Here is a 230,686-nt window from a genome sequence, read left to right on the forward strand (position 1 = left end):
GCCCCGCATTGAGCTGGTTGAAGGCCTGCATGGCTTCCGACTGCGGGGGGGGGGGGGGGGTGGGGGGGGGGGGGGGCGGGGGGGGGGGGGGGGGGGGGGGGGGGGGGGGGGGGGCCGGGGGGGGGGGGGGGGGGGGGGGGGGGGGGGGGGGGGGGGGGGCGGCCCCCCCCCCCCCCCCCCCCCCCCCCCCCCCCCCCCCCCCCCCCCCGCCAAATCAGGCCAGTAGCTTCTTTTTCTGCTGGTTGGCCTTGGCGGGCTGATCCAGCCAGTAGTCGTCCAGCAGGGGTGCAATTTCCTGCTCCAAAATCAGCTGCAGCCACTTTGGGGCGGCGGCGGGGGTAGGGGGCGGCTGGCAGAAGTAGCTGTGGCCGAGGCAGAAATCGGGGCCCAGCTCGGGGTCGTCGGCAATGACCTGGTTTAGCTCCGTGAGGCGGGTAGTAAGGCGGCTGATGACGGCGGCCGGAACCTGGTGAGCGGCCAGAAACACCTGCAGCGGCGCGCCAAACTCAGGCTCCAGACTCACGAAGGCGAAACGGCGACGTAGGGCGTAATCCAGGGGGGCCAGGCTACGGTCGGCCAGGTTCATGGTGCCAATCAGGTACACGTTTTCGGGCACGAAGAAGGGCGGGCTGCCGGCCGGGGCGTAGGGTAGGCGCACGGCGTGGGCCGGGCCGCGCTTGTCGGCCTCCAGCAGCAGCAGCAGCTCCCCGAAGATGCGGGCCACGTTGCCGCGGTTCAGCTCGTCAATCAGCAGAAAATAAGGCCGCGCCGGGTCCTGGGCGGCGCGCTGGCAGAAATCCACCAGAATACCATCCTGCAGCCGAAAGCCGCCGGTGCCATCCGGCCGGAAGCCCTGCACGAAATCCTCATAGCTATAGCTGGGGTGAAACTGCACCAGCTCCACGCGGGCTGCGTCGGTAGCGCCCAGCTCCAGCCAGGCCAGGCGCCGGGCCAGGAAGGTTTTGCCCGTACCCGGCGGCCCCTGCAGAATCAGGTTGCGGCGGCGGCGCAGGGCAGCCAGGGTAGCATCCAGCTTCTCCTCCGAAATAAACAGCTCCCCCAAAGCCTGCGGCCGACTGTAAGGTTCCGGCGCGGGCCGCTCGTAGGCCAGTGCGGGCTCCTGCACGGTAGAGGGTACTGGCACTGCCGGCTCGTTTGGCGCTTCGGGAGGGGTAGGGCGCCCGGGTTTACGGGCCTTCGTGGGCACTGCCTCGCGGGTGGCGCCGGTGTACAGCTCCTGCATCTGCTCTTGGGCGGCCACGTCGCCGTCGAGCAGGGGCGAGTTTTCGAGGGTGGGGCGCTTGGTGGCAATAGTGAAGTCGAGCTGCTCCAGCACCCGGTTGGTGGGCGCGCCTGCCGGCAGAGGCCAGGGCGCATCCGGAACGCCCGTTGCCAACCGGAACGCCAGCTGGGCCACGGCCCGCGGGGCGTAGCGCTTGCCCCTGAAAACCAGGTCATAGACGGTGCTCAGGGGCATGCGCGGGCCCTGCTGGTCCATCTGGTGAAGGGCCTGAATAACCTGGTCGCGGGTGAGGTGGGTAGGGTCGAGGTTGGGGGTTGGCATCCGGTTCTAAAGTACGGGCAAAACACCGTTGCCGCCGCGTTTGCTCCCGGGAGGTGGTGAAATAGTGAGATGCTGAATGGGTGCGTTGACCGTGCTAATAGTGTGGGGCAGCGGGCAGGTAGCGCCGGGAAATGCTACCCCGTAGTGGAGCGAAGCTCCGGCCGGGCAGCAGGCCGAGAAAGGGCGCCGGGCCTCATTCACGCGGTTTTCCTACTTTCGCACATCTATTCTTACTTCCTTATCCTCATAAACCCGATGAAAAAACCAGGCTATTGGCTGCTATTCCTATTTCTGAGCCTGTTGGTGCATGCCGCCCCGGCTCAGCAGCTGCGGTTTGAAAAAGACTCGCTGGATAACGTGCTAAAAAAGGCCCGCAAACTCCAGAAACCCGTATTTCTGCTGCTGATTGCTCCGCCGCCCCAGTCCGGGCTTTCCAAGGAAAAGCAAGAGCAGTTCTACGGTACGGGCCTCGACGACGCCAGCGTAGCGCCTGTGCTGCAGCGGGAGTTTCTGCTGGTGCAGGCTTCTTTCAACACCCCGGAAGGTAAGCGCACCGCGCGCCGTTACCACGTTAGTGCCTACCCCACCTACCTCTACCTGCACCCCGATGGCACGGTGCTGCACCGCAGCTTCGGCAATACCCGCGACCCGCAACGCTACCTGCGCGACTTTGACGTGTTTCGTCGGAAACTGGCCGACCCGGCCAACCTGAGCCAGCTGGAGCAGCGCTACGCTGCCGGGGAGCGAGAAGCCAGGTTTCTGCGCCAGTATATTCAGGCCCGCCGGAGCGTGGGCGCCCCCATTAGCCCCGCGCTGCTGGATGCTTACGTGGGTGAATTGCCCGTGAAAGCCTTCGATCAGTTTGCGGAGGTGCTGTTCGTGCATGAGTGCGGCCCGGTGGTGGATAGCCGGGCCTACAAGCTGGCGCGGCTAAACAAGCGGCTGGTTGACAGCATGTACGCGGTGCTGCCCCTTGCGCAGCGGGTAGCCTTCAACAACCTGATCATCAACAATACCATGCAGGCCGCCATTGCAACCCGCGACCAGGGGCTGGCCCAGCAAGGGGCCAATTTCGCGCGCGGTAGCTGGTCGGGCAAGGATTTCACCCGGGGCATGCGCACCTACGAGCAGAATATGCTGCGCTATTACCAGGCCCTGCGCGATACCACCCACTACCTGCCTTTGCTGATCAGCTTCTACGAGCGGCACTACATGGCTACCCCCGCCGATACCATCCGGCGCCAGCGGGCCGCTCAGCAGGCCCTGCGCTCCTTTCAGCAGCCTACACCTTACCCCAACCTAGCCCGGCCCGACTTGGGCGCGACGGTTGTGCGAATGGTTCCGGCGGTGCGGGGCGGAGTGGATACGTACGCCCTTGACCTGAACAATGGGGCCTGGACCGTGTATACTTCCGGTACGCGCCGCACCAGCTACCTAACCCAGGCCATGCGCTGGAGCCAGCGGACGATAGACCTGGACCCCCGCGCCGCGTATTACGACACGCTGGCTCACCTGCTCTACGCCCTCCGGCTGTACACGGAGGCCGAGGCCACCCAGCAAAAGGCTATTGCGCAGGCTAAAAAAGAAAACCTGCCGGGCGCTGATTTTCAGCAGGTATTGCGCAAAATCAAGACCCGCACGCTGTAAGCTGCCGCTTTAGCCGGCCGTTCAACAGAAACGCCAACCCCCTTCAAGCCTCCAAAGCCCCCGCGCGGCAACCCCCGTCGTTGAACGGTTGGTGTTGCCGCGCCGGGACTCTAAGTGGCCTCAGCGGGCCTTATTGCCAACAGGCAGCCCCGCTGAGGCTACCCCCTCAGGACCACCTGAACAGCAAACTCACCATTTCACCATCTTACTATTTCACCTCCACTGTCCGCTGGATGCCCAGCTTTTTCATGCGGGCTTCCAGGGTTTTAGGGTTGATGTCGAGGAGGACGGCGGCGCCGTTGGGGCCGCTGACGCGGCCGCTGGTGCGGCGCAGGGCCGCCAGAATATGGTCGCGCTCCTGGTCTTTGAGAGTTTTGAGCGGGCCGCCGGTTTCGGGCTTCTCGGGAGCCGCCTGGGCGGCTGCCGAGAAGCCCGCAAACTCCAGAAACGGCCCCTGACTAACGATGACGGCCTGCTCCAGCACGTGCTCCAGCTCGCGCACGTTGCCGGGCCAGCCGTACTGGCGCAGGGCCTTCAGGTCCCGCTCGCGCAGGCCGCGCACGGGCTTGCCCATCTGCTTGGTGAACCGCTCCAGAAAGTGCCGCATCAGGGGCTCAATGTCCTCGGGCCGCTCGCGCAGGGGCGGCAGCTTAATCGGAAACACGTTGAGGCGGTAGTACAAATCGGCGCGAAAATGGCCGGCGGCTACCTCGTCTTCCAGCACCCGGTTGGTGGCTGCAATAACCCGCACATCGGTCTGGATGACGCGGCGGCCGCCGATGCGCTCAAACTCCTTTTCCTGCAGCACCCGCAGCAGCTTGGCCTGCAAATCGAGGGGTAGCTCGCCTACCTCGTCCAGGAAAATCGTCCCCCCATCGGCCAGCTCAAACTTGCCGATGCGCCGGTCGTGGGCCCCGGTAAAGGCGCCCTTCTCGTGGCCGAACAGCTCACTTTCAATGAGTTGGGCGGGTAGGGCGGCGCAGTTGATTTTGATGAGGGCCCGCTCCTTGCGCGGCGAGAGGTTGTGCAGGGCCCGGGCCACCAGCTCTTTGCCCGTACCGGTTTCGCCGGTAATCAGCACAGTAGTGTCGGTGGGGGCTACCTGCGAGAGGCGGGTATATACCTGCTGCATCACGGCGCTACCCCCCACGAAGTCGTCGAGGCGGGCGGCGGCCGAGGTGTTGATTTCGTCGATGAGGTAGGTGCGCTCCCGCTCCAGCTGGGCCCGCAAGGCATCAATCTGCTCGAAAGCCAGCACGTTCTGGATGGCCAGCCGGATTTGCGGGACCAGGGTTTGAATCAGCTCCAGGTTTTCCTCGGTGAAGGCCAGGGGCTGATGACTGGCCAGAATCAGGGCGGCGGCCGGCTCTCCGTTTGTGTCCAGGGGGGCGCAGAGCAGCGACTGGGTGCCCCGCTCCTCCCGGATGTAGCGCAGCAGAGCGTACTGGCGGGAAAGGGCTTCAAAATCGGTGCCCACGTACACGGCAGGGCGCGAAAAGAGCTCTACCACGGCCTCTTTGTTTTGCACGGGGTGGGGGAGGTCGTCGTAGCGGTTTTCGTCCAGGGCGGCAAAGGTGCCATCGGGCTGCTTGTTGAACTCGGCCAGGGCCCGGACCGGCGAACTGGTCTTTCGCACCCGCACCCCGAAATAGTCGCAGGGTACTACATGGTTGATTTCGGTGGCAATGGTCCGGAACAGCTCCCCGCGCTCCTTGATGCTGAGCAAGGCATTGTTGAGGGCCAGCTGCATGGATTTTTCCTGCTCCCGGCGGGCTATGTCTTCGAAAGCCAGCGTGTTGGTTACGGCCACCGCCACCAGGCTGCCAATCTTTTCCAGCAGGTCCACGTCGGTGGGGGAAAACTCCGGCTGCCGGCGCGATACCAACGACAGCAGCCCGATCAGCTGCCCGCTGGTGCGCAGCGGCACCACAATAAAGTAGCGCATGCCGCGCTCCAGCAGGGCGCCAAAGGGCTGGTACTGAGGATATGCTTTGAGCAGTTCTTCCAAATCGTACTGGCGCAGGTGGGTCTGGTGCACAAACAGTTCCACGGGCGTGCCTTCAATGGGGCCGCGCGTGGGCTTGCCCCCGGCCCTGGTTTGGTTGGGCAGTAGCACTTCTCCCAGGTAGTCGCGCAGGAACACGCGCCGATACTGATGCTCCGCGTCGAGGGTCAGGATGGTAATGGCGTCAAAGGGAAAAATCAGCCGCAGCTTCTCCGTCATGCTCCGAAACAAATCCTCCTTGTTGCGGGTGGTGGCAATGGCATCGTTCAGATACAAAAGCAGAGAATCATCCTGGTCTGGCATGGCAGTTCACTACGGTTCAGGTGACTAGAAGGGGTAAGATATATTCCTTAAATATCAGGAATAATATTGAGGATATTCTGATATATGAGGAAAATGGAGACACATCATCAGAATGTAATAGGCCCTCTACGAAAATTATTTTCTGCGTTTAAACGCACTAGGCGCAGGTTTAGGGGTAGATTAAAATGGTTTTAACGGGTTGGCATGCGGTTGGGTAAAAGGCAAACATCCCTAAGCTGTTTCAGATATGCTTTTCCGACCCCAATACACCGCGCCGCTACTCGCAACCCTGGGGTTGCTGGTAGGTAGTGCGGCCCACGCCCAGGTGCCGATTGCCACCGCTACGGCCGGCGACTCTCTGTCGCTGGAGGCCACCGTCCGCTCGGTGCTGGATGCTAACCCGGCCATCAATGCCCTGCAGGAAGAAGTAAATCAGGCCCAGAGCCGCCTCGAAGAAAGCCGCACTTATCTGCGACCCGTGGTAGAAGGCACGGTGAGCTACACCCGCATCGACCCGGTAGTAAAAATTCCACTCGGGGACGCCACCTTCCAGCTGGCCCCCGCCAATAACTACGACGGCCACGTAACGGCCCGCTATACGGTGCTCGACTTCGGGCGGGCCAACGCGGCCATTGAAGCAGCCCGCAGCCGCACCCTTACGGCCGCCGACCAGATCAACGTCACCCGCCGCGACCTGGCCTTTGCTGCCGCCCAGAGCTACTACAGCATTCTGTTTGCCCGCGAAGCCATTCGGGTGCAGGACGCCCAGATTGCGTCCCTGCGCCAGCACCAGCGCGAAATGGAGAAGCGAGTACAGGGCGGCGTGAGCACTAACTTCGACGTGACGACCACTCAGGTGCGCATTGCCCAGGCCCAGGACCGCAAAATTGACCTGCAGAATCAGCTCCGCAACCAGGAGATTCAGCTGGCTCGCCTGCTACACCGTCCCGAGTCGGAAGTGGTGCCGGTGCGGGGCCGTTTCGAATACAACCCGCAGGCCGTGGACGTAGCGGCGGCCCTGGCCAAGGGCGCTGAAAACCGCCCCGAAGTAAAGCTGGCGAAGGATGCCGAGGCTACGGCCGCCGCCCAGCTGCGCGTGGCCGAAGTCGGCAACAAGCCTACCCTGAACTTAGTAGCCCAGGCTGGCGGTAAAAACGGCTACATCGTGCCGAACCTGGAGCGCGTCCGCTTCAACACGGTAGCCGGCGCCCAGCTGAACATCCCGATTTACGACGGCGACCGGAACCGCTACCAGCGCGCGGAGGCTCAATCGGCCATTAAAGGCGCTCAGTCGCGCACCCAGGACACCCAGGAGCAAGTACGCGCTGACGTGCTGCAGGCCGTGAACAACATGCAGTCGAGCACGGCCCGCTACGACAACTCCGAGGTGCAGATTACGCAGGCCACCGATGCGCTGACCCGCGCCCAGGCCCGCTACCGCTACGGCGTGGGCTCTAACCTCGACGTGCTGGACGCCGAAACCCAGCTGGCTCAGTCCCGCCTCTCGCGCCTGCAGGCCATCTACAACTACACCCTCGGCCAGTACCAGCTCCGCCGCGCCACCGGCGAGCAGATTTGGTAGATTCTAGGGTATGGGGGTAGGAGGGTGCGAGGGTAGGAGTTTTTGCCCTCACACCCTCACACCCCCCTACCCTCACGCCCTCCTGCCCTCACACCCTACATCACCTCATGACCATCCTGTGTCCGATTGATTTTTCTGCCGCGACGGAGGCGGTGGTGAAGTACTCGGCCGCGCTGGCGGCGGGTACGGGCGCCGAGCTGCGGCTGCTGCACGTGCTGGAGCCCGCGCCCCGCGCCACCACGGCCCCCGTGAACGATGTGGAGTTGGCCCGGCAGCTGGCCCGGCACCGGGAAGCGGCGCTAACGGCTGGGGCTCAGGTTACTACCGCCGTTGTTTCCGGCAACGCCGCGCGTGAAATCGTAGAAGAAGCCCGACGCCACCCCGCTGACATCATTGTTATAGGAGCGCACGGCCAAACGGGCCTGACGCGCTTTCTAATGGGTAGCACCGCCGAAACCGTAGTGCGCACCGCCCCGTGCGTGACACTACTGGTAAAGCCCGGGTGCCCCAGTGCTTACCGCCAATCGGCGTAACGGACAGAGATAGGGGCGGCTTTGCCGTGCTACCTGTTCTTTATTTACAAATCCCTTCTTGACAACGAACAACCAAGTACCCATATGGCAACTCCCGTTCAACACGATCCGGCCGTAGCGCCTACCTCATCTGCCGCTTACGAGCCGGCCGTGGAGGAACAAGAAGGTCGCTCCAAGCGCCCGATTGTCTTACTTATTCTGGCCCTGGTGCTGCTGGTGGGCGGCTACTTTGGCTACCAGCGTTACCAGTTCGGGCAAACCCACGAGGAAACCGACGATGCCCAGGTAGAAGGCGATGTGTATCCCATTCTGCCCCGCGTAACAGGCCCCGTACTGGAAGTAAAAGTGCAGGACAACCAGCAGGTGAAGAAAGGTGATGTGCTGGTGACCGTGGACCCGGCCGACTATCAGCAGCGCGTGAATGCCGCTGAGGCGGCTCTGGCGGCCGCCCAGGCCAACGTAGTGGCAGCCCGCGCCGCCGTGGGTACGGCCCAGGCCAACGTCAGCACGGCGCAGGCCACCATTGGCGTGAGTGATGCTAACCGCGCCCGCTTGGAGAAAGACCTGAAGCGCAGCCAGTTCCTGCGTAAGGAGGACATCATTCCGCAAAGTGAGTACGACGCCGTGCAGGCCAACCTGAAATCGACGACGGCCCAGCGGGCTACCGCTCAGCAGCAGGTGCGCGTGGCCCAGCAGCAGGTAGAGGCCGCCCGCCAGCAGGTGGCCGTAGCCGAAGCCGTAGTAAAGCAGCGCCAGGCCGACCTCGATAACGCCCGTCTGCAGCTGAGCTACACCACCATCACGGCGCCCGGCAACGGCATCGTGAGCCGGAAAAACGTGCAGCCGGGTCAGGTAGTAAGCCCTAACCAGCAACTTATGGGCCTGGTAGCCAGCGGCAACACCTGGATTATCGCCAACTTCAAGGAAACCCAGCTGGAGAACATGAAAGTGGGCCAGCCGGTAAGCGTGGAGGTTGATGCCTACCCGAACGAGGAATTTGCCGGCCACATTGAGTCGCTTTCGGCCGCTACCGGTGCCCGCTTCGCCCTGCTTCCTCCCGATAACGCCTCGGGCAACTTCGTGAAAGTAACTCAGCGTATCCCCGTCAAGATTGTCCTCGACAAAGTTGACCCCGAACATCCCCTCCGCGCCGGCATGAGCGTGGTAGCGACGGTGAAGGTGAAATAATTTTAGGGTAGGAGGGTATGGGGGTAGGAGTTTAGGAAGGAATAGCTTCGCTGATCAAAGAGCGTCTTTTTCCCTTCTAACTCTGTCCCGCGCTGTCTTTTCGGCTTTACCCAGAATGGCCATAATGGCATTGGCCTCGCTGAGTAACTCATCCAGCTTGCCTGGGGGCAATGTGCCAGCTTCATTCAGCAATTCGAGCCATAGCACCGACTCATCAGCTTCTTCTAAGGCAATGTGCAGCTTGGCGGCGAATTCCCGTTGGGATCGGGCCCGGCAAGCAGCCCGATAGTTGGCCGCTACTGACATTCCGGAGCGCACTAGCTGGGCCCCGGCAGCCCGGCCGGAAGGTGTTACGGGCAGCCGGTCGGTCAGCTTCATCACACGCAGCGCAAACGCTTTAGTGCGTTGCCTGAACTCCTCCGCAAAGTCAAAGTTGGACTGTGTATTCGGCATAACTCACTAGGTATAGAGTTGAGATAAAGTCAAATAAAGCCTAACCACCGCTAATTTCCTCACGCCCTCCTACCCCCATACCCTCGTACCCTACCTATGGAAACCGGATTTACCAAGTGGATCATCGTCATTACGGTGGTGATGTGCTGCTTGCTGGAGCTTATTGATACCAGTATTGTGAACGTGGCCCTGACCCAGATGATGGGCAACCTCTCGGCCACGCAGCAGGAGGTAACCTGGGTAATTGCCTCCTATGGCATTGCCAACGTAATTGTTATCCCGATGACGGGCTTCCTGGCCGAGCAGTTCGGGCGCAAAAACTACTACCTCGTGTCCGTAATTCTGTTCACGCTGGCTTCCATTGCCTGCGGTCAGAGCACCAACATCTGGGAGCTGGTGGCCTTCCGCTTTATCCAGGGCATTGGGGGCGGAGCCCTCATGGCTACCTCCCAGGCCATCCTCATCGATACCTTCCCGCCCAAGCAGCTGCCGCTGGGTCAGGCCTTGTTCGGCATGGGTGTAATTATCGGCCCTACCATTGGCCCCACGCTGGGCGGCTACATTGTGGATAACTACGACTGGCCCTGGATTTTCTACGTGAACGTGCCGGTAGGCATTCTGGCCTCCATCTTCACCGTGCTGTTCATCCGGGACCCTGAGCGCATCAAAAACGCCGTGCCGCGCCCCCTGCGCGAAATCGACTGGGCCGGGATTGGCCTGCTGATTATGGGAGTGGGCTCCTTGCAGCTGGTGCTGGAGCAGGGCGAGTCGGAAGACTGGTTTGAAAGCGCCTACATCAACATCTTTACCGCCCTGGCCGTTATTGGCCTCGTGGGCTTTGTGTGGCGCGAGCTGACGGCCCGGCAACCCATCGTGGATCTGCGGGTGCTGGGCAAGAGCCGTAACCTGGCCGTGGGTGCGGTGTTGTCGTTTGTGCTGGGCTTTGGCATGTTTGCCTCGGTGTTCATCTTCCCGATTTTCACCCAGCGCATCCTCGGCTTCTCGGCCGCTCAAACGGGCTACATCCTGCTACCCGGAGCTTTGGCCTCGGGCCTCATGATGCCCCTGATCGGCAAGATGCTCCAGGCCGGGGTGCCCCAGAAGTTCATGATTCCGGTGGGCTTCAGCATCTTCTTTGTCTTCACCTTCTGGATGGCCCAGATTATTTCACCCACGGCCGGCGAGTCGGACTTCTTCTGGCCCCTGATGGTGCGCGGCTTGGGCATGGGCCTGATTTTCCTGCCCATTACTACCATGAGCCTGGCGGGCCTCTCGGGTAAGGATGCGGGCCAGGCGGCCGGCCTCACCGGTATGATCCGGCAGCTGGGCGGCTCGTTCGGGGTAGCCATTGTGGGTACCTACCTGGAGCGCAGCATTGCCCAGAACCGCATCAGCCCGCTGGCGCACATCTCGCTCTACGACACGAACACGGTGCAGCGCATTCAGGCGTTTACGGCCAACTTTATGTCGCGCGGCTTCTCCTTCGAGCAGGCCCAGAAGCAGGCTTATGCCGCCCTGGAAGGCATTCTGATGAAGCAGGTTTCCATTATCACCTACTCACAGGTGTTCACCATGATTGGCTTGTTCTTCGTCTGCTGCCTACCCTTGGTACTGCTGATCAAGCGCGCCCGGCGCGGCGAGAAAATCGACCTGAACGCCGCCCACTAACCAGCGGGCGGTACCCCGGAGAAATGCCTGTTTAACCACTGCTTCTCCATGCAAAAGCCCTGGCAATGTTATTGCCGGGGCTTTTTGCGGGTATGAGGGGGTAGGAAACCGGCCTTAGAAAGCCCAGCCAATGTTCAGCCCCGATGATACCTTCAGGGGGCTTTCCTTGTCGGCGGTGCCGGTGTACTGGTCGTTGGCGTCGTAGGTTTTTTCGGTTTTGTTGCGGTAGCCCAGGCCGGTAAACACATCTACTACCAAATGCCGGCCCAGCACCTCCTGAAAGCCGAACAGCAGGTTATAGTTGTGGTTGGTGGTTTTGATGCCGAAGCGGATGCCCAGGTCCTTTACCTCCGAGCGGTAGGTAGCGGTGGTGTAGGAGTAGTGGGGCGAGAGGTAAAAGCCCTCCGGCGCCGGCTTCCGCTTGGTCAGGTAGTGCCTGTACTGCACCTGAAAGCGGTGCCCCTGGGTACGCGTGCGCACATCCGTCCAGGCCACGCGGGCGTGCCCGCCGGCAACCAGAGCCGTGGTAATAGCCGCGCTCAGGGCCGCGCCGCCGATGAAGTTAAACGGATGATTGGTCCCCAGGTAGGAGTAGCCGGCGGCCACGCTGCTACGGGCACCCAGCACCCGCTCGTAGCCCACCCTCGACTCCACGGAAAAGGGCAGTTGCCCATGAATCCAGCCCAGAGGGGCTAGTTTAATAATGTTGCGCTTGGGCGCGGGCAGGCCCGCGCTCTGGCCGGCAGCGGTGCCGCTCAGCAGCAGGCACGCCCCCAAAGCGCTGCCCCACCGGGTAGGTACTGCAAAAGGCATTAGGAAGGGGAGTAGGGATAATGTCAAATACAGAGAGTAGCGTGAAGTAAACGGGCCGCACCGGGCACAAAGCAGCCCCTGGCTTCGCTACGCGGGGTAGGAAAGCCAGGGGCTGCGGGCGCCGGAGCAGTTACTGGTACTGAATATAGAGGGGCTTGGGCGTCAGCTCGGCCAGCACTTCCTTGGGGGTCATGATGTGGTGCGGAGCCGGCCGCGCATCGTACTCATAAAACAGCTTGAAGCCAGTGTACTGCACGGGCTGGGTCTGGATATAGTCGCGGTAGGAGTCTTTCTTCAGGACGGGGTTGCCCCAACCGTCCATGTGCATCACTACCTGCACCCGCGGGTCGAGCTTGATTTTCTTGTAGTTGGTAATCATGCCCTCCGTGAAGCGGTGCACCGTCAGCACTTTCGGCGGGAGCTTGTTTTCGCTTACAATGCGGGCCAGGAAGTTGATGGCGTAGTTCACGTCCTTGGCATCGTAGGTCCCGATTTTCTTGCCCGGGCGCACGCCTTTGGTTTTCATGGCAAACTCCGGGTCGATGCCCATGTGCACGATGGGGTCTTTCAGCCAGGGCTCCAGCTTGTGCAGCTCGTGCTCCAGGTCGGAGAGGCCTACCTGCACATCCAGGAATACAATGCAGTTGTTGTCCTTGGCCCACTGAATCGTTTCGTCGATGGTGGCCTTGGAGTTCATCAGGCGGTATTTGCCGTCCTTGCCGGCCGCGGCCTGGGCCGTGATGGTCACGCTATGCAGGGCCGGCTGAACCGGCAGGCTGGGGTCGGCTTCCTGCCACTCCTTCTGCACTTTCCGGAACTTGGCCAGCATCTGCTCCTTCGGCTCGCGGCCCAGAATACCCATGCCTTTCGCCCGGATGTTGCCGTAGAATGCCACGATGCGGTGACCGGGCAGAATGGCGCCGGGCAGCTGTCCGTTTTTCTTGGCAATGGAATCGGCCTTGAGCGAGTCGCGCATCATGGCCTGGCGCTTCAGGGCCACGGTGTCCACCACAACCGGCTTGGTTGTATCGGCCGCGGCCGCAGTGTTTTCAGATTCGGTGCCCGAGCGGGAGCCGCAGCCGGGTAGGGTAGTAAGGGAAAGAGCGAGGCCCAGGGTGGTGAGGCCAGCGCCAAAAACAGAAAAGTGCCGCACGGATGAACGTAAATAAGAGAGAGTTGCCGGAAAGTTACGGGTTCCCGGCGCAGCTACGGCGTAGCAGCTCGTAATTTTTGTGGGGCTTACCGGCTGCTACCTACCTATGTTTCTACACCAATAGCCGAAATTCCCTACCCCTTATTGGTATTGGATGTAGAGCGGGGCGGGCGTCAGGGCGGCCACCTCCCGGGGCGTCATCAAACGCGACTCGCCTTTGCGGTCATTGCGGTAGAAAATCTTGAAGCCGGTGTATTCCACGGGCTCTTTCCGGATGAATTTGCGGTAGGAGCTGCGCTTGATGCTGGGCGTGCCCCACCCATCCATGTGCATCACAATCTGCACCCTGGGGTCGAGCTTGATATTCTGGTAGTTGGTAACCATATCCTGGCGGAAGCGGTGCACTACCAGCACTTTGGGGGGTAGATGATTCTCGCTGACCAGGCGGGCCAGAAACTGGCGGGCGTAATTGATATCCTGGGCGTCGAACTCGCCTACCTCCGTACCCGGCCGCCGCCCCGACTTCATGGAAAACTCCGGGTCGATGCCGAGGTGTACGAAGGGCAGGCGCAGGTACTTGGCCAGGGGCGGTAGCTCATGCCCCAGATCGGAGAGGCCCACCTGCACATCCAGGAAAACCAGCGTGTTGTGCTCCTGTCCCCACCTTATTACCCGCCGGATGGTGCTGTCGGGCAGGGCCAGGCGGTACTTGCCATCGGCTCCTGAATCACGCTGGGCAATAACGGCAATCAGGTGCAGGGCGGGGCGCACGGGCAAGGAGTCGGCCCGCTGCCACTCGGCGGCCTGCTTATTTAGCCGAGCCAGCATCTGCTCCTTTGGCAGCTCACCCAGAATGCCCATGCCCTTGTGCAGCGGGTTGCCATAAAAAGCTACAATGCGGCTATCGGGCAGCACCGCCCCCGGCAGCTGCACGCCGGCCCGGGCCACGGAGTCGGCCCGCAGAGAGTCGCGGCGCACCAGTTCCCGCTGCTGCCGGGCCGTAGCGGCTGGGCTTGGGCGGGGCTTCCGCTCGGGCTGCGAATTGCAAGATGCCAGGCCCCAGACTGCCAGCAGCAAGCACAACAACCGGCGTAGCGAAGCCAACCACAGCCTGTCAGAAGAGAAAGGAAATTCCAGAGAATGGCACATCAACGCACGAGTCAGACCAAAAACGCTGGAGGTTGCTTTCGGGTAACCGCCCTTCCGCCGCTTTAGTTATAGTGTCCGGAGGCCGTTAAGATAAACTACCCAATAAAAAGAAGCCGCCGCCTGCGTAGAACAGACGGCGGCTTAGGGATAAAATGCCAGGTAGCGGTGGAGTACCGGCAGCCTGGCTCCTGGGCACGGCAGGTTGCCCGAAACCAGGTTCCTACCCCTGATTTATAGGGCAAACGTGATAGGAATAGTGTATTGCACGGCCACTGCCTGGCCTTTTTCGCGGCCCGGAGTCCAGCGGCCGGGCAGGTTGCGCACCGCGTTCAGGGCAGCTTCGTGCAGGGCCTGCGCCGCTGGCGTGCTGCTGTTCGCGCGGGCCGGTTGTCCCTGGCTACCGGGGTCGGTACTCGTGGTTTCAATTCCCTTCCGGACCTGAACGGCCTGCAGGCTGCCGTCGGCGGCTACAATAAAGCTTACAAACACCCGGCCTTCCAGCTTCTCGGCTCTCGCCACCTCGGGGTATTTGATCAGCGCGGCAATATCGGCCAGCAGCTGCTTGGGGCCGCCCTCATACTCCGGCATTTGCTGTGCCTGGTTGTAGGCCGGTAGGGGCGGAGGCGGCGGGGCGAGGGTGGCCGAGGCCGACAGGGTAGGCGGCGGGGGCGGGGGTAGCTCGGCGGCCTTCTCGCAGGCCATAGTGAAAAGCAGGGCCGCGCTCAGCGGCAGAGCCAGCCACCGTTTCCAGCGGGGCGTGGGCGCATACGAGGTAAGCATACGGATACGGGTAAGGGTGAGGGATTGGGTAAATGAATGGGCAAGCGGTAAGTCGGGCTGAAACTGGCCCAGAGCCAAACGGGCCAGCAGGGCAGCGTAAGGGCCGGCGGGGTTGCCGGGGGTAGCAGGGGTAGCGCCCAGGGCGGCGGCATCGGCCAGAAACTCGTGGGTGCACTCCAGCGCCCGGGGGTATAGGTGCACGAAGGGCGAAGCCCAGAGCAGGGCCCGCGCCACTTCCAGCAGCAGGCGCGTGCGGGTGTGGCCCTGCTGCACATGGGCCACCTCGTGGGCCAGGATTGCCGCCGCCTCGGCTGGTGCCAGGCCGGCCGTTTCATCCCAGAATATCCAGCGCCCAAAGGAGCTGATAGGGCGCCGGCCTCCGCTGAACACCAGGGTATAGCCGGGGCGCAGCTGCCGGGGCCAGTGCCGGGTACCAAGCCACAGGTGCAACACCTGCCCGCCTAGGCGCAGCAGCAGCCCCAGAGCCACCGCTCCGTACAGGGCTGGCAGCCAGGCCAGCGCATTGGCGGCAACGGCAGTAGCTCCGGGGCCGGGCGCAGCCAGTATCCTGACGGTGGGCAGCAAGCCTCCCGGCAGCAGCATGCCGCCGCCCAAGGTTCCGCTCCAAACTGCCCACCCGCGCATAAACCACGGGGCGCCCAGGGTGAGCAGTGGGGGCAGCCCCAGCGCCAACCAGGGCACCAGCAGCAAAAACCGGCGGTTGTAGCCAAAGCACCGCTCCCGGCGCAGCACCAGGTAGTACAACAGCCACCCGGCCCCGAGCAGCAGAGTGCTCTGGCCCAGCCAGCTAAGCAGGACGAGTAGGCTCGTCGTTGGGAGAAGGAGGGGTAGCATCGGCGGAGGGGGTAGGGGGTGAGGCCTGGGCGTGGCGCAAGAGCTCGTCGAGCTGGGCAGCGTCCAGGTTTTCTTCCTTAGCGAAAAAGGAAACCAGCCGCGAGAAAGAGCCGCCGAAGTAGCCACCCAGCAGCTTGCGCAGCGAAAAGCGGCGGTATTCGTCCTGGGCAATGAGGGCGTGGTAGCGGTGGGTGCGCCCAAAAGCTTCGTGGCCCACAAAGCCCTTCTGCTCCAGAATCCGGATGATGGTGGATACGGTGGTATAGGCAGGGGTAGGGGCCGGCAGTTCGGGCACCACGTCCTTCACGAAGGACGGGCCGCGCTGCCAGAGCACCTGCATTACCTGTTCTTCGGCGCGGGTTAGTTCGGGAAATGGAGTATCGGGCATAGCAGGAAGTAAGTGAGGCAAGAAAGATGTAACTAATTAATTAGTTTGTCAACTAAGTTTATAGTAAATGATAAAATGATGCACGTATTGTTCTCTGCTTAAGAGGATAAGAGCCGGCAGGGCGGAACGAGGGGCGGGCTTCGGGTGTTCTTTCCAGTACCACATCCTTTCTAACCGTACTCTTCGTGACGCTATCTAATCTTCGCCGGATGACGACCGGGTGGGCCCTGAGCTTACTGGCCCTGCTGCTGACGGCTCCGGGCTGCAAAAGCAACTCGCCCGAGCCGACTGATACCACCACTACCACGCCTCCGGCTCCGCCGGCGCCTACCCCCGTGCTGGTGGGCAGCACCCTGATTGGTGAGTACAGCACCTCTACGCTGGCAGGCCGCGTGGCTGATATTCCGCTGGTAGGCTCCCTGGTCCGCTTTCCTATTAAGGTGTACCGCCTGACCTACAATACCACCAACACCGACGGCAAAACCATTACGGCCTCGGGGGCTTTGCTAGTGCCGGCCGCCCCGCAGGCGTTGCCCGTTATCAGCTACCAGCACGGCACCCTGCAGCCCGATGAGGAAGGCCGGGCTCCTTCCTACTACAGCTCGGGCAGTGAGCTGTGGTCGGCTGTGTCGGTGCTGGCTTCCACCGGCTACGTGGTATCGGCCCCCGACTATATCGGCTACGGTGCCTCCAAGGCCTTGCCCCACCCCTATGAGCACGGGCCTTCTCTGGCCTCGGCCTCGGCCGATATGCTACGGGCGGCGCGGGAGTTCTGCAAAAAGGAAAACATAGCAGTTAACCAGAAAAACTTCCTGCTAGGCTATTCCGAAGGTGGCTACGCTACCATGTCGTTGCACAAGCTGCTGGAAGAAAAGTACGCCACCGAGCTGCCCGTAGCGGCCAGCGCCCCCGGCGCCGGGGCCTACCACAAAACGGCCTTCGCCCAGTACATCATGAAATCGGAGCAGCCCCTGAACTTCCTGAGTACCTACGTGTGGGTGCTGGATACCTACAACCGCGTGTACGGCCTGAACCGGCCGCTGTCGGCGTACTTTAAGGAGCCCTACGCTACCCGCCTGCACGCTAACCCATTCAGCTCGGTGCCTAACAAGGCGTCGGAACTGTTCGCGGAGCCTTTCCGGCAGGCCGTACTCAATAACACGGATGCTGCTCTCGCGGCGGCTTTCAAGGATAACGACGTGTACGACTGGAAGCCCACTGCTCCCGTAGCCCTGTTCCACGGTACCGCCGACGACTACGTGCCCTACTTCAACTCGCAGGATGCCTACAATGCTATGCGGGCCCGCGGCGCTACCCAGGTGCAGCTGAAGCCTATTCAGGGCGGCAACCACTTTACTTCGGTGGCTACCTACACGCTACAGGCCTTTGCGTTTATCTCGCAGTATTAAGTCTGTTTCTCCTAGGAGGCACCCGGCAACAAAAAGCCCGCTTACCACCGTGGTAAGCGGGCTTTTTGTTGCTGAATCAGATTATTGAGTGATGCCCGTGGCCTGGGAGGCAGGGCGGAGCGCCTGCCGGGCCCAGGTGCCGCTCAGGGCCGCCAGCCCACCCACCAGCCCCGCTACTACCCCACTCACCAGCACCAAAGTCCAGGCGTTGCCGCCCAGGGGCAGGAGAGTAACCAGGCGGGAGGCCAGCCGCTCGGCGCCGTGGGTGGCGAGCCAGGCCGCCGGTAGCCACCAGCTCAGCGCGGCACCTAGCAGCCCCGCCAGAAACGCCCGCCCCCCGCTGAGTTGGCTCCAGGCCGCTACCGCAAAGCACAGGGGCACCAGCACCCACCAGGGCAGCAGCAGCTGAGCCAAGGAAGACAGAACAAGAATCAATAGGAGGGAAAGCCAGAAGCGCGCCATAACAGCGTAGAAAAAGCAGATATACAAGGGGTAGAAACGGGCCGGGGTTGTGGCTACGGTCGGGCTTCCAGCCGCCAGGCCGCCTGCAGGCGCGGGTGGTTTTCGTCGGCAGCGCGCAGAAACACCAGCTCATCGAGCTTGCCCACCCGCCAGGACTCAATCATATCATCGTAGTAAGCCGAGGCAGGGTTGCCGCTCTGGCCGCCGGGAAAAATACCGTAGGCTTTCACCTGCGGGCCCAGGGCTACCACCATGCGCCAGGAGGGGCCATTGCGCGGCCCCGTGGCATTCACTGAGCCGGGGCTGCCAGGGCAGTCAATGTCCTGCCGGCCGAAGCCGGTCAGGTTGGCCAGGTGGTTGATGTCGGTGCTCTTCTGGTTAGCCCAGGCCCACTTTGGCCCCATTGGCCCAAACTTGCGGGTCAGGGAATCCACGGCGAAATGCAGGGAGGCGGTTAGCAGGTCGTGCACGTTTTCGCGCTTGGCGGTGGTGCGGTCATCAATCCAGGGGCTGGCCTTCTGAAAGCAGGTAAGCATGCTGCCCGATTCCCGCAGCAGCAACTGGTTGGTGCGGGCGCGGGAGGGGTAGCGCATTTCCAGACCCGCGGCGCTACCAAAGTCATCGTCCCAGAGGCGCTTTACCAGGTCATTATACCAGAGCTCAAACACGCTGGCGGCCACGGCATCGGACTCGTAGCGGTAGTTCCATTGGGCCAGCGCCCCCACCGCCGCGTACTCCGGCGAGTTAGGTAGCAGCGGCAGGAAGCAGTTGTCCGTCATTTTGCTGCCGGTTACAGTGCTCAGCATCCAGGGCAGCATCTGGCGGGCATTCACGCCCAGGTTGTCGTTCTGGAGGTTGCGCAGGCTGTCGGGGGTAGCGCCGCGCAGTTGGGTCAGGCGCTCATTAATGCGGTGTCCCCGGTCGGAGGGGGCGTAGTCCCAGCCGAGGTAGTAGGGGTAATCAAAACCAGCGGAAGGCTGGTTGGCCGACGATACGAAGCCCCGGGCCGGGTCCTTTACGTGCGGGTTCTGCTCCATCGGAATCCAGCCCTGCCAGTCGTAGCGCGCATCGGTGCCGTCCAAGATAAACTTGCCCTGGTCGGGCCACTTCAGCGGAAAGCGGCCGTTGGGCTGAATGGCAATTTCATTGCGGTTATCGGCGAAGATGAAGTTCTGGGCCGGGGAGGCGTACGTGCGCAGGGCGCGGCGGTAATCGGGGTAGGAGTGGGCGCGGTTGAGGCGGTAGAAGGCCAGCACCTCGTTGCCGCCGTCGTGGGCAGTCCAGCGCAGGGCGTGCCGGATGGGTGTCTGCTTGTTGAAAACCTTCTCCTGCTGGTCGTACACGATGGGGCCGTGGTGGGTGTAGAGCACCGTATCGAGCCGGTCGGGCTGGCCGCGCACCGCAATGCGCTCCACCACCCGGCGCACGGGCTTCCAGCGGCCCTCGTGCCAGTACTCGCGCTGGCGGGCGTCGCGGAACTTCAGCTGGTACCAGTCCAGCACGTCGCCGCCCACGTTGGTTACGCCCCAGGCCACATCCTCATTGAACCCAATAATGATGGTAGGCGCCCCCGGAATGGTTACGCCGTACACGTTTACGCCCGGCGCGTGCAGCTGGGCCTGGTACCAGATGCTGGGCAGGTTCAGCTGCAAGTGCGGGTCGTTGGCCAGCAAAGGCAGGCCCGAGGCCGAGCGGCTGCCTGCCACCGCAAAGTTGTTGGAACCCAGCTCCGGGTCGGGTTCCCGCTGGGGCAGCTTGCCCGCCATAGCGGCCGTGAAGGATGGGGGGGTAGGCGGCACCGGCCGGGGCTCGAACTCCAGTGGGGTGCCGGGCGGCACAATGGCGTCCGTGCGGTTGGGGTAGTCGGGAAACAGGTCGCGGACAACCTCCGGGCCGTATTTGCTCAGGATGTTGCTCAGGCGCAGGTCGTCGGAGCGGCCGCTCAGGTCCCAGGCCATCAGCTTCAGCAGCAGAGCGCTTTTCAGGGGTTGCCAGGGCTCAGGGGCGTAGTCGAGGAGCTTGTACTCGAAGGGGTAGTCTTTGGGCGAGAGGCTGTTGATGTAGGCATTCACCCCGGCCGCGTACGACTCCAGCACCAGGCGCGTGGTATCGTTGCGCAGCATTTCCCGCAGGGTATTTTCAGCCCCGTAGGGCAGGCCCATGCGGCGCTGAAACCGGTCGTACTCCAGGGCTTTGGGGCCCACTACCTCCGAAATGCGCCCGGCTGCTACCCGGGTCATGAACTCCATCTGCCAGAGCCGGTCGTGGGCCGTGAGGTAGCCCTGGGCGTAGTACAGGTCGTGCTCGTTCTGGGCAAAGATGTGAGGCACCCGCCTGTCGTCGAAGCGCACCCGCACGGGCTGGTGCAGGCCCAGTAGCTGCAGGGTTTGCTGGGCCGCCACGTCGGCTTCTGCCTCGCCGTTCTGCCACATGCCCCGGTAGGGGCTCAGCAGGCGGGCCAGCGGCGGCACGTCGCCTTGTTTGGTATTGAGGGTCCAGGTAAGGGTAAGCGTAACGAGCAGAACGAAGCCGGCCTTCAGAATACGAAGCATAAACTACCAGTGAGCAGGAGGGGCCCGGAAGGTAGTAAATGCTTCGTATTCTCTTGTTGACGGATGAAGGCTACCCCCTTACTCGGCCGGAACCGTGGCCGCTCCGCCTTTCGGCAGATACACCCGGAAGCCCAGGTTGATGTCGAAATAGCCCTTGCCAAAGGCCGTTGAGTTACCGCTGTTGGTGGCGTATTTCGCCAGAGCCTCCAGGCCCACGTTGGGCGTAATGAAGTAGCTGTACCCTACCCCCAGGCTGGCCAGCAGGCTAACGCTGCTGTTCTTATAGGTGTAGCTGTCCGCCTTGGTCCGGTAGCTGTTTAGCACTCCTCCTGCGCTTAACTCGCCAAACAACCGGTGCGGGCTGGTGGAGGGCAGGTAGTAGCGCAGCCACGGTAGAAGTCCCAGCTCCAGGTTCCGCTGTATGTTGCGGGGGCCGTATGGAGACTTGACGGATGAATACCCAACGGGTACCGCGATGCCCAGCGCCACGTTGTTGGCGACAAACGTGCCGATTGAAGGCGAAAGCTGCCCGCTGATCTGACGGTAGCCACCGTTCTTTTGGTAGGTAATGTTTCCGGCGCTCAAACCCAGCACCCGGGTGCCTTTCGTGGTTTGGCTCAGGGCCGTGTTGGCAGTGCATACGATGAAGCCGAGTGCTAGAAGGCAATACGTTTTTAACATGCAGAGAAAGGATAAAGATGTTGTTGGCTTGACGATCCAGAAACTCGATTAAGAGTTGCTTAAGTAGTAGGCAGAAGAAATATTTTCTTGAAAATTGGTCCGGCCCCAAGCATAAAAGCGCCGCTTCCGGTCCGGAAGCGGCGCTTTTATGCTTGGGGCGAAAGAAGAGTGCTACAGGTTCTCGCCCTGCCGGACCAAGCCGGCTATGCCCAGGCGAGCCAAGCGCTGGCGTACGGTATCGGCTTCGGCGGCGGTAGCAAAGCGGCCTACTACCACGCGGTTAAGTGCTTTGCCCTCCAGGGTGCTGGTGGTTACGGTGGTTACCAGTAGTTTGGGCTCCAGGCTCTGGATTTTGTCCATCACGGCGCGGGCATTGCGGGCGTCGCCGAAGGTACCGGCCTGAATCACGTAGGTAGCCGTTGGCTCCGGCGTGAGGGTCACGTCAGCGGCTTCCGAAGCACCAGCCCGGACATCGGCCAGCAGGCCCACGGCCACCGTGGAGTCGGTGGCCAGCGCCGCCAGGTTCTCCGGCGCATTGGTGGGGCCCAGGGGGGTATCGGGGCTTACTACCTCCGCTACTACCGATACGGCGCCGTGCGTAACAATACCCAGGGGGCGGGCCGCTACCTCCGAGAGGTCCAGAATGCGCTGGTGGCGGAACGGGCCCCGGTCGGTTACCCGCACCACTACCGATTCGCCGGTTTCGGGGTTGGAAACGCGCAGCTTGGTGCCGAAGGGCAGGGTTTTGTGGGCGCAGGTGTACTTGTTGCGGTCAAACCGCTCGCCGTTGCTGGTGCGGTGGCCTTGATGTTCGCGGCCGTACCAGGAGGCTCGGCCGCGCATTACCGTTGCTTTCTTGGCGGCAGCGGCGGGGGCTTTTTCATCTTCACGTATGCTTGCTGGGCGGGCCGAGGCCGAGAAGGCCGTCAGTAGCACAAAGAGCATGGCCATCATCAAGCCCGAGACATGCAGTCGTAGATTCAACGTCATCCGTTCTCTTGGTTGGTGAGTGCGACAAATCTAGGCGCGCCTCTTAAACCAAGCCCTGGCACGGCTACGTATCGGTACTGGTTAATCGTTAATAATTATACTTTTCAAATATTTTTTGCATTTAAGTTATTGAATGCAGCATCCTGGAAAAACGGATTGTGTTTCCTTAAGGCGTGTTTTGCACTCTTTTTAGGTAGTAGCATGTCGTTACATAAAATAAGACTATCCGCCTGTTAAAAAATTTTGTCCTTAGCCCGTTCCCGTGGCGCCAAGCTGGGTTGCAAATGTCGCGGAAATGTGCTAAGACCTGGGAAAGAAGGTGCAACGCGCCGGCCCCCTTTCCCGGCGCCGCACAACCGCAGTTTCACCGTATCTTCGGGGTATGGACTTTGGCCGCCTTTCCGACCTGCGCTACGTTAATTTTCGCCTACCCCCCGACCACGCCGAAACCCCACGGGTGCTGGCCCGGGCCCTGGCCCGCCAGCCCGCGCCGCCCGCCGTGTACGTGGGCTGCCCCATCTGGACGAACAAGGCCTGGCTGGGCAGCTACTTTCCGCTGGGCATCCGGGAGGCCGACTACCTGCACCACTACGGCCGGCAGTTCAACAGCATTGAGCTGAATACTACCCACTACCGCATCCCCGACGCCACTACCGTGCGGCGCTGGCGCGAGGCTGTGTCCCCTGCCTTCCGGTTCTGCCCCAAGCTGCCCCAGTCCATCAGCCACGACCGGGCCTTGTACAATGCCGACGAGTTGACGTTGAGCTTTTGCCGGGCCATTGAAGGCCTGGGGCCCACCCTGGGGCATGCGTTTCTGCAGCTGCCCCCTACCTTCGGCCCCGAGCATTTGCCGCGGCTGGAGCGCTATCTGCTCGATTTTCCGGCCTACGTGCCCTTGGCCGTGGAGCTCCGGCACCCGGGTTGGTTTGCCGATGCCGAGTTGCTGGCCTCTGTAACGGCCATGCTCGAAGCGCTGGGCAAACCACTAGTGCTCAGTGATGTAGCCGGCCGCCGCGACGTGCTGCACATGCGCCTGACCACGCCTGCCGCTTTCGTGCGCATCAACGGCCACGGCCTCATCGACTCCGATTTCCGCCGCGCCGACGACTGGGCCGCCCGTGTAGCCGGCTGGCTGGAAGCGGGCCTGCATACGGCCTATATCTTTATTCATCAGAAGGATATTATGCATTCCCCGCTCTGGGCCGAGCATTTCCTGCGCCGCCTGCAGGAGCTCACGGGCATGAGCGTGCAGCCGCCCCGCGTAATTCCGCAGCCCGTGCAGGGCAGCCTGTTCTAGCTGGTTCGCTCCTTAAAAATGCCTTGGACCTCCGCTGTGGAAGCGCCGGCCGGCTCCAGGGGGAAAGCAAGTGAAGGCCTGGTGCGGATAGCTGGGGTAACGGCCGGGCGCTAGGCAGCGCAGCCGCCCCCTCGGCATAAGCATTATAACATCGTGCATGATGAGCGGCCACCTTTCCTTTCCCGAGCCGGCAGTGCACGTAGCAGAAGGAGTGTAAATAAAGAGCGGCGGCCAAACCATTTGGCGGCCAAAACCAGTACCTTGAACCAGGCCCCTCCGGGCTTTTTCCACTTTATGAAATTTCTACTCTTTTTGTGCCTGGCCTCCGGGCTGGGGGGGCTGGTGCTGCCGGCCCGGGCGCAGGCGGTGGCCCCGCCTCTGGAAACCCGCTGCCTGCTTGTGCCCCTGGACCCGGCCGCCCGGGCCGCCCGCGTACCCCTGATTGTGGAAGCGGAAGTGCTCGACGCGGACGGGTTCCGGGCCCCGAATGGCCGCATCTACACCCGCCACCGGCTGCGGGTGTACAAGCAACTGAAAGGCACCGCCCCCACCGAGCTGACGGTGCTCACGGAAGGCGGTACCGTGGGTCTCGACCGGCAGGAGCTCACCAACACGCTGCGGCTGCAGCCCGGGCAGCAGGGCGTATTCTTTCTGGAGCGGTCGGCCTTTGCCGGAGTGCCGGCCGGGGCGGGCTGGGCCGTGTACGCCAGTGAGCAGGGCTTTGTGCAGTACGATGTGCGGACGGCCACCGCAGCGGAGCCTTTCCGCCGCTACCCCCTCATCGGCCCCGAGTTCTACCAGACCATAGCCGGCAGCAGCCCCCGGGAAGTGACGCCCAATGCGGCCTTGCAAACCGCCCTGGCCCGCCGGGCGGCGCCCGCTGCCGCGGCCCGACCCCTGGCCCCCGTCATTTCCAGTCTGCTACCCCAGAGCCTGACGGCCGGCACCGGGGCGGTGCTCACTATTTCCGGCTCAGGATTTGGCGCGGCCCGGGGCAGTGGCGCGGTGGAGTTTCGGAACGCCGATGACGGAGGCAGCACCTTTGTCCGGGTGAATGACGACGACTATATCAGCTGGTCGGACACCCGGATTCAGGTGCGGGTGCCTTCGTCCGGAGCCAACGGCAACCCCGCCGGCACGGGCCCGGTGCGCGTAACAACCTCCGACCAGCAGCCCACTACCAGCCTAACCTCGGTACAGATTGTGTACGCCGTATCCAACGTGCAGGACTCCCGCACCAAGCAGCGGGCGGTACCAGCGCACCGGAACCAGAATAGCACCGGCGGCATTACGTTCCGGTTCGAAACCAGCTTTACCGCCAACGCGGCTGCCAGTGCGGCCTGGCAACGGGCCCTGGCTACCTGGCGCTGCCAGACAGGTATCAACTGGGAGGTAGGGGAGCCCCGCAGCGGCCGGGGAGTCACCGAAGACGGCGAAAACGCCGTTGGCTTCGATAATGGCACTGAGCTGCCCACCAACGTGCTCGGGCGCACTACCAGCTACTACCGGGGCTGCTACCTGCCCAATGGAACGGTATCGTTCTACGTGCAGGAGATAGACATGCAGTTCGACGATGCCACCAACTGGCAGTTCGGGCCGGGTAATCCCACGGTTTCCCAGCTCGATTTTGAGTCGGTGGCGGTGCATGAGCTGGGGCACGCCCAGCAGCTTTCCCACCTGATTCTGCCCTCGGCCGTGATGCACTACGCCATTGCGCGCGGGCAGCGCAGCCGCACCCTGGCTGCGGCCAGCGACATTGCCGGGGGGCGCTACGTGCTGCGGAACCGCAGCTTTACGGCCCCGGTGTGTGGGGTAGCGCCCATGCTGCCCGCGCCGCTAACCGGGCAGAGCGCGGGTTTTGTGGCCGGCATTGGCACGACCGTGCAGTGGTCTACCCGAAATGAGTGCTTCGTGAGCGGCTTTGTGGTGGAGCGGGCCCCGGCCGATACCACGGCGGGCTGGCGGCAGGTAGGCACCGTAGCGGCCGGCGCTGCCAACGGCCAGTACCGCTTCCTCGATGCCCAGGCGCCGGCCGGCCTCAGCTACTACCGCCTGCGCCTGCAGCGCCCGGACAACAGCCTGGATACCGGACCACCCGTAGGGGTAACCGACGATGCCACGGCCAGCGCGGGGCTGCAGATTTTCCCTAACCCCATAGCCGGCGACGGCTCGCCCATTGGCCTTCAGTACCTGGGTACCGCGGCTGGTACGCTCACGGTGCGCTTCTACGATGCTGTGGGCCGCTATCTGGGAGGCTCCCTGGTTAATTATCAGCTGGGCCTTAATCGGCTGACGGTAACCCCGCCGGCGCTGCGCGCCGGCTACTACCTGGTCCGCTGGAATGACTCGAACGGTGCCAAGGGTACTACCCCCCTGGTGAAGCTGGACTAAGCTGCCCGGTACCAGTAAAGACAAAAGCCGCCGGTCCGGCGGTTTTTGTCTTTACTGGTACCGGTGATTAGCGCTCCAGCAGCATGGCGCCGTAGGAGTAGCCGCCCCCAAATACCGTCACGACTACCTTGTTGCCGGGCTGCAGTTGGGCCCAGGTATCGGCCAGGGCAATGGCGGCCCCGGCGCAGCCGGTGTTGCCCAGCTCCTCAATGTTGGATACGGCCCGGTCCTCGCTCAGGCCCAGCTGCTGGAGCACGTTTTTGGTAATGCGCAGGTTGGCCTGGTGCGGAATCAGGTAAGAAATATCACCAACTGCCAACTGGCTGCGCTCCATAATCTGCTGGGTTACCCGCGTCATGTAGGTGCAGGCGTGCAGGAATACGTCTTTGCCGTGGGGCATCACAATGCCTTTTTCTACGGGCTTGAGCGTCACGGAGTGGTCGGCTTTGCCAATGTTGCCGGCCCCGCCCGTGAGCACGGAGCGCACGTGCAGGTCGGTGGGGGCGAGGCGGTCGGCGGTCAGGAGCAGGGCCGCGGCGCCGTCGCCCCAGAGGTGGCCGGCCACGGTGTCCTGTTCGTTGTTGTAGGCCGTGTTGTGCTCACTTACTACTACCAAAGCCCGGCGGGCTTTGCCCAGCGCGAAATAGCCCTCCACGATTTCTACGGCATTGAGCAATGAAGAGCACGCCGACGAGATGCTGACCACCGGAATATCCGACACGTTGAGTTCCCGCTGCACGGCGTGGGCCACAGTGTAAATGGTGTCGTGGGGGGTATAAGTGCCGCCTACAATCAAATCCACCTCAGCAGCCGGGAAGGCCGTTGTTTGGGCCAGTACCCGGCGGGTAGCCTCCAGGGCCATGGTGTTGGTGTTTTCCCCGGGGCCAGCCTTGCGCCTGTTCCGAATACCGGTGCGTTCCGTAATCCACTCGTGGGAAAGGCCGTTAAGTCGCGTGAAATGAGCGTTGGAAATAACTTCGGCGGGCAGATAAGCCGCCACCTGATGAATGTACACGGGAAGGAAAGCAGGGTGGAGCAAAGCAGAAAGAAGGTGACAAGGTACACCTTGCCGGGGCAAGTTTGCGGTCCTTTGCCAGGGAGGCCCGTACTTTGTGCCCATCTTCCTCGTTGAACGCGTACCGGCCGTCCGGGTTAAGAGCCTGAGCCATAATATTATGATATTCCGTTTCCCCCTTCGTGGCTGGCTGCTACCGGCTGGCGGCCTGCTGGCTGCCGCTGCGTTGGCTTTGCCGGCCCACGCCCAAAAGTACCGCACCGCCGCCGGCCTGCGCCTCGGTAAAAACAACTATGGCCTCACGGTGCAGCAGAAGATTCTTGACAAAACTACGCTGGAGGGACTAGCCCTCGTGGGCACGCGCGAAGTCAGTGCCACGGTGCTGGCGGAGCGGCACTTCGGGATTCTGGGGCCCAGCCTGAACTACTACTTCGGGGCGGGGGGCCACCTGGGCACCCACAAAGACACCGGCGGCTTTGGCGGCCTCGATGCGCTGGCGGGGGTAGAGTATAAAATTGCGTTTACCCCCGTCGTGCTGAGCCTGGATTTCAAGCCTACCGTCGAGTTCAACTCCAACGACTGGGCCCGCTTTCCCACGGCTTTTTCAGTGCGCTATGTTTTTGTAAAAGAGAAAACTACCGGCTTGTTCGACGGCCTCTTTGATGGCGAAAAAGATAAGAAGAAGTCGAAGCCAAAAAGCAGCCCCCGCAGAGGCCTGTTCGACTTCTGACCCCGCTCCCTTGGCTGACAGGCAGCATCAGCGCCGGCTTCCCCGCTTGGAGGGAAGCCGGCGCTGCTGTTATTACAAGCTAATCCTAACCAGGACAGGCAGCTGAAAAAATACTGAATATAGCAAAATTCTAATGGCTTTGCGGTAAGTTTCAGGCTGTAAGGGCTAAAAAAATTTTGGCGTTATCCTTCGGCCGCTTGTGGGCCTAACAGGTTATGCGTGGGGTTTTAAGCTGATTATCGAAGGCAGAATGGCTTGGAATAGTTCTATCGCTCTTTCCTGATTAATACAATATAAAATTAAAATGTTGCAATAAAATCACATATCCTTATCTTTATTATCTGAGTTGTACTGAATTCATTATATATAATCTGCATAGGATGAAAAAAATTTCCACTTCATCGTTGCGGAGCTGGGCTGGCGTTCTGCTGGGCGGATTATGTCTGCTGGGCACCGTTCATAGCCAAGCTCAGGCGCAAAGCTGCTCCGGGACGAACCCGGGCGGTCAGCCGGCAGGGAATGGCCTGTACGCCGAGTACTTCGGTGGGTACTTTGCCGATGACGTCGGGTTCTTCGCCGACAACGCTAACCCACCCCAGCTGAGCCGGGTAGAAAGCCAGGTGAACTTCCCGACCAGCGCCGACTTCGGCGACCTGCGCCCGATTTCGGAAGGCACGGCCGAGGATGCTGACCGGTTCAGCCTGCGCCTGCGTGGTAGCCTGAACATTGCCACGGCCGGCACCTACACCTTCTACCTCACCTCCGACGATGCCTCCTACCTGTGGCTGGATGGGGCCGCCCGGACCGTGTCGCCCGACCTGACCGCGGCCCTGATCAGCAACGGCGGCACGCACCAGCCCGTGACGCGCACGGCCACGCTTACTCTTTCGGCGGGCTACCACAGCGTGCAACTGCTCTACGGCGACGATTGTTGCAACAACACGCTGGTGTGGGAGTATGAAGGGCCAGGAGTTGCCCGGCAGGTAGTGCCCGCTTCGGCGCTGTGCACGGCCCTGGGCGCGGCGGCCCTGGTTCCCCAGGCCCTTGCCTACGCGCCGGCGGCGCAGGCCCTGCCCACCGGCACGGCCCGTAGCTCCGCCGCCCCCACCGTGCAAACCGGCGGGGCCGCCGTTACCGGCTACGCCATTGCCAACGCGGCCGAACTGCCCGGTGGCATTAGCATCAACCAGGCCAGCGGCGTGCTGACGGCCAGCGCGGCCGTAGCCCCCGGCACTTACGACGTGGATGTAGCCGTCACGAATGGGGTAGGCACGGCTATGTTCCGCAACGTTTTCCGGTTTCTGGTAACCCCGCCGCTGCCCGGCGGCTGCGGCGGGTCGGACCCGGGTGGGCAGCCAGCCTCGGCGGGCCTGTATGCCGAGTATTTTGGCGGCTACTTTGCCGATGACCCCACCTTTTTCAGCGGCCGCACGCCTGGCCTGGTGCGCACGGATTTGGCCATTGACTTTCCCAACGATAATAGCTTCGGCAGCCTGTTGGGTACTGCTCTTGGTGGCACCCGCGCCAACCCCGATAAGTTCAGCCTGCGCCAGCGCGGTAGCCTGTACCTGGCCGCTACGGGTACGTACACGTTCTACCTCACCGCCGATGATGCCGCCTACCTCTGGCTGGATAACGCGGCGCTGGCCTCGCCCCTGGTCCTGGCCGATGCCACCATCAATAACGGGGGCTACCACCTCTTCCAGACCATTGCTGTTACCCTGAAGCTGAACGCCGGCCTGCACAACCTGGCCCTACTCTACGGCGACGACGGGGTTGATAATGGCCTGGTGCTGGAGTACGCCAGCCCGGAGCTGGGCATTGCCCGCACCGTAGTGCCCGGCAGCATGTTCTGCTCCTCTACGCAGCCCCTGCTGCCGCTGGCAACGGCCCTGGCTTACGCCACCAACACCATGCGGGCCACCGTGGGCACCACCACCGTATCAGCGGCTCCTACGGCCACCAGCGCCTCGGCCGTGGCCGAGTACCGGCTGGCCAACGCGGCTGCGCTGCCGGCCGGCATTACCATCAATTCTGCCACGGGTCAGATTTTGGTAGGGCCCGAGGTAGCCGAGGGAGACTACAGCTTGGATGTGGCCGTGCGTAACTCGGGTGGCACCGTGGTGTTCACGCAGGTTCTGGCGCTTACCGTAGCCGCCCGGCCGCCCCTTGGCTGCTCGGGTCTTGACGGCAGCGGTACGGTAGCTTCCTCGGGCCTGTTCGCTGAGCTTTTCCCAGGCTATTTCAACGACGACGCCAGTTTTTTTGCTACCACTACCCCGAAGCGGACCCAGGCTACCCAGCTGGTTGATTTTGGTGCCAGCCAAAGCTGGGGCGACCTCAGCCAGGTAGCCGTGGTCGGCAGCGGCCAGCAGCCCGATGAGTTCAGTGCCCGCCTGCGGGGCCGCATTCTGATACCAGCCACCGGCACCTACACCTTCTACCTCACCTCCGACGATGCCTCCTACCTGTGGCTGGATGGCGCGGCCCTGGCTACTACCCCCACCGTAGCCTCAGCCCTGATCAACAACGGCGGCCGCCACCAGGAAACCACCGTATCGGGCAATATTACTCTCACGGCCGGCCTGCACGATATGCTGCTGCTCTACGGCAACGGCGGCGGGCTGAACATTCTGCGCCTGGAGTACCAAAGCACCGATGCCAACGTAAGCCGGCGGCTGGTGCCGGCCGGGGGGCTGTGCACTACTTCCTCCAACTCGCCGCTGCCCGTTACGCTTACCTACTTCGGGGCTCAGGCCACTAAGGCGGGGGTAGTAGCCAGCTGGGAAACCTCAGTGGAGCTCAACAGCGCCGCTTTTATTGTGGAGCGCTCGGCCAACGGGCAGGTGTTTGAAGCCGTGGGCCGCTTGGCCGCCGCCGGCAACTCGCAGCGTCGGCAGTCCTATTCTTTCACCGACCGCGCCCCCTTCAGTGGCCTGAGCTACTACCGCCTGCGCCAGCAGGACACGGACGGCACCACCCACCTCTCCGACGTAGTATCCGTGCGCTGGAATGCTGCCACGAAAGAGGTGCAACTGGCCGTATTCCCGAACCCAACCGCCACCGGCTCGTGCACGGTGCGGCTGGAACAGGCCACGGCGGTTGCGGCCCAGCTGCAAGTGCTGGACCTTACCGGCCGCCTTGTGTACAGCCAGCAGCTGCCCGCTGCCCTGGTGCAGGAACACTCTTTTGCTACCCGGCAGTTGCGTTCTGGCGTTTATCTGGTTCGGCTTACCTCCGCGCAGGGCACCATTACGCAGCGGCTGGATATTCAGTAACAAGCACCTGGCCTGGCCACCGGGCAGACCAGCAATGCTCCAGGACAGTTCGTTCACTGCTCTTTTTTACCACGCAAAGCCCCGGCCACCATCTCAGGTAGCCGGGGCTTTGCGTGGTAAAAAAGAGCAGTGCCGCCGGTGCGGCCTTATTCGCGGTGCACCCGGCCGCTGCCTACCACCGAGCTTTTCACCTGCGGGTTGCCGGTCACGAATACGTCGCCGGAACCAACGATGCTGGCCTCCAGCCGCTCCGTGGCCTGCACCCGGCAGTTGCCCGAGCCGCTGATGCTCACGCTGCACGTCTTGCTTTGAAGCTTGGTGGCCTGCACGCCCCCGAGCCACTCACGCTGATAGCGTGGCTGGGGGCTACCCCGGCCGCCTGAATACTACCTGAGCCCGACAACGACGAGTCGATTTTGTTGGCCGTAACGCTGCTAAGCTGAATGCTGCCCGAGCCGCTCACCGACAGGTCGAGGTTGTCGGCTTTAATGGGGTCGGCGGCCCGGATGCTGCCCGAGCCGCCTACGGCCAGCCCCTTAATGGTGGGCATAGTCACGTACACAGTCACGTTGCCTTTGTAGCTGTAGGAGCTGAAATAGCCCTCTTTCTTGGTGTTGATGCGCAGCTTGCCGTTGGTTACTACGGTTTCGAGGTGGGCCAGGTCGGTGGCGTCGCCTTCCACTTCCACTTTCTGGGGGCTGCCCTGGCGGAGTACTACCCGCATAGAGCCGCCCAACCCCACCGAGGTAAAAGCGCCCACGGAACGAACTTCATGCGAAGCAGAAACCCGGAAGGCCGATAAGAGCAGCACGGCCACAAGCAGCCCCGGCACGAGTAAGCGAAGAATTTTCATACGAACAGGCAGGTTAAGGTGGAACAGTCAGGCAGTAAGATGACGTTAAATTCTCAACCGTTGCCTTCCTTTGCAAGAGAATATTAAATAAATTAAATTAATGAATAATTTATTGATTATGAATCATATAGATATAGGGTCGCGGCCCTTTTCAGCCTGTTGGGTGTCAAAAGAATTGTGTGTTTTGAATATATAGCTTACAAGGTGTATCAGCGCACAAAGCCACTCCACCTTAGTCCCTATTAAAAAAGCCTTCTGCATAGCGCAGAAGGCTTTTTCAGACAACAGCAATGGTAGCGTTTACCAGATTTTGACCCGCGCGGAATCGGGGCGGTAGAGCTTGTCGCCGGGTTTCACCCCGAAGGCCTCGTAGAACTCCGGCACATCGGCGAAGGGGCCGTTGATGCGGAACTGAGCCGGCGAGTGCACATCGGTGAGAATGGCTTGGGCCAGCCGCTCGTCGCGCTGGGTGGTCTGCCAACCCAGGGCGTAGCCCAGGAAGTAGCGCTGCAGGGGCGTGAGGCCTCCAATCTTCTCGCCCTTCTTGTACTGCTCGGTTTTCTTGAAAGCATCCAGGGCAATGACGATGCCGCCCAGGTCGGCAATGTTCTCGCCGGCCGTGGCCTTGCCGTTGATGTGCAAAGAATCCAGCACAGTGTAGTCGTTGAACTGGCGCACAATGCCGTTTACGCGCTGCTGAAACAGCTGCCGGTCTTTCTTGGTCCACCAGTTGCGCAGGTTGCCTTTGTCGTCAAACTGGCTGCCCTCGTCGTCGAAGCCGTGGGTTAGCTCGTGGCCGATGGTGCTGGCCCCGGCGTAGCCGTAAATAATGGCATCGTCGGCGTTGGCGTCCATCAGGCCCGGAATGGCGAAAATGGCCGCCGGCAGCACAATTTCGTTGTTGCTGGGGTTGTAGTAGGCGTTGTACGTCTGCGGGGTCATGCCCCACTCGGTGCGGTCCACGGGCTTGCCTAGCTTATTGATGTTGTAGCGGTAGGCCCAGAGGTTGGCGCGCATCACATTCTGAGCGTAGGAGCTGCGGTCAATCTGCAGGCTGGAGTAGTCCTTCCACTTGTCGGGGTAGCCTACCTTGCGCGTGATTTTGGCGAGCTTCACCAGGGCTTTTTGCTTGGTAGAGTCGCTCATCCAGTCCAGGGCGTTGATATGGTCCCGGAAGGAAGCCACCACGTTTTCGGTGAGCTTCTCGTAGCGGGCCTTGGTTTCGGGGGTGAAGTATTCTTTCACGAACAGCTGGCCCAGGGCCTCGCCCATGGCGTTTTCCTCGGCATCCAGCACGCGCTTCCAGCGGGGGCGCTGCTGCTTGGCGCCCTGCAGAATGGTGCCGTAAAAGCGGAAGTTCTCGTTATCGAAATCTTGGCTGAGGGTGGGGGCAAAGGCGTGCACCAGTTGCCACTGCAGGTAGGCTTTCCAGTCGTCGAGGGGGGCCGAGGTGAGCAGGCGGCCGGCTTCGCGGTAGAACTCCGGCTGGCCCACAATAACCGTATCGGCCCGGCCCAGCTCCATCTGCGCCAGCCAGGGTTTCCAGCTGACGCCGGGCGTGAGCTTGTCAAGCCCCGAAACGGCCATTTTGTTGTAGTTGGCGTACGGGTCGCGCAGGGCTTCCAGTTTGCGCGAAGAGGCGGCCAGCTTGGTTTCCAGCTGCACAACCCGGCCCGCACTGGCCTGGGCAGTAGCGGCGTCCTGGCCCAGCAGCGTGAACATCTTCACCAAGTGGTTGCTGTACTCCTGCCGGATGTTTTTGGTGCGGGCGTCCTTGTTGAAGTAATAGTCGCGGTTGGGGAGGCCCAGGCCCGATTGCCACAGCTGCAGCGCCATTTTCTCGCTGTTCTTGGCATCCTGCCCCACGTAGGGCCCGATAAGCGCATTCACCCCCATGGTTTGCAGGTGGGCAATGGCGGCCTGCACATCGGCCAGGGACTGCATGGCCTGAATGCGCGCCAGCTCGGCTTTCAGCGGCGCCACGCCTTGCTTGTTGATGCCCGTGCTGTCCATACCCGCGGCCCAGAAGTCGCCGATTTTCTGCTGTACCGAGCCGGGGGTGGCCTTCGCACCGGCGGCTTCCTCGTTGAGCTTGCGCAGGCGGGCGTATATCTCGTTCTGCACCTCCTTGCCAATGCCCCAGTTGCTTTCCGAGGCCGGAATGGGGTGCTGCTTAAACCAGGTGCCGTTGGCGTAGGAGTAGAAATCGTCGCCGGGCCGCACGGTCGTGTCGAGGTTGGCCGTCAGCAGGTCAGGCTGGTTGGAGGCTGAGGTGCCGCCGGATTGGCAGGCCCCAAAGGCCAGGCCCAGCAGGGGCGCGGCCAGCAGCCAGGGCCGCAGAGAAGGGGAGAAGGTCATGCAAAAGAGAAATGAGCAGTAAGAGGTAGGCGAATGTAGCGCGAACCGGCCGGTTCACGTAGGCGCAAAGACAGCCGTTCCTTCTCGCCGTTGCCTGCCAATGAATCTGCCTCAGTTACTCCTGCTCAATTTTGTGCTGGCCAGCTACCTCACCGGCGTTATCTGGACGGTGCAGCTGGTGCACTACCCCGGCTTTGCCCAAGCCGACCGGGCCGGCTTCACGGCGTTTCATCAGCAGCACTCCCGGCGCATCAGCTGGCTGGTAATGGGCCCTATGGTGCTGGAGCTGCTGCTGGCTCTGGCCCTGGCCTGGCAGGGCCACGAGCTGGGCCTGTGCCGCTGGTGGCAGCTGGCGCTGGTGCTGCTGGTGTGGGCGGCTACGTTCTTTGTTTCGGTGCCCTTTCATAACCGCCTGGCCGAGGGCTACGACTACGTGGCCATTGACGGGCTGGTGCGCACCAACTGGCCCCGCACCCTAGCCTGGACCCTGCGCACCGTACTCCTGGGCTGGCAGCTCTGGAAAATGCTGCATTTTGCGGCTGAAACCACCAGCTAAACCATCCGTTTGCTCCAGTTTCCTACCCCTGACATCTTCGCCAATGCTGCCGCCCCCCGATGCCTTCCTGCCCGAGCTTTCCTTCCAGACCAGCCGCAGCAGCGGCCCCGGCGGCCAGAACGTAAACAAGGTGGAATCACGCGTGGAACTGCGTTTCCGCATTCCGGACTCTCTGCTTCTCACCGACGAGCAGAAGCAGACGCTGCTCCAGAAGCTGGCTTCCCGGCTCACCTCCGAGGGCGAGCTGCTGGTAGCCGCCCAAGAAGACCGCAGCCAGCTGCGCAACAAGGAAACGGCCCTGCGCAAGTTCTACGAAACCCTGCAGAAGGCCCTGCACAAGCCCAAAGCCCGCAAAGCTACCCGACCCAGCCAGGGCGCCGTGCGCCAGCGCCTGGAATCCAAAAAGAAGCACGGCGACAAGAAAGCCAACCGCGGCCGGGTCGATTTTTAGTAATTCTTCGTGGCGCGGGCGTTCCGGTCCGAGGGCGCAGCCATCCGACCGGTTTTGTTGCTGACTGCTGCCGGAAGGGTTTGGTGCGGTGGAGGGGGTAGGCGGAAACGGCCCCGGCGGCGCAAGCGTCCATTGGCTCCGGCGCGGCCCTAGCGTCGGAGCCAATGGACGCTTGCGCCGCTTGTTGGCCCTGGCTTAGTTTAAATCCAGCCCGAACAGCACGCCAAACCAGGGCTTGCGCTGGTAAATCCAGTGGCGGCCATCGGGGCCCAGCAGCTGGTCGGCGCCTACGGCTAGGCCCAGGTTAAAGATGCGGGCATCATAAATGGCGGCGGCCCCGGCGTGCACCACGAAGCCCTCGTACTCCGCCACTTGGGTTTGCTGGCGGGTTACATCGGGGTTGATGATGGTGGAACCCAGGCCCGTGAATACCCCGTAGCCCAGGCCCACCGTCCGGATTTGCGGCTCCTGCCGGCCCGCCAGCAAGCTCCGGCTATTGACGTGGTAAAAATCAAGCCGCCGGCCGAAGTAAAGCGCCGCGTTGAAGTTGGTGTTGAGCTGCACCGGCACCGGCCCCTGCGGCAGCCGGGCCTTGAAGGGAATCGTGAAAACATCGAGGTCGAACTTTCGGTCGAGCAGGATGACGTGGTGCCCCCGGTGAAGGCCGTAGCTGAAGCGCTGGGGGGTAGCCTGCGTTTCGGTCTGCGAAACGAACAGCAACGAATCGTGGGCCTGCTCCACGTAAAAGGCGCGCTCCTGGCCTGCGGCAGCGGCCAGGATGGGGTCGTCGGTCTGGAACAGCTGGTAGTCGCCGGGCTCCAGGGTAGGCAGGTGCCCCACGGCTGCGCACCCGGTCAGTAACCCGGTTCCGAGAAGAGCACAGAACAGTGAGAGGCGCATAGGAAGTAGCTATACGCCAAGTTTAGAGCAGGGTGCCGCTCAGGACAAACGTGGCCACGGAAAAGTAAATGATAAGGCCGGTAACATCCACCAGAGTAGCCACGAACGGGGCCGAGGCCGTGGCCGGGTCCAGGCCCAGGCGCTTGAGCAGCATGGGTAGCATAGCCCCCGACAGCGCCCCCCACAGCACGATGCCCAGCAGCGAGAAGCCCACCGTCACGGCAATCAGCCGCCAGTACGGCCCAAAGTAGCCGGGGTCAATGGCCGTGGCCCACAACACAATCCGCAACGAGCCGACTACCCCCAGAATACCGCCCAGCAGCAGGCCCGAGAGCAGCTCCCGGCGCATGACCAGCCACCAGTCGGAGAGGGTAAACTCGCCCAGGCTCATGGCCCGGATAATCAGGGAAGTGGCCTGGGAGCCGGCGTTGCCGCCCGCCGAAATAATCAGCGGGATAAACAAGCCCAGTACGGCGGCCTTCTGCAAGTCGTCCTCGAAGTGGTGCATGGCCGAGGTGGTCAGCATTTCGCCCAGCAGCAGAATCACCAGCCAGCCCGCCCGCTTTTTTACCATGCCCCAGATGGAAGTAGCCAGATAGGGCTCATCCAGCGCCTCGGAGCCGCCCAGCTTCTGAATGTCCTCGGTGTCTTCTTCCTCCCGGATGTCGAGAATATCATCAATGGTCACGATGCCGAACAGCACGCCTTCGTCGTTCACGACGGGTAGGGCTACCCGGTCGTTTTTGCGGAACACGTCAATGGCTTCTTCCTGGTCCTGCATCGTGCTGAGCTTCACGAAGCGGCGGTCCATCAGCTCGCCCACGCGCCGCTGCGGATCGGCCAGCAGAAACTCCCGGATGCGGATGTCGTCCAGGAGCACGCCCCGCTCGTCGGTCACGTACATCACGCTCAACGTTTCCGACTGCCCGCCGTGGCGGCGGATGTAATCCAGCACCTGCTGCACCGTCCAGTTCTCGCGAATGGCAATGTAGTCGGGCGTCATCAGGCGGCCCACCGAGTACTCGGGGTAGCCCAGCAGCTCCAGCGTGACGCGGCGCTCCGGCTCCGAGAGGGTCTGAATCAGCTCCCGCACCAGCTCATCGGGCAGAAACTCCAGCAGGGCCGTCCGGTCGTCGGGCGACATTTCATTCAGAATGTCGGCAATTTTATCCTGGCTCAGGTTGGCCAGAAAGTGCTTCTGAATGTCGAGGTCGAGGTATTCAAATACCTCCGTAGCCAGGCTCAGGGGCAGCAGCCGAAAAATAATCAGCTGCTCGCGCTCCTCTTCCTGTTCCAGCAGCTCCACCACCTCGTTGGGCTCAAAGCGCTTGAGTACTTCCTTGAGCTTAAAAAACTCGCCCTCCTGAATCAGGGACGTGATATGTTCGGTAGTCGGGTGCTGATTCATGAACGGCAAGAGGGGGTGTTTTTCGCTAGGCAGAAGGAATTGGTGAGAAGCGCCGAACCGGCGCGCAAAAGTAGCCTTTTCCGGGCCCGTATGGTAGCAGCCGGCGGATATTTATCGGGGCCGCCAACCGTACGTACGCCGGCCCCGGGCCGGACGGTTGGCCCGGCCCCGGGCCGGCTCAGTTGCCCGTAATCCAAGCTCGTCCGTAACCTTCGCCGGCGCCGGGCAGTTCCTTGCGGTGGGTTCCTTGCTACTTTCGGCCCACTTTCTTCTGCCTGCCTATGCCCCATTCATCTGCTACCCTACCCCTCGGTACGCTTGTTGCCCTTGGTGGGGGCGATGATGATGCGATGCTCGTGCTGCTCTGCGACCTGCTGCCCGAGGCCGACACTCCCGTAGAGATTATCACCGTCGCCTCCCGCGACGATACCCGCTCGGGCCGGGCCTACGAGCGCGCCCTGCGGGAGCTGGGCTGCACCGGCGCCCGACACCTGCGCATCAGTGAGCATCACCCCCCGGACGCCCCCGATACCCTGCGTCGCCTGCGCCGGGCGGGCCTCGTGTTTTTCTCGGGCGGCGACCAGGAGCGCATCACCGATTTTCTGCTGGGCACGGAGTTCGTGCGCATTCTGCACGAGCGGTACCAGCAGGAGGCCAGTTTTATTATTGCCGGCACCAGCGCCGGGGCCGCCGTGATGCCCGAGTACATGGTAGTGCAGGGCTACGGCTGGCGGGCCCTGCGCAAGGGCGGCACCCAAACCAGCGCCGGCCTGGGCCTGCTGCCCCGCCTGCTCATTGACCAGCACTTTGTGGAGCGGGGGCGGTTTGGGCGACTGGCGCACGCCCTGCTGGTGCATCCCATGTGCCTGGGCGTGGGCCTGGCCGAGGAAACCGGCGTGATTATCCGGGGGGGGCGCTACGCCGAAGTATTCGGCGACGGGGTAGTGATGGTAGTGGATGGCCGCCACCTGCACGGCAGCAACCTGGGCCAGGTAGGCCGCGGCGAGCCGATTGGGGCCCAAAACCTGCGGGTACACCTGCTGGTAGCCGGCCAGCAGCTGGATTTACTTTCGCGGGAAGTGGTAGCCGGGCCACCTCCGGGGTAGCGCTACCCGGCCACTGAGGGGTGGAGAAACGCAACGGATGTTGGGCGGAACGGAAAAAGGCATTGGCAGCGGCGGAATCCTGCTTTCAAGTTTGATCGGCAAGCCGACTAAACTTCGTTTTTCTCGCTACATTTAGGCCATAAACCCCCAAATTCTCACTCATCTCTTCGTATGAATTTAAAATCTTTACTCCTCGCGGGAGGGGCGCTGCTTTCGGGTACGGCAGCTTCGGCGGGTGGCTACCAGGTAACCCTGGCCGGCCAGAAGAATAACGGTATGGGCGGCGTGGGCGTAGGCTTGTCGCTGGATCAGGCGGCCATGTTCTACAACCCGGGCGCCCTGGCGTTTGTGAAAGATCGGGGCGTGCAGGTTGGGGTGAATGCGACCCTGGCCCGCAATGCTTTCGTGGCCGAAGGCGGCACCCAGCAGCGCCAGCTGCGCAACTCCGTTACTACCCCCCTGAACCTCTACGCCGGCTTTGGCCCCACGGAGGGCAAGTGGCGGGCCGGTATTGCGGTGTACACACCCTTCGGCAGCAAGCTGCAGTACGCCGAGGGCTGGGAAGGTCGCACTTCCCTCACCGACATTGACCTGAAATCGATATTCGTGCAGCCTACCGTCAGCTACGCCATTACTGACCACCTGAGCATCGGGGCGGGCCTGGTAATTCTGGCCCAAGGCTCGGTAAACCTGCAGCGCGATATTCCTCTGCCCGACTCCTACGGCCATATTGAGCTAGACGGCAAAGCCGAAACCAAGTTCGGCTTCAACGCCGGCATCATGCTGCGCCCCTCCGATAAGCTTTCCATTGGCCTGAACTACCGCTCCAAAATTGATGCGGTAGTGAAGGACGGCGACGTGACGTTCACCAACGTTCCGGCCGCGTTCAGCTCGCGCTTCCAGGCCACCAAGTTCGGCGCTACCCTGCCCCTGATTGCCACTACCAGCATCGGTATCGGCATCACGCCCACTGAAAACCTGACCATCGGCTTTGATGCCAGCCTGGCGCAGTGGAGCAAGTACCGCGTGCTGCGCTTTAACTTCGATCAGCAGATCAATGGGCAAACGTTCAGCGAATCGAAACGCTACTACCAGGATGCCCTGACTTTCCGCCTCGGCGGGCAGTACAAGCTCACCAGCGGCCTGACCGTGCGCGCCGGCGGCGCCTACGACCAGACGCCCGTACCGGAGGGCTACCTCACCCCCGAAACTCCCGACAATGACCGTATTAGCGGTACCGTGGGCGCTTCCTACAGCTTCGGCAAGTTTGGCGTTGATATTTCAACCCAGTACGTGAGCATCCGCAAGCGTACCGAAACCCAGCAGGAACTGCTCAACAACGGCACCACCGACCGCATTGCCGGTACTTACAAAACCAACATCGTGATTCCGGGCATTGGCCTGAACTACGCTTTCTAACCGCGCTTCGCTCCCCGACCCATGAATACGTTTCTGATTCGCAAGTTTACTCCCGTAGCGGCGCTGCTTGGGCTGGGCCTCAGCGCCTGCCAGCCCGATCTGGAAGACGACTTCAAGCCCAGCAGCGGCTCGGCTGACTTCTCGCGCTACATTGCCGTGGGCAACTCCCTTACGGCCGGCTTTTCTGATGGGGGCCTGTACCTGGAAGGTCAGCTGAATTCCTACCCCAACCTGCTGGCCCAGCAGTTCCGCGAAGCCGGCGGCGGCGATTTTGTGCAGCCCCTGTTCTCGGAGGCCCAGAGCAATGGCTCGGGCTACCTGCGCCTGGCCGGCTTTACGGCGGCTGGCGCTCCCATTACGGCGTCCGTAACCGATAGGCTGGCCCTGCGCGCCGGCGCTACGGCTGCCCGCCCGCTCTACACCAAGTACACCGAGCCCGTCAACAACCTGGGCGTGCCCGGCATCCGTCTCTCGGATATCGAAACGGCTGGCTACGCTCAGGGCAACCCGTACTTCGAGCGGATTACCCCCGACGCCCAGGTTACTACCCAAACCTACCTGGCCCGCGTAGCGGCTTCCAACCCTACCTTCTTCACCAACTGGCTCGGTAACAACGACGTGCTGGGCTACGCCACGGCTGGCGGGGCCGCCAATAGCCTCACCACCCCGGCGGTCTTCACGGAGAAGAACACCAAAATTATTGACGCCCTGACTGCTAACGGCGCCAAGGGCCTGGTGGCTACCATTCCGGACGTGACCAACATCCCGTTCTTCACCACGGTAGGCCCCACGTTCAAGGCTACCCTGACGACCCTGAACGTACCCGGCCTGGTTATCCAGACGGGCTCGGCGGCTGGCGGCCCCACCTCCGGTAACCGCAAGCAAATCACGACGGCTGATATCCGGGACGCCAGCGGCACGGGCCGGCAGCTGTTCACCCTGACGTCCTCGCCCTTCCTGGGCCTGTTAAACCAGCGCACCGGCCGCGCCTGGCGCTACGTGTACGCGCAGAGCGGGCAGCCGGCCGCCGGCCTCAGCCTGTTCCTGACGGCTTATGGCATTGATACCACGGCTACCTTCGGTACCAGCGCCGGCAACCCCATTCCCAGCCTGTTCGTGCTGGATGATGTGGAGCAGGGCCTGGTGCGCACTGCTACCACGGCCTTCAACAACACCATCCGCAGCAAAGCCAACGAGAAAGGCCTGGCTATTTTCGATGCCAATGCTTACTTCACCAGCGTGGCTGGTAGCGGCATCGTGAGCAACGGCGTAAACAACACGGCCAGCTTTATTTCGGGCAACCTGTTCTCCCTGGATGGTGTGCACCCCACGCCCCGCGGCTACGCCTTCGTGGCCAACGAAATGATTAAGGCCATCAACGCCAAGTATGGCTCGAAGATCGGGCAGGTAAACCCCAACAACTACCGCGGTGTACGCTTCCCGCAGTAAGCCCTGGGTCCTACCCCTTATGTAGCGAAAAAGCCTTCCTGCTCATGCGGGAAGGCTTTTTTATTGACTGCTTGATTGATCAGCGGGTTAGCTGCACGGGCTGGAGCACCTGCGGCAGCTCAGGCGCGGCTTCGCCGGCCAGGCGGGCGGCAATTACCTGGGCGTGGTAGCGGCCATTCTCGATAAACCAGCGGCTGGTGTTCAGGCCCCCGCACACGGTGCCGGCTAGGTACACGCCGGGGCGGTTGGTTTCCAGCGTATCGGCGTCGTGGGTGGGGGTTTGGGCGGCGTCGGTCTGGCAGGTGATGCCCAGGGCCGCCAGAAACTCAAAATCGGGGTGGTAACCGGTGAGGGCGTACACGTAGGTAGCGGGTAGGGTCTGGGGGCCGTCCGGGGTTTGCACCTCCACGGTTTCCGGGGTGATGCGCCGGATGGTGGTGTTGAAAAGCGCTTTGATGCGGCCTTCCTTAATGCGGTTCACCAGATCGGGCCGGATCCAGTACTTCACCGACTCGCTGATTTCCGGGCCGCGCACCACCATGGTTACGTCGGCCCCGGCGCGCAGCAGCTGCAGGGCGGCTTTGGCCGAGGAGTTTTTGGCGCCTACCACTACCACTTGCTGGCCAGTGTGGGGGTAGGGCTCCTTGTAGTAGTGCGAAACATGGGGCAGGTCTTCGCCGGGTACGCGCAGGTAGTTGGGCACGTCGTAGAAGCCCGTAGCCACAATTACGAAGCGGCACGCAATGCGGCCTTTTTCCGTGACCACCTCGTAGCGGCCCGGCTCGCCTTCCAGCCCCAGCACCCGCTCGTAGAGGCGCAGCTGCAGGTTTTCGGCAAAGGCTACCCGGCGGTAATAGTCGAGGCCATCTTCGCGCAGGGGTTTATAGTGGCTGGTCGGGAAGGGGTGGCCGCCGATTTCGAGCAGCTCGGGGGTAGAGAAAAACTCCATGTTGGTGGGGTAGCCGATGATGGAATTCACCAGCGCGCCTTTATCTATCACGCAGGCCGTAAACCCGCGCCGCTGCACCTCAATGGCGCAGGCCAGCCCCACGGGTCCGGCCCCGATTACCACCACGTCGAAAAAAGAATCCGTAGTCATATGCTGTGAAACCGACGGCGGGGCCGGGTAGTTTGCGTTCCGGGCACTAAAATGCTACCCATTGCGGCGCGAGGCTACCCCCCGCAGCGCCCCCGTACTCCACAGAGCCCAGCCCATGAGCACGGGCTGGAAAAACAGCCGCCCGAAGCGCTTGGCGTCCGTATCGAGGCCGAAAGCGGAAATATGGTGGGTGTACTGGTGCACGTTGCCCGGAAATACGGCAGCGTAAAACGCGGCCAGCCCAATGCCCATGCGCACCCGGTTCCGGCCTTTCAGGGCCAGCAGCGCCAGCCCCAGCCCGATTTCCACTACCCCGGAGGCCAGCACGGTAGTATCCTTGTCCAAGGGTACGAAGTCGGGAACCTGGGCCTGAAACTCCTGGCGGGCGAAGGTGAGGTGGCCCGTGCCGGCTACTATCATGAACGAGCCCAGTATGCCGCGGGCTACGTTTTGCAGGGTGGTGGTATGCGTTTTTTTCAGCATTGGAGGTAGGGGCCAGGATTAGCCTGGTTCCCTCTATACGGCCGGGTAGGGCGGCCGGCTACCTCGTTTGGGCAGTTACTCCCACGAAAAGCGCCTGTCATTCCGATGCAGGCGGAATCTGAGTTTGCCATTTGATGGCTTAACCCAAATTCCTGACTCTGCTCAGAATAACAGGCGCTTTGCTGGTAATGGGGCTTAGTGGGCCTGCAGCCAGTTGCGGCCGGTGCCTACTTCTACCTCCAGGGGCACGCCGTGGGGTAGGAGCAAAGCGTTGGACATCAGTTCCTTGATCTTGGGCGTGATGTACTCCACTTCTTCCTGCACGGCGTCGAACACCAGTTCGTCGTGTACCTGCAGAATCATTTTGGTGCCGAGCTTCTCCTGAATCAGCCACTCATGGATGTTGATCATGGCTTTCTTGATGATGTCGGCGGCGGTGCCTTGAATGGGGGCGTTGATGGCGTTGCGCTCGGTGTAGCCGCGCAGGGTAGCGTTGCGCGAGTTGATGTCGCGGAGGTAGCGGCGGCGGCCCAGCAGGGTAGTGGCGTACTCCAACTCCCGGGCCTTGTTGATGCTGTCGTCCATGAACTTCTTCACCGACGAAAACTCCTCGAAGTAGGTCTCGATGATGTCAGTAGCTTCCTTGCGCGAAATGCCAATGCGCTGGGCCAGCCCAAAGGCTGAAATGCCATAGATGATACCAAAATTGACGGTTTTGGCTTTGCGGCGCATCTCGCCATCTACCTGGTCCAGGGGTACGTGGAATACCTTGCTGGCGGTGCTGGTGTGAATATCGAGGCCCTGGCGGAAGGCTTCAATCATGGTCTGGTCACCCGAGAAGTCGGCCATGATGCGCAGCTCCACCTGCGAGTAGTCGGCGGCCAGCAGTACGTGCTGCTCATCGCGCGGCACAAAGGCCTTGCGGATTTCCCGGCCTTTCTCCGTGCGGATCGGAATGTTCTGCAGGTTGGGGTTGGTGGAGCTGAGGCGGCCGGTGGCCGTTACGGCTTGGTTGAAGGACGTGTGCACGCGCCCATCGGCTTCACATACCAGCTGGGGTAGGGCCTCCACGTAGGTGGAGCGCAGCTTGGTGAGCTGGCGGTGCTCCAGAATCAGGCCGGCAACGGGGGCGTCGGCGGCCAGCTGGCTCAGGATTTCCTCGCCGGTGGCGTACTGGCCGGTTTTGGTTTTCTTGATTTTGCCCCCGCCCAGGCCCATTTTATCGAATAATACTTCGCCCAGCTGCTTCGGGGAGCCAATGTTGAACTCCTGCCCGGCTTCCGAGAAAATCTGCTTCTCAATGTCCTGAATGTAGCCCTGCAGCTCGGCCGAGTATTCGCCCATGGCCGAGGAGTCAATCTTCACCCCCTCGTACTCAATGTCGGCCAGTACCGGCACCAGCGGGTTTTCGACCTCGTTCAGCAGGTCGAGCAGTCCTACCTCCTTGAGCATGGGCTCGAAGACGTGCTTGAGCTGCAGGGTCACGTCGGCATCCTCGCAGGCATAGTCTGACACCTCGGCGGGGGGTAGGTCGGCCATGGTTTTCTGGTTTTTGCCTTTGGGGCCGATGAGCTCCAGAATGCTCACGGGCGTGTAGTGCAGGTAAGTCTCGGCCAGCACATCCATGTTGTGGCGCATGTCGGGCTCCAGCAGGTAGTGCGCCAGCATGGTGTCAAACAGCTTGCCGCGCATGGTTACGCCGTAGTGCTTCAGAATAGTTAGGTCGTACTTGATGTTCTGACCCACTTTCACAATCTGCTCAGCATCAAAGAAGGGCCGGAACTCATCGACCAGGGCCTGGGCTGCGGCCGCGTCATCGTGCGGAACGGGCACATAGTAGGCCTCACCGGGTAGCCAGCAGAAGGACAGGCCCACTAAACGGGCCGTCATAGTGTCGAGGCCGGTAGTTTCGGTATCGAAGCTGACTTCGGTTTGCTGGAGCAGAAACTTCAGCAGGCTCTGGCGCAGCTCGGGCGTGTCGATGAGGTGATATTGGTGGGGCACGTCCTGCAGGGTAAGGCGCGGGCCGGCAGGCGCCCCGAAGGAGCCGGTTTCGCCTTCTTCGGCAGCAATACCCACGGCCGCGTCGGCAGAGGACGCAAAAAGGCTGCCCTGACCCTCCGCTACGTGCGGGCGGCGCGAGCCGGCCCGCGGGTTGGCGCGGTCGGGTGCGGCCGAGATGCCGGCGGCGCTACCCCCGCCCAGCACCCGAGCTGCCAGCTGCCGGAACTCCAGCTCCTCGAACAGCTGCCGCAGCGCCTCTACGTTGGGCTGCTCCAGGCGCAGGTTCTCCTCATGGAACTCGATGGGCACGTCGAGGTGGATGGTGGCCAGCTCCTTGCTCAGCAGGCCCTGCTCGGCGAAGTTGCGCACGTTTTCCTGCTGCTTGCCCTTGAGCTGGTCCACGTTGGCAATCAGGTTTTCCACCGAGCCGAACTCCTGCACCAGCTTTTTGGCGGTTTTCTCCCCAATGCCCGGAATGCCCGGAATGTTGTCGGAGGCGTCGCCCTGCAGGCCCAGAATGTCAATGACCTGCTCTACGCGCTCAATCTCGAAGCGCTCCAGCACGTGCTTTACATCCAGCACCTCGGCGGCGTTGCCCATGAAGGCGGGCCGGTAAATCTTGATGCAGTCGGTTACCAGCTGGCAGTAATCCTTGTCGGGCGTCATCATGAACACCTCCCCGAAGCCCTGCTTTTCAGCGCGTTGGGCCAGAGTCCCAATTACATCGTCGGCTTCGAAGCCATCCACCATCAGAATGGGGATGTTGAAGGCCTGGATGATGCGCTTGATGTAGGGAATGGCCAGCCCGATGTCCTCGGGCATGGCCTGGCGCTGGGCCTTGTACTCGGCAAACTGCTCGTGGCGGAAGGTTTTCTTCTGGGCATCGAAGGCCACCCCAATGTGGGTAGGCTTTTCCTTCTGGAGCACTTCCACCAAGGTGTTGGTGAAGCCCAGGATGGCGCCCGTATTGAGGCCCTTGGAGTTTACGCGAGGGTTTTTGCTGAAGGCAAAGTGGGCGCGGTAAATCAGGGCAAAGGCGTCGAGTAGAAAGAGCTTGTGGGGCTGGGGGGCAGGAGCGTCGGTCATATCTGCGAAGGTACGCAAGGCAGTGGGGTAGAGGTTGGGCCCCGGTACCAAATGTCACGCTATGCCCCGGCCAGTGCCCCCCCGGCCGCGCGGCTGCCGCCAGCAACGGCCTGATCCTTACAGGCTGCGCGCTGATGTGGCGGAAATAGTTCTGATAATTATTGGAAAAAGCAAAGTCACAAAGCCGGGCAGGGCTACCTGGTTTGGTTGCGGAAAGGCCGCCATCTTGCGCCGCAGTAGCAGCGAGCGGCCGTTGGCTCTGGCCGGTGGTCTTCCCTTGCTCGGCAGGTACTTTATTTCTCTTCCTTCTTTTCCATGCGTACTCTTTTCTGCGCCGCTCTGCTGAGCGGGGCGCCCGCCCTGGCCCAGGCTCAAGCGCCTACCCCTTTGCCCGACTCGGCTACCACCTACAAGCACCAGCTGGGCCTGACGGCCAGCCCCGTGCTCGAGGGCTTTTTCCGCAACAACCGTTCCCTACCCCTGGGCCTGCTCTACAAGCGGCAGGTGCGGCCCAACCAAGCTTGGCGCCTGGGAGCGGTGGGCAGCTACCGCTACACCAAGCGCTACAAGCCCTACCCCCTCACGAACCGCGACTTCAGCGAGAGCAGCCTGAGTGTAGAAGCCTACACGGGCTACGAGTGGCAGAAAGCCCTGACCCGCCGCTGGGTTGGCTACGCCGGGGTGGATGTGGGGGTAGGATATACGATTTTTCACTCAAAAGAGTATTCTGAGCGCGGAGAAGTAGTAAATGGGGAACTCACTGTTTTTTCTTTTTACGATCAGAATCGACAACGCACATATGCGGTGTTCGCGAGGCCTTTGGTGGGAGCACGCTACCAGTTACGGCCCTTCCTATACCTAAGTGCTGAAGCGGCTCTATCTGTCCGATATAACCATTATAGGTTCAGAGGCAGTATTGTCCGGACATTCAGGGATACCGGGGAACTAGTCGGCATCGGAGAGGGCCGATCTTTAGAAAACCAAACAAGTGCTACACTACGTCCCCTCAGTCAAATCAGCGTGCATTACTTGTTTGGACGCCTCTAGGGGTAGAGGCTGCTTTTTATTCATTTTTCTACCTGTCTTATGTCAAAGAATTACCTTTTTGCTTCGCGAAAAGCCTTGCTAATAACTCTAGTATGGCTGTTATCTGTAGTCAGTGCTTACGCACAAACCTTCCGCACTTATACCAAAGCGGTTTGCCCAAATCAGATGGTCACTTATGTTCTGGAAAGCATCCCATCCGGATACCGGGTGAATACTAACAAAGCCAGTGCCTCCGGTGGTGCGCTTCTCAACTCACCTGTTGTTAGCAGCAGTAATACTGCTGAATACCAAGTAAAGTGGGGAATGGGTGCCACAGGTTCTATAGCTTCGGGCCTTGAGAAGCCGGTAAAAGATGCACAGGGAAATATAAAAGAATGGGTTGATGTTTCAGCTTCAAACACCCCCAGTATTATCATCAAGAGCGTGTTCGGGGTGCGCATTAACGCCCAGATCAATAATACGAGCGTGATTGAGCTGCCGCTGTGCAGTGGGGCGCAACAGCTCACGCTTACGCTGCCGCAGCTCTATTACGATGATGCCGGAGCCTACCCGGTGGAGGCGTATGTGTGGACAGTGCCCAGCACGTTCACGGTGCAAAACGCGCAGCCGGCTACGGACTTTGGCCCCGGCCGGTGGCTGGGTGGGCGCTCCATCACGGTTACGGCCCCGGCCAGTCAGCTAAACGAAGTAGTGCGCGTGGTGCTGTGGAGCCGCGAGTGCAACCAGAACCCGACGTATAATAACCCACCCGCAACTCTCATCAGCTTCGAGCAAAGCGTGACCATCCGGCGGGTGCCGCCTACCCTTACCAGTGTCACGGCCTCACGTGCGGCCCTGACCTGCGGCGACCAGACCCCACTCACGCTTACGGCCAACCTGAGCCAAAGTGGTGGGGCCAGCGTTAGCTACACCTGGCCCGCAACCCTGCCCGGCGGCTGGAGCTACCAGACCCCAGCCCCGCGCACGGGCAGCAGCGTAGTCGTAATTCCCAGCGGGCAGCCCGGCAGTATTTCTATTCCGGTTTCGGCCAGCTACAGCTGCGGCGGCGTTAGCGGCACTACTCCTGCGGTAACCTATGCTACTACTGTTAGCACCCAAGTAGGTAAGGTAGTGTTCAAGCCCAACAACTACGATTTTTGTCTGGGCGAAACCAAGCGGCTGGAGGTGCAGCCTATTTCGGGCGTGACCTCCTACACCTGGCAGCTGCCTCAGGATTTCAGTCCAGCCACGGCTACCACTACCGTGCCCTACCTCACGGTAACTGCTCCTAGCCAGGGCACTACCTACCAGGGCCGCCGCTATATCCGGGTAACGGCCGGCTCGGGCTCCTGCGGTACCAGCTCCGATACTGTAGGCTTTAAACTAGGCACCGGCCTGGTGTACTTTACCAGCCCCTACGGCGACGTGGTAGATGGAGAGGAAGTATGCGCCGGCAGCGTCGTGACGCTGTGGGCCAATCTCTACAACGACCGGGGCACCAACACCGGCTATACCTGGACCGCCTCGGGCGGGGAACTGCTCGACGACCAAGGCACGGCCGGCATGCGCGTCCGGCTGCCGGGACCGGGCAACTGGGTGAACGTAGCCGTGCGCTTCACCAATGACTGTGGTGGTGTTAAAATCGGGTACTTTTCTTTGCGCACCGTGGAGCGGTTTTCCAACGGTTTCTATTGCCAGCCCGAAATTCTGCCCCGTCTGGCGGTGGCCCCGGCCTACCCTAACCCGGCCTCCGAGGAGCTAATAGTGCCCCTGCTTGCCGGCACCAAAGGTCATGTACGTCTCTTCAACGGGCAGGGCCGGCAGGTGCGCCAGACACCGGCCAAGGGCGCTCAGGTGGTGCTGGACGTACGCCAGCTGCCCGAGGGCCTTTACCAACTGCAGGTGCCCGGCCCCGATGGTAGCATCCGGCATCAGCAGATACAAGTGCAGCACTAGCATGTAGCCATACATTCAGCAACAAAAGCAGCCCCGGCCTCTAGGCCGGGGCTGCTTTTGTTTTAAAGAACGGAGGACCTGCCTTTACAGGGGTTGTTTCACCTCAAACGTAAAGCTGGTGCTACCCGGCAAGCCGGTGGCTGAAAGGCCCTGCACTACCACCAGGTAGCGGCCGGCCTGGTCGCCGGTGTAGAACTCCAGCTGCTGCGCGCCGCTGCCGGTGGCGGTTACGCTGGGGTTCCAGTAGAGCAGGTTGCGCAGATCGGGCAGGCGGCTGCGGCGGGCTTCGGGCGTGTCGTAGCGCGGGGCATAAAACTCGCGCTGGCCCTGCAGGCCCTCGTACTGCTGCACCAGCACCCGCGGGTCGAGCGGGAAGCCTTCCAGGTCGCCTTTGTAGGTGGTAAAGCTCACCAAGCCGCTGTACAGGGCCGGCCCGTGAAAGTAGCGGCTGGTTATTACCTCCAGCTTCTGAATTTTCAGCGGGTCGAGGGCCATAAGCTTGTTGAGGTTAAACACGGGCACCCCGTCGAGCAGCACCATGGGGTCCTCGGTGAAGGTGGTTTGGTTGATGCGGTCCACCACCATAAAGTGAAACCCATCCTTGCGGCGGCGCACCAGCACCCCCGGCACGTACTCGCGCATCACTTCCTCCAGCACCTTAAAGCGGGTATATCGGTCCAGCAGATATGTTTCGTCGGCCTTGCCGTAGAAGGCCGTGCTGTCGGCGGGGGGTAGGCGGTAGCGGCCGCGGGCCGGGTTGGCAAAGACCCGCTGGACCTGCTGCTGAAAGTAGCGTTTGGTGTAGTCGGCCGGGTACTGGGCCAGCGGGACGAAGGCCGGGACCGGCGCGGCCGGGTAGCGCTCCGAAAACGGATTCAGCAGCTCAATCCGGCAGGTGCTGTCCTGGCGCGGGTTGGTTTGCACCATCACTTCCCCGGGGCCGTACACCTCCGGCAGCTCAAACTGTACCAGCCCGGCCGCGTTGCTCAGGCCGCTTTGCAGCCGGATAATGCGGCTGGGCACCGAGAGGTAAGTAAGAAGGCCCGGTGCCGGCTGGGTAGTGCCCACCTGCGTGAGCCGGGCCCGCATAATGGGCCCGTACAGCTCGGGCGGGTACGGGAAGGCCGGGGGGGTAGGGGCCCGCACGTCTTCCCAGCGGAAGCGGCTCCAGCCCTGAGTCAGCAGCAGGTTGTTGGTGGCGGCGGCCGCTTCGGGGCCGGTAGCGGTAAGGTAATACTCGGGGTGCTCTACGGTTCCTGGCACTTCCGAGGCCAGCCAGAGGTAGCTGCCAATGTCGGGGGTAGGGCCGGTAGCCAGCGAATCGAGGCGGTACACGGCCACCGAAAGACTGGCCCCCGGGGCGGGCAGCGCGGGTGCCCCGGCTGTAGCCACGGCCAGGCGCACCGGCTCGCGGGGGGCGTACTGTGGCTTGTCGGGGCGGGCGCTAATGACAAGCTGCTGGCGGGGCACCCGGAAAAACAGCCGCTCCGCTACGGGCTTCTGCTCCGCGTTAAACACGGTAAGGCGCGAAACGCCCTCCGGCAGCTGGGTGCGGTCGAGCAGGAAGGTAGCCTGCCCGTTGATCAGCTGGGCCTGGGCTGCCAGGGCCACCTGCTGCCGCGAGTGACTCAGCAGATACATTGTTTCGGGCCGGGCGCTGGTGCTGCGGACGGTAAGCGTCAGGGGTTTGGCGTCATCATCTTCAAGCCCCAGCACGTAGCCCTGCGCGTACACCCGCGGCAGCCCGCGCCGCAGCACCCGGCCGCCGGGCAAAGCCACCACGGCCGTGTACGTGGCGCCCGGCTCGGGCGTAAACGAGAAGCTGCCCATGCCGTAGCGCAACGTCTGGAAAGAAGCCACGGTAGTGCCGGCCTGGTTGAGCAGGCGGCCCTGGGCGCCTACCCCCGTGCCTGCCCCGGAGGTTACCTTGAAGCCCACCGTGCTGCGCAACCCCTGCACCAGCTGGCCGCCTTCCGGAAAAAACTGCACGTCGTACGCCACGGAATCGGGGCCCGTGGTGGCAGGGCCGTCGGCTGCCGTCCGGGGGTTTGCTACCGTTACCTGGCGCTGGAAGTAGTAGGCCGGGTCAAAGTTCTGCATCCAGCTGGTGTAGGCCCGCACCGTGTACACGCCCGAAGCCAGGGAAGCCGGCAGCTGAAACGAGCCGTGACCCGTGGCCTGCCGCACCGGAATTTTGGCCTGCAACACCGGGCGGTTGGCCTGGTCCAGCACCTCCACGTAAGCCACGGCGCTAAAGGCCTGGGGCCGGGAAACGGCGTACACCTTATACCACATGGTTTCGCCGCTGAGGTAGAAAGGGCGGTCCAGGTGCAGAAACAGCTTCTCGGCAACAGCCCGCTGCTGGTAGGTGCCCAGGGCCCGCCGGAGGCTGTCGAGCGGGTCCTGCGCCGCCCGGCCGGTGGCTACTGGCCCTAGCAGCAGCAGCGCCGGCAGCCACCGGCCCAGGGCGCGCACGGCCGGCAAGCAGGAGGGAGGGGTAGGCATGGGGCTAGAATTTGAAGTTGTAGGTAAGCGTGGGAATGGGCTGCCCGAAAATGGAGAGCTTGTAGCCCCGGATCTGGCCGTTTTCTGACTTGAAGTACACCGAGTAGGGGTTGCGGCGCCCCGTCAGGTTGTACACGCCCACCGTCCAGGAGCTGTGGGCCAGCTTTTTTACTTTGTGGTTGCCTTCAATATTGAGGGCGAAGTCGGCGCGGTAGTAGTCGGGCACGCGGTAGGCGTTGCGCTCCGAGTAGAACACGCGCATGGAGTTGCCCACATAGTACTTGGCCAGGGGCAGGGTAATGGGGCGCCCCGTGCTGTACGTGAAGTTGAGGGAAGAGCTGAAGCGGCGGCTGAAGCGGTAGTTGCCAATCAGGGTTACATCGTGGGGCTTATCGAAGTTGCTGGGGTAGTAGCGGCCCTTATTGATAGTTTCGGCGGGGGTGCCAGCATTCACGCGCACCAGGGAGCGGGAGTAGGTGTAGCTCACCCAGCCATTGATTTTGCCCGTCAGCTTCTTCACCAGCACTTCTACCCCGTAGGCCTGGCCCTCGGCATTCACAATGTCTGTTTCGATGTGGCGGTTCAGCAGCAGGGTAGCCCCGCTCTTGTAGTCCACGAAATCGTGCAGAGACTTGTAGTACGTCTCCACGGAGGCCTCAATGGTGTTCGACTTGAAGTTGCGGTAGTAGCCCACCGAGTACTGGTCGCCTACCTGGGGGCGCACGTTGGCGTCGGAGAGCTTCCAGATGTCGGCCGGCGATACGGAGGCCGTGTTGGACAACTGGTGAATGTACTGGCGGGTGCGGTTGTAGCTGGCCTTCACCGAGGAGTTATCGGTAAGGACAAACCGCGCCGAAAGCCGGTACTCGGGTCCGTGGTAGGTAGCCAGCACCCGGCCGGATTTGTAGCGCACGGTATCCGTCAGGGTGGCTTCGGTGCGCGGCAGGCCGGGGGCGTAGCGGTACACGTCGCGCGGCCCCAGGGCATTAAACAGAGAGTAGCGCAGCCCCACCGACACGGAAAGCCGCGGGCTCAGGTCAATGCGGTCAGAGAGGTACACGGCGCTTTCCAGGGCCTGCTCCCGCTCCAGTACGTTGGGACTAACCAGAGAAGCCGCGCCGCTGGGCGTAAGGCTGCCCGGCGCTACGTGGTAAAGCAAGGAGCTGGCCCCGAACTCGAGGGTGTGGCGCGCGTTGGGGAAGTAGCTGAAATCGGCCTGCAGGCTGGTTTGCCGGATGCCGTACTGCAGCTCCGAGGCCGTCACGGGGTTTTCGTCGCTGCCAATGGTGTAGGCGTAGCGGCTGTAAGCTCCCGTCAGGACGCCGTAGAGCTGGTTGCTGAAGTTGTGCTGCCACTTCAGGCTGGCGGTTTGGTTGCGGTAGTGGTAAGCCGTGTCGCCGGCCAGCCGGAACCGGTCGGTGCTCAGGTAGCCGGTGGCGTAGAGCGTGTTCTTCTCATTCAGCTGGTGGCTGACGTGGGCGCTGAGGTCAGAGAAGGCGGCCGAGCTTTGCCGGAACGAGGCATTGGAGAGCCGGCGCAGAATCCAGTCGGAGTAGCTGGCGCGGCCGCTCAGGATAAAGGCGCTTTTATCCTTCACCAGAGGCCCTTCCAGGGTCAGGCGGCTGGTCAGCGGCCCGATGCCGCCGGAGCCCGAAAACTTCTTTTTATTGCCCTCGCGCGTTTTGATTTCCAGCACCGACGAGAGCCGCCCGCCGTACTTAGCCGGAATGGCGCTTTTGTAAAGCTCCACGGTTTGCAGCACATCGGGGTTGAAGGCCGAAAAGAAGCCGAACAGATGGGAAGGGTTGTAAATGGTGGTGCCGTTGAACAGAATCAGGTTCTGGTCGGTGGCGCCGCCGCGCACGTTCAGGCCCGTGCTGCCTTCCCCCACCGATTTCACGCCCGGCAGCGTGAGCACCACCCGCAGAATATCGGTTTCGCCGAAGGCCGTGGGCACCTGGCGCAGGGTTTTGATGTCGAGCTTTTCCAGCCCCATCTGCATGCCCGATACGTTTTTGTCTTTCTCCGCCTCAATTACTACCTCCTTGAGCGGGGTAATGTCTTCCTCCACCTCAATCTCCAGCTTGCCATCGGAGCGAAGCACTATTTGGCGCCGGGTATTTTTGAGGCCGATGCCCCGGATGCGCAGGTCGTGGCGGCCCACGGGCAGGGTAAGGGAGTAGTAGCCAAACTGGTCGGTAGTAGCGCCCGCCGCCAGGGCCTCCACGAACACGGTAGCCCCAATCACCGGCTCGCCCGATTTCAGCTCCCGGACGTGGCCGGCCAGGGTAGCTTTGCCGCTGCCCGCGCTGCCCGCGCTGCCCGTGCCAATTTCATGTACGCGGTACTCGGCCTCGCGCACGTAGCGCGAGCGGCCGGGGGCACTGGCGGGGGGGGCTTCGTCGGCGGGGTTGAGGGCCGTGGCGGGGGTAGTGCCTACCCCCGGGTGCAGGAAGCCGGGGGGCAGGGTGGTTTCGAGGGGCGCGCCGGTGGTGATAATCACGCGCCGCTCGTCGTCTATGGCAAAGTAAAAGGCCGTGTTGGGCAGGGCGCGCTCCAGCACGGAGCGTACGGGCGCGTCCTGCACCTGCAGCGTAATAAACAGGCTGTCCACCGCCGCGGGGTCAAAGTAAAAGCGGTAGTCGGTCTGGGCTTCAAGCTGGGCGGCAAACTGCTCGAACGGCACCCGGTTGAACGCGCCGCTGACCGTTTTTTCAGGCTGCTGGGCCTGCCCGGCCGGCAGGTGCAACAAGTTTAGTAGTAGCCAGATGCTCAGGTAGTAGAGGTGCTTCATAGGAAACCACAGGCGCGGCAGCAAACGTAGGCGTAACGATAGGGGGTAGGCAGGAATGGGCGGTATCAGTGCGGCCCCAGGCTGCCATAGTAGCGGGTCAGCTCCACGATGTCGGCCTCGCGGCGCGCTTTACGGAAGCGCAGCTTGTGCTCCTGCACATACCGCTGTACTTCCTTGCTGCGGTCAGCAAACAGACGGGTAACGGAGCTTTTCTTGCTGACCGGATAATACACCCCCGCTTTTCGGATAAAGAGCTTGTCCATCGAGAAGAATTGGGTGTAGGCTTTGTCCTGGTTTAGCTTCTTCTGCATTTGCTTCACGCGCCGGGCCAGCAGCTGCACGGGCCCTTCCACCAGCACCTCGTAGTAGCCGGTGCTGAGGGTGCCGGCCGCGGCGCTGTCGGGTACCAGCCGGATAAACCGATGGCCCGCCAGGGTGAAAGACTCCACGTTTTCGTTGATGAGGCGCAGGCTGAGGGGGCTGGTGGCATGCTGCAGCACCAGCTGGTCGAGCACAATGTCGTAGGCCAGCTGCAAGCCCTCGAAGTGGTGGTGGTTGTAGAGTACGCTGCCCGGCTGCTTTTCCGGGGAAAGAAAAAACTGGTGGCCCACCCGCGTGCTGTACCGCCGGGCATAGTCCAGGTACTCCGGCCCGCTGTAGAGCAGTGGGTGCACCCGCAGCGCCTGGCTGTACTGCTGCTGGGCCCACGCCGCGGCCGGGGCAGGCGCCGCCGCGCCGGGGCTTTGGGCGGCCACCCACTGGCTACGGGAAAGCAGGCCCACCAGCAAGGCAAGCCCGGTAACAGCATGGAAGAAGCTCATCGTAAGAAAGATAGAAATAAAGTAAAGCCCGGCGCGGCAGGCCGGCTACCCTCATCCGGGGGGGGGGGCGATGGGGCGGCCATCAGGATAAACCCCCGCGCACCTAAACGGCCGCCTACCCCCACACGGCGCCTTAGGCCGCACGCGAAGGGGCACCGCTGGGACATAAAGCTAGGATTGCCAACCGGATATACTACTCCGCCACCGAAATATGGTGCGCCGGTGGGAAGGGCCGGAAACCAACGCCCCGGCGCCCGTCCGCGTACAGCAGAACCCTATGCGCTACCTCTCCCTCGACCTTGAAACCTCCGGCGGCAAGCCCCAGCGCCACCAGATTCTGGAGCTAGCCGCCGTGGTAGAAGACACCAAGAAGCTGCTACCCCTGCCCGAGCTGCCAACCTTCCGGCGCGTGGTGCGCCACCCCGAGTACGTGGGTACGGCCGGGGCGCTGGCCCTCAATGCCCGGCTGCTGGAAGAGCTAGCCCGCAAGGAGCCCAACCCTGAGCTGTGCACCCCCGAGGAACTGCTGCCCCAGTTGCGCGAGTTTCTGCTGGCCCAGGGCTTCAAAACCGATAAGCAGAACTGCGTAACCGTGACCATGGCTGGCAAAAACATTGCCTCCTTCGACCTGGGGTTTCTGCGCGAGCTGCCCGGCTACGGCACCCTGGTGCGCGCCGAGCCCGCCATGCTCGATCCGGCGGCTTTCTACCTCAACTGGCGCAAAGACACCCGCCTGCCCACCATGCAAACCTGCAAGGCCCGCGCCGGCTTCGAGGACGATACCGTGGCCCACCAAGCCCTGGCCGACGCCCTGGACGTAGTGCAGCTCCTGCGCCCGTTTTACGAGTTGCCCGTGTATAAGCAGGTAACGGAGTAGCTGAGCAACTGAGCAGAAACCGATAGAAAGTGAGGGCCTGGGCGCTTACTTTGCAGGCATGAATCAACTTTATTCCTGCTTTCTGCTGGCGTTTACGCTTCTCTGTTCAGGGGCGGTGGTGGCCCAAATCCCGCGCCCTACCCCCACGGAGCACGCCGAGGCTGTAGCTAAATTTCAACAGACCCTGAACGCGGAGTACCGCAACCCGCAGGAGTCGCCGCTGCCGCCCGAGGCGCGGGAGAAATTCACGGGGCTCGATTTCTTTCCCACCAACTACGGCGCCTGCGTGGTGGCCCGCTTCCTGCGCGACTCGTCGCAGGCGCCCTTTGCCATGCCCACCAGCACCACCCGCCGCCCGCTGTACCAAAAATACGGAGAGCTGCACTTCACGCTGGAAGGCAAAGCCCTCCGGCTGAACGTGTACCAAAGCCTGGACCTGCAGCAGAAGCCCGGTTATCAGGATTATCTGTTCATCCCATTCACCGACCGCACCAATGGCCACGGCAGCTACGGGGGTGGCCGCTACCTCGATATGCGCCAGGGGCAAATTCAAAGTGGCTACGCCGTGCTGGACTTCAACCAGGCCTACAACCCATTCTGCGCCTACAGCCCCCTCTATTCTTGCCCCATCCCGCCCGCCGAAAACCGCCTGCCCCTGGCCATCCAGGCAGGCGTGCGGAGCGACCATTAAGGGTTCGGGCCTGAACAGATTTTATCTAGCATCTATCCTGAACCGGCTATAAACGGCCTGTAGGTTTAGGCGCGTAGTTCTATAAAAAAGCAGCCCCTGCGCCAAGTGGTGCGGGGGCTGCTTTTATGAATACCTGACTGTAGTACCGGTTACCAGTCGCCGGAGGCGCCGCCGCCGCCGGAGCTACCTCCGCCGAAGCCGCCAAAGCCGCCACTGTCGCCACCACCACCCCCGAAGCCACCGCCAAACACGCCGCGGCCGCCGCTGAAGTCGCCGAAAATGATGGGCGGGATGAAGGTGCCCCCGAAGCCGCGGTTGCGCCGGCCGTAGCCCCCGCCGCCCCCGCCCCCGCGGTTGCGCAGCAGGATAAACAGCAGCAGCACCCCAATAATCAGCCAGAACGTCCAGCCCGAGCCGCTGTCATCACTGGAGCGGCGGCGGGCCTGGGGCTGGGTGGCGGGGTCGGCTTTGTATTCGCCTTTGGCCAGGGCAATCAGCTGATCGGTAGCGCGGTCGAGGCCGGCGTAGTACTGCTCCTGCTGAAAAGCCGGAACAATGGTGTTAGAAATAATACGCTTGGCCAGCGCGTCGGGCACGGCCCCCTCCAGCCCGTAGCCGGTATGAATGCGGGCCTTGTGTTCCTGCTGGGCAATGAGCAGCAGAATGCCGTTGTTGTTGCTTTTCTGCCCAATGCCCCAGGTTTGGTAGAGCTGCTGGGCATAATCAAAAATGTCGTAGTCGCCGAGGCTGGGCACGGTTACTACCGCAATCTGCGAGGAAGTAGAGTCGTTATAAGCCACCAGCTTGCGCTCCAGCTGGGCGGCCTCATCGGGGCGCAGCATGCCGGCCAGGTCATTCACGAGGCGGGGAGGGGTAGGGCGGGGCGGTACGTTCTGGGCCCGGCCCGCTAGTTGGGTAAGCACCAGCAGCAAGACCAGCAGCGCGTTCCGGAGCCAGGTACTAGGGAGAGGTACAGAAAAGGGCGTCAGCTTCATGCGCGCGGAGACGGGGGCGGAGTGCTGCCAAACGAAATCGAGTCGTCGAGCTCGTTCTGGTCGTTGGCCGCGTTATACGGAAAGTAGCGGCGGAGCTGTTCGCCTACCATTCGGATGCCCTGCTCCAGCCCGGCGGCATATTTATCGGCCCGAAACTGCTGCAGCACCGATTCCTTAGCGGTTTCCCAGAAGTCGTCGGGCACGGCGGCGTTAATGCCCGCGTCGCCGATAACGGCAAACTGCCGGCTCTGCCAGGCCAGGTAAAACAGTACGCCGTTGCGCTGGGCGGTGCGGTGCATGCCCAGCTCGGCAAACACCTGAGCGGCCCGGTCGAGCGGCTCGGGGGTAGGGCAGGTATCTTCCAGGTGCACCCGGATTTCGCCGGAGGTGCGCAGCTCGGCTTGCCGGATGGCGGCTACCAAGGCCGCTTCCTGCTCAGGGGTAAGAGGATTGGTCATGGGTGGTTGTTGGGGACTTGGGGGAATTTTAGGGGCTTGGGGACTGCGAAACGTAAGGAAATAACGCCGCAATGGCGGAGTATTCTCGCGTGCCGAAGTCCCCAAGTCCCCAACCAACCAGCTTAAAACTGTACGGTAGGGGCTTTCTGCGAAGCGGCGTCGGCCTCGAAGTAGGGCTTCTCAGCAAAGCCGAACATACCGGCAAACAGGTTGTTCGGGAAGCTCTTCACGTAGCCATTGTAGTCGTTCGTGACGGTGTTGAACTTGTTGCGCTCCACGTTGATACGGTTTTCCGTGCCCTCAATCTGGGCCTGCAGCTCCTGGAAATTGGCATTGGCTTTCAGCTCGGGGTAGTTTTCCGATACGGCCAGCAACCGGCCCAGGCCGCTGCTGAGCTGGCTTTGCGCCTCCTGGAAGCGCTGAATGTTTTCGGGCGTCAGCTGATCGGCATTCAACTGCACGCTGGAGGCCTTGGCCCGGGCGTTTACCACATCCGTCAGTGTCGATTTCTCGAAGTTGGCGGCGCCCTTCACGGTGTTTACCAAATTCGGAATCAGATCAGAACGACGCTGGTAGGCGCTTTGCACGTTGGCCCACTGGGCTTTTACAGCCTGGTCTTTCTGAACCATGGAGTTATAGCCGCACGAGGACTGCGAAAGCAGCAGCACCAGACCGGCGAAATAGAGCAGAAAACGTTTCATGAGTGGTTGGGAGAGGTGAAAATGAAGGAGAGTTATGATGAAATAGAAATTCACAAAAGCAGGATTGGTCCCGGCAAACGGATTTCCTGAAACCAAATACCGCGTTTGTTGCTTCACCATTTCACCGCAGCAAAGTACGAATTCAAGCCCGTGCGGTTGTGATAGGTCGTGCTCCGGCACGATTCCGTATTTTGCGCGTCGGTGCTCCCCCGATTTTCCTTGCGCATGAAAGCAGTCATTCCCGTAGCCGGCATCGGCTCACGCTTACGCCCCCACACGCACACCCAACCCAAAACACTGGTGCCCGTGGCCGGCAATACCATTCTGGGTCACATCATTGATCGGCTGGTGGAAGCCGGCGTGCAGGAATTTGTGTTTATCATTGGCTACCTGGGCGAGAAAGTAGAAAGCTACGTGCGCCGCGAGTACCCGCAGCTGCGCGTTTCGTTCGTGATTCAGGAGCCGCGCGAGGGCATTGCCCACGCCCTCTGGCTGGCCCGCGAGCAGTTTCGCTACGAGCAGGAAGGCATCCTGATCCTGCTCGGCGATACCATCGTGGACATCGACCTGCCGGAGATGATGCGCACGCCCGGCAACGTGCTGGCCGTGAAGGAAGTAAAGACGCCCTCCTTGTTTGGGCTAGTAGAAACCGGGGCAAACGGCCGCGTAACCAAAGTGGTGGAAAAGCCCCGCATCCCGAAGTCGAACTACGCGCTGGTAGGCCTCTACAAAATCGCCAACCCCGACTGGCTGGCCTCGGCCCTGGAGCGCATCGTGGAGCAGGACCAGCGCACCCACGGCGAGTTTCAGCTCACCGACGCCCTCATGCTCATGATTCAGGACGGGGCCGAGATGGTGACCACGCCCGTGGATAACTGGTTTGACTGCGGCCGCAAAGACAGCCTGCTGGAAGCCAACGCCCGCCTGCTCAACCGCCCCGAGTTCCTGAAGCGCCGCGAGTTTCCCGAGTTTCCCGATACCATCATCATCCCGCCCGTCAGCATCGGGAAAGACTGTCAGATTTCGGGCTCCATCATTGGGCCCAACGTGGCCATCGGCGACCGGACCATCGTCAAGAACACCATCCTGAGCGAATCCATTATCGGCTCCTACTCCGAGCTGCGCTCGGCCGTCATGCACGACTGCATCGTCGGCTCCGACGCCCTGTTCAAAGGCACCCGCCACAGCCTCAACATCGGCGACAACACGGAAATCGACTACAGCTAAGGACGAGTAAGGGAGTAACGGAGTAATCGTGCTGTAATCTATAGCCATTACGCAGTTACTCCGCTACTCCGTTCCTCTCAATGTATCCGGTGAGGGCAGATTGTCGTTACTTTAGCCCGATGCGCCACCTACCTTCTTTTTCCCGCCTGTTGCCCGCTTTGGGCCTTGCCCTGGCTCTGTTGCCCGGCTGCTATTCCCGCTCCGATATGAAGTCGGAGGAGGGAGCCGTTGAAGTACCCCAAGACGGGACGCCCACCGAAGCGCCCGGCGCGGTTCCGGCCCGCACGCCGGAGGGCACGCCTACCCCTGCTGCTGGCCCAAACGCGCAGCCCCTGCAGGCCGTGAACGTGTTCCTGGAAGTATCGGGCTCCATGGAAGGGTTCATGCCAAAAACCGGGGTAGGGGGCGAGAATACCAAGTTTCAGCAGCACGTAGCACAGTTTCTTTCGGAGGTAAACCGTAGCACTGCCGCCCGGCAGAAGACATTTTACCGCATCAAGGAGCGGCCTTATAAGGATTCCTACCCGGCCATTTCCGGCACGGTACGCAACGGCATTCAGCAGCCCGCCAAGAGCACCGATATTCCCTCGGTGCTCGATACGCTGATGACCAACTACTACCGGCCCGGCACCGTGAGCGTGCTCATTTCGGACTTTATCTACTCCCCGAAAAACGCCGGGGCCATTCCTTACATCAAAACCGACATTGCCGACGCCCTGGCCCGCAGCGGCCAGAAGTCGGACTTGGCGGTGTCGGTGTACGGCTACACGTCGGATTTCCGCGGTACCTATTATCCGGCTCTGAAAGCAGCGGGCAAGAAAACCAACTGCTGCGACACCGAAATTCCTTACTACATCTGGGTTGTGGGCCCCGCCAGCGCCGTGCGGCAGTTCGATGCGGCCCTGCTGGAACAGCAGCCAGCCAAGCAGGTCCACTTTGGAGTGACATATCCGCAGCCGGTGTATTCGGCGCTCAACAAGTTCCAGAACAAAGGCAGTTGGTACTACGGCGACGCCGGGGCCAGCAAGCGCACTGCCGATACCTACCGGGTGATATCCGTAGCGGAAGCCTCGGCCCAACAGCCCGTAGAGTTTGTAGTGGGCCTCGACTTAAGCGGCCTGCCTGGCCAGTACCGCGACGTGGCCTACCTCAAGCAAAACCTCAAACTCCAAGGCGTAGATACCGATGCTAAGCTGCTCGACGTATTTGCCGCCACCAGCCAAACCAAAGCCAGCAGCGGCCCGGAAAGCAGGTTCACCCACTTTGCCAAGGTAGGCCTGACCCGGCAGCCCAAAGCGGCCCGCCCCCTCGTGCTGCGCCTCCAAGACCAGCGCCCGGCCTGGGTAGCCCAGTGGACCACCAAGAACGACGCCACTCCCGCGCCCAAAACCTTCGCCTTAAGCTCCCTGCTGGATGGTCTGGAGCAGCAGGAAGGAGAGAAGCGCCCGATTTTTGAGCTGCCGATGACCCTGCAACCCGCTGAGTAAGAAGTCGCCAGTTGTTTTCTGGCAGGAAACGGCTGCGGCTGCTTGTACCAGTTGGAACGATTTTCGTTCAACCATATGACAGTGCGCGGCCTCAACGCCGAAAAGCCGGCGGGCGCCTACCCCTACAATTTCGCTCAACCCCCATCGTTCAACCCTTCGCGAAGTGCCGCTTCGCGCAACGTCCTTCCATGAAAGCACTGTTCCGCTTCCTCTACGAAATTATCGGGGCCCCGCAACCACCCGCCGATACGCCTGTGTACCGCGACGTCGTATTCCCTAACATCGGCTTGTTGAACATCGGCATTTCGCTCGCGCTGGTCGTGATTTTCTACTATGTCATCAACCGGGCAATGGGCGTTGCCACCTTTAACAAGGGCCGGCACTGGGCAATTTTCCTGGTTATAAACGGACTTATTGCTTTTGGTCTGGCCATTAGTCAGGCCCACGCTCAGCAGGTTACCGACCACAGCTACATTTACTGGCTGGCTACCTGGAACGCCATCCTGGGCCTGTTCTGGTTTTTCATCCTCTCCCTGATTCTGCGCAAAGGCTCCACCAACGCCAGCACGACACCTTTCTAGGTATGTAGGGACTTGAGGACTTAGGAGCTGGGTTGATGTTATTTTCGACTGAGTTCTTAGGATACAAAACCAAGTCCCTAAGCCCCAAGTCCCTAAGTTCCTCCTTCATGGCTAAACTGTTTTTATTCGGTATTGGCGGCACGGGCTCCCGCGTGATTCGCTCGCTCACCATGCTGCTGGCCGCGGGCGTTGACCTGCCCAACTGCGACCGGGTAGTACCCATCATCATTGACCCCGACGCGCACAACGGCGACATGAACCGCACGGTGCAGCTGCTGCAGAGCTACCAGCAGATTTACAAGCGCCTCGGCCCCCGCGAAGAAGGTTTCTTCAAAACCGATATCAGTACCCTGAGCGGCATTTCACAGGATGTGAACGGCTCCGTTAAGGACACCTTCATTTTCGACTTCGGTGGCATCAACCAGAGCTTCCGGCAGTACCTGAGCTACGATGGTCTATCGGTGGATTCTAAGGGCCTCGTAGATTTGCTCTTCACCCAGGATAACCTCGAAAGCCCCCTGACTATTGGTTTCCGCGGTTCCCCGAACGTGGGTAGCATTGTGCTGAATAAGCTAGTGGAAAGCCCCGAAATGCGGTTTTTCGCCGATAACTTTCAGGATGGCGACCGGGTGTTCTTTGTGTCGAGCATCTTCGGGGGTACGGGTGCAGCGGGCTTCCCGCTCATGCTCAAGAACCTGAAGGATACCAACACCCGCCTCAGCAACGCCCGCTATCTGCGCGACGCACCTACGGGTGCCGTGACGGTAATGCCGTACTTCGCTCTCCAAAGCGAAGACAATGCCGTCATCGACTCCAACAACTTCCTGACGAAAACCAAGGCGGCGCTCAGCTACTACGAGCACAACCTCCAGGGCCTCGACGCACTGTACTACCTCGCCGATACGCCCGATACGCCCTACGAAAACCAGCCCGGCGGCACCCAGCAGAAAAATAAAGCCCACGTAATTGAGCTGCTGGCCGCCCTGAGCATCGTGGACTTCATGCGTTACTCGCCCACCGAGCTGCGCACCGGAGGCCCCCACTTCCACGAGTATGGCCTACAGGCCGATGCGCCGGAAATCCAGTTCAGCCACCTGCCCGATGAGTCGCGCGAAATCATTGCCAAGCAGCTCACGCAGTTCCTGTACTTCACGCGCTACCACAAGCAGCACCTGCCCACCGACAAAGCGCCCTACGCCGACAACCTGAAGCTGGACTACGCCATGCGCAACGAGCCCATCTTCCGGGAGCTGAACAACTTCCTGCACAGCCCCGACTCGGGCGTAGATCAGTGGCTGCAGGAACTGGCCCAGAACCGTCGCTCTTTCCGTCCCTTCGACCTGCAAACCGACGACTTCAACGCCATGATCCTCGGTAAGCCCGTCGAGAAGAAGTGGAACGACTTCTTCAATAAAGGCCTCAGCCACAACTACCTCCTCGACAACCTCAACAAAACCGAGAAGTCCATCCAGGAACCCGACAACTTCCGCAAGATGCTGGAGCTGTTCTATGATGTGACCGACAAGGCGTTTGAGGAGAAGATAAAAGTGGTGTAAGAACAGAACCTCCCCTCCTCAGATGAGGAGGGGACGCTGCCGCAAAGCGGTGGCTGGGGTGGTTGACTCCGTTGCTGATGTTGTTTAGCTGCTTCGCTAGGCCAGTATGCAATTCAAAAGAACGTCATGCTGAGCGAAGTCGAAGCATTTCTACCGAGGGTAACTCTAATCGTTTTACGAAGCAGTAGAGATGCTTCGGCTCCGCTCAGCATGACAGGCCTAGTGGTAATGCCTAGGCTTGTCAACCACCCCTAACCTCTCCTCAACTGAGAAGGGGAACTAGCTTTCTAGAATAGATTCCAGCAGCATATGGCCAAAGTCCTTCGCTTACATAATAATGGCTCCCAGCAAGTTCAAGGCTGGCAGAAAACGGCGCCGGTAACGAGCACCGAAATCAATACCGTGACGGACCCGGCAGGGGGGAAGTCCCGCAATCTGGCCGTGAGCATCCCAACGCCGTTTGCGCGGATGCACCTGTTTGAAACGGCCTTCGACTTCCTGGCCCGCGAAGGGCAGCGCAACCCCGGCTCGGTGTACCACGAGCTGACGACCCACTTCTGGGACCTATTGGAGTTGCTTTACAACTACCATCTCTACACCCAGGCTGGCCGCAAAATTACGCTGCGCCGCTGGAACGCGGAGGCCGAAATTCGCCGGATGCGGCAAGAGGAGGGCACGCGCCTGCTGGGCGAAACCTTGCAGTTATACATGCAGGACGAGCGGTTCCGCGACTTCACCGACATGTACCTGGTGTACTATGAGTCGCCGGAGTTGGCGGGCGGCACGCGCCTACTGGGCGGTACCTCGCCGCTGACCATCCTGTTCACTGGCCCCGAAGTGAAGCCCCTGGACCTGGAGCGCCCCCAGGCCCGCGGCCACTACTTCGACAAGCAAACCGTGCTGCTCGAAGACCGTGACCCGCAGTTCCGCGAGTTCGTGTACGAGCTGTTCCTGGCCTACCCGCAGCTGCAGCGCCGCGAGTTTGCCGGCAGCGTGTACGCTGGCCTTGACCGTAGCAAAATCAATCAGCTACAGATGCAGGGCGACCGGAGCGCCCAGCAGTTTGCTGCCCGCTACCCCGCGTTGGTAGATGTGCACGGCAACCTGGTAAGCGTGAAGAATGTGCCGCTGCCTGGCCGCGCCGACCAGTCGGCCGTGACCAGCTCCGACCTGTTCATTCAGCCCACTCGGGAGGCCATTGCTGGTCGGCCTAGGCCACTGGTGTTGCGCCCGAACCTCACGATGCCCGGCGCTAATTACCTCAACGGCCAGCCTTGGGACGACCGCACCCCGGTACCGTACTACGATGAGGTAGCGCTGGAAAACCGCGTGCTGCCCGGCAAAGGCTTCAAGTATCCCTACCTCACGGTTGGCGACTTGCTGGAAGACTCGCTGGTAGAACTACCTTATGAGCTAAACACCCAGCGCTTCCACACCGGCAAAGTCACGTTCCAGTACGGGGCCGATGGGCAGGGGCGGGCGCGTTTCCCCTACCTGCTGCCGCTGAAGCAAGCCTTCTTCGAGTATTTCACGGAGAACGAACTGGCCGAGCTGCTCACCTTCACCATCGACCTCAGCCACGTGCGCGTGCAACTGCGGGTGCCGGTACAGGCAGGACGCTTTATCACGTTTGAGCGCAGCTACTACACCAATCCGCAAAACCCGAAGGACGCTCAGGGCCGCGAGATTCTGGAGAAGGGCCGCATTGTGAAGGCCACCGTGGGCGTGGGCGTGTTCCCCTTCTACAAGGTGCGCTACCAGCCCGAGTACAACGACCTCTACAAGGTGATGCTGGTGGACGCCGACAACTCGCCCACCATGCTCAGCCGCCGCTACGACCTGCAGTTCTTCGTGAACGGGGAGCGTATTACGGAGCAGGGCGCCGCCCGCCGGGCCACCCGCTACGAGCGTACCCAGAAGAGCATGGCTACCGCCGGTAGCACCTATTATGAGGTAACGGGTACCCACTTCGACCTGGTAGAACTGACCTGCCCGCCCGCCACCATTGGGGCCGAGCCGGCCCGGGGCCTGTTCGTGCCACGCTGGCGTGAGCTGGACCGCGGTACCCGCCGCTTCACCTTCGCGGTGGATTTTGGTACCACTAACACTCACATTGCCTACGCCGATTCACCGACCGCGCACCCCCGCCCCCTGACCATTGGCGAGGCCGATGTGCAAGTGGAGTGGCTGCACGCCCCAGTGGCCGATGCGGGCCTTTCGGCCGCCCAGCGCTACCGCACCGGCGCCGGCCAGATCTGGACTTACATTGCTACGCTCCAGAACCGCGAGTTTGTGCCCTCGTTTGTGGGCGAAGGCGGCTCGGTGTATGAATTCCCGATCCGGACGGCCGTTTGCGAAACCACGTCGTTTGCCAATGAGCCCGCCAAGGTGCTTAGCAACATCAACATCGGCTTCAGCATTAACACCGAAAACGCTTCGGAGCTGCCCCAGAACCGCTTCATTACCAACCTGAAATGGTCAGCGGAACTGGATCCGCAGGGCGTGTCACGCATTGAGGCCTTCTTCAAGGAAATCCTGCTGCTGCTCCGCCACAAGGCGGCGCTGCACGGCGGTATTCTGGAGGATACCCGGGTGGTGTGGTTTGCGCCGCTGAGCTTCGATGGCTTCCTGCGCAACCAGTTCCAGCAGGTCTGGGACGAGTCGTTCCAGCAGGTGTTCAAGGCCCGCCGCCCCACCATCTGCCTCACCGAATCGGTAGCGCCGTATTACTACCTCACCGCCACCAACCAGGTAGTGCCCAACCGCGACGAAAACGTGGTGAACATCGACATCGGCGGCGGTACCACTGACTTGCTGCTCTTTGCCGACCAGAAGCCGGCCTACAGCACCTCATTCCGCTTCGCCGGCGACGACCTGTGGGGCGACGGGTACGCCCGCGTGCAGGGCGCGCCCAAGCAGAACGGCTTGCTCCGCCTCGGCGTAGGCCACGTGGAAAGCCTGCCCGATTCCGAGCAAAATCAGGAGTACAAAGGCTACCTGCGCGCTGCCCTCAGCAACACCGACTTTGGGTCTGCTGACGTAACCAGCCTGCTGTTCAAATACGATGATGCGCTGCGCTTTACCCAGGCACTTGGCCTCGGCAAGGGCCGGCAGCTGCGGGTGCTGTTCTACTTGCACTACACCAGCATCATCTACCACACGGCGCAGCTCACTAAACACCTCGGCCTGAAAACGCCGCGCTACCTCTGCTTCTCCGGCAAAGGCAGCCTCTACCTGCGCTTATTGGCCGGTGGTAGCTCTCTGGTAGCCATTGAGAAGATTACGAAGGCCATCTTCCACGCCGTAACTGGCACCGAGCCGCCCCACAACTTCCGCGTTATCCTGGCCGACAACCCCAAAGAAGCCACTACCAACGGCGGTGTGCTTTTCGAAGAGAAGTCGAACACAGCGGACTACGACAGCATTAAGCCGGTGAAGTACAGCGGCGCCGTGGAAGGCACCGAGCTCAACCAGCAGCGCCTGAAACTGAACCAGGTAGATGCCGCCCTGAAAGACCAGGTGCTGGAAAACGTGCGGAACTACCTCACCCTCGTGCTCGAAGGCGACGAAGTAGCGCCGTACTTGCGCGAAGTGGGTGTAGACGTGGACCGTCAGCGCGTGAAAGACATTTTGCAGCGTGAAATCGAGGACAGCCTAAGCCTGGGCCTGCACCAGTTCCAGCGCCAGCTTTCCTCCGACGAAACTCTGCCGGAAACCCTGTTCTTCCTGCCGTTGAAACAGGCGCTGTACAACCTGAGCCGCGAGCTGCAGGCGTAAATCAAACTGAGAAGTTTTTGTCATGCCTGATCTGGCGTCCGCGCAGTCGAAGCATCTCTACCGCTTCGTCCTCACAGAGAGCTAGCCAGCGGTAGAGATGCTTCGACTGCGCGGACGCCAGATCAGGCATGACATTGATTATGGCGGTCAGAAAACCCAGGTACGTTTTGCTATTCCCAATAGAAACTAGATTTAGCTCCGGCTTCAGTCCGAACTTTCCAACCAACACCCTATGACCCTTTCCCGTCGCGCCGCCTCTTTACTCTCCGGCCTGCTGCTTCTGGCGGCGGGCGCCCTTGCCCAAACTCCCCTCGGTCAGCCGACGCTGGAGGAGCGGAAGGTGCAGATTTGGTGCGCTACTGCCCGGTTCGTGTATGAAGATACCGGCCACCCGGAGCTGAAAAGTCAGCTGCAGTGCGGCGGCACGCTGAAGGCGCTGGAAAACAGCATCAAATCGGATAACCAGCGGGTGTACTCGGCGCTGTATCAGCCGCTGGAAGTGAAAGGTGGGATGTACAAAGGGCTGGGGTCTGACAATTCCCGCCTGCAAACTCTGGTGCGCGAAATCATCAACCGACTGCGCACGTCTCCGGCCCGCAAGGGCAATGCGGCGCGGCTGCAGGGCGTGACGAGCTTGGAAACGGCCCTGAAAAACTACGTTGACAATGGTACGCCTATCGGCGAACTAGCCGCAGCAGAAGCGCCTCCCGAAACGGTAGATACCACCGCTGCCACCGACGAGGCTACGGCCGCCGTTCCCGGCGATGCGGGCCTCGACGAGGCCGGCGTTGCTACCCCCGTTACCCAAACGAACACCGGAGCCGGAGAAAGCCTGATGAACAAGTTTTTCGGTCCGCTGGCCCTGATTCTGTCCTTGCTGAGCCTCGTGCTGTATGCCCTGATGCGCCGCAACATCGGAGCCTTCCAGAAGGAGCTAAGCGCCCGCATCGACAAGCGCCGCGACGAAATTCTGGCCCTGCAGAATTCCCCAGCTGGTGGGAGTGCCCGAACTGCCGGTTCGTCAGTTGCCGCTGCTGACCGCCTCACGCCGGCTCAGCAGCAGCAAGTGGAAAAGCTGGTACAGCAGCGGGTGGAGGAGGAGCTCCAGAAGCTGCGGGGGCAACTTTCTGCTGCGGCCCCCGAGCGGGCTACCCCTGCCGTTCCCTCAAACCCGGCTCCGGCGGTAGCTCCGCCCGCTACCCCCCAGGCAACCCCCGAACCTCCGGCGCCGGTAGTCGCGCCCGTTTCCGCGCCTGTGGCGGCCGTGTATGCCGCGCCCGCCCAGCCCGCCGAGATGTCGGCGGTGCCGCCCCGGTCAACCACCGACACGTCTTCCGCTTCTTCCCAGGAGGAGTTTGAGAGCTTGGTGCCGTCCGTGCAGTTGCCTACCCCCCCGGTCGCGCCAAACCCTGCCAATCAGCCCCAGACGCGCTACGTGAAGGTGCCCGTGAACGGCGCGTTCAGCGAGTACGATTTTAGCGACGAGCCCCAGCACGACAGCATCTACGAAATCTATCTTGACCCGCAGTGGCCCGAGCTGGCTACGTTCAGCGTAACCGCCAACCCCGCCGTGCACGCCTATGCCATCCAGAGCGCCCAGTATTCCCTGCGCGAAGCCTGCAAGTACCAGCAGCCCAGCGGCCCGGTTACCCGCATCGTAACGGAAGAAGAAGGCGTACTGCGCAAAGTAGCCGGCGCCTGGCAGATTGAGCAGAAGGCCGCCATCCGGTTTGAGTAAACCCTCTTTGTCATCCTGAGCGCAGCGAAGGACCTTATTACGGCTGAACGAGCATCGTACATCGACCGTTCGGCCGTAATAAGGTCCTTCCTTCGTCAGGATGACAGGGCAAGAATGGCGTTATTTACGATTGTATGCTTGAAATCATTCTCGAAGTAGCCGTAGTGGCCGTGGTGGTGGGCCTGCAGATCCGCACGTTTCTGCGCACCAGGGCCAACGCGCTGCGGCTGGCGGCCCTGTATCCGCCCAAGGAAACGCTGCGCGTGGAGCACCGCATCGTGCTACCCGATGGCCGCGACCTGCCCGAATACGCCGCCGATGCCCCGCCTGAATCCTTTGCTACCAGCTTGGTAAAGGCCGAAAATGCCTCGCCGGAGTTTCAGGAAATCTTGCTCGACACCAACGACTACCTGCGCCACAATAAAGGCGCGGCGGCCGATTTTGGCATTTTGAAAGACATATCGGAGCGGCAGAGCGAGGTACTGGACAACGAGGTGCAGGCCACCGTGGCTACGCCCCTGTACCTGGGGCTGCTGGGTACCTTCCTGGGCGTAATCCTGGGTTTGGTGGGGATTGCCCGCAACGGCGTATCCGATGAAAACGCCCTGACTCCTTTCCTGACGGGCGTGCTCATTGCCATGACGGGCTCCTTCGTGGGCCTGCTCCTGACCCTGCTCGGCAACGGCGTGCTGCGCCAGGCCCGTCAGCAGCTCGACCGGCTCCAGAACCAGTACTATACCTTCCTGCAGGCCCGCCTGCTACCGGTGCTGCACGCCGATATGGCCAGCTCGCTCACCAACCTGAAATCGGTGCTGGATGCGTTTAACCAGCAGTTTGTGGGCCAGGTGGAGCTGTTCAACCCGCTCATGGACAAGGTAACCCAGAACATCCGGGTGCAGAGTGATTTCCTGGAGCGGCTTGATACCATTGGCTACGACAAAATGGCCGCCGCCAACATTCTGGTGTTCGAGAAGGTGCGCGAGTCGGCGGAGATGTTTGCGGCCTTCACCGGCTACCAGCAGCGGCTGAACGAGATGCTGCAGAACGGCTACCAGTCGGCGCAGAGCGTGAACAGCATCCTGGACCGGCTGCGCGGTTTCGAGAAAGGCATCAATGACCTGGGCCAGTACATCGGGGGCAACAATAACTCGGTGCAGCTCATGCTCGACTTCTTCCAGAAGCACCAGGTAGAGCTGCGCAACCTCAAGGACCGCGCCGAGCAGCACATCGACCAGGCCGGGGTAGGCCTCGCCGACGTGATGAACCAGCGCCTGGCTTACAACGAGCGCCAAGCCCAGCTAGCCTACGAGAAATGGCAGCAATACTTCGACAAGCTTAACGCCGACAATGTCTTCGACAAGCTGCTGAAACAGTTGGAGCCCTTCCAGAACCTCAACACCCAACAAGCCGACCTCAGCCGCGACGTCACGGCCACCCAGCGCGAGCTGCTGCGCAAAATTGAGCTGGACTCGCAGATTCAGGCCAAACTATTAAGTGAGCTTTCCAACCTGAACACGGTGCTGGTAAAGGCCACCTCGAAAAACCGTTTCCAGCGGTTTATGGATAAGCTCTTTGGGGGAGTGCGGCCGCAGTAACTATCACCCGTTTGTCATCCTGAGCGGAGCGAAGAACCTCTTGCGTTTCGTTACCAATAGTAATTACTCACGGGAGAGGTCCTTCGCTCCGCTCAGGATGACAGTTTTGTAAAAATGAACAACTCCACTTCCAACAACCGCCAAAGCAACGACTTCTTCTGGCCCAGCTACGTGGACCTGATGACGTCCTTGTTTGTGGTGATGCTGGTGCTGTTTGTGTACAGCTTCAAGCTGTTCAAGGACCGGGAAGGGGAGTTGAAAAAGGCCAACGGCGAGCTGAAAGTAAAAGCCGCCGAGCTGGAGCAGATTACCAAAATCCGCAACTCCCTGCAGCAACTGGAGGGCCGCTACTTCCGCTACGACCCCGCCAACGAGCGGCACGAGCTGCTGGTGCCGGTGCAGTTCAAAGCTGGCCGCGACGAAATTCAGGACAGCTACAAACCGGCTTTGCTACAAGCCGGCCGCCGCCTGCGCACCGTGCTCAAAAGCATTAAAACCGACCAGCCCGTGCGCTACCTCGTGATTGTGGAAGGCATGGCGGCCCGCTACCCCCAAGGCGACCCGCGCAACGCCCGCGAGGAGCAAACCACCTACCAGCTCAGCTACCGCCGCGCCCTGAACCTACTGAACCTCTGGAAGCAAAACGGCTTGAACTTCAGCCAGGACCGCAGCATTGAGCTGATTATCGGGGGTAGCGGCTTCTACGGAACCGGCCGCTACAGTGGCCGCCGTGAGGGCGACAACAAACGCTTCCTGATTCAGGTGATTCCGAAGGTGGGCCGGTTTTAGAGGCGCACAGTCTAGCCTTGAGGCAGCAAAAAGAGGTAGGGGAAAGTAGTGGTTAGGCTCAAGTGGCAATGTCAGCCGACTGAATAAGATGTGCTAACTATTCGCCTCTCAGACCGTCATGTCGAGCTTGCCGAGACATCTCGCGTGCTGACGTTGAGCTACTATTACAACATCAGCATACGAGATGTCTCGACAAGCTCGACATGACGGTCCTTCAGTTTCAGATGTTAATACATCATGGGCTGCTTCGAGCTTGGTAGCTATCTTGGGGCCCTTCCTACCATATGCTCATGCAAAAACTGTTCGTTCCCGTACTAGCCTTGGCCGTGCTGGCTTCGTGCCGCTCGTCACAGTCGGGCGCTGTTGCGGCGCCAGAAACTGCCGCCGCTAAAAGGGCTACTACTTCATCTTCCTCCGCCGTGCAATACCCCGAGTCTAAGAAAGGCAACGTTAAAGACGATTATTTCGGCACCACCGTGGCCGACCCCTACCGCTGGCTGGAAGACCTCGACTCGCCGGAAACCAAGGCCTGGCTGGAAGCCCAGAATAAAGTCACGTTTGGCTATCTGAGCCAGATTCCGTTCCGCGACAAAATCCGGGAGCGGCTCACCACTATCTGGAATTACGAGCGGTTTGGGGTGCCCGAGGAAGAAGGCGGCCGGCTCTACTTCAGCAAAAACGACGGCCTCCAGAACCAGGCCGTGCTCTACGTGCAGCAAAACGGTCAGGAAGGCCAGCCCGACGTGCTGCTCGACCCCAACAAGTTTTCCGCGGATGGTACCACGGCTTTGGCCGGCACCTACTTCTCCCACGACCACCGCTACCTGGCCTACGCTACCTCCGGTGGCGGCTCCGACTGGCAGCAGATGAAGGTGCTGGACCTCAAAACTCGCCAGCCTCTCTCCGATGAGTTGAACTGGGTGAAAGTGTCGGGCGCGGCCTGGTACAAGGATGGTTTCTTCTACAGCCGCTACGACGCCCCGAAGAAGGGCCAAAACCAGCTTTCCGGCAAAAACGAGTTTCATAAGGTGTACTACCACCAGCTCGGCAAGCCCCAGAGCGCCGACAAGCTGGTGTACGAAAACCCCAAGATGCCCCTGGGCTTCCGCACCGTGGGCACCACCGAGGACGAGCGGTTTCTGGTGCTCTACCTCACCGATGGCAAAGCCGACGGCAACCGCCTCGCCGTCCGCGACCTGACCGACCCCAAGCAGGCCAATACCTTCACGCCCCTTATCAGCAGCTACGAGTACAACAACTCGGTGGTGGGCAACGTGGGCGGGCAGCTGCTGGTGCGCACCAACTACAAAGCCCCGCGCTACCGCGTGGTCCTCATCGACCCCAAAAAGCCCCAGGAAGCTAACTGGAAAGTGGTGCTGCCCGAAACCGAAAACAAGCTGGAGGGTGTGGACCAGGTGGGCGGCTACCTCGTGGCGTCCTACCTCAAGGACGCCAGCTCCCTGGTAAAAGTGTACACCGAGAAGGGCGAGTTCAAGCACGATGTGGCGCTGCCGGCAATTGGCACGGCGGCCGGGTTCGGGGGGAAGCGCACCGCCAAATCGGTGTACTACGCCTTCACCTCGTTTACCTACCCCACCACCATCTATAAATACGACCTGGCTACCAACACCAGCACCGTGTTCCGGGCGCCCAAGGTGGATGTGAAGCCCGAGGACTATGTGACCAATCAGGTCTTCTTCGCCAGCAAGGATGGCACGAAGATTCCGATGTTCATCACCCACAAGAAGGGCATCAAGCTGGACGGAAAGAACCCTACCTACCTCTACGCCTACGGAGGGTTCAATATTTCGCTCACGCCCAGCTTCTCGGTGGCGCGCATGCTGTGGCTGGAGAATGGCGGGGTGCTGGCCATTCCGAACCTGCGGGGTGGCGGCGAGTATGGCGAGGCCTGGCACCAGGCCGGCATGACGCCCAATAAGCAGAACGTGTTCGACGACTTTATTGCCGCCGCCGAGTACCTGAAAGTAACCGGCTACACCACCACCGAGAAGCTGGCCATGGCGGGCGGCTCCAACGGCGGTTTGCTGGTAGGCGCTACCATGACCCAGCGCCCCGACCTCTGTGGCGTAGCCTTCCCGGCCGTGGGCGTGATGGATATGCTGCGCTACCAGAAGTTTACCATCGGCTGGAACTGGGCCCCCGAGTACGGTACTTCCGATAACTACAACCAGTTCCAGAACCTGTACCGCTTCTCGCCCCTGCACACGCTCAAGCCCGGTACCAGCTACCCCGCTACCCTTATTACCACCGCCGACCACGACGACCGGGTAGTGCCCGCGCACTCCTTCAAGTTTGCCGCCGCCCTGCAGGCCGCCGACGCGGGCCCCCGCCCCCAACTTATCCGGGTGGACGTGAATGCGGGCCACGGCGCCGGCAAAAGCACCAAGCTCCAGATTGAGGAATGGGCCGACATCTGGGCCTTCGCCTACCACAGCATGGACGTAAAGCCATTTAAGAAATGAGTTGCCGGTTGTGAGTTGTTAGTTGCCAGTCTGGAGTTGTTAGTGCAAATGAGGACTATACTGACAACTCGCAACTGATAACTCACAACTGATTTCCCGTATCTTCGCGGCCGCAACTCCCGTAATTGCCTCTGTTCTTTTGCTTTCAGATATGAAAAAAACGTTCCTGTTCGGTCTGCTGGCCGGCTCGCTGCTGCTCTCTGCTACCTCGTGCAGCAACCCCGATATTAAATCGGATGAAGATATTGCAACCGAGCCGCTGCCCCCCATTCCGGCCGCTCCCGATACCACCGGTGGCAAAACGCCTTCCGCCAACGAGGCTACCCGCGAAATCAACGCGGTAAACGCCACCGAGGACATCAAGAAGATGCAGCCGACTATGTAATTTCGGTTGTGGTTGCTACCACGCCTGTGCAACGCCCCTCTGCTTCCCGCGGAAGGGCGTTGCTGTTTGTTGTAATCTGATAAGCTGATAGGTAGTGCATCGTGCTACGCTGTCAACGCCTTCCGGCTGCTACCTTTACTTTTATGTCAAACCTCACGATCCGCCGCGGCCAGGAGGCCGATTTGCCCCAGGTGCTGGCCCTGATTCAGGAGTTGGCCGAGTACGAGCGCGCCCCGCACGAAGTCACGAACACCCTGGCCGACATGCAGCGCGACGGTTTCGGGCCGGAGCCCATCTTCAAGTTTTTCGTGGCCGAGCAGCCGGGCGGCCGCATCATCGGCATTGCGCTCTACTACACCGCGTATTCTACCTGGAAAGGCCGCATGCTCTACCTCGAAGACCTGGTAGTAACCGAAAGTCTGCGCGGCACCGGCATCGGCAAGCGGCTGTTTGATGCCGTGGTAGCCGAAGCCCGCCACACCGGCGCCAACCGCATGAAATGGCAGGTGCTGGAGTGGAACGAGCCGGCCATTGGCTTCTATAAGAAAATTGGCGCCAACCTCGACCCCGAGTGGCACAACGGCAACCTCACCGCCGAGCAGCTGCTGGCTTATCAGTGTGAAGTGGTAAACAAGTAAATGAGTGATTGAGTGAGGTGTCATGGCGAGGAGGTACGACGACGCCATCCTTCCTCGCTTCCGTGACCAGCTCTCTAACGTGACAAGCCCTTGAAACCAGCGTAGGCGTCAAGGGCTTGTCACATTTCAAGGGGTAGCACGGTGGTCAGGACGGATGGCTTCGGTGCCCTCGCCATGACACTTAACCGCTAGTCTACCACTTCCAGCATGGTGCGGAAGGAGGCGTAGCGGCCACCGAAGTGCTTCTCGATTTCGTCGCGCAGGGCGGGGGCGGCTACCTGCTGGTATTCCTCCAGCTGCTCCAGGCTCACGCAATAGTATTGGGCGGCGTAGGTGATGCCGTTGTCTTCTTCGTTGAGCAGGCGGCACAGCTGGCTTTTCAGGAAGAAGCCAGTCGCCATAACGTCGGGCATGTGGGTTTCGCGCATGTAGTCCACCCACTGCTCGGCAATTTCCGGATCAAGGCTGGTCGTGACGTTGTAGAGAATCATAGGGGTAGGGGCTGGGTGAAGCGCCACGGCGGCAATGGTGCGCGTGGCGGCGGAAAGGAGTAACACAAAAGTCGGCCAAAAAATCCAGGTGACGGTTTTTTGCTACCCCTACCTACTTCTCAAACGCGCATGTGGTCGAAGTGAAAATCCTGAATCCGGGCCTGAATATCCTTGGAAGAAAGCTTTTCGCGGATGGCCGCCTGCACCAAGCCCGGCAGCTCATCGTCGCCGGCGAAGCGCAGGGCCAGCAGCTGCTTGAGTTCCAGTTGGGCCTCCAGGGGCCGCAGGCTCTGGCCGGTAATCTCAAAGTAGCGCTGCCGCACTTCCAGCCGAATCAGGCGGTCCTGCAGCGTGAGGGCATAATGCTGGCGCAACATCACCAGCGTACCGAACCCCACAATAGCCAGCAGCATCACCGTAAACCACAGCCGCGAAACCTCGGAGTCGTCGCCGGCCACGGCCAGGTAGCGGCGGATGCTGTAGAGGGTGAGTACCAGCGCCGCGGGCAGCAGCACAAAGTGGTGCAGCGGGTAGAACATGGGCTTGTTCTGAGTTGGTTGAGCAGGCATACAACAGGTGGTAAGGGGTAGGAGAGAAGGGAAAAAATAATGATAGCAAAAAAGTGTGCTTTCCTCCTCTACGCAACAGTTCCGTAATAAGCTACCTCCGGCCGCCGCCCAATGCTTAGTGCTCCACGTAATCCAGATCTTTGTTGAAGCTTTCCGGCAGGGTAGCAACGGCCCAGAACGCCACGGCCAGCGAGACAAAGCCCAGAATAGCCGCGCTGCCAACCAGCCCAAACGGCCCACGCAAGGCCTGAAACAGGGGCACCAGCAGCACCACCGAGCCCCGGGCGAAATTAGGAGCCGTAGTGGCTACCGTGGCCCGCAGGTTGGTGCCAAACTGCTCGGCGGCCACCGTAACGAACAGCGCCCAGAAACCTACCGAAATGCCCAGCACAAAGCACATGGCATAAAACACGGTGGTGGAGCTGCCTCGGACGCCGAACAGGTACACGCCCACCATCAGGCCGCAGAACGCCAGAAACAGCTGCAGCGCCCGGTTGCGGCTGCGCAGCAGCTGGCTGAGCGTGCCACTGGCAAAATCGCCGAACACCAGCCCAAAGTAGCACCAGAACACGGCCAGGCCGGCCGTAACTTCAGTCTGCTGACCGGCCGCCGGCTGGATACCCAGGGCGCGGCTGAACTCCGGGGCCAGCGTAATCAGGATGCCCACCACAAACCAGAGCGGCACCCCAATGAGCAGGCACTTGGTGTAGCGAATGAGCCGGGCCCGGTTGGTGAACAAGGCCAGAAAGTTGCCCCGCTCCACTTCGCTTTTCTTGGTTTGCTCGAACATGCCCGACTCGTACACGCCCACCCGCAAGGCCAGCAGGGCCAGCCCCAGGCCGCCGCCTACAAAATACGCATTGCGCCACCCTAGCTTCTCGCCCACCCAGTAGGCCAGCATAGCCCCCGATACGCCCACGGTGGCTACAATCATGGTGCCGTAGCCGCGCTTTTCCTTGGGTAGGGTTTCGGAGACCAGCGTAATGCCCGCGCCCAGCTCGCCGGCCAGGCCAATGCCGGCAATCAGCCGCAGCCAGGCGTACTGCTCAATGGTTTGCACGAAGCCGTTGGCCAGGTTCGCCAGGGAGTAAATCAGGATGGAGCCGAACAGCACCGACAGCCTACCCCGCTTATCGCCCAGAATGCCCCACAGAATACCGCCCAGCAGCATGCCGCCCATCTGCATATTAATCAGGTAGAGGCCCTGGTTCGTGACGGCCTCGGCGGCGGTAATACCGAGGTCCTTCAGGCTTTCAACCCGCACGATACTGAACAGAATCAGGTCGTAGATATCAACGAAGTAGCCTAAGGCGGCTACTACCACAATGGCGCTGAGCAGTCCGGCGGCTTTGGGTGGGGTAGGAGGGGTAGCAGTTTGCATGCGGTGGAAATTGGGAACCGCAGATTACGAAGATTTACGGTTATCACGTAGGGAGTGGGGCTTGTTCCCGCCAGCCGCACCAAGTAGGGCGCGGAGCTTGTCCCCGCCCACCGTCCGCGCCATTAGGCGGTACCAGCCGGATGGTTGTCACCTCATGCAGTGCAGTGTGCGCAACCTTATTACATTAGTCCAGCTCAGGCCGGCGGGCGGGGGCAAGCCTCGCTCCCTACGCCACCTGCTGGTCGCAGCAGCCGTGGGCGCCCATCAGGGGCAGGTCGTCCTCGAGCTGCACGGTGCAGTGGCTGATGTTGAACTCGTGGAGCAAGTCGTGTTGCAGCTCCCGCAGAAACACATTGCCGTTCTGGCCGCCGGGGCGCACCAGGTGGGCCGTGAGGGCCGTGTCCTGGGTGCTCAGGGGCCAGATGTGCAGGTCGTGCACGCCCGTAACGCCGGGGCGGCTGAGCAGGAACCGGCGCACGGCCGCCACCTCAATAGCGGCGGGCGCGGCCTGCAGCCCCAGCTGCACGGTTTCGCGCAGCAACGACCAGGAGCTAACGGCTATAACCGCCAAAATAACAAAGCTGATGGCCGGGTCGAGCCAGTGCCAGCCGGTGAAATACACCAGCGCCCCGCCCACCACTACCCCCACCGACACGAGCATATCGGTGAGCATGTGCAGGTAGGCGCCGCGCACGTTCACATCACCCTTCTGGCCGTGGCGGAACAGCCAGGCCGTGAAGCCATTTACTATAATGCCCAGGCCGGCCAAGCCCATTACCACCGTGCCGTTCACGGGGGCCGGATTGCGCAGGTGGTCAATGGTATCCCACAGGATGAAGCCCAGGGCCAGGTACAGCAGCGCCGCGTTCAACAAGGCTGCCTGAATGGTAGCGCCCTTGTAGCCGTAGGTGTAGCGCTCCGCGGCTTGCCGCTGGGCTAGCAGGGCCGCGCCCCAGGCCAGCGCCAGGCTCAGCACATCCGACAGGTTGTGCCCGGCATCGGAAAGCAAGGCCGAGGAGTTAGCCCAGAAGCCACCCGCCGCTTCGCCCGCCACGAAAACCAGGTTCAGGACAATACCCCACTTGAAGGCCTGGCTGAAGTTGCCATCGGCGGGCGGGCCATGATGGTGGTGGTGGGAATGGTCGTGGTGGTCGTGGGCCATGAGGGTTGCACGCAGTGGTTCGGAGGGAATAACGCGGCGGCTCGCGGTGGACGCTCACCCCGAACCACTACGTGAAAGATACCCAATTACTTAAAGGAAAGCGGAATCAGCAGCTTCACGCTCAGCGTGCGGCCCATATTAAACACGCCCACCCGGCCGGTGGCGTAGTTGACGGCCGTGTACTTCAGCCGACTCAGGTGGTTTTGGTAGGCTACGTCAAACAGGTTGTTGGCGGCCAGGTAGATAGAAAACAGCGTCCGGTCCTTCGCTGATACTACATCGGTACCGAGTCCGGCATTAAACAGCGTGTAGCCGGGGGTAGGCGTTTCGGTGTCGAAGGCGGAGAAGATGCGGTTCTGCTCGAAATTGTGCTCCATGGTAGCCCGCGCGTACAGGTTGTGCAGGCGCGAGCTACCTACCTTCCGGAAGTTTACCCGCAACTCCGACTGCAGCCGGTCGGCCGGGATAAACGGTAGGTTTTTCTGCCCGGCGGGCTGGTCGAACTCCATGGCCCGCACCATGGAAAACGTATTCTCAAAGTGTAGCCAGTCCAGCGGGTGAGGGTGAATGTCCACGCTGACTTCGCCGCCGGCCAGCCGCGCATCGCCCTGCCCGTAGCGGAATACCCGGTCCCCGTCCACCGACAGCGAGTCGGAGCCATCGGCGGCCGAAATGCGCCGGGGGAAGATGTAGTTGCTGATGCGGTTGCGGAACACATCGGCCGATACGCTGACGTGGTCGGAGTTGAAGCTTACGCCCCCATCCAGCTGAAAACTGGTTTCAGCCTTTAAGCCCGGCTCCCCGATTTCGTAGCGGGTAGTGCCCTCGTGAATGCCATTAGAGCCGAGTTCAGCAATGTTGGGCGCCCGGAAGCCGCGGGCGGCGTTGGCTTTTAATACCCACGTTTCGCCGAGGCTGTAGGAGCCGCCCACGCTCCCGCTCACGTTGCGGAACGTACTCCGGAAGTACGGAAACTTCTCTTCGCCAGCGCCGGCCGGAACCGGTTGCTCGTCCTCGTTGAGGGAGAGGGCATCGGCCGTGATGCGGCGCAGGTCGTAACGCAAGCCCCCACTGAGGTCCAGGTTGCCGAAGGTCTTCTTCGTGACGCCGAACAGGCCCCCGTCGAGCAGGCGGTACTCTGGTATCAGGAACTCGACGCCCTTGTTGCGGTTTTGCTGCTGCATGCCGCTCACGCCCACCGTGGTATGCCAGCCGTTCAGCTCCGGCAGAAACCAGCGCAGAGCATAATCAACGGTGCGTAGCTGAAAGAACAGGGACTTCTCGTAGTAATCTTCGGGGTTGCCGAACTCCCGGCGCAGGTTCTGTTGCCAGCCCACGTTCAGGGTCAGGCGGTGCTGGCCCAGAATGAAGTTGTTATCGGTGCCGATGCGCAGGTGGTTAATCTGCTGACGCGGCACATCCAGCCCGTAGCCCGAGAAGCCGCGGCCGGTTACGATTTCCTCCTCGCCCAGGCTGTTTGTTTTCAGAAACCGGCCCGACAGCGAATCCCGCTCGCCCTCAATCAGGCCCAGAATCTGGTTGAAGCTGTTGAAGGTCAGGTGAGAGTAGCCCCAGCTTTTGTTTAGGCCCACGTAGCCGCTGCCGTTCAGCTCCCGGAAACCGGAGTTGTACACGCGGCCATCGTAGCGGTTGCGGTAGTCGGCGGCTACTTTGCCTGAGCCGCGCACCTGCCAGTTGAAGCCGCCCAGGTTGCCCGCGTTCCAGAGGGAGTAGCCCTGCTGGTAGTTGTTGGTTTGGTAATTCGCCGTGACAGAGCCCAGGATGCGGCCGTCGTCCACGGGGTCGGGGGGTAGGAAATTGATAACGCCCGCCAAGCCATCAGAGCCATATAGCAGGGAGCCGGGGCCCTTAATGATTTCGGCCCGATCAATGCTGAATTCGTCAATCTCGATGCCGTGCTCATCGCCCCACTGCTGGCCTTCCTGCTTGGCCCCGTTGTTCAGCGTGATGACGCGGTTCGAGCTCAGGCCCCGAATAACGGGCTTGCTGATAGCCGCGCCGGTGGTAATCTGGTTGAGGCCGGGCGTGTGCGCAATGGCATCCACGGCGTTGGTGGCCGCCGTCTGTCGCAGGCGGGTCTGATCCACCACGTTGGTAGGCACGGGCGAGCGGCGCATTTCGGTGCTCGCCGAAACCCCCGTCACAATTACCTGCCCGATTTCCGTTTCGGCCGGGGTGAGGGCTATGTCCAGGGTCTGACCGGTGCTGGTGTCCACGGTGCGCACTACGGTGGTGTAGCTTACAAAGCGCACCTGCATCAGAAACCGGCCACGGGGCAGGTTGGCAAACTGAAAGCTACCATCGGGGCCCGTCACCGTGGCCTGCCTCAGGTCAGGGAAGATGATGGTGGCTCCGGGCAAGGCCTCGCCACTAGCGGCATCAGTAATACGGCCGGCTACGGGAATGCTCATTCGCGTGCTCCGGATAGGGTTAGGACGAGGGGCAGGGGTAGGCGTTTGGGCCAGTACACTCCCGGAAAGCAGTAGCAGGCCGGCAGTTAAGGAGAGCTGAGACATAGAAGCGTAAATTACGCGAAGCCAATGAACGGAGCCAGCGGTGGAAAAGCTGCACGGCTTTCCCATCAATAAAGAAAACGCCGACCAAAGGCCGGCGTCTTCCTGGAATTTCTCCACAACCAAAACGGGAGAAAAGAGGGTGGAGAAGCCGTTTGCAGCCAGCCCCTCCGAATCCGGGCGCCTAGCGCACTACCGTAGGGAAGTTCACTTCCACATCGGTGCTGCCGGGCGTAAATGTGCCGTTCTTGGAGCCTGGCTGGTGGCGCAGCGTAATTTTGAGCGTGCCGGTAGTGCCGGTGGCGTTGGCCGCACCCGTTACGGCCCGCGTCGTTAGCCCGATTTCCAGATTGTTCTTGTCCTTGTCGGTGCGGGTTACGGTCAGGTTGGTGCCCGAGGGCTCATAGAAGAACAAGTGTTCTTCGGCCTTCTCCTGAATCTCAGCCGTGGTATTTTCGGCCGGCGTCTTGGTTTCGTCTTTCAGCTCAAGAGTGCCGGTGTACGTGGTGTTGGGCGCCAGCGTGAGCGTGCCAATAGTAGGAGCCGTGCCACCATCACCATCCAGGTCGCGGTACTGTACGGTCACGGGCGTGCCGCCGCCCGCCGGCGTCAGGGTATAGATTAAGGTCGTGATTTGCTCGTTGTCCTCGTCGGGCGTGGGGTCTTCTTTGTCGTCCTTACAGGCAGAAAGCAGGGTAGTAGAAGCCAGCAGCGCCAGCAGGAAGAGACGGAAAAGGAGAGTGTTCATAAGAAGGAAGAAGGAAAGGGTGAAGTGAATTGAAAAAAGGATTTAGCGTCGCCGGCTAAGCTCGAAAGGCACCTGCACCCGCAGCGTCACGTTGCGGCCCATTTCATCGGCGAAGTAGCGGTAGCGGTTGAGGTAGTCGCGGTAGCGTTGGTTGAGTAGGTTGGAGCCCGCGAGGCTGATAGTGAGTGGCAGCCGCCCCCAATGCACCGTAGCGCCGGCTTCTAGCCCCAGCAGCACGTAGCCCGCGGGCGGTAGGGCATAGTCTTTGGCAGCATAATCAGCGGGCACGCGGGTTTGGCGGGCGACGGCGTAGGAACCCAGCTGCACGTACCTACCCGTCAGGCGCGCGGCCGGCCGCTCGGGCACCGCATACCGCACCGACAGCTCGGCCCGGTCGGCGGGCATAAAAAAGAGCCATTCATCTTCCTGGGTATCGCGCCCCCGCACGATGGACGCTTTGCCTCCTACCTGCCACTGAGGCGCCAACCGATAGGTAGCACCCAGGTCCAGGCCCCGCAGCACGGCGTTCGTGCGCTGGTACTGCCAGCTAACCAGTGTACCTCGAATGTTGATGACCGGCGGCAGAATAGGCCGCTGGTGGATGTAGCCGTCAATGGTCGTCTGGTACAACGTCAGCTCTCCATTCAGGCGCGGATTGTCGTGCCAGCTAGCTGTTAGGCCGGTGTGGTAGGCTGTTTCGGGTCCCAAAGCGCCGTTGCCGGGGACCAGGTCGTAGCCCAGCTCGTACTGGGCGTTGTGCACGCCGTCGCTGAACCGTTCATTCGCGGCTGGGGCGCGTTGGGTCAGGCTGGTGGTCAGGTTGAGGGTGAGGTGGGGGGTAGCATCGAAGATGGCTCCCAGCGAGGCGGCGGGCGTCAGGTAGGTAAACTCGCGCCGGTCCACGTAGTACACGCCCAGCGTATCGCGAGTGCCGCGGCGAGTTTCCAGGGTGCGGTAATCGGCCCTAATGCCAGCTTCCAGTTGCCAACGGTTGCGCGTCCAGCGCTCAATGGCAAAGGCCCCGGCAATGGTGTTGTTGTAGAACGGAATGAAGCCGCGGGTACCGTCGGCGTAGCGGTTAAACTGGTAGGTGCCCGCTACCCCCACGCTACCGGTAAATCCTCCCAACGGGCGGTGCTCCCAGAGCAGCTCTCCGGTGGTAGTGCGGTTGGAGTAGCTGAGGGCCGGGCGGTTGCGAGCCGCCCGGTCGGCGTTGCGGGCGCTGTAGAGGTCGTACTCGTCGCGGTAGTCGGTCTGCTGGCCCAAGGTAGCTGTCAGCTTACCGGCAGTGCCCGTCCGCACAAAGCCTGTGACCTTCAGCAGATCGTGGCTGATTTGTTGGTAGGCGCGGTTGATGGCGTAGCTGAAGCCGGACGTTTCCAGGGGGCGGCGCCGGGCAATGGCAGCATACAAGTCCGACGGGCTTTCGGCATGGGCTGCCGGCAAAATCCCGAGCCTGGTGTTGAACTGGCTATAGAAAACCTCCAGCCCATAGTTGGCCTTGCGCCAGCCTACCGCCGCCGAGAAGTCGTATTCTTCGAACCCGGAATTGCGCAGATAATAACCCGGAGCCCGCATAGTGCCAGCTCGTTTAACGGTGCCCTGCGCCCGCCAGCTCAGCGCCGGTAGCTGCCGAACGTTGCCCTCCACCGTGCCTGAAGCTGCTCCCAGCCCGTTGTTGCTCATGCCCACCAGGTTCAATTCGGCCCCGGTGCCAGCAGAGTCGCGGAGAGCTTTGGGTTGCACCAGCACTACCCCCCCAATAGCATCAGAGCCATACCGTACGCTGGCCGCGCCCTTCACCACTGTAAGCTGAGAGGCAATGAATGGGTCTATTTCCGGGCCGTGCTCCTGGCCCCACTGCTGCCCTTCCTGCCGCACGCCATTGTTCAGAATGGTCACGCGGTTAGAATGCAGCCCATGAATCATGGGCTTGAAAATGCTCGGACCGGTTTGAATGGCTGTTACGCCCGATATCTTCTGCAAAGCCTCCCCCAAGGCCTGCCCACGGGTCTGCTGCAAGGCCTGCCCGCTCAGGTTGCCGGTAGCCTGGGGGGTAGGGGCGGCCATGTGCTGCCCTTCTACCACCGCGCCTTTCAGGGCAATAGCATCGGGATGTAGCTGGAAGTCGCGGAGCACCGCCCCCGATACACGCACTTCTACCGTTTCGGGAGTAAAACCCACGAAGGATACCTGCACATGGTACACGCCAGGGCAGAGGTCGAGGTGGTAGTGGCCGTCGGGTTCGGTTTGCGTGGCCTGCTGGGTTTCCAGTACCACCACCGTAGCCCCGGCCAGGGCCCCGCGCGACTCATGGTCTTGCACGCGGCCACTTAGCAGCAGGGCACATCCACCAGGAGCCACCGACTGTGCCGCTAGCTGCCCGAGGGGTAGTGCGCACAGCACCACCACCCCCGGCAACCACCGAGTCAGGCGGCCCCGGGAGCGGCCCGGAGCGCGGAAAAGCATAAAAGAAAAGGGATACTGCCGAAGGAAACTAAACCACTCGCAGAAGCACCTAAGGTTGTAGATTCGGCAAGGATCCAACCCTAATCAGCCCAGAGCTACTGAATAACGGCGTTGGCAGCTACAAGCCAGCCCAGGCCGCTACTGCGAGGCACACGCGGTTTAGCAGGCGCCGGGCGGGCCCCGCAGATCTGGCGTGACTACGGGTAGCAGGTGCCCGATAGCTACGCAGCTCCAAGCTTGTACTGAGGAGAAAACAAGGCCTGCCGGAGCGGTTGGCTCTACTGTTGGAGCCGGTTCAAACGACGATTTAAAAAACTGATCAGCGTCGCAGTGCTGATGCTTAGCGGATAGTAGCGCTTTGCCTTTAGGCCACGTAGTAGCCCGGGTCGGCTCCTCTGTGGTGTGCTCGTGCTGGTGCAACGCCAGCACCCACGCATCAGGCAGCAGCACCCGCACAAAGCACAGGAGCAGCAACAGAGCCAGACGGGAGCGAAGCCTATGCATTTGCAACAACGTATCAGGTGTCAGCAAATGTATAAGTAAAAATGATTCTTAACAGCTTTCCATCCATAAAACTTATAACGTCATGGAAAATTAATTTTTGGGTAATTACCAAGAAATAATACAATAATAGATTTGCGGGTATAAATTCAGCTGAAAATTGTTATGAAATCATTTGCCTTTGGTTTGCTGCACCAGTTGGTACGTCGCCTCCGCTCACCTCGTTACCCCAACGCCTCCGACGACTCAGCGCCTTTATTTATCTAACAAAACCCGATTTAACGTTAAATAAGGGCTATTATAAGTATAGGTCACTATCTGTATACCTTAATGAAGGTAGTTTCTTGGCAGTTGCGCCAAGGCTGACAGGGTGAAATAGTGGCGTTGGTCGAGTAAGAAGAGGGAGTGAGCTAAATAGAACTTTATCCGGAAAGCGGTAGTTCTACCTTTGCGCAAGTTAGCCGGGTAAATAGGTTGGCTTTCTGCTTTAGTTATGTTTTTTGCTTTGAATTCCGTTGCGGCTCAGATTGAGCCCGATTTCCAACTCATTCGGTGGGAATGGGCGGGGCCTATTGTCCGGGAAGACTTTCGGGCAGCCTTTGAGAAGCTGGTGACCTGCTCTACTGCCCACGGTATCACCCGCTGGCTAGCCGATATTTCCCGGATGCCACCGGTAGGAATTGATGAGCAGGCTTGGCTTAGTGAAATGTGGATGGAACAGTTTGCGGCCGCTGGCATTCAGGCGGTGGCTGTCATCGAGCCCATTGCCTTGCATAACCAATTGGTAGTGGAAAGCATCCTGGCCGACGGCCGCCGCTACATCCGGGTCGAAATCCAGTTTTTCTCAGATATTCCCGCCGCCCTCGACTGGCTTGCCGGCTCCGATCAGCAGGCTCAGCAGCTGGAAGCCCGGTGGGAGCAGAACAAAGCCCAGGACAAGTGGGGCGGGCCGCACCCAAGCCTACCGGAATAGGCTAAAAGCAAGCCGCCGTTCTGAAACGATGCCCGGGCGCTACCCATGGCCTCGGGGTGAGGCGACCTTCCCTGGCTTAGAAAAATGAAAGCTAGCTGCTGAGCTTTCGTGCTGCAAACGAAGAAGGTAACGATTGGTCCGCCAAAAGATACAACTAGCCGGGTTTTTATCCTGGGTGAACGATTTTCCCCCATCGGCCCCTGCTGGCGGTTGTACTATTGGCTTATAATCTGCTCGAGTGGCAGCTAGGTGCGTGGGGTATTATGACTATGATGGCTGAGATGCGGCGTAGGAACGACTGTTTTCAAATTATATATGACCCGGCCAACGGCCTGCTCCAACTGCAGTGGCTGGCTCTGTCACCGATGCACCAAGCCAAGGACTGTCTGCTGGAAGCTTTGCAGCTGGTGCAACGCCAGCGCGCCCAACGGGTCCTGCTGAATCTGGATGGCATGCCGGAACTCTCGGCCCTGGATGCGTACCTGCTGGAAACCAACCTGTTACTGGCTTTGCCGGCGCTAACGGTGCAGCAAGTGGCCCTGGTCCTGACTTCATACATGCAGCACCAGATATTGCTGGAAAGCAGCCTGCGGCGGCCACCCTTTGATATTCAGGTGTTTGACGATGCCGAAACCGCGCTGGATTGGCTGCAGCAGTCCGCCGTTCGGCCGGCGCCGCTGTCGGTAGGAGGGTAGCCCGGTGGGCGCTGCAAAGCGGATAAGGCCTTTGTTGGCCAGAGCAGGTGCTCTGTCAAGCTGACAGCAGCCGGTAGGGTGGAATAAGGTTTGAAAAGAGTAAAACCCGATGATGCGCCGGTCCTGGGGCTGGCAGATCGTCATAGTTTTCGGTTTCACTCAACTTTCCTACCCTGTTATGCAAGAGAAAGGTAGCATCTCGATTCATACCGAGAATATCTTCCCCATCATCAAGAAGTTTCTGTACTCCGACCACGAAATCTTCCTGCGCGAGCTGGTAAGCAACGCCGTGGATGCCACCCAGAAGCTGAAGAGCCTGGGCCAGCTGGGCGAGTTCAAAGGCGAGCTGGGGGAGCTGAAGGTGAAAGTGAGCGTGGACAAGGAAGCCCGCACCATCACCATTTCCGACCGGGGCCTGGGCATGACGGCCGAGGAAATCAAGAAGTACATCAACCAGATTGCCTTCTCCGGTGCCACCGAGTTTGTGGAGAAGTATAAGGAGAAGGATGCCGCCGCTAAAGACCAGATTATCGGGCAGTTCGGCCTGGGCTTCTACTCGGCTTTCATGGTGGCCAAGGAGGTAGAAATCTTCTCCAGGAGCTATAAGGAAGGCACCGAGGGCGCCCACTGGGTGTGCGACGGTAGCACCGAGTTCAGCCTGGAAACCACCGAGAAGGCCGAGCGTGGCACCGATGTAGTGCTGCACGTAGCCGAAGACTCGGACGAGTTTCTGGAGGCGGCGCGTCTGAAGGGTATTCTCAACAAATACTGCAAGTTCCTGCCGGTTGAAATTGAGTTCGAGGGCGAGGTTATCAACCAAACAGCGCCTATCTGGACCAAGCAGCCCTCGGAGCTGACCGATGAGGACTACACCAAGTTCTACCAGGAGCTGTATCCCTTCTCGGAGCCTCCCCTGTTCTGGATTCACCTCAACGTAGACTACCCCTTCAACCTGACGGGTATCCTGTACTTCCCGAAGGTGAAGGACGAGCTGCAGCTCCAGCGCAACAAAATTCAGCTCTACTCGCGTCAGGTGTTCATTACCGATGAGGTGAAGGACGTGGTGCCCGAGTTCCTGATGCTGCTGCACGGCGTCATCGACTCGCCCGACATCCCGCTGAACGTGTCGCGCAGCTTCCTGCAGGCCGACGCCAACGTGCGCAAAATAAACACCTACGTCACCAAGAAGGTAGCCGACAAACTGGCCGAGCTGTACCGCAAAGACCGCGCGGGCTTCGAGGAGAAATGGTCAGATATTGGCCTGTTCGTGAAGTATGGCATGCTCTCCGACGAGAAGTTCTATGACAAGGCCAAGGACTTTGCGCTGGTACAGAATACGGCGGGTAAATATTTCACCCTGAGCGAGTACCAGGAGTTTATTCAGGCCAACCAGAAGGACAAGCACGAGCAGACCGTGGTACTCTACACCACCGATGCCGAGGCCCAGCACGCCTATGTACAGGCCGCCACGGAGCGGGGCTACGATGTACTGAAGCTCGATGCCGTGCTTGACCCCCACTTCATCGGTCAGTTGGAGCAGAAGCTGGAGAAAACCACTTTCAAGCGCGTAGATGCCGACACCGTCAGCAAGCTGATTGAGAAGGAGGAAAGCACGGAAAGCGTGCTCAGCGACGACGACAAAACCCGCCTCCAGGATGTGTTCAAACAGGCCATCAGCAACGAGCACATGCACGTGCAGGTAGAAGCCCTGTCGTCCCAGGACGCGCCGGTTATTATTACCCTGCCTGAGTTTATGCGCCGCATGAAGGACATGCAGCGGGTAGGCGGCGGAGGCGGCATGCAGATGTTCGGTTCCCTGCCCGACTCCTACACGGTAAGCGTGAATGCCAACCACCCGGTAGCTCAGCGCGTGCTGCAGGCCGAGGGCGAAGCCGGCTCCAGGCTGGCCCGGCAGGCCTTCGACCTGGCACTACTGGCCCAGGGCATGCTGAAAGGCGAAGCGCTAACCGCCTTCGTGAAGCGCAGCGCCGATTTGCTGGCTGCTGAATAGTCTTAGAAAGTCTAAAGAGTTATAAGTAGTATAAAACCCCGGTGGCTTCCGCTGCCGGGGTTTTGTAGTTGCGGTGGGGTAGGGGCAGAAGCTTTACCGGACATCCCTCCACTGTTCCGGCACCCACCCCTGTGGGCACCAAATCCCTGTATCTTTACGTTCGATGCTGCGAATCCTGCCCACTACTCCAATGCGCTTGTTTCGTTCGTGCCTGCTGCTGGCTTTGCTGGCCACGGGAGCTTGTTCCAAGAAAACCGTTTCCTTCAATAGCCGTCCGGAACTGGTCGGGCAGCTGGCCGCTGCCGACAGCCTAACCACTGCCCGTGATACTACCGCGGCGCCCTCCCTTGACGCCAAGCGGGTAGCCATGACCAAGGAGCAGGAGCGCGCTGCCAAAGAGAAGGAAAAGGCTGCTCAGCGGAAACCACGCAAAAAGAAAAACATCTTTTTGGGGGAGCGAATCAAGAAGGCGTATGTAAAGTCAGGTCCGAAAGGGAAAAACCAGGTAATCGAAACGTTTTACTACCTCCGCACCTTCCAGCAACCGAATCAGTACGCCCCGGCCCGCTATATTTTCGACCCCAAAAAGCGCCGCATCTTTAAGGCTGCTCCGGGGGAAATAGATGGAACCCAGGTGAAGGTGCTGCACGGGCCATACAAGAAAATGCAGGGCGGCAAAGTGGTAGAAACCGGCTTTTATGCCATGGGTACCCGCCACCTGCGCTGGGAAAAATTTACCCGCGACAACATCCTGCTCAGTAAAACCCACTACGAAATGGGTTTCCCGCGCGACGCCAACGTTACTTATTACGATGCGGCTCAGAAGCAGGTGAAGGAAGTGATTCCCTACGTGAACGGCAAACTGGAGGGCGACTACGTTCGCTACAACGAGAACGGGCAACTAGAGTGGGTAGGACAGTTTGAGAACGGCCGGCGGGTAGGCACCTGGAGCCGCTACTGGGGTTTCCGTAATACCCGCAACCGCCTCCGCTACGAGTATGAGTACGGCGAATCTGGTTACGAGCCGGAAGTGGCTGAGCCTGTGCTGATAAAGGAATACAACCGCAACGGTGTCGCCATTTTCGAGAAAGACAAATTCGACAACCGCGGCAAACCCGACACCGCCCGCCCCGGCCTGCGATGAAAGTGAAACAGAGAACAGGTGCGTTGGCCGTTCAGAGTGCCCTGATGGCACCGGCCGAACGTCCAACGCACCTGTTCTCTATACCGCTTAGTAAAAAGCGTCTTCGAAATGCTCCACGCGCAAACCGCCGGCGGCTGGCAGTAGGGCCACAATGTCGAAGCGAATGTCGCCGGTCCAGGCTAATTCCTCCTGTAGCTGCTGGGCCGCCAGCCGCAGCAGCTGTCGTTTCCGCTCCGTGACAAACTCTTCGGGGTAGCCGTACTGCGCAGAGGAGCGGGTTTTGACTTCCACAAAAACCAGCAGCTGTTGACCCAGCTGCACAATCAGGTCTACCTCGGCGCGGCGGTGGCGGTAGTTGCGCCGTACTAGTTGGTAGCCCTGCGCGAGCAAATAGTCAAGGGCGGCTTCTTCGCCCTCGTGGCCAAGTTGGTGAGAGGCAATCAGCATCTGGCAGAGAGTAGGTGGGGAAAGCAGCAGCAGGAATAGATAGTCCAGCTTGGGACTAAATCTAGTACCTTTGCACGGTTTCAGCCGAGCTGGCAATCTTGCTGCTGGTGAGTATTTCACCAGTTGCGAGAGGCTTGCCTGAACTGGTAAAGACTTGGCCAGAAGGTTCCGGTGTTTATCGGAGCCAATCAGCCGATGGCCGCCAGGTTCCTGCTCTTTTCTGCTCTACGCTATGACTATCTACTCTGCTTGCGCTGGCCCGGAGCCTACGGGTGCTACCCCGGCTTCCACAGAAAACGTTTCTGCAGCTGCCAGCCAAAACCGCCGGATTGAGGTGCGGCGCTTGGGTATGGTAGAGTACGAGCCAACCTGGGCGTTGCAGGAACAGCTGCTGGCCGAAACCCTGAATCGTAAGGCGCTCAACCGCCAGGCTCTGGAGGCGGGCCAAGCTCCGCAGCCTACCCCCAACTACTTGCTGCTCTGCGAGCATCCGCATGTATATACCCTGGGCAAGAGCGGCAAACCTGAGCACCTGCTCCTCGATGAGGCGGGCTTGGCCGCTCACGCGGCTACCTTCCACCGCATCAACCGCGGCGGCGACATCACCTATCATGGCCCCGGCCAGCTGGTAGGCTACCCCATTCTCGACCTCGATAACTTCTTTACCGATATTCACCGCTACCTGCGTGTGCTGGAAGAAGCCGTCATCCTTACGCTGGCCGAGTACGGAGTGCGCGCCGGCCGTATTGCCGGGCTTACCGGCGTCTGGATTGACTTTGAAGAAGGAGCCCTCAACCCTCGAAAAATTTGCGCTCTGGGCGTGAAATGCAGCCGCTGGGTGACCATGCACGGCTTTGCCCTCAACGTTACCACTAACCTTTCGTACTTCGGTCACATTGTTCCCTGCGGCATCACGGATAAAGCCGTAACCTCTCTGGCACAGGAATTGGGTCGGGCGGTTGCCGTCACGGAAGTGCAGGACCGTTTACTACCCCATCTGGCCCGCCTGCTGGAAGCCGAGCTGTACGCCAATAGCTGATTTATGAGAAAAGACATCGTTTTCGACCCCGTTGAGGGAGTGTCGGTTGCCGTAGTGCCAGATGAGGTAGCGGGCGGCTCAACTGAAAGTGCGTTAGGCTGGCAGGTATATCTGCTCAACCACAACGATTTCGCGCTGCAGAACGTCATTGTCAGCTCCAACGGGTACGGCACCAGCCCGGAAGGAGAGGCCATTCGCACCTCTACTCTCCGCCACGTAATGCTGGAGGTGGAGCCACGCGCGGCAGTGGTCATTGAGCCCATTGATCCGGCCTTGTTTCACCTCAACAATCAGTACTGGGTGAGCTACTACGTCGGGGACAAAATCCTCGACAAAAAATTCATTTTCGTACCCGACGCCATTACCACTGATAACCTGACACCTATTGCGCTGCTCCAGCGGCCGGGTGTGCTGCATAGTTAAGCGTACCTTTGCATTTCCATTTCTGGTCCTGGTTCAGGACTACTTTACCGTAAGAGTCAATCTGCAATGAATGCACTCGGAATTCAGTTGGGCTTGTCGTCCCTGTGGGCGTTTCTGGTGGCCTTGTTCGCCGTTCCGTCCATTATCTACATTGCCCACCTGAAAAACATGCTCGATACGCCCAACGTACGAACCGTGCACGAGTCGCTGACTCCGCGGTTGGGTGGGGTAGCAGTATTTGCCGGGTTTATGTCGGCGCTTACCATTTTCGCCCCCCTCAATAATGGGGTGCAGCAGCTTCTGGCCGGTTGCATTGTGCTGTTTTTCGTAGGGCTGAAAGACGACTTGGTCAGCATCTCGGTATCCAAGAAATTTATTGGGCAGCTTTTGGCCACGGGCATCGTCATGATTATGGCGGACGTGCGTATTACCAGCTTTCAGGGTATTCTGGGGATAGGGGTGCTACCCATCGGGATTAGCTATGCCTTCACTTTTTTTGCCATTGTCGGCATCACCAACGCCATAAACCTCATCGACGGCCTGGATGGACTAGCCGGCTCCATTGTCCTGATTATCGTCAGCACCTTCGGCTACTATTTCTACCAGTACGGCGGCGACCAATTCGGCAACTATGTGTTTGTGTCAGTTTGTGTGATAGGCGGCATCCTGGGGTTCCTGCGCTATAACTTTCATAAAGCCACCATTTTCATGGGCGACACAGGCTCCTTGGTGTGCGGCTTTATTGTATCCATCCTGACTATTCAGTTCATTGAAATGGGGCTGAAAGTGGGACAGCCGTTCGCGTCCTCCGCTCCATCCGTAGCCGCCGGTATTCTGTTTGTACCACTGTTCGACACGCTGCGGGTATTCATCGTTCGTATGATGGCAGGCCGCTCACCCTTTTCGCCGGACAAAAACCATGTGCATCACCGCATCCTAGCCATGGGCTTCCAGCAAATCAGCACGGTAATTTTGCTGGGTCTGCTTAACGTGGTCGTTATCCTGTTCGTTATCAATTTCGCATACCTGGGCAACACGCTGCTTATCTGCGCACTAGTGGCGTTTTCTCTGGTGCTGAGTGTGTTTCTGGGAGTGTACCACAGCCGGGCCGAGCGCCAGCGGGTAGCCTCCAATTAGCCCTGCGCTTTTCCGTGCCTAGCAGCCGTTTTCAACTGGTCTTGGTGTTGCTTTGGGTAATAGGCCTAAGCGGGCTGCCGCGGCTGCCGAAGGCAGCCGAGTACCGGCCTTTACCCCCGGCTCCTCGGGCCGGCCTCACACAAGACTGGCTGATTCATGACGAGGTCCGCAACCGTTTGGTGCTCTACCTCTCCGATTATCACGCCCCCACCCGGGCCTACTACCAGTGGCTGTCTATCCGGCCTGGGAAGGCCCTGCCCATCACGTTCACGGCCCGCACCAACCTCAGCTTGTTCCTGGACAACCGGCTAGTGTTTACCGCGCACAGCCCCGCTTCCTACACCGTTGATCTGGCCAAACTGCTGCCCCAAGGAAGCGTAGCCGGTCCGCATCTGCTCTGCGTCTGGCAGCCAGATGGGCCGCCTAATCTGTCGTCCTTCGTGAATGCCGTGCCGGCTACCCCGACTCAGGCTGGAAAGGTCAGCCCGCAAACAGTGGCAGCGGCGCCCCGCCCGCGCGGGCACCAGGGCCAGAACGTTTTTGTCGGATTCCTGCTGTTCATTGGGCTGTGTTATGGAAGCCTGCGAGCTTCCTATCAGCCCGGTTTTGCCCGCATTTATCAGTTGGAAGGCCTCTGGGGGAAAGGAGCTACCGAGCAGGACTTTCTCGTCAAACCCACTCTGACCTGGTTGAACTTGGGGCTGGTGCTGCTCTTTGCCTTGTCCTTCGCGCTGCTGTTGGTAGCTATCCACACCAACATTCAAAGCATTGTCATACTGCGTCAGTTATTCGACGTAGCCGAATCGGCAATTGTAGTACGCGTACTCCTCTACACGGCCTTGGTTGCCGGCTTTGTGCTAGGGAAATATCTGTTTCTGGAATTGCTGGGGTACATTTTTGATGTGACAGAACTGGTCACCATTCAGTACCGCGAGTTTATCCGCACCATACTATTTATGGGGCTGTTCCTGCCCGTTGTCATGTTGCTCTACCTGGGGCTAAACCAGCGCCTACCCGAAACTGTGCTGTGGGTATCCAACGGGGTGGTTTCCTTGCTGTTGGTTGGTACGGTGATACGCGTGGCGCGCACACTTCATCATAAGACTTCGCTGCTGAATCTGCATTTGTTTTCGTACCTTTGCGCCACAGAAGTGATTCCTTTGATCATTCTGCTTAAGCTGATCGTTTTTACCTACTGAAGTACCTTTTGCCGGCCTGCACCGGCTTTGCCCGCAACGCCCCCTTATCGCCTTAGATTTACCTTTTCCCTACCTTATGGCCGAGAGCAAAGACAAACCGGGGACGGGCCGTCATGCCAAGCGCATCTCCAGCATACTTGTCACCCAGCCAAAGCCCGCGAACGACGTTTCCCCGTATTTCTCTATTGCCGAGAAATACGGTATCAAAGTAGATTTTCGGGAGTTTATTGAGGTTCAGCCGGTTTCCTATAAGGACTTCCGGAAAGAAAAAGTCAACATCCAAGAGCACACGGCCATCATTTTTACAAGCCGTAATGCCGTTGACCATTTCTTCCGGATTTGCCAGGAAGCTAAGATTGAGATGCCTGCTGAGATGAAGTATTTCTGCATCTCCGAGCAAACGGCCAACTACCTGCAGAAGTACATCGTGCTGCGCAAGCGTAAGCTGTTCGTTGGCCAGCGCACAGCCGCCGACCTCTTCGACGTTATCAAGAAACACAAGGGCGAGAAATTCCTGTATCCCTGCTCCGACATCCGGAAGGACGACATTCCGGAATTTATGCGGGCCAATGGCTTCAAATTCACAGAAGCGGTTATCTATCGTACCGTCGCCAGCGACCTGTCCGATCTTTCGGATGTAAAGTACGACTGCATTGCTTTCTTTAGCCCGTCGGGTATTAGTTCTCTGTTTATCAACTTCCCTGATTTTGAGCAGAACGGTACGCGCATCGCCGCCTTTGGTCCTACTACGGCCAAAGCGGTACTGGAGGCCGGGCTGGAGCTGGACATTGAAGCGCCCCAGCCAAACGCTCCTTCCATGACGGGCGCCATTGAGGCGTACATTCGCCTGCACCACGGCGCCGACCCGGTTAAGGAGAAAAAGAACGTTAAGTGAACTAGCTGAGTTATAGGAAAAGAGGAGCAGCCACTACTGCTCCTCTTGCGTATATGCCGTGAAATGTTGGAGGGAGTTTTTCGTTACATTTGAAAACGCCCTACGAGTGCTTGTTCATCTGTTTCCGGCTTGTCGTCATTGTTATGAAGAGAACTATACTTTGCGCTTGCGCGGCTTTGCTGGTGGGCAAAGCGGTAGCTCAGCAGCAACCCCAATTCAGCCATTATGGGTTTAATGGCCTGAATTTAAATCCGGCGTACGCGGGGGTAAAAGGTTACGGTGAGGTGACGGCTCTTGGTCGTGTTCAGTACTTTGGCTACGATGGCACCTTTGACGATGGCGGTTCGCCTACCACTGCTTCCTTAAGCATTTCCTTGCCCGTGCCCGCCTTGGCTGGTGGAATTGGTGTTGCTATCTACCGCGACAAGATAGCGCAGTTGAATACCACTAATTTGCAGCTGTCTTACTCGCGGCACATTACTATTGGCGAAGGGACTTTAGGGCTCGGGGTGCAGGGGGTATTCAACAACATCTATCAAGGCAATTACCGCCCAAATGAACGGGACGATATTTATGTGCCCAAGGAAGGCTCAGATGGAAAAATAGACGTTGGCGCCGGGGCTTGGTACGAGTCGCCTAAGCTGTATGCTGGGTTGAGTGTCAACAACTTACTGCGCGCAGGATACAAGTTTAATAGTCAGGTAGCAGCCAGTGGGCGTTCGGCCCGATATTTGAATGAGAATCATGCATATCTGACAGTTGGGGGCAATATCGACCTAACTTCCTCTGTTGTTCTAACGCCGACTGCACTTGTGAAGATGGTTTTGCCGGGTGAATTCGGGGACGACGACAAATTCTCGTTCCGCAACAACTCCTACGAGGTAGGAGCCAGAGCAACGTTCAACGACCGGTATTGGGGAGGATTAGGGTACCGATCTGGGGATGCCTTCACTGCTTTGGGGGGCATTAGCTTCGCAAAAGACAATGCGTTAAGGTTGGGACTGGCTTACGACTTAATTGCATTTGGCCAAGATGCAAAGGCATCCAGCTCATTTGAGGTTATGCTTGGCTACCGCTTGCCGAAGCCTGGGCCAAAACTGAGGCCTGCCATTCGCACTCCACGGTACAGCTTCTAAATTTTTAGGGCATTTTATGCATGAATAGCCATTCAACAATTGTTTGCCTATTCTGCCGGAAGTGTCTATTCAATAAAACAACTACCTTCTTCGTTAAGCAGGTTGTGAAAGTGATTCGTAGACAAACTGTTACTGTTGGCCGATTGGCTTGTTTGCGAGCAGATGTTTCACTAGATTTGCCAGCTCAGAAAATTGTAATCTTTGGGTATCGCCGCCTAGACAGTCTTTTTCTTTCTCACATGAACAAGTTTCTCGTATTGCCTCTCGTCGCGCTTTCGACGCTTATCCTGGGGGGCTGTGGTTTTAGCAGAGGACCGCAAGGCGACCTAGTAGGGGCTGAGGACCGTCCGGAGTTCAATCCACAGGAGGTGCCGTTTGGGATGGTGCCCTGCCCTGGCGGAACTTTCCATATGGGGCAAACGGACCAAGACATTTCGGCCTCCATGGTGAACATGAACAAGCAGGTAACGATTGCCGGCTTCTACATGGATGAGACGGAAATCACCAATAATGAGTACCGTCAGTTTATGAATGCCATCCGGCAGGACTCTATTGACGTGCTCGGCGAGGAGTATGTGATGACGGAGCTCTACCCCGATACCACGGTATGGGTACGCGACTTTACCTATCACATGGGCGACCCGCTGATGGAGTACTACTACACCCATCCGGCCTTTGACGACTACCCCGTAGTGGGTGTTGACTGGTTTGCTGCCAAGTATTTCTGCAACTGGCGCACTAAGAATAAGAATGCTGCCAACGCTGAAGCCGGTTTGGCCCCAACCCCGAACTTCCGTCTGCCTTCGGAGGCGGAATGGGAGTATGCTGCCCGTGGTGGCCGCGACCTAGCTACTTATCCTTGGGGTGGTCCTTATCTGCGGAATTCTAAAGGCTGCATGCTGGCCAACTTTAAGCCTGGCCGGGGCGACTATGCTTCCGATGGGTACGCCTACACTTCTCCCGTTGGGGCTTTCTTCCCCAATGACTTTGGTCTGTACGATATGTCGGGCAACGTAGCTGAATGGTGCGACGACGCCTACATGGAAGCTTCGGTGCCCGTGGTGTGGGACATGAACCCCACCAACCCCGATGACAACGAGCCCCGCAAGGTGGTACGTGGCGGTTCTTGGAAAGACATTGCTTACTTCTTGGAAACCGGCACCCGCAATTTTGAATACCAGGACTCGGCTCGCTCTTATATTGGTTTCCGTACGGCCATGATTCAAATTGGCATGGGCACTAATGGTAGCCTAGAATAACCCTGCACTACTTCGCGCTGCTCTCTTCCTTCGCTTTTCGAATTTTCACAATCACTCCAACTACCTTTTTTTTCAATTTTCTACAACATGGCAGCAAAGGGCGGTAACTTTTTCTACGATGTGGTAATGCCGAAAATCTACGGCATCGGGGCTGCAGTCGTAATTATCGGGGCTCTATTTAAAATTCTTCACTTGAAGGGCGCCGACGAAATGCTCATCGTTGGTCTGGGAACCGAAGCACTGATTTTCTTCCTGAGTGCCTTTCAACCCAACCCCAAAGAAGTTGACTGGTCACTGGTATATCCGGAACTGAGCGAAGGCTACGACCCTTCCACGGGCAACCCCAGCTTCCGCACGAACGCCATCGACAACGGCGGCACGGGTCTGACCCGCAAGCTGGACGACATGCTGAAGGACGCCAACGTAACCCCCGAAGCTATTGCTTCGCTGGGCCAGGGCCTGAACCGCCTGAGCACTACTACCCAGCAACTCTCTACCCTGGGCGACGCTACCAACGCTACCGAGGAGTACACCTCTAAAGTACGTTCGGCTGCTCAGTCGCTGGAGCGCATTAACGAAGCTTATTCGCACACGGCTCAGGCCATGACGGCTATGGCTGATGCTACGAATGATGCCCGTGAATATCATGTGCAGGTGCAGAACGTAACCAAAAACCTGGGCGCTCTGAACGCAGTGTATGAAATGGAGCTGCAGGATGCCAACACGCACCTGAAGTCGATGAACAAGTTCTATGGCACCCTGACCCAGGCCATGGAAAACCTGACGGAAGCTGGTAAAGAAACGGATCAGTTCAAGCAGGAAGTAACCAGCCTGACTTCGAACCTGAGCTCGCTCAACCGCGTGTACGGCAACATGCTGAACGCTATGCGCGCCACCAACTAATATTGTCAGGTTTGCAGTGATAGTGTCTGAACTCGCTTCAGGCGCTCTTCTTCCTACACGGTAGTTATAGACACAGAGAGATACGATGGCGGGAGCAAAAGAGACTCCGCGGCAGAAGATGATTGGCATGATGTACCTGGTACTGACTGCTCTTCTTGCCCTACAAGTAAATTCAGCTATTCTGCTGAAATTTAAATTCCTAGACGACAGCCTTATCGGGGTAAACGATAAGACTGCCAAAACCAACCAAGGTGCTGTTAAAGGCATTGAGGAAGTAGTAGCGCGTAACCGCAACCAAGCGAAAGACTTGGCTATTCTGAAGCAGGGTGAAACGGTGCGTGAGCGGACGGCCAAAATGGTAGCCTACCTCCGTGATATCCGCACGAAGCTGCTGGATGCCACCGAGAACAAAAACAAGAACGAGTACAAGAACATGGAAGCCAGCGACAAGGTGGCTAACCTGATGCTTGGTGGAGCTGGTAGCCGGAATGGCTTGGGCTACAAGATGAAGGAGGAGCTAAACTCCTACGCTTCTGACCTGCAGAAAATCGTTCCTGGCTTTGCTGCGCCTGCTCTGGCTTTGGACGCCAAAGACGATCCAAGTGTAACGCCGGACCAGAAGACGAAGGACTTTGCCCAGTTGAACTTCGAGAACACGCCCGTAGTAGCTGCTCTGGCTGTATTGTCGCAGAAGGAAACGGAAGTTCTGAAGTACGAGGCTGACGCGCTGAACAAACTGGCTGCTCAGGTAGGTGCTACTACTATCGTATTCGATAAAATCGGGGCATTCGCCAGTGCTGAGTCGAACACGGTTGCTGCCGGTACGAAATACAAAGCTGAACTGTTCCTGACTGCTTCGGCTTCTGATCTTCGTCCTTCTATGACCCTGAATGGCTCGCCGCTGTCGGTTGGCCCTGATGGCAAAGGTAAAGTAGAGTTCACCGCTCGTCCTGGTGCTTTCGACGCTTCGGGTAACGCTAAAGCTCAATGGACCGGTACCATCCGCTTTAAGCAGAACGGCCGTGATACCACTTTCACGGTGAAGGTTCCCTACACCGTGACCAAACCGGTCATGCAAATTCAGTCGGCTTCGGTACAGGCTCTGTACTTCAAGTGCGGCAACAAGTTGAGCGTACAAGTGCCTGCGCTGGGTGCCCAGTACGAACCCAGCTTCTCGGCTTCCGGCGCAGCGACCATCAAAGGCTCGGCCAAAGGTGAGGTAACTCTAGTGCCGAACTCGCGGGAAGTGACCCTGAATGTAAGCAGCGGTGGTAACCCCATCGGTTCGCAAACCTTCCAGGTGCGTCCGATTCCGAAGCCGGAAATCAAATGCGTAGTAGGTGGCCGCGAGGCAAACGAAAAGCAGGGTACCCCGATTACAGCTGTGCGTAACCTGCAACTGCGGGCTGTGGCTGACGCTGGCTTCGCTACCTTCCTGCCCGATGATGCCCGTTTCCGCGTGACTCGCTATGAAGTAATCTTGGTGCGCGGTAAGCGCCCGGCTATGCCTCCGATGACCTTCAACGGTCCGACTGCTGACCTGAGCAGCGTAGTGAACTCGGCCCGTGAGGGTGACCGTCTGTACATCGAAGTAAAGGAGGTGCAGCGCATGAACTTCCAGGGTAACACTGAGCAGGTGAACGTTTCCAAGACCTTCAATATTCCGCTGCTGTAAGCGTTACTGGTTCTGAACTATCCGTCGCGCTTTTTTGATTATCACGGTATGAACAAATTCCTTTCCTTCGCCGCCCTGACGGCCGGCCTGACGCTGTCGGTGGCAGCCTCGGCTCAGGAACAAGCTACCACCGCGACCAGCAATGGCTCGTACCGGCCGATTCCGAATTCGGATATCATGTTTCGTAAGACCATCTGGCGTGCGGTTGATCTGCGTGAAAAGCAGAACAAACCCATGTTTTCGGAGGGTAAGGAAATCAGCCGCGTAATCCTGGATGCAGTAAAACGTGGTGAGTTGCAGGCTTATCGTAACGACTCTTTGACCACTACTCTCTCTTCAACAGAGGTAGTTTCGAACATGTCGTACGCTGAGGCTAACGCTGGTCTGAGCGATGAGGAAAAAGCTGCTGGTTTCTCGGATAGCGACCTAGGCGGTAGCGATGATGGCTGGGGGGCACCTGCTTCTAAGAAAGGCAAGGGCAAGGCTGCGGCGAAAGCTCCAGTTGCTCCGCCCAGCTACGAGTACCGCCCGAAGGACATCTATCAGATGGAAATCAAGGAAGATATGATCTTCGACAAGAAACGGTCGCGGATGTATCACGATATTAAGTGTATCGGCCTGCTGGTTCCTTCTACCCTGGCTTCCAACACCTCGGGAATTGAAAAGCCCATTGGCTATTTCAAGTATAGCGACCTGGTTCGCGTGTTCCGGGCTAATCCGGATAAAGCCATCTGGTTTAACCCGCAAAACGATGCTCAGCATAAAAACCTAGCGGATGCCTTCGAACTGTGGCTGTTCAACTCCTATATCGTGAAGGTTTCTAACCCCAACGATGCGCGTCTGGATGAAGTGTACGGTGGTCAGCAGCAAGGCATCCTTGCCTCGCAGCAAGCCGCTTCGGACCTGATTGAGTACGAATACAATCTGTGGAGCTTCTAAGCTGACAAGCGCATTTCGAATACAGCAAATAAAAAGCCCCGGCCAGTGGTCGGGGCTTTTTATTTGTCGATTATTTAAGCCGGGGTATCCTGTTGGCTGAAATAGTCGAGCAGAATACGGGTCTTGGCTTTTCCAACCTCGGCAATGAGTTCGGCTTCGGTCAGCTCTTTGATCTTTTTGACAGATTTAAATTTAGTCAGGAGTTTATCGGCCGTAACCGGACCCAGGCCTTTCACATCAGTTAATTCAGTTTTGAGGGTAGCCGCATCCCGGCGGCTCCGGTGGAACGTAATGCCGAAGCGGTGAGCCTCGTCGCGCATGCGTTGGATAAGGCGGAGCGTCTCGCTCTTTTTATCGATGTAAAGGGGTAGGGGGTCGTTGGGAACGTAGATTTCCTCCAGCCGCTTGGCAATACCGATAATGGGAATCTGCCCCCACAAATTGAGGTCTTTCAGGGCCTTTACGCCCATCCCTAACTGCCCTTTGCCCCCGTCCACAATAATGAGCTGGGGTAAGCTGGCGCCCTCGTCCAATAATCGGCGGTAACGACGCGTGACGATTTCGTACATCGAGTCGAAGTCGTTGGGGCCGACTACCGTTTTGATGTGGAAGTGACGGTAATCTTTTTTACTGGGCTTGGCGTTGCGGAAGCAGACCATAGCGGCCACCGGGTTGTCGCCCTGGAAGTTGGAGTTGTCGAAGCATTCGATGTGCTTGGGTAGCTCCGTCAGGCGCAGATCCTTCTTCATCGTTTCCATGATACGCACCTCATTCAGGTCCTTGCTCCGGTCGTTCATGCTTTCCTTTTCCTTACGCAGGTAAAGCACGTTTTTGATGCTGAGCTCAAGTAGTTTGCGCTTGTCGCCGATCTGGGGCTGAGTGATGCTAACGCCCGGAAGGGGTAGGGCGAGCACGGGTACATTGGTCAGAATTTCCTTGGAGTGGCTCTCAAACTCCTCCCGCATCTGCATGATCATGGGGGCCAGAATCTCATCGTCGGGCTCATCAAGCTTCTTCTGCACCTCCACCGACTGCGTCAGGATGATGCTGCCGTTCATCACCTTGAGGTAGTTGATAAAGGCTGATTTCTCATTGGAGGCAATGCTGAACACGTCGATGTTGGTGAGGTTGGCATTGACGATGGTGCTCTTGGCCTGAAACTCATCAAGCTTATCCAGCTTTTGCTTAAGCTGATGAGCCAGCTCGTACTGCTGCTCCTGGGCGGCCTGCATCATCTTCTCGCGGAAGTATTGTTTCGGCAGCCGCAGGTCGCCGTTCAGAATCTGTCGGATCTGCTGGATGTACTGCGAGTAGGTTTCTTCATCCTGCAGACCCTCACAAGGACCTTTGCAATTGCCCAAGTGGTACTCCAGGCACACCTTAAACTTGCCCGCTTCAACGTTCTGGGGCGAGAGATTATACGTGCAGGTGCGCAGCGGGTAAAGAGCCCGAATCAGCTCCAGCAGCAGGTTCATACCCGTTACGTTGGCGTAGGGGCCGTAGTAGTGGCCATCACCGGGGCGTTTGTTGCGGGTAGGAATAAGGCGCGGAAACCGTTCGTTGGTCAGCAGCAGGTAGGGGTAGGTCTTGCCATCCTTTAACAGGATGTTGTATTTGGGTTGATGCTGCTTAATCAGGTTATTTTCTAGCAGGAACGCATCCGATTCCGAATCAACAATGGTGAACTCAATGCGCCGGATGTTCTTGACCAGCTGCTGGGTTTTCTTGTTATGGTCCTGCTTGGTAAAGTAGCTGCTGACGCGCTTGCGGATATCCACCGCCTTGCCTACGTAAATAATAGTATCCTCATCTCCGAAGTACTTGTAGATACCAGGCCGGTGCGGGAGTTGGCGAATTTGTTCTTGCAGGTGTTCGGAAGCGGCCATAAAATCGCTGATTAGCGCTGATTAACGAGATGTTGCTGGTTGCCACAGATGGGAAGGGCACAGCCAGTGAGCTTGTCTTGCTGAGGTACGCAGCAGGTTTACGCAGAGGTTCGCTCTGGGAGTGGGTGTGCCATGTTCACAACAAAAAATGTGGCCAGGAGGTCCCAGCCACATTTCCAAAAATCGGTGAAATCACATCAGCTGGCGCTACTTAGTAGCGCTTAGATATCCTCTTCATTGAGGTCCTCCAGCTCCACCTGGTTCAGCTTCTGCTCGTAGGGAATTGTGTCGCGGGCACCAGCGCCGTTGTAGTAGCGGGAGCAGTCGATTTCCACGCCCAAGGGTTTGGTAGGCTTCGGGAAGGGACCGGTGTTGATGTCAATTGATTTATCGGCGTAGGTTTTACGCATAAACAGACCGTAAATAGGCAGGGCCAGCCGTGAGCCTTGCCCATAAGCGCCCGTCCGGAAGTGAATGCTCCGGTCCTCGCCTCCTACCCACATACCGCACACCAAGTCCGGGGTCAGGCCCATAAACCAGCCATCGGAGTAGTTGGACGTAGTGCCGGTTTTGGCGCCCATTTCGTAGGGAAACTTAAAGCCATTTTTCAGGATAATGCTGGTGCCGCCCTGCTCCTCGGTGGCTCCGCGCAGCATATGCGTCATCAGGTAAGCCGTTTCTTCGCTGAGGGCCTCGCGGGTTTGCGGCACAAACTCGCGCAGCACGTTGCCGTTCTTGTCCTCAATGCGCGTCACCATCATAGGAGCCGTCCAGATGCCCTTGTTCACGAAGGTGCTGTAGGCCCCGGCCAGCTCGTAAATGCTTACATCAGAGGAGCCGAACCCTACTGCTGGCACCGCTTCAATGGGTGAGGTAATGCCTAGCCGCTTGGCGTAGCTGACCACGGTTTCCGGCCCGAGCTTTTGTACCAGCCAGGCCGTAATAGAGTTCATGGAGCGGGCCAGAGCCTGGCGCAGGGTAAATACGCGGCCGGAGTAGCTGCCCTCGAAGTTTTTAGGAGTGTAGGCGGGCCGGCCACGCTCCGCGGGGAAAGTGGTGGCTACATCGGGCCGCTGATAGCACGGCGAGTAGCCTTGGTCGATGGCAGCTACGTACACGAAGGGCTTGAACGTGGAACCCGGCTGGCGCTTGCCCTGCTTGACGTGGTCGTACTTGATGTACTTGAAATTGATGCCCCCGACCCAGGCTTTCACCTGCCCGTTGAGCGGGTTCATGGCCATAAATCCGGAGTGCAGCAGCCGCTTGTAGTACGCCAGCGAGTCCATCGGCGACATCAGCACCTCTTTTTCGCCCCCATTCCAGGTAAACACCTTCATGCGGTATTTCTTGTTGAGGTGGTACTTGATGGAGTCCTTGTTGCCCTCGAACCGGTTCGTGAGTGACCTATACCGTTCCGTGCGCTGAATAGCCGTGGAAAGAAAGTTCGGAATTACACGGCCGTTTTCGTCGCGCCAGGGCTGCTGGCCTTTCCAGTGGGCATCAAACCACTTCTGCTGCAGCTTCATGTGCTCCGCTACGGCCGACTCGGCGTACTTCTGCATGCGCGAATCAATGGTGGTATAGATTTTTAGCCCGTCGGCGTACAGGTCGTGGTCGGTTTCCTTGGCCCACTGGCGCAGCATTTTGCTAACCTCAACCCGGAAGTAAGGGGCAATGCCTTCATTTTGGTTTTCAACATTGTAGCGCAGCACAATGGGCTTGAGCGTATCGGCTTGCAGGCTCTGGGCATCCAGGTAGCCGTATTTGTGCATCTGGCGGAGCACCCAGTTCCGGCGGGCGCGGGAACGGGCCGGGTTAAACTTAGGGCTGAACCGCGACGGAGCATTCAGTACCCCGACCAGGGTAGCCGCCTCGGGCCGGGTCAGCTGCTTCGGCGACTTGCTAAAGAACGTTTTGGCCGCCGTATTGATACCGAAGGCATTAGAGCCGTAGTCGTTGGTGTTCAGGTACATGCGCAAAATTTCGCGCTTGGTGTAGCTGCGTTCCAGCCGCACGGCCAAAATCCATTCTTTGGTTTTGGTAATCAGCATGCGCAGGCCCGGAATGTCGTTCAGCTTGCCGTCGTTCAGGTCATCACGCGTGCGGAACAACACCTTGGCCAGCTGCTGGGTAAGCGTAGAGCCCCCGCCCCCGCTACCCCCCGTCAGCAGACCAGCCGCCACCCGGCCCGTGGCCTTAGGGTCAATGCCCGAGTGTTCCTCAAAACGGGCGTCTTCGGTGGCAATCAGGGCATCTACCAGGTGTTGAGGCAAGTCTTCGTACTCGGCAGGGGTACGGTTTTCCCGGAAGTACTTGCCCATCAGTACCCCGTCAGCCGAGTAAATTTCAGAGGCCAGCTCACTGCGCGGGTTTTCGAGCGTCTTCAGGTTGGGCATGCGCCCAAACAGGTTTAGGAAATTAACGCTGACCGCCAGCACGTAGAGCGCCAGGCCCAGGGCGCCGGCGCCGAACAGCATCCATAGCAAACGGCTCCAGGCAGTGAAGCGCCCCGGCTGATTGGTTTTTCGAAAAGAAGACTTTGACTTCGTGGCAGATTGAGCCATTGCAAGAGAACGTACTAGAGCTGCTGGCTGATGCTCTACCCAACTACCAACGGGGTAGGGCATCAGCCAGCAGCTCAATCATTTATTTAGAGTAGCTCTGCTGATAGAAACGCTGATATTCCTCAGGGTTCTGGCTTTGCAGCAGGAGTGGCAAGTTATCAATACTGATGATGAGGGTTTGGTAACCCGCGCCCCGCAACTTGCTGAGCGGCGACTGAGGACCGCGCAGCTTAAGAGCATAGCTTTGGGCAATTTTGGCGGTGGGCAGCGGCTCAATAAGAACCAGCTCCTGCGTAGCCCCCAGCGCCTGCCGCCGCACCTGCAAGCTGCTGGACTTGAAGTAGCGCCCGTTATATGCCCCCAGTTGCGTGACAATGTCAGCCAGGGCTGGCGCATCCTGGGGCAGCAGCAAAACTACAGCGTGGGCCGCGTTTACGTTCACCTTGTATGGGGTAGCCGCCGGAGTACTTGGTACGGCAGCCGTGCTACTTGGGGCCGGAGCGGGGGTAGGAGGAGCGGATGTAGGAGCAGTAGGGTTGGGAGTAACCACCGGCGTGTTGCCCGTGGCAGTAGGGGGCGCCAGCGGCGGGTTAGCGGCTACCGGTTTGGGAGCGGCCACCACCTTTTTGCCCCGGGCCCGCGCCTGCGCGGCAGCCATGCGCGCTGCTTTGGCCTCATCTACCACCGGGGCAGGTACAGGAACGGGCGCTGACGGCGTAACGGCTACGGAAGCCGGCACCTCGGTTGGTGCAGACGTGAGCGGTATGCTGCCCGTAGCGGACTCCGGGCGGGCTGGTGCGGGTGTAGCGGCTGGTGCAGCGGAAGGAGTGGGGATAGTGGCCGTAGCTGCCGGCTTCGGAGGGGCCGGGGCGGCTGGTGACTCGTTTTCCCCGTAGAAAATACGCATGCGGTTTTCTACTTCTCCCGGCCGGAACATAGATACCACCGGCTTATCCGTAGAAGCCAGGGCCCCGGTAATCTGGCCATCTGCCTGCTGCTTGTAGGTGTTGAGCAGGGTAGCGGCCTGAGGTGCCAGCGGGCTTTCGGGGTAGTCCTGGTAGAACTTCTCTACTGCGGCTTTGGCCGTGAGCGGGGGCTGGGTCCGGATGGTAAGCAGCGTGTTGATAAACGCAATCCGGTCGTTGAGGTCATTTTCCGGGAACTGCTGGCGGGCCCGGGCCAGCACGGCCGCCGATTTCTTAAAATCCTGGTTTTTGTAGAAGGCAAAGGCAGAATCAACCAGCACGGCCACCTTGGCATTGGCTACGGAGGTGCGCCGCAGGTACTCCGGATCAGCTACCAGCTTCGCGTAGGAAGAGTTGGGGTAGCCTTGGCGTAGGCGCTGGGCGTAGCCTTCGGTCTTTTCGGCATTGCCCTGCTCTTTATGCAGCAGGTAAAGAATATACAGCGTTTCCGGGGCGTGCTGCCCTTGTGGGTAGCGCGTCAGCAGATTTTCATACGTCTCAATAGCCCGCGCCGGCTCCCGCAGCTGCTGGTTGTATATACCGCCCAAGGCGTACAGCGCCTCCTCAGTCTGGACGGCCGATTGTTGCCGTTGCGCCTCGCTCAGCGGAATGTTCTGGCGGTATTGCTCCACCAGTGCCCGAACCTGTTGCGCTGGGTCTGGGGCAGAAGCCGGTACCGCGCCCAGCCCTCCCGCTCCATTTACGGTAGTGCTGGCATTACCGGCAATGCTGACCGGTACGTTGCCTCCCCGGGCAGTAACCGGCGAGCTGCTGGCCTGGCTGACCGTGCGCCAGTTGTCCTGCAGCGGCCGGTCGCCCCAGCGCCGGATAAAATCGTTACGGGCTGTTCCCAGGGAGGTAGGGTTATCGAAGTACCATTTGATGCCGGTGTTGCCCACCAGAAAATCATCGGTATTTACCTCGGGCTGCAGATCCCGGCTTGTGCTGATGCCCGTTAGCTGCTGTCCTGCGCGCTGCTCTTGCCGCGCCTGCTGCGCTGCCAGCTGCTCGGCCGCCCGGCGCTGAGCTTCCAGCTCTGCCTGGGCGTAGGAGGTCAGGCGGGTGCGCAAGGTAGCCGAATCCAGCCGGGCCAGGGTCTGCAGGCTGTCCTGAGTTTCTATAATTGTTAGCTGCTGGGCAAAGTCCTTGAGCACGGCAGCCCGCTCCGAAATGGCAGCGTACTCGGGCGCCTCGCGCGGCAAGGCCTGCACCGTGCTGTCGTAATAGGCAGCCGCAAGCCGGTACTTCTGTAGGTTTTCGTAGTAGATGCGCCCGCTCAGCAAATAGACGTAGGACTTTTGCGTGCGGTTGGCGGAAGGCGTACGTGCTGACTTCTCCAGCAAGGCCAGCGCCGCCGGGTAGCGCTGCTGGCGATACTCCAGCCGCGCCATTTCGTAGTAAATCTTGTCGCGGTACTCTTTGTTGTTGGCGTTTTTCAGCAGCTTGGCGAAGTACTTGTCCAGCCGCGCCCGGTCGGTTTGGTTCAGGTCCGACACCTGCCCTAGCATGAGCTTGCTAAAGAAATCCAACTCGTAGGGCGGATTCTTTTTCAGAATCTGGTTGAGTTGAGCGTACGCCTTCTGGTCCTGGCCCTGGGCCTGGTAGAGCTGGGCCAGAATGTAGCGCGTCCGCGACTGTTCATTCTTCGGCTCAATGTAGGGAATGGCCTTCTCCAGGTTCTCAATGGCCCGGTCCTGTTCGCCGGTTAGCAGATAAAACTCGGCCCGGGTCAGGAACAGCTCCCGGGCGTTGGGCAGCGTGCCTTCTTCCTTGTCCAGGATATCCGATACGGCCGCCGCATTTTCCAGTTCCTTCGTGGCCAGGAAGGTGCGCATCAGCCAAATCAGGGCCTCGTGCCGGGCATTGGCGTCCTTGCTGGTGGTATTGACGTACTTAAACGTCTTGGCGGCGTCCTCATACTCCTTTTTGTAGTAGCGGGCCTTGCCTACCAAGATGTAGCTGTCGTCGGTCCAGTCGGAGCCCGGCCGGTGCTGGATGGGAAGAGAAGCCTTCTTGATAATGTCTTCCAGGTCGGCCGTAACCCGGCCAACCGTAGCGTCATCCAAAGTAGGAAATAGGGGTAGGACGCGGTTGTAGTCGTTGAGGCGGGCCTTATATAACGTGGCCTCCGTGGCCTTCATTTTCTCGCGGGCCAGGAAATAAGCATTGTCGCGGGCCACCACGTTATCGTAGGCATGTCCTACTAAGGATGGCCGCTCGGAGGCACAGCCAGCCACCACAGCCGCCAGCAGAAGAGCGGCGGCCGGAACAGATAGGTTGCGCAGAAACAGGGAAGTTGTCGTCGTCAAAGCAGCGGAAAGCTGAGGGCGGAAAGTGCGGACAGAAAACACGGGCGCCAGCCTAATTCGTTCGGCCGGCCGTGCTTCCCTCAACGTAGCAAGCAGAGTAAAAGTACAGGTTTCCGCCCGGACCCGCCATGCCTGCTACTGGCCGGCTCAACTCCTAACGCTGTGCCGCGTAGCTTTGTGTTCCTACCCCCATCTGCCGCCCGTATGTCTGCTTCTTTCCCTCCCTCAGAGCCGCGCCCTGATTCTGAAGGCAACTCTGACCGGATGCGCGCCGTGGCCCGCTACTCCGGTATTGCCGCCCAAATGATAGCTACCATCGGCCTGAGCACCTGGGCCGGCTATTGGCTCGATAAGCACTTTCAAACCAAAACGCCCTGGTTTACCCTAAGCCTGATGCTGCTGGGCCTGTTTGCGGCCCTATATAATGTAATCCGCTCCGTCACGAAAGAGCACTAAAGAGCGGCTACTGCATAGCCGGCTTCAGCCTGAGCGACCAGACCGCAGATCAAGCTCTTCTTCGCTGAAAGTCCCGCATTTGCCCGTCACATCAGCCATACGCATCCTACCCTTCACTTGCCTTGAAACCCTTTCTCCGTCCCTATCTGCTCTTCTGCCTGCTACTCGGGTTTGCGCTCTATGCTCTCTACTCCCAGTTCGGCCCGCGCATTGTGCATCCGTTTACGGTGTACACCTTCAGCTTTTTTGCCCTGCTCACCTTGCTGACCTATTGGATTACGGCAAAGCTGGTGCAAGCCAACGCACAAAACTTTATGGTCGCGTATTTCGGGAGTATGGTTGCACGCCTGCTTTTGTCGCTTACGCTGGTGCTGGTGTACCTTTTTGCCGGCGGAGGCCGGGAAGGCAACGGGCAGTGGGCGTTTTTAGGCAGCTTCTTCCTGTTGTATTTTCTCTTTACCGGGTTTGAAGTCTGGAGCGTTCTGACTAACTTGCGCCCGTTTTCAAAACCGGGTGAAACCACAAAATGAAGATTTTGTGAAAATGTCCCTAACCCCCTCTGAATGAAGCGCTTACTTTTAGCTCTCTTGTGCCTGTTCTCGTTCTCGGTGTACGCCAACGAACCGACCTCTACGCAGGAGGAAGCCACGGATAAGGAGGCCTTCAGCCCAGGCGAGATGATTCTGCATCACATTGGCGATGCGCATGAGTGGCATTTCGCTACCCTGGGCGATGAAGAGCATGGCACGCACCTGACCCTTCCGCTTCCGGTTATTGCCTTCCGGCCCGGTAAAGGCCTAAGCGTATTCTCTTCCTCACAGCTGGCCGAGGGCAAAACCTACGACGGCCTGAAGCTGGAGCATGAACACCTGGTGTCAGAGGATGGCAGCAAGGTATACGACTTCTCAATTACCAAGAACGTAGCCTCCCTGATGCTGAGCGCAGCCTTGCTGCTGCTCGTGTTTACCTCCGTGGCGCGGGGCTATGCCAAGCGCGGTTCGGGAGCTCCCAAAGGTATCCAATCCTTCTTCGAGCCTATTATTGTCTTTGTTCGCGACGAGGTAGCCAAGAAGTCTATCGGCCCGAAGTATGAGCGCTACATGCCTTACCTGCTGACGGTGTTCTTCTTTATCTGGTTCAATAACCTGCTGGGTCTGGTACCCGGCGGCGCTAACCTTACCGGCAACATTGCCGTGACGCTGACCTTGGCTGTGCTGACCCTGCTCATCACCCTGTTCAGCTCCAACAAGAACTACTGGCACCACATCTTCGCTACCCCCGGCGTACCGAAGGCCCTGCTGCCCATCATGATTCCGGTAGAAATCATCGGCATCTTTGTAAAGCCCTTCTCCCTGATGGTGCGTTTGTTTGCCAACATCACGGCCGGCCACATTGTAATTCTGAGCTTTATCTCGCTCATCTTCATCTTCCGCAACATTGGTGTAGCCCCCGTAACGCTGGCTTTCGGTCTGTTCATTAACATGCTCGAATTGCTGGTAGCTATTCTGCAGGCCTACATCTTCACCCTGCTGACGGCCATGTACATCGGTGGCGCGGTAGAGGAACACCACGATGCGGATTACCAGATGGGTGGTGGCAATGGCGCCGATGAGGCCCACGCCCACGCTCACTAAGCTTTTACCACCCCTGATTTTTTTGTTTTTCACTCCCCACAAACCATTTTTTTATGCTTCTTTCTCTGTTGTTGCAGATTGCTAACGCCGCTGGTCTGGCTGTATTTGGTGCCGCTATCGGTGCTGGTCTGGTTGCTCTGGGCGCTGGTCTGGGTATCGGCCGCATCGGTGGTCAGGCTATGGAAGCCATCGGCCGTCAGCCGGAAGCTTCGGGCAAGATCCAAACGGCTATGCTGATCGTGGCCGCTCTGATCGAAGGTCTGGCTCTGTTCGCAGTAGTAGTCTGCCTGCTGATTTCGTTCAAACTCTAGGGATAGAGGTAGTACAGGAGCAGCCCGCTGCGCGCGTCGCTTCAGCGCACGGCGTAGCGGGCTGTCTTGGCTTTTCTGGTGCCAGTCAGTAGGCGCGTAACAGGCGGGACTTCCGTCTTTCCTGCCTCGGTTATCAGATTCTCTTATTTCCTACCTACTAGTTTCTACGATGCAAATTGTAACGCCCGAATTAGGCCTGATTTTCTGGCAGCTGGTGATTTTCGGCATCGTGCTGCTGCTGTTGCGTGCCTTTGCCTGGAAGCCCATCCTGAGCTCCCTGAAGGAGCGGGAAAGCTCCATCGAAGGTGCCCTGCGCATGGCCGACCAAGCCAAGCTGGAAATGCAACAGCTGAAAGCCGGCAACGAAAAGCTGCTGGCCGATGCCCGCATGGAGCGCGACCGGATTCTGAAGGAAGCCACCGACGTTTCCAACCAGCTGATTGAGCAAGCCAAAACCAAGGCTACCGAAGAAGGCAGCCGTATGATTCTGCAAGCTCGCGAAGCCATTCAGAACGAGAAAAACGCGGCGCTGGCGGAGGTAAAAAACACTGCTGCCAAGCTCTCCATTGACATTGCCGAGCGCATCCTGCGCCGGGAGCTGGCCGACCAGCCCGCCCAGCAGCAACTCGTGGACTCGTATCTGCAAGAAGTGAAATTGAATTAGTAGTAGGTAGTAAGTAGTAGGTATTAGGACGCCGCAAACCGAGTGTCACTCCTGCTACCAACTACCAGCTACCTAATACCAAACCAATGTCTGAACTACGAGTTGCCTCCCGCTACGCGAAGTCGTTGCTGGATCTGGCCGAGGAGCGTGGGACGCTGGAGCAGGTAAAGCAGGACATGGACTTGTTCACGAAAGTGCTGGACGAGAACCGTGAGCTGCGCCTATTGCTGCGCAACCCCATTGTGAAGCACGATAAGAAGCTTGCCATCCTGAACGCCGTGTTCTCGGGCAAAGTATCGGAGCTGACCAGCAAGTTCTTTACCATCATCACGCAGAAAAACCGCGAAAGCGCCCTGGAGTTTATTGGCAGCGAGTTTCAGCGCCAGTACAATCAGCTGCGCGGTGTGCAGCTGGCGGAAGTAACTACGGCTACTCCGCTGGATGCTCCTACCCGTCTGCAGGTCGTTCAACTGGTTCGCCAGCAAACCGGCCAGCAGCAGGTAACCCTCACCGAAAAGATAGATCCTTCGCTGATCGGCGGCTTCGTGCTGCGCATCGGCGACCGGCTCATCGACGACTCGGTTAGCTACCGGTTGCGCAAGCTGCGCACCGAATTCTCGAAGAACCCCTACCAATCCCAACTATAACCCACCATGGCAGAAGTACGTCCGGATGAAGTATCCGCCATTCTGCGGGAGCAGCTGTCCAACTTCAAAACCGAAGCCGAACTCGAAGAGGTTGGTACGGTTCTGCAGGTTGGCGACGGTGTAGCCCGCATCTACGGCCTGGGCAAAGCCCAGTCGGGGGAATTGCTCGAATTTGAAAATGGCCTGCAGGCCCTCGTGCTGAACCTGGAAGAAGACAACGTAGGTGCCGTAATGCTCGGCGACTACTCTGAAATCCGGGAAGGCGCTACGGTACGTCGTACCAATAAAATTGCTTCGATTCAGGTTGGTGACGGCATCATCGGCCGCGTGGTAAACACGCTGGGCCAGCCCATCGACGGCCGGGGCCCCATTCAGGGTGCTACCTACGATATGCCCCTGGAGCGTAAGGCTCCCGGTGTAATCTATCGCCAGCCGGTAAACGAGCCCATGCAAACAGGTATCAAGGCAATTGACGCCATGATTCCGATTGGCCGGGGCCAGCGCGAGCTGATCATCGGCGACCGTCAGACGGGTAAGTCAACGGTAGCCCTTGACGCCATCCTGAACCAGCGCGAATTCTATGAGCGCGGCGAGCCGGTTTTCTGCATCTACGTAGCCGTAGGCCAGAAAGCTTCGACCGTAGCCCAGGTAGTAAACGCCCTGACCAAAGGCGGGGCCATGGACTACACGGTAGTGGTGTCGGCTTCGGCTTCGGACCCCGCTCCCATGCAGTTCTTTGCTCCCTTCACGGGTGCTGCCATCGGCGAGTTCTTCCGTGACACGGGCCGTCCGGCTCTGGTGGTGTACGATGACTTGTCGAAGCAGGCCGTGGCTTACCGCGAAGTGTCGCTGCTGCTGCGTCGTCCTCCCGGACGTGAGGCGTATCCCGGTGACGTATTCTACCTGCACAGCCGCCTGCTGGAGCGCGCCGCGAAGATTAACGCTTCCGACGCCATTGCGCAGGACATGAACGACCTGCCCGAGAGCATTAAGCCGCTCGTGAAAGGTGGTGGTTCGCTGACGGCTCTGCCCATCATCGAAACGCAGGCGGGTGACGTTTCGGCCTACATCCCGACCAACGTAATTTCGATTACGGACGGCCAGATCTTCCTCGAAACCAACCTCTTCAACTCGGGTGTGCGCCCGGCCATTAACGTAGGTATCTCGGTATCGCGCGTGGGTGGTAACGCGCAGATCAAGTCGATGAAGAAGGTAGCTGGTACGCTGAAGCTCGACCAGGCGCAGTTCCGCGAGCTGGAAGCCTTCGCCAAGTTCGGCTCGGACCTCGATGCCTCGACCAAGCTCACGATTGAGCGTGGCCGTCGTAACCTCGAAATCCTGAAGCAGCCCCAGTTTTCGCCCCAGAAGGTAGAAGATCAGGTAGCCATCATCTACGCCGCTACCAACGGTCTGCTCGACTTGGTACCCGTAAACCGGGTGCGGGAGTTCGAGAAGGAGTTTACTCAGGTGATGAACACCCGTCACCCCGAGGTGCTGAAAGGCCTGAAGGCTGGTAAGCTCGACGACGAAACCACCGGCGCTATCCGCCAGGTGGCCAAGGATCTGTCGGCCGCTTACGCAGCTAAGTAATTAATAATTAAGAATTAGTAATTAAGAATTGGGAGTTGCTGTAGTGGACATCATCGTCTGAGCAGCAATTCCTGATTCTTAATTATTAATTACTAATTGACACACGAATGGCTAGCTTAAAAGAAGTTCGGAGCCGCATTACGTCGGTGCAGAGCACGCAGCAAATCACCAAAGCCATGAAAATGGTGGCGGCGGCTAAGCTGCGTCGGGCCCAGGACAATATCCTGCGCATGCGACCCTATGCCCAGCGGCTCAACAGCATTCTGGGTAACCTAACCGCCCTGGCTGGGGAAGAGGTGGTAAGTGAATACAGTGTGGTGCGCGACGTGCGCCGCGTGTTGATCATTGCTATTACTTCCGACCGTGGCTTGGCTGGTGCCTTCAACAGCAACATCTTCAAAGGCGTGAATGCTGTATTGCAAGAGCGCTACGCTACCCAGGCAGCCGCTGGCAACGTCACGGTACTGGCCATCGGCCGAAAGGCGCACGAGTATTTTGGCAAACGCCTGCCGCTGCTGGGCAACTACCAGCACGTGTTTGGCAAACTGTCTTTTGACACCGTGCGTGAGGCAGCTGAGCAGGCCATGGATGGCTTCCGGGCTGGTCAGTACGATGAAGTGGTGATGGTGTACAACGAGTTCAAGAACGTAGCCACCCAGATTGTGCGCACCGAGCAGCTGCTGCCCCTGGTGCCCGCCGAGCAGCCCGTAGGTGCCTCGGCGCTGGCCAACGCGGACTACATCTTCGAGCCTTCGAAAGAAGAAATCGTGCGTACCCTGATTCCGCAGTCGTTGAAAGTGCAGCTCTACAAGGCGGTGCTGGAAAGCAATGCCTCGGAGCACGGTGCCCGCATGACGGCCATGGACAAGGCCACGGACAACGCCGGTGAGCTGCTGAAGCAGCTGAAACTGACGTACAACCGGACGCGTCAGGCTGCCATTACCACCGAGATTCTCGAAATCGTGGGTGGTGCTGAAGCCCTGGCGGCCGGCCGATAAGCCTACCCCATCAAAGTGAGAAAAGGCCCGCCTTCTTTCGAAGGCGGGCCTTTTTATATGGCATAAGTTCGGGCCTACCGTTTCATGTACTGCCGTCGCGCCAGTTCCTTGCTTGGCTTGGGGGTAGTAGGCTGCTGCTCCAGTAGCTCCAGAATCTGTGCGGGCGTGATTTCCGTGAAATCCCGAATAATCCGCAGCGGAGCCTGAAACTGCTCGGGTTTGAGGGTAGTGGTAAGCGCGATACAGCGCATGTTGGCTTTATAGGCTGCCTGTTCGCCTAGAATAGCATCTTCGAACACCACGCACCGCTCCGGCGGCACACCCAGTTGCCGGGCCGTGGTGGTGTACGTGTCGGCGTGGGGCTTGCCGCGCTCCACGTCGTCGGCGCCCACCACCACATCGAAATAGCGGCGCAGGTCCAGATGGTCAATGATATAGCCGATGGTATCGGCGGCGGAGCCGGTGCCGAGGCCCATTTTGAAGCCCGCCGCCCGGGCTTCCTGCAAGAAATGGCTGAGGCCAGCTATTTCTTTGCGCTTATCCCAATACAGCACCCGGTAAAGAAACTCCCGCTGATCGGCATACTGCTTAAGCTTCTTTTCGGAGACGGAATTGGTGAAAACAGTCTGCAGAATTTTGGAGGCCGGCATACCGTTGAGCCGGGCCAGCAGGCGGCGAGCATTGGTGGTCAGGCCCAGGTCGCGAAACAGGAGCTGGAAGGCGCGGGCCTGCACGGGCGTATTATCGATGAGGACGCCATCCATATCAAAAATGAGGGCGTAGGGCTGGGAGGTAGCAGGCATAACGAGGGGGTAGGGAAGGGAACGGGAAATAGTCAACTACCGGCCAGTAAAGTGTGCTCGGTGCGTTGCCCACCTATGCTTACGGTCCTTGCACTGTTTTGACTGTGGACGAGCTGATTCCCAGTCCGAGCGGGTTATCTTTGCGCCCGCCGAAGCTGGCATTGCCCGCCGGGGAGCGTCACCACATCTTGTTGTTTTGAAGAAAAAGAGCTTAAGCCTGTTGCTGGCCGTCACGCTGGCCGTGCCCGTCTTCGCCCAGAAAGCTGGGAAACCCCTCAACCGGCCCAAGCTGGTAGTCGGGATTGTGGTGGACCAGATGCGCTATGATTATCTGTACCGCTACTGGAATAAGTACGGTTCCGGTGGATTCCGCCGGTTGCTGGGCGAAGGCTTCAGCTACGAGAATGCCCATTACAATTACGTGCCTACCTACACCGGGCCAGGCCACGCCAGTATTTACACCGGCACTACTCCTTCGGTACACGGCATTATAGGCAACAACTGGCTGGTGCGCGAGGAAGGCAAGGGCACCTACGTGACCGAAGACAAAACCGTGCAGCCGGTCGGCGGCTCGGCCGCGGCCGGGCAACAGTCGCCGCGCCACATGCTGACTACCACCATTACCGACGAGCTGCGCCTAGCCACCAACTTCCAGAGCAAAGTGATAGGGGTGTGCATCAAAGACCGGGGCTCGGTTCTGCCGGCCGGGCACGCGGCCAACGCGGCCTATTGGTACGATGGCGACAACGGGGCCTTCATTACCAGCACCTTCTATACCCAACAGCTGCCGGAGTGGGTAACGAAGTTCAATGCCGAAAATCGGGCCGCCAAGTACCTTGATCAGGCCTGGAATACGTTGCTGCCCATTGCGCAGTACACCGAAAGCTCGCCCGACGATGTGCCCTGGGAAGGTGCGTTTAAGGGCGAAGCCAAGCCCGTATTCCCGCACGACCTGCCGGCCCTGAGCGCGGCGCCTACCCCCGCCGTGAAAGGCAACCTGCAGGCCGCAGGTGAAAAGGCTCCGCGGGGCACACTTCGCAACCTGGACCTGATCCGCTCTACTCCATTTGGTAATTCCCTGACCCTGGATTTTGCGCTGGAAGCCATGCGGGCCGAGCAACTGGGCCAGCGCGGGCAAACCGATTTCCTGGCCCTGAGCTTCAGCAGCACCGACTACGTAGGCCACCAGTTCGGGCCGAACTCCATTGAGGCCGAAGATACCTACCTGCGCCTGGATCAGGAGCTGGCGCGCCTGTTTGCCTACCTCGATAAAACGGTGGGCAAGAAGCAGGCCCTGGTGTTTCTGAGTGCCGACCACGGCGCCGCTCACTCGCCCAATTTCCTGATCGACAAGAAGATTCCGGCGGGCTCCGTCGGCCCGGGCCGCATGCGCGACTCGCTGCAGCAGAAGCTGGTAGGCCTCTACGGCCCTGGCAAATGGGTGCTCAGCTACGAAAACCAGCAGGTGTACCTGAACCGCCCGCTGCTAACCGAGAAAAAGCTGGACCTCTACCAGGTGCAGCGCGAAGTGGCCGGTATCATGCTGGGCTTCACGGGCGTTACCCGCGCTTTGGCTGCCGAGGACGTGCAGAAGTCGCACTGGGAAAGCGGGATGCTGATGTACCTGGAAAACGGCTACTATCCTAAGCGCTCCGGCGACGTGCTGGTGGTGCTGGAACCGGGCTGGCTGGAGTCGTACCAGTTCCCCGTCAACAAGGGCACAACCCACGGCTCCTCGGGCCGCTACGATACGCACGTTCCGATGGTGTTCTGGGGCTGGGGCGTAAAGCACGGCAAGTCATCAGCTCCGGCAAAGATTACCGATATTGCGCCCACCGTGGCCCGGTGGCTTCATATTCAGGAACCCGATGGTTGCACCGGGCAGCCCCTGGCGGAAGTGCTGGGCTGGTAACGGTGTTGTTCGTTTTTCGTTAGTCGTTTTCGTTGCTGGCTCAGAGAAGTTAGGCAGGCCGGAAGCGAAATGCGAAATGCGGGCAAGCAGAACTAGTTAACAAAAACGACCAACGAATAACGAACAACCAACGAATGGCTCATTTTAACCCCTGGCACGACGTAGCGCGTGGCGAAGACGCTCCTCAAGTTATCAACGGCATCATCGAAATTCCGAAAGGCTCGAAGGGTAAGTACGAGCTGGACAAAGACAGCGGCCTGCTGAAACTGGACCGCGTGCTGTTCTCGGCCGTGCACTACCCGGCCGCTTACGGTTTCATTCCGCAGACCTACTGCGACGACAAGGACCCGCTGGATATTCTGGTGCTGTGCTCCGTGGACATCGTGCCCATGTGCTTGGTGGAAGCCAAGGTAATTGGCGTGATGCAGATGATTGACCAGGACGAGGAGGACGATAAAATCATTGCCGTGGCCGCCAACGACGTATCGGTGAACCACTACAACGATATTGCAGACCTGCCCCCGCATACCCTGCTGGAAATGCAGCGCTTCTTTGAGGATTACAAAGCCTTGGAGCACAAACAGGTAACTGTGGAGCGTTTCATGGGCCGCGAAGACGCTTACCGCATCATCGAGGAAAGCATCAAGCTCTATAATGAAACCTTCCCGAAAGGCAACCCCCAAGATGCCGTAGACGTACAAGAAGCCCTGAGCTAACCCTACTACCGCTACACATCCACACCACAGCAGCCCCCGGCCGCCCTTTTGGCGCCGGGGGCTGCTGCGTTCTATGGCTCGCCCGGCGGGGGTAGGGGCCGGGCGGAAGCTCAAGCGTAGCATCTTTTTCCGGGTTACTCTGCGTATGAGGATCCTATGCCAAACCACCCGCCAAAATCCAAGTTCCTACGATTTCTCTACGAAAACAGCCTGCTGCTGGTGGGCTCCTCGCTGGTGCTGGCTACCCTGGTTGGGCAGTTTTTCACGGGCTGGCACGACTACAACTCCGACCTGGAGGAAATGGGCCTCCTACCCCTGACGGCCGGGCAGTACGTTGGCTCGGGCCATTTTCTGGAAGCCACCTTCGAGAACTGGGAAAGTGAGTTTCTGCAGATGGGCCTGTACGTGGTCCTGACCATCTGGCTGCGGCAGCGAGGCTCCTCGGAGTCGAAAAAGCTTTACGAGGAAGAAGATGTTGACAAGGAGCCGGACCCTGCCAAGCCGGATGCTCCCGGCCCGGTGAAACGGGGCGGCTGGCAACTAGCCCTCTACCGCCGCTCGCTGAGTCTGGCGTTTTTCCTGTTGTTTTTCGGGTCGGTGTGGCTGCACGCTAAAGGCGGGGCCGAGGTGTACAGCCTGGAGCAGGTGCAGCAGGGCAAACCCGCCGTAACCCTGCTGGAGTATCTGACCACAAGCCGCTTCTGGTTTGAGTCGTTGCAGAACTGGCAAAGCGAGTTTCTGTCGATAGTCTCCCTGGTGGGCCTGTCCATCTTTCTGCGTCAGCACGGCTCCCCTGAGTCGAAGCCGGTGGATACCGCGCACAGCGAAACCGGTCGGTAGGCATGCTGTATCTTGGGCCTGCCAAGGGCGGCCAGTGCCCTTGCAGCATCTGAGGGGTTCCGTATGCCGTCACGCCGTTTGTTGCCAACCGTTGCCCGCGGGCTGGGTGCCGCTGCCCGGCACCTGACGGATGCCGTGCTCTACAGCAGCATCTGGCTGTCGGTGGCGGCTCTGGGCCTGATGTGGACTACATTTCTGTTTTGGCGGGTACACATTCCGCCGCAGCTGGGCGGCCTGATTTTTTCCGCCACCCTGTTTTTATATAACCTCGACAGTGTGCTGCCTTACAAGCAGGGCCAGCAACCCGGGCTCTCCCAACGGAAACAATGGATGCGCCAGCACCGGCGCCTGCTGGTAGGCGTCGCGCTGGTGGCGGGCATTGTTGCCGGCGTATTGTTTCTGCTGGATGCCCGGTTGCATCTCACCCTGTTTCTAGGGCACCTGGGGGCTATATCGGTGCTTTATTCTATGCCGCTGGTCAGGCGGGGCGGCCGCTGGTGGGCCCTGCGCGACTTGCCCCTGCTAAAGGTATTCCTGATTGGCTACGTTTGGGCGGCCGTAACCGTCTGGATTCCGGCCTTGTACCTGGGGCGAGGGGTAGGGGAGCCGGTCGTGCTGGTGCTGTTTCTGCGCCGCTTTTTGTTTGTTCTGGCCCTGGCTTTCGTCTTCGACATCCGGGACTACACCAAAGACCGCCTGACCGGAACCCGCACATTTCCGGGCGTATTCGGGATTCAGACCACCAAATATGTGGCCCTGGGCGCGCTATTGGTGGCGGCGGGGCTGGTGCCGCCCGGTGCCCCGGCCGGCCACGAAGCTGCCTTACGCCTGCCCCTGCTGGTAGCGGCCTTGGTTGTCTGGTTTGCCGAAGAATCGAGGCCCGACTACTACTTTGCTCTGCTCACCGATGGCGTGCTGCTGGTGCAGTTTCTGGCCGTGTGGTGGGCCACCAACGGCCAGACCGTAAGCACGGAAGCCGTGTTTCGGTGAGAGTGAACCAGGCGCCCTTCAGCTGTTCATAGCAGGGGAGTGGAAGCCGTAAGCTCCTGCAAAGCCCGGCCAATAAAGTCTGCTAAGTCGCCGGCCACGAGGCCCGCCTGCCCGGTTTCCCGGGCGGCCAGGTCGCCGGCGCGGCCGTGCGCATAGAGGCCCAGCAGGGCTGCATCGAGGGGCGAAAGACGCTTGTCAGCCCGCAAAGCCAGCAGTACGCCCGTTAGCACATCGCCACTACCGCCAGTGGCCATGCCCGGGTTGCCGGTGCTGTTGAAGTAGAGCGTTCCATCGGGGGTAGCCAAGGCCGTGTACGCACCTTTCAGCACGCAGTAGCAGCGGTATTGTTGGGCAAATGCGCGCAACTGCTCCAGCCGGTGGTAATCGTCGCGGGCGGGCTGGCCTACCAGCCGCTCAAACTCCTTGGGGTGCGGGGTTAGCAGCGAATCGGGGGGTAACAGACCGAGCAGGTCCGGGTTGGTCCCCAGCAGGTTCAGCGCGTCGGCATCCAGCACCAGCGGCACGGTGGCCTTGCGCAGCAGCTGGCGCAGCACTTCCCGCGTGGCGTCTTCCTGGCCCAGCCCCGGCCCGATACCCACGGCCGCGTAGGGCTTCAGGTCGGGCAGTTCGGTTACAAAGTCCGTGGCCGGGTCCGTCAGGGCCATGGCTTCGGGTACTGCTGTCTGCACAATACCGTAGCCCACGGCCGGCACCCCAACCGTCAGCAGGCCGACTCCGGCGCGCAGGCAGGCTTTCGAGGCCAGTACTGCGGCGCCTATCTTGCCGCGGCTGCCGGCTAGCAGCAGCGCGTGCCCAAAGGTACCTTTGTGGCTGAACTTGCTCCGGGCGGGCAGGCGGCCGGCGAGGAAATCTGCATCCACGAAAAAGTTATCCACAGGCAAATTGTGGATAAAGGTTGGGTCGAGGCCAATGGGTAGGACCAGCCATTCGCCTACCCAGCCAGCATTCTGGGGAAGCAAAAAGGCCAGTTTGGGCAACTCAAAGCTAACGGTGTAGCGCGCCCTGGTAACAGCACTGTCGGGAGGCTGCGGGGAGTTGGCAAACAAGCCGGACGGAATATCCACCGCCACCACGCAGGCGCCGGAGCTGTTCAGGTGCTGCACCACATCGGCGGCGGTGCCGGACAGAGGCCGGCTCAAACCTGTACCAAATAGTGCATCCAGCACCAACGCATTGGGCGCAAGCGTGGGCAGCCGTTTCGGGTTCAGCGCCTGGCAAACCAGCTCCGGGGGCAGGCGCTGGCGGTTCAGCTGAAAATCAGCGGAATATTTGCTGGCCGGCAGCAGCCACACCCGGGCCCGAAAACCCTCCTGGTACAGCCGCCGGGCAATGGCCAGCCCGTCGCCGCCATTGTTGCCGGGGCCGCAGAAGATGTGCAGCGGGCGGGCCGGATCGGCGGCGAGGCGAGCCAGCAGCCACTCGCAAAAAGCGGCGGCGGCTCGTTCCATGAGCTCGTCGGAGCGAATGCCCTGGGCCTGCATAGTGGCCTGATCGGCTTGGGAGGTCTGGGCGGCAGTCAGGATTTTCATAGCTTGCCTATACTTGCGATGCGGTTAACCAGGACGATAATGCAAAAATTTTCTTGGGGGTTTGTGCTCCTGCTGGGGGTAGGAGCCTGTTCCGAAACCCCACCACAAACCCCGGCCGCCAGCACAGCCCCGGCCGTTCAGGTGGCCCCCGCCGCTGCAATCCGCGTCCGCACGTTGAGGGCCGAACAGCTGCCGGACCCTGCCCTGCTCCCGCCGGGCCAGCTGCTGGAAGCTCGGCAGTGGCAGGATAGCCGCGGCGAAAACCTGCTGCTGATTACCCGGCGCGGCCCATTCCATGAAAAGACAACCGAGTACACCGACGAGGAATCGGGCGTGGAGCTGTTTGCCCGGCAGTACGTGCGGCAGGCCGCGGGCCGCTGGCAGGAGCTCTGGCGCATGCAGGATGCCATCCGGAACTGCGCTTTTGATATGTGGTTGGGGCCGCTGCCGGGCTCTACCTCCATCACGGACCTGAACGCCGACGGCGAAACCGAAACCACGCTGGTGTATCAGCTCACCTGCCGCAGCGACGTCAGCCCCTCGAACTTAAAGCTGATTATGCACGCCGGCCGCCGAAAATACGCCCTGCGGGGCCAAACGATAGTGCAGTACGACTCCGTGCCGCTGGCCCAGCGCGCCCCGGCCAATCCGTGCTGCGTGGATACCCTCAGCGAAGCCGAGCTGGATGCTCCCGAAGGCTACGAGCTATACGCGGGGCGCTACGAGAACGAAAAAGATTTTCGGGGAGCTCCGCCGGAATTGCTGCGCTACGCCCGGCAACAGTGGCGCAAGTGGAGCCTGCAGGACCAGGGCGGGCAGTTGTAAGCGGGCAGCAGGGGTAGGGCTGGGTTAAACTTCTGGCCCGACTGCTGCGTTTTCACTGTACCCGACCTTTTATCCAACCCTTCACAACCCATGCAAACCTGGAACGATGTTATCCGGCTGGCCAACCACGGCAGTCCGGCTCCCGATAAGCGCGTAGAAAAAACCGATGCCGAGTGGCGCGCTCAGCTTACGCCCGAGCAATACCACGTTACCCGCCAGCACGGCACCGAGCGCGCCTTTACGGGCGAGTACTGCGAGGCCCACGAAGCCGGCCTGTACGCCTGCGTGTGCTGCGGCACCCCCCTCTATGATTCGCGCACGAAGTTCGAGTCGGGCACGGGCTGGCCGAGCTTCACGCAGCCGGTGCAGGAAAACGCCATCCGATACAAGAAGGACACCAGCTACGGCATGACCCGCGTGGAAGTGCTCTGCAACGTCTGCGACGCCCACCAGGGCCACGTTTTCCCCGACGGGCCGCCGCCCAGCGGCCTGCGCCTGTGCATCAACTCGGCCGCCATTAAGCTGGTAACTGAGCCGGCCCAGGTGGGGTAGCGTTGGGATTGTGCAGGAACGTCATGCTTCGGCTGTGCCTCTGCATGACGTTCTTCTTGTTACTCTGTTCCTACCCCTGTTAATTGGTAAAAGCCTCTTTGCTACAGGCAAGGAGGCTTTTCCTGTTAAGGAGGGGTAGCAATTTTGGCAGGGGCCGTCAGAAAGGGATTAGGATGCTTGACGCTGCCATTTTTCTCCCGATTTTCGCAGCCCGCTTCACTGAACTGCTTCCGCTACGGCGTTGTTTCAGTTTGTTATTCCACCCTACTATACTACCCACCCCACCTATGTCGTTGCTCTTCACTGATTTTGCCAGCTGGCAAGCCCATTGTGCCTCCACCGGCGAGCCGCTCTATCAACCCGTTCTGGCCTACGAAATCGAGCAGAAAGGCCGCTCGGAGGAAGAAATATGGGCGGGCCTGCAGCGGGCTTATGATGTGATGCGCGACGCCGTGCACACGGGCCTTACCCAGAACATGACCTCGCGCTCGGGCATGGTGAATAATGGGGCCAAGAAGATTGCTGCCTCACCGGTTACGGTGCTTTCGCCGGAGTTCAAGAAGCTGGTTACGCGGGCGCTGGGGGCCAAAGAAGTAAACTCGTGCATGGGCCGGGTGGTGGCGGCACCTACGGCCGGCGCCTCCGGTATTCTGCCGGGTGTGCTGGTTACCCTCCAGGACTTACACAAGCTGGAGGACCGGGCCATTCTGGAAGGGCTGCTGGTGGCGGCGGGCATTGCCCTCATCATTGAGCAGAACGCTTCCCTGGCCGGGGCCGTGGGCGGCTGTCAGGCCGAAACTGGCTCGGCCGCGGCCATGGGCAGCGGAGCTATTGTGTACTGCCTGGGCGGCTCGGTGGAGGAAACCTTTGCGGCCGTTGCCATTACCATTCAGTGCATGCTGGGGCTGGTCTGCGACCCGGTGGCGGGGCTGGTGGAGGTGCCCTGCGTGGTGCGTAACGCTTCGGCGGCGGCCATTGCCTTCAGCTCGGCCCAGATTGCCATTGCCGGCGTCGATCCGGTGATTCCGGTGGATCAGTGCGTGGCGGCCCTTGGCGAAGTCGGCCAGAGCATGGAAACCCGCTACAAGGAAACGGCCCTGGGCGGCTTGGCCAATACCACCAGGGGTAGGGAAATTGAGAAGATGGTGCTGGTGCAGGATGTGCAGATTCTACCCGACGAGCTGGATCAGTAAGCCTGTACCAGAAGCTTGCTAAAAGGGGCAGCCCACGGGCTACCCACCTGGGCCATATACTGCTTTCAGTTGAAAAGCCCTTGCCACATTAGTAGCAAGGGCTTTTCAACTGAAAGACAGCGGGGTACTGGGGGCTTATTGCTTCACCAGCTTTTCCCGGATCTGCTGGCCGTCGGGCAGGTTGAGGTGCAGCAGGTAGGTCCCCTGGGGCAGTCTATCCAGCGCGTCGAGGGGAAGCTCCTGGGCCGTGGGCTCTACCAGCGCCGTCCGACGAAACACTTCCCGGCCCTGCATATCGAGTAGGCGGGCCGTAAGCTGGCCGCCACGCGTTGGCTGCAGCAGGATGCGCAGGGAGCTGTTAAACGGGTTAGGGTAAGCCGCCGCAGTAGCTACTGAGCCAAACGAAACAACCTGCGGACCAAACAAGGTGGCTTTGCCGTCGAGGTCCACCTGGCGCAGCCGATAGTAGCGCAGGCCGAATTTGGCCGTTTCACGATCCACAAACTCGTAGGTGCGGGCCAGCTGGCTGGTAGGCGAAGGGCTGGCTACCGTACCCAACGAGCGGAACGTGCGGCCATCGGTGGAAACCTGCACCTCGAAGCCGGCGCTGTTCAGCTCCTGCGAGGTAGCCCAGCGCAACAAGGCATCGGCGCCGACGCGCGTGGCTACAAAATCGGTCAGGGTCACGGGCAGCGGGTTGTTCTGGTCGCCTAACGTAAGAAAGGTCAGCCGATCAACCCCCGATTTGGTTACAGTGTTGGTCGTGGTTTGCTGGGAGTCTTTGCCTATCAGCCCCCAGCTTTGGCCGCTGTTAGCCGATTGGAACAGAACCAGATCATTTTCCGGAATAGCGTTCAGCTCCCGGTCGAGGTAGCGGAAAACCAGGGTAGCGTTCAGGTTGGTGTTGTTATCGGGCACTAGGTTAAACTGGCGCTGCACGCTGCGGCTGGTACCCGCGCCGGAGTAGGTAAGGCCCGTCAGGCGTACTACCAGCGTCTGGCCCGCGGCTTGGCCGAAGGTGGTCAGCTCAAACCCAATGTTGCCAAAATCCTGCGCAACGGCCAGGCCCACGGTCCGGCGCACCTGCACTACCCCCAGCACAAAGCTGGTTTCGGTTTCGCCCACAATGCTGGCCGTAGCTCCCAGCAGCGTCAGGTTGAACACGCTGGGGTTGTTGACGGCCGTCTGCAGAATGCCGTTCGTGAAGGTGAGCGTACCGATGATGCTGGCTTGGTTCGTAAGCGTTTTAACCCCGCCGCCTTCAACCCGCATATCAAAGAATACGTCGCCATCCAGCTGCTGGTCGCCGCTACGAGCCAGGACAAATACCCCACCCCCCTGCTCGTAGCCCGAGGCCGGGTTGGCGAAATTGCCAAATACTCGCAACTCACCGCCTTCCAGGCGCAGCACGGCCCGGCTGGTGGGGTCGGTGCCGGCTACGGTGAGGTTGCGCACCACCGCTACGCCGCTCAGAATAGTGGGAAAGTTTACCGGGCCTACCGGAATCAGGGCATCGGTATCAGCGGTAGGCACGCCGTTGGTCCAGTTGCTGTTGTTGAACCACTCGGCGCTTACGGCCCCAGTCCAGGTAGTGGAAACGGGGGTGGCGCCGGTTACGGCAAAGGTAGCGCGGTAGTTCTGGCTGCTCCGGCTGTCGTACACGTTGTAGCCGTTGCCGCCATTCACCCCACTACCTTCAAAATACACTTCCAGTACATAGGTGCCATTGCCGTTGGTGCGCGCCAGCAAATCGAGGTTGGCCGTTAGCACGTCCCATTTCTCGTCGCCGTTGCTTTGCCGCCCCCGAAATTCCAGCTCAATGGACTGAAAGCCCCCCGGGGCGCCGCCCTGGCGGTAAAGCCGGTAATACATGCGCGTTGCCTGCACGTCGTCGCCGTTATTTTCGAAGGTGTTAGCCTCGGCTCCATTCAGGAGCAGCTGGCCGCTATTGCGGTCAAACGAGCCCAGGTTGGCGCCCTGAAAATCAGGGTTGCCCGTATTCTGCAGCTCCGTATCGTAATACAGGTTGCCGCGGCCGTTATTGAGCACCACAAAATTTTTGAAGAAGCCCGAGCCCGCCCAGGCCGTGGAGCTAGTCAGCAGCAGTAGCAGTAAGGTACCGAGCCAACGGACCAGAGTTGAATCATTTTGGGAAGTACAGGTAGTAACCATGATAATGACAGATAAGAAGCCCAAGAGAAAACCGTCAATCAGGACAGTAATGGGGGCCTTAACGCACCATCAGACGAAAGGTTGATAATTATTGATAAAAATAAAGCAACAATAAATTAAAATAATTATATATTCTAAACTGAGAAAAAGGACTTTTCAAACCCCTCTGCCCGGTAGCTGCACATAACTTAATGGATTTTGGTACTATACTAATTCTTAATTGACTATTTGAGAATATACCAGATAGCCTCGCCACGAAAGAGCGTCTGGGCGGTAGTCAGCAAGGCAGCCACCCAATGAACCTGACCGTGCCAGGTAGGCTAAGAGGAGTGTTGCCTTGCTCTGGCTCCGGCTACATGGGCTTGATCTGTGGGGCCATGGTCAGGTTAGCCAGGTAATGAATGGCCCCGATGTACTCCCGGCGCAGCTTCTGGTACTTCCGCCAGGCAGCCTGCTGATCGGCTTGTAGCGGAACGCCAGCTTCCTGCAGCTCCTGGCAGGCCTTCTGGAAATCCTGGTACTGCGGGTCCTCTACGGGCTCCTCATCACCGGGCGGCTCGGGTTCTTCCGTGTTGGCTTCAAACTTAAAGAAGCGCGACACCCGGTTGATGGCCAGGGTGCCCGCCTTAAAGCACAGTAGCATGTGGGGGTTGCGCGGGGCATCTACTACACTTAGCAGCAGGGCGGCCGTTTCCAGAATAATGTCGGAGGCCATAATCCAGGAGCGGCCCGGCTGCGGCGAGCGGAAAAAGGAAAGAATGGGCAGGGAAGTATGGCTTTCCTCAATTTCCACGAACCACTCCTCCCACTGCTGCCACTGCTCTTTCTCATCAGGAATAGAGCCCGTTTGGTGCACCCACCGGATCAATCCCACCGTGGAGCTGGAAGTACCGGTGCGCAGATCCAGGCGGGCAATAACCAGCTCGCGGCGGGAGTAGGCCTGGTAGATGGTAGGGAGGTAGGAAATCAGCAGCGTCAGGAGCAGCAACCCCAGCGTTGCCTCGGAGTACGACATGACGGTAGCCACCACGCCCTCACTGGGCTCCTCGGACCCCAGCGTGAGCAAGGAGCTGTTGCTGATGCGGTAGCAGCGGTCCAGGTTGCCTTCGCCCAGGGCCCAAAAAATAGCGGTGTATCCGAAGCTCACTACCCCGAGCCAGGCAATGGGCAGAGCCACCAGCCCCACGGGCGCGTACAGCGCCATTATCCGGTCGCGCTGCCCGTAGGTGCGGCCCAGGGAGGCCATAGCCGTGAAAGCACTCCGGATGCCTGTAAAAATCCAGTTGTTGAGCAGCACGGATTCGTTGCGCGGCAACACAAACGAGCGAACAGCTGCCAGTACCGTACTAACTACCAGGAACAAGCCGACCAGAAAGGCCAGCACTTTCAGCGCGAATAACATAGGTGTAGCACAAGCGCGGCATTACCGCCGCCTGCCTTCTACTACTGAAGCTTGCCGGAAGTTGAGGGGGTAGGGGCTTTACTTTTTGGGCCGCTCCTTCCAGAGCTGCCGGAAGGTTTTGGGGGCTACCTGTACTGCGTCGCGGCGCTTGCTCCAGCCTACCTCGCCCAGCAGGCGGCTCAGCACCCAGTTTTTAGCCGAAGCCGGCGCTAAGTCCCACACCCAGCGGTGCTTCATGCCGTGCAGCCACAGACCAATGGCCCGGCGTTCCTCCTTGTCGGTGTGGCCTTCCTGCACGCTCTGCTGCCGGTTTTTGAGCAGAATATTATGAATCGGAATTTTCACCGGGCACACCGAGGTGCAGGCCCCGCACAGGCTGCTGGCGTAGCTCAGGTGCTTGTTTTCGGCCATGCCCGAGAGGTGGGGCGTAATTACGGAGCCGATGGGGCCGGAATAAGTAGCCTCGTAGGTGTGGCCGCCAATGTTCTTGTACACGGGGCAAATGTTCAGGCAAGCTCCGCACCGGATGCAGTTCAGCGCCTCGCGCTTGTCGGGCTGGGCCAGCAGGTTGGTGCGGCCATTGTCCAGCAGAATCACGAACATTTCCTCCGGCCCATCCTTTTCCAGGGGCTGGCGCGGACCGGTGTAGATGGTGTTGTATACCGTTACTTGCTGGCCCGTACCGCTGGTGCTGAGCAGGGGCCAGAACAAATCCAGGTCCTGCAGGCGCGGAATCACCTTTTCAATGCCCACAATGGCAATGTGGGTTTTCGGGAAGGTGGCCGAAAGGCGGGCGTTGCCCTCGTTTTCGGTAACGGCAATGGCGCCCGTATCAGCAATGATAAAGTTACCGCCCGTAATTCCCACCTCGGCCGAGGTGTATTTGTCGCGGAGCAAGTGGCGGGCCGTGAGTACCAGCTTCTGGGCGTCGTCGGTGTATTCAATGCCCAGGTGCTTCACGAAGATATCGGCTATATCCAGCTTGCTCAGGTGCATGGCCGGCGTCACGATGTGGTAGGGCCGCTCCCCGTTCAGCTGCACAATAAACTCGCCCAGGTCCGTCTCCACCGACTCAATGCCACGCTTCTCGAGGTACTTGTTCAGGTGAATTTCCTCGGTGGTCATGCTCTTGGCCTTCACTACGGTGCGGGCCTGGCGGCGCTCCATAATCTTGCCGACCTCAAACAACGCTTCCTCCGCGTTCTGGGCCCAGATGACCTTGCCGCCTCTAGCTGTAAACTTTTCCTCGAACTGCAGCAGGTATTCATCAAGGTGATTGATGACCTGAGTTTTAAGGTAGGAGGCCCGCGCCCGCGCCAGCTCGTGGTCCTGGTAGAAGCCCAGGCCCGTTTGCACGGCTGCGTTGTACTTGCCAATGTTAAAGCGGATTTTACGCCGGTGCTCCAGGTCGAACGCCTTACGGTCGGAATCAGTCAGGAACTGACGGGCTTTGGTAGGGGCGAGGGGGGTAGTCGTCGTCGGGTTCATGGCAGCACAGAGTACAACAGGTTCTTAGCAAAGATAAAAACCCGCCGGACCTCAGGAGGTTCGGCGGGTTTTTATCTTTGGTTGAGCAGAGAAAGATAGGTCATGGCGAGGCGGAGCCGACGCCATCCGTCCTGACCAGTGTGCTACCCCCTGCAATGTGACAAGCCCTTGACGACTGTGCGAGCGTCAAGGGCTTGTCTGTTTACTAGGCTTGTCACAAAAGAGAGGAAGGATGGCTTCGTCGTGCCTCCTCGCCATGACACAGGAAAGCTACTTCTTGTTCGAGTCTACTACGATGCGCTGGTCGCGGTTGGCCAGGTCCCAGGCAGTGTAGAACACCAGGCGGGCACGCTTCTCCATCTGCGGAAACTCAATTTTCTCTACTTCGTCGCCGGCGCCGTGGTAGTCATCGTGCACGCCGTTGAAGAAGAAGGCCACCGGAATGCCGTGCTTGGCAAAGTTGTAGTGGTCGGAGCGGTAGTAGAAGCGGTTCGGGTCCTCGGGGTCGTTGTAGCGGAAGTCGAGGTCGATCTGGGTGTACTTCTGGTTCTGGTCCAGCAGAATCTGGTGCAGCTGGGAGCTGAGCTTGTCTGAGCCGATTACATACACGTATTCGCCTTTGCCCTCGTGCTCCTTGTCGGTGCGGCCCACCATGTCGGTGTTGAGGTCCACCATGGTGTTGGCCAGCGGGAAGATGGGGTGGTCGGTGTAGTACTCCGAGCCCAGCAGGCCTTTTTCCTCGCCCGTTACCGTCAGGAACAGCACGCTGCGGCGCGGACCGTGGCCTGCGGCCTTGGCTTTTACGAAGGCTTCGGCCATTTCCAATACCGTTACCGTACCCGAGCCGTCGTCGTCGGCGCCGTTGTGCACCTCACCGTTAATGATACCGATGTGGTCGTAGTGCGCCGAAAGCACCATAATTTCATCCTTCTTGTCGGTGCCTTCGAGGTAGCCCAGCACGTTCTCGGTGGTGAAATCTTCGGTTTTCTTGGCGGCTTTCACCAGCGCCTTGGCAGGCTTGAAGGGGGTAGCCGTGGGCTTGCCGGCTTTATTGATGCCAGCGGTGTACTTGGTTACGGCTGCCGCGTTGCTACCCAGCATTTTGTAGCCAACGGCCGGCGACACGAAGAAGGCCGTGGCGCGCGTCTGGCCGGGCGCCGCGTCTTTGAACGCAATGCTGGGCCGGCTGATGTAGGGCGTCATGCGCGCCGCCATCTTCTCGAAGTTGCTGTTGGGGTTGAAGTCCACGAAGAACACCGAGCGGGCACCCTTCTGGGAGGCCATCTGCAGCTTGGCCCGGTAGTCCTGGCCCCACTTGCTACCCTGCCCGTCTTTGCCCAGCAGGGCGGTTCCCTTGTCGTTCTGGGGCTCCCCGATGAGAATCAGCAGATCCTTGCCTTTCACGTCGCCGAGGGCGGCGTAGTCGGAATAGCCGTCCTGCTCGATGCCGTAGCCGGCAAATACCGGCTGAATGGCCGTTTCCTGCGCGAAGCCGGTGCTGCCGGCGGCATAGAAGTCCGTCAGCCACTTAAAGGTCTGGCCGCCTACTTTCAGGGTCGCGCCATCGGCCCAGGTGCTGCGCACCATGGTGAAGTGCTGGAGGTAAGGGTTGTCGGAGCCCTGTACGGGGCCCTGCAGGCCCAACTCCTTAAAGCGGTTGGCAATGTACTCGGCGGCCATTTTCTGGCCTTTCTCCCCGGTTTCGCGACCCTCATACGCATCCGAGGCCAGTACCGTCAGGTGCTGGCGCAGGTCGGCCTGGGTGATGGTTTCAGCGTAGGTGCGGGGTAGGTCGGCGGAGGCCGGAGCAGCCGTTGCCTTCGCTACAGCGTCAGCAGCCTGATCAGCGGCAGAAGGCGCCTCGGTTTTGGCCTTGCGCTTGGTCTTGACCTTGATTTTCTCGGGCGCCTGCTGGGCTACGGCGGCGGTTGCTACGCCGGCCGCCAGCAGGAAAGCCAGAAAGGACTGTTTCTTCATAAAAGAGGTAGAAGGATGAGGGTGTGGGAAGGGTAGGAAGTGGTGAACTGATGAACTGGTGAGGTAGTGCGCTTGTCGTTCTGCTGGTCTTGAGCGCATAGCAAAACGACAAGCGCACTACCGCACAAACTCACCAGTTCACTCCTTAAGGTTGCACGATGAGCACGGAGGCGTAGGCGGCTACCCCCTCGCGGCGGCCTACAAAGCCCAGCTTTTCAGTGGTAGTGGCTTTAATGCTGATATCGTCGGCGGGGATGCCCATCACCTCGGCCAGCACCCGCTGCATCTCCGGAATGTGCGGATTCACTTTCGGGGCTTCGAGGCAAATGGTGGAGTCGATGTTGGAAATGGTGTAGCCGCGCTCCTGCAAGAGGCGCACTACCTCAGCCAGCAGGCGCTTGCTGTCGATGCCCTTGTACTGCGGGTCAGTATCGGGGAAGTGAAAGCCGATGTCGCGCAGATTGGCCGCGCCCAGCAGCGCGTCGCAGATAACGTGAATAAGCACGTCGGCATCGGAGTGGCCGAGGGCGCCGTGGGTGTGCGGAACCTGAATGCCGCCGAGCCAGAAGGGTAGGCCCTCTTGCAGCTGGTGAACGTCGTAGCCGAAGCCGGTCCGGATTTTCATGGGGTAGTGAATGAAGGAAAACGTAACGGCAAGGTACGGCAATGTCGGCAACGGGCGAGGGCCAGGCGCAGTGGCGGGCCGTGGTAGGGGTAGGAAAAAAAGCCGGATAAAATAAAGTAAAAGCCACGCCAGTACGTCGGGAGAGGCAGGCCGGAAAAGGATAGCAAAGAATTAATGGAGACTTTGGGTTCATTAAAAGTTTCCGTCGTACCTTTGTGGCGTAGTCATGGAAATCAAGGATCGAATTTTACAGGAGTCCCTCCACCTCTTCACCCGCAACGGGATTAAGAGTGTGTCGATGGACGACATTGCCAGCCACCTGGGCATCTCGAAGAAAACGCTCTATAAGTGGTATGAAAACAAGGACCAGATTGTCTCGGCCGTCATCAGTACCCACTTGAATGGGGTGCAGGGCGAGTGCGAGGGCATTGTAGGACAGGCCCGCAACGCCGTTGACGAGATGATACAGATGATGGACTGGGCTAAGCGGCAGTTCTCCAACGTGAATCCCTCGGCCATTCATGATCTGCGCAAGTATTACCCGGCCGCCTGGAATCTGTTTCACGCCCACAAAAACAAATACATCCTGAGCCAGATTCAGGCTAACCTGCAGCGGGGCGTGGCCGAGGGCCTCTACCGCCCCGACCTGGACATTGAGGTGCTCTCGCGCCTGCGCCTGGCCCAGATTGACGTCCTCTTCGACCCCGACATTTTTCCGCATACCCAGTTTGAGCAGGCGCGCGTGCAAATGGCTTGCAACGAGCACTTTCTGCTGGGTATGGTGACGCTCAAAGGCCACAAGCTCATCAATGAATACCGTCATGTGACGGAAGAAGAATAAGCTCCATCACCTGCTTTCCGATATGAAAAATAACCTCCGCGTTTTGTTGCTGGCCGCCGGGCCGGGGCTGCTGGCTCCCGTTGGCAGTGCGCTGGCGCAAACCCCTGCGGCGCGTCCGGCCATAGCCGGGCAGTCGGCAGCCGTGGGCAACATGCCCTTGTCGCTGCAACAGGCCGTTGACTATGCCATCAAAAACAAGTCATCGTTGCTGGCTACGCGCCTGGGCGAGCAGACGGCCCGCGCCCGGGTCGGTGAGATTCGGGCTGCCGGGCTGCCGCAGGTAAGCGTAGCCGCCAACGTGGCGGATAACTTTAAGCTGCAAAAGTCGCTGGTATCGTTTCCGTTGTCGCAGACGGTCCTGACGCAGGAAAGTCTGCAGAATGCCAACAGCGGTCAGGAAGCTGTGCTCGAAACCCGGCAGCTGGCCGTACCCCCGCAACCGTTTGCCTTCGGCTTGCGGCACGCCGGTAACACCAGCGCATCCGTTTCGCAGCTGCTGTTTGATGGCTCGTATCTGATTGGGCTGCGGGCCGCCAAGGTGTACGAGGAACTGGCCAAGAAGCAAACCCAGCAGGCCGAAATTGACGTGGTGGAGCAGGTAAGCAAGGCTTACTACAGCACGCTGGTAGCTCGCGAGCGGCTGCAGCTGCTGGCCCGCAACGTGCAGCGCCTCGATACCATTCTCTACCAAACCAACCAGACCTTCAAGGCCGGTTTTGCCGAAAAGCTGGACGTACAGCGCCTGCAGGTGCAGCGTAACAATCTGGTAGTAGAGCAGCAAAAAGCAGAGCGCCTGACCGAGCTGAGCGTGGCCTTACTCAAGTTCCAGATGGGCTTGCCCCAGGACCAGGCCGTGCAGCTCACGGACTCCCTGGGGGCAGCCGTGGTAGATGCCGGGGCCTTGCGCCAGCGGTTGGGGGTAGCCAGCTTTGCCACCGGGGGTGGGGTTACCGGCCTGGGCAGTGTGCCCACAACTCCGGCACCCGCCACCAGTAACGCCGACGCGCAAAACCGCCAGGATCAGCAAACCGCCCTCAGCGGTGCCCGGCCGGGGCAGCTGGCCGCAACGTTCAACTACAACAACCGCATCGAGTTTTCGACGCTGGAAACCCAGCAGGCCCTGGCAGGCCTCGATTTGGCTAACCGCCGGGCCGGCGCCTACCCCCGCTTGGTGGCCACGGCAGCCTATGGCTTCACGGGCTCGGCCAACAGCTGGGGCAACCTGTTTGCCTTCCGCGGACCCGACTCGCGGGCGGCCAACGGCTTTCCCAACCAAAACTGGTTTGGCTTCGGCAACGTGGGCCTGAGCCTGCAGATTCCGGTGTTTGATGGCTTCCGCCGCAAGTACCAGGTGCAGCAGGCCCGCATTCAGCAGCAAACCATTGAGCGAGGCTTCGAAACCCTGCGCCAGAGCATCGACCTGCAGGACGCTCAGAGCCGCACTACCCTCATCAACGCCCTCGATGTGCTGGATAACCAGAAGGCCAACCTGGAGCTGGCCGCCGAGGTAGCCCGCGTCTCGCGCGTGAAGTTCAAGGAAGGGGTGGGCTCCAACCTGGAGGTGGTAACCGCCGAAACCTCCCTGCGTGAGGCTCAGACCAACTACTACGCCGCCCTCTACGATGTGCTGGTAGCCAAAGTGGACCGCGACAAAGCCACCGGCGAGCTGTACAACCAAGCCAAGAAATAAGGAGCCAGGAGTCAGAAGCCCGGAGCTAGAAGCTTCTGACCCAGCCGCCTACCTATCCTTTCTAGCTCCTAGCTTCTTTTCCCTCATGAAATACACGACTTCTGCCTTTCTGCTGACTCTGGGCCTGCTGACCGCCTGCGGCGACAAGGACCCCAAGGCCGAGCTGGCTAAGCTGAAACAAGAACAGGCCACCAACCAAGCCAGGATTGCCGAGCTGGAGGCCAAAGCCGGCACGGCCGGCGAAAAAGCCCCCGTGCAGGTAACGCCCGTGTCGGTAATAAAAGTAGCCCCCGAAAGCTTCAAGAGCTACCTGGAGGTACAGGGTCGGGTTGACTTCGACCAAAACGCCACCGTATCGGCCCGGGCGGCCGGTACGCTCACCAGCCTGCGCGTGCAGCGCGGCGACCGGGTCAGCAAGGGCCAGACCCTGGCTACCGTAGATGCCTCGGTGCTGGAAGCCAGCATTGCCGAGCTGCGCACCCGCCTGGATTTGGCCCGGGTGGTTTATGAAAAGCAAGACCGCCTCTGGAAGCAGGAAATCGGGACGGAAATTCAGTACCTGCAGGCCAAAAACAACTACCAGGCCCTGCAGCGCAACCTGGCCTCCCTGAACCAGCAGCGGGCCCTCTACAACGTAGTAGCCCCCTTCGGTGGTACCGTGGACGACGTGCTGCCCAAGCTGGGCGAAACCGTAGCGCCGGGTGCCCCGGTGGTAAAGCTGCTCAGCAACAGTGGCAACGGCAAAATTGTGGTGGATGTGTCGGAAGCCTACGCCTCCCGCATCAAGGCCGGCGACCAGGCCCTGGTTACCATCCCTGACCTGGGCGAGCAGGACCTGCCGGCCACCGTGCGGGTAGTAACCAGCACCATCAACCCCGTGAGCCGCACCTTCACCACCGAGCTGCGCCTCAGCAACCCCGCCCAGGCCGGCCGGCTGCGCCCCAACATGGTGGCCAACGTGCGCATCCAGAACTACGCTCGCCAGAACGCAACCGTGCTGCCCGTAGATCTGGTGCAGAAAGACGAACAAAATAGCTACGTGCTGGTAGTGAGCGACAAAGGCAACCAGAAAGTGGCGGCCAAGCGCATCATCCAGACGGGAAACACCTACAATGGCAAAGTGGAAATAACTGGCGGTCTTCAGCCCGGCGACCAGGTGATTTCCGCCGGCTATCAGAATCTGAACGAAGGTCAAACGGTGAGTTTGTAGCGGCCCCGCCCCGGCCGGGCCGGAGCGAGGCTAACGCAAAACGTCAAAACCAGAACTCATGCAGGATTTAGAGAAAGAGTTCAAGCCGACCTCCTGGTCGATTGACAACAAAACCAGTATTTACATTATTACCCTGCTGCTGTGCGTGGCGGGTATTTTCTCCTACATCAAGCTGGGGAAAGAAAAGTTTCCCGATATCGTGATTCCGCGCATCATCGTGGCCACGATTTACCCGGGCACTTCCCCCACCGACATTGAGAACCTGGTTACGCGCCAGCTGGAGAAGGAAATCAAGAGCGTAAACGGGGTGAAGAAGATTTCTTCGACCTCGAACCAGGACTACTGCATCGTGGACGTGGAGTTTAACTCCGGCGTGGACGTGCAGTACGCCAAGCAGCTCATCAAGGACGCCGTGGACAAGGCCCAGAACGAGCTGCCCAACGACCTGCCCTCGCCGCCTACCGTGCAGGAAGTAAACCTCTCGGAGCTGCCCATCATGAACGTCAACCTGGCGGGTAACCTACCCACCAGCCAGCTGAAAAAGTACGCCGACGACTTCCAGGATAAGATTGAGGCCCTGCCCGAAATTACCCGGGTGGACATCATCGGGGCCCTGGAGCAGCAGGTAAACGTGGACGTGGACCTGAACCGCCTGCGCGCTTCCCGCCTGAGCTTCTCGGACATCAGCAATGCCATTGCCCGCGAGAACATCACTATTTCGGGCGGCTCGGTGAACGTGGGTGAGCAGAAGCGGGCCGTACGCGTGGCCGGCCAGTACGTGCGCGCCGCCGACATTGCCAACATTCAGGTGAAAAACCTGAACGGCGCGGCCGTGCGCCTCGGCGACATTGCTACCGTCACGGATGCCTTCAAAGACCGGGAATCCTACGCCCGCCTCGATGGCAAAACCGCCGTTACGCTCAACGTAATTAAGCGCCAGGGCGAAAACCTGATTGACGCCTCCGACAAGATCAAGCAGATCATTGACGAGTCGAAGCAGAGCCTGCCCAAGGAGCTGACCATTACCGTAACCGGTGATACCTCCAGCGACACCCGCGTAACCCTGCACGACCTGATCAACACCATCATCATCGGCTTTATTCTGGTAACGCTGATTCTGATGTTCTTCATGGGCACCACCAACGCTCTGTTCGTGGGTCTTTCCGTGCCGATTTCCATGTTCCTGGCCTTCGTGCTCTTGCCGGGCTTCGGGTTTGCCCTGAACATGATTGTGCTCTTCGCCTTCCTGCTGGCCCTGGGTATTGTGGTGGACGACGCCATTGTGGTTATCGAGAACACCCACCGCCTCCTGCACGAGCACCCCAACCTGACCACGGCCCAGGCCGCCAAGTACGCCGCCGGCGAGGTGTTCATTCCGGTTCTGGCCGGTACCCTGACCACCGTAGCGCCCTTCGTGCCGCTGATGTTCTGGCCGGGGATAGTAGGTAGCTTCATGTTCTACCTGCCCGTAACCCTGATTCTGACCCTGATGTCGTCGCTGGTGGTAGCCTTCATCATGAACCCGGTGTTCGCCGTCTCGTTCATGGAGCGCGAAGACCACCACAGCGGCGAGAAGCCCCAGCTGACCAAGAACTTCCTGATTGCCATGGGCGTGCTGGCCCTAGTTGCCGTGATTGGCTACCTTGCTGGCTCGCCGTTCGTGGGCAACCTGACGGTGTTCATCATTCTGTTCTGCTTCCTCGATAAGTTCGTGTTCGTGCACTGGATTGCGGGCTTCCAGACCAAAGTGCTACCCCGCTTTCAGAACGGTTACGCCCGCGTGGTTACCTGGGCCATCAGCCACCCGGCGGTGGTACTGGTCACGATGGTGGTGCTGTTTGTGGTATCCGTCCTGGCGGTGGGCGCCCGTCAGCCCAAGGTAGACTTCTTCCCCAGCGGCGACCCCAAGTTCATCTACACCTACCTGAAGATGCCGGTGGGCACCCGCGTGGAGGTAACGGACTCGGTAGCCCGCGTGCTGGAGAAGCGCATCTACGGCGTAATTGGCAGAGACAACCACGACGTGGAGTCGGTGATTACCAACGTGGCCATTGGCGCCAACGACCCCGGCGAGGCTTCGGCCTCCGGCACGTCGCAATCGAACCTGGCCAAGATTGCCGTGGCTTTCAAGGAGATGAGCGAGCGGACCGGCCCCGAAACCCGGACTTACATGGATAAAATCCGGGAAGCGGTGAAGGGCATTCCGGGCACCGAAATTTCGGTGGACCAGGAAGCCAGCGGCCCGCCCACGGGTAAGCCCATTGCCATTGAGGTAGCCGGCGACGATTATCCTACCCTCATTAAGCTCTCCAAGGACGTAACCCGCTACATCGAGTCGAAAAACATCGGGGGCATTGAGCAGCTGCGCTCCAACCTGGAGGACCGCAACCCCGAAATTGCCGTGGACATCGACCGGGTCCGGGCCAACCGCGAAGGCATCAGCACGGCGCAGATTGGAGTGGAAGTGCGCACGGCCATCTACGGCGCCGAGGCCAGCAAATTCAAGACCCCCGACGACGAGTATCCGATTCAGGTGCGCTACGCCGAGCCCTACCGCTCCGATGTGGATGCCATCCTGAACTCGCCCCTGACCTTCCGCGACGCCACCGGCGCCGTGCGCCAGGTGCCCATTTCCTCGGTGGCCGACGTGCGCTACGGCACCACCTACGGCGGCATCAAGCGCAAGGACGTGAAGCGCGTAATCACCATCTCCTCCAACGTACTCAGCGGCTTCACCGGCCCCGATGTGGTGCGCAACATCGAGACGGCCCTGAAAGCCTACCCCACGCCGCCCGGCTACACCGTGCGCATGGGTGGGGCTCAGGAAGACCAGCAGGAAACCAGCTCCTTCCTGGGGGTGGCCGCCGTGGGTGCTTTCGCCCTCATCTTCCTGGTGCTGGTAATGCAGTTCAACTCGGTTAGCAAGCCCCTGCTCATCCTCACCGAAATCATCTTCTCGGTCATTGGGGTAATGCTGGGTCTGGCCATCACGGGCATGAACATCAGCATTGTGATGACGGGGGTAGGCATTATCGCCCTGGCCGGTATTGTGGTGAAAAACGGCATTCTGCTGGTGGAGTTCACCGACATCCTGCGCAGCCAGGGCATGCCCCTGCGCGAGGCCATTGTGCTGGCCGGCCGGACCCGCCTGAACCCGGTAATCCTGACGGCTACGGCCGCTACTCTCGGCCTGATTCCGCTGGCTATCGGCCTGAACGTGGACTTCTACGAGCTGTTCAATTCTTTCAGCCCCAACTTCTTTATCGGTGGCGAATCGGTAACCTTCTGGGGGCCGCTGGCCTGGACCATCATCTTCGGACTGGTTTTTGCGACGGTGATTACGCTGGTGGTAGTGCCGGTAATGTACCTGCTCACGGAAAGCCTGAAGCTGCGCCTGAACAAGACGCCGGACAGCCCCGCCACCGCCGAGGAAACGGAGGCTGCCCGCCCCCCGGTGCTGGCTGAGTACTAATTCTTGCGGGGAAGCCCGGACCCGGTGGCACTGCGCGCCGGGTCCGGGCTCAACCCTGATTTATCTGTTTTCTGGCGGCGCCTGCAACCATATAGGGTGCCCGCATACTCCTTCGCCCGAATGGGCGGGGTAGTGGCCCAGGCCCGGCCCGCCAGCGTTTTAGTCCCCTTCGTACCCTGTCGTTTCCCCTATGTTTACCTCAACGACTACTGCCCCCAAATCCATTCAGCAGCAGGTGCTGCGCATCATCAGCAAGCGCAAGGCCATCAAGGCCGGGCGCCTGCGTATCGGCAGCAGCCTTAGCCAGGAGCTGGGCTTTGATACGGTAGATGTCGTGGATATCATTCTGGAGCTGGAGCGCAACTTCCACATCACCATCCCCGACGAAGTGCCCCTGGCTACGGTCGGCGACTTTGTGGATTACGTAGCCTCGCACGCCAAAGCTGCCTAAGCTCCGCTTAAACCGTGAGCCCGCTCCCTACCCCTTTCCCGAGGGGAAAGGGTGCCAATCGGAACAAAGCCAAAGCCCCAGCAGAACGGCACATCATACCGATGTGGGCCGTTCTGCTGGGGCTTTGGCTTTTTAGTAGCTCAAGTGAACCTTACCGGACATTACCGCCCGGGTCGCCACCGTTGGGGCGGCCCGAGTCGCCGCTCAGGCGCGGCTCGCGGCTGCTGTCGGTGGTGTTGGCAGAAGCATCGGAGTGCGGAGTAGCAGCGGCCGGTTTGGCATCGGTGATGCTGGCCGGGGCCGGCTGGCTGCTGTCGGGGGCGCTAATGCCGGAATCCGTGTTGGAAGCCGTGGGGTTGTGGGCGTCGGGGGCCTCTACCGGAGCCATGGTGGGGGCGGCGGCCTCTTTGTCTTCTATTATCTCGGCGTCGGTGATGAGAGAAGGGCGGGTTTTTTCCCACTCCAGAAACTTCTCCATTTCCTCTTTGATAGTAGTGCTGAACCAGGCCACCAGGGCTACGTCATCCAGCAGGCCCAGCACCGGAACAAAGTCCGGAATCAGGTCAATGGGGCTCAGGAAGTAAATGGTAACCGCCACGGCGGCAATAACGGTGGAGGTAGGCAGCCCCGTGTACTCGCCCGAAACCGAGGACCGAATCAGGCGGAAAAGCGTCTGAAGCGTTTCCCAGGCTTCGTGGGCAATAGTGCCAACGTCGTTTTTCTCGCTGGCTTTCTGGTACGCGTCGTTCAGCAGCTGCTTCATGCGCGTAGGCTTCTTGATATATTCTTCGGCCTTGCCTACAAACTTTTTGAAAAGGGGGGAAGAGGCAATCTGTTCGCCTTTGGGGTTTTGCTTGTCCATAGCGCGTAAGGGAGAGAAAAGTGGATGGGACAAAGCTACGTCCCAGCGCTGTGCTATACTCCGTTAGGGCAAAATGGTTTTCGGGCTTTAAGGCCCGCTTAAAAAACAAAAACGCCTTGTTCAAAAGAACAAGGCGTTCGAGAAATCAGGCAGGTAGGCTATAAACTGGGCTTAGCGCTCCACGCGGCCAGCAGCGTAGAAATTGCGGCTGTAATAGGCCTGGTTCAGTGAGCTGACCATTACGCCGCCGTTGGTGGCTGAGTGGGCAAACTTGCCGTCTTTCAGGTAAATACCTACGTGGTAGATGGGTTGGCCGGGGCCCCGACGAAAGAACACTAAGTCGCCGGTTTGCATTTCGTCTTTCTGCACGTGCTTTACGCTGCTGAACATTGAGCGGGAGCTGCGCTGCAGGGTAATACCGTAGGCTTCCTTGAATACGCGGGTTACAAAGCCGGAGCAGTCGGTGCCGCTTTTGCTGTTGCTGCCGTAGCGGTAGGGGGTGCCCAGCCAAGCTACTACCGTTTCCAGTAAGGACTTGTCTTCGGTGTAGCTAGCCTCAATACCCAAGCGGTGAGCAGCTTTATTGTACGCCAAAGAATCGGAGGCAGTGAGGGTGCGGGGCTCTTCGTCGCCGGAGAGCAGGCCGCTGAGGAAAGAAGCTTCCTGGGTAGTAGGAGCGGCTGAAGCAGCCGAGGAAGCAGGAGATGAGTTTTCGAAGAAAAAAGAGAGGACCATCGAGGCCGCGGCGAGGCAATACAGTATGCTATTCTTCATTGTCCGTCGGGAGGTGGTGAAAGCACTGCCGGGGGCTACCAGGCAGCGTAAGCGTGCTTCTTTTTTTCGATAGGCAACCGGGCAGACCGGATGGCGAAAAGGGTGATGAATAGACCTTTTAAGTCGCCGAAACCAGAGTCCAGTTCGACGGCCATTGGTTAAAGCTAGCCCTAAAATTCCGGAACTGCCAAGCTTTCGTCCCGAAACAGGATAAAGTTCTTCTTATAAAACAGCACTTTCCCGAAAAAATCATGCTTCAATTCCTAACCGCATCCGAAAGCTATGCGTATAATCCGCCCTCATTTTTAGTAGTCTATGAAGCAGCCGCGCATTATTGAAAACTCCCCGCTAGCCCGGCTGGCCCGCCTCAAGCTAGGAGCCCCAAACGTGGCTATGGTGCTGGGGCGAAGCATCCATCTGAGCGGAGTCAGCCGGGATGATTTTCTGCGCGACCCTTTCTGGGTAGCGCACGAGATGGAGCACATCCGGCAGTTTGAGCAATATGGGCGCCTGGGCTTTCTGGTGCGTTATCTGCGCGACTGGGCCCGGTATGGGTACTATAATATCCCGTTTGAAGTGGCGGCTCGGGAAGCGGCGGAGCGCAACGCTCCTCTTTACGCGCAGGGTAAGCCTTTGCCTGGGCACGCAGAGCGGCACCCCACGCCTAAGGCGAATGAGCAGGCACGAAAAGGATAAATTTCCGGAGTGGTCTATAACCTTCGGCCAGGTTTTCACGAATAGGGGAGGGAACCGGCTAACTACCTGGTTTAGATTAGATGTACTCCCCAAACCTTTCCCATTATGAGCTCACAGAAATCCAATCAGCCCGGCGCTCCTGCCCATAAGCACATCACGTTCACTCCCGCCAGCGAAACGTCGCAGGGCGCTGACGATTCGGCCTCTTCGGCCTACAACGAGCCCACCAGCTCCGACGCTTCGCAAAAAGAAGCATCTGCCGGGGGCAACCAAAACCAGTCGGGCCAACAGTCGTGGCTTGACCAGCAGCAGTGGCTGAAAAATATTGACGTGCAGCAGATCAAAGATCTGGGCACTAAGGCTATGGACCAGGTAAACAAAATGAGCCCTACGCAAAAAGTAATCGGCGGGGCTTTGCTGGCCGGTGGCCTGAGCTGGCTGGCCCTGCGCTCAAAGAGCAGCAGCGCCAAAGGTGAAACGTACCGCGCGTACCGAGGCTCGTCGTCGGATAGCAAAAACAGCAGCAAGTCTTCGTCGTCGTCGAAGTGGGACAGCTCTAACGAGTCGGTGTACCGTGGGGCTACCCGCAGCTACGGCGAAGATGATTATGCCTCCGACCTGTAGGCTTTAGCGTAGCTGACCAAACAGCAAAAGCGGCCGGAAAGAACTTCTTTCCGGCCGCTTTTGCTGTTTTTCACCAAAACAAAAGCGCCGCTTCCGGAGTGGAAGCGGCGCTTGCAGAGCCTGTTATTGGACTCGAACCAACGACCTGCTCATTACGAATGAGCTGCTCTACCAACTGAGCTAAACAGGCACTTTCCCGATGTAGGCTGTTCAGCCTGGGGCTGCAAAGATAGAAAGCCCAGTGAACAACACGCAAGGCCGAAACGTAATTTTTTGCAAAACCAACCGGCTGCCTGGCTCAACTATTCACTTAGCTATATGAAAACTGCTTCTTCCTCTTCGCTGGTGCAGGCCCTGGGTAGCGGCCTGGCCGGAGCCCTGGTTCTGAACGTGGTGCACGAAACGGTGCGGCACCTGCGCCCTGTAGATGCGCCCCGCATGGATATCTTAGGCGAGCGGGGCCTGCGCCGGCTGCTGTTCAAAGCCAACGCGCCCCAGCCCGGTCCCGCTGCCGCCTACGGCCTCACCCTGGGCGGCGACGTGCTCAGCAACGGGTTATACTACAGCCTGGTAGGTACCGGCCCGGGCGTGTGGTGGCGCGGGGTGGCCCTGGGGCTGGCGGCGGGGGTAGGCGGGGTGGTGCTGCCCGGCCCTCTGGGCTTAGGTGACGGCCCCAGCAACCGCACGCCCCAAACCAAGGCCATGACGGTGGCGTGGTACCTGCTCGGGGGCATAGTGGCCGCCAGCGTTTCGGCGTGGTGGAACAAGAGCGGCCCCCGACAGCCCCGGTAAAAGTCGGCTTCCGGCAGTCAGCAGGTTTGCCGGCTTTCCGGCATCTTTGCGCCACTATGATGAAACAACTGCGCAAGCTGCTGGTCCGCACGCTGGGCTTCGAGCAATACATCCGGCTGGTGAGCCGCGTGTACCTGCACCTGGTGGGGGCGGGCTGGGGCCGGCAGAAGTATCCGGAGCTGTTTTTTCTGGAGCAGATTATCAAGCCCGGCTTTGTGTGCCTTGATATAGGCGCCAACCTGGGCTACTACTCCGTGGCACTTTCCCGGCGGGTAGGGCCCCAGGGGCAGGTACTGGCCGTAGAGCCCATTCCGGCTTTTCAGGCCATCTGGGGAGATAATGTGCGGCTGAGCGGCTACTCCAACCTGACGCTGCTGCCCTACGCCCTGGGTGGGGAGCAGGGCACCGTGCAGATGGGTACCCCGGAGCGCGACGGCCTGCTGCACCACGGCATGACCAAAGTAGCGGCCAGCAACACCCAGGAGCGCTACGCCCGCACCTACGAGGTGCCCATGCGGGTGCCGGATGAGCTGTTTCAGAACCTGCCGCGACTCGATTTCGTGAAGTGCGATGTGGAAGGCTTTGAGTATGAGGTGTTCCGCCATATGCAGGCCACCCTGCGCCGCTTTCAGCCGCTGATTCAGACGGAGCTGAATGGGCTGGAAAACCGCCGGGCCGTAACCGGGCTGCTGGCCGAACTCGGCTATAAACCATTTGTACTTTCCGAGCGTTTTGAGCTTGTACCGTGTTCTGAGGCGCAGCTGAACAGTGCCGTTACGGCTGACTTCTACTTTCAACCCATTGCTCCGGCTGCTGAGCTTTCCTGATGATAAAATTCCTGCTCGTTCTGCTGATTCTGTGGCTTATCATGCGCTTCGTGATGCCCCTGGTGCTCCGCCTAGTAGTCGGAAACCTGGTGAAGAAGAAGGCCCAGCGTTTCGGTCAGCAGTTTGGGGGCGCCCCTTTTACCCAGCCCCGTCCGGAGGCCCGCCGGTCCGGTACCGCCTCGGCCGATGAAGTGCAGGTGGACTACGTGCCGCCCCGCGCCAAATCCCAGAAGCCCAAAGAGTTCAAAGGGGGCGAGTACGTGGATTTCGAGGAAGTTAAATAGTAAGGAGGTGATGGGTGAGGAAGTAAGGAGGTAGTAGAATAGCTGCGTAAGATATCTGCCACCGTCTTACTTCCTCACCCCATCACCTCCTTACTATAGCAGCTTAAAACCCAAAGCCTACGCGTACGCCGGTGCCCACCCGCTGGCCCGATTGCAAGCTGGTGTAGAAATCGGCGCGCAGGATCTTGAAGACGTGTTCCACGCCCACGCCCAGCTCCAGGTAGTGGTTGGCAGTAGGGGTAGTGAGGTAGTTGAGCGAGGCCACTTCCTGCCAGTGCAGGCGACGCAGCAGCGGGATTTTGTTGAGCAGGAACCCGTTGAAATGGTGGTTGTAGTGAGCCTCCAGAAACTTGTCAGCCGTGCTGAAGCGGTAGTAATCCAGGAGCTGGAATTTGCTGAAGTCCTCGGTGAGGTAGGTGCGGTTGCCGCTGAAGTGACGAAAATCCATGAACGACAAGCGGGTAGAAGAACCCGGGAACACGCCGGCCGCTACCCGGTAGTTGCTGGTGCCTAGCAGTCCCAGGCTGATGGAGTGGCGCACGCTGGCCTCCAACAGGGTATAGCGCACATCGGAGCCTAGTACGCCGCCTACCCCCTGCCGCCAGGTTAGCGAGAAAGTAGGGTATTTGGAGCCGAGGTTAAACTTGCCGTCGGGGCGGGTGATGTAGCGCTGACCGGGGCGGAATGAGGCTACCACTTCGGTGGTAAGGGCTTCATTTCGGCCAAAGGCGGTGCTATCGGGGCGCTCGGCGCTTACGGGTTGGTTGGAGGTAAAGGCCCGGCCTTTCTCGTCGCGGAGCAGTTTGAAAGTGGTATTCTGCAGCTCATAGCGGCGGAAGTAGCTGGCCGTGGTTTGCAGCGTCAGGCCATTGAGCGGTTCCCACTGGTAGCCCAGCTGCAGCCCGTCGCGGCGGTAGAGCTTGGCGTAGTTTCGGTTTTCCAGCAGGGTATAATAGGTATTGATGAAGGGGGTAAGCTGGCTGCTGGGGTCGAAATTTTCAATGGTGCGGCCCACCAGCAGGCTCAGGCGGGAAAGCTTCACGGCGTCGAGCTGCCAGGAGGCGGCCACGCTGGGGCTCAGCAGCTCGTTGCTAAAGCCGTAGCGCACCGAAGGCGTCACGGACCAGGTGCGCCGGTCGTCGGTGCGCTGGGTGTAAGTGGCCTGCGGGTTGACCACTAGGCCTTCTACCGTGTTGTAGTTTACAATATTAAATACCGGGGCTACGTACCACTGCCGCTTCCGGAAGCTGTTGCTGTACACGTAGCCGGTAAGCAAGAATTTGCCGAAGCTGAGCTCATTGCGCTTGCGGTCCAGCGAATCCTGGTAGGGACGGGAGTTGCGGATTACTTCGGTGCTGTCCTTTACCTGGTAGTCCTTCTGCTCTTCTTCCGTGAGGGGCACGGGCCGGATGGAGGCCCAGTAACTGGTGTCGCGCTCATTCACGCCCTTTTCTACCAGCATCACCTCGCCGCGCTTCAGCTTGCTCAGGCCCAGCCCGGCCGTGTCGCGGGTGGCGGCCTGGCGGCCTTCGCGACGCACGGCTCGCGACAGGCCCGCGAGTTTGGGCTTCTGCTTTTTCACCTGGGCTACCGTTTCGCGGGTCACGGGCGCATCGTCGGGGGTATCGGGGTTGGTAGTGGGGGCGGGGGTAGTCGGGGCCGGCCGGTTGGGGTAGGTGGGCGTCACCTTATAGTTGGAAAGGATAGCCGTGATATAGCCATTGCCCTTGAAGCCGAAGGCCGTGAAGCCCACCGTTACTTTCTGGGACTGCATCACCCACACATCGGAAGGACCCGGCGCGGGCGCGAAAATCTGCTCGATGTGCAGGTTGTCCACGTAATCGAGCTGGGCATCTTTGCTGAGGTCCAGGCTCACGGAGTGCAGGCGCCACGTACCATCCACGATGTAGATGTGACCCGCGAATACGGGGTCGGTGCGGCGGCGGGGCATTACCTTGATTTTATGGATGAGCAGGGCGCCCTGGCGGGTGCTGCCTTCCAGCTCGTAGCGGTAGAATAGTGGGGCGTTGGCCGCAATCGGCGACACAAAGCCCCGCTCCGAAAAGCCGCTTTTCAGCACGTTCTGGTAGAAGTTGAGGCCCCGGCCCGCGCTGGCCCGGTTAAAGCTGATGCCCTTGGTGTCGCCGCTCACGCGGGAAGAAATCATGCGCTCCTGCACTACGTTGGGCTGGCGGAAACTCATTTCCGACACGGTTTCGGAGAGGTAGAAAATACCCGGCTTGATGTCGGGACCCACCTTCACCAACCCCAGAATCTTGCCCGGCACATCCGTAAAGCGCGCCAGGGTTTTGATGTAGGTGCGGGCCTTAAAGGCGGCCACCTCGCGCTGGTGGTAGCGCCGCCACTGCATGGCCTGCTGCACAATCGTATAGGCGGGGTCCTTGTCGGTGGAGCGTACTACCACCTCGCGCAGCTGGTAGCTTTCCGGCGCCAAAGTGATGTTGAGCACCGTGGCCGTGTCGCCGCCGGCTACCTGCACGGTTTGCAGCAGGGGCTTGAACCCCACGTACTGGAACACCAGCTCGTAGCGGCCGGCCGGCAGCCGAAGCTGATAGTTACCCTGCTCATTAGAGGCGGTGCTGGTGGTAGTGGTACGCACGGCCACGTTGGCAAAGGCCAGGCCCTCGCCCTTGTTGTCGGTAATACGGCCCCGGATGATGCCGGCAGTAGCAGGCGCGGCCGCGGCCAGAAGCAGAAGTAAAATCAGGAAATAGCGCTGCATCAGATACTTGTTCACAGATGGTGTCAAGATAGAGGAAATAGCCAGGGCAAAGGTTGTATGGGGTTGAAAATTGCGGAGCTGCTACCCCGGTTCAGGCCTCGAAGGCAGGGGAGGGGGTAGGGCAAAACCGCTGGCGGGTGGCAAGCTGGGGCAACTTGCTGGCCGGGGCTATAGTAGATTTGGCCCGACGGAATCTAGCTTGGCGGCGTGTTGTTGCTCTGGTTTCCACTCTGCCTATCCTCCCGCCATGAATCAGCCCAAAAAGAAATTCTATACTCCCGCCGAGGCTTTGCAGAAAATTGCGGCCTACTGCACCTACCAGGAGCGCACGTTTAAGGAAGTGGAAGCCAAGCTGCGCGAGTATGGCCTGGATGAGGACGAGGCAGGCGAAATTATGATCCGGCTGAGCCGGGAGAATTTCCTGGATGAGGAGCGCTACGCCAAGAGCTTTGTGCGCGGCCACGTGCGCCAGAAAAAGTGGGGCCGCCGCCGGATTCAGCAGGAGCTAAAGCAGAAAGGCCTGTCCGAGTACTGCATCAAGGCGGGTATGAAGGAAATTGATGGCGACGAGTACTACCAGAATCTGCTGGATGTGCTGGAAAAAAAGGACCGCCAGGAAAAAGAGCGCAACCCACGGCTGCGGCGCCAGAAAATTCAGCTGTTTCTTACCGCCAAAGGCTACGAATCGGACCTGATTAAGATGGCGCTGGACGACTTCGGCAAAGAGAAAGAGGCCGAAGACGAGGACTGATGTGCCCGGCTACTGCCGCTTCGGCAGCTGGGGTAGCTCCAGGCGACGCGTGAGGATGACGCGCCGGCCCGTCATGGTTTCGAGCATGGGGCGCAGCACCTGCTCGGCGTTCTGCTCCGTCTGGGCCAGAATGCCGGATTGCAGGGCTGCCGTGCGCACGTTGGCTTCGGCGTACTTATAGCCCGCATCTACCAGCTCCGCATCCTGGAAAAACCCATTCTCCACGCTGTACACCTTGCTTTTGCTGTGGTCAACCTGCCAGGTGCACAGCTCCGGCGCCGGTAGGGCCACCCGCAGCACCGAGTCGCCTTCGAGCACCACATCCTGGGGCCGTACCTGGCGCAGATCAAGACAGCCTACGGCGTGGCCGGCTACAATCAGGGCCACTTTGGCGTCGGGCAGAAAGCGGTACGTGCTTTTCTTGTACTCCACCACGTCCTTGAACTGGTAGCGCACCAGCTCTAGCCGGCCCAGGCTTTCTACCTTTTCCAGCACGGTATTGTGCGTGACGGTAATGTGGGGGGTAGGGGCCAATGGGTTACTGAAATCGGTCAGGGCCGGGCGCACTTTACTCCAGAGAAGCCACCCCAGCCCCACCAGAAAAGCAAGCGGAAGCAGGCGGCGTAGCAGACGAGGTAGGGGCATGGGGCAAGCAGAGCGGTAAGCACGCTATATACGCAGGCCATCGGAAAGAAGGCGGTTCGGGCCGGAGTTTGACCGGGGTGCGCTAGCTTTGGTCTTTGCGCTGCCGCCCAATGCCTGCCTTCTTTGCCACTGCTCCTTCTTCTGCTGGTGTCGCGGCCCTGCTGCTGCGGGGCGGGCAGTGGCTGAGGCGCCACCATGTGGCCCTGCTGGCCCTGGGGTGGCTGGTGGCTCAGGCCATCAGCTGGCACGTAAACCGCAGCCCCCGCATCTACGGCGACAGTGTGCACTACCTTGCTTATGCCCACCAGATAGCGGAGCAGGGCAATTTCGTGAAGGTGCATTACACCCGCTACCTCGGCTATCCGCTTTTCCTGAGTGCCTTCCTGAAGCTGGGACTGGGAAAAACGGCCATGGCGCTGGGGCAATACGTCTTGGCCGGTTTGGGGGCCGTGGCCTTTTACCGGGCGGTGCGCCGATTGGCTCACGGGGCCTGGGAGCCTGCTTTTCTGGCTACGCTACTCTACATCGGGTGGGCTGAGATTCAGCGGTTCAATGCCTTTCTGCTCACGGAGTCGCTGTTTACCAGCCTGCTGCTGCTTTCGCTGTGGGCGGTGGGGCGGGCCCGTACGGCGGCGGGTTGGGGCCTGGCGCTGCTGGTGCTGCTGGCTACGGTAAGTATCCGGCCCAATGGCTTCGTGGCTTTGGCGGCGGCGGCGGTGGCCGGTGCGGTCTGGGTCCGACAGCGGGCCTCGTGCCGGGTACAGTGGGGGGTACTTATCGGGGGCGTGCTGCTGCTGCCGCTGGCCTGGGTAGCGCTTAACCAGCTACTGCTCACCTTCCGGCTGATTAAAACCTATCAGGAGGGCATGGTCATTTTCATGTACGATGGTATTCTGATGCAGCCTCCGGGGGCGCTGGCATTGCCACCCCCGGCGGCTTCCCCCGTGGGGCGGCTGGCGTACTTTATCGGGCATAATCCGCGCTATTTCGGGCAGCTGGCCGTCTGGAAGCTGACGTTCTTTATGGGCTTCCCCAAGCCCTATTTCTCGGCCTTCCATGCCCTGGCGCAGCTACTCACGCTACCCCCGCTCTACTGGCTGGCGCTGCGCGGACTGGCCGCTCGTTGGGTGGCCCGGCCCATACGCGTGTTTCTGGCCGCCGCGTTTTTGCTGCAGGCTGCCATTGTGGCCCTTACCGTGGAAGATTACGACGTGCGCTTCTCGGGGCCCGTGCTGCCCTACCTGTTCGTGCTGGCTGCCCTGGGGCTTACCCCCTGGATATACCGGCTGCAGCACCGGCTGCACCGGGCCGCCCTACCCCCTCCGGCTTAGCCTACCCTTTGTGTCAAACGCCACCAAACCCGGCCCAGGCCTGCAGCCCACCGGTATGGATGGCTACCACCGTGCTGCCGCGCCGAAAGTGCCCCTGGGCCAGTAAGTCCAAAATTCCCATCAGCATTTTGCTGGTGTAAATAGGGTCGAGCAGGACACCGTGGCGTTGCTGAAACGCCTGCACGAAGCGGCGCAGCTCCGGCGTGAGGCGGGCGTAGCCACCGCCGTGGTAGTCGGTGCGCAGCGTCCAGTTGGAGTACACCCGGCCGGCGGCTTGCTGGGTTAGCGCGTTGATGTCGGTGCGCAGAAAATCGGCGCCCTTGAGAGCGGCAATGCCGAGTGCCTCCCGCTGCCCGCCCAGCCCGACCAGCAAGCCGGCCAGGGTGCCGCCCGTACCGCAGGCCACGCAGAGGGTATCGAAGTCGGTCAGTGTTAGTAGTTCCGGCACTAACTCGGCGCAGCCGGGCAGGGCCAGGGCGTTGGAGCCGCCTTCGGGCAGCACGTAGGCCGGCCCCAACTCCTGCAGCAGCGCCGCTAGCACCTCCGGCTGGTGTTTGCGGCGGTAGGTGGCGCGGTCCAGGAAGTGCAGGCGCATGCCATCCTGCCGGGCCCGGGCCAGGGTAGAATTCAGAGGCTGGTTGCGTAGTTCTTCGCCTCGCACCACGCCCACGGTTTGCAGCCCCGTCAGGCGGCCCGCGGCAGCTACAGCAGCCAAGTGGTTAGAGTAAGCTCCGCCAAAGGTAAGCAAGGTGCTATGGCCCAGCCGTTGCGCTTCCCGCAGGTTATACGTAAGCTTCCGCCACTTATTGCCGGGCAGCTCGGGGTGGTTTAAATCGTCGCGCAGCAGCAGGAGCTGTACCCCGGCCCGGTCGGCGGCTGGCTCGTGTAGTGGCTGCAGAAGCATGGGTGGAGTAGCAGGTAATACGTAACAGGTAGCCCCAGCGGGGCGGCCTATGGGTAGCATCCCTACCCCTTTGGATTTATTCAAAGCCCCAGCGGGGCGACACCAACCGTGGAAGGCTTGGGTGACGCCCCGCTGGGGCTTGATTTGTTCTATGCGCTATGGTTTCTACCGATTGGTCAACCCGCTGGAGGTGCCACTGCCAGGGCCACCGCTACGCCAGCATCGTATCCTGAATGGTGTGGGGCTCGGAACGACGTTTGAGGGCGTAGTACAACGCCCCCAGCAGGGCCACAATCAGCAGCACCGACGATACCAGGGAAACCGTGTTGCCGAGGGCGTACTCCGAGGGCTCAAACTTAAACTCGATGGTGTGCGTGCCAGCGGGCACGGGCAGAGCCCGCAGCACATAGTTGGCCCGCAGGTGGGGAACCGCCTTACCGTCGAGGTAGGCGTTCCAGCCGTCTTCGTAGTAGATTTCGGAGAAGACCACCAGACCCTCCTGGGCGGCGTTGGCGCGGTAAGTCAGCTCATTGGGCGTGTACTTGGTCAGGGCAATGCTGGAGCCCGCGGCGGAGTAGGCTGGCTTCACGGCCGGAAACTTCGAGGCATCTACCACGGCCGTAGTGGCGGGGTTCAGGCTGGCGAGGGCGCTGATTTCCTGGTCGGGGTTCTGCACTTTCTGCACTTGGCTCACAAACCAGGCATTGCCCAGGGCACCGGGGTTGCGCTGCACCTGCTGGGGCTGGCCCTGCTGGCCCGGCACAATCACGTAGCGCGTGTTCAGCATATTGAGCACCTGCAGGTTGTTTTGCGAAATCTGACGCTCAATCAAATCCTGGTAGCGGCGCAGCTTGGCCCCGTGGTAGCCCCCAATGCTCTTATGGAAGTAGGAGGTATTGGCTTCGTTGAAGGGATTCTGCAGGTTGAATACCCGGTAGCTCAGGTCTTTGTCCTGCAGAATCTGCTGGTCGGCGGGCGAGGGCACGAACTGCTCGGCCACGGTTTCGCGCTGGAAGTTGCCGTCGTTGAGGTAGCGCTTATCCACCCCCCACAAGTCAACCAGGCTCAGCAGCCCCACCAGGGTAGCCGCCAGGCCGGCCGAGAGCTTGCGCTGCAGGAAAAACCACAGCACCCCGCCCGCGGCGGCCACGAAGAACAGGGACCGGAACACGTCGGTGCGAAGCAAATCGGCCCGGTCGGCGCGCAGGGCGGCCAGCGGGAAGCCTTCCTGCTGCTGCAGCTGCAGGTCAATGGGCGCCGCAAAATCCGACACCAGCCCCACCAGGAAAGCCAGAGCGCACAGGCCGGCCGTAATGGCCAGGGCCCGCAGCACATGCTTTTTCAGCAGGGCCGTGTCGGCGTCATCGGCGGGTTTGCCGGCCAGGGCCGCCAGGCTCGGGTGGGTGCTGGGGGTAGCCGTAGCGGCCGGCGCGGCCGGGCGGCCGCGCAGCACGCGGGCCAGGGCCAGCACGGCCAGCAGGGGCATGGTCAGCTGGGCAATGGTCAGGGCCATGCTCACGGCCCGGAACTTGTTGTAGCCCGGGAAGTAGTCGAACATGAGGTAGTTGAACGTCTCGAAGTTCTTGCCCCAGGCCAGCAGCACCGAGAGCAGAGTGCCCACGAGCAACCAGATGCGGGTGCGGCGGTCGGCCACCATTAGGCCCAGCACAAACAGGAAGAACACCACCGCGCCCACGTACACCGGGCCGCTGGTAATGGGCTGGTCGCCCCAGTAAGTAGGCATCTGGGCCAGATAGTCGGCAAGCTGCACGGGCGGTACGCCGGCCGCGGCCAGTGCCTTGCCGGTTTCCGAGTTGTCGCTGAGCTTCATCTGCGAAGCGCCGCCGTAAAAGTTGGGAATCAGTAGAGTAGCTGTTTCCCCGATGCCGTAGCTGTAGCTGAAAGCGTAGTCCTTACCCAGGCCCGTGCCTTCGGCATCGTCGGCGGGGGTAGGGGCTTGGCCGGGCGCGGCGGGCAGGGGCGTCTTCAGCTCCGACTTGCCCCGGATGCTGTACTTGCTGTATTCCAGGGTGGTGTAGAGGCGGCCGAAGCTCACGCCCACCGCCAGCAGGGCCGCTACCGCCAGCAGCGCCGTGCGGCTGAAAAAGTCGGGCAGGCGTTTCTCGCGGGCCGCGAAAATCAGCTCCACTACCCCAAACACCAGCACCAGCAGCAGCAGGTAGTAAGTAATCTGCAGGTGGTTGGAGCGCACGTTCATGGCCAGACCCAGGGCAAAGAGAGCCGTGCCCAGCCATTTGTTGCGCCGGAACGCTACCAGCAAACCCGCCAGCACCAGCGGGGCGTAGGCCAGGGCCAGGCTTTTGGTGTTGTGGCCGGCGGCCAGAATAATCAGGTTGTAGCTGGTGAAGCCCAACGACACGGCCCCCACCACACTCACCAGCGGCGAGAGGCCCAGGGCCACGCACAACGCGTAGCCGCAGACCAGGGCCAGAAACAGGTTGGCCACCACCGCCGGCAGCCCCAGCGTGAACAGCTGATGCAGGTACACGCTCAGGTCGCCGGGGAAGCGGGTGCTGATCAGGTAAGTGGGCATCCCCGAGAACATGGAGTTGGTCCAGAGGGCTTCCTGGCCGGTTTGCTCCCGGTACTGGGCCGCCTCGTGGGCCCCACCGTTAAACTGCACAATGTCGTGCTGGGCCAGGGTTTTGCCATCGAAGAGGATGGGCGAGAAGTACACGGCGGCCAGCACCAGGAAAAACAATACGGCCAGCAGGTGCGGCAGCACCCGCCGCAAGAGCGGCGCGGTGGCCGGACGGAGAGGAGTTGTCATTCGGCTTAAAGCAAGTCGGAAAACGGCCCGCCGGTGCCCCACGGCCCGGCCTGGCAGCCCGAAGGTACCCGTTTTTAGGGGTTTGTTGATGGGGTACGGCGCCGGAAAGCAAGATTATACAGGGCCACCGACAGCAAAATGACCCCGTAGGCAACCACCTGGAGGGTAGTAGCCCGCTCCCCGAAATACAGAAAGGCCAGCGCAAAACTCACCAGCGGATTCAGGTACATCATGATGCCCACGGTGCCCGAGGGTAGCGCGTTCAGGGCGTACAAATTCAGAAACAGCGGCACCACGGTAAAGCCCAGGCTCAGCAGGGCCGTCACGGCCAGCAGGTGCCCATCCTGAAACCCGGCCAGGGGCTGAGCCCCGAGTAGCGGCGCCACCGGCAGAATCAGCAGGGCCGCCAGCAGCAGCTGCACCGTCAGCAGCACCAGCCGGTCGTAGCCCTGCAGGCGGCGCTGGCTGATGAGGTAGGCGGCGTAGGTGGAGGCCACTACCAGGCTCATCAGCAGCGTTTTTACCTCGCCCGCGCCCAGCAGGGCGCAGCTCAGCGCACTCAGCCCGATGGCCAGCCACTGATTGAGGCGTAGTATTTCGCCCAGCACCACAACGCCTAGCAAGGCCGTCAGGATGGGGCAGATGAGGTAGGCAAACGAGCCGGCCTGCACGCTCACCTGGTTTACTACATAAATAAAGAGCAGCCAGTTAGAAGTCAGCAGCAAACCGCCTACCCCCGTGGTAAGGGCCAACCGCCGCCGCTCCGCCGCGGGAGCCGCCTGCCACTGCCGCCGGACGGCTTGCACGGCCGCGCGCCGCCCCAGCCCGTGCAGCAGCAGCAGCAGCCCCAGGGAAATCAGAACGCGGAAGAAGAGAATTTGCCCGCTGGCGTAACCGGCCAGCCAGCGCAGCGGAATCGGGAAAAAGCCCCAAATAAGAAAAGCCGCCAGGGCGGCCAGATGATGACGCGAGAGTTTCAACAATGAAAAAGTAAGGGTACTAGCCGGCAAAGATACCGCGACGCCTGCTTTCCTACCCCGCGCCTCGACCTTAACACCCGGCTCACCCATTCGTGCGGCCACGCTACCCCGCACCCCTGCCCGACGCCGGAGGCGTCCGGCCGGTTGGCGTTGCTGACTTCCGGCCGATAGGGTTTGCGGCCGTGGAGGGGGTAGGCAGATGCTGTTCTGGCGGCGCAAGCGGCTCGGGCGTCAACCGGTCCGACGCCGGAGGCGTCGGACCGGAACGGCCGGAGCGGCAGACAAACGCGGCGGCCGACTTGTTACTACCCCGTTTCCCAGTGTCGGTCAGCCCGGTTCCCCCGGCTCCGCTCTACCTTTGCGCTGCTATGCTTCAGTTCTCCGACCTGCCCGCTCTTACCGGCGGTGCCCTGCTTCAGCTCCCGACCTCAGCCGCACCGGTGCACCGCCTGCTCCTGGATAGTCGCCGGGTGACCACGCCGGCTGGCAGCGTGTTCTTTGCCCTGCGCGGCCCCCAGCACGACGGCCACCGCTACCTGCCCGAGCTGTACCAGGCCGGCGTGCGGCTGTTTGTGGTGGATGCGGAAGCTGCCATTCCGGGTGGAGCAGAGGCCTACCCCGAGGCTGGGTTGCTGCTGGTGCCCGATGCCCTGGTGGCGCTGCAAGCGGTGGCCGCCGACCACCGCCGCCGCTTTCACCTGCCGGTTTTCGGCATTACGGGTTCCAACGGCAAAACCATCGTGAAGGAGTGGCTGGCCCAGCTGCTGAGTCCTGATGAGCTGATCTGCAAAAGCCCGCGCTCCTACAACTCCCAGGTGGGCGTGCCCCTGAGCGTGTGGGAGCTGAACGAAACGCACACGTTGGCCATCTTCGAGGCCGGTATTTCGGAGCCGGGCGAAATGGCGCGTCTGGCCCGCATCATCCAGCCTACCCTGGGCATCTTCACCAACCTGGGTACGGCCCATGACGCCGGCTTTGCCTCGGCCCAGGAGAAAGTAGCCGAGAAAATGCGCTTGTTCGAGGACGTGGACACGCTGTTCTACTGCGCCGACCACGCCCTGGTGCACGCTGCCGCCCGCCGGCAGCTGCGGCCCGGGCGCACCATCCTCAGTGCCTGGACGCGGCAGCGCGCCCGCTACGACGCCCAGGAAGCCGACCTGCTTGTCATCATTCACGAAGCCTCCGCCGACCGCACCGTGGTGCGGGTGGAGCGCGCCCGGCCCCGCCCCCAGGAGTACACCTTCACGCTGCCTTTCGCCGACGAGCCTTCGGTGGAAAATGCCCTGCACGGCCTCGCGGTGCTGCTGTGGCGGCAGGTAGCGCCTACCGAAATCCAGCGCCGCCTCGACCGGCTCCAGCCCGTGGCCATGCGCCTGGAAATGAAGCAGGCCCTCAACGACTGCTACGTCCTCGACGATACCTACAACAACGACCTGGCCGGCCTGCGCCTGGCCCTTGATGCCCTGACCCGTCAGCCCCGCCGCGGCCGCCGCACCCTTATCCTCTCCGACGTGCTGGAATCGGGGCTGGGCGGGGCCGAGCTGTACGCCCGGGCGGCGGCTTTGCTGCCCGCCCACGGGGTAGAGCGCCTCATTGGCATTGGGCCCGATATCAGCCAGTACCGCGCGGCTTTTCAGGGTCTGGCCGCCGAGTTTTACCCCAATACCGAAGCCTTCCTGGCCAGTTTCCAGCCCGAGCAGTTCCGGCACGAGCTGATTCTGGTGAAGGGGGCCCGCCGCTACGGCTTCGAGCGGATTGTGGCCGCGTTTCAGCAGAAAATCCACGGCACGGTGCTGGAAGTAAACCTCGATGCCCTGGTGCACAACCTCAACTTCTACCGCCGCCGCCTGCAGCCCGGCGTGAAGCTGATGGTGATGGTGAAGGCCTTTGCCTACGGCAGCGGCTCCTACGAGGTAGCCAACCTGCTGGAGTTTCACCGCGTCGATTACGTGGCCGTGGCGTACGCCGATGAGGGGGTAGAGTTGCGCCAGCACGGCATCAGCCTGCCGGTTATGGTGATGAACCCCTCGCCCGATGCCTTCCAGAAGCTGCGCCAGTACCACCTGGAGCCAGAAATCTACTCCTTCGAACGCCTGCACGACTACCTGGCCGCGGCCCGCGAGCAGGCCCTACCGGCCATTCACCTCAAGCTCGATACGGGCATGCGCCGCCTGGGCTTCGCGGAAGAGGATTTGCCCGCACTCTGCCAGCTTTTGCAGGCCAACGCCGCCCACTTGCGCGTCGCCAGTGCCCTGACCCACCTGGCCGGTGCCGACGAGGCCCAGCACAACGACTTTTCCCGCCAGCAACTGGCGGCATTTGGGCGCATGGCGCCCCAGCTGGAGCAGGCCCTGGGCTACCCCATCCTGCAGCACGCCCTCAACTCGGCCGGAATTGTGCGCTTCCCGGAGGCCCAGCACAACATGGTACGGCTGGGCATCGGCCTGTACGGAGTAGAGGCCAGCGGACAGGAGCCCGATGCCCTGCGCCCGGTGAGTACCCTGCGCACCACTGTTTCTCAAATCAAGACGCTACCCGCCGGCGCTACCGTGGGCTACGGCCGCCGCGGCCAAGCCGCCGACCACGAGCGGCGCATTGCCACCCTGGCCATTGGCTACGCCGACGGCTACGACCGGCGCTTCGGCAATGGGGTAGGCGAAGTCGTCATTCGGGGGCGCCGCGCTCCGCTCATCGGCAACGTGTGCATGGACATGTGCATGGTGGATGTGACGGCCATTCCGGAAGCCCAGGCCGGCGACTCCGCTGTGGTATTCGGCGAAGATGTACCCCTAACCGACCTAGCCGCACGCATCGGTACCATCCCGTATGAGCTGCTCACGAACGTGAGTGAGCGAGTAAAACGGGTATTTGTTGCCGAATAAGCCTGAAAAACAGAGAAAATGAATTGGATTTATGCCAGTGTAAATCATGATATATCATGATTTTTCCAGGTGTTTATTTGTTCTATTTATGGATTTTGAATTTATATAATACAAATGTAACTTAGGAATATACGCTATATAGATATTCTGTCTAGCTTTGGGATACCTGTGAATCATTTCGGGATTACAGGATTTTCCCACTCTATACAGTTTGTTTATGCCCCCAATTTTTACCCGGTTTTTCTTATTGGCTACCTGGGTACTGTTGAGCTTCACCGCCGCCCGAGCCCAGACAGTGGCTCCCACAGCTGAAATCAACGGGACCGTTAGCTCTGACAAAGGGGAGGTGCTGCCTGCTACGACGGTAGTTGCCATTCACCTGCCCACCGGCATCCGCCGCACGACCACCACCGATGACCAGGGCGCTTTCAGCATTCCGGCCATGTTAGCCGGTGGCCCCTACACCATCCAGATTGCGCAGTCGGGCTACCGTACTCAACTGCTGACCAACGTATTTCTGGTAGCCGACAAGCCCAGCCGCTTCGTGACGGTTATGCCCGTGGCTACGGTAGCCGTAGGTACCCGCCGCGCCGACCGCACCCTGCTGGAATCGACGGTGCCCGTGGACGTGATTGACATGCGCGAGCTGTTACCCCTGGTGCCCCAGACCGACCTGACCCAGGTGCTACACCACGTTGTGCCCTCGTTCAACTCAACCCGCCAAACCTCGGCCGACGGCGCCGACCATGTGGACCCCATTAGCCTGCGTGGCCTGGCCCCCGACCAGACCCTGGTGCTGGTAAACGGCAAGCGCCGCCACACTACCTCCCTGATTAACCTGCTCGGGAGCCGGGGGCTAGGCAGCGTAGGGTATGATTTGAACACGCTGCCCACCAACGCCATTGAGCGGGTGGAAGTGCTGCGCGACGGTGCAGCGGCCCAGTACGGCTCCGATGCCATTGCCGGCGTAATCAACATCAACCTGAAATCAGACAACCACGGCGGTAACGCCCTGCTGAGCACGGGTATTACCAGCGCCGGCGACGGCCTCACGGGCCTGCTGAGCCTGAACCAAGGGCTGAAACTGGGCAAAAAAGGCTTCCTGAACCTGACGGCCGATGCCGACTACCGCGGCGCCACCACCCGCCGGCCCCAGCGCGACATTGCCTCCTGGCCCGTTTTCTCGTATGATGCCGAGGAAGAGCGCCAGATGATGGCCGCTTCGGGCAAAACCTACGCCGACTTCGAGCAGCAGAACGGCGACGCTAAGATGCGCAACCTGCGCGGCGTGTATAACCTGTCGATGCCGCTGTCGGAGAAAATCCGGCTGTACTCGTTCGGGGGCTACAACTTCCGTCGGGGCGAGGCCGTGGCCCCGTGGGTACTACCCGCCTCTGCCTCCGCCGACATCGTGGACGACATTTTCCCCCTGGGCTACCAGCCCCACATCAACACCCGCATTCACGATGCTTCGGCCGTAGCCGGATTCGATTTCACGCTGGGCCAATGGAACCTGGACCTCAGCCACGTGGTGGGCCGCAACCAGATGCGCTACGATGTAACCAACACCCTGAACAGCACCCTGGGCAGTGCCTCGCCCACCGAGTTTGAGGCGGGGGGGCTGCGCTTCACCCAAAACGTGAGTAACGCTACCTTCAGCCGCCTGTTCCCGAAAGCCCTGGCCGGTACGAACGTGGCGTTCGGGGCCGAGCTGCGCCATGACCGGTATTCCATTCTGGCCGGCGAGGAAGCTTCCTACTTTGATTACGGCAAGGGCAAAGCCGATGCTTCGGCCGGGGCCCAGGGCTTTATTGGCTTTGACCCCAGTACCACTATCAGCGGCACGCGCCGCAACGTGGGCGCCTTCGCCGACGTGGAAGCGGACATCACCAAGCAGTGGATGGTAGAAACCGCTCTGCGCTTCGAGAACTACAACTCCTTTGGCTCGGCCTTTACGTACAAGGTGGCCTCGCGCCTCCAGCTGGCGAAGGCCGTAGCTGTGCGGGGCGCCTTCAACACGGGCTTCCGGGCCCCGGCTTTGCAGCAGGTACTGTACCGCCAGCTCACGCTGCTGCCCACCTCTACCGGCCCCAAGTACAGCGGCATCTTTAATAACCAAAGCGAGGTAGCGGCGGCCGCCGGCATTGGCCAGCTCCAGCCCGAACGCTCCCGCAACATCAGCGCGGGCCTGGTTGTGACGCCTACCCCCGCTCTGACGCTGACCCTGGACGCCTACCAGATTGACATCGACGACCGGATTCTGCTTTCCGGGCAGTTTGGCCAGGATACCACCGGCGCGCGCCCGGCCCTGAACCAGGCCCTGGCCGCGGCCAACGCCGACAACGCCCAGTTCTTTACCAATGCCGCCGATACCCGCACCCGCGGCCTCGACGCCGTGGTAACCTACCGCAACGCCGTGGGCCGGGGCACGCTTAACCTAAGCTTGGCCGCCAACTTCAACCAGACCACCATCCGGACTCTGCACGTGCCCAGCCAGTTCCAGGCCCTGCAAATCGACAACAAGCCCGGCAACAACTACATCGACCAGCGCCAGCTGTCGTTGGTGACCACCGGCAACCCGGCCAGCAAGCTTATCCTGAGCACCGGTTATGACCTGGGCAAGTTCAGCGTGCTGATGCGCAATTTCTACTTCGGCCGGGTGCAGACCTACGACTTCAACTTCGACGGCCTGGATGAGGGTAGCGTGTTCCTGGATTTCCGGGCCAAAGCCACTACCGACTTAACGGTAGCCTTCCGCCCCACCAAAGGGTTGCAGCTGACGGCGGGCGTTAACAACGTGTTTAACGTCTACCCTGACCACATCAGCAAGGCCGCCCGCCAGGGCCGCGCCCCCGATGGGTTTGCCTCCCTGGAGCAGTACGGCCAGTACTTCCAGCAAACCTACGGCCGCCCCGTCAACGTGCCCTACGATTTCGATATCCTGCCTTATCAGTCGCAGCAGATGCCCCTTACTGGTCGGTACTTCTACCTGAAGGCCGTGTACAACCTGGGCCTCTAGCACCAGCCAACGCATTTTTGCTCTAGCTGCCATGAACCATCTGTTTCGTTTGGGCCGCCTGCTGTTGGGCCTGAGTATCGTTATGCTCATGGGGGGGCGGCCGGCTGCGGCCGCCGCCTCCCTGGAGGGCTTCTGGAAAGGCCCTCTGAAAATGCCAGGGGGCCAACTGGAAGTGGTATTCCGCTTGGTAAGCCTGACCAACGGCTCCTACTTCGCGACCCTCGATGTACCGCTGCAAAAAATCAGCCGCTTGCCCGTAACCGTCACTACCCACGGCGACACGGTAGTATTTGAGGCCGAAGACGTGGGCAGCCAGTTCACCGGCCAGCTGCTACCGGGCGGCAAGGAAGTGCAGGGCACCTGGAAGCAGCCCGGCTACTCCGTGCCCATGACCCTGCAGTACGCTCCTCCGCCCATCAGTACGGCTCCTAAGGCCCGCCTGACCCCGCCTTACCGCGAAGAAGACGTGCAGTACACTAACACCGCCGCCGACCTGCGCTTTGGCGGCCAGTTGACGGTACCGGCCGGCGAAGGCCCGTTTCCGGCCGTGGTGCTGGTTGCCGACGATGCCGGCTACGACCGTGACGGAACCGTGGGCGACTACCGCCTACTGGGCATTCTGGGCGACTACCTCACGCGCCGCGGCATTGCCGTGCTGCGGTTTGATAGCCGCGGAGCCGGCGAAACCGGCGGCATTCTGGCTACCGTGGAGGAAACCGTCACCGACGTGCAGGCGGCTCTTAACTACCTCCGCACTCGGCCCGAAATCAACCTGAGCCAGCTCGGCGTAATCGGGCACGGACTGGGCGGGAACGTGGCGCTGCTGACCGCCGCGCAGCCGCTACCCCCCAACTTTGTGGTAGCCCTGGCGGCGCACGGGCAGCGGGGAGCTCCGCTGGCAGTGGAGCAGCAGGCTAACACCCTCAAATCGTTGGGGGCCGATGAGGCCCAGGTAGAGGCCGCCGTAAAACGCCAGCAGGCTATTATGGAAATTATTCAGAATACGGCCAACGCTGCCCAGGCCCGTGCCATCGTGGCCAACATGATCCGCCAGACCAATCCGTCGGTCGATTCCATTACGGCCCGGGCCGGCGCTGTAGAACTAACTACCCGGCGCTACCGCAGTTATCTGGCCTTTGACCCGCTGCCCAAACTGGGCCAGGTAAAATGCCCCGTGCTGCTGCTCAATGGCACCGCCGACCTGAACGTAGCCCCCGAGACCAACCTGACTGCCCTAAGCAAGGCCCTCAGGGGCAACAACGCCGTTACCAGCCGCAAGCTTACCGGTGTCAACCATTTGTTCCAGAGCGATGCCTCCACCTGGCCGCTGGTAAATGGAGTGCCCAAGGAAAGCTTCTCGCCCGAAGCGGAAGAAGTCATCCGCCAGTGGATTGTCAGTCTGACGCAGAAGAAAACTCCCTGATTTTTTGCGGAAAGACCTACCTGAGGGGCTAATCTGCGTACTACGTATCTCGTTTATTTAATCTCCCCTTTACCATGAAAAAGCACCTTCTTTCCCTGCTGGCTGCTACCACGCTGCTGGCTTCTTGCTCTGATCTGAAAAAGCCCGAAGAAAAAGACCAGCCCCAGGAGGCTACTGCTGATACTGCCGTAGTGTACCGCGACGGGCAAACGGCAGCTGACGCCGCTGGCGATGCTACGGCGGCCACCGGTAACGCCGCCGACAAAGCCGGTAATGCGGTCAGCAATGCCTGGGACATGACCAAAGCCAAGCTGGCCGACGTGAAGCTGGAAGAAATTGACCTGCCCGAAGTGAGCGTACGCGGCGACGACCAATACAATGTGTACGGGCTTGAGGAAAAAGTACTTTTTGACACGGATAAAGCTGAAATCAAGCCTACCGCTACCCGCGCCCTGTCCGAAATCAGCGCCTCTATTGCCCGCCGCCACCGTGGCAAAGACATCCAGGTAATGGGCTTTGCTGACGCCCGCGGCGACAAAAACTACAACCGCGAGCTGAGCGCCCAGCGCGCCGCCGCCGTGCGCGACTGGCTCGTGAAAAACGGTCAGGTAGCCGCCGACAAAATCAGCCTGGAGCCCATGGGCGAAGCCGCACCGGTTGCTTCCAACGCCACGGCTGCCGGCCGCCAGGAAAACCGCCGCGTAGAAATTGCCGTGCGCAAGTAAAATCGCAGACTGCCGCTGCTTTTCTTGATTTCGCTGATTGCTAACGGCGCAATACCAGAGAACCAGTCAGCATTCTAAAAACCAAAAAGGCCGCCTCACAGTGTGAGGCGGCCTTTTTTGCCAAAGGCGGTATTTCTGTTTACTGCAATCAGCGAAGTCAGATTAATCAGCGACAATCTGCAGTTTAGTCTTTAATCTGATCCACCTCGGCCCGGATCATGGCGTTGTAGCGCTGGCCGTTGTTGGCCAGGGTAATCAGGCTCCAGCCCCGGCCGATGGTGTAGTTCCAGGTACGGCTTTCCTTGAACTCGAAAGTTGGGCGCAGAATCTGGCCGTAGGGCGTGTAGTTGTCCATGAAGTTGGTGGTGTAGAACTTGTCGCCGCTCACAATCCACTCCATGGCCACGAAGAAGCCTTCCGTCGGGGCTTCAATGTTGTACTGGGTCAGGTCAATAGTGTACCACTCGCCGCCTTTCGGCGCCGATACTACGATGTTCTCGGTCAGCAGGTCGGTGTTGGGCGAGTTGTAGTTGCCGTCAGCTTTGTAGAGACGCACCCGGAAAGGCTCCCGCGGAAAACCGTTTTCCCCAATGTAGAACGATACCGAGCGCACGTTACCCAGCTTTTTGCCTTTGTCGTTTTTCACGAAGAAAGCGTACTGGCTGCCCGGCATGCCCTGAATCATGCCTTCGCCCGGCGTGCTCGACTTCGAGCCCAGGTCCAGGTTTTTGATCTTGGCGCTGCTGACCACTTTTACTTCCTTCAGGGCAATAGCGCGCTTGGGAACCTCAATGATCATGTCCTGGATTTTAATACCGGGCTTGATCAGCACTGCCCGGTGGAAGTAGCCGAGCGCTACCACTACCAGCGAGTCCTGGGGGTTTTTCTCGGGCATGGCAATCTGGAAGTAGCCGTACTCGTTGGTCAGGGCACCGGTTTGTTCTTCCTTCAGGCCGATGGAGGCGAAGGGAATAGGCTCCTTGGTCTTTTCATCGACGACGCGGCCCGAGATTTTGTTCTCCTGAGCGAAGCTCAGTGCCGGCAGAAGCAAAGCAAAGAAGAGAAGGGAAAGTACGCGTTGAAGCATATGCAGACAGTATATGGATATGCCAAAATTACAATGAATCTGGGCATTACATGCAAGTACTCTGAGAATATTTATACCAATGCAATTTGTCTTCGGAATAATTACAAATCAGACAATTATGCGTTGGGCAGGAGCAACAAAATGTCGCGCCCAAGCGAAAAGCTGGTTTTGGCCGAAACCTAAAAGGGTGGTACCTTTGTTTGAAGTAAATCTAAATAACTCCACCCGTGTCGAAGCGTTCCACTCTTACCCCGTCGCCGGCCGCGCCCCGCAGCGTGACAGACCTCCAACTGGGGGAGAGCGGCACCATCTGCTGCCTGAAAGACCCCGAAATGGCACTGAAGCTGTTGGAGATGGGGTGCATTCCGGGTACGCAGGTTCGGCTCAACAGCCGGGCGCCGTTGGGTTGCCCCATCACGGTGGTGGTAGGCGACATGGCAGACTACACGTTGTCGTTGCGGGTAAGTGAGGCGGCAACTATTCTCTTGAAATAACCAGCGTACATGGCAGGCGGGCAATTACTTTCCGGCCGGGCCGGCGTGGGGGTATCGGCAGCCCAACTGGAAAGAAGTGCCCTGCGCCATCCTGGCCCGCTGACCCGCATTGCGCTGGTTGGCAACCCCAACTCGGGTAAATCCTCGCTGTTCAACCAACTCACGGGCCTTAACCAGAAGGTAGGCAACTTCCCGGGCGTGACGGTGGACCGCAAAACGGGCATCAGCCAGCTGACTTCCCAGCACCGGGCCGAAATTATTGACCTGCCTGGTACGTACTCGCTCTACCCCAAGAGCCTCGATGAGAAGGTCATCACTGATCTGTTCTATGACCAGAGCAGTGACCAGTACCCCGACTTTGTGGTGGTAACGGCCGACGCGAGCAACCTGCGCCGCAACCTGCTGCTGTTTACCCAGCTAGCCGATATGGGCTTGCCTACGGTGCTGGCCCTGAACATGATGGATGTGGCTGAGCAGCACGGCGTCCGGATTGATGTGGCCACGTTGCAGGAGGAGTTGGGTGTGCCCATCATCCCGATGAACGCCCGGAAGGGGGTAGGCATTGCCGCCCTTAAAATAGTGATGGCGCAAACCCTGGATGCGCCCGCTACTCGGTTCTACGTGCCTGATGAGGAGCTGCTGCCCATGATCCGGCAGATCCGCTACTACTTTAACCTGCACAACGATTACCTGGCCCTGCATTACGCCCACCAGTACCGGCACATCAGCTTCCTGAGCCCCGACGACCGGGCCTATATTCAGGAGCTGACGGAGCAGTACGGCTTTGAGCCCACGGCGCGGCAGGCCCAGGAAACCATCGACCGGTACCAGCGCATCAACGAGATTCTGCTCAACTGCGTGTCGGTGACGCGCACGGAGAAAAACGAGCCCTACAGCAACCGCCTCGACCGGGTGCTGACCCATAAGGTGTGGGGCTACCTGATTTTTCTGGCTGTGCTGTTTCTGCTGTTCCAGGCAGTGTTTGAGCTGGCCAGCTACCCCATGGAGGTGATTGACTCTGGCGTGGCCTGGCTGAACGGCACCATCCAGGACCACCTTCACGGCCCACTGATTGACTTGCTGACGGAAGGCATTCTGGCCGGCTTGGGCGGGGTGCTAATTTTCATTCCGCAGATTGCCCTGCTGTTTGCCTTTATTGCCGTGCTGGAAGAAACCGGCTACATGGCCCGCGTTACGTTCATGATGGACCGCATCATGCGCAAGTTTGGGCTGAACGGCAAAAGCGTGGTGCCCCTGATTTCGGGCATGGCCTGCGCTGTGCCGGCCATCATGAGCGCGCGCACCATTGAGAACCGCAAAGACCGGCTCATCACCATCTTCGTGACGCCATTGATGTCGTGCTCGGCCCGCATTCCGGTGTACACCGTGCTCATTGGCTTAGTCGTGCCCGACCAGACGGTGCTGGGCATTTTTAACCTGCGTGGCGTGGCCCTGATGGGCTTGTACCTGCTCGGGTTCGTGTCGGCCGTGGGCTCGGCGTGGGCCATGAAGCTGCTGATGCGCACCAAAGACCGGAGCTACTTTATCATGGAGTTTCCGGTGTACCGCTGGCCGCGCTGGAAGAACGTGGGCCTTACTATTCTGGAGAAGGTGAAAGCCTTTGTGTTTCAGGCGGGTAAGGTGATTCTGGCCATTTCCGTGATTCTGTGGGTACTGGCCTCCTATGGCCCTTCCGGCGCCATGGAGCAGGCTGAGCGCACGGCCCGGGCTACCGCCGCTACGCAGGCCCTACCCCCCGCCGAAACCGAAAGCCTGATTGCCTCGCAAAAGCTGGAAAGCTCCTACGCCGGCCATTTTGGGCACTTCATCGAGCCGGCTATCCGACCGCTGGGCTTCGACTGGAAGATTGGTATTTCCCTGCTGACTTCCTTTGCCGCCCGCGAAGTTTTTGTGGGCACTATCAGCACCATTTACAGCGTGGGTCAGGACGCTACCGAGCTGACGGTTCAACAAAAGCTGGCTACCGAAAAAGACGAGAGCGGGCAGCCGTTTTTCACGCCGGCGCGGGCGTTTTCGCTGCTGGTGTTCTATGTATTTGCCATGCAGTGCATGAGCACCCTGGCCGCCACTTACCGCGAAACTAAAGGCTGGAAGTGGCCCCTGCTCCAGATGTTTTACATGACGGGGCTAGCTTACGTTTCTTCCCTGCTGGTGTATCAGCTTCTGAAGTAGATTTTACCCCATGCACACGAAAAAGCCTGCTGAACTGAGTTCAGCAGGCTTTTTCGTGTGCATGGGGTAGTAAGGCGAAATACACATTTCGCCTTACTGGCCAATCAGGAAAACCGCAGGCTGTTTATGAATGTCGGGGAGAGCGGCTTTCTTCCAGCCGGCTATGGTATCTGTGCGCACAAACTCGTTTGCGGCGGTGAGGCTGGCGGCTACGCACAGGCGGGTGCCGGGGTGCAGGGTCTGGAGCAGGTCTTCCAGCAGGGGCAGGTTGCGGTAGGGCGTCTCGATGAATAGCTGGGTTTGGTGCTGCTGCAAAGCCTGTTGCTCCAGCTTTTTGAGGGCGGCCACGCGCTTGGCCCGCTCAATAGGCAAGTATCCGTGAAAAGCAAAACTCTGTCCGTTCATACCCGAAGCCATCAGGGCCAGCAGGAGAGAGGAAGGCCCCACCAGTGGCACCACCCGAATACCCAATTGGTGGGCCCGCCGGGCCAGCTCAGCGCCTGGGTCGGCAATGCCGGGGCAGCCCGCCTCAGAAATAACCCCGGCGTGCTGGCCGGCCGCTACCGGGGCCAGGGCCGCCTGAATCTGAGCTTCGGTGCTGTCCTTGTCGATGACGCTGACGCGCAGCTCCTCAATTACCTGCTGCGGGGCCACGCTCTTGATGAAGCGCCGCGCCGTACGGGCGTTTTCTACCAAGAAATACGACAGACCAGCTACCTGGGCCGCCACCTGCGGGGGTAGCACCTGGGCCGCCGTGTCCTCGGCCAGCACGGTAGGAATGAGGTAGAGTGTGCCTTTCACGTGCCTGCCGCTTATTGTTCAATGAAGGCCTTCACCAACCCGAAAACTTCCTCCGGCTTTTCGGCGTGCACCCAGTGGCCCGCGTCCACTACGGTTTCTACCTGCGAGTTCGGGAACAGCGTTGGGATACTGTAGAGCTTGTCCTCGGTAGTCACGTAGTCCGATTTGCCGCCCCGGATAAATAGGGTTGGCTTCAGGAAGGGTTGCTCGGCGCTGATTTCGGCCCCGATGTCCTCCATTTCGGCGGTCAGCACCGCCAGATTGGGGCGCCAGGCAAAGGAGTTGTCGTCGCGGCGGTAAAGGTTTTTAAGCAGAAACTGGCGCACATCTACCTGCCGGATGTACTGAGCTAAAGCTTCGTCAGCCTGCTGACGGTTTTCCAGGGCGGCCAAGGGCACGGCGTTCAGGCCGGCCACAATTTCATCCTGGTGGCGCATGTCGGAAAAGCGCGGGGCAATGTCCACCACCACGAGTTTGCCCAGCTGCTGGGGGTAGTCGAGGGCGAAGCGCATGGCCACCTTGCCGCCCATGCTGTGGCCCATCAGGGTTGCGTCGGGGCCGAGTTGGAGCTGGTTGAACAGGCCCAGCACATCCTGGCTCATGAGGGCGTAAGTGTGCTCCGGGGCGTGGGGCGAGCGGCCGTGGTTGCGTAAATCGACAACAATAACGCGGTGGCCGGCCTCGGCCCAGCGCCGGGCCAGCGTCTGCCAGTTGTCGAGGGTGCCAAACAGGCCGTGCAGAATAACCAGCGGGGCGCCCTGCCCCATTTCGCGAAAGTGAAGTTGCAGCATAACCCTGCAAAGATGCAGACTTTGCCAGTAGGAACGCGTGCCGGACTTACCCGCCGGTGCGGGCCGCCGGCAGGGTAATAGCCACCGTAGTTCCCTGCCCGGGCGTGCTCCGGATGTCGAGGCTACCCCCTTGCCGCTGCATAAAGGCCCGGCACAGCAGCAGGCCCAGGCCCGTGCCGGAGCGGGGACCACGCCGGAGCGGAGCACTGGGGCCGCTATCAGTGAGCAGGGCCGCCACCTGCGCTGGTTCCATGCCCGGGCCCGTATCGGTCACGCTCAGCCGTACGCCGGAGCCCGGCAGTGCCTCCGCCGACAAGCAGATGGTGCCGCCCGGTGGGGTAAACTTCAGGGCATTGCCAACCAGGTTGCGCAGCACTGTTTGCGTCATGTGCGCATCGGCCCACACGGCCAACTCCTCCGATGCGCCGAACGCCAGGGTTAGCTGCTTGGCCTCGGCCGTGTTGGCGTACAGCTGCCCTACTTGACTGAGCAGGTCATCCACGGACAGGCGCTCGGGGCGGAAGGCCAGTTCCCCGGTCTGGCTCACGGCCCAGTTCAGGAGGTTGTCGAGCAGGTGATTAAGTTGGTGGGCCGATTGCCGAACCAGGTCCGGCAGCCGGCGCAGGCCCTGTTCGTCGCCGCGCTTGAGGTAGAAGTCAATTAGCTCCGTAACGCCCGCGAAGGAGGTAACCGGACCGCGCAAATCGTGGGCCACAATGGCGTACAGGCGGTCTTTGGAGGCGGCCAGCTGGCGCAATTCCCGCGAGGCTTCTTCCAGAAACCGGTGGTTAGCCGCCAGTGCCGCCCGGCTCCGGCGGAGCTTTACGTAGAGCAGGCCTACCCCACCCAGGCCCAGCAGCAGCGCGGCAATGGTACCCCACAAGGCGCGGGTGCGCTGCTGCGCGCTACGGCTACGCTCCATAAGCTGCCGGATCTGGCTTTCTTTTTCGGCGGTTTCGAAGCGGGTCTGCAGGGCCGTCAGGGTCTGCACGCGGGAACGGCTGTTCAGGCTGTCATTCAGGTCCCGAAAACGGCTCTGCCACTCGAAGGCCTGCTCAAACTGGCTGCGGCTGGCGTTGATTTCGGCCATCAGGTTGTAGGCATCCAATACCCGCTCCTGGTAGTTAATGCGGCGGGCCAGCCCCAGGGCCCGCCGGGTCAGCTCCTCGGCCTCATCCAGCTCGCCCTTCACCAGCAGCACCGTGGCCAGCAGCTCCAGATGGCCGGCCTCGAAGCGGTGGCTTTTCAGGCTTTCTACCAGGGTAACGGCCTGGCGCAATAGCCCCTCCGCCGTTTCCAGCTGGTCCATCTGCAAGTAGAAAGAGCCCAAATCGGCTAGGTATAGCGATTCGCCAGCCCGGTCGCCGGTGCGGCGGGACAGTTGCAGGGCCCGCCTGATAAACACCAGCCCCTCCGGCCGGCGGCGCAGGTAAAAGTAGAGGTTGCCCAGGTTGCCGAACAGCATGAGCTGCGTCCGCACCCGCACGCCGGGCTGGTAAGCCAGCTCCAGCGCCCGGCGGTAGTTAAGTAAGGCGGCCGCCGTGTCGTTGCGCTCGTGGTATACCCCGCCCATGCTGGCATAGCTGCGCACAATGCCGTCGGAGTCATTGAGTTGACGCGCCAACTGGAGGGCTTCCTGCTGAAGCTCCAGCGCATACGGGCCATCGGCCAGGTTGGCGTAGCAGCTACCCAGATTGAGCAGGCCCCGCAGCAGGCCCTGCTGGTCCTGGATGCTGCGGGCCAATGCCACGCTTTGCTCGCCGTAGCGTAGCGCCCGGGTAGGCGCGTTGTCGTGCAGCTCGTAGCAAAGGGCATTGAGTAGCCGCACCCGGCCGGTATCGGGGGGCTGGGTGCGTAGTAGGCGCAGCAGGTTCGTTTCCGTAGCGGTTTGAGCCACTACCGTCGTACAGGCAACGCAGAACAGAAAGAAGCTAAAGAATAAGCGCTGCATCAGCAACGGTAGGCAATAGGATGGCTGGAGTTCCAGGAGGAACTTCCAATAGGAGGGGCGGCAATTAGATTTCGTAATATAGAGGGGTGGCTATGAAATATAACGTTGCAGGCAACCGAATATGGATACAGTTCAGCTTCTGTGTCAGAAGATTGAACGCCCCCGGGACGGCAGTTGGCTCAGGCCCAGCAGAACCAGCGCTGCTTTTTTTCCAGGGGCGTGTTGCGCAGAAACTCCGTCACCGGCTCCAGATTCGTGAGCAGAGAGGTGAGCGTGAGTACTTCGCCGGTTTGCAGGTAAAGTTTCAGGTAGGTGTAGCGACTCCAGAACAACCGGTTTGACTGGCAGGTGACGCGCTCCACCCGCGTAAGGTCTTTCTTGCCGAACGGAATCCTGACCCGGCCTTCATACACTTCCAGCACATTCTGCTTGGGATCAAAGACCAGGGTAGTGTGCAGATTGCGGGCGTAGTACTGGCTGTGCAGCAAAAAGGCCGGCAATGAAAACCCCAGCACTATCGAGGCTATAGCCGACAGCAGCACCAACTCGAAGGCGGAAAGCGTGCTCACGTAGAAGAAGGAAACCAGAAACGGCATACCTACCCCCAGGCACAGCAGCGGCCAGAACAGCAGTGCCAGCTGGCGCAGAAATGTGGGCCGGTACACCCGGCTGTTGCGGGTAAAAAAATTGGTAATGATGCGCAGCCCTACGGCCATCAGGGCAATGGCGGCCGCTGCTTCCAGCAACGGCCGCAGAAAAGGCAGCAGCTTCATGCCGGCACCAGCTTAGCGGACCAGAATCCAGGGCTCCCCGGCCGTGTGGGCCCGCAGCCGCCCAAAGGGCTCCAGCCCAAGGCCATGCGCGGCAAAGAGGGCCTGCACGGCGGCACGACCCGCCGGCTCTACGCACACCAGCAGCCCGCCGGAGGTTTGCGGGTCGCAGAGCCACTGGCGCTGCTCCTCGGTAATTTCCCCAATCTTATGGCCGTAGGAATCCCAGTTGCGCACCGTGCCGCCCGGAATAGATTTCTGGGCGCGGTATTGCTCGGCCTCGGGTAAGCGCGGCACTTTGCTGAACTCCACTTCGGCCGTGAGGTTGCTACCCTCACACACTTCGGCAAGGTGCCCCAGCAGCCCGAAACCCGTTACATCGGTCATGGCGCGTACGGCCGTAAGCTGGCCCAGGGCCTCACCTATCTTGTTGAGCTGCATCATGCTGCGCGGGGCAATCTGCTCGTGCTCGGGCTGCAGAATACCGCGCTTCTGCGCCGTGGTGAGCATGCCTACCCCCAGCGGCTTGGTTAGGTACAGCTCGCAGCCGGCCGTGGCAGTATCATTCTGCTTAAGGTTGTTGATGTCGAGCAGGCCCGTCACGGCCAGCCCGAAAATCGGCTCCGGCGAGTCGATGCTATGACCGCCGGCCAGCGGAATGCCCGCTTCGGCGCAGATGCTGCGGCTACCCTCAATAACACGGCGGGCCACTTCGGGCGCCAGCTTATCAATGGGCCAGCCCAGCACGGCAATGGCCATTACCGGCCGCCCGCCCATGGCGTACACGTCGGAAATAGCGTTAGCCGAGGCAATGCGTCCAAAGTCGTAGGCATCATCCACGATGGGCATAAAAAAGTCGGTGGTGCTGATCAGGGCTTGCCCGCCGCCAATGTCGTACACGGCCGCGTCGTCGCGGGAGGAGTTGCCGACCAGCAGCTTATCGTGGTGAGGCTGCGGAATGCTGGTGTGCAGAATCTGATCAAGCACCTTGGGCGCAATTTTGCAGCCGCAGCCGGCGCCGTGGCTGTACTGGGTCAGGCGAATGGGGTTGGTGGTTTCGGGGGCGAGCGACATAGAAGAAAAGGATACGAATGAAGGGGTAGGCGGGAGGCTGCTTTAGCTGTTGGGGTTGGCCTGTTCCGAAGGGGTAGGGGCCAGGAAACCAGCCCGTAGCGCCGCCTGCTGCACTAACTCGGCGTTTACCAGTGGGTCGGCCGTTTCGGAGGTAACGCGCACTACCCGGCGGCCTTCGAGGCCGTGGCTGTAGGTACGGTCATAGTAATCAAGCACAAGGCTGACCATTTTCTCCATATCCTCCTCCCCAATGGCGGCCAACGCTTCTTTGGTAGCCAGTCCGCCCAGCCGCTTCCGGATTTTTAGGATGCTGGCGGCCAACGCGGCCGGGTCATGCCGGCCGTATTCCTCGGCCAGCTTGCGTACCCGCACCTCTCGCGGAATTTCCAGCACCAGCAAAGGGGAGGAGTGAAGCTGGGTGAACAGGGAGGTAGGAACGTGCACGCTCCCGATGGTACGGCTTTCGTCCTCAACCCAGGTGGGCACCTCGTCCGGCAGCGTTGCCAGCACGGCGGCCACATCATTCTCAAACTGCTCCTGCGTGGGTTGGGGGGGGAGGCCAATGCTGCCGAAAGCCGACCCTTTGTGACTAGCCAGCCCTTCCAGATCCAGCACCGGCTGCTGGGTAGCGGCCAGCGCCTGCAGCACATCAGTTTTGCCCGAGCCGGTGAGGCCGCCCAGCACCAGCAACGCGCGCGGCTTCCCAAACTCCTGCAGCACCCACTGGCGGTAGTCCTTGTAGCCTTTGTTCAGGAGCTGCACCTGAAACCCGGCCAGCTCCAGCAGCCACAGTACAGCACCGCTGCGCATGCCGCCTCGCCAGCAGTGCACCCGCACCTGCTTGTGCGGGGCGAGTTTTTGGGCCTGCTTTACCATCTGGCTCATGCGTGGTCCAAAGAAATCCAGCCCGAGCAGCACGGCTTTCTCCTGGCTCATTTGCTTGTAGGTGGTGCCAATGCGGGCCCGCTCCTCGTCCGAAAACAGCGGAAAGCTCAGGGCCCCGGGAATATGTCCCTGGGTGTACTCCACCGGGGCGCGCACATCCAGAATGGGCGCTTCGGCGGGGCCTTGCAGGAAGTCGGGCAAAGAAAGACGAGGCATAGCAGAGAATACCAACCCAGGAGTTGGGCGTAGGAAAAGAGAGGAGGTAGCGCCGGACTACTGCAGCTGCCGCCGATAGAGCTGGATGGTGTTTTCCAGTCCCATATACAAGGCGTCGCAGATCAGGGCATGACCAATACTAACCTCCGCCAGGCCTGGTAGGTTCTGGTGCAGGTAGGCTAAGTTGTCCAGGTCCAGGTCGTGGCCGGCGTTGAGGCCCAGGCCCAACTCCAGGGCCACTTCTGCCGCCTCCCGGTAGGGCCGGATGGCCTGTTCCCGGTCGGCGTGGTAGCGGCGGGCGTAGTCTTCGGTATAAAGCTCAATCCGGTCGGTGCCGGTGCTGGCAGCGGCCCGCACTAGTTCTGGCACGGGGTCCAGGAAAATGCTGACGCGGGCGCCCAAGCTTTTCAGGTCCGCTACTACATCCTGCAGGTACTCCTGGTGCCGGACGGTGTCCCAGCCGGCGTTGGAGGTAATGGCATCGGGAGCGTCAGGCACTAGCGTCACCTGCTCGGGGCGCACTTCGCGCACTAGGTCCAGAAAATCGGGGGTAGGGTTGCCTTCCACATTGAGTTCCGTAGTAACCATACGCTTCAGGTCGCGCACGTCCTGGTAGCGGATGTGGCGCTCATCGGGGCGGGGGTGTACCGTAATGCCTTGGGCCCCAAACCGCTCACAGTCGCGGGCGGCCTGCAGCAAATCGGGGCGGTTGTGGCCGCGGGCGTTCCGTAGGGTGGCTATTTTGTTGATATTTACGCTGAGCTTGGTCATATGCAAAAGCGGCACTGAGGGTGAGTACGTGGTCAAAGATACATAGCCCCAACAGCGCCGGCCGATTTTAGTTGAGGTACCTATGGTAATCCGCCTTCCTGTTTCTGCCCGACCCGCGCTGGGGTTTGGCTTGCTGCTGCTGGCCGTTATCGGCCTGGAATGGCTGATCGTGCGGCAGCCGGTGTTCACCCGGCAGCCCCTGCTGCCGGCCGCCGCGAGCTTCGACGTGCTGGTAGGCCTGCCGGTGCTGTTCTACCTGCTGGTGGTGCGCCCTTACCGGCTGCCGCTCAGCACGGTGGCCGCCGCCTTTGGCGCTGCCGTAGGGCTGGGCTACTGGCTGATTCCGGGCCCCCAGCAGCAGTATGTGCAGTGGGCCGGGCAGGTGCTGGGAGTAGTAGAAACCCTGACGGTGGCGCTGCTACTGCTAAACCTGCGGCGGCTGCAACGGGCCTACCGCGCCGCCCGCCGCCACACACCCGAAGTAGCGGAGCGGCTCACAGCCGCTTTCCGGCAGGTGTTTGGCCGGCCGCTGGCTCCGCTGGTATTTGAGTTGCTGCTGTTTTACTACGGCCTGCTCAGCTGGCGGGCCCAGCCGGTGGTGGCTGCCGGCAGCCGGGTGTTCACCAACTACCAGAATTCGGCCTTTACGGCGTACGTGGGTACGGTCATGCTGCTGTCGGGGGTCGAAATGGGGACCTTACACCTACTGCTGGCCTGCTGGAGCCCAGTGGGGACCGGAGTTGCGCTGCTGGTGCATCTCTATGGGCTGCTGGTGCTGCTGGCCCACGTGCGGGCCGTGCGGCTGCTGCCGGTGCAGCTAACGGCTGAACAAGAGTTGGTGGTGCGCGTCGGCTTTTTCTGGACGGTGCGGCTGCCCCGTGCGGTGCTGGTGGCGGCGCAGTTGCTGCCCGATACCCCCGCCCCGGCCCCTGGCCGCCTGAACCTGGCCCGCCCGCTGCTCACGCCGCCCAACTTGCTGCTGGTGTGCGCCGCGCCTCAGCCCCTCCTGGGGCCCTACGGCCTGCGCCGGAATGCCCGCGAGTTGGCGCTCTACGTAGATGATGCTGCCGGCCTGCTGGCCGCCCTAGCGCTGCCCGAAAACCCGGCCGGCAGCCCCGTATTCAGGAATAAGCCGTAATCTTGCACCTCCATTATCCCCCTAGCTATGGCTCTGAAAGAAACCATCGACGCAGATATTAAAAAGGCCATGCTGGCCAAAGACAAAGTGCGCCTGACTGCTCTGCGCAGTATCAAGTCGCAGATTCTGCTGGCTGAAACGGCCGAAGGGCAGCACGGCGCCGCCCTCACCCCCGATGCCGAGATGAAGCTGCTGACCAAAGCCGCCAAGCAGCGCCGCGAAGCCGCCGAAACGTACCAGAAACAATTCCGCTCTGACCTGGAAGAAGTAGAGCTGGCTGAGCTGGCCATTATCGAAGAGTACCTGCCCCAGCAGCTTTCCGAAGCTGACCTGGTCGAGAAGCTGGTGGCCATTATCCAGCGGGTAGGCGCCACCGGCCCCTCCGACCTGGGCAAGGTAATGGGGGTAGCCGCCCGCGAGCTGGCCGGCCAGGCCGACGGCCGTCAGATTTCTCAGGTAGTCAACAACCTGCTCAACAATACGAATGTGTAATGGGAAGAATGTGATAAATAGGGGTAAATGCGCGAAATGTGAAATCTGACGGGCATTTAGCTGACAATCAAAGCTCGCGTCGCTCACATTCGTCTCATTCCGCACATTTTTCACATTCTCCTTCCATGTCCGGCTTCGATATTCTGCTGCTTATTCCGCTGGGCATTGGGGCAGTGCAGGGCTACCGGCGCGGCTTGCTGCTGGAGGTAGCCTCGTTGCTGGCCCTGGTGCTGGGCGTAATAGGCGGACTGGCCCTGCTCAACGATGCCATTCCGCTGGTACGGCACTATGCGGGTGAGGCCTTCGGCTTGCTGCCGCTGGTGTCATTTGTGCTGGTTTTTGCCGCCATTGGCTGGGGAGTTCATTTGCTCAGCAGCTTTATCCGGACGGCCGTGCATCTTACCCCGCTCGGGCTGCTGGACAGCCTGGGAGGAGCTGCCAGCGGTGTCCTCAAGTGGGTGCTGGGTCTGAGTTTGCTGCTGCACGGTATTGGCATGGCCGGGTTGCAACTGGTTTCCCCGCAGCTGGTAGCCGAGTCGCAGGTGCTGCCTATCGTCCGGGAGGCTACGCCCCTGGCCCTGAGTATTGTTGGCTTTGTGCTACCCTTCGCCGGTACCCTGCTCGATAGGCTGCGGGACGTGTTTTAGGTTAAGCCCGGCTATCTGCCCGGAATGTCCGCCATAGTGAATGGTAGGTTCTATGCGTATTGCTGGTTATGCGTCTGTTGCTGCTGGATAACGTTGATTCCTTTACCTATAACCTGCTGGATTATCTGCAGCAGGTAGGCTGCACGGTAGAAGTGCGCCGCAACAGCGCGAGTCTATCGGAAATTCAGGCCCTGGCCTTTGATGGCATTGTGTTGTCGCCGGGGCCGGGTACGCCGGCCGGAGCCGGCGTCATGCCGGCCCTCATCCAGGAGTATCATGCCCGGGTGCCTATGCTGGGCGTTTGCCTGGGGCATCAGGCATTAGGGGCGTTTTTCGGGGCCCGGCTCCGCCGTGGTGAGCGTCCGGTGCACGGCAAGGTATCGGAAATTGAGTGGCAGGTTTCCAGCCCGCTCAGTGCCGGTCTGCCGGTTCGGATGCCGGTTACCCGCTACCATTCGCTTATACTGGATCAACTGCCGGCCACGTTGGAGGCCCTGGCGTACACTACAGCTGACGGCGAACTAATGGCGCTGCGGCACCGGAGTCTGCCCCTGTACGGAGTGCAATTCCACCCGGAGGCCCTCCTGACTCCCAATGGCCTGGCATTGCTGGGCAATTGGGTCAAGAATTGTATCATTGCACACCCTGCCCCCCGGCAGTAAATTACCTGGCACGATGGCGCTGCAGATCAAGGATAAAAATGGCTTTCAGTACGTAGATGAGGGTACCGGTGAGGTGCTGCTGCTGCTGCATGGCCTGTTCGGAGCCCTCAGCAACTGGCAAGAGGTAGTGGCCGGGTTCAGCGCACAGTACCGTGTGGTAATCCCGCTGCTCCCCATCTACGACATGCCCCTGACGAAAGCCGGCGTGCCCGGTCTGGTTTCCTTCGTGGAGGATTTTCTGGCGGAAGTAGGCCTCACGGCGCCCTGCACCGTGCTGGGCAACTCGTTGGGCGGGCACATTGCCCTGGTGTACACGCTTCGCAATCCGGGCCGCGTTTCCCGCCTGGTGCTTACGGGCAGCAGCGGCCTGTTCGAGGACAGCATGGGCGGCTCGTTTCCCAAGCGCGGGAATTATGCCTACGTGCAGGAACGCGTCGCCTATACGTTCTACAACCCGGCCGTAGCTACCCGGGAGCTGGTAGATGAAGTCTTCAGCGTGACGAACTCTAACGCTAAGTGCCTGCGCATTATCAGCATCGCGCGCTCGGCCCAGCGGCACAACCTGGCCAAGGAGCTGCACCAGATCCGGGTTCCGGCCTTGCTGGTATGGGGCCTGAACGATACCATTACGCCGCCGGTGGTAGCCCACGAGTTTAACCGCCTGCTTCGGCACTCCGAGTTGCGCTTTCTGGACCAGTGCGGCCACGCTCCCATGATGGAGCGCCCCCAGGAGTTCAACCAGCTGCTGCAGCAGTTTCTGGTGCGTACCCAAGTGCCGGTAGCCGGCTAGCTGGCACGAGCCAACGTACATTCATCCAGGGGGGGGCAGCGGTTGATCCGGCTGTGTTACTCTTTTGGCCCGCTTCGTACGTATGTATTGCTGAAAATCGTTCTTTTGGTAGTGTCCCTGCACGCATCCTCGTTCCCCGCTCCGCCCCATGAACTCCATTATTGCTGAAGACTTACTGAATCAAATGATTCCGCCCCTGAAAGTGACGGACTCAATGGAGAAGGCGGCCCGGTGGCTCGAGGAGTTTCACGTGAGCCAGCTGCCCGTACTCGACCAACGCAGCTACCGGGGCCTGATTACCGAGGCTGACCTGCTGGACCAGGATGCCAGCACCCGCCTGCTGGGTGAGGTAACGCTTAACTACGGCAACGTGCACGTGCAGCGCGACCAGCATTTCTATAACATCATTGAGCTGGCCGTGCAAAACAAGGTGCAGCTGGTTCCCGTGCTCGACGATCAACGGGAGTATCTGGGGGTAGTAACCGTTAGCGATACACTGGCTGCCTTTGGCAAGGTACCGGTTGCCAGCAGCCAGCAGGGCATCATTGTGCTGGCCATGGAGGAACGCGACTATTCCCTGACCCAGATCAGCCGCTACGTGGAGGAAAACAACGCCAAAGTCATCAGCGCCCATGTGGCTCAGGATGAGCACGATCCGTATCGTATCCGCCTGACCCTCAAGTTGAATACCCCGAATATTGCCCGCATCATTGCTACCCTGGAGCGGTTTAACTACTCCATTACGGCTCAGTTCAGTGGCACCGAAGAGGTAAGCGAAGACGAGCAGCAGCGCTACGATGCCCTGCTGCGCTACCTGAATATCTGAGGCGGGCGTAGTGCTGAGTTGTTTTCTGACCTTCCTGTTGGGCCTGTTGCCATCGGCCTCATCGGCTGGCAGACCCGAGGTAGCGTATGCCTCACCTCCCGACTCCCTGCGCCGCGCCGTTACCGACAGCCTCGTGTACGCGCAGTGCCCTGATTATGCGACTTACCGGGTGGCTACCATCCTTTTTGTGGGCAATAAGGTTACCAGGGAAACCGTGCTCTGGGCCGAGCTGGACTTCCGGGAAGGAGACACGCTACAGGCTCCTACCCTGGGTAAACGGCTGGAAGCCAACCGTCGTCGTCTGTTTAACCTGCAGCTGTTTCATCAGGTGCTGGTGCAAGCCGTTTGCCGGAACGGGGAGCTGACCATCCTTTATAGCGTGCAGGAGCGGTGGTACACGTTTCCGGTGCCCATTTTCTCCCTGGCTGACCGCAACTTCCGGTCCTGGCTCGACCGCCCCGACCGGTGGCAGCGGGTTGACTATGGTCTTCACGTAGTTCGGCGCAACTTCCGGGGCCGTAACGAGCAGCTGCTGGGCAATCTGCAGTTAGGCTTTAACCGCAAATATGAGCTCTTCTACGAGGCGCCTGGCTATGGTCGTCGCCGCCGGATCGGAGTAGGCGCCGGTTTTTCCTACTACCGCAGCCGCGCCCTCGACTATGCTACCCGCCAGGATAAGCTTTTGAACCTGCGGCAGGAGAAAGCCTTTCCCATTGAGCGGCAATATGCCAGTTTGGGGTTGCGCTGGCGGCGCACTGTGCAGCACCTCACCGCCCTGGATGTATCCTATCACCGGGAGCAGGTTTCCGATTCTGTGCTGTATTACAACCCCACGTACTATTTGGGCGGGCCCCGCCGCGAGTATCTTGAGTTGGCTCTAGTGAGCACGCTTAATCAGCGTAATACTTTTGCCTACCCCCTCACGGGGCAGTATGCTCAGGCCGCCCTAACCTACCGGGCTTTCTTGACCAGTGGTGCCCCCGATATCGTGACGCTACGAGGGCGCTACGCACGCTACCTGGCCTTGGGCGGGCCATTCTACTACAGCATTGGGGCGCAGGCGCAGTTCCGGCTAACGTCGCGGGTTAGCTACGCCGATAACCGAGCGTTGGGCTACGAGGCCCTGGTGCGAGGATACGATGCCTATGTAATAGACGGGCGCCACTACGGACTGCTTCAGCAAGGCGTCACGTATAAGCTGCTGGACGTCGGCCGGCTCCACCTTAAAGGACTCCGGACGGCCAAGTTCAATACCATCCCGCTCGTATTTTATCTCAATACCTTTGCCGATGTGGGGTATGTGCGTCAACCTACCGTCTTACCAACCAATCGGTTGCCCAACCGGTTATTGGCCTCCGGGGGGGTAGCCCTGCACCTGACCACGTACTACGACTGGGTCTTCACGCTGGAGTACGCCCGGAACCGGGAGCAACAGGGCGGGCTCTTTTTTCGGACCCAGTTTCCTATTTAGCCATCCTGCCAGCCTATGGTCAGGTTACATTTTGAGTATGAAAATTGCCATACTGGGTAAGCCATTCAGCGATGATCTGACGCCGGCAATGCGAGAAATGATCAACGAGCTAGTGCGGCGTCAGGCCGAAGTCAGCATTCTGGAATCATTTCACGCCTACCTGAGCGAGCGGATGGAGCTGCCGGCCGGCATCACTACCTTCAACCGAAGCAACTCCCTGCAAGGAACCCGCTTTGTCCTTAGCATTGGCGGCGATGGTACGCTGCTGGATACAGTTACCTACGTTGGCTCTCTACAAATCCCGATTCTGGGCATCAACACCGGCCGGCTTGGCTTTCTGGCCACTATTTCGCCAGATAGGATTCTGCCCGCCCTGGATTCTCTGTTCAAAGGTCATTTTGTACTGGAAGACCGTAGCCTTATCCGGGTCGATACGGACCCAGATACATTCGGTAGTATCAACTTTGGACTCAACGAGTTCAGCATCCTGAAGCGCGATACTTCTTCCATGATTGTGGTGCATACCTACATTGATGGCGAGTACCTGAACTCCTACTGGGCCGACGGCCTGATTGTAGCAACCCCCACCGGCTCCACGGGGTATTCGCTAAGCTGCGGCGGACCCGTAATGCTACCCCAGACAAACAATTTTATTATTGCTCCCGTATGTCCCCACAATCTGAACGTACGCCCTCTGATTGTGTCGGACCGGAGTGTTATTTCCTTCGAGATAGAAGGCCGGAGCAATAATTTTCTGCTCTCCCTCGACTCTCGTTCCGAAACCGTGGAGGCCGGAATTCAGATTGCCGTTCGCCGGGAAAATTTCAACGCTCGACTGGTAAAGCTGAATCACGTTAACTTCCTGAGTACCTTGCGCAGTAAGTTAAACTGGGGTCTGGACCGCCGAAACCCGGCCGGCATACCTATCTAAGCATAGAGAATTTCCATTAATAGTTTTTTAAGTTGACGTCATCTTCTACTTTTGCTGCTGACTGCGACCGTGCCCGTACAATTCTCGCATTCTTCAACCAGAATATTTCTAACCTTCGCTTAATATGAAGCAACTCTTCACTTACACTACGACCCTGCTACTAGTCCTTGCACTGGTAGCAACGGAAGCCAGTGCCCAGCAATTCAGCAAGCGGAAGCAGTATAATTCCGTTGGAGTAACCATAAGTGGCATGAACTACTTTGGCGACATTACCCCAAAACCCAGCATTCCGAGCTTCCGCCCGGGCGCAACGCGCCTCAATGTTGGCCTGACGTTCACGCGCCGGTTTGCGCCGCGCATCTCGGGCCGTGCCTCGCTAAGCTATGGCCGTATCAGCGGCGATGATGCCAAAGCAGCTGACCAGAACGACCCGGAAGCTAAGTTCCGCTACAACCGGAACATGAACTTCCGGAACGGCATTCTGGAGTTTGCTGCTACTGGTGTTTTCGACCTGATCGAAAACCGTAATAACTACATCCGTCGCCCTGACTTTGCTCCTTACGTATTTGCTGGCGTTGGCGTAATTCACCACAACCCTAAAGGTTTGGATGCCGATGGCAATTATGTGGCTCTGCAACCGTTAAGAACCGAAGGACAATCGGAAGGCTATTCCCAAACTCAGTTCGTGATTCCCTTCGGCGCTGGTGCCCGTTATAAGCTGAACAAGCAGTTTGACATCGGCCTGGAGCTTGGTTTCCGTAAAACGTTTACTGACTATCTTGACGACGTAAGCGGCAACTATGCTCCTGTTTCTGCCTTGCAGGGGGATGCAGCCAAGTACTTTGGCTATTACATCACGGGCGGTAGCACTACCGGCTACCCCGGCACCTACGACGAGTCGGTTCAGACCGGCGAGATGCGTGGCAAGAGCAACGAGAAGGACTGGTACACCACGCTGGGTATATCAGTAAACTATATTCTCGCTCCGCGAGTAAGAAGCCCCAAGTTCCGATAGCCAGCAAACTGGCTGTCAGTTTTCACCAACAGCCAGTCTAATGACGTATTCGAAGCGCTTCAAAACACTCCTTACCGGCTTGCTGCCGGTAGGGAGTGTTTTTTTTGCCTGCACCGCAGCGGCCCAAAACACCAGTGAATTAGGAATCGGCCTGGGAGGCCTAACCTATAAAGGTGAACTCTCGCCTCACTACCAGTTTCGGAACAATCGGCCCGCGCTTACGGCCTTCTACCGGAAAGATGTGTCGGCACCCATAACGCTGCGCGCAGGCTTCACCGCCGGTATGTTGCGCGCTGACGATGGCAACGTGAAAGATGTAAACAACCGGACTCCGCCTTTGGCCTCCTACCGCCAAGCTAACATGAAAGGCAGTCTGCTGGAGGCGTCCGGGGTAGTGGAGTACAACTTTTTTGACTATCACAACCGCCGCGACAAAGTCCACTTTACTCCCTATGTGTTTGTAGGGCTGGCCGGATTTTACGCCAGTACCCAAACAACCAGTAGTGCCAACCCGCAACTAGACCGGAAGGCCGGGCTCATCAGCCTGGCTATACCAGCCGGCTTAGGATTCAAATACGCTCTGTCGGAGCACTGGAATCTGGGGCTGGAGGCCGGAGCGCGAAAGTTGTTCACCGATAATCTGGACCATGTAGATGGCAAGTCGCGGGGGCAGGATGACCGGGTTGGCAACCCCAACGACCAAGACTGGTACTTCTACAACGGACTAAGTATTTCCTATACTTTCTACAAAATCCGCTGTCCGGAAACGGGGCAGGCTACTGGCCGGAAGGACTAGCAATTTTCATAAGGGTGGTAGCCCACTGAAATAAACAAATAGAGCAGCCCTCGGCATACTAAGTGCCGGGGGCTGTTCGTATTGTGCCCGGCAGGAGTAACTCGTTATTGGGCAGGCTTGAATGCAACCATTTACGTAACTTGCGGCCTCTTTACGCTAAAAGTCCTGATGGCCGTCCGGTCCGAAATCGATTCCCAGAATATTCCCGCTCACGTAGCTGTCATCATGGATGGCAATGGCCGCTGGGCCAAGCAAAAGGGTGGCTTACGCATTTTCGGGCACCAGAGTGCCATCACGGCCGTGCGCGAAACCGTGGAAGCTGCTGCCGAAGTAGGGGTCCGCTACCTGACGCTGTATGCCTTCTCAACCGAAAACTGGTCGAGGCCGGCTCACGAGGTAATGGCCCTGATGCAGTTGCTAGTGCATACTATTCGGCAGGAAACGCCTACCCTGCTGAAAAACAGCATCCGGCTGCAGGCTATTGGTCAGATCGAGAACCTGCCAGCCTCCTGCCAGAAGGAGTTGGCCGAGGCAATTGAACTCACCAAAGCAGGAACCCGCACTACCTTGCTGCTAGCCCTTAGCTACAGCGGCCGCTGGGATTTAACCCAGGCGGCCCAGCGCATGGCTGCTGAGGTAGCGGCTGGCCGGCTGCTACCCGCTCAGATAACGGAGCAGACGCTAGCCGGCTTCCTCTCGACAGCCGGAATACCGGACCCCGAATTGCTGATTCGTACCAGTGGCGAGCAGCGCATTAGTAATTTCCTGTTGTGGCAGCTGGCGTACACGGAACTGTTTATTACCGATTTGCTGTGGCCTGATTTCCGGCGTGAGCATTTCTACGACGCCCTGCGGGCCTACCAGCAGCGGGAGCGTCGGTTCGGGAAAACCAGTGAGCAGCTAACCATTTCGTAATCACAGAACATGAGTTCTTCCTATCATAAAATTATTCCGGTAGCCGCCCTTGCGCTAACGTTAGGCGCTGTGCCAGCCACCAGCGCCCTTGGGCAGGTGCAGGCTCCTGCTGCAGCCGGTGAGCAACCTCAGCGCTATACCTTGGGGGGAATTTCGATTAGCGGTGCCCGTTACCTTGATGCCAATACGTTGATTGGCCTGACCGGGTTGAAAGTAGGTGACCCTATTACGATTCCGGGGGAGGAAATAGGCAAGGCCATCCGCCGACTCTGGGACCAGGGCATTCTTGGTGACGTGAGCGTAAGTATTGCGCGTACCGAGGGCTCCCGCATTTTTCTGGATTTCAACCTGAAAGAGCGCCCCCGGTTGTCCAAGTTTGAGTTTTCGGGCATTGGCAAAGGGCAGGCCGACGACCTGAAAAACAAAATCAAGCTGATACGGGGCAAAGTAGTGACCGATGCGCTGCTCAGTAACACCCGCGCTCAGGTCCGGAAGTTCTATACCAACAAAGGCTACCTCGATAGTAAGGTGACTATCACGCAGGTGCCCGACTCCTCGCTGTCCAACAGTGTAACCTTGAACATCAAGGTTGACAAAGGAGCGAAAGTCAAGATCAAGGAAATTGCTTTCGAGGGTAACACGGCCTACTCGGATAGCAAACTCAAGGGCAAGCTCAAGAAAACCAAGGAGAAGAAGTTTCCCAAATTCTTTAACTCTGGTAAATTCCAAACAAAGGAATTCGCCGATGATAAGCAAAAGCTCATTGAGTTCTACAACGGCGAAGGCTACCGCGACGCGGTAGTTCTTTCGGATACGCTGGAGCGCGTTGGGGATGGGTTGCGCCTGACCATTCGGGTAGATGAGGGCCCCAAGTACTACTTCCGCAATATCTCGTGGAAGGGCAACTACCTCTACGACGACAAAACTCTGGCTTCCGTACTCGGTATTAAGGAGGGTAGCGTGTACAGCAAAGAAACGCTGGATAAGCGCCTGAACTACAACCCCACGGGCCAAGACGTAACCTCGCTCTACATGAACGATGGCTACCTGTTCTTCCAGATTGAGCCGGTAGAAACCAAGGTGGAGGGTGACTCCATCGATATTGAGATGCGCATCACGGAAGGGGTGCAGGCGCGCATCAAGGATGTAAACATTGCCGGCAACACCAAAACCTCCGACCACGTGGTGCGCCGGGCGCTCTACACCCTCCCCGGTGACAACTTCAGCCGGGAGCAGCTTATCCGTAGCCAGCGCGAAATTGCTACACTGGGGTACTTCGACCCGGAGAAAATTGGATTGAATCCGGTGCCGAACCAGGCCGATGGTACAGTGGACATCAACTACACGGTAGAGGAGAAGCCTTCCGACCAGATCACGCTTTCTGGCGGCTGGGGCGGCTACGCCGGCTTTATTGGCACGGTTGGCCTAGTATTCAACAACTTCTCATTGCGCAAAGCCGGCTCGCTGCGTAACTGGACGCCCGTGCCGGCCGGCGACGGGCAGCGCCTGGCGTTGAACGTGCAGGCCAACGGCCTGCAGTACCAGGCCTATTCTTTCTCCTTCACGGAGCCCTGGCTGGGTGGGCGTAAGCCTAATTCGTTGTCGGTGAGCCTGAACAAGAGCATTCAGCGTTTGGGCACCAACTTCAATGCCGAAACGGGCAGCTTTATCAAAGTGAATAGTGCTTCCGTGAGCTTGGGCCGCCGCCTGCGCTGGCCCGATGACTACTTCACATTGAGCAACTCGCTTTCCATCAGCCAATACAAGCTGCAGAACTACACGTTCTTCCAGAACTTCCAGAACGGCAACGCCAACAACATCACACTCAATACCACGCTTTCCCGCAATAGCATCGACAACCCCACGTTTACGCGGCGGGGCTCCTCGCTGGCGCTAAGCGTGAGCCTGACGCCGCCCTACTCTGTTTTCCCTGGTTCGCACCCCAATGTGAACGAATGGGTAGAGTTCCATAAGTGGATGTTCGATGCTTCGTGGTTTAGCCCCGTAGTGGGCAAGCTGGTACTGAACACCCGGGCTCACTTCGGCTTTATTGGCAGCTACAACTCCAGCCGCGAAATCGGTCCGTTTGAGCGCTTTAAGCTCGGGGGCTCCGGCCTGGGGTACGGTGGTTCCGCTAACTTCCTGGTGGGTACGGAATACGTAGGTCTGCGCGGATATGCCGACCCGAACGATGCCGCTTCTCTGCCTGCTTCCCGCCAACAGTCGAATGGGGGCGTGGTGTACAACAAGTTTGTGCTGGAAATGCGCTACCCCGTCAGCCTGAACCCGGCGGCCACGGTGTACGTGCTGAGCTTTGCGGAAGCCGGCAACTCCTTTGAACGTTACACCGATTATAACCCTTATAAGTTGTACCGTTCGGCCGGGGTAGGGGCCCGCATTTTCATGTCGGCATTTGGTTTGCTAGGCTTCGATTACGGCTGGGGCTTCGACAAAGTGCCGATCTACACCTCTGGCCAGAAGCAAGACAAGGGCATGTTCCACTTTATTATTGGTCAGCAGATCCGCTAAGCCCGGCGGTGCGGCCAGCGACACTTCATCTTTTTTTACCATATGAACAAGATGTTTTCGTGGGTAGCGGCCGCTGTGCTGTTCCTGCTGGTAGCGGCCCCTCAGGCGGCAGAGGCTCAAAAGTTCGGCTACGTTGATTCCGAATTTATTATGGGCAAGATGCCGGCCTACGCCCAGGCCCAACAGGAACTCAATACGTTGTCCGGCAACTGGCAGAAGGATATTGAGGCGCAAAAAAAAGATCTGGATAAGCTCTATCGGAATTATCAGGCTGAAGAAGTGGTTCTTACAGAGCCGATGAAGAAGAAACGGCAGGACGAGATTCTGAAGAAGGAGCAGGATATTAAAGCCTACTCCAACAAGATCTTCGGTTTTGAGGGCCAACTTTTCAAGAAGCGGCAGGAGCTGACCAAGCCGGTACAGGACCAGGTGTTTGAGGCCATCGAAAAAGTAGCCAAGAAAAAGCAGTTGGCTATTGTATTCGATAAATCCGGCGACCTGACCATGCTCTACACCAACCCCGTGCACGATTACACGGAGTTTGTGTTGGAGGAGCTGGGCCTGGCCTCGGAAGAACGCAACCAACCCGCCCAGAAAGGTGCCGTTCGGACGGTTACTACCCCTCAGGCTCCGGGTGGGGAAGCGGCCACGGAAGAAGAACCGGCTCCTGCCCGCACCAAGCAGCCCACCCGCACGACTCCGCGGCCGGCAACCCGAAAAAACTAACTTTGCGCATCTAACTCTCTGACATTTTTCCTTTTGATGACCACCATGAACAAATTCCGCGTTGCGCTGGCTGCTGCCGCTCTTACCTTCTCCACGGCTACGGTTTCGATGGCCCAGACGGCTGCTCCGCTGAAAATTGGCTACACCAGCGTACAGTACGTGCTGAGCCAGATGCCCGAGAGTAAGCAGATTGAGTCGCAGCTGAAGGACTACAGCACGCAGCTCAAAACCCAGCTCGATGCTAAAGGCAACGAGTTCCGCACCAAAGCCGAGGCCTACCAGAAAGGCGCTTCTACCATGACAGAGGTAGTACGCGCTGATAAAGAAAAGGAGCTGCAGAACCTGCAGCAGTCGATTCAGGAGTTTCAGCAGAACGCTGAGGTTTCGTTGCAGCAAAAGCAGCAAACCCTGCTGAAGCCGGCCTTGGATAAGCTGCAGAAAAACATTGATGCCGTAGCGGACGAAAACGGTTACACTTACATCCTGAACTCGGACGGTGACAGCCCGCTGCTGCTGCACGGCCCCAAGGACGGCGACGTATCGGACCTGATTCTGAAGAAGATGGGAATTACCCCGGGTGCCGCTGCTGCTGCTCCTAAAGTAACTACTCCGGCGGCCAGCCCCGCCGCGGCTACCCCTACGGCCAGCTCCACTAAAACCAAAACCAAGACGAAGAAATAGTACGGCTGTGGCCGCGTATTCTTCCTGACGCAGAACAGCCGGGGCCTTGCTCCGGCTGTTTTGTTTATATAGACACCTGGCTGAACTTCGCTGTCTGCCCACTGCCCGATTACGCTCCATGTATCACGACCCAGAAGAATTTCCTGACCTAACCGCCGACGCTGCTGGTGCCGCCTACCCCCCCGGAGCAAGCGAAACGCCGGACGACGAAGATGGAGACGAACTATATGAGCACCACCGGATCCGGGCCGACCGGCGGCAGGAACTGCTGCGCCTGGATAAGTTTCTGCTGAACCGCCTGCCCAGTACTTCCCGTACTCGCATTCAGAATGCTATTCGGGCAGAGGCGGTACAGGTGAATGATCGGCCCGTGAAATCAAACTACCGGGTGAAACCGCTGGATGTTATCACAATTACGCTGCCGGAGCCACCTCGCGAGTTCAAGGTAGTACCGGAGCCCATGGACCTCGATATCCGCTACGAGGACCCCGAGCTGCTGATTGTGAACAAGCCCGCCGGACTGGTAGTGCACCCCGCGTACGGCAACTGGAACGGGACCCTGGTAAATGGGCTGGCTCATCACCTGCAGAACTTGCCTACGGGCCGTAACGGTGAAATCAGGCCCGGGCTGGTACATCGCATCGACAAGGATACCTCCGGGCTTCTGGTGATTGGTAAAACGGAATTTGCCATGACCCACCTTTCCAACCAGTTCTTTCATCATACCATTGAGCGCACCTACCTGGCCCTGGTATGGGGGGTACCAAAGGAGGAGCAAGGCACTATTCGCGGGAATATTGGGCGTAGCCTGAAAGACCGAAAGGTACAGGCCGTATTTCCTGAGGGTGATTATGGTAAGCACGCCGTTACGCATTACAAAGTGCTGCAGTCGTTTGCTGGCAAGGTAGCCCTGCTCCAGTGCAACCTTGAAACCGGCCGCACCCACCAGATACGGGCGCATATGAAACACATTGGGCATCCGCTGTTTGGTGATGCCACGTACGGAGGCGACAAGATCGTATATGGGCAGCGAACGGGTGCCTACAAGACGTTTGCCGAGAAAATGCTAGCTGCTATGCCCCGGCAGGCCCTGCACGCCAAATCACTGGGCTTCGAGCACCCAGTGACGCACGCGCAACTACAGTTTGAAGCAGAGCTACCAGCTGATTTCGAGTTCCTACTGCTGAAGTGGGCCGAGTTTGCACAACACGATGTGTAGACTACCCGCCTGCACAACATAAAAAGGCCTGCTACATGGGGTAGCAGGCCTTTTTATGTTGTGCAGGCGGATGGTGAAGCTTACTTACGCTTTACCGGAGCCTTAGCGGCGGTCTTAGGCTTATTGATTTCAGCTATTGCAGTCTTGGCTTGCTGGTCATTGGGGTCCAGGGCCAGAGCCTGCTGCCAGTAAGGCAAGGAAGCCGTCTTATCGCCCTTCTGGTAGTAGTAGTAGCCAAGGTATTTGTTGGCCTCGATCAGGCCGCTCTTATACTTGGCTGCATCGGCCGAAGAGCCAGCTACTTCAATGTATTTCTCGTAGTAGGGCTTCGCTAAGCCCTGCTTCGAATCCTTATCAATGTTGGCATTGGCACGGGCACGCATCTGATAGCCGGGTACGTAGTTCGGGCGCTCGGTTAGCACCACGCCGTACAGGCTATCGGCTTGGGCGTACTGTCCATTCAGCTCGTAAGCTCGGCCTAAATACACCTTATCCGTCAGCTCGCCTCCCTTGGTAGCAGCCATCCGGGCTTTCAGAGTGGTAATGGCGTTAGGATAGTCCTTGGCTGCCAGGTAGGCCTGAGCCAGTTCGTTCTGCAGCTCAGCCGCTTTCTTTGGATCAGCATCAATGGCTTTTTTGATGATGGCTGCTCCTTCGGCTGTCTTCCCGCCTTTGATCAGCATCTTACCGTAGTACACATTGTCTTCGGTAATCAGCTTATTGCTGGCAGTGGCAAGCTGCATGTACTTCTGCATGGCAGCCAGAGCCTCATCATTTTTGCCCGTCTCGTAGAGAGAGTAAGCCCGCAGGCGGTTCATCGTCAGGTTATTCGGCTCTTTAGCCAAAACCTTGTCTACCTCTACCAGCGCCTCCGGGTACTTTTTGGTCAGGTACAGGAAGGAAGCCGATTTGGCGTCCGTGCTCGAGGTTTTCTCCGCCAGAGAAGAGTACTTCTGGAATTGAGCCAGTGCGTCGTCGTAGCGGCCTGCGAAGTAGTAGGTTTCGGCCAGGGCGTTGTAAGCCGGCGCGTAGTTCGGGTCGAGGCTGATGGCCTTGTCGAAGTTGGTTTTGGCTTCGTTGTAGGTACGGGCGCGCATGTTCAGCTGGCCCTTACGTACATACGCCTGCACGTTGTTAGGGTCGGCCAGGGTAGCACGCTCGTAGCTGTTCATAGCCTCGCCACCACCTTGTTCCGTTTTCAGATACAAGTCACCGCGGGCAATCATCAGGGCCGGATCGTCCTTGCCTTTGTTAAGTTTCTCGCCGGCGCTAACGTAAGAAAGCGCTTTGGTTACGTCCTTCACATTAGATTCAGCGTACGCCTGAGCAATCATGGTGTACACCTTCTGATCCTTGCCTTTAGATGCCTTAACAGCATTGTCAAACTGAATTTCAGCCTCCGCCGTTTTACCCTGGGCCAAAGCGGCCCGGCCGGCGGCTATCTGGGTAAAAGCATCCTTTGGGTTCAGAGTAATGCGGTTGAAGTAATACGCGGCCGAATCAGGCATATCGCGCATTTGGTACAGACGGCCCAACTCAAACGAAGTTTCGTTCGATTGGCCTTGCCGCAACAACGTGGCGCGGGCCTCGCCGTAACGCTCCAACTCAATGGCTTTTTGGGCGCCCGATGATTGGGCCAGGGCAGCAGAGCCCGAAACAGACAAAGCAGCGAGGAGCGTGAGCTTCCAGGGCTTAAAGTTCATGAGCAAAAGGTTTAGTGAAAATGCGGAGGGAAAGGAAAAAGAAGAAGCGAATCTACTGGGGCTTTACGTCGATAAGACGAACTTGTCCGGTCGCAGGCATCAGGCCAGATTTCAGTATGATGAGCTGACCCTTATTACCTGCAACAAAAGATGCAAAACCGGTGCCAAGTCCGGCCCTTGCTTCCCGGCTGATTACGTACAACTCACGCCGCAGCGGATATACTTTCTGGGCCAGATAACCCTGATAAGGTTGGATGTAGTCTGAGGGGGTAGAGCCAGTAGCTTTGGCGCTGACCCCTACCACCCGGACACGCTTCAAGAACTTCTGAACCGCTGCATCGTCCCGGTCACTAATCCAGTTTACCCCAATTACGCCAATAGCGTTCGGATGACTGGCAACGTAATCCAGCAGGGCCGGGTTTGATTTGGACGCGTAAGCTGTTTTAGTAAGTGCGGCGCCCTGCGTTACGGAGTCTTGCACAAACCGGGCAGTGCTGGAGCTGTTGTTGTCAAATACCACGGTAATGTCGCCCAGCTTATTAGTTGGGCTGAGCTGCGACCATTGCTGCTGCTTCCCGGTAAAAATGCCGCGCAGCTGCGCCATGGTAAGCAACGAATCGGGGTTGCTGGGGTGCACCACAATAGCTACTCCATCGACCCCAATACGAATAGAACGCGGAACGATCTTCAAGCGTTCCAACCGGCTGCGTTCGTCCGTGGTAAGGTCGCGGGATACAACTGCCAGCCGGATGCTATCAGCCAGAAAAGCTTCCATTACTTTTCCTTCCGGCTGGTACGCTGCCTGGATTTTAGCACTGGTGTACAGCTTCTGAAAAGTATCTACCTGCGAAGTCAGGATGGGCTCAAACGTTTCGTCAACTCCTATACGGATGGATCCACTGGTCGGAGTATCGGTGGCTTGAGCCGCGGAGCCGGAATTATCTCCACAGCTACCTAGCCCCAGGCTAGCTACTATAAGTCCGAAACCCCAAAATTTAGCGTGCGTCATCCCTGTTTTTTTTGAAATGTTGCCGGTAGGTGCGGACAAATCTAATAATTCCGTAAAATACAAAGACTGCGGCCAGCAAACGACGGACCGTATCACCAAGTGTTAAGGCGCCGGCTGGAGCAAACCACAAGTACAAACCCAGCCCTACGTAAATCACCGACATAAGCAAGGTGAAGTAGCGTACCAGGGATTGTTGTTTATGGTTGCCTAGTCTTTCTTCGGTGTGAGGCAAATCAAGCATACAAAGCAGGAGTCGGTGTGTATGATCTAAACGTCAGAGCAGGCAGGGTTTGTTCGTTTTTATGCGTACCGGCCTATTATCCAGCATCTGAACCGACAATAAAAAGCGTCCAAAAACGGATGTTACAAAGGTAACCAGCCGCTTTCGGACGCTTAAAGATCAATCTAAAAACGAATATATAGCGCAGAGCAGGCTATTCGTATTTGAACGTAATAGGCAACGTATAGCGTACCGGCACGGCATGTTGGTTCTGGTAGCCAGGCTTCCAGGCCGGCATCTGCCGAATTACGCGCGAGGCTTCCTCATCGGTTCCGTAGCCCAGGCCCTTCAAAACTTCTACGTCCATAATGCTGCCATCGGAGTTGACGGTAAAGGAAATATATACTTTCCCCTCTACTCCGGCCCGAAGTGCCTGGGAGGGGTAGCGCAGGTGCCGCTGCAGGTACTTGGTAAGGGCCGCGCTACCGCCCATGAACTCCGGCATGTTCTCTACGTGCACGAAGGGCTTGGTAACAGGCGGAGCAGCAGGTTTAGAAGCGGAGTCACTGCCGCCCACCGGGCCGGTAGCTACCAAACTGCCTCCATTGCCTTCTTGAGGCACATCACCTACTACTACTGGGCCATCGGCTACCGGAGCCGTAATCTGCTCATCCGGCACGGTTTGCACTTGCTCATCGGGCACGACCCGGGTAGCAGGTGCGCTAGGTGGCCTTACTACTACTGTAGCAGTGGCAGCAGGCTCTGCGGGCTTGGGCGTTGCGAAAACAGGGTCAATCAGCGTAATAGGCTTAAGAGGGTCAACCGGAACTTCCGGTGTTACCGTTTCTGAGGGCCAGAAACGCTGAATCAGCAGGGGGGTAGCAATTAGTAAAGCGGCTAAAGCAGTAGCCATACCTATGGCTGTGATAACATGACGCCCGTAAGCTTTCCGGAGTACATAAGCCCCGTAGGCTTTGTTGCGCCCTTCAAATACGATATCGTCCAGGGATGGGAGGGAGGTGTGCGCGGATGTGGTCATGTGGTATAGAGTATGAAGTGAACAAGGAATTAAACGCTGCTAATTTCTCAAGCCATAACCTCTGCTCTTTCTCCTGCTACTCTCTGGCTTTCACTTACTAAACGCCACAACTAACGCACATAGTATGCGAGCCGACTATATTTATTATTCTTTATTAAAAAAATAGAACCCGAACCAGGCCAAAGCCTGATTCGGGTTCTAAGCTGCATTTCTGGCGAACCAGAAAGCGAAATCTACTTAATAGCGAAGGTTACTGGAACAGTGTAGTACACCGAAACAGCCCGACCGTTCTGCTTACCGGGAGTGAAGCGAGGCAGGTTTTTGATAACCCGTAGCGACTCTTCGTCGCAACCGGCACCAATGCCTTTCTGCACTTCGGCGTTCGTAACCGACCCGTCGGGGCCCACTACGAACTTAATGAAAACACGACCTTCTACTTGGTTGCGCAGTGCCATAGCGGGGTACTTGATGTTCTTGGCGATGTACGCCAGAAGAGCTTCTTGCCCGCCGGGGAAAACCGGCATCTGTTCAACGTAGGTGTAGGGCTTGGTTTCCACTACCTCCTCTACCGCTTTGGTGCCTTCACCAGGTTCCAAACCAGCCAAGTCGGCAGGGTTGTCGGTGTTGCCCTTTACGGTTTCGTTGGCTACCACTTTGTCCTTCAGCTCTTCCTGATCCGGAATTTCTTCCTGCTTTTGTACCTCGTTGTCTTTTTTTACAACAGGCGGCACAAACTTAATCGTGGAAAGCTTGGGTGGTGGGGGTGGCGGCGCGTCTGGTGGCGGCGGCGGCGGGGGTGGCGGCTTAGTGGCATCCAGGGGTGGGGCCTCCAGTACGTTCACCTTCAGCATCTTCTCCTCAGCTACTACCTCTTCTTTCTTTAGCATGCGTGCCACCAGAGGGAAGGCAATCATGAGAGCGAAGAGCGCAACAGAGATAAGCACTGCCCGGGTTACGTGCTTGCCATACACCCGCCGGATTACGTAGGCTCCATAGGCCTTATTGCGCCCCTCGAAGACGATGTCATCGAGGGAGGCTTTGGCCAACTGTGCGTTGTCCATCATAATCCAGAAGATTTAATCAATTCCGTGTCATTCTTCGTGATGCTCACCAACGCATATTTCTTCGTTTCGGTGATGTTCATCTCGTCCAGAATGTCCACCATGTTCTTATAAGCGGCCTTCTCTTCGGGCTTAATCAGAACTACGAGGTCCGGATTGCTTTTGTGCTGAAGCAGCACTTTGCGAACTCCATCGGCTCCGTAGTTGGTAAGCTTCAGTTCAGGCTTCTCAGTGCTACTCAACAACCCATCGTAGTAATACAATTTGTTGTTTTCGCCTAAGAGCAGCGTCAAAGCATTAGATTCTTTGATAGCTGGGGGCTCAGGATCATCGGGCTTCGGCTTCACCGGCATAGCTACCTCCATTACGGTAGGCTTGCTAAAGGTAGTCGTAAGCATAAAGAACGTAAGCAGCAGGAAGGCCAAGTCCACCATCGGGGTCATGTCAATTTTGGTCGACATTTTCTTGGCCCGCTTCTTTCCGCCTTTCCCTCCGCCGGAGGCTTGTTGTTGTATTTCTGCCATGTCTGTGCGGGTTAGTTACTGGCCGTGGGTTTGGTTTCCAGGTCAGTAATCAGGTTGAACCGGTTGATGTTCTTATCCTGCATCAGTCTAATGACTTTCATCACAGTCGGCACATCGGCGCTGCCGTCACCCTTGATAGCCACATAGGCAGGCTTACCGTAGGGCGATTTGCGACTCAGGGCCTGAGCAGTCTGTACCCACTCGATGAACTGGTTGTTAACGGAGTCAGCAGGAATACCCTCCTGTTTCACGTTCTTCCGCTGTTCACTGTCCAGGCTCAGGAGCGCGGGCAGTTTTTCGATGGGAGTACCAAAGCTCGAAGCGACGCCTCTAAAGGCTTGGATCTGAGCGGGAGTGAAGCTCACTCCGTACTTAGCTCCTACCTGGGTCAGCAAATCCGACTTGATAGCGTCATCATCCACTCCGAAGAACACCCGCTTCTCTTTGTCAACCGCAATGGTAATTACGTGCGACTCCGGCAAGCGAATTTCAGAAGTAGAAGAGGGCGTATCAACCACCACAGCCTCTTCCGGGGCAAACTTGGTGGTGAGCATGAAGAAAGTCACCAGCAGGAAGGCCAAGTCCACCATCGGGGTCATATCCAACGACGGTGACGTTCTATGAGGCTTTACTTTGGGCATTGCTGGTGTAGTTAGTTAGCGTAATTCAGAAACGAAGTAACCTGTGCTTTAGTGCGTTGCGGCACTAAAATTAAGCAGTGTGGTGCTCGGTTTCGCCGTGCTGAGCGGCAAAGGTCTGAATGATGCTGAAGCCAGCTTCGTCGATGCTGTAGGTCAGCTCGTCAATTTTGCTGGTGAAGAAGTTGTAGGCTACGATAGCCAGAGCCGAGGTGCTGATACCCAGAGCCGTGTTGATCAGTGCTTCCGAGATACCGTTAGCCAGACCTACTGCGTCAGGAGCGCCACCTTGGGCCAGAGCCGAGAAGGCCTTGATCATACCCAGTACCGTACCGATCAGACCTACCAGGGTAGCGATAGAAGCCAGGGTCGAGATGATAACGAGGTTTTTCTCCAGCATAGGCAGTTCCAGAGCGGTCGATTCTTCAATCTCTTTCTGGATGGCCAGGATCTTCTGATCTTTCTCCATGCCACGCTCACGAGCCATTTCCTGGTATTTGCCCAGGCCAGCTTTTACCACGTTGGCAACCGAGCCTTTCTGCTGGTCGCAGGCGGCAATAGCGCCCGTAATGTCGTTCACGTTCAGTTTCTGACGGATGGTGCGCACGAAGGACTCAATGCTCTTGCTGCCTTTTGCACGGCTGATGGTCAGGGCGCGCTCAATCGAGAAGATGATTACGCACAGGAACATGGTAATCAGCACGGGTACTACCGGACCACCTTTGTACACTACACCGAAGTAGTCGCCGGGGAGGGGGTTGTTTTCGTTGTTGCCGCCTTGGAAGTGGCTGCCATCACCTAATACAAATTTGTAGACTACTACGCTTACAATAAACGCCAATACGATGGCGAGAATGGCAAACATCGAAGAACCACCGCCCTTGGCTTCGCCTTTCGGCGCAGCAGCGGCGGGCCGAGCCGCGGGCTTGTTCATGGCATTCTTTTGTTCCATTGTTCCGGAGAATTAGGGGGTTGTTGGTGAAAGGTTGAAGTACGATTAAAAAAATGGAAAACAAGTGGCTAGGCTATAGACGGAGAAACCCCGCTCACCCGCACGCATAGCTTCAAAAAGCCTGGATAGCGTGGGTCTGCTCGTGCGCGGGGCCCGGTTCGAAAATAGATCTAGCCTTGGCAAACCTAATTAAAAACCTGTGTGCCGCCAAATGAAAAATGGGTTTAACGACGATAAAGCAATACGCTTCTTTCCAAAAGGCTATTTCAGACCCGGGGTTGGAGGCGCTACGGGGGGTAGCTTTTTCGCCTGTTCCCAGTATGTATCCATCTGAGCCAGCGTAAGGTCGCGGAGCTGGTGACCATCCTCAGCTGCTGCCGACTCCAAATACTGAAAACGCTGAATAAACTTACGATTGGTGCGCTCCAGGGCCTCTTCAGGGTTGATTCCGGCGTGACGGGCAAAATTGATAAGAGAGAAAAGTAAGTCGCCAAATTCGGCGACCGCTGACGCTTGGTTATCCTCCGAGGGGTAGGGAGTTACAAATTCGGCCTGAAACTCCTGTAGCTCTTCCTGTACTTTCTCCCACACCTGCTCCGGCCGCTCCCAGTCAAAGCCAGCGCCTCTGGCTTTTTCCTGGATGCGCATGGCTTTTACCAAGGCAGGTAACGAGCTTGGTACGCCACCCAGGACCGAGGAGTTCCCTTTTTCCTGCAATTTTAGTTGCTCCCAGTTGCGCTTTACGTCCTCTTCGGTATCGGCAGTAGTGTTGCCGTAAATGTGAGGGTGCCGGAATATAAGCTTCTCACACTGCGCGTTGAGCACGTCGGCAATGTCGAATGCGCCTTGTTCACTGGCAATTTTGGCGTAAAAAGTAAGGTGAAGCATTACATCACCCAATTCCTTCTTTAAGTCGGGCAAGTCGCCGCGAATGATGGCGTCGCTGAGCTCGTAGGTTTCTTCGATGGTTAGGTGACGCAGACTCTCGAGCGTCTGTTTTTTGTCCCATGGGCACTCGGCCCGCAGGCGGTCCAGTACATCGAGCAGACGGCCGAAAGCCTCCAGTTGGGCCGCGCGGCGGGCAGAAGAGGTATTTTCCATTAAACCAAATATACAACACCGGCCCCGATGAAGCGAGTGGCGGGGGCTTTGTTCGGGGCTGATTACCCGCGCCGGGGAATTCCGCGTAGGGAAAGCAGGGGTAGTTGCCTACTTTTGCCTTCTCATACTACGCTTACCAAGTACTTCATCATACAGACAGCACAGTGGCACTGATTAAATCCATTTCGGGCATACGAGGAACCATTGGGGGAGCAGCCGGTAGCGGCCTGACCCCCATTGATGTGGTTAAATACGCCGCCGCTTTTGGCACGTGGGTGCTGCAAAAAACGCAAAACAACACCATCGTAATCGGGCGCGATGCCCGGCTGTCGGGGGATATGGTAAGCCGGCTGGTGTCCGCGACGCTGCAGGGACTGGGCATTAACGTAATAGATCTGGGATTAAGTACTACGCCCACGGTAGAAATGGCCGTGCCCGCCAAGCAGGCAGGTGGTGGCATCATTCTTACGGCCTCGCACAACCCCAAGCAGTGGAATGCCCTGAAGCTGCTGAACGCTAGTGGTGAGTTTATCTCGGATGAGGATGGTAAACAGGTGCTGGCACTCGGCGACGCTGAGGCATTCGACTTTGCTCCTGTTACCAAGCTGGGCAAATACACCACCGACGATACCTTTCTACAGGAGCACATTAACACTATTCTTGCCCTACCCCTGGTTGATAAGGAAGCCATCAGGGCCAAAAACTTCCGGGTGGTGGTAGATGCCGTAAACTCTACGGGCGGTTTTGCGGTGCCTATGCTGCTGGAGCAGTTGGGTGTGGAGGTTATTGAAAAGCTGTTCTGCGAGCCGACCGGTGATTTTGCTCACAACCCAGAGCCCCTACCCGAAAACCTGCGTGATATTGCCCGGGTGCTGGAAAAAGGCTCTTTTGACCTGGGTATTGTGGTGGACCCCGACGTGGATCGGTTGGCTCTGGTGAACGAAGACGGCACGATGTTCGGGGAGGAATATACCCTAGTGGCCGTGGCCGATTACGTGCTGCAGCGGAATGGCGGGGGCAATACCGTCAGCAACCTAAGCAGCACCCGTGCCCTGCGCGACGTAACTGAGAAGCAGGGCGGCAGCTACGCCGCCGCCGCTGTGGGCGAGGTGAACGTAGTAAACAAGATGAAAGAAACCAACGCCGTGATTGGCGGCGAAGGCAACGGGGGTATTATTTACCCCGAACTGCACTACGGCCGCGACTCATTGGTGGGAATTGCCCTGTTCCTGAGCCATTTGGCAAAGTCGGGGATGACTATGACCCGGCTGCGGGCTTCGTACCCGAATTATTTTATCTCGAAGAATAAGATCGAGCTGACCCCGGAAATTAACACGGATGAAGTATTGGTCCGGATGCAGGAGCGTTACGCCAAGCACCCCATCAATAGCATCGATGGGGTAAAGATTGAGTTTGATAAGGAGTGGGTGCACCTGCGCAAATCCAATACGGAGCCCATCATCCGCATTTATGCTGAATCAGAATCCAACGCCACGGCTGACCACTTAGCCAATAAAATCATCGGCGACATCAAGGAAATCATCAGCAAATAGCCTTGGCTCTGATTGTGTGAAAAGCACCCCGGCCTAAGTCCTGCAGCGGCTTATGCGGGGTGCTTTTCAGTTGGTGTCGGGCAGCTGACGCCGGGTCCAACGTACAGAATTCCGGCCACCCCGCCGGAAATCCGTATTTTTGCTCTGCCTTCTCTCCTAGTTTCTCACGATTACGCTTCGGTTTTGCTCATGAATGTGTATTTCGATAACGCCGCCACCACACCGCTGGACCCCGAAGTGCTGGATGCCATGCTGCCCTTCATGCGGGACCATTTTGGTAACCCCAGCAGTATTCACGGCCACGGCCGGCAGGTGCGCGCCGCCATCGAAAACGCCCGCAAAACCATTGCGCACTTAATTAATGCCGCGCCGGCTGAAGTGGTATTTACTTCCTGTGGTACAGAGGCCGACAACTACGCGGCCTTTGGCAGCATCCGGACGCTGGGACTGAAGCACGCTATAACTTCGCCGCTCGAGCACCATGCGGTGCTGCATACGATGCAGGCCCTCGAAAAAGCCGGCGACATTCAGCTTAGCTACCTGCGCCACGATGCGCAGGGCCGGTTTGATCTGGAGCATCTGGATGAGCTGCTGACTACGCACCCACGCTCCTTCGTAAGCCTGATGCACGCCAACAATGAAATTGGCAACCTCAACGACATTGCGACCATCGGGGACATCTGTGCCTCGCACAACGCCGTTTTTCATACCGACACGGTGCAGACCATGGGCCACTACCGCCACGATGTGCAGCAGCTAAAAGCACACTTCCTGGTTGGTTCGGCCCACAAGTTTCACGGTCCGAAGGGGGTAGGCTTTCTGTACCGGCGCTCGGGAATACTGGTTGACGCCCTGATTCACGGTGGCTCGCAGGAGCGCAACCAGCGGGCCGGCACCGAGAATGTATACGGTATCATTGGGCTGGCCAAGGCTCTGGAAATTGCCTACCGCGATATGGCCGCGCATCAGCGTCACATTCAGGAACTGAAAGACCGGTTTATTCAGAAGCTGCGGGCCGAGATTGAGGGCGTAGAATTTAACGGCACTTCCGCCGAGCCTGATCAAAGCCTGTACACGGTGCTGAGCGTAAGTTTGCCGCCCTCGGCTCTCAATGAGATGCTGCTGTTCAACCTGGATATCAATAAGGTATCGGTATCGGGAGGGTCGGCGTGCACTAGCGGAGCCAACGCTGGCTCTCACGTGTTGGGTGCCCTGGGCGCCGATCCTGACCGCGGAACCATTCGCTTCTCCATGAGTAAGTACAACACGGCCGAGGAAGTAGATTACGCCGTGGAACAGCTGGCCAAAATGTATCGGCCGGAGCCCCTGAAGATGCGCAGTTAGGCCAGAGGCTGGCGTTTGTGCACCAACGCCTGTTTCAGACCGAACAGGATAACCCCGGCACCAATGATAAATACCCAGTCCAGAGCGAACCGCTCTAACCCTTTATAGGCCAGGGTAGGCTGCCCGGTAACTAAGCCCGCCCCAATAAGAGCTGCCGCCGGAATAATAGCCAGCGCCACCAACGGCCCGGCCTGGAAGCTCCGCCGAAAAGCGGCCAGCATAACTACGCCGGCCAGGGCAGCACTGGCAGAAGGCAGCAGCTCCGTGAGCTTAGGATGCACGATGTGCTGCACCTCAGGGTTGCTTGCCAGCGCTGCCGCCGACGATTCGCCGGCGGCTATCAGGGCATACATGGTCAGGGCAGCGCACAGCACCAGGAAAGCGTAGCCCACCAGCGTTGAAATAATCCCGAGCTTAAGAATGCTCCAGCGTTTGAGCACCAGAGCCAGCGGAACCTTCGCCATGGGGTCGAAGCCGGGGGCAATGATGGCCGAAGACACGAAGGCCACTGCCTGCGGTACGGGTTCGGCCACCAGCCCTACCGTACAGATAATACCCCCTAGCCCCATAAGCAGCAGGTAGTTAGTCGTAATACGGCCTTGGTGGCGGAGGCCACTTTCCATTTCCTCCCATAAGGCCTCATCCTTATCGTTTTCCACAGTTTCCTGCTGCGCCGGTGCAATGAAGCTGGTTGCCTCGCTGGTGGTTACACTCAGGTCGGTGTCGTGGCCGACCGTAGCCCGGGCCTGGCGTAGTACGGCATCCACACCCCGATTCAGCACGTGTACGGTCAGCACGTCGCCGGCCGGCTTGCGCGAGGCACCGGCCTGTACCGTTAGGGTAATAACTTCTTCCAGGGAAGCCAGCTGCTGGCATAATTCGTTGGTGGACGAGGGCGGCACGGTAAAGCTGAGGATTCGGTGCATACGAAAGGAGTGAATGAACAACCTAGCGTACGTGTAAAGCCGCCCGAAAGGCCATGGCAGGGCGCAAACAGGCATGGCGGAGTCAAATCTGAGCTGCCGAAGTATCGGAATGCCGCCGGCCTGCGTATGGATGGGCCGTACCTCACGCCTTATCTGATGGCTGAAATCAATATCCAGCGTAAAAAATCTTCTCCCAGCCCTTGGCTGCTTATTTTGCTGGTGCTGGCGGTAATAGCCGTTGCGGCCTACTTCCTGCTACGCGCCGACTCCGAAACACCGGTACCGGCGCCCGTTCCGGCCGGGGCAGGTGTGCCAAACCCACCAGACAGCACCACCGGTGCCGAAACGGGGCCGGTACCGGCGTCTGATGCCGTAGGGGATATGGCCTCGGAGCCAATTCCAGTAACGCCAGAAGTGCTGACGGCCTTTGCCCAGGGCGACCCGGCACAACCCCAGTACGGGCGGGAAGGACTGCGCCTGCTGACATCAGCTTTGGTAAGTCTGGCAGATCGGGACGACTTGCGCGAACCCACAGTTGCTACCCGCCGCGACGAGCTAACCAGCGCTACCGCTCGGTTGGAAGAACCGGGCAGTAGCCTCCGACCGGGCTACGTGGCCGCGGCCGCACTCATGCAGGCCATGCAGCAGAAAGCCTATCCGGCCCTCGAAACCGATATGAATCAGCTGACCACCCAGGCCACGGCCCTGAGCGGGCGCACCGCTACCCCCCAGGACCAGCAGCAACTGCGCGACTACCTGGTCCGGGCCGCTACCGTTGTCACCGCGCTAAGTCAACCACCCGCCCGCTAAGTCGGCCCGTTTTTGCTTTTCTATGGAACCTACCACCGATCCGATTCCCTCCGGCCAGGGCCTGCACCTGCGCCGCCTGCGCGACCTTCCTGACTTTGAAGTGGCTGACGATAACCCCGACGTGCGCGGCTGGGCAGTGCGCGGTGCTGATGGCCGTCAGTTCGGGCAGGTGCACGAACTGATTGTAGATACCGATGCGCTGAAGGTGCGCTACCTCGACGTGGAACTGGATGACAGCCTGCGTATTAACCCGCACGAACGGCATATTCTGCTGCCCATTGGAGCAGCGGCCCTGGACGAGGACGGCGACAATGTGTTCGTGCCTTCCCTCACCACCGAGCGGGTGCTGGAGTATCCGCCCTACGTGGAAATTCAGATTACTCGACAGTACGAGGAAGCCATGCTTCGGGCCCTGAACCTTTCGCTGCCCCCAACCGCGCCGGCTGATTTCTACAATCAGTCCAGCTACGATGACCACACATTTTATCAGCGCCGCCGCCTGCAGTAGAGTCGGTAGTATTTCCATAAAAGAGGGCCGTTTCTTATTGGAAACGGCCCTCTTTTATGGAAGAATAACTCAAAGGTTTAATTACGCCGGATCATATTAACCACCGCTTCAACCCATTGCGGATGCGAATTCAAGGATGGAACCAGTTGCCAATGGTCCCCCCCGGCTTCCTCAAACATTTCCTTGAATTCTTCGCCTACCTCAATGGTGGTTTCCAGGCAGTCGGCCACGAAAGCGGGGGAAAACGCCAGCACGTTTCTGATGCCTTTAGCCGGCATTTCCTTTAGCACCTCGTCGGTATAGGGCTGCAGCCATGGGTCGCGCAGGCGGCTTTGCAGGCGGCTCTGAAAGCAAGTAGTGTACTGATCGGGGCTGAGGCCTAAGGCTTTGCCCAGCTGGCGTGAGGTTTCAAAGCACTGGGCCCGGTAGCAGTAGCGGTTATTTTTGTTGTAGCTGTTGCAGCAGTTGCCCAGCTTACAGTAGCCCTTGTGGCTGCCCTTCAGCACGTGGCGCTCCGGAATGCCGTGGTAGCTGAACACTACGTGGTCGTAGTCGTGCTTGGCCATTTCTTCTTTTCCCAGCGTGGCAAAGCTGTTGATAAAGCCCGGGTCGTCCACGAAGGTGCTGATAAAGCTGATGCTGGGCACAATCCACCACTTGCTGACCAGCTCCATCACCTTTTCCTGCACCGAGCCGGTGCTGGCCGCCGCGTACTGCGGGAACAGTGGCAGCACAATAATGCGCTCCACGGCCGCGTCGCGCAACTCCTGCAGGGCACTCTCAATGCTGGGGTTCTGGTAGCGCATTCCGAAGGCAACCAGGTAATCTTTGCCCAACTGTTCCTGCACCAGCTTCTGTAAATCCAGGCCGTGATAGAGCAGAGGCGAGCCGCGCTCCGTCCAGAGCTGCTGATAAACTTTAGCCGATTTGGGAGCCCGCAGAGGCACCACCAAGCCCCGGAACAGGGGGTAGCGCACAGCTGCCGGCATGTCAATCACGCGGGCATCGGTCAGAAATTCGTTGAGGTAGCGGCGAACGTCACTGGTTTGCGGGGAATCCGGCGTGCCAAGGTTGACGAGCAGGACACCAATGCGGCCTTTAGCAGAAGAAGAGGTGGTGGGCATAGAATACTATAACGCCGTGGGATGTTACCAGAGCGAGTCGTCAGGAAACGTAATAGAAAGCAAATAAGCTGCTTTGCTGAACCACAAAGTTCGCCAACGAATCACAAAGTGAAACCTGACTTATGTCATCTTTCACTTTGTGGTACAGACAATCTTGCCAGGGTCTATGTTTCGTTACTGAGTGCCTAGTATACCAGAGTTGGCCCTGCGGGCCTGGTCTGCCTTGCGGCTCAGCGAAGGGTGGGGTAGCAGCAAGAAGGGAGAAGCACCGCGCAACAACACCAGTCGTAAGTAATTGAGATTGAACTATGGCAGTGGGAAGCGAAGTTGGTAAGCTACAAAAACAGCAGTCGGCCTAAGTCATGCGGTTCAGTGCGCTACAGAGGGTAGCACTCAGTGTGTAGGGGTAGCGTGCAAGCCTCGTTATAAACCTCTACCTTTGCAGGCCAAATTTCAGATTCTGAAGTGAATACCGAACCAACTCCGCACCGCGCTGGCTTTGTGAGCATTATCGGCAAGCCCAACGTGGGCAAGTCCACCCTCATGAACGCCCTGATGGGTGAGCGGCTGAGCATCGTTACCAGCAAGGCCCAGACCACGCGCCACCGCATTCTGGGCATTCTGAACGGCGACGATTTTCAGCTGGTGTACTCCGATACGCCCGGCATCATTCAGCCCAAATACGAGCTGCACAACGCCATGATGTCGTTCGTGTACTCTTCGCTGGAAGATGCCGACGTGATTTTGTTCGTGACGGACATCTACGAGAAGCACGATGAGGAGCCGGTAGTGGAGCGCCTGCGCAAGATGCAGGACACGCCCATTCTGCTGCTGGTCAACAAAATCGACCAGGCCGACCAGGCGGAGGTGGAAGCCAAAGTAGAGTACTGGCGCCAGCACCTGCCCAACGCGGCGCGGGTGCTGCCCATTTCGGCTCTGGAGAAATTTGGAACCGGCGAGCTGCTGGATTTGGTTCTGGGCTACCTGCCGGTGCACCCGCCCTACTACCCCAAAGATGAGCTAACGGACAAGCCGGAGCGGTTCTTCGCCGCCGAAATGATCCGGGAGAAAATCTTTAAGCTCTACAAAAAAGAGGTACCGTACAGCTGTGAGGTAGCTATTGAGGAGTTCAAGGAAGAAGATGATATCATTCGGATGCGGGCTACCATTTTCGTGGAGCGCGCCAGCCAGAAGGGTATCATCATTGGGCAGCAGGGCATGGCCTTGAAAAAAGTGGGCACCTGGGCCCGCGAGGAAATGGAAAAGTTTTTCCAGAAGAAAGTCTTCCTCGAAATCCACGTCAAAGTCAACGAAAACTGGCGCACCGACCCCAAAGCCCTGAACCGCTTTGGGTACCAGCAGTAGGGTAGGCGGGTAGGCGGGCAAGAGTTTCTAAATAGTCCTATTTCCTGCCCTCACACCCGCTTACCCCCTTGCCCTAACAAAACCTCCGACCAACCTTCACTTAACTACTCCGGGCACTGCCGAAACTGGTCGGGCCGGCGGCTGGAGTCAGACCCAATGAAAAACACTATTGCCATTGTGGGGCGCCCAAACGTGGGCAAATCCACGTTGTTTAACCGTCTGGTGGGCCAGCGCAAGGCCATCATGGACAACGAATCCGGCGTGACCCGGGACCGGCACTACGGCTACGGCGACTGGACCGGCAAGTACTTCACCGTGATTGACACGGGCGGATACGTGCACAACTCCGAAGACATCTTCGAGGGCGAAATCAACAAGCAGGTGAAGCTGGCCATCGACGAGGCCGACGTAGTGCTGTTCATGGTGGATGTGGACGCCGGCCTGCACTCCCTCGATGAGGAGTTTGCCAACGTGCTGCGCCGCTACCAGGGCAAAAAGCCCATCTACATCGTTGCTAACAAAGCCGATACCAACGCCCGCGCCCACGCGGCCGGCGAGTTTTACGCGCTTGGGGTTGGCGACGGGGAAATTTACCCGATCAGCTCCCAGAGCGGCTCCGGCACCGGCGACTTGCTGGACGCCGTAATAAGCCACTTCGAGGAAGAAGGGGTAGAAGAACCCGACGCCGGCGTGCCGAAAATTGCCGTGGTAGGCCGCCCGAACGTGGGCAAGTCGTCGTTCGTGAACCTGCTGCTGGGTACGGAGCGCAGCATCGTGACGGACATTGCCGGCACCACCCGCGACTCGATTCAGGCCCGCTACAACGCCTTCGGCAAAGAGTTTATTCTGGTAGATACGGCCGGTTTGCGCCGCAAAACCAAGGTGCACGAAGACGTGGAGTTCTACTCCGTGCTACGCTCCATCCGGGCCCTGGAAGAGTCCGATGTGTGCATTGTGATTCTGGATGCTACCCGCGGCATTGAGGCCCAGGACCTGAACATCATCGGGCTGGCCGACAAGAACCGCAAGGGCATTGTGATACTGGTGAACAAGTGGGACCTGATCGAAAACAAGGAAACCAACACGGCCAAGGAGTTTGAGGAGAAGATTCGGGAGAAGATTGCGCCCATCAGCTATCCGCCCATCATCTTCACCTCGGTACTCACCAAGCAGCGCATTCACAAGGCCATTGAAACGGCCATTGACGTGTACGAGAACAAGCGCCGCAAAATTCCGACTTCGGAGCTGAACGAGGTGATGCTTAAGGAAATTGAGAAGTACCCGCCGCCCATCCAGAAGGGCAAAATGGTACGCATCAAGTACGCTACCCAGCTACCCACGCACAACCCGGTGTTTGCCTTCTTCTGCAACCTGCCCCAATACGTGAAGGAAAGCTACGCCCGCTACCTCGAAAACCGTCTGCGCGAGAATTTTGACTTTACCGGCGTGCCCATCGGTATTGTATTCCGCAAGAAGTAAGCGGTAGTGCTAATGCGCAAAAGCCGGCTGCCCTCACGGGGGCAGCCGGCTTTTGCATTCAGGTAGGTCCGCAGAAAAAACAGAAATTTTTTTGCTGCCTGGGTTACCTTCTTCTGGTTGAGGTATAAAGCGCCAAAATCAGTGGTACTTCCCCGGAAAAGCCGCTGGTTTAACCCCCAATCGATTTTCACACACTCCCTTATTAACCCCTTGTATGAAAAAGGTTCTGTTCCTTGCTCTGGCTGCTGCTTCGTTCACTTTCGCTTCTTGCGACAGCAAAACCGAAAACGCTCAGGAAGCTCAGGCTGAGAAAGTAGAAGACGCTAGCGAAAACCAGGCCGACGCTCTGGAAAACGCTGGCAACGAAGCCGCCGCTGACTCGGTAGAAGATGCCGGCGAAGCCGCCGCTGACAAAATGGAAAACGCCGCTGACTCGACCGACGCTAAGTAATCGGCCAAGCCAGTTAACAAAAAAGGGCTGCTCGTACCGGGCAGCCCTTTTTTGTTGTGGGATGAAGCCCCAAGGCTTCTCATTGGCCCGGTACAATGCCCGGTTTTAGGCAGAGCCTTACTTTATCTGAGTTAACTTTTCAGCCATGCGGAAGATATTGTTTCTGATCCTGATAGGGGCTGCGCTAGGAAGCAGCGGTTGCGACACCCGGCAGGAAGACGCGCTAGAGGCCCGGGTAGATGCTGTTCGGGACTCAGCCGATATCAAAGCCGAAACCATGGAAATGCCTCTGGATTCTGTGAGTACTCGCTAGCAGTTCCCACTACCCCAGGCGGCGCTGCAAAAGACCATCTACTGTTTCGAACAGCTTGCGGGGGGGGTAGGTGCGCCAGGGCAACTCGTCGAGCTGTCCGCCGAAATTGACGTAGTTGTCAATGTTGTACTGGCGCATTTCCCGGATAACATGCTCCTGGAAGTTGACGCCGGCAATCCAGCCATCCTCCACATCCTCAAACCACTCCTCATAGTACGAGTCGTCGGAGCCGTGGAAGTTGAATACATTCTCACCAATCAGGATGAATTTGCGGATGCCCTCATGCGTCATCAGGTCAATGATATTACGCTTGAGTTGCATGATGTCGTTCTCGATGGCGTCGTTCCACTCCCCGATAAACTCGATAATACCGATTCCCAGGTCGTAGTCCACGAACAGGATTTTCAGGTAGAGCGTTTCCGAGTCCAGGCTGTCCCATTGCGGGTGGATGTAGTAGCCGTACACGGTGTTTGTATAGGTGTCGAGGCTGTTTTCGGCTTCGAAAAGCGGGGAGCGAGGATCTTCGGAGGCGGAGTATTGTTCCAGCCAGGCGTAATGGGGTTCGATGGTATGCACGGCGCGAATCAGGCAGAAGGTAGCAAAACGAGCGGCTCGCCCCCGGGCACTACCGGCCGGGGCGGCTGCTGGGTTTAACGGGTTTGCCGCGTAAACCGTTCGGGGCAGGGTAGCGGGCTCCGGACAGAGACACCCGGGTAAGCAAGTCAATCAGCAATAGCCCGGGCAAACCGCCCAAGTCTGCCCTAACTGCGGTTGCCCACTACTGCCGGCGGGCGGCTACCAAGCCCCGCCAAGCAGGCCCAGCAGCCTGCCGCCGTATGCCAGTAGTAGGCAGCACAAGCCTGCTTGCAAAGTAACCAGCCCCCAAGTGAGGTAGCGCGTAGCAGTTTCAGCTATCAAACCAGACCGCCTAGGATGCGCGAGCCGCCAGTGCCGCCCGCACGGAGCCGTGCTGGCGCAACAGGTCCGCTGCTTCGGCCTGCGAAATGTGAAGCTCATCCATCAGCATCCGCTCGCCGCGGTCTACCAGCTTGGCGTTAGAAAGCTGCATATCCACCATTTTGTTGCCTTTCACCCGCCCGAGCCGAATAAACGTGGCGGTGGTGAGCATGTTGAGCACCAGCTTCTGGGCGGTGCCAGCCTTTAAGCGGGTGCTGCCCGTTACAAACTCCGGCCCCGTAACTACCTCCACCGGAAACTCGGCTACGGCCGCTACCTCCGAGCCGGCGTTGCACACGATACAGCCCGTGGCTACCCCGCGTTGGCGGGCCTGCTGCAAGCCGCCGATTACGTAGGGCGTGCGGCCCGAAGCGGCAATACCAACCACTATATCCTGCTCCGTAATGTGGTGCGCCTGCAGGTCAAGCCAAGCCTGCTGGGCATCGTCCTCGGCGTTTTCTACGGCTTTGCGGATGGCCGTGTCGCCGCCGGCAATCAGCCCGATGACTACCCCATGCGGTACGCCAAAAGTAGGCGGACACTCGGAGGCATCCAGAATACCAAGCCGGCCGCTGGTGCCCGCTCCAATGTAGAACAGGCGCCCGCCCGCGCCAAGGCGGGCCACGGTGGCCTCTACCAACGCTTCGATTTGGGGTAGGGCCTGGGCCACGGCCATTGGCACTGTTTGGTCCACGCTATTGATGCTGGTTAGCAGCTCGTGGGTAGAAAGCGTTTCGAGGTTATTGAATAGAGAGGAGCTTTCGGTGGTGCTCATACAGAAAAGATAGGCCGTGAGGTGATGGAAGGCGCAGGGGGGTAGGGTAGCAGGTCAGAAGCACAGGTTACCTCCGGTACTCATATTCGTACTGCCCGCTACAACAACCGGCCGATGACGGAAAATTTGTCGAAAACGTTGGGGGTATGGGGGGCGTCCTGGTCCAGCTCGCGGGTAAGGTCCTGGCCGGCCCAGTGCTCGTAGTGGTTGCCGCGCTTCCAGAGGCGGGAGCGGGTCACGTCGTAAACCAGCCCTCGGTAAGCTACCCAGATTTCGTCGCGGTCCTGGCCGTTGCGCAGGGCCAGTTGGGCTTTGGTGTAGAGGGGGAGGGTAGTAAGGTCAGGATCGGAACTCATGGGCGGCATTGCTATTTTCAATGGAGCCGGTGGAGCCAGCCCGAAAAGACTACCCCAGCAGGGCCTGGGTCAGAATCCAGCGGTTAGGTAGGTCGCCCTGGGCCGCGCGCAGGTAGTCCTGGTAGCTGCAAGGCACAATGCGCTTAACCTCACTATCGGCCAAGCTCTCCACTTCCAGCCACCATTTCTCGGTGCGCTTGCTTTTGTAGAACACCAGCTTGGCGGGGGTGCCCGGCAGCCCCACGGCGTAGCGCATAAAACGGCGGCTCTGAAAATCGGTTTCCTGGCGCCGGTGGTAGTAGCCTTCCACAAAGTACCACAGCATAGTGGCCAGGGTAGCGGCGGCTAGGCCGTGCGGGTCATGGTCGGGGCGGTAGCCGTAGAGGCCGAAGGAAGTCAGCGTGTCGTTATGACCGGCGTACCAGGCCAGCTGGGCGGCTTCCTCGTTGGTGAGGCCGAAAGGATTAGCGGGCCAGTAGGCGGGGGCATCGTTCCAGCGCAGGGCCGCCACATCCACGCTCACAAAATCGGCCTGGCGCAGCAGGGGTTCGGCCTGGCGCACATCAGCATGAATAGCTCCCAGGCGCAGGGTTTCAAAGTGCAGCTTTTCCAGCGCCGCCAGCACGTCGGGCGCTACTAGGTATTGCTGGTGGGCCAGTTGGGCGAAGTTGAACAGGAAGGTGGGCTCGTGCAGCAGCATGCGCCGCAGGTGGCTGTCCTCGGGGCAGGAGCCATCGGTTTCGGCCATGTCCACGCGCGCATCCACGGTGGCAAAGCTCACGGCCCGGTCCAGGGTTTCGTAGGCCAAAAACTGCCCGTAGTCCAGGTCATGGGAGCCGCCCAGCAGAATGGGTACCGTATGCTGCTCCAGCAGGGCCGCAATAATTTCGCGCAGCCGTTGGTAGGTGTCTTCCAGCGTCAGGCCCGGCCGCAGGTTACCCAAATCAACCAGCCGCACTACCCCGGTTCCCTTCTGCAACTGATAAAACCGGCGCCGGACGTTGTTGGCCCCGTGGGCCGCCGGCGCCCCGGCCGCGCTGCCCCGCCACTCGTCCAGGCCAATTAAGGCCAGATCGGCCGTCCGCCAGTCCGGAAAAGAGTCCATAAACGGCGAGACGTAGGCTGCCAGCGTGGTCGGGACCGTAGCAGGTCCGACCAGTTCTTCGGTAAGCGGATCAAAAAAGATGGCCAGATTCATCGTGCGCGAAGGAGGCGGACTCCGACAAAGCTACGCAAAACCCGGCCACGGCCCTACCAGCTTTCTGCACCGGATGAAAGCTTTCCCGCGAAAAAAACGTTATTTAAGCAGCGTTTTCTGCTCAGCTTCCTTCGGGAAGTGTGCAGTAAGCCCCAGAACCTCTCTCTGTTTGCTATTCCCACCATCGTGCCCGCTCACCCTATGGACATTCGTCGCACCTTCGATATTCTGCCCCAGCTCCAGCAGAAGTACAACAAACCCGATTGTTTCGCCGCCAAAGTAAACGGCCAGTACACGCCCATCAGCACTGATTCCGTGGTGGAGCAAGTCAACCAGGTAAGCCTGGGCCTGCGGGCGCTAGGCGTCGGGAAGAATGATAAGGTAGCGTTGATTTCCATGAATCGGCCGGAGTGGATGTTTGCCGATTTCGGGATTGCCCAGCTCGGCGCTACCAGCGTGCCCATGTACCCCAGCATCACGGTAGAAGACTACAAGTACATCTTCACTGATGCCGGCGTGAAGGCCATCTTCGTGTCCGACAAAAAACTGCTCGATAAAGTCCGCGAAGCCACTCAGGACCTTAATATTCCCGCTGAGAACATCTTCACTTTCGACAAAGTCGAGGGTGCCCGTCACTTCTCGGAGCTGCTGGAGCTGGGCAAGCAGGGCAACCCCGCCGACCTGGAGCCCCTGAAAGCCGCCGTGCAGCCCGACGACCTGCTGACCCTGATTTACACCTCCGGCACCACCGGCCAGCCCAAGGGCGTGATGCTAACCCACAACAACATCCTGAGTAACTGCCGCAACGCCCAGCGCTTCGTGCCCGTCACGAAGGATGATAAAGCCCTGAGTTTCCTGCCGCTCTGCCACATCTTCGAGCGCATGGTGACGCACATCTACCTCATCAACGGCGTGAGCATTTACTACGCCGAGAGCATGGAAACCATTGCCGACAACCTGCGCGAGGTGCACCCCCAGATTTTTACCACTGTGCCGCGCCTGCTGGAGAAGGTGTACGACAAGATTGTGGCGAAAGGCCACGAGCTGGAAGGCGTGAAGAAACAGCTGTTCTTCTGGGCTCTGAACCTGGGCCTGAAGTACGACAACCAGAAAGACCACGGCTTCTTCTACAACACCCAGCTGGCCCTGGCCAACAAGCTCATCTTCAGCAAGTGGCGCGAAGCGTTGGGCGGTAGCCTGCGTTGCATCGTGAGTGGGGGTGGGGCCCTGCAGCCCCGGCTGGCCCGCGTGTTCTGGTCGGCGGGTATTCCGGTTATGGAGGGCTACGGCCTCACCGAAACCTCGCCGGTAATTGCCGTAGGCGGCTACGAGCGGGAAAACAACATGATTGGCACCGTGGGCCCGGTTATCGACAACACGGAGGTGAAAATTGCCCCCGATGGCGAAATCCTGACCCGCTCGGAGTCGGTAATGAAGGGCTACTACAACAAGCCCGAGCTAACGGCCAAAGAGTTCGATGAGGAAGGCTGGTTCCACACCGGCGACATTGGCGAGATAGTGGAGGGTAGGTTCCTGAAAATCACGGACCGCAAAAAGGAAATGTTCAAAACCTCGGGCGGTAAGTACATTGCCCCGCAGGTAATTGAAAGCAAGCTGAAGGAGTCGCCACTGGTGGAGCAGTGCATGGTCGTCGGCGACGGCCAGAAGTTTCCCTCGGCCCTGGTTATTCCTTCCTTCGATGACCTGAAAGGCTGGTGCAAGCGCAATAACGTGGATTGCAATTGCTCCAATGAGGAGTTGGTGAAAAACGAGAAGGTAGTGAAGATGTATGAGGACCTCGTGCACAAGTACAACAGCGGCTTTGCGCAGTGGGAACAGGTCAAAAAGATCCGACTCCTGCCCCAGCTCTGGACCGTAGAAAGCGGGGAAATGACGCCTACGCTCAAGGTTAAGCGCAAAATCATCACCCAAAACAACCAGGAGCTCATTGAGAGCCTCTATCAGCACGCCGAGAAGCACTAACCCCGCCGCGACGTTGCAGTACGAACAGCCCTGGTTGCTTCCCGCGGAAGTAGCCGGGGCTGTTTTGTGCCGGTAAAGGGGTAGTCGGGAGGGTGCCGCTGCGGCGGAAAAGCCAAACTTTTTTTAGGGAACTTAGTATGCAAGCATAACATATTTCTGTATGTTTACCGGACTTGCAGTTCCTACCCATGACACCCGAAGAAACCGTCGATTATAACATTAAAGTTGCCTGGCACGCCATTTCGCGCATGTACAATACGCAGGCGGCCAAGCACGACATCACCACGAGCATTGGCTTCGTGCTGCTGAACATCGACCAGGAAAACGGAACGCCCGCCACCAAGATAGCGCCTTTGCTGGGCCTGGAAACCCGCTCCCTCACCCGAATTTTGCGGTCCATGGAAGAGAAAGGCCTGATCTATAAACAGGCTGATACCCAGGACAAACGGTCGGTGCGCATTTTCCTGACTGAGGAAGGGCTGCAGAAAAAGGAAATTTCCCGCCAGACGGTGCGCCATTTCAACCAGAAGGTACGCGAAAAAATCCCGCAGCCTCAGCTCGACGTGTTCTTTAAGGTAGTTAGCCAGATTACGGGTATGATTGAGGGCAAAGTGCTCTTCGACGATTTCAAATTGAAGCCCCTGCGCTCCGAGTCGCCGGCCTAGCCGGGGGATTGGAGCGTTTTGCTTGTCAGGCCGGAAGAAGCCTTCGTGTTTCCATGAATTCGGCATGACGAGTAAGTTGATAAGTAAGCTGGCGGTAATCTGCTGACAGCCAACCGTGTTTCTTTCATCTCTCACCCACTCATTCCTCCCCAAGAATGAATCGTACCATCAAAAAAGTAGCCGTACTGGGTTCCGGTGTGATGGGCTCGCGCATTGCGTGCCACTTCGCCAACATCGGGGTACAAGTGCTGCTGCTCGACATCGCGCCGAAAGAGTTGCTACCCGCCGAAGAAGCCAAAGGCCTGAAGCTGGACAACCCCGCGGTAAAAAACCGCATCGTGAACAGCTCGTTGCAGGCGGCCGTGGCGGCCAACCCCTCGCCGCTCTATCGCAAAGCCGACGCCAGCCGCATCAAAACCGGCAACTTCGACGACAACCTCAAGGACATTGCCGGCTGTGACTGGACGATAGAGGTAGTAGTAGAGCGCCTCGATATCAAAAAGAGCCTGTTTGAGCGCGTGGAGCAATACCGCAAGCCCGGCACGCTCATCACGAGCAACACCAGCGGCATCCCGATTCATATGATGACGGAAGGCCGCTCCGACGACTTCAAGAAATACTTCTGCGGCACGCACTTCTTCAACCCGCCGCGCTACCTGAAGCTGCTCGAAATCATTCCGAGCCCGGACACGGACCAGTTGGTGGTGGATTTCCTGATGCACTACGGCGACCTGTACCTGGGCAAGACCACCGTACTGGCCAAAGACACGCCCGCCTTCATTGCCAACCGCGTGGGCATTTTCGCCATCATGGACGTGGTGCAGGTGATGAGCCAGCTCGGCCTCTCGGTAGAGGAAGTGGACAAGCTGACGGGCCCGGTTATCGGCCACGCCAAGTCGGCTACCTTCCGCACTTCCGACGTGGTAGGCCTGGATACGATGATCAACGTAGCCAACGGCCTCGCCCAGAACCTGCCGAACGACGAAGCCAAGGCCGTGTTTCAGCTGCCCGACTTCATCAAGAAGATGGCGGAGAACAAGTGGCTGGGCGACAAAACCGGCCAGGGCTTCTATAAAAAGGTAAAAGGCGAAGGCGGCAAGTCGGAAATTCAGGCGCTTGACCTGAACACGCTGGAGTACAAGCCCAGCGCCAAGGTGAAGTTTGCCACCCTGGAAACCACCAAGCCCATCGAGAAGCTGGCCGACCGTTTCAAGGTGCTGGTAGCCGGCAAAGACAAAGCCGCGGATTTCTACCGCAAGACCTTCGCGGGCCTCTTCGCCTACGTAAGCAACCGGATTCCGGAAATCACCGACTCGCTCTACAAGATTGACGACGCCCTGCGCGCCGGCTTCGGCTGGGAGATGGGTCCGTTTGAAACCTGGGATGCCTTGGGCGTTCAGAAAGGGCTGGAGCTAGCGCAGGCCGAAGGCAAAACCGTGGCCCCGTGGGTGCAGGAAATGCTGGCGGCCGGCAACGCTACCTTCTATAAGGTGAGCGAGCAGGGCGTGAAGCAGTTCTACGACATCGAGAGCAAGGCCTACAAGGCCATTCCGGGCGTCGAGAACTTCATCATCCTCGATAACCTGCGCGCCACGGGCAAAGTAGTGTGGAAAAACGCCGGTGCTTCGGTACTCGACCTCGGCGACGGTATTCTGAACGTGGAGTTCCACAGCAAGATGAACGCGCTGGGCTCCGACGTAATTCAGGGCTTGCTGAAAGGCGTGGAACTGGCCGAAAAGGACTTCCGCGGTCTGGTAGTCGGCAACGACGCCCCGAACTTCTCCGCGGGCGCCAACCTGGGTCTGGTGTACATGTTCGCGCTGGATCAGGAGTACGACGAGCTGAACCTGATGATTGCCCAGTTCCAGCAGGCCATGATGCGCATGCGCTACAGCAGCATTCCGGTGGTAGGCGCTCCGCATGGCCTGGCCTTGGGCGGCGGCTGCGAGCTGAACCTGCACTGCGACCGGGTAGTAGCGGCTGCCGAAACCTACATGGGCCTCGTGGAATTCGGCGTAGGCCTGATTCCGGGCGGCGGCGGCACCAAGGAAATGACCCTGCGTACCGCAGCCAAGTACGAAGAAGGCGAGCCCGAGTACAACCTGCTCCGCAACACCTTCATGACCATCAGCACCGCCAAAGTTTCGACTTCGGCGGCTGAGGCTTTCGATTTGGGCTTCCTGCGCCGCGGCGACGAGGTAGTGGTAAACAGCAACCGCGTGATTGCGCAAGCCAAAGCTGCTGCCATCGAGCTGGCCGAAGATGGCTACACCCAGCCGGTGCAGAAAACCAACATCAAGGTGCAGGGCAAAGGCGCCCTGGGCATGTTCCTGACCGGCGTGCACGCCATGAAGGAAGGCCGCTACATCTCCGACCACGACGTGAAGATTGCCAACAAACTGGCCTACATCATGTGCGGCGGCGACCTGAGCAGCCCCACCGAAGTATCGGAGCAGTACCTGCTGGACCTGGAGCGCGAAGCTTTCCTTTCGCTGACCGGCGAGCGGAAAACGCTGGAGCGGATTCAGAGCATCCTGACCACCGGCAAACCGCTGCGGAACTAACAACGGGCGCCTCACCCCCTAGCCCCCTCTCCGAAAAAGGAGAGGGGGAATTAGCCCTAGAAAAACTAGATTTTAGTCTAGTGCTGCCCCTCATAGCAGAACAGAAACTAGCTTCTAGTTCCCCCCTCTCCTTTTCGGAGAGGGGGCTAGGGGGTGAGGCGACTAGAGCTACCCACTACTTTCTTCAAGACTCACTACAATGAATGCATATATCGTAGCTGGTTACCGCACGGCCGTGGGCAAAGCCACCCGCGGCGGTTTCCGCTTCACCCGCCCCGATGACCTCGCCGCCGACGTCATTAAGCACCTGGTAGCCTCCGTGCCCGCCCTCGACCCCACGCGCATCGACGACGTGATGGTGGGTAACGCGGTGCCGGAAGCCGAGCAAGGCCTGCAAATGGGCCGCCTGATTTCCCTGCTGGCCCTGCCCATAAACGTATCGGGCCTCATCGTGAACCGCTACTGCGGCTCCGGCGTGGAAACCATTGCCATGGCCGCCAGCAAAATCACGGCCGGCATGGCCGACTGTATTGTGGCCGGGGGCACCGAAAGCATGAGCATGGTGCCCACCGTCGGCTGGAAAACGGTGCCCAACTACAAGCTCGCCCAGCAGCACCCCGACTACTACCTCGGCATGGGCCTCACGGCCGAAGCCGTAGCCCAGGACTACAAAGTATCCCGCGAGGACCAGGACCAGTTTGCTTACAACTCGCACCAGAAGGCCATCAAGGCCATTCAGGAAGGCAAGTTTAAGGAGCAGATTGTGCCCATCACGGTAGAGGAAACCTACCTCGACCAGGCCACCGGCAAGAAGAAAAACCGCTCTTACGTAGTCGATACCGACGAGGGGCCCCGCGCCGACACTTCCCTGGAAGCCTTGGCCAAGCTGAAGCCCGTATTCGCCGCCAACGGCTCGGTGACGGCTGGTAACTCTTCCCAGACTTCCGATGGTGCCGCTTTCGTGCTGGTAATGTCGGAGCGTATGGTGAAGGAGCTGAACCTGGAGCCCATTGCCCGCATGATTACCTACGCCACCGAAGGCATCGACCCGCGCATTATGGGCATGGGTCCCATTAAAGCCATTCCGAAGGCGCTGCGCCAGGCGGGCATGAAACTCCAGGACATCGACCTGATTGAGCTGAACGAAGCCTTTGCCTCCCAGTCTATTGCCATTGTGCGCGAGCTGGACATCGACGAAAGCAAGCTGAACGTGAATGGCGGCGCCATTGCGCTAGGCCACCCGCTGGGTTGCTCGGGTGCCAAGCTCAGCATTCAGCTTTTCCACGAGCTGCGCGCGCGGGGCCAGAAGTACGGCATGGTAACCGCCTGCGTGGGCGGCGGCCAGGGCGTAGCCGGCATCTACGAGTTGCTGAAGTAAGCAGGGGTAGGAACAGGCTTCAGTTCGGGTCATAGGTTGCTCTGGATGCGTGGCAGCGTTTCCAACGGAAAACTCACCTGATCTGTGGCACGGACTGAAGCCTGCTTCTCCCTTGTCTTTACACACCATGAAGAAGCGCCTGCGCAAAAAGAAGCATCTGGCTGAGTTCAAGGAATTCGGTTGGTACGTGGACTACCAGTTCGAGAGCGTAAGCGAGGAAGCCGATTTTGCTTTCTGGGATATGCTGATAGAAGAGGTAGAAGCCCTTGGGCTGATGATAGGGGGTAGCACCACTTCCTTTTTCGCCCACCCTGCCAGTCGTGTACCAGAAGCTACGACCCAGTATCGGCAACAGCAGCTTCATCAGTGGCTTACGCGACAGTTGGGGGTAGGCGCCGTAACCAGTTCCCCCTTGACGGATGCCTGGTACGGCCCGTTCCAATAAGCTGAAAAGAAAATCCCCTGACGCGGGGTTTTCTTTTCAGGAATTAGTCGGCAAGCATAACATATTTTTGTATATTTCGGTACAAATAAACTGCAGGCTCACGGCGCTGTAATAGTAGGTAAGCCGAGTAGTTTGCTCTCTCTTTTCGACTTCGAATTTTCCCAATCCAACATCTCACCCGGTCATGGAAGTAACCAATAAGCTTGTGAAAGGCGGCGAGTTCATCATTAAAGAAACCGCTGCGCAGGACGTATTTACCCCCGCCGATTTTTCGGAGGAGCAGAACATGATGCACCAGACGGCTCTGGACTTCGTGGAGAAGGAGGTACAGCCCCTGCTGGAGCGTCTTGATAACCATGAAGAAGGCCTGATGCGTAACCTCATGGAAAAGGCTGGTGAGCTGGGCCTGTTCGGGGTAAGCATTCCGGAGCAGTACGGCGGGCTGGATATGGACTTCACTACCTCCCTGCGTGTAACCGAAGGGGTAGGCGGCGGCCACTCGTTCCCAGTTGCCTTTGCGGCGCACACGGGTATTGCCATGCTGCCCATTCTGTACTTCGGCAACGAGGAGCAGAAAGCCAAGTACCTGCCCGGCCTGACCAGCGGTGAGCTGATGGGCGCCTACTGCCTCACGGAGCCCGGCTCCGGCTCCGATGCCCTGGGCGCCAAAACCAAAGCCATCCTGACCGAAGACGGCGAGCATTACGTGCTGAACGGGCAGAAAATGTGGATCACGAACGGTGGTTTCGCCGACGTGTTCATTGTGTTTGCGCAGGTAGATGGCGACAAGTTCACGGGCTTTATCGTGGAGAAAAATACGCCCGGCCTGAGCCTCGGCAACGAGGAGCACAAGATGGGTATCAAGGGTTCCTCCACGCGCCAGGTATTCCTCTCCGACGTGAAAGTGCCGAAGTCGGCGGTGCTGGGCGAGATTGGCAAAGGTCACCTCATTGCCTTCAACATCCTGAATATCGGCCGCATTAAGCTGGCCGCTGCCTGTCTGGGCGCCACCAAAATGGCGGCTACCCTGAGCGTGAAATACGCCAACGAGCGGGTGCAGTTCAAGCTGCCTATCAGCAAGTTTGGCGCCATCAAGTACAAGCTGGCCCAGCAGGCCGTGCGCATTTACGCCGTGGAATCGGCTATTTATCGCGCCGGTATGGACATTGCCCGCATGGAGCAGGAGCTGCTAGCCAAAGGCCAAAGCCACAACGAAGCCCTGCTGGGCGCCGCCCGCGAATTTGCCGTGGAGTGCGCCATTCTCAAAGTAGAAGGCTCGGAAGTTCTTGATTACGTGGTAGATGAAGGCGTGCAGGTGTACGGTGGTTACGGCTTCTCGGCCGACTACCCCATGGACCGCGCTTATCGGGATTCGCGCATCAACCGCATTTTCGAGGGCACCAACGAAATCAACCGCATGCTGGCCGTGGACATGATCCTGAAAAAGGCCATGAAAGGCGAGTTGGACCTGATGGGTCCGGCCCAGGCCGTGCAGCAGGAGCTGATGGCTATTCCGGATTTCAACGTGGAAGAGGAAACCGGCCTGTTCGCCGCCGAGAAAAAGACCATTGCCAAGCTGAAGAAGGCCATCCTGATGGTAGCCGGCACGGCGGTACAGAAGTACATGAACTCCCTGGCCAAAGAGCAGGAAGTACTCATGAACATCGCCGATATGGCCATCAAGGTGTACACCGCTGAAAGCGTGCTGCTGCGCGTAGAAAAGGAAGCCGGCGTGAAAGGTGAGGAGGCTCTGGCCGCCCAAATCGACATTGCCCGCGTGTACCTCTCCGACACCGTGGACCAAGTGCAGAAGTTTGGTAAAGACGCTATTGCCTCCATGACCGAAGGCGACGAGCAGCGCCTGCTGGCTATGGGCCTGAAGCGCTTCACCAAAGCTGACCTCTACAACGCCAAAGACGCCCGCCGCCGCATTGCCGACGTGCTGATTGCCGCCAACGAATACGCTTTCTAAATCGCAGATTGACGCGGATTTGCTGGATTACGCAGATTTTGGTGGCCACCACCGGGTATCCAGAAAAGCCAAAAACAAGTAAGGCTTGCCATATGGCAAGCCTTACTTGTTTTTGGAGCTTGTGTCAGATTAAGCCTCGTCACCAAAATCCGCGTAATCCAGCAAATCCGCGTCAATCTGCGAGTTACTTAACCACAATCTTGTTTAGCATCAGGGCGGCTGATTTCTTGCTGGGTCGGCTCACGCCGATAAGAGTTTTGGGGTCCAGCCAAGTGGTGAAATCCTTCACGTAGGACGGATTCTGGTCCGAAGCCACGTTCAGGCCCAGGCTTTTCGGGGGCTGCACCGTGCCGTTCAGGGCGTTGATGCGGCGCAGGTACAGATCGGATTTGTTTTTGATTTTCTCCCAAGTCACTACCTGCAGCTCCGGGCCAAACAGGGCCGCGCGGTAGCTGATGCTGCTGAAGCCCTCGGTAGCGGGTGCTACCTGGTCTTTGGCGATGATACGATGCCAGGTGGGCGTTTGAAATTCGTTGTAGCCAAACAAGTGCAGCTCACGGGTATGGCCGGGCGAGTCGTCGCCGCCTTCTTCGTATTTCTTTTCGCCTACCACTACCAGCTGCTGTTCAGCGGTGAGCAGCAAGTCAGTTAGGTACACATCCTCCAGGCGCTTGGCAGTAGTGGCGGTGGCCTGGTTAACTTCCTGCAGGTAGGCCGGGGTAAATTTGACTTCCGGGGCGAACTTCATTTCCCCTTCGCCCAAGAAGTCAAACTTCACCACCTTCAGACTGTAGTACAGGCCAGTTTCCCGCTCGTTGCAGATAGCGGCCGCGTAGAGTGTGTTGTCGGGCTGCAGAGCAAAGCGCGAGTCGAATACGTTTACCTCTTTGCCCCCAAACGTGCCCCCCACGGAAACCGACATGACCTTCACCTCCGGGGAATCGTTGCGGTAGCGGCGCACGGCCAGTTTCTTCATGCCGTCGCTCACCAGGGTCACAAACTGGGAGCCGTCGTTGCCAACGTGCACGGTAGTCGAGAAAAAGCCGCCCTGGTCATGGAAGTCATAGGTACGCTCCTTTAGCTTCTGCAGCTTCTCATCGTACACCACGGCACTGATGGCCCGGATTTGCTCCTCGCGGGTGAGGTAGCGCCATACCACTAGCTTGGTGCCATCAGCCGAGAAGGCCGCGCCCGGGCGCCGGTCGCGCGAGCCGGTTTCCAGGAGCTTTTTGGCAGCCGACTTCTGACCGGTAGCCAAGTTAATGGTGTAGGCACTGAGCTGCTGGGCTGCTCCTGCCGAATGCACAACAACGGTTGCCTGACCAGCACTTTGCGCAAAGGCGTCGATGGTTTCGCCGGCGCTCAGGGGTAGGGAAGTAGCCCACAGGCGTTTGAGGTCGGCGTCGTACCGCTCTACTGCGTATTCCGTGGCCGACTTATGGGCCAGTATTACAAAGCCGCCGGTGGGCAAGGCCAGGGTTTTACGCGTTACGCGTTGATTGTAACGGTCGTCGGCGCGCTCGGGCAGGTAGCTAAACGGTGCCGATTTAACCCGTTGAGCTACTACCAGCGCTGGTGCCGTCAGGAAGCTAGTCAGCGTCAGCCCAGTGGCAATCAGAAAAGAAAAGCGCACGAAGAAAAGCGGTTAAGTAGAACAGGAAGCCAAGTGAAAACAGGATTCTCCAAAGGTACCTAACTTCGGCAGTACTCCGCTTATTTATGGAGCGCCCGCGCGGACTCTTTCCAGCAAAGGCCAGTATTATATATTCTTAATGCGAAATGGGTGTTTTTCTAAAGTTGTATTCCGATCTTTGCCCCCGCAATGGGGAGCCTACCCCTACAAAACGAGGCTGAACGCACCGGGGAGCAATATTCTGAAATATGAATTTTAAATGTTGCTCGTCTGAGTGGGCAGATTCGGGTAGGTAGGCTAATCCGTGGCTGATAAAATTTTGTGCTTTTTTTCTTTATCCCAACTTCAGCCACCCCCGTTGGCTGATTGGCCTAAAATTTGCCACCAGACGGCACTGTCATCATCAGGTAGATTACTATGAAATCTTTACTTCGTTTTGTTCTTATGATCTCGCTGGTAGTTGCCGGCAAGCTGACCCAGCAGAGCCATGTAGCTTCTGCATCGGCTGCTCGTACCGTCTGGCAGATTCCGGCTCAGAACGCTTCTTTCTTTGAAAGCCAGAATGCTATCAAGCGAAAGACCAACCAGGGTGGCGGAAGCTACTTCTGGCAAGCGACGGCTCCCACCACCATACATGCCACCACTTTAGAGTAGATCCTCGGTAAGCGTCTTTTCCAAAGATGCTTTTTTTATGGGTCACCGGAAAGGAAAGGCCTACCCCCGCGCTTGCAGCCAAGCGTGAGGGTAGGCCTTCCGTTGTAATGTTGATTCGGCAATTAGCTGATGCGGCTCCAGTTGACCGCCGTAGCCGGCAAACTTTCAATATGCCGCCGAATAGCAACGTTTTCGGGTTTGTTCAGCCCCGGATCCTCGTTGATGAGCTGTTGGGCAGCGGCGCGGCTCTCAGTTAGAATGCGGCCATCCTTGGCCAGATCCGCAATAAGCAGGTCCAGCACTCCGCTCTGCTGGGTGCCCATCAGGTCGCCGGGACCGCGCAGCTTCAGGTCAATGTCGGCAATTTCGAAGCCGTTGTTGGTGCGCACCATGGTTTCGATGCGGGTCCGGGAGTCTTTGCTGAGCTTGTAACCACTCATCAGAATGCAATAGCTCTGCTCGGCCCCGCGCCCTACCCGGCCCCTGAGCTGGTGGAGTTGGGAGAGGCCAAATCGCTCGGTGCTTTCAATGACCATTACGGAAGCGTTGGGCACGTTTACGCCGACCTCAATAACGGTGGTAGCCACCATAATCTGGGTTTCGTTTTTGAGAAAGCGCTGCATTTCGGCATCCTTCTCGGCGGCGCTCATGCGGCCGTGCACAATGCTGATCTGGAACTCCGGGAAGGCGCGGGCCACGCTTTCGTACCCATCCATGAGGTCCTTGTAGTCGGCCATGGTCTCGCTTTCCTCAATGAGCGGGTACACGATGTACACCTGCCGGCCCAGCCGAATCTGGTCGCGCAGGAAGCCGAATACTTTCAGCCGGTTGGAATCAAAACGGTGCACCGTAACGATGGGCTTGCGGCCGGCCGGCAGCTCATCAATTACCGACACATCCAGGTCGCCGTAGAGCGTCATGGCCAGGGTGCGCGGGATGGGCGTCGCCGTCATGACCAACACATGGGGAATGACGTGCGGATTTTTCTGCCAGAGCTTGGAGCGTTGGGCTACCCCAAACCGGTGCTGCTCATCCATGATGGTGAGGCCCAGATTGCGGAACTGCACCACGTCTTCGAGCAGGGCGTGCGTGCCCACCAGCATGTGCATCTCGCCGGAGCGCAGCTGCTCGTGCAGCACCCGGCGCTCGGCGGTGCGCGTGCTGCCCGTAAGCTTCCCGATTTTCAGCCCCAGCATATCGGCAAAGTGCTTGAGGCCGGTGTAGTGCTGATCGGCCAGGATTTCGGTGGGCGCCATCAGGCAGCTTTGGGCTCCGTTGTCGGCGGCCATGAGCATGCTGATGAAGGCCACGATGGTTTTACCCGAGCCCACGTCGCCCTGCAGCAAGCGGTTCATCTGCTGGCCCGAGCAGAAATCCTTGTAGATATCGTGAATCACCCGCTTCTGCGCGCCCGTCAGGTCGAAGGGCATCACGTTCTTGTAGAAGTGCACCAGAGTAGGCACTTCCTTGAAAATCTGGCCCGCCAGCGTGACTTTGCGCTGATCCTTCTGGCGCAGCAGCTTCAGCTGCACGTAGAACAGCTCCTCGAACTTCAGCCGGAAGCGGGCCGCCTGCAGTAATTCGGTGCTCTGCGGAAAGTGAATCTGCTGGAGCGCCGTGGCTTTGCCCATCAGGCCATACTGCCGGATTAAGTCCTCCGACAGCGTTTCGTGCACCTGAGGGAGAGCAATCTTAAGCAAGTCGGCCACCATGCGGGCAATGGCTTTGCTGTCGACGCGGTGGTAGTTCTTGAGCTTTTCGGAGGTGTTGTACACCGGCTGCAGGTAGCTCTGGCCGGGCTTCTGCTCGGTTACTTCTTCCATTTCCGGGTGGGCCATCTGGGGCCGGCCCTGAAACAGGGTGGGTTTACCAAAAACGATGTACTCCTGGTGATTCTTAATCACCTTTTCCAGGTAGTTGACGCCCTTAAACCACACGACTTCCAGCTCGCCGCTGGCATCGGCTACCTTGGCCACCATGCGCTTCTTCGGGCCTTCACCTACTACCTCCCGGTTGCGCAGAATGCCCTTTACCTGCACGTAAGGCAAGTCGTCGTGCAGGTCGCAGATGTTATAAAACTGAGTGCGGTCGAGGTAGCGGAAGGGGTAGCGCTGAATCAGGTCACCGTAGGTAAACAGGTTCAGCTCTTTCTGCAGCAGCTGGGCCCGCTGCAAGCCTACCCCGCGCAGGTATTCTAGTTTCGTCTGAAAGAAATTACTCATACAGCTATGAGAAATGAGTCCTGGAAGTCCGGAAAGTAGATCGAGCGGTAGCTACAATCTGCTTATTCCTCCGGGCGGGCTCATTGATACTGCAACGTGTTCAACATCCGCACGATGTCCTGCTTCACGTACTCGATGACCGGAGCCAGTGAATCGTTGGCCGTAGCCGTGCGGAAGTACAGGGCGCCCCGGAAGAAGTGCTTGGTGCTGTCGGTGGTATAGAACTGAAACTGGCTGGGTACTTCGCCCTGCAGCTCAAACACCGAAATGCGCATGCCGTTGGGCGTTTTCAGCACGTTTTCGTCAATAGCCGTGGCCTTGATTTCGTGCTTGCTGGTGAGCTTGCGCGCGTCTTCCAGCAGCTTGCCGTAGAGCTGCGGCTTTCCGGCTAGGTCAGCGTACGTAATCTGCACGTTGGCCTGCAGCGTGGGGTAGTAGATATTGATCCAGTGGGGCTGGGCCAGGTAGGAAGAATCGCGCAGCACCTTGGCATGGCGCGAGTACTCAAACCGGTACGGGTGCCCCGGCGCCAGCATCTGATACGCGTGGGGCGGCAGGTCGATGCGGTTATAGCCTTTGGGCTTGGGCGTGAAATCGGGGGTAGAAGTACAGCCTACCGCCAAAGCCAGCAACGTAAAAACCGCGCCTCCGGCGCGTAGCATTCGGGAATAAGCCATGCGTAGCAAAAGCAAATGAACTAGCAAAGGTAGCATAAGAATAGATGCACGTCCGTGGCGTGCTACCCCTGCCAAGGGACTAAATCAATGCAAAAAGCCCCGGCAAAACCGGGGCTTTCGTGCGCAGGTACCGGACCCGCCTAAAACGGCAGCTGATCCAGCTCTGGTTCCTGCCGGAAGGTAGTGGGCACTTCAGCCGCTGCGGGAGCAGAAGCTGACGCGCCTTCACTGCCCTGGGGCCGGCCACCAAGCATGGAAATTTCGTCGGCTATGATTTCAGTGATGTAGCGCGTCTGGTTATCCTTATCCTGGTACTGCCGGGTCCGGATTTTACCCTCCACGTACACCTGCTGGCCTTTGCGCAGATACTTTTCGGCTAGCTCGGCGAGGCCGCGCCAGGCCGCAATGTTGTGCCACTCTGTGCGCTCTACGCGGTTGCCCTGCTTGTCCTTATAGTACTCGTTGGTTGCCAAGGTGAAGTGAGCAACGCTGGCTCCGCCTTCCAGGTGCCGGACTTCCGGGTCCTTGCCTAGGTTGCCTACCAGAATAACTTTGTTTACGCCTGCCATATGCTTGAGGGTTAGTTGCTTGAAAATGAAAATAGGGGGTGTTGCAGGTATAAAGATATTGAATAAAATCTATTTTGCCAAGTATTTTAGGCTTCAACACCTAAGTATTTGCTAAGATAATTAGTTATAAGCACGGGCTTTGGTAGCTCCTCAATTGCCGCCGCCCGGTAAGCGACTAGGCCGGCCTTTGCCAAGGCCGGCGGGGGTAGGGGCTCCGCCAGTTGTACCAGATGAAAACGTGCTTCTACTTTCTGGTGGCTCAGCACGTGCCGCAAGCTGCGCACAGGCTCCTCTACTTGATTGGCCGCGAAACGGCCGCCCAGCAGTTCCACCGCGTCAACCACCTGCTGGGCCGGCAGCTCAGCGGTTTCCGCTTCGTGCAGAGCAAAATCGTAGAGGCCCTCCCAAATATCTTTGGGGCCCCGCTTACGCATATACAAGGTGTCTTCGTGGCGCAGTACCAGGTAGTGAAAGTAGCGAGTGCGCGCGGCCTTGGCTTTGCTTTTTACGGGCAGTTCCTGCACCATGCCGTGCTGAAAAGCATAGCACTGGCTTTGCAGCGGGCAAAACAAACAGTCGGGCTTTACCGGAGTGCACTGAATAGCGCCGAACTCCATAATGGCTTGGTTGAACTCAGCGGGCTGCGCCGCCGGAATCAGCGTGTCGGCCAGCTGCTGGAACACTTTGCGGCTGGCCGGGGCGGCAATGTCCTGGGTCAGGCCGAACATGCGTGCCAGCACCCGGTACACGTTGCCATCAAGCACGGCTACCTGCTCATCGTAAGCAAAGGATGCAATGGCGGCGGCCGTGTACTGCCCTACCCCCCGCAGCTTCAGCAACCCTTCGTAAGAGCCCGGAAACGTGCCTCCAAACTCCTGCACCACCTGCTGAGCTGTATGGTGCATGTTGCGGGCCCGCGAATAGTAGCCCAGGCCCTGCCAGTGGCGCAGCACCTCATCCTGCGGCGCGGCGGCCAGCTCATGCACCGTGGGGTAGCTGGTAATGAAATTGAGGTAGTAAGGAAGTCCTTGTTTCACGCGGGTTTGCTGCAGAATTACCTCCGACAGCCAGATGGCATACGGGTCGCGGGTATGGCGCCAGGGCAGGTCGCGGCGGTGACGCGGGTACCAGTTCAGCAGCGCCGCCGCAAACCACGGGTGGGAAGAAGGAGTTTGAGGGAAAGTCAAGGCTTTGAGAAAGAATAAGTTGGATGCAACCGGGGAAGCCTCCCGGAATGCGGCGAAACCGTTTGTAAAACCAAAAAAGCAGGCTACCTTTGTGCCCCTCAAAACGTAGGCAAACTCTTACCGGGCAAGTGCTTACGTTTTGGGGAACGGCATAAGTTGCCAGCAGAACATTTTTCACTCCCTAGTACACTTACCAGCGTGACTAAAGCAGAAGTAATTGCCGAAATTGCCGACAAGACCGGCATCGAGAAAGCAGACGTTTCGGCTACCGTAGAAGCCTTCTTCAAAGTGGTGAAGGACTCCATGGCCGAAGGCAACAACATCTATGTGCGTGGTTTTGGCTCCTTCGTGAACAAAAAACGCGCTAAGAAAGTAGCCCGTAACATCTCGAAAAACACGTCGATTATCATCGACGAGCACTTCATCCCGAGCTTCAAGCCGTCCAAGACCTTCATTGGCAAGATCAAGAACAGCAAGAAGATCAAAGAACTGGCTGCCTAATCACCTGTTGTTGTAATATTGCTGGCTGAGCCGCTGGGAATTCCTGCCTGGGAAGCCCGGCGGCCTGCTTTTTTCTCGTCCTGATGACTACTACTTCCAAGCACCAACTTCTGATTCTGGCGCTGGCCGTCGTGCTGGTAGCCGGGCTGTTTTTGCTGCCCAAGGTAATCGTCAAGCCCAAAGAAGGGCGGGGAGAGTTGGCCCAGGATGCCGCCCAAACCGCCACGCGCGACGGGGGCGGGCCGGCCACCAACGGCTCCAAGGCGGTAGCTTCGTCCGGGCAGCAGCCTACCACCGTAGGGCCGGAGCAGCCTCACATGACGGTGGCGCCGGCTCAGCGCAGCGAAATTAATGGGCTGCTGACCAAGTACAAGGCCATTAACTCCGCCGACCTGACGGGCCGGCTGCAACTAGCCCAGCAACTGGCTGCCAAGTACAAAGCCATTGAGAAGTTCGACAGCGCGGGCTACTACTTCGAGCAGGTTGCCTTGGCTCGCCCCGGCGAGCAGGCCTGGAAGCGGGCCGCCGACGAGTACTTCGAAGCCTACAGCTTTGCAGCTACCGAGGAGCGGCAGAAGCTGCTGGGAGCGAAGTGTCAGGAGCTGTACGAGAAGGTGTTGAAAAACAACCCCGACAACCTCGACGCCAAAACTAACCTTGGTATGGCCTACATGGCCAGCGCCGATCCGGTGAAAGGCATTACGCTGATCCGGGAAGTTTTGGCCTCGGATCCACGCAACGAGAAAGCGCTGTATAACCTTGGTTTTCTGGCGATTCAGAGCGGCCAGTTCGACCGGGCCGTGGAGCGTTTCCAGGAATTGATCAAGGTCAACGCCGAAAACGTCAACGGACAGTTTTATCTTGGCGTCGCTTTAGCCCAGACGGGCGCTAAGGCAGAAGCCCGGAAGGCCTTTGAAAAGGCCAAAAGCCTCAGCACTGATCCGGCCCTGGCCGCCTCGGTGGATGAGCAACTCCAGAAGCTGAACTAAGTATTTTTTACACCCTTAACCACTTCAACTCATGCCCTGCGGTAAAAAGAGAAAGCGTCATAAGATTGCCACTCACAAGCGGAAGAAGCGTCTGCGCAAGAACCGTCACAAGAAGAAGTAAGCCCTCCCGGGGTTTGCTGGCGGCGTTTTTCTGCTGAAAAACATCCGTCTATCTCTCACTTAGGTTCTCTGAGAGTGGCCAGAAGTTTGCTTTCCCCGTGGCTTGAAAGGGAAGCTGGCGCCTCGTGCGCTGGCTTCCCTTTGCGGGTTTCGGGGGTAGCGGCTTCCCTACTGGCTTGTTTCGGAGCCCCTTTTCTAACCGCTTAATCCATTGAGTAACGAATTAATCATTAATTCTACTCAGGACGGAGAACGGATTGCCCTGCTACAGGACAAGCGGCTCATCGAATATCATTTCGACCGCAACGACACCGCTTATTCAGTAGGTGACATTTTCCTGGGCACGGTCAAGAAAGTTATGCCCGGTCTGAACGCCGCGTTCATTGACATCGGGTACCAAAAAGATGCTTTTCTGCACTACGGCGACCTGGGGGAGAATTTTCCTTCCCTGGTGAAGTGGGGCAAAGGCGTACAATCGCAGAAAATACCCGTTGGGCCCCTGAAAACCTTCCAGTTTGACGGGACGCTCGACAAAGTCGGTAAAATCGACAACACGCTCAAGAAGGGCCAGCAGCTGCTGGTTCAGATTGTAAAGGAGCCGATTTCCACCAAAGGCCCGCGTCTGTCCACGGATATTTCCATGGCCGGCCGCTACCTGGTGCTGGTTCCGTTTTCGAATACCATCAGCGTATCCAAAAAGATTGTCAGCAAGACGGAGCGGGAGCGGCTCAAGCGGCTCATTGCCTCCATCAAGCCCGACAACTTTGGCGTGATTATCCGCACCGTGGCCGAGGGCCGCGAGGTGGCTGAACTCGACAAGGATATGCAAAGCATGGTGAGCAAGTGGGAAACCCTCTTCCAGAACCTGCGCACGGGCAAGCCCAACGACAAGGTACTGGGCGAGCTGGGCCGCACAAGCTCCATGCTGCGCGACATGCTCAATGAGTCGTTCGATGCCATTACCGTGGACTCGACGCCGATGTACGAGGAGATGCGCAGCTACCTGCAGCAGATTGCGCCCGATAAGCTGGGCCTGCTGAAGCTGCACACCGGCAAAGTGAAAATCTTTGAGCAGCACGGCATTGAGAAGCAGCTGAAAACGCTGTTTGGCAAAACCGTGACGGTGCCCGGGGGTGGTTACCTCGTTATTGAGCATACGGAGGCCCTGCACGTCATCGACGTGAACTCCGGCAACAAGAGCAACCAGGAAGGCGACCAGGAGGCCACGGCCCTGCACGTGAACCTCGCGGCCGCCCGGGAGGTAGCCCGCCAGCTCCGGCTGCGCGACATGGGCGGCATCATCGTCGTCGATTTCATTGATATGAAGTCGGGCGAGAGCCGGAAAAAGGTGGAAGACGCGGTGCACAGCATCATGAAACAGGATAAGGCCCGCTACACCATCCTGCCCATTACCAAGTTTGGCCTGCTTCAGATTACCCGGCAGCGCGTGCGGCCGGCCGAAGCCATTGTTACCGGCGAGGTGTGCCCTACCTGCGGTGGCACGGGCAAGATTTCGGCTTCCATCCTCGTGACGGACGAAATCGACAACAGCATTGACGACCTGCTGGTAGCCCAAAACCAGTCGGGTATTACGCTTTACGTGCACCCCTTCCTGCATGCCTACTATACCAAAGGGTTGGTAAGCCGGCAGATGAAGTGGTACCTGAAGTATTACAAGTGGGTAAAGGTGATGAAGGACACGAGTCTGGGCCTCACCGAGTACCGCATTGAGGACGAGCACGGCGAGGAAATCGAGCTGCACTCGGCCGCGGCGGCCATGAGCCGGTTGCAGGACCGGGAATTGGAAATAACTGACTAACGGATTTTTTCTGCGAGAAAACTCCTCCTGATAGAAGAAAAGCCCGTGTTACCCCTGGTAGCACGGGCTTTTTTGCAGGAGCAGGGGGTAAAATGCGTCCCCGCCTGAGCAACTGCGCTATTCACTTGCTCGAACTACGCATTGGCTAGGCGAAACAGGCTATTCAGCCAGACTTTGGAACCGTTGGGCGAGGATGCTAGTACTTTCGGGTGGGCTCTATTTTCTCTGCTATGAACAAGATACCCTCCGCGTCAGCTGCTACCCCCCTGAGTCTGGAGCAGGCCCACCTGCGTATTCAGGAGCTGGAGGCGGCACTACAGGAGGTTTCTGACCGGGCACATGGCATTGCCGGCCGCCTGGACCAGCTGCTGAATCATCTGCAGGAAGGCATTCTGCTGACGGATGAAACCGGGCGGATTGCCTTCGTGAATGACCAGTTCTGTGCGTTATGGGACATTGAGGAGCCAGCTTCCTACTGGTTGGGGCGGGCGTGGCAGGAGCTGGCTGCTGTGCTGATGGAGCTGACCGTTGATCCGGCTGCCTTTGAACAGCAGGTGCGCAGCAGGCGGCAAAAGGGAGAACCAGTTTTCAGTGACCCGGTAGAGCTGCTGGATGGCCGCGTGCTGGAGCGCGACTTTATGCCGCTCCAGGCTAGTGCTGATGCCGCGGTAAACGTGCTAATTCGTCTGCGCGACGTAACGGAATACCACCGGGCGACAGTGCAGCTACGGGCCGTGGCCAGTATTCCGGGCCAAAACCCCAATCCGATTTTTCGACTAGACGCAACCGGGCAACTGCTGTACACCAATCCGGCGGCCAACGCCCTGTTTCAATCCCTGGCCGAAACGGACCAGAGCCGGCTGCTGACGAAAACCCAGCGGCTGGCTGCTACCGCTCTGGCCCACAGCCAGCCCTGGCAGGTGGACATACCGGTGGGCGAAAATTTCTATACGGCCTTTGTCGCGCCCTTCGCTACGGAAGGGTATGCCAATCTTTACTTGGTCAACATCACGAAGCGCATTCTGGTAGAGCAAGAGCTGAACCAGGCGAAAGATGAGGCGGAGGCGGCCCTGCGGGCCCGGGAAAACTTCCTGGCCAACATGAGCCACGAAATCCGGACGCCCATGAACGGAGTGCTGGGCATGGCCGGACAACTCGCCAAAACGCGCCTTGATGCCCGGCAGCAGGACCTGGTTGGCATTATCCGTAGCTCCGGGCAGCACCTGCTCAGCATTATCAATGATGTGCTCGACATGGCCAAGATTACCTCCGGTAAGCTGGAGTTTGAGCAAATTCCGTTCAACCTCTGCAACTCGCTGGCCGAAGCCCTGCAGCCGTTGGTGCTGCAGGCCGTGGAAAAAGGCCTCACCGTGGCCG

187 protein-coding genes, 1 tRNA gene and 2 pseudogenes (1 of these 190 cut by a window edge) are annotated in these 230,686 nt (G+C 59.3%); 110 read left to right on the forward strand and 80 right to left on the reverse strand.

The window, feature by feature from the left end; genetic code table 11:
- Nucleotides 1–214: 214 nt before the first annotated feature.
- On the reverse strand, nucleotides 215–1,564 hold the full coding sequence (locus tag GGU46_RS14510; RefSeq protein WP_183404301.1) for an AAA family ATPase: 1,350 nt from the start codon (nucleotides 1,562–1,564) through the stop codon (nucleotides 215–217).
- A gap of 255 nt (nucleotides 1,565–1,819) precedes the next feature.
- Here GGU46_RS14510 and GGU46_RS14515 point away from each other — a divergent pair, with 255 nt between their 5' ends.
- Complete coding sequence (locus GGU46_RS14515) at nucleotides 1,820–3,211, forward strand: thioredoxin domain-containing protein (RefSeq protein WP_183404302.1); 1,392 nt, start codon at nucleotides 1,820–1,822, stop codon at nucleotides 3,209–3,211.
- A 208-nt stretch (nucleotides 3,212–3,419) separates the two neighbouring features.
- On the opposite strand, the gene GGU46_RS14520 is transcribed toward GGU46_RS14515, so the two are convergent.
- Nucleotides 3,420–5,519 (reverse strand): sigma 54-interacting transcriptional regulator, encoded by a 2,100-nt coding sequence (locus GGU46_RS14520; protein WP_183404303.1) that lies wholly within the window; start codon nucleotides 5,517–5,519, stop codon nucleotides 3,420–3,422.
- 247 nt (nucleotides 5,520–5,766) lie between these two features.
- Here GGU46_RS14520 and GGU46_RS14525 point away from each other — a divergent pair, with 247 nt between their 5' ends.
- The 3 genes from GGU46_RS14525 (at nucleotide 5,767) to GGU46_RS14535 (ending at nucleotide 8,822) form a co-directional block, all read left to right on the forward strand.
- Entirely contained in the window at nucleotides 5,767–7,101 is a 1,335-nt protein-coding gene (locus tag GGU46_RS14525; RefSeq protein ID WP_183404304.1) for a TolC family protein, read from the forward strand.
- A gap of 107 nt (nucleotides 7,102–7,208) precedes the next feature.
- Nucleotides 7,209–7,634 (forward strand): universal stress protein, encoded by a 426-nt coding sequence (locus GGU46_RS14530; RefSeq protein WP_183404305.1) that lies wholly within the window; start codon nucleotides 7,209–7,211, stop codon nucleotides 7,632–7,634.
- A gap of 84 nt (nucleotides 7,635–7,718) precedes the next feature.
- Nucleotides 7,719–8,822, forward strand: coding sequence for an HlyD family secretion protein (locus tag GGU46_RS14535; protein WP_183404306.1), 1,104 nt, complete (start codon nucleotides 7,719–7,721; stop codon nucleotides 8,820–8,822).
- Nucleotides 8,823–8,876: 54 nt separating this feature from the next.
- Here GGU46_RS14535 and GGU46_RS14540 read toward each other — a convergent pair whose 3' ends face one another.
- The gene (locus GGU46_RS14540; protein ID WP_183404307.1) at nucleotides 8,877–9,275 is read right to left on the reverse strand and encodes a four helix bundle protein; all 399 of its coding nucleotides are present in this window, start codon (nucleotides 9,273–9,275) and stop codon (nucleotides 8,877–8,879) included.
- A 96-nt stretch (nucleotides 9,276–9,371) separates the two neighbouring features.
- On the opposite strand from GGU46_RS14540, the gene GGU46_RS14545 reads away from it, so the two are divergent.
- Nucleotides 9,372–10,943 (forward strand): DHA2 family efflux MFS transporter permease subunit, encoded by a 1,572-nt coding sequence (locus GGU46_RS14545; RefSeq protein ID WP_183404308.1) that lies wholly within the window; start codon nucleotides 9,372–9,374, stop codon nucleotides 10,941–10,943.
- Nucleotides 10,944–11,057: 114 nt separating this feature from the next.
- Here the strand turns inward: GGU46_RS14545 and GGU46_RS14550 are convergent, their stop codons facing one another.
- The 5 genes from GGU46_RS14550 to GGU46_RS14570 form a co-directional block, all read right to left on the reverse strand.
- Nucleotides 11,058–11,756, reverse strand: coding sequence for a hypothetical protein (locus GGU46_RS14550; protein ID WP_183404309.1), 699 nt, complete (start codon nucleotides 11,754–11,756; stop codon nucleotides 11,058–11,060).
- Nucleotides 11,757–11,886: 130 nt separating this feature from the next.
- Nucleotides 11,887–12,909: a hypothetical protein gene (locus GGU46_RS14555; protein ID WP_317171921.1), complete on the reverse strand. Its 1,023-nt coding sequence runs from the start codon at nucleotides 12,907–12,909 to the stop codon at nucleotides 11,887–11,889.
- A gap of 141 nt (nucleotides 12,910–13,050) precedes the next feature.
- A complete protein-coding gene (locus GGU46_RS14560; RefSeq protein WP_246399035.1) occupies nucleotides 13,051–13,986 on the reverse strand; it encodes a hypothetical protein in 936 nt (311 codons plus the stop codon).
- Nucleotides 13,987–14,289: 303 nt separating this feature from the next.
- Complete coding sequence (locus GGU46_RS14565) at nucleotides 14,290–15,693, reverse strand: energy transducer TonB (RefSeq protein ID WP_183404311.1); 1,404 nt, start codon at nucleotides 15,691–15,693, stop codon at nucleotides 14,290–14,292.
- A complete protein-coding gene (locus GGU46_RS14570; protein WP_183404312.1) occupies nucleotides 15,647–16,081 on the reverse strand; it encodes a BlaI/MecI/CopY family transcriptional regulator in 435 nt (144 codons plus the stop codon). The genes GGU46_RS14565 and GGU46_RS14570 overlap by 47 nt, the downstream gene beginning before the upstream one ends.
- A gap of 185 nt (nucleotides 16,082–16,266) precedes the next feature.
- On the opposite strand from GGU46_RS14570, the gene GGU46_RS14575 reads away from it, so the two are divergent.
- Complete coding sequence (locus tag GGU46_RS14575; RefSeq protein WP_317171922.1) at nucleotides 16,267–17,490, forward strand: alpha/beta hydrolase family protein; 1,224 nt, start codon at nucleotides 16,267–16,269, stop codon at nucleotides 17,488–17,490.
- Between the two features lie 81 nt (nucleotides 17,491–17,571).
- Here the strand turns inward: GGU46_RS14575 and GGU46_RS14580 are convergent, their stop codons facing one another.
- The 4 genes from GGU46_RS14580 to GGU46_RS14595 form a co-directional block, all read right to left on the reverse strand.
- The gene (locus GGU46_RS14580; RefSeq protein ID WP_183404314.1) at nucleotides 17,572–17,925 is read right to left on the reverse strand and encodes a hypothetical protein; all 354 of its coding nucleotides are present in this window, start codon (nucleotides 17,923–17,925) and stop codon (nucleotides 17,572–17,574) included.
- A gap of 80 nt (nucleotides 17,926–18,005) precedes the next feature.
- On the reverse strand, nucleotides 18,006–20,504 hold the full coding sequence (locus GGU46_RS14585; protein WP_183404315.1) for a penicillin acylase family protein: 2,499 nt from the start codon (nucleotides 20,502–20,504) through the stop codon (nucleotides 18,006–18,008).
- Between the two features lie 78 nt (nucleotides 20,505–20,582).
- Nucleotides 20,583–21,185 carry a hypothetical protein gene (locus GGU46_RS14590; protein ID WP_183404316.1) on the reverse strand — a complete coding sequence of 201 codons (603 nt, stop codon included), beginning with the start codon at nucleotides 21,183–21,185 and terminating at the stop codon, nucleotides 20,583–20,585.
- Nucleotides 21,186–21,356: 171 nt separating this feature from the next.
- The gene (locus tag GGU46_RS14595) at nucleotides 21,357–22,175 is read right to left on the reverse strand and encodes a septal ring lytic transglycosylase RlpA family protein (protein ID WP_183404317.1); all 819 of its coding nucleotides are present in this window, start codon (nucleotides 22,173–22,175) and stop codon (nucleotides 21,357–21,359) included.
- Between the two features lie 382 nt (nucleotides 22,176–22,557).
- Between GGU46_RS14595 and GGU46_RS14600 the strand changes: the two genes are divergently transcribed.
- Together GGU46_RS14600 and GGU46_RS14605 are read left to right on the forward strand one after the other, a co-directional pair.
- Complete coding sequence (locus GGU46_RS14600) at nucleotides 22,558–23,472, forward strand: DUF72 domain-containing protein (RefSeq protein ID WP_183404318.1); 915 nt, start codon at nucleotides 22,558–22,560, stop codon at nucleotides 23,470–23,472.
- A gap of 294 nt (nucleotides 23,473–23,766) precedes the next feature.
- Entirely contained in the window at nucleotides 23,767–25,863 is a 2,097-nt protein-coding gene (locus tag GGU46_RS14605) for a matrixin family metalloprotease (protein ID WP_183404319.1), read from the forward strand.
- Nucleotides 25,864–25,930: 67 nt separating this feature from the next.
- On the opposite strand, the gene GGU46_RS14610 is transcribed toward GGU46_RS14605, so the two are convergent.
- Complete coding sequence (locus GGU46_RS14610) at nucleotides 25,931–26,878, reverse strand: 3-oxoacyl-ACP synthase III family protein (RefSeq protein WP_183404515.1); 948 nt, start codon at nucleotides 26,876–26,878, stop codon at nucleotides 25,931–25,933.
- Nucleotides 26,879–27,038: 160 nt separating this feature from the next.
- Between GGU46_RS14610 and GGU46_RS14615 the strand changes: the two genes are divergently transcribed.
- Nucleotides 27,039–27,608, forward strand: coding sequence for a hypothetical protein (locus tag GGU46_RS14615; RefSeq protein ID WP_183404320.1), 570 nt, complete (start codon nucleotides 27,039–27,041; stop codon nucleotides 27,606–27,608).
- 380 nt (nucleotides 27,609–27,988) lie between these two features.
- Nucleotides 27,989–30,886: a PA14 domain-containing protein gene (locus tag GGU46_RS14620; protein WP_183404321.1), complete on the forward strand. Its 2,898-nt coding sequence runs from the start codon at nucleotides 27,989–27,991 to the stop codon at nucleotides 30,884–30,886.
- A 146-nt stretch (nucleotides 30,887–31,032) separates the two neighbouring features.
- Here the strand turns inward: GGU46_RS14620 and GGU46_RS14630 are convergent.
- Together GGU46_RS14630 and GGU46_RS14635 are read right to left on the reverse strand one after the other, a co-directional pair.
- Nucleotides 31,033–31,739, reverse strand: a pseudogene (locus tag GGU46_RS14630) (head GIN domain-containing protein).
- Nucleotides 31,740–32,039: 300 nt separating this feature from the next.
- Nucleotides 32,040–34,097, reverse strand: coding sequence for a M13 family metallopeptidase (locus tag GGU46_RS14635; protein WP_183404324.1), 2,058 nt, complete (start codon nucleotides 34,095–34,097; stop codon nucleotides 32,040–32,042).
- A gap of 100 nt (nucleotides 34,098–34,197) precedes the next feature.
- On the opposite strand from GGU46_RS14635, the gene GGU46_RS14640 reads away from it, so the two are divergent.
- Both GGU46_RS14640 and arfB read left to right on the forward strand, forming a co-directional pair.
- On the forward strand, nucleotides 34,198–34,653 hold the full coding sequence (locus GGU46_RS14640; protein ID WP_183404325.1) for a hypothetical protein: 456 nt from the start codon (nucleotides 34,198–34,200) through the stop codon (nucleotides 34,651–34,653).
- 43 nt (nucleotides 34,654–34,696) lie between these two features.
- Nucleotides 34,697–35,104 (forward strand): alternative ribosome rescue aminoacyl-tRNA hydrolase ArfB, encoded by a 408-nt coding sequence (arfB, locus tag GGU46_RS14645; protein ID WP_183404326.1) that lies wholly within the window; start codon nucleotides 34,697–34,699, stop codon nucleotides 35,102–35,104.
- 195 nt (nucleotides 35,105–35,299) lie between these two features.
- On the opposite strand, the gene GGU46_RS14650 is transcribed toward arfB, so the two are convergent.
- Nucleotides 35,300–36,004 (reverse strand): hypothetical protein, encoded by a 705-nt coding sequence (locus tag GGU46_RS14650; RefSeq protein ID WP_183404327.1) that lies wholly within the window; start codon nucleotides 36,002–36,004, stop codon nucleotides 35,300–35,302.
- A 22-nt stretch (nucleotides 36,005–36,026) separates the two neighbouring features.
- Nucleotides 36,027–37,412 carry a magnesium transporter gene (gene mgtE, locus GGU46_RS14655; protein WP_183404328.1) on the reverse strand — a complete coding sequence of 462 codons (1,386 nt, stop codon included), beginning with the start codon at nucleotides 37,410–37,412 and terminating at the stop codon, nucleotides 36,027–36,029.
- Nucleotides 37,413–37,693: 281 nt separating this feature from the next.
- On the opposite strand from mgtE, the gene GGU46_RS14660 reads away from it, so the two are divergent.
- The 3 genes from GGU46_RS14660 to GGU46_RS14670 all read left to right on the forward strand — a co-directional run bounded on the left by GGU46_RS14660 (nucleotide 37,694) and on the right by GGU46_RS14670 (nucleotide 41,386).
- Nucleotides 37,694–38,518: a cyanophycinase gene (locus GGU46_RS14660; RefSeq protein WP_139924853.1), complete on the forward strand. Its 825-nt coding sequence runs from the start codon at nucleotides 37,694–37,696 to the stop codon at nucleotides 38,516–38,518.
- Nucleotides 38,519–38,689: 171 nt separating this feature from the next.
- Nucleotides 38,690–39,937, forward strand: coding sequence for an OmpP1/FadL family transporter (locus tag GGU46_RS14665; RefSeq protein WP_139924852.1), 1,248 nt, complete (start codon nucleotides 38,690–38,692; stop codon nucleotides 39,935–39,937).
- Between the two features lie 21 nt (nucleotides 39,938–39,958).
- Nucleotides 39,959–41,386, forward strand: coding sequence for an SGNH/GDSL hydrolase family protein (locus GGU46_RS14670; RefSeq protein ID WP_139924851.1), 1,428 nt, complete (start codon nucleotides 39,959–39,961; stop codon nucleotides 41,384–41,386).
- A 79-nt stretch (nucleotides 41,387–41,465) separates the two neighbouring features.
- On the opposite strand, the gene GGU46_RS14675 is transcribed toward GGU46_RS14670, so the two are convergent.
- The 3 genes from GGU46_RS14675 to polA all read right to left on the reverse strand — a co-directional run bounded on the left by GGU46_RS14675 (nucleotide 41,466) and on the right by polA (nucleotide 46,058).
- Entirely contained in the window at nucleotides 41,466–42,485 is a 1,020-nt protein-coding gene (locus tag GGU46_RS14675) for a YpdA family putative bacillithiol disulfide reductase (RefSeq protein ID WP_183404329.1), read from the reverse strand.
- Between the two features lie 54 nt (nucleotides 42,486–42,539).
- Nucleotides 42,540–42,968, reverse strand: coding sequence for a DoxX family protein (locus GGU46_RS14680; RefSeq protein ID WP_183404330.1), 429 nt, complete (start codon nucleotides 42,966–42,968; stop codon nucleotides 42,540–42,542).
- Between the two features lie 195 nt (nucleotides 42,969–43,163).
- Nucleotides 43,164–46,058, reverse strand: coding sequence for a DNA polymerase I (polA, locus tag GGU46_RS14685; protein WP_183404331.1), 2,895 nt, complete (start codon nucleotides 46,056–46,058; stop codon nucleotides 43,164–43,166).
- Nucleotides 46,059–46,373: 315 nt separating this feature from the next.
- On the opposite strand from polA, the gene GGU46_RS14690 reads away from it, so the two are divergent.
- Nucleotides 46,374–47,105 carry a hypothetical protein gene (locus tag GGU46_RS14690; RefSeq protein ID WP_183404332.1) on the forward strand — a complete coding sequence of 244 codons (732 nt, stop codon included), beginning with the start codon at nucleotides 46,374–46,376 and terminating at the stop codon, nucleotides 47,103–47,105.
- A gap of 423 nt (nucleotides 47,106–47,528) precedes the next feature.
- Nucleotides 47,529–49,040, forward strand: a complete 1,512-nt coding sequence (locus GGU46_RS14695; protein ID WP_183404333.1) for a T9SS type A sorting domain-containing protein — start codon at nucleotides 47,529–47,531, stop codon at nucleotides 49,038–49,040.
- An 84-nt stretch (nucleotides 49,041–49,124) separates the two neighbouring features.
- Here GGU46_RS14695 and GGU46_RS14700 read toward each other — a convergent pair whose 3' ends face one another.
- The 3 genes from GGU46_RS14700 to GGU46_RS14710 form a co-directional block, all read right to left on the reverse strand.
- Nucleotides 49,125–51,545, reverse strand: coding sequence for a hypothetical protein (locus tag GGU46_RS14700; RefSeq protein WP_183404334.1), 2,421 nt, complete (start codon nucleotides 51,543–51,545; stop codon nucleotides 49,125–49,127).
- Between the two features lie 4 nt (nucleotides 51,546–51,549).
- Nucleotides 51,550–54,339 (reverse strand): TonB-dependent receptor, encoded by a 2,790-nt coding sequence (locus tag GGU46_RS14705; protein WP_183404335.1) that lies wholly within the window; start codon nucleotides 54,337–54,339, stop codon nucleotides 51,550–51,552.
- A gap of 65 nt (nucleotides 54,340–54,404) precedes the next feature.
- Complete coding sequence (locus GGU46_RS14710) at nucleotides 54,405–55,160, reverse strand: hypothetical protein (RefSeq protein ID WP_183404336.1); 756 nt, start codon at nucleotides 55,158–55,160, stop codon at nucleotides 54,405–54,407.
- A gap of 211 nt (nucleotides 55,161–55,371) precedes the next feature.
- Here GGU46_RS14710 and GGU46_RS14715 point away from each other — a divergent pair, with 211 nt between their 5' ends.
- Together GGU46_RS14715 and GGU46_RS14720 are read left to right on the forward strand one after the other, a co-directional pair.
- Nucleotides 55,372–56,037 (forward strand): 3'-5' exonuclease, encoded by a 666-nt coding sequence (locus GGU46_RS14715; protein ID WP_183404337.1) that lies wholly within the window; start codon nucleotides 55,372–55,374, stop codon nucleotides 56,035–56,037.
- A gap of 58 nt (nucleotides 56,038–56,095) precedes the next feature.
- Nucleotides 56,096–56,728, forward strand: a complete 633-nt coding sequence (locus GGU46_RS14720; protein WP_183404338.1) for a DUF1684 domain-containing protein — start codon at nucleotides 56,096–56,098, stop codon at nucleotides 56,726–56,728.
- Nucleotides 56,729–56,877: 149 nt separating this feature from the next.
- Here the strand turns inward: GGU46_RS14720 and GGU46_RS14725 are convergent, their stop codons facing one another.
- From GGU46_RS14725 to GGU46_RS14735, 3 genes are all read right to left on the reverse strand, one after another.
- Nucleotides 56,878–57,723, reverse strand: a complete 846-nt coding sequence (locus tag GGU46_RS14725; protein ID WP_183404339.1) for a TPM domain-containing protein — start codon at nucleotides 57,721–57,723, stop codon at nucleotides 56,878–56,880.
- Complete coding sequence (locus GGU46_RS14730) at nucleotides 57,720–58,181, reverse strand: TPM domain-containing protein (RefSeq protein ID WP_183404340.1); 462 nt, start codon at nucleotides 58,179–58,181, stop codon at nucleotides 57,720–57,722. The genes GGU46_RS14725 and GGU46_RS14730 overlap by 4 nt, the downstream gene beginning before the upstream one ends.
- 122 nt (nucleotides 58,182–58,303) lie before the next feature.
- Nucleotides 58,304–58,882 (reverse strand): LemA family protein, encoded by a 579-nt coding sequence (locus GGU46_RS14735; RefSeq protein ID WP_110978908.1) that lies wholly within the window; start codon nucleotides 58,880–58,882, stop codon nucleotides 58,304–58,306.
- Nucleotides 58,883–59,107: 225 nt separating this feature from the next.
- Here GGU46_RS14735 and GGU46_RS14740 point away from each other — a divergent pair, with 225 nt between their 5' ends.
- The 11 genes from GGU46_RS14740 (at nucleotide 59,108) to GGU46_RS14790 (ending at nucleotide 75,138) form a co-directional block, all read left to right on the forward strand.
- Nucleotides 59,108–60,109 carry a sugar phosphate nucleotidyltransferase gene (locus GGU46_RS14740; protein WP_183404341.1) on the forward strand — a complete coding sequence of 334 codons (1,002 nt, stop codon included), beginning with the start codon at nucleotides 59,108–59,110 and terminating at the stop codon, nucleotides 60,107–60,109.
- 119 nt (nucleotides 60,110–60,228) lie between these two features.
- Entirely contained in the window at nucleotides 60,229–61,596 is a 1,368-nt protein-coding gene (locus tag GGU46_RS14745) for a hypothetical protein (RefSeq protein WP_183404342.1), read from the forward strand.
- A gap of 188 nt (nucleotides 61,597–61,784) precedes the next feature.
- On the forward strand, nucleotides 61,785–62,177 hold the full coding sequence (locus GGU46_RS14750) for a hypothetical protein (protein ID WP_183404343.1): 393 nt from the start codon (nucleotides 61,785–61,787) through the stop codon (nucleotides 62,175–62,177).
- A 107-nt stretch (nucleotides 62,178–62,284) separates the two neighbouring features.
- Nucleotides 62,285–63,733 carry a hypothetical protein gene (locus GGU46_RS14755; protein WP_183404344.1) on the forward strand — a complete coding sequence of 483 codons (1,449 nt, stop codon included), beginning with the start codon at nucleotides 62,285–62,287 and terminating at the stop codon, nucleotides 63,731–63,733.
- A gap of 309 nt (nucleotides 63,734–64,042) precedes the next feature.
- Complete coding sequence (locus tag GGU46_RS14760; protein ID WP_183404345.1) at nucleotides 64,043–67,510, forward strand: hypothetical protein; 3,468 nt, start codon at nucleotides 64,043–64,045, stop codon at nucleotides 67,508–67,510.
- A gap of 232 nt (nucleotides 67,511–67,742) precedes the next feature.
- Nucleotides 67,743–69,248: a hypothetical protein gene (locus GGU46_RS14765; RefSeq protein WP_183404346.1), complete on the forward strand. Its 1,506-nt coding sequence runs from the start codon at nucleotides 67,743–67,745 to the stop codon at nucleotides 69,246–69,248.
- 134 nt (nucleotides 69,249–69,382) lie between these two features.
- The gene (locus GGU46_RS14770) at nucleotides 69,383–70,843 is read left to right on the forward strand and encodes a hypothetical protein (protein WP_183404347.1); all 1,461 of its coding nucleotides are present in this window, start codon (nucleotides 69,383–69,385) and stop codon (nucleotides 70,841–70,843) included.
- A gap of 114 nt (nucleotides 70,844–70,957) precedes the next feature.
- Nucleotides 70,958–71,632: a hypothetical protein gene (locus tag GGU46_RS14775; protein WP_183404348.1), complete on the forward strand. Its 675-nt coding sequence runs from the start codon at nucleotides 70,958–70,960 to the stop codon at nucleotides 71,630–71,632.
- Between the two features lie 290 nt (nucleotides 71,633–71,922).
- Nucleotides 71,923–74,115: a prolyl oligopeptidase family serine peptidase gene (locus GGU46_RS14780; protein WP_183404349.1), complete on the forward strand. Its 2,193-nt coding sequence runs from the start codon at nucleotides 71,923–71,925 to the stop codon at nucleotides 74,113–74,115.
- 151 nt (nucleotides 74,116–74,266) lie between these two features.
- On the forward strand, nucleotides 74,267–74,500 hold the full coding sequence (locus tag GGU46_RS14785; RefSeq protein ID WP_183404350.1) for a hypothetical protein: 234 nt from the start codon (nucleotides 74,267–74,269) through the stop codon (nucleotides 74,498–74,500).
- 143 nt (nucleotides 74,501–74,643) lie between these two features.
- Complete coding sequence (locus tag GGU46_RS14790; protein WP_183404351.1) at nucleotides 74,644–75,138, forward strand: GNAT family N-acetyltransferase; 495 nt, start codon at nucleotides 74,644–74,646, stop codon at nucleotides 75,136–75,138.
- 188 nt (nucleotides 75,139–75,326) lie between these two features.
- On the opposite strand, the gene GGU46_RS14795 is transcribed toward GGU46_RS14790, so the two are convergent.
- The 8 genes from GGU46_RS14795 to GGU46_RS14830 form a co-directional block, all read right to left on the reverse strand.
- Complete coding sequence (locus tag GGU46_RS14795) at nucleotides 75,327–75,695, reverse strand: DUF4286 family protein (protein WP_317171924.1); 369 nt, start codon at nucleotides 75,693–75,695, stop codon at nucleotides 75,327–75,329.
- Between the two features lie 53 nt (nucleotides 75,696–75,748).
- Nucleotides 75,749–76,198 carry a DUF6526 family protein gene (locus GGU46_RS14800; RefSeq protein ID WP_183404352.1) on the reverse strand — a complete coding sequence of 150 codons (450 nt, stop codon included), beginning with the start codon at nucleotides 76,196–76,198 and terminating at the stop codon, nucleotides 75,749–75,751.
- 115 nt (nucleotides 76,199–76,313) lie between these two features.
- A complete protein-coding gene (locus GGU46_RS14805; RefSeq protein ID WP_183404353.1) occupies nucleotides 76,314–77,579 on the reverse strand; it encodes an MFS transporter in 1,266 nt (421 codons plus the stop codon).
- 226 nt (nucleotides 77,580–77,805) lie between these two features.
- Complete coding sequence (locus tag GGU46_RS14810; protein WP_139924821.1) at nucleotides 77,806–78,741, reverse strand: cation diffusion facilitator family transporter; 936 nt, start codon at nucleotides 78,739–78,741, stop codon at nucleotides 77,806–77,808.
- An 86-nt stretch (nucleotides 78,742–78,827) separates the two neighbouring features.
- On the reverse strand, nucleotides 78,828–81,278 hold the full coding sequence (locus tag GGU46_RS14815; RefSeq protein ID WP_183404354.1) for a TonB-dependent receptor: 2,451 nt from the start codon (nucleotides 81,276–81,278) through the stop codon (nucleotides 78,828–78,830).
- A gap of 181 nt (nucleotides 81,279–81,459) precedes the next feature.
- Nucleotides 81,460–82,023, reverse strand: a complete 564-nt coding sequence (locus GGU46_RS14820) for a hypothetical protein (RefSeq protein ID WP_183404355.1) — start codon at nucleotides 82,021–82,023, stop codon at nucleotides 81,460–81,462.
- A 42-nt stretch (nucleotides 82,024–82,065) separates the two neighbouring features.
- Complete coding sequence (locus GGU46_RS14825) at nucleotides 82,066–84,492, reverse strand: TonB-dependent receptor (protein ID WP_183404356.1); 2,427 nt, start codon at nucleotides 84,490–84,492, stop codon at nucleotides 82,066–82,068.
- Between the two features lie 159 nt (nucleotides 84,493–84,651).
- Nucleotides 84,652–84,996 (reverse strand): hypothetical protein, encoded by a 345-nt coding sequence (locus GGU46_RS14830; RefSeq protein ID WP_183404357.1) that lies wholly within the window; start codon nucleotides 84,994–84,996, stop codon nucleotides 84,652–84,654.
- A 490-nt stretch (nucleotides 84,997–85,486) separates the two neighbouring features.
- On the opposite strand from GGU46_RS14830, the gene GGU46_RS14835 reads away from it, so the two are divergent.
- The 4 genes from GGU46_RS14835 (at nucleotide 85,487) to GGU46_RS14850 (ending at nucleotide 89,816) form a co-directional block, all read left to right on the forward strand.
- On the forward strand, nucleotides 85,487–85,966 hold the full coding sequence (locus GGU46_RS14835) for an STAS/SEC14 domain-containing protein (RefSeq protein WP_183404358.1): 480 nt from the start codon (nucleotides 85,487–85,489) through the stop codon (nucleotides 85,964–85,966).
- A gap of 365 nt (nucleotides 85,967–86,331) precedes the next feature.
- Entirely contained in the window at nucleotides 86,332–86,661 is a 330-nt protein-coding gene (locus GGU46_RS14840; RefSeq protein ID WP_183404359.1) for a hypothetical protein, read from the forward strand.
- Nucleotides 86,662–86,839: 178 nt separating this feature from the next.
- Nucleotides 86,840–88,672 (forward strand): molecular chaperone HtpG, encoded by a 1,833-nt coding sequence (htpG, locus tag GGU46_RS14845; RefSeq protein WP_183404360.1) that lies wholly within the window; start codon nucleotides 86,840–86,842, stop codon nucleotides 88,670–88,672.
- 163 nt (nucleotides 88,673–88,835) lie between these two features.
- Complete coding sequence (locus tag GGU46_RS14850) at nucleotides 88,836–89,816, forward strand: toxin-antitoxin system YwqK family antitoxin (protein WP_183404361.1); 981 nt, start codon at nucleotides 88,836–88,838, stop codon at nucleotides 89,814–89,816.
- Nucleotides 89,817–89,903: 87 nt separating this feature from the next.
- Here the strand turns inward: GGU46_RS14850 and GGU46_RS14855 are convergent, their stop codons facing one another.
- A complete protein-coding gene (locus GGU46_RS14855) occupies nucleotides 89,904–90,263 on the reverse strand; it encodes a YraN family protein (RefSeq protein WP_183404362.1) in 360 nt (119 codons plus the stop codon).
- A 232-nt stretch (nucleotides 90,264–90,495) separates the two neighbouring features.
- Between GGU46_RS14855 and lipB the strand changes: the two genes are divergently transcribed.
- From lipB to porN, 10 genes are all read left to right on the forward strand, one after another.
- Nucleotides 90,496–91,302, forward strand: coding sequence for a lipoyl(octanoyl) transferase LipB (lipB, locus tag GGU46_RS14860; RefSeq protein ID WP_183404363.1), 807 nt, complete (start codon nucleotides 90,496–90,498; stop codon nucleotides 91,300–91,302).
- 3 nt (nucleotides 91,303–91,305) lie between these two features.
- Nucleotides 91,306–91,725 (forward strand): hypothetical protein, encoded by a 420-nt coding sequence (locus GGU46_RS14865; protein WP_183404364.1) that lies wholly within the window; start codon nucleotides 91,306–91,308, stop codon nucleotides 91,723–91,725.
- A gap of 66 nt (nucleotides 91,726–91,791) precedes the next feature.
- Nucleotides 91,792–92,862, forward strand: a complete 1,071-nt coding sequence (locus tag GGU46_RS14870) for an MraY family glycosyltransferase (RefSeq protein ID WP_246399038.1) — start codon at nucleotides 91,792–91,794, stop codon at nucleotides 92,860–92,862.
- A 47-nt stretch (nucleotides 92,863–92,909) separates the two neighbouring features.
- Entirely contained in the window at nucleotides 92,910–94,061 is a 1,152-nt protein-coding gene (locus tag GGU46_RS14875; RefSeq protein ID WP_183404365.1) for a DUF4271 domain-containing protein, read from the forward strand.
- Between the two features lie 76 nt (nucleotides 94,062–94,137).
- A complete protein-coding gene (locus tag GGU46_RS14880) occupies nucleotides 94,138–94,956 on the forward strand; it encodes a uroporphyrinogen-III synthase (RefSeq protein WP_183404366.1) in 819 nt (272 codons plus the stop codon).
- A gap of 89 nt (nucleotides 94,957–95,045) precedes the next feature.
- Nucleotides 95,046–96,092, forward strand: coding sequence for a PorP/SprF family type IX secretion system membrane protein (locus GGU46_RS14885; protein WP_246399039.1), 1,047 nt, complete (start codon nucleotides 95,046–95,048; stop codon nucleotides 96,090–96,092).
- Nucleotides 96,093–96,331: 239 nt separating this feature from the next.
- Entirely contained in the window at nucleotides 96,332–97,351 is a 1,020-nt protein-coding gene (gene porK / locus GGU46_RS14890; protein WP_183404367.1) for a T9SS ring complex lipoprotein PorK/GldK, read from the forward strand.
- Nucleotides 97,352–97,438: 87 nt separating this feature from the next.
- Nucleotides 97,439–98,254 (forward strand): type IX secretion system motor protein PorL/GldL, encoded by an 816-nt coding sequence (gene porL, locus GGU46_RS14895; protein ID WP_139924805.1) that lies wholly within the window; start codon nucleotides 97,439–97,441, stop codon nucleotides 98,252–98,254.
- 118 nt (nucleotides 98,255–98,372) lie between these two features.
- Nucleotides 98,373–99,929: a type IX secretion system motor protein PorM/GldM gene (porM, locus tag GGU46_RS14900; RefSeq protein WP_246417699.1), complete on the forward strand. Its 1,557-nt coding sequence runs from the start codon at nucleotides 98,373–98,375 to the stop codon at nucleotides 99,927–99,929.
- A gap of 48 nt (nucleotides 99,930–99,977) precedes the next feature.
- Nucleotides 99,978–100,868 (forward strand): type IX secretion system ring subunit PorN/GldN, encoded by an 891-nt coding sequence (gene porN, locus GGU46_RS14905; protein WP_183404369.1) that lies wholly within the window; start codon nucleotides 99,978–99,980, stop codon nucleotides 100,866–100,868.
- A 74-nt stretch (nucleotides 100,869–100,942) separates the two neighbouring features.
- Here the strand turns inward: porN and uvrC are convergent, their stop codons facing one another.
- The 3 genes from uvrC to porW all read right to left on the reverse strand — a co-directional run bounded on the left by uvrC (nucleotide 100,943) and on the right by porW (nucleotide 108,592).
- Nucleotides 100,943–102,754, reverse strand: a complete 1,812-nt coding sequence (gene uvrC, locus GGU46_RS14910; RefSeq protein ID WP_183404370.1) for an excinuclease ABC subunit UvrC — start codon at nucleotides 102,752–102,754, stop codon at nucleotides 100,943–100,945.
- 221 nt (nucleotides 102,755–102,975) lie between these two features.
- Nucleotides 102,976–105,231 carry a transglycosylase domain-containing protein gene (locus tag GGU46_RS14915; RefSeq protein ID WP_394353400.1) on the reverse strand — a complete coding sequence of 752 codons (2,256 nt, stop codon included), beginning with the start codon at nucleotides 105,229–105,231 and terminating at the stop codon, nucleotides 102,976–102,978.
- 169 nt (nucleotides 105,232–105,400) lie between these two features.
- A complete protein-coding gene (porW, locus tag GGU46_RS14920; protein WP_183404372.1) occupies nucleotides 105,401–108,592 on the reverse strand; it encodes a type IX secretion system periplasmic lipoprotein PorW/SprE in 3,192 nt (1,063 codons plus the stop codon).
- A gap of 204 nt (nucleotides 108,593–108,796) precedes the next feature.
- Here porW and GGU46_RS14925 point away from each other — a divergent pair, with 204 nt between their 5' ends.
- The 8 genes from GGU46_RS14925 (at nucleotide 108,797) to atpG (ending at nucleotide 114,892) form a co-directional block, all read left to right on the forward strand.
- Nucleotides 108,797–109,048, forward strand: coding sequence for an AtpZ/AtpI family protein (locus tag GGU46_RS14925; RefSeq protein ID WP_183404373.1), 252 nt, complete (start codon nucleotides 108,797–108,799; stop codon nucleotides 109,046–109,048).
- Between the two features lie 122 nt (nucleotides 109,049–109,170).
- Nucleotides 109,171–109,578, forward strand: coding sequence for a hypothetical protein (locus GGU46_RS14930; RefSeq protein WP_139924798.1), 408 nt, complete (start codon nucleotides 109,171–109,173; stop codon nucleotides 109,576–109,578).
- A gap of 33 nt (nucleotides 109,579–109,611) precedes the next feature.
- Nucleotides 109,612–110,682 (forward strand): F0F1 ATP synthase subunit A, encoded by a 1,071-nt coding sequence (gene atpB / locus GGU46_RS14935; protein WP_183404374.1) that lies wholly within the window; start codon nucleotides 109,612–109,614, stop codon nucleotides 110,680–110,682.
- A gap of 53 nt (nucleotides 110,683–110,735) precedes the next feature.
- Nucleotides 110,736–110,993, forward strand: coding sequence for an ATP synthase F0 subunit C (gene atpE / locus GGU46_RS14940; RefSeq protein WP_044000749.1), 258 nt, complete (start codon nucleotides 110,736–110,738; stop codon nucleotides 110,991–110,993).
- Between the two features lie 169 nt (nucleotides 110,994–111,162).
- Nucleotides 111,163–111,657: a F0F1 ATP synthase subunit B gene (locus GGU46_RS14945; RefSeq protein WP_183404375.1), complete on the forward strand. Its 495-nt coding sequence runs from the start codon at nucleotides 111,163–111,165 to the stop codon at nucleotides 111,655–111,657.
- An 86-nt stretch (nucleotides 111,658–111,743) separates the two neighbouring features.
- On the forward strand, nucleotides 111,744–112,304 hold the full coding sequence (gene atpH, locus GGU46_RS14950; RefSeq protein ID WP_183404376.1) for an ATP synthase F1 subunit delta: 561 nt from the start codon (nucleotides 111,744–111,746) through the stop codon (nucleotides 112,302–112,304).
- A gap of 6 nt (nucleotides 112,305–112,310) precedes the next feature.
- Nucleotides 112,311–113,894: a F0F1 ATP synthase subunit alpha gene (gene atpA, locus GGU46_RS14955; RefSeq protein ID WP_183404377.1), complete on the forward strand. Its 1,584-nt coding sequence runs from the start codon at nucleotides 112,311–112,313 to the stop codon at nucleotides 113,892–113,894.
- Between the two features lie 107 nt (nucleotides 113,895–114,001).
- Entirely contained in the window at nucleotides 114,002–114,892 is an 891-nt protein-coding gene (gene atpG, locus GGU46_RS14960) for an ATP synthase F1 subunit gamma (protein ID WP_183404378.1), read from the forward strand.
- A 74-nt stretch (nucleotides 114,893–114,966) separates the two neighbouring features.
- Here atpG and GGU46_RS14965 read toward each other — a convergent pair whose 3' ends face one another.
- Nucleotides 114,967–115,695: an HAD family hydrolase gene (locus GGU46_RS14965; RefSeq protein ID WP_183404379.1), complete on the reverse strand. Its 729-nt coding sequence runs from the start codon at nucleotides 115,693–115,695 to the stop codon at nucleotides 114,967–114,969.
- Between the two features lie 196 nt (nucleotides 115,696–115,891).
- On the opposite strand from GGU46_RS14965, the gene pafA reads away from it, so the two are divergent.
- From pafA to GGU46_RS14985, 4 genes are all read left to right on the forward strand, one after another.
- Complete coding sequence (pafA, locus tag GGU46_RS14970; protein ID WP_183404380.1) at nucleotides 115,892–117,607, forward strand: alkaline phosphatase PafA; 1,716 nt, start codon at nucleotides 115,892–115,894, stop codon at nucleotides 117,605–117,607.
- Between the two features lie 134 nt (nucleotides 117,608–117,741).
- Entirely contained in the window at nucleotides 117,742–118,323 is a 582-nt protein-coding gene (locus GGU46_RS14975) for an inorganic diphosphatase (protein ID WP_183404381.1), read from the forward strand.
- 156 nt (nucleotides 118,324–118,479) lie between these two features.
- On the forward strand, nucleotides 118,480–119,163 hold the full coding sequence (locus tag GGU46_RS14980) for a DUF6766 family protein (RefSeq protein ID WP_183404382.1): 684 nt from the start codon (nucleotides 118,480–118,482) through the stop codon (nucleotides 119,161–119,163).
- Between the two features lie 78 nt (nucleotides 119,164–119,241).
- Complete coding sequence (locus GGU46_RS14985) at nucleotides 119,242–120,153, forward strand: UbiA prenyltransferase family protein (RefSeq protein ID WP_183404383.1); 912 nt, start codon at nucleotides 119,242–119,244, stop codon at nucleotides 120,151–120,153.
- 26 nt (nucleotides 120,154–120,179) lie between these two features.
- On the opposite strand, the gene GGU46_RS14990 is transcribed toward GGU46_RS14985, so the two are convergent.
- Nucleotides 120,180–121,703: an NAD(P)H-hydrate dehydratase gene (locus tag GGU46_RS14990; protein ID WP_183404384.1), complete on the reverse strand. Its 1,524-nt coding sequence runs from the start codon at nucleotides 121,701–121,703 to the stop codon at nucleotides 120,180–120,182.
- A gap of 39 nt (nucleotides 121,704–121,742) precedes the next feature.
- Here GGU46_RS14990 and GGU46_RS14995 point away from each other — a divergent pair, with 39 nt between their 5' ends.
- The 3 genes from GGU46_RS14995 to sdaAA all read left to right on the forward strand — a co-directional run bounded on the left by GGU46_RS14995 (nucleotide 121,743) and on the right by sdaAA (nucleotide 124,273).
- Nucleotides 121,743–122,528, forward strand: a complete 786-nt coding sequence (locus tag GGU46_RS14995) for a M949_RS01915 family surface polysaccharide biosynthesis protein (RefSeq protein ID WP_183404385.1) — start codon at nucleotides 121,743–121,745, stop codon at nucleotides 122,526–122,528.
- Between the two features lie 90 nt (nucleotides 122,529–122,618).
- Nucleotides 122,619–123,080 carry a peptide-methionine (R)-S-oxide reductase MsrB gene (gene msrB / locus GGU46_RS15000; protein ID WP_183404386.1) on the forward strand — a complete coding sequence of 154 codons (462 nt, stop codon included), beginning with the start codon at nucleotides 122,619–122,621 and terminating at the stop codon, nucleotides 123,078–123,080.
- 287 nt (nucleotides 123,081–123,367) lie between these two features.
- Nucleotides 123,368–124,273, forward strand: coding sequence for an L-serine ammonia-lyase, iron-sulfur-dependent, subunit alpha (sdaAA, locus tag GGU46_RS15005; RefSeq protein WP_183404387.1), 906 nt, complete (start codon nucleotides 123,368–123,370; stop codon nucleotides 124,271–124,273).
- 135 nt (nucleotides 124,274–124,408) lie between these two features.
- Here the strand turns inward: sdaAA and GGU46_RS15010 are convergent, their stop codons facing one another.
- The 5 genes from GGU46_RS15010 to ispF form a co-directional block, all read right to left on the reverse strand.
- Nucleotides 124,409–126,445 carry a T9SS type A sorting domain-containing protein gene (locus tag GGU46_RS15010; RefSeq protein ID WP_183404388.1) on the reverse strand — a complete coding sequence of 679 codons (2,037 nt, stop codon included), beginning with the start codon at nucleotides 126,443–126,445 and terminating at the stop codon, nucleotides 124,409–124,411.
- Between the two features lie 352 nt (nucleotides 126,446–126,797).
- Nucleotides 126,798–127,847, reverse strand: a complete 1,050-nt coding sequence (locus GGU46_RS15015; protein WP_183404389.1) for a hypothetical protein — start codon at nucleotides 127,845–127,847, stop codon at nucleotides 126,798–126,800.
- Between the two features lie 78 nt (nucleotides 127,848–127,925).
- Entirely contained in the window at nucleotides 127,926–129,335 is a 1,410-nt protein-coding gene (locus GGU46_RS15020; protein WP_183404390.1) for a LutB/LldF family L-lactate oxidation iron-sulfur protein, read from the reverse strand.
- A 270-nt stretch (nucleotides 129,336–129,605) separates the two neighbouring features.
- Nucleotides 129,606–131,312 (reverse strand): M28 family peptidase, encoded by a 1,707-nt coding sequence (locus tag GGU46_RS15025; protein ID WP_183404391.1) that lies wholly within the window; start codon nucleotides 131,310–131,312, stop codon nucleotides 129,606–129,608.
- 145 nt (nucleotides 131,313–131,457) lie between these two features.
- Entirely contained in the window at nucleotides 131,458–131,937 is a 480-nt protein-coding gene (ispF, locus tag GGU46_RS15030; RefSeq protein ID WP_183404392.1) for a 2-C-methyl-D-erythritol 2,4-cyclodiphosphate synthase, read from the reverse strand.
- A 226-nt stretch (nucleotides 131,938–132,163) separates the two neighbouring features.
- Between ispF and GGU46_RS15035 the strand changes: the two genes are divergently transcribed.
- The 5 genes from GGU46_RS15035 (at nucleotide 132,164) to GGU46_RS15055 (ending at nucleotide 139,601) form a co-directional block, all read left to right on the forward strand.
- Nucleotides 132,164–132,778, forward strand: coding sequence for a TetR/AcrR family transcriptional regulator (locus tag GGU46_RS15035; RefSeq protein WP_183404393.1), 615 nt, complete (start codon nucleotides 132,164–132,166; stop codon nucleotides 132,776–132,778).
- A 22-nt stretch (nucleotides 132,779–132,800) separates the two neighbouring features.
- Nucleotides 132,801–134,468: a TolC family protein gene (locus GGU46_RS15040; RefSeq protein WP_183404395.1), complete on the forward strand. Its 1,668-nt coding sequence runs from the start codon at nucleotides 132,801–132,803 to the stop codon at nucleotides 134,466–134,468.
- An 85-nt stretch (nucleotides 134,469–134,553) separates the two neighbouring features.
- Nucleotides 134,554–135,678 (forward strand): efflux RND transporter periplasmic adaptor subunit, encoded by a 1,125-nt coding sequence (locus GGU46_RS15045; RefSeq protein WP_183404396.1) that lies wholly within the window; start codon nucleotides 134,554–134,556, stop codon nucleotides 135,676–135,678.
- Nucleotides 135,679–135,736: 58 nt separating this feature from the next.
- Nucleotides 135,737–139,150 carry an efflux RND transporter permease subunit gene (locus GGU46_RS15050; protein WP_183404397.1) on the forward strand — a complete coding sequence of 1,138 codons (3,414 nt, stop codon included), beginning with the start codon at nucleotides 135,737–135,739 and terminating at the stop codon, nucleotides 139,148–139,150.
- A gap of 190 nt (nucleotides 139,151–139,340) precedes the next feature.
- Nucleotides 139,341–139,601, forward strand: a complete 261-nt coding sequence (locus GGU46_RS15055; RefSeq protein ID WP_183404398.1) for an acyl carrier protein — start codon at nucleotides 139,341–139,343, stop codon at nucleotides 139,599–139,601.
- Between the two features lie 508 nt (nucleotides 139,602–140,109).
- On the opposite strand, the pseudogene GGU46_RS22340 reads toward GGU46_RS15055, so the two are convergent.
- A pseudogene (locus GGU46_RS22340) lies at nucleotides 140,110–140,463 on the reverse strand (YkvA family protein); the annotation flags it as partial.
- A gap of 171 nt (nucleotides 140,464–140,634) precedes the next feature.
- Nucleotides 140,635–141,237 (reverse strand): C40 family peptidase, encoded by a 603-nt coding sequence (locus GGU46_RS15065; RefSeq protein ID WP_183404399.1) that lies wholly within the window; start codon nucleotides 141,235–141,237, stop codon nucleotides 140,635–140,637.
- A 315-nt stretch (nucleotides 141,238–141,552) separates the two neighbouring features.
- On the opposite strand from GGU46_RS15065, the gene GGU46_RS15070 reads away from it, so the two are divergent.
- Together GGU46_RS15070 and GGU46_RS15075 are read left to right on the forward strand one after the other, a co-directional pair.
- On the forward strand, nucleotides 141,553–141,933 hold the full coding sequence (locus GGU46_RS15070) for a hypothetical protein (RefSeq protein WP_183404400.1): 381 nt from the start codon (nucleotides 141,553–141,555) through the stop codon (nucleotides 141,931–141,933).
- Nucleotides 141,934–142,038: 105 nt separating this feature from the next.
- Complete coding sequence (locus GGU46_RS15075) at nucleotides 142,039–142,557, forward strand: hypothetical protein (RefSeq protein WP_183404401.1); 519 nt, start codon at nucleotides 142,039–142,041, stop codon at nucleotides 142,555–142,557.
- 117 nt (nucleotides 142,558–142,674) lie between these two features.
- Here the strand turns inward: GGU46_RS15075 and GGU46_RS15080 are convergent.
- Nucleotides 142,675–142,747: transfer RNA gene (locus tag GGU46_RS15080), tRNA-Thr, on the reverse strand.
- A 128-nt stretch (nucleotides 142,748–142,875) separates the two neighbouring features.
- Between GGU46_RS15080 and GGU46_RS15085 the strand changes: the two genes are divergently transcribed.
- From GGU46_RS15085 to GGU46_RS15095, 3 genes are read left to right on the forward strand one after another with little or no spacing between them, the layout of a single operon-like run.
- Entirely contained in the window at nucleotides 142,876–143,349 is a 474-nt protein-coding gene (locus GGU46_RS15085) for a hypothetical protein (protein WP_183404402.1), read from the forward strand.
- A 56-nt stretch (nucleotides 143,350–143,405) separates the two neighbouring features.
- Entirely contained in the window at nucleotides 143,406–144,176 is a 771-nt protein-coding gene (locus GGU46_RS15090; protein WP_183404403.1) for an FkbM family methyltransferase, read from the forward strand.
- Nucleotides 144,176–144,460: a DUF4834 family protein gene (locus GGU46_RS15095; protein ID WP_183404404.1), complete on the forward strand. Its 285-nt coding sequence runs from the start codon at nucleotides 144,176–144,178 to the stop codon at nucleotides 144,458–144,460. Before GGU46_RS15090 ends, GGU46_RS15095 begins: the two co-directional genes overlap by 1 nt.
- Nucleotides 144,461–144,563: 103 nt before the next feature.
- Here the strand turns inward: GGU46_RS15095 and GGU46_RS15100 are convergent, their stop codons facing one another.
- Nucleotides 144,564–147,218 carry a DUF5686 and carboxypeptidase regulatory-like domain-containing protein gene (locus GGU46_RS15100; protein ID WP_183404405.1) on the reverse strand — a complete coding sequence of 885 codons (2,655 nt, stop codon included), beginning with the start codon at nucleotides 147,216–147,218 and terminating at the stop codon, nucleotides 144,564–144,566.
- Nucleotides 147,219–147,450: 232 nt separating this feature from the next.
- Here GGU46_RS15100 and GGU46_RS15105 point away from each other — a divergent pair, with 232 nt between their 5' ends.
- Nucleotides 147,451–147,954, forward strand: a complete 504-nt coding sequence (locus GGU46_RS15105; protein WP_183404406.1) for a regulatory protein RecX — start codon at nucleotides 147,451–147,453, stop codon at nucleotides 147,952–147,954.
- Nucleotides 147,955–147,963: 9 nt separating this feature from the next.
- On the opposite strand, the gene GGU46_RS15110 is transcribed toward GGU46_RS15105, so the two are convergent.
- Entirely contained in the window at nucleotides 147,964–148,599 is a 636-nt protein-coding gene (locus GGU46_RS15110; protein ID WP_183404407.1) for a DUF4230 domain-containing protein, read from the reverse strand.
- 110 nt (nucleotides 148,600–148,709) lie between these two features.
- Here GGU46_RS15110 and GGU46_RS15115 point away from each other — a divergent pair, with 110 nt between their 5' ends.
- Complete coding sequence (locus GGU46_RS15115; RefSeq protein ID WP_183404408.1) at nucleotides 148,710–149,930, forward strand: hypothetical protein; 1,221 nt, start codon at nucleotides 148,710–148,712, stop codon at nucleotides 149,928–149,930.
- Between the two features lie 13 nt (nucleotides 149,931–149,943).
- On the opposite strand, the gene GGU46_RS15120 is transcribed toward GGU46_RS15115, so the two are convergent.
- The 3 genes from GGU46_RS15120 to GGU46_RS15130 form a co-directional block, all read right to left on the reverse strand.
- Nucleotides 149,944–150,834, reverse strand: a complete 891-nt coding sequence (locus tag GGU46_RS15120) for a 1-aminocyclopropane-1-carboxylate deaminase/D-cysteine desulfhydrase (protein ID WP_215906363.1) — start codon at nucleotides 150,832–150,834, stop codon at nucleotides 149,944–149,946.
- Nucleotides 150,835–151,045: 211 nt separating this feature from the next.
- On the reverse strand, nucleotides 151,046–153,625 hold the full coding sequence (locus GGU46_RS15125) for a YfhO family protein (protein ID WP_183404409.1): 2,580 nt from the start codon (nucleotides 153,623–153,625) through the stop codon (nucleotides 151,046–151,048).
- Between the two features lie 74 nt (nucleotides 153,626–153,699).
- The gene (locus tag GGU46_RS15130; protein WP_183404410.1) at nucleotides 153,700–154,605 is read right to left on the reverse strand and encodes an EamA family transporter; all 906 of its coding nucleotides are present in this window, start codon (nucleotides 154,603–154,605) and stop codon (nucleotides 153,700–153,702) included.
- Nucleotides 154,606–154,973: 368 nt separating this feature from the next.
- Between GGU46_RS15130 and GGU46_RS15135 the strand changes: the two genes are divergently transcribed.
- The 4 genes from GGU46_RS15135 to GGU46_RS15150 all read left to right on the forward strand — a co-directional run bounded on the left by GGU46_RS15135 (nucleotide 154,974) and on the right by GGU46_RS15150 (nucleotide 162,654).
- Nucleotides 154,974–157,487, forward strand: coding sequence for a bifunctional UDP-N-acetylmuramoyl-tripeptide:D-alanyl-D-alanine ligase/alanine racemase (locus GGU46_RS15135; RefSeq protein WP_183404411.1), 2,514 nt, complete (start codon nucleotides 154,974–154,976; stop codon nucleotides 157,485–157,487).
- A gap of 217 nt (nucleotides 157,488–157,704) precedes the next feature.
- Entirely contained in the window at nucleotides 157,705–160,506 is a 2,802-nt protein-coding gene (locus tag GGU46_RS15140) for a TonB-dependent receptor (RefSeq protein ID WP_183404412.1), read from the forward strand.
- 31 nt (nucleotides 160,507–160,537) lie between these two features.
- Nucleotides 160,538–161,929, forward strand: a complete 1,392-nt coding sequence (locus GGU46_RS15145) for an alpha/beta hydrolase family protein (RefSeq protein ID WP_139924758.1) — start codon at nucleotides 160,538–160,540, stop codon at nucleotides 161,927–161,929.
- 74 nt (nucleotides 161,930–162,003) lie between these two features.
- Nucleotides 162,004–162,654 (forward strand): OmpA family protein, encoded by a 651-nt coding sequence (locus tag GGU46_RS15150; protein ID WP_183404413.1) that lies wholly within the window; start codon nucleotides 162,004–162,006, stop codon nucleotides 162,652–162,654.
- A gap of 184 nt (nucleotides 162,655–162,838) precedes the next feature.
- On the opposite strand, the gene GGU46_RS15155 is transcribed toward GGU46_RS15150, so the two are convergent.
- Complete coding sequence (locus tag GGU46_RS15155; protein ID WP_139924756.1) at nucleotides 162,839–163,741, reverse strand: carboxypeptidase-like regulatory domain-containing protein; 903 nt, start codon at nucleotides 163,739–163,741, stop codon at nucleotides 162,839–162,841.
- A 227-nt stretch (nucleotides 163,742–163,968) separates the two neighbouring features.
- Between GGU46_RS15155 and GGU46_RS15160 the strand changes: the two genes are divergently transcribed.
- Both GGU46_RS15160 and feoB read left to right on the forward strand, forming a co-directional pair.
- Entirely contained in the window at nucleotides 163,969–164,235 is a 267-nt protein-coding gene (locus GGU46_RS15160) for a FeoA family protein (protein WP_139924755.1), read from the forward strand.
- Between the two features lie 9 nt (nucleotides 164,236–164,244).
- A complete protein-coding gene (feoB, locus tag GGU46_RS15165; RefSeq protein ID WP_183404414.1) occupies nucleotides 164,245–166,428 on the forward strand; it encodes a ferrous iron transport protein B in 2,184 nt (727 codons plus the stop codon).
- A gap of 93 nt (nucleotides 166,429–166,521) precedes the next feature.
- Here the strand turns inward: feoB and GGU46_RS15170 are convergent, their stop codons facing one another.
- The 7 genes from GGU46_RS15170 to GGU46_RS15200 all read right to left on the reverse strand — a co-directional run bounded on the left by GGU46_RS15170 (nucleotide 166,522) and on the right by GGU46_RS15200 (nucleotide 173,687).
- A complete protein-coding gene (locus GGU46_RS15170; protein WP_183404415.1) occupies nucleotides 166,522–167,229 on the reverse strand; it encodes an SAM-dependent methyltransferase in 708 nt (235 codons plus the stop codon).
- An 11-nt stretch (nucleotides 167,230–167,240) separates the two neighbouring features.
- On the reverse strand, nucleotides 167,241–168,020 hold the full coding sequence (locus GGU46_RS15175; protein ID WP_183404416.1) for an alpha/beta fold hydrolase: 780 nt from the start codon (nucleotides 168,018–168,020) through the stop codon (nucleotides 167,241–167,243).
- A 46-nt stretch (nucleotides 168,021–168,066) separates the two neighbouring features.
- Nucleotides 168,067–169,971 (reverse strand): ATP-binding protein, encoded by a 1,905-nt coding sequence (locus GGU46_RS15180; RefSeq protein ID WP_183404417.1) that lies wholly within the window; start codon nucleotides 169,969–169,971, stop codon nucleotides 168,067–168,069.
- A 179-nt stretch (nucleotides 169,972–170,150) separates the two neighbouring features.
- The gene (locus GGU46_RS15185) at nucleotides 170,151–170,744 is read right to left on the reverse strand and encodes a hypothetical protein (RefSeq protein ID WP_183404418.1); all 594 of its coding nucleotides are present in this window, start codon (nucleotides 170,742–170,744) and stop codon (nucleotides 170,151–170,153) included.
- Between the two features lie 12 nt (nucleotides 170,745–170,756).
- Nucleotides 170,757–171,815, reverse strand: a complete 1,059-nt coding sequence (selD, locus tag GGU46_RS15190; protein WP_183404419.1) for a selenide, water dikinase SelD — start codon at nucleotides 171,813–171,815, stop codon at nucleotides 170,757–170,759.
- Nucleotides 171,816–171,857: 42 nt separating this feature from the next.
- Entirely contained in the window at nucleotides 171,858–172,916 is a 1,059-nt protein-coding gene (gene mnmH / locus GGU46_RS15195) for a tRNA 2-selenouridine(34) synthase MnmH (RefSeq protein ID WP_183404420.1), read from the reverse strand.
- Between the two features lie 57 nt (nucleotides 172,917–172,973).
- On the reverse strand, nucleotides 172,974–173,687 hold the full coding sequence (locus tag GGU46_RS15200; RefSeq protein ID WP_183404421.1) for a pyridoxine 5'-phosphate synthase: 714 nt from the start codon (nucleotides 173,685–173,687) through the stop codon (nucleotides 172,974–172,976).
- An 82-nt stretch (nucleotides 173,688–173,769) separates the two neighbouring features.
- Between GGU46_RS15200 and GGU46_RS15205 the strand changes: the two genes are divergently transcribed.
- The 15 genes from GGU46_RS15205 (at nucleotide 173,770) to GGU46_RS15275 (ending at nucleotide 188,525) form a co-directional block, all read left to right on the forward strand.
- Nucleotides 173,770–174,825: a hypothetical protein gene (locus GGU46_RS15205; protein ID WP_183404422.1), complete on the forward strand. Its 1,056-nt coding sequence runs from the start codon at nucleotides 173,770–173,772 to the stop codon at nucleotides 174,823–174,825.
- A 27-nt stretch (nucleotides 174,826–174,852) separates the two neighbouring features.
- Nucleotides 174,853–175,317, forward strand: coding sequence for a GatB/YqeY domain-containing protein (locus GGU46_RS15210; RefSeq protein WP_139924746.1), 465 nt, complete (start codon nucleotides 174,853–174,855; stop codon nucleotides 175,315–175,317).
- A 125-nt stretch (nucleotides 175,318–175,442) separates the two neighbouring features.
- Complete coding sequence (locus GGU46_RS15215) at nucleotides 175,443–175,964, forward strand: CvpA family protein (protein ID WP_183404423.1); 522 nt, start codon at nucleotides 175,443–175,445, stop codon at nucleotides 175,962–175,964.
- 68 nt (nucleotides 175,965–176,032) lie between these two features.
- Nucleotides 176,033–176,626, forward strand: a complete 594-nt coding sequence (locus GGU46_RS15220) for an anthranilate synthase component II (RefSeq protein WP_183404424.1) — start codon at nucleotides 176,033–176,035, stop codon at nucleotides 176,624–176,626.
- A 13-nt stretch (nucleotides 176,627–176,639) separates the two neighbouring features.
- Complete coding sequence (locus GGU46_RS15225) at nucleotides 176,640–177,416, forward strand: alpha/beta fold hydrolase (protein ID WP_183404425.1); 777 nt, start codon at nucleotides 176,640–176,642, stop codon at nucleotides 177,414–177,416.
- 148 nt (nucleotides 177,417–177,564) lie between these two features.
- The gene (locus tag GGU46_RS15230; protein WP_183404426.1) at nucleotides 177,565–178,242 is read left to right on the forward strand and encodes a CBS domain-containing protein; all 678 of its coding nucleotides are present in this window, start codon (nucleotides 177,565–177,567) and stop codon (nucleotides 178,240–178,242) included.
- A gap of 37 nt (nucleotides 178,243–178,279) precedes the next feature.
- Nucleotides 178,280–179,713 (forward strand): POTRA domain-containing protein, encoded by a 1,434-nt coding sequence (locus GGU46_RS15235; protein ID WP_184094055.1) that lies wholly within the window; start codon nucleotides 178,280–178,282, stop codon nucleotides 179,711–179,713.
- A 37-nt stretch (nucleotides 179,714–179,750) separates the two neighbouring features.
- Nucleotides 179,751–180,644, forward strand: a complete 894-nt coding sequence (locus GGU46_RS15240; RefSeq protein WP_183404428.1) for an NAD kinase — start codon at nucleotides 179,751–179,753, stop codon at nucleotides 180,642–180,644.
- A 124-nt stretch (nucleotides 180,645–180,768) separates the two neighbouring features.
- Nucleotides 180,769–181,659 carry a DUF6089 family protein gene (locus tag GGU46_RS15245; protein ID WP_183404429.1) on the forward strand — a complete coding sequence of 297 codons (891 nt, stop codon included), beginning with the start codon at nucleotides 180,769–180,771 and terminating at the stop codon, nucleotides 181,657–181,659.
- Between the two features lie 40 nt (nucleotides 181,660–181,699).
- Nucleotides 181,700–182,455 (forward strand): type IX secretion system protein PorG, encoded by a 756-nt coding sequence (porG, locus tag GGU46_RS15250; protein ID WP_183404430.1) that lies wholly within the window; start codon nucleotides 181,700–181,702, stop codon nucleotides 182,453–182,455.
- A 168-nt stretch (nucleotides 182,456–182,623) separates the two neighbouring features.
- The gene (locus tag GGU46_RS15255) at nucleotides 182,624–183,370 is read left to right on the forward strand and encodes an isoprenyl transferase (RefSeq protein ID WP_183404431.1); all 747 of its coding nucleotides are present in this window, start codon (nucleotides 182,624–182,626) and stop codon (nucleotides 183,368–183,370) included.
- Nucleotides 183,371–183,379: 9 nt separating this feature from the next.
- Nucleotides 183,380–185,899, forward strand: coding sequence for an outer membrane protein assembly factor BamA (bamA, locus tag GGU46_RS15260; protein ID WP_183404432.1), 2,520 nt, complete (start codon nucleotides 183,380–183,382; stop codon nucleotides 185,897–185,899).
- 42 nt (nucleotides 185,900–185,941) lie between these two features.
- Nucleotides 185,942–186,625, forward strand: a complete 684-nt coding sequence (locus tag GGU46_RS15265; RefSeq protein ID WP_183404433.1) for an OmpH family outer membrane protein — start codon at nucleotides 185,942–185,944, stop codon at nucleotides 186,623–186,625.
- Between the two features lie 45 nt (nucleotides 186,626–186,670).
- Nucleotides 186,671–187,306 (forward strand): OmpH family outer membrane protein, encoded by a 636-nt coding sequence (locus GGU46_RS15270; protein WP_246399041.1) that lies wholly within the window; start codon nucleotides 186,671–186,673, stop codon nucleotides 187,304–187,306.
- 118 nt (nucleotides 187,307–187,424) lie between these two features.
- Nucleotides 187,425–188,525, forward strand: coding sequence for an RluA family pseudouridine synthase (locus tag GGU46_RS15275; RefSeq protein ID WP_183404435.1), 1,101 nt, complete (start codon nucleotides 187,425–187,427; stop codon nucleotides 188,523–188,525).
- A gap of 80 nt (nucleotides 188,526–188,605) precedes the next feature.
- Here the strand turns inward: GGU46_RS15275 and GGU46_RS15280 are convergent, their stop codons facing one another.
- The 8 genes from GGU46_RS15280 to mazG form a co-directional block, all read right to left on the reverse strand.
- Nucleotides 188,606–190,228: a tetratricopeptide repeat protein gene (locus GGU46_RS15280; RefSeq protein WP_183404436.1), complete on the reverse strand. Its 1,623-nt coding sequence runs from the start codon at nucleotides 190,226–190,228 to the stop codon at nucleotides 188,606–188,608.
- Between the two features lie 52 nt (nucleotides 190,229–190,280).
- Entirely contained in the window at nucleotides 190,281–191,300 is a 1,020-nt protein-coding gene (locus GGU46_RS15285; RefSeq protein ID WP_246399042.1) for a PstS family phosphate ABC transporter substrate-binding protein, read from the reverse strand.
- A gap of 371 nt (nucleotides 191,301–191,671) precedes the next feature.
- Nucleotides 191,672–192,370 (reverse strand): energy transducer TonB, encoded by a 699-nt coding sequence (locus GGU46_RS15290; protein ID WP_183404437.1) that lies wholly within the window; start codon nucleotides 192,368–192,370, stop codon nucleotides 191,672–191,674.
- A 359-nt stretch (nucleotides 192,371–192,729) separates the two neighbouring features.
- Nucleotides 192,730–193,560, reverse strand: a complete 831-nt coding sequence (locus tag GGU46_RS15295; RefSeq protein WP_246399043.1) for an energy transducer TonB — start codon at nucleotides 193,558–193,560, stop codon at nucleotides 192,730–192,732.
- Complete coding sequence (locus GGU46_RS15300; RefSeq protein WP_183404438.1) at nucleotides 193,557–194,081, reverse strand: ExbD/TolR family protein; 525 nt, start codon at nucleotides 194,079–194,081, stop codon at nucleotides 193,557–193,559. The genes GGU46_RS15295 and GGU46_RS15300 overlap by 4 nt, the downstream gene beginning before the upstream one ends.
- Before the next feature lie 11 nt (nucleotides 194,082–194,092).
- The gene (locus GGU46_RS15305; protein ID WP_139924729.1) at nucleotides 194,093–194,722 is read right to left on the reverse strand and encodes an ExbD/TolR family protein; all 630 of its coding nucleotides are present in this window, start codon (nucleotides 194,720–194,722) and stop codon (nucleotides 194,093–194,095) included.
- 70 nt (nucleotides 194,723–194,792) lie between these two features.
- Nucleotides 194,793–195,671 carry a MotA/TolQ/ExbB proton channel family protein gene (locus GGU46_RS15310; protein ID WP_139924728.1) on the reverse strand — a complete coding sequence of 293 codons (879 nt, stop codon included), beginning with the start codon at nucleotides 195,669–195,671 and terminating at the stop codon, nucleotides 194,793–194,795.
- Nucleotides 195,672–195,932: 261 nt separating this feature from the next.
- A complete protein-coding gene (gene mazG / locus GGU46_RS15315; RefSeq protein WP_183404439.1) occupies nucleotides 195,933–196,772 on the reverse strand; it encodes a nucleoside triphosphate pyrophosphohydrolase in 840 nt (279 codons plus the stop codon).
- 164 nt (nucleotides 196,773–196,936) lie between these two features.
- Between mazG and glmM the strand changes: the two genes are divergently transcribed.
- Both glmM and GGU46_RS15325 read left to right on the forward strand, forming a co-directional pair.
- Nucleotides 196,937–198,325 (forward strand): phosphoglucosamine mutase, encoded by a 1,389-nt coding sequence (gene glmM / locus GGU46_RS15320; protein WP_183404440.1) that lies wholly within the window; start codon nucleotides 196,937–196,939, stop codon nucleotides 198,323–198,325.
- 189 nt (nucleotides 198,326–198,514) lie between these two features.
- On the forward strand, nucleotides 198,515–199,669 hold the full coding sequence (locus tag GGU46_RS15325; protein WP_183404441.1) for a cysteine desulfurase family protein: 1,155 nt from the start codon (nucleotides 198,515–198,517) through the stop codon (nucleotides 199,667–199,669).
- Here GGU46_RS15325 and GGU46_RS15330 read toward each other — a convergent pair.
- Nucleotides 199,666–200,595 (reverse strand): DUF389 domain-containing protein, encoded by a 930-nt coding sequence (locus GGU46_RS15330; protein ID WP_183404442.1) that lies wholly within the window; start codon nucleotides 200,593–200,595, stop codon nucleotides 199,666–199,668. The genes GGU46_RS15325 and GGU46_RS15330 overlap by 4 nt on opposite strands.
- 156 nt (nucleotides 200,596–200,751) lie before the next feature.
- Between GGU46_RS15330 and GGU46_RS15335 the strand changes: the two genes are divergently transcribed.
- The gene (locus tag GGU46_RS15335) at nucleotides 200,752–201,405 is read left to right on the forward strand and encodes a hypothetical protein (RefSeq protein WP_183404443.1); all 654 of its coding nucleotides are present in this window, start codon (nucleotides 200,752–200,754) and stop codon (nucleotides 201,403–201,405) included.
- A gap of 22 nt (nucleotides 201,406–201,427) precedes the next feature.
- Nucleotides 201,428–201,913 (forward strand): PRC-barrel domain-containing protein, encoded by a 486-nt coding sequence (locus GGU46_RS15340; protein WP_183404444.1) that lies wholly within the window; start codon nucleotides 201,428–201,430, stop codon nucleotides 201,911–201,913.
- Nucleotides 201,914–201,990: 77 nt separating this feature from the next.
- On the opposite strand, the gene hemH is transcribed toward GGU46_RS15340, so the two are convergent.
- Complete coding sequence (gene hemH / locus GGU46_RS15345; RefSeq protein ID WP_183404445.1) at nucleotides 201,991–203,037, reverse strand: ferrochelatase; 1,047 nt, start codon at nucleotides 203,035–203,037, stop codon at nucleotides 201,991–201,993.
- A gap of 465 nt (nucleotides 203,038–203,502) precedes the next feature.
- On the opposite strand from hemH, the gene era reads away from it, so the two are divergent.
- From era to GGU46_RS15360, 3 genes are all read left to right on the forward strand, one after another.
- Nucleotides 203,503–204,402, forward strand: coding sequence for a GTPase Era (gene era / locus GGU46_RS15350; RefSeq protein ID WP_183404446.1), 900 nt, complete (start codon nucleotides 203,503–203,505; stop codon nucleotides 204,400–204,402).
- Nucleotides 204,403–204,558: 156 nt separating this feature from the next.
- Entirely contained in the window at nucleotides 204,559–205,881 is a 1,323-nt protein-coding gene (gene der, locus GGU46_RS15355; RefSeq protein WP_183404447.1) for a ribosome biogenesis GTPase Der, read from the forward strand.
- Between the two features lie 214 nt (nucleotides 205,882–206,095).
- Nucleotides 206,096–206,332, forward strand: coding sequence for a hypothetical protein (locus tag GGU46_RS15360; RefSeq protein WP_183404448.1), 237 nt, complete (start codon nucleotides 206,096–206,098; stop codon nucleotides 206,330–206,332).
- A 322-nt stretch (nucleotides 206,333–206,654) separates the two neighbouring features.
- On the opposite strand, the gene GGU46_RS15365 is transcribed toward GGU46_RS15360, so the two are convergent.
- The 4 genes from GGU46_RS15365 to GGU46_RS15380 form a co-directional block, all read right to left on the reverse strand.
- Nucleotides 206,655–207,221: a hypothetical protein gene (locus GGU46_RS15365; protein WP_183404449.1), complete on the reverse strand. Its 567-nt coding sequence runs from the start codon at nucleotides 207,219–207,221 to the stop codon at nucleotides 206,655–206,657.
- A 352-nt stretch (nucleotides 207,222–207,573) separates the two neighbouring features.
- Nucleotides 207,574–208,377, reverse strand: a complete 804-nt coding sequence (gene murQ / locus GGU46_RS15370) for an N-acetylmuramic acid 6-phosphate etherase (RefSeq protein ID WP_183404450.1) — start codon at nucleotides 208,375–208,377, stop codon at nucleotides 207,574–207,576.
- 98 nt (nucleotides 208,378–208,475) lie between these two features.
- A complete protein-coding gene (locus GGU46_RS15375; RefSeq protein ID WP_183404451.1) occupies nucleotides 208,476–208,733 on the reverse strand; it encodes a cytochrome b5 domain-containing protein in 258 nt (85 codons plus the stop codon).
- Nucleotides 208,734–208,782: 49 nt separating this feature from the next.
- Complete coding sequence (locus GGU46_RS15380; protein ID WP_183404452.1) at nucleotides 208,783–209,931, reverse strand: formimidoylglutamase; 1,149 nt, start codon at nucleotides 209,929–209,931, stop codon at nucleotides 208,783–208,785.
- Between the two features lie 201 nt (nucleotides 209,932–210,132).
- On the opposite strand from GGU46_RS15380, the gene GGU46_RS15385 reads away from it, so the two are divergent.
- From GGU46_RS15385 to GGU46_RS15410, 6 genes are all read left to right on the forward strand, one after another.
- A complete protein-coding gene (locus GGU46_RS15385) occupies nucleotides 210,133–211,914 on the forward strand; it encodes an AMP-dependent synthetase/ligase (RefSeq protein WP_183404453.1) in 1,782 nt (593 codons plus the stop codon).
- 188 nt (nucleotides 211,915–212,102) lie between these two features.
- On the forward strand, nucleotides 212,103–212,579 hold the full coding sequence (locus GGU46_RS15390; RefSeq protein ID WP_139924712.1) for a MarR family winged helix-turn-helix transcriptional regulator: 477 nt from the start codon (nucleotides 212,103–212,105) through the stop codon (nucleotides 212,577–212,579).
- 155 nt (nucleotides 212,580–212,734) lie between these two features.
- Nucleotides 212,735–215,143: a 3-hydroxyacyl-CoA dehydrogenase/enoyl-CoA hydratase family protein gene (locus GGU46_RS15395; protein ID WP_183404454.1), complete on the forward strand. Its 2,409-nt coding sequence runs from the start codon at nucleotides 212,735–212,737 to the stop codon at nucleotides 215,141–215,143.
- A 199-nt stretch (nucleotides 215,144–215,342) separates the two neighbouring features.
- Nucleotides 215,343–216,521 (forward strand): acetyl-CoA C-acyltransferase, encoded by a 1,179-nt coding sequence (locus GGU46_RS15400; RefSeq protein WP_183404455.1) that lies wholly within the window; start codon nucleotides 215,343–215,345, stop codon nucleotides 216,519–216,521.
- A 112-nt stretch (nucleotides 216,522–216,633) separates the two neighbouring features.
- Nucleotides 216,634–216,966 (forward strand): 50S ribosome-binding protein YggL, encoded by a 333-nt coding sequence (locus GGU46_RS15405; protein ID WP_215906364.1) that lies wholly within the window; start codon nucleotides 216,634–216,636, stop codon nucleotides 216,964–216,966.
- A gap of 184 nt (nucleotides 216,967–217,150) precedes the next feature.
- Nucleotides 217,151–218,938 carry an acyl-CoA dehydrogenase family protein gene (locus GGU46_RS15410; RefSeq protein ID WP_183404457.1) on the forward strand — a complete coding sequence of 596 codons (1,788 nt, stop codon included), beginning with the start codon at nucleotides 217,151–217,153 and terminating at the stop codon, nucleotides 218,936–218,938.
- Nucleotides 218,939–219,122: 184 nt separating this feature from the next.
- Here GGU46_RS15410 and GGU46_RS15415 read toward each other — a convergent pair whose 3' ends face one another.
- Complete coding sequence (locus GGU46_RS15415) at nucleotides 219,123–220,571, reverse strand: hypothetical protein (protein WP_183404458.1); 1,449 nt, start codon at nucleotides 220,569–220,571, stop codon at nucleotides 219,123–219,125.
- Between the two features lie 417 nt (nucleotides 220,572–220,988).
- Between GGU46_RS15415 and GGU46_RS15420 the strand changes: the two genes are divergently transcribed.
- Complete coding sequence (locus GGU46_RS15420; RefSeq protein WP_183404459.1) at nucleotides 220,989–221,225, forward strand: hypothetical protein; 237 nt, start codon at nucleotides 220,989–220,991, stop codon at nucleotides 221,223–221,225.
- 122 nt (nucleotides 221,226–221,347) lie between these two features.
- Here GGU46_RS15420 and recG read toward each other — a convergent pair whose 3' ends face one another.
- The 4 genes from recG to mutY all read right to left on the reverse strand — a co-directional run bounded on the left by recG (nucleotide 221,348) and on the right by mutY (nucleotide 225,880).
- Nucleotides 221,348–223,447, reverse strand: a complete 2,100-nt coding sequence (gene recG / locus GGU46_RS15425; protein ID WP_183404460.1) for an ATP-dependent DNA helicase RecG — start codon at nucleotides 223,445–223,447, stop codon at nucleotides 221,348–221,350.
- A gap of 80 nt (nucleotides 223,448–223,527) precedes the next feature.
- A complete protein-coding gene (gldD, locus tag GGU46_RS15430; protein ID WP_246399045.1) occupies nucleotides 223,528–224,124 on the reverse strand; it encodes a gliding motility lipoprotein GldD in 597 nt (198 codons plus the stop codon).
- A 140-nt stretch (nucleotides 224,125–224,264) separates the two neighbouring features.
- Complete coding sequence (locus GGU46_RS15435) at nucleotides 224,265–224,693, reverse strand: single-stranded DNA-binding protein (RefSeq protein ID WP_183404461.1); 429 nt, start codon at nucleotides 224,691–224,693, stop codon at nucleotides 224,265–224,267.
- A gap of 86 nt (nucleotides 224,694–224,779) precedes the next feature.
- Nucleotides 224,780–225,880: an A/G-specific adenine glycosylase gene (gene mutY / locus GGU46_RS15440; protein WP_246399046.1), complete on the reverse strand. Its 1,101-nt coding sequence runs from the start codon at nucleotides 225,878–225,880 to the stop codon at nucleotides 224,780–224,782.
- Nucleotides 225,881–226,078: 198 nt separating this feature from the next.
- Between mutY and GGU46_RS15445 the strand changes: the two genes are divergently transcribed.
- The 4 genes from GGU46_RS15445 to GGU46_RS15460 all read left to right on the forward strand — a co-directional run.
- Nucleotides 226,079–226,381 (forward strand): HU family DNA-binding protein, encoded by a 303-nt coding sequence (locus tag GGU46_RS15445; protein ID WP_110979047.1) that lies wholly within the window; start codon nucleotides 226,079–226,081, stop codon nucleotides 226,379–226,381.
- A gap of 83 nt (nucleotides 226,382–226,464) precedes the next feature.
- A complete protein-coding gene (locus GGU46_RS15450) occupies nucleotides 226,465–227,370 on the forward strand; it encodes a tetratricopeptide repeat protein (RefSeq protein WP_183404462.1) in 906 nt (301 codons plus the stop codon).
- A gap of 331 nt (nucleotides 227,371–227,701) precedes the next feature.
- Nucleotides 227,702–229,309, forward strand: a complete 1,608-nt coding sequence (locus GGU46_RS15455; protein ID WP_183404463.1) for an Rne/Rng family ribonuclease — start codon at nucleotides 227,702–227,704, stop codon at nucleotides 229,307–229,309.
- A 230-nt stretch (nucleotides 229,310–229,539) separates the two neighbouring features.
- Nucleotides 229,540–230,686, forward strand: partial view of a hybrid sensor histidine kinase/response regulator gene (locus GGU46_RS15460; protein ID WP_183404464.1) — the start only. Its footprint extends 1,205 nt past the window's final position; the window shows 1,147 of its 2,352 coding nt (coding positions 1–1,147); its start codon is at nucleotides 229,540–229,542; its stop codon lies beyond the right edge, outside the window.

This window comes from Hymenobacter latericoloratus, from assembly GCF_014199535.1.
Classification (GTDB): Bacteria; Bacteroidota; Bacteroidia; order Cytophagales; family Hymenobacteraceae; genus Hymenobacter; species Hymenobacter latericoloratus.

Coding starts and splice junctions, on each gene's coding strand:
- GGU46_RS14510 (WP_183404301.1), bottom strand. CDS start 1,564: ATGCCAACCCCCAACCTCGACCCTACCCACCTCACCCGCGACCAGGTT.
- GGU46_RS14515 (WP_183404302.1), top strand. CDS start 1,820: ATGAAAAAACCAGGCTATTGGCTGCTATTCCTATTTCTGAGCCTGTTG.
- GGU46_RS14520 (WP_183404303.1), bottom strand. CDS start 5,519: ATGCCAGACCAGGATGATTCTCTGCTTTTGTATCTGAACGATGCCATT.
- GGU46_RS14525 (WP_183404304.1), top strand. CDS start 5,767: ATGCTTTTCCGACCCCAATACACCGCGCCGCTACTCGCAACCCTGGGG.
- GGU46_RS14530 (WP_183404305.1), top strand. CDS start 7,209: ATGACCATCCTGTGTCCGATTGATTTTTCTGCCGCGACGGAGGCGGTG.
- GGU46_RS14535 (WP_183404306.1), top strand. CDS start 7,719: ATGGCAACTCCCGTTCAACACGATCCGGCCGTAGCGCCTACCTCATCT.
- GGU46_RS14540 (WP_183404307.1), bottom strand. CDS start 9,275: ATGCCGAATACACAGTCCAACTTTGACTTTGCGGAGGAGTTCAGGCAA.
- GGU46_RS14545 (WP_183404308.1), top strand. CDS start 9,372: ATGGAAACCGGATTTACCAAGTGGATCATCGTCATTACGGTGGTGATG.
- GGU46_RS14550 (WP_183404309.1), bottom strand. CDS start 11,756: ATGCCTTTTGCAGTACCTACCCGGTGGGGCAGCGCTTTGGGGGCGTGC.
- GGU46_RS14565 (WP_183404311.1), bottom strand. CDS start 15,693: ATGCTACCCCTCCTTCTCCCAACGACGAGCCTACTCGTCCTGCTTAGC.
- GGU46_RS14570 (WP_183404312.1), bottom strand. CDS start 16,081: ATGCCCGATACTCCATTTCCCGAACTAACCCGCGCCGAAGAACAGGTA.
- GGU46_RS14585 (WP_183404315.1), bottom strand. CDS start 20,504: ATGCTTCGTATTCTGAAGGCCGGCTTCGTTCTGCTCGTTACGCTTACC.
- GGU46_RS14590 (WP_183404316.1), bottom strand. CDS start 21,185: ATGTTAAAAACGTATTGCCTTCTAGCACTCGGCTTCATCGTATGCACT.
- GGU46_RS14595 (WP_183404317.1), bottom strand. CDS start 22,175: ATGACGTTGAATCTACGACTGCATGTCTCGGGCTTGATGATGGCCATG.
- GGU46_RS14600 (WP_183404318.1), top strand. CDS start 22,558: ATGGACTTTGGCCGCCTTTCCGACCTGCGCTACGTTAATTTTCGCCTA.
- GGU46_RS14605 (WP_183404319.1), top strand. CDS start 23,767: ATGAAATTTCTACTCTTTTTGTGCCTGGCCTCCGGGCTGGGGGGGCTG.
- GGU46_RS14615 (WP_183404320.1), top strand. CDS start 27,039: ATGATATTCCGTTTCCCCCTTCGTGGCTGGCTGCTACCGGCTGGCGGC.
- GGU46_RS14620 (WP_183404321.1), top strand. CDS start 27,989: ATGAAAAAAATTTCCACTTCATCGTTGCGGAGCTGGGCTGGCGTTCTG.
- GGU46_RS14635 (WP_183404324.1), bottom strand. CDS start 34,097: ATGACCTTCTCCCCTTCTCTGCGGCCCTGGCTGCTGGCCGCGCCCCTG.
- GGU46_RS14640 (WP_183404325.1), top strand. CDS start 34,198: ATGAATCTGCCTCAGTTACTCCTGCTCAATTTTGTGCTGGCCAGCTAC.
- arfB (WP_183404326.1), top strand. CDS start 34,697: ATGCTGCCGCCCCCCGATGCCTTCCTGCCCGAGCTTTCCTTCCAGACC.
- GGU46_RS14650 (WP_183404327.1), bottom strand. CDS start 36,004: ATGCGCCTCTCACTGTTCTGTGCTCTTCTCGGAACCGGGTTACTGACC.
- mgtE (WP_183404328.1), bottom strand. CDS start 37,412: ATGAATCAGCACCCGACTACCGAACATATCACGTCCCTGATTCAGGAG.
- GGU46_RS14660 (WP_139924853.1), top strand. CDS start 37,694: ATGCCCCATTCATCTGCTACCCTACCCCTCGGTACGCTTGTTGCCCTT.
- GGU46_RS14665 (WP_139924852.1), top strand. CDS start 38,690: ATGAATTTAAAATCTTTACTCCTCGCGGGAGGGGCGCTGCTTTCGGGT.
- GGU46_RS14670 (WP_139924851.1), top strand. CDS start 39,959: ATGAATACGTTTCTGATTCGCAAGTTTACTCCCGTAGCGGCGCTGCTT.
- GGU46_RS14675 (WP_183404329.1), bottom strand. CDS start 42,485: ATGACTACGGATTCTTTTTTCGACGTGGTGGTAATCGGGGCCGGACCC.
- GGU46_RS14680 (WP_183404330.1), bottom strand. CDS start 42,968: ATGCTGAAAAAAACGCATACCACCACCCTGCAAAACGTAGCCCGCGGC.
- polA (WP_183404331.1), bottom strand. CDS start 46,058: ATGACCGACGCTCCTGCCCCCCAGCCCCACAAGCTCTTTCTACTCGAC.
- GGU46_RS14690 (WP_183404332.1), top strand. CDS start 46,374: ATGCGTACTCTTTTCTGCGCCGCTCTGCTGAGCGGGGCGCCCGCCCTG.
- GGU46_RS14700 (WP_183404334.1), bottom strand. CDS start 51,545: ATGCCTACCCCTCCCTCCTGCTTGCCGGCCGTGCGCGCCCTGGGCCGG.
- GGU46_RS14705 (WP_183404335.1), bottom strand. CDS start 54,339: ATGAAGCACCTCTACTACCTGAGCATCTGGCTACTACTAAACTTGTTG.
- GGU46_RS14710 (WP_183404336.1), bottom strand. CDS start 55,160: ATGAGCTTCTTCCATGCTGTTACCGGGCTTGCCTTGCTGGTGGGCCTG.
- GGU46_RS14715 (WP_183404337.1), top strand. CDS start 55,372: ATGGTGCGCCGGTGGGAAGGGCCGGAAACCAACGCCCCGGCGCCCGTC.
- GGU46_RS14720 (WP_183404338.1), top strand. CDS start 56,096: ATGAATCAACTTTATTCCTGCTTTCTGCTGGCGTTTACGCTTCTCTGT.
- GGU46_RS14725 (WP_183404339.1), bottom strand. CDS start 57,723: ATGAAGCTGACGCCCTTTTCTGTACCTCTCCCTAGTACCTGGCTCCGG.
- GGU46_RS14730 (WP_183404340.1), bottom strand. CDS start 58,181: ATGACCAATCCTCTTACCCCTGAGCAGGAAGCGGCCTTGGTAGCCGCC.
- GGU46_RS14735 (WP_110978908.1), bottom strand. CDS start 58,882: ATGAAACGTTTTCTGCTCTATTTCGCCGGTCTGGTGCTGCTGCTTTCG.
- GGU46_RS14740 (WP_183404341.1), top strand. CDS start 59,108: ATGAAAGCAGTCATTCCCGTAGCCGGCATCGGCTCACGCTTACGCCCC.
- GGU46_RS14745 (WP_183404342.1), top strand. CDS start 60,229: ATGCGCCACCTACCTTCTTTTTCCCGCCTGTTGCCCGCTTTGGGCCTT.
- GGU46_RS14750 (WP_183404343.1), top strand. CDS start 61,785: ATGAAAGCACTGTTCCGCTTCCTCTACGAAATTATCGGGGCCCCGCAA.
- GGU46_RS14755 (WP_183404344.1), top strand. CDS start 62,285: ATGGCTAAACTGTTTTTATTCGGTATTGGCGGCACGGGCTCCCGCGTG.
- GGU46_RS14760 (WP_183404345.1), top strand. CDS start 64,043: ATGGCCAAAGTCCTTCGCTTACATAATAATGGCTCCCAGCAAGTTCAA.
- GGU46_RS14765 (WP_183404346.1), top strand. CDS start 67,743: ATGACCCTTTCCCGTCGCGCCGCCTCTTTACTCTCCGGCCTGCTGCTT.
- GGU46_RS14770 (WP_183404347.1), top strand. CDS start 69,383: ATGCTTGAAATCATTCTCGAAGTAGCCGTAGTGGCCGTGGTGGTGGGC.
- GGU46_RS14775 (WP_183404348.1), top strand. CDS start 70,958: ATGAACAACTCCACTTCCAACAACCGCCAAAGCAACGACTTCTTCTGG.
- GGU46_RS14780 (WP_183404349.1), top strand. CDS start 71,923: ATGCAAAAACTGTTCGTTCCCGTACTAGCCTTGGCCGTGCTGGCTTCG.
- GGU46_RS14785 (WP_183404350.1), top strand. CDS start 74,267: ATGAAAAAAACGTTCCTGTTCGGTCTGCTGGCCGGCTCGCTGCTGCTC.
- GGU46_RS14790 (WP_183404351.1), top strand. CDS start 74,644: ATGTCAAACCTCACGATCCGCCGCGGCCAGGAGGCCGATTTGCCCCAG.
- GGU46_RS14800 (WP_183404352.1), bottom strand. CDS start 76,198: ATGCCTGCTCAACCAACTCAGAACAAGCCCATGTTCTACCCGCTGCAC.
- GGU46_RS14805 (WP_183404353.1), bottom strand. CDS start 77,579: ATGCAAACTGCTACCCCTCCTACCCCACCCAAAGCCGCCGGACTGCTC.
- GGU46_RS14810 (WP_139924821.1), bottom strand. CDS start 78,741: ATGGCCCACGACCACCACGACCATTCCCACCACCACCATCATGGCCCG.
- GGU46_RS14815 (WP_183404354.1), bottom strand. CDS start 81,278: ATGTCTCAGCTCTCCTTAACTGCCGGCCTGCTACTGCTTTCCGGGAGT.
- GGU46_RS14820 (WP_183404355.1), bottom strand. CDS start 82,023: ATGAACACTCTCCTTTTCCGTCTCTTCCTGCTGGCGCTGCTGGCTTCT.
- GGU46_RS14825 (WP_183404356.1), bottom strand. CDS start 84,492: ATGCTTTTCCGCGCTCCGGGCCGCTCCCGGGGCCGCCTGACTCGGTGG.
- GGU46_RS14830 (WP_183404357.1), bottom strand. CDS start 84,996: ATGCATAGGCTTCGCTCCCGTCTGGCTCTGTTGCTGCTCCTGTGCTTT.
- GGU46_RS14835 (WP_183404358.1), top strand. CDS start 85,487: ATGTTTTTTGCTTTGAATTCCGTTGCGGCTCAGATTGAGCCCGATTTC.
- GGU46_RS14840 (WP_183404359.1), top strand. CDS start 86,332: ATGCACCAAGCCAAGGACTGTCTGCTGGAAGCTTTGCAGCTGGTGCAA.
- htpG (WP_183404360.1), top strand. CDS start 86,840: ATGCAAGAGAAAGGTAGCATCTCGATTCATACCGAGAATATCTTCCCC.
- GGU46_RS14850 (WP_183404361.1), top strand. CDS start 88,836: ATGCTGCGAATCCTGCCCACTACTCCAATGCGCTTGTTTCGTTCGTGC.
- GGU46_RS14855 (WP_183404362.1), bottom strand. CDS start 90,263: ATGCTGATTGCCTCTCACCAACTTGGCCACGAGGGCGAAGAAGCCGCC.
- lipB (WP_183404363.1), top strand. CDS start 90,496: ATGACTATCTACTCTGCTTGCGCTGGCCCGGAGCCTACGGGTGCTACC.
- GGU46_RS14865 (WP_183404364.1), top strand. CDS start 91,306: ATGAGAAAAGACATCGTTTTCGACCCCGTTGAGGGAGTGTCGGTTGCC.
- GGU46_RS14870 (WP_246399038.1), top strand. CDS start 91,792: ATGAATGCACTCGGAATTCAGTTGGGCTTGTCGTCCCTGTGGGCGTTT.
- GGU46_RS14880 (WP_183404366.1), top strand. CDS start 94,138: ATGGCCGAGAGCAAAGACAAACCGGGGACGGGCCGTCATGCCAAGCGC.
- porK (WP_183404367.1), top strand. CDS start 96,332: ATGAACAAGTTTCTCGTATTGCCTCTCGTCGCGCTTTCGACGCTTATC.
- porL (WP_139924805.1), top strand. CDS start 97,439: ATGGCAGCAAAGGGCGGTAACTTTTTCTACGATGTGGTAATGCCGAAA.
- porM (WP_246417699.1), top strand. CDS start 98,373: ATGATTGGCATGATGTACCTGGTACTGACTGCTCTTCTTGCCCTACAA.
- porN (WP_183404369.1), top strand. CDS start 99,978: ATGAACAAATTCCTTTCCTTCGCCGCCCTGACGGCCGGCCTGACGCTG.
- uvrC (WP_183404370.1), bottom strand. CDS start 102,754: ATGGCCGCTTCCGAACACCTGCAAGAACAAATTCGCCAACTCCCGCAC.
- GGU46_RS14915 (WP_394353400.1), bottom strand. CDS start 105,231: ATGCTGTTCGGCGCCGGCGCCCTGGGCCTGGCGCTCTACGTGCTGGCG.
- GGU46_RS14925 (WP_183404373.1), top strand. CDS start 108,797: ATGTCTGCTTCTTTCCCTCCCTCAGAGCCGCGCCCTGATTCTGAAGGC.
- atpB (WP_183404374.1), top strand. CDS start 109,612: ATGAAGCGCTTACTTTTAGCTCTCTTGTGCCTGTTCTCGTTCTCGGTG.
- atpE (WP_044000749.1), top strand. CDS start 110,736: ATGCTTCTTTCTCTGTTGTTGCAGATTGCTAACGCCGCTGGTCTGGCT.
- GGU46_RS14945 (WP_183404375.1), top strand. CDS start 111,163: ATGCAAATTGTAACGCCCGAATTAGGCCTGATTTTCTGGCAGCTGGTG.
- atpH (WP_183404376.1), top strand. CDS start 111,744: ATGTCTGAACTACGAGTTGCCTCCCGCTACGCGAAGTCGTTGCTGGAT.
- atpA (WP_183404377.1), top strand. CDS start 112,311: ATGGCAGAAGTACGTCCGGATGAAGTATCCGCCATTCTGCGGGAGCAG.
- atpG (WP_183404378.1), top strand. CDS start 114,002: ATGGCTAGCTTAAAAGAAGTTCGGAGCCGCATTACGTCGGTGCAGAGC.
- GGU46_RS14965 (WP_183404379.1), bottom strand. CDS start 115,695: ATGCCTGCTACCTCCCAGCCCTACGCCCTCATTTTTGATATGGATGGC.
- GGU46_RS14975 (WP_183404381.1), top strand. CDS start 117,742: ATGGCTCATTTTAACCCCTGGCACGACGTAGCGCGTGGCGAAGACGCT.
- GGU46_RS14980 (WP_183404382.1), top strand. CDS start 118,480: ATGCCAAACCACCCGCCAAAATCCAAGTTCCTACGATTTCTCTACGAA.
- GGU46_RS14990 (WP_183404384.1), bottom strand. CDS start 121,703: ATGAAAATCCTGACTGCCGCCCAGACCTCCCAAGCCGATCAGGCCACT.
- GGU46_RS14995 (WP_183404385.1), top strand. CDS start 121,743: ATGCAAAAATTTTCTTGGGGGTTTGTGCTCCTGCTGGGGGTAGGAGCC.
- msrB (WP_183404386.1), top strand. CDS start 122,619: ATGCAAACCTGGAACGATGTTATCCGGCTGGCCAACCACGGCAGTCCG.
- sdaAA (WP_183404387.1), top strand. CDS start 123,368: ATGTCGTTGCTCTTCACTGATTTTGCCAGCTGGCAAGCCCATTGTGCC.
- GGU46_RS15010 (WP_183404388.1), bottom strand. CDS start 126,445: ATGGTTACTACCTGTACTTCCCAAAATGATTCAACTCTGGTCCGTTGG.
- GGU46_RS15015 (WP_183404389.1), bottom strand. CDS start 127,847: ATGTTATTCGCGCTGAAAGTGCTGGCCTTTCTGGTCGGCTTGTTCCTG.
- GGU46_RS15020 (WP_183404390.1), bottom strand. CDS start 129,335: ATGAACCCGACGACGACTACCCCCCTCGCCCCTACCAAAGCCCGTCAG.
- GGU46_RS15025 (WP_183404391.1), bottom strand. CDS start 131,312: ATGAAGAAACAGTCCTTTCTGGCTTTCCTGCTGGCGGCCGGCGTAGCA.
- ispF (WP_183404392.1), bottom strand. CDS start 131,937: ATGAAAATCCGGACCGGCTTCGGCTACGACGTTCACCAGCTGCAAGAG.
- GGU46_RS15035 (WP_183404393.1), top strand. CDS start 132,164: ATGGAAATCAAGGATCGAATTTTACAGGAGTCCCTCCACCTCTTCACC.
- GGU46_RS15040 (WP_183404395.1), top strand. CDS start 132,801: ATGAAAAATAACCTCCGCGTTTTGTTGCTGGCCGCCGGGCCGGGGCTG.
- GGU46_RS15045 (WP_183404396.1), top strand. CDS start 134,554: ATGAAATACACGACTTCTGCCTTTCTGCTGACTCTGGGCCTGCTGACC.
- GGU46_RS15050 (WP_183404397.1), top strand. CDS start 135,737: ATGCAGGATTTAGAGAAAGAGTTCAAGCCGACCTCCTGGTCGATTGAC.
- GGU46_RS15055 (WP_183404398.1), top strand. CDS start 139,341: ATGTTTACCTCAACGACTACTGCCCCCAAATCCATTCAGCAGCAGGTG.
- GGU46_RS15065 (WP_183404399.1), bottom strand. CDS start 141,237: ATGAAGAATAGCATACTGTATTGCCTCGCCGCGGCCTCGATGGTCCTC.
- GGU46_RS15070 (WP_183404400.1), top strand. CDS start 141,553: ATGAAGCAGCCGCGCATTATTGAAAACTCCCCGCTAGCCCGGCTGGCC.
- GGU46_RS15075 (WP_183404401.1), top strand. CDS start 142,039: ATGAGCTCACAGAAATCCAATCAGCCCGGCGCTCCTGCCCATAAGCAC.
- GGU46_RS15085 (WP_183404402.1), top strand. CDS start 142,876: ATGAAAACTGCTTCTTCCTCTTCGCTGGTGCAGGCCCTGGGTAGCGGC.
- GGU46_RS15090 (WP_183404403.1), top strand. CDS start 143,406: ATGATGAAACAACTGCGCAAGCTGCTGGTCCGCACGCTGGGCTTCGAG.
- GGU46_RS15095 (WP_183404404.1), top strand. CDS start 144,176: ATGATAAAATTCCTGCTCGTTCTGCTGATTCTGTGGCTTATCATGCGC.
- GGU46_RS15105 (WP_183404406.1), top strand. CDS start 147,451: ATGAATCAGCCCAAAAAGAAATTCTATACTCCCGCCGAGGCTTTGCAG.
- GGU46_RS15110 (WP_183404407.1), bottom strand. CDS start 148,599: ATGCCCCTACCTCGTCTGCTACGCCGCCTGCTTCCGCTTGCTTTTCTG.
- GGU46_RS15115 (WP_183404408.1), top strand. CDS start 148,710: ATGCCTGCCTTCTTTGCCACTGCTCCTTCTTCTGCTGGTGTCGCGGCC.
- GGU46_RS15120 (WP_215906363.1), bottom strand. CDS start 150,834: ATGCTTCTGCAGCCACTACACGAGCCAGCCGCCGACCGGGCCGGGGTA.
- GGU46_RS15125 (WP_183404409.1), bottom strand. CDS start 153,625: ATGACAACTCCTCTCCGTCCGGCCACCGCGCCGCTCTTGCGGCGGGTG.
- GGU46_RS15135 (WP_183404411.1), top strand. CDS start 154,974: ATGCTTCAGTTCTCCGACCTGCCCGCTCTTACCGGCGGTGCCCTGCTT.
- GGU46_RS15140 (WP_183404412.1), top strand. CDS start 157,705: ATGCCCCCAATTTTTACCCGGTTTTTCTTATTGGCTACCTGGGTACTG.
- GGU46_RS15145 (WP_139924758.1), top strand. CDS start 160,538: ATGAACCATCTGTTTCGTTTGGGCCGCCTGCTGTTGGGCCTGAGTATC.
- GGU46_RS15150 (WP_183404413.1), top strand. CDS start 162,004: ATGAAAAAGCACCTTCTTTCCCTGCTGGCTGCTACCACGCTGCTGGCT.
- GGU46_RS15155 (WP_139924756.1), bottom strand. CDS start 163,741: ATGCTTCAACGCGTACTTTCCCTTCTCTTCTTTGCTTTGCTTCTGCCG.
- feoB (WP_183404414.1), top strand. CDS start 164,245: ATGGCAGGCGGGCAATTACTTTCCGGCCGGGCCGGCGTGGGGGTATCG.
- GGU46_RS15175 (WP_183404416.1), bottom strand. CDS start 168,020: ATGCTGCAACTTCACTTTCGCGAAATGGGGCAGGGCGCCCCGCTGGTT.
- GGU46_RS15180 (WP_183404417.1), bottom strand. CDS start 169,971: ATGCAGCGCTTATTCTTTAGCTTCTTTCTGTTCTGCGTTGCCTGTACG.
- GGU46_RS15185 (WP_183404418.1), bottom strand. CDS start 170,744: ATGAAGCTGCTGCCTTTTCTGCGGCCGTTGCTGGAAGCAGCGGCCGCC.
- selD (WP_183404419.1), bottom strand. CDS start 171,815: ATGTCGCTCGCCCCCGAAACCACCAACCCCATTCGCCTGACCCAGTAC.
- mnmH (WP_183404420.1), bottom strand. CDS start 172,916: ATGCCTCGTCTTTCTTTGCCCGACTTCCTGCAAGGCCCCGCCGAAGCG.
- GGU46_RS15200 (WP_183404421.1), bottom strand. CDS start 173,687: ATGACCAAGCTCAGCGTAAATATCAACAAAATAGCCACCCTACGGAAC.
- GGU46_RS15205 (WP_183404422.1), top strand. CDS start 173,770: ATGGTAATCCGCCTTCCTGTTTCTGCCCGACCCGCGCTGGGGTTTGGC.
- GGU46_RS15210 (WP_139924746.1), top strand. CDS start 174,853: ATGGCTCTGAAAGAAACCATCGACGCAGATATTAAAAAGGCCATGCTG.
- GGU46_RS15215 (WP_183404423.1), top strand. CDS start 175,443: ATGTCCGGCTTCGATATTCTGCTGCTTATTCCGCTGGGCATTGGGGCA.
- GGU46_RS15220 (WP_183404424.1), top strand. CDS start 176,033: ATGCGTCTGTTGCTGCTGGATAACGTTGATTCCTTTACCTATAACCTG.
- GGU46_RS15225 (WP_183404425.1), top strand. CDS start 176,640: ATGGCGCTGCAGATCAAGGATAAAAATGGCTTTCAGTACGTAGATGAG.
- GGU46_RS15230 (WP_183404426.1), top strand. CDS start 177,565: ATGAACTCCATTATTGCTGAAGACTTACTGAATCAAATGATTCCGCCC.
- GGU46_RS15240 (WP_183404428.1), top strand. CDS start 179,751: ATGAAAATTGCCATACTGGGTAAGCCATTCAGCGATGATCTGACGCCG.
- GGU46_RS15245 (WP_183404429.1), top strand. CDS start 180,769: ATGAAGCAACTCTTCACTTACACTACGACCCTGCTACTAGTCCTTGCA.
- porG (WP_183404430.1), top strand. CDS start 181,700: ATGACGTATTCGAAGCGCTTCAAAACACTCCTTACCGGCTTGCTGCCG.
- GGU46_RS15255 (WP_183404431.1), top strand. CDS start 182,624: ATGGCCGTCCGGTCCGAAATCGATTCCCAGAATATTCCCGCTCACGTA.
- bamA (WP_183404432.1), top strand. CDS start 183,380: ATGAGTTCTTCCTATCATAAAATTATTCCGGTAGCCGCCCTTGCGCTA.
- GGU46_RS15265 (WP_183404433.1), top strand. CDS start 185,942: ATGAACAAGATGTTTTCGTGGGTAGCGGCCGCTGTGCTGTTCCTGCTG.
- GGU46_RS15270 (WP_246399041.1), top strand. CDS start 186,671: ATGAACAAATTCCGCGTTGCGCTGGCTGCTGCCGCTCTTACCTTCTCC.
- GGU46_RS15275 (WP_183404435.1), top strand. CDS start 187,425: ATGTATCACGACCCAGAAGAATTTCCTGACCTAACCGCCGACGCTGCT.
- GGU46_RS15280 (WP_183404436.1), bottom strand. CDS start 190,228: ATGAACTTTAAGCCCTGGAAGCTCACGCTCCTCGCTGCTTTGTCTGTT.
- GGU46_RS15290 (WP_183404437.1), bottom strand. CDS start 192,370: ATGGCTACTGCTTTAGCCGCTTTACTAATTGCTACCCCCCTGCTGATT.
- GGU46_RS15295 (WP_246399043.1), bottom strand. CDS start 193,560: ATGATGGACAACGCACAGTTGGCCAAAGCCTCCCTCGATGACATCGTC.
- GGU46_RS15300 (WP_183404438.1), bottom strand. CDS start 194,081: ATGGCAGAAATACAACAACAAGCCTCCGGCGGAGGGAAAGGCGGAAAG.
- GGU46_RS15305 (WP_139924729.1), bottom strand. CDS start 194,722: ATGCCCAAAGTAAAGCCTCATAGAACGTCACCGTCGTTGGATATGACC.
- GGU46_RS15310 (WP_139924728.1), bottom strand. CDS start 195,671: ATGGAACAAAAGAATGCCATGAACAAGCCCGCGGCTCGGCCCGCCGCT.
- mazG (WP_183404439.1), bottom strand. CDS start 196,772: ATGGAAAATACCTCTTCTGCCCGCCGCGCGGCCCAACTGGAGGCTTTC.
- GGU46_RS15325 (WP_183404441.1), top strand. CDS start 198,515: ATGAATGTGTATTTCGATAACGCCGCCACCACACCGCTGGACCCCGAA.
- GGU46_RS15330 (WP_183404442.1), bottom strand. CDS start 200,595: ATGCACCGAATCCTCAGCTTTACCGTGCCGCCCTCGTCCACCAACGAA.
- GGU46_RS15335 (WP_183404443.1), top strand. CDS start 200,752: ATGGCTGAAATCAATATCCAGCGTAAAAAATCTTCTCCCAGCCCTTGG.
- GGU46_RS15340 (WP_183404444.1), top strand. CDS start 201,428: ATGGAACCTACCACCGATCCGATTCCCTCCGGCCAGGGCCTGCACCTG.
- hemH (WP_183404445.1), bottom strand. CDS start 203,037: ATGCCCACCACCTCTTCTTCTGCTAAAGGCCGCATTGGTGTCCTGCTC.
- der (WP_183404447.1), top strand. CDS start 204,559: ATGAAAAACACTATTGCCATTGTGGGGCGCCCAAACGTGGGCAAATCC.
- GGU46_RS15360 (WP_183404448.1), top strand. CDS start 206,096: ATGAAAAAGGTTCTGTTCCTTGCTCTGGCTGCTGCTTCGTTCACTTTC.
- murQ (WP_183404450.1), bottom strand. CDS start 208,377: ATGAGCACCACCGAAAGCTCCTCTCTATTCAATAACCTCGAAACGCTT.
- GGU46_RS15375 (WP_183404451.1), bottom strand. CDS start 208,733: ATGAGTTCCGATCCTGACCTTACTACCCTCCCCCTCTACACCAAAGCC.
- GGU46_RS15380 (WP_183404452.1), bottom strand. CDS start 209,931: ATGAATCTGGCCATCTTTTTTGATCCGCTTACCGAAGAACTGGTCGGA.
- GGU46_RS15385 (WP_183404453.1), top strand. CDS start 210,133: ATGGACATTCGTCGCACCTTCGATATTCTGCCCCAGCTCCAGCAGAAG.
- GGU46_RS15390 (WP_139924712.1), top strand. CDS start 212,103: ATGACACCCGAAGAAACCGTCGATTATAACATTAAAGTTGCCTGGCAC.
- GGU46_RS15395 (WP_183404454.1), top strand. CDS start 212,735: ATGAATCGTACCATCAAAAAAGTAGCCGTACTGGGTTCCGGTGTGATG.
- GGU46_RS15400 (WP_183404455.1), top strand. CDS start 215,343: ATGAATGCATATATCGTAGCTGGTTACCGCACGGCCGTGGGCAAAGCC.
- GGU46_RS15410 (WP_183404457.1), top strand. CDS start 217,151: ATGGAAGTAACCAATAAGCTTGTGAAAGGCGGCGAGTTCATCATTAAA.
- GGU46_RS15420 (WP_183404459.1), top strand. CDS start 220,989: ATGAAATCTTTACTTCGTTTTGTTCTTATGATCTCGCTGGTAGTTGCC.
- recG (WP_183404460.1), bottom strand. CDS start 223,447: ATGAGTAATTTCTTTCAGACGAAACTAGAATACCTGCGCGGGGTAGGC.
- gldD (WP_246399045.1), bottom strand. CDS start 224,124: ATGGCTTATTCCCGAATGCTACGCGCCGGAGGCGCGGTTTTTACGTTG.
- GGU46_RS15435 (WP_183404461.1), bottom strand. CDS start 224,693: ATGGCAGGCGTAAACAAAGTTATTCTGGTAGGCAACCTAGGCAAGGAC.
- GGU46_RS15450 (WP_183404462.1), top strand. CDS start 226,465: ATGACTACTACTTCCAAGCACCAACTTCTGATTCTGGCGCTGGCCGTC.